This window comes from Actinoplanes sp. NPDC049681 (assembly GCF_044465265.1).
Classification (GTDB): Bacteria; Actinomycetota; Actinomycetes; order Mycobacteriales; family Micromonosporaceae; genus Actinoplanes.
Genome location: NZ_JBITLP010000001.1, coordinates 654434 through 857111, shown reverse-complemented (window position 1 = coordinate 857111; position 202678 = coordinate 654434). Strand labels below are relative to the sequence as shown.

At 71.2% G+C, this 202678-nt stretch carries 196 protein-coding genes, 1 tRNA gene, 2 pseudogenes and 1 riboswitch (1 of these 200 only partly in view); of the genes and pseudogenes, 95 read left to right on the top strand and 104 right to left on the bottom strand.

The genetic code is table 11. The features are described 5' to 3' along the window. Positions 1-392: 392 nt before the first annotated feature. The gene (locus ACIBO8_RS03965; RefSeq protein WP_396113557.1) at positions 393-824 is read right to left on the bottom strand and encodes a preprotein translocase subunit TatB; all 432 of its coding nucleotides are present in this window, start codon (positions 822-824) and stop codon (positions 393-395) included. A gap of 28 nt (positions 825-852) precedes the next feature. Beyond that, complete coding sequence (locus ACIBO8_RS03960; protein WP_396113556.1) at positions 853-2118, bottom strand: S1C family serine protease; 1266 nt, start codon at positions 2116-2118, stop codon at positions 853-855. Positions 2119-2374: 256 nt separating this feature from the next. Here ACIBO8_RS03960 and ACIBO8_RS03955 point away from each other — a divergent pair, with 256 nt between their 5' ends. Beyond that, entirely contained in the window at positions 2375-2983 is a 609-nt protein-coding gene (locus tag ACIBO8_RS03955; RefSeq protein WP_396113555.1) for an O-methyltransferase, read from the top strand. Here the strand turns inward: ACIBO8_RS03955 and ACIBO8_RS03950 are convergent. Both ACIBO8_RS03950 and ACIBO8_RS03945 read right to left on the bottom strand, forming a co-directional pair. After that, positions 2973-4418, bottom strand: a complete 1446-nt coding sequence (locus ACIBO8_RS03950) for a leucyl aminopeptidase family protein (RefSeq protein ID WP_396113554.1) — start codon at positions 4416-4418, stop codon at positions 2973-2975. The two genes, ACIBO8_RS03955 and ACIBO8_RS03950, sit on opposite strands and share 11 nt — an antisense overlap. Positions 4419-4495: 77 nt before the next feature. Then, entirely contained in the window at positions 4496-4663 is a 168-nt protein-coding gene (locus ACIBO8_RS03945) for a DUF3117 domain-containing protein (RefSeq protein WP_015625691.1), read from the bottom strand. Positions 4664-4969: 306 nt separating this feature from the next. Between ACIBO8_RS03945 and ACIBO8_RS03940 the strand changes: the two genes are divergently transcribed. The 3 genes from ACIBO8_RS03940 (at position 4970) to ACIBO8_RS03930 (ending at position 7473) form a co-directional block, all read left to right on the top strand. Beyond that, positions 4970-5782, top strand: coding sequence for a PaaX family transcriptional regulator C-terminal domain-containing protein (locus ACIBO8_RS03940; RefSeq protein ID WP_396113553.1), 813 nt, complete (start codon positions 4970-4972; stop codon positions 5780-5782). Next, complete coding sequence (locus ACIBO8_RS03935) at positions 5779-6567, top strand: enoyl-CoA hydratase-related protein (RefSeq protein ID WP_396113552.1); 789 nt, start codon at positions 5779-5781, stop codon at positions 6565-6567. Before ACIBO8_RS03940 ends, ACIBO8_RS03935 begins: the two co-directional genes overlap by 4 nt. 111 nt (positions 6568-6678) lie before the next feature. Beyond that, positions 6679-7473 carry a S1 family peptidase gene (locus ACIBO8_RS03930; protein WP_396113551.1) on the top strand — a complete coding sequence of 265 codons (795 nt, stop codon included), beginning with the start codon at positions 6679-6681 and terminating at the stop codon, positions 7471-7473. 59 nt (positions 7474-7532) lie between these two features. On the opposite strand, the gene ACIBO8_RS03925 is transcribed toward ACIBO8_RS03930, so the two are convergent. The 5 genes from ACIBO8_RS03925 to ndhC all read right to left on the bottom strand — a co-directional run bounded on the left by ACIBO8_RS03925 (position 7533) and on the right by ndhC (position 10476). After that, positions 7533-8084, bottom strand: coding sequence for a hypothetical protein (locus ACIBO8_RS03925; RefSeq protein ID WP_396113550.1), 552 nt, complete (start codon positions 8082-8084; stop codon positions 7533-7535). 114 nt (positions 8085-8198) lie between these two features. Next, positions 8199-8819, bottom strand: coding sequence for a DNA-3-methyladenine glycosylase I (locus ACIBO8_RS03920; RefSeq protein ID WP_396113888.1), 621 nt, complete (start codon positions 8817-8819; stop codon positions 8199-8201). 49 nt (positions 8820-8868) lie between these two features. After that, complete coding sequence (locus tag ACIBO8_RS03915; protein ID WP_396113549.1) at positions 8869-9366, bottom strand: SRPBCC family protein; 498 nt, start codon at positions 9364-9366, stop codon at positions 8869-8871. Then, the gene (locus ACIBO8_RS03910; RefSeq protein WP_396113548.1) at positions 9363-10028 is read right to left on the bottom strand and encodes a DivIVA domain-containing protein; all 666 of its coding nucleotides are present in this window, start codon (positions 10026-10028) and stop codon (positions 9363-9365) included. The genes ACIBO8_RS03915 and ACIBO8_RS03910 overlap by 4 nt, the downstream gene beginning before the upstream one ends. 70 nt (positions 10029-10098) lie before the next feature. Beyond that, positions 10099-10476 (bottom strand): NADH-quinone oxidoreductase subunit A, encoded by a 378-nt coding sequence (gene ndhC / locus ACIBO8_RS03905; RefSeq protein WP_396113547.1) that lies wholly within the window; start codon positions 10474-10476, stop codon positions 10099-10101. A gap of 200 nt (positions 10477-10676) precedes the next feature. Between ndhC and ACIBO8_RS03900 the strand changes: the two genes are divergently transcribed. Then, a complete protein-coding gene (locus ACIBO8_RS03900; protein ID WP_396113546.1) occupies positions 10677-12530 on the top strand; it encodes a 2-oxoacid:acceptor oxidoreductase subunit alpha in 1854 nt (617 codons plus the stop codon). Then, positions 12523-13554 carry a 2-oxoacid:ferredoxin oxidoreductase subunit beta gene (locus ACIBO8_RS03895; RefSeq protein ID WP_396113545.1) on the top strand — a complete coding sequence of 344 codons (1032 nt, stop codon included), beginning with the start codon at positions 12523-12525 and terminating at the stop codon, positions 13552-13554. The genes ACIBO8_RS03900 and ACIBO8_RS03895 overlap by 8 nt, the downstream gene beginning before the upstream one ends. 135 nt (positions 13555-13689) lie before the next feature. Here ACIBO8_RS03895 and ACIBO8_RS03890 read toward each other — a convergent pair whose 3' ends face one another. Further along, a complete protein-coding gene (locus ACIBO8_RS03890; RefSeq protein ID WP_396113544.1) occupies positions 13690-14703 on the bottom strand; it encodes a potassium channel family protein in 1014 nt (337 codons plus the stop codon). 207 nt (positions 14704-14910) lie between these two features. Between ACIBO8_RS03890 and ACIBO8_RS03885 the strand changes: the two genes are divergently transcribed. Then, entirely contained in the window at positions 14911-15411 is a 501-nt protein-coding gene (locus ACIBO8_RS03885; RefSeq protein WP_396113543.1) for a phospholipase, read from the top strand. A 65-nt stretch (positions 15412-15476) separates the two neighbouring features. Here ACIBO8_RS03885 and ACIBO8_RS03880 read toward each other — a convergent pair whose 3' ends face one another. After that, positions 15477-18956: an adenylate/guanylate cyclase domain-containing protein gene (locus tag ACIBO8_RS03880; RefSeq protein ID WP_396113542.1), complete on the bottom strand. Its 3480-nt coding sequence runs from the start codon at positions 18954-18956 to the stop codon at positions 15477-15479. 452 nt (positions 18957-19408) lie between these two features. Then, positions 19409-19633 carry a zinc ribbon domain-containing protein gene (locus ACIBO8_RS03875; protein ID WP_396113541.1) on the bottom strand — a complete coding sequence of 75 codons (225 nt, stop codon included), beginning with the start codon at positions 19631-19633 and terminating at the stop codon, positions 19409-19411. A 121-nt stretch (positions 19634-19754) separates the two neighbouring features. Here ACIBO8_RS03875 and ACIBO8_RS03870 point away from each other — a divergent pair, with 121 nt between their 5' ends. The 3 genes from ACIBO8_RS03870 to ACIBO8_RS03860 all read left to right on the top strand — a co-directional run bounded on the left by ACIBO8_RS03870 (position 19755) and on the right by ACIBO8_RS03860 (position 22780). After that, positions 19755-21326 carry a murein transglycosylase gene (locus ACIBO8_RS03870; protein ID WP_396113540.1) on the top strand — a complete coding sequence of 524 codons (1572 nt, stop codon included), beginning with the start codon at positions 19755-19757 and terminating at the stop codon, positions 21324-21326. A gap of 81 nt (positions 21327-21407) precedes the next feature. Beyond that, positions 21408-22427 (top strand): GNAT family N-acetyltransferase, encoded by a 1020-nt coding sequence (locus ACIBO8_RS03865; protein ID WP_396113539.1) that lies wholly within the window; start codon positions 21408-21410, stop codon positions 22425-22427. 194 nt (positions 22428-22621) lie between these two features. Further along, positions 22622-22780: a hypothetical protein gene (locus ACIBO8_RS03860; protein ID WP_396113538.1), complete on the top strand. Its 159-nt coding sequence runs from the start codon at positions 22622-22624 to the stop codon at positions 22778-22780. A 151-nt stretch (positions 22781-22931) separates the two neighbouring features. Here ACIBO8_RS03860 and hemB read toward each other — a convergent pair whose 3' ends face one another. The 8 genes from hemB to ACIBO8_RS03820 form a co-directional block, all read right to left on the bottom strand. Beyond that, positions 22932-23921 carry a porphobilinogen synthase gene (gene hemB, locus ACIBO8_RS03855; protein ID WP_396113537.1) on the bottom strand — a complete coding sequence of 330 codons (990 nt, stop codon included), beginning with the start codon at positions 23919-23921 and terminating at the stop codon, positions 22932-22934. Positions 23922-24262: 341 nt separating this feature from the next. Next, positions 24263-25849, bottom strand: a complete 1587-nt coding sequence (locus tag ACIBO8_RS03850) for a uroporphyrinogen-III synthase (RefSeq protein ID WP_396113536.1) — start codon at positions 25847-25849, stop codon at positions 24263-24265. Further along, positions 25846-26775, bottom strand: coding sequence for a hydroxymethylbilane synthase (hemC, locus tag ACIBO8_RS03845; protein ID WP_396113535.1), 930 nt, complete (start codon positions 26773-26775; stop codon positions 25846-25848). The genes ACIBO8_RS03850 and hemC overlap by 4 nt, the downstream gene beginning before the upstream one ends. Continuing rightward, complete coding sequence (locus tag ACIBO8_RS03840) at positions 26772-28067, bottom strand: glutamyl-tRNA reductase (RefSeq protein WP_396113534.1); 1296 nt, start codon at positions 28065-28067, stop codon at positions 26772-26774. Before ACIBO8_RS03840 ends, hemC begins: the two co-directional genes overlap by 4 nt. Beyond that, the gene (locus ACIBO8_RS03835) at positions 28064-28804 is read right to left on the bottom strand and encodes a redox-sensing transcriptional repressor Rex (RefSeq protein ID WP_396113533.1); all 741 of its coding nucleotides are present in this window, start codon (positions 28802-28804) and stop codon (positions 28064-28066) included. The genes ACIBO8_RS03840 and ACIBO8_RS03835 overlap by 4 nt, the downstream gene beginning before the upstream one ends. A gap of 244 nt (positions 28805-29048) precedes the next feature. After that, positions 29049-29690, bottom strand: coding sequence for an HAD family hydrolase (locus ACIBO8_RS03830; protein WP_396113532.1), 642 nt, complete (start codon positions 29688-29690; stop codon positions 29049-29051). 10 nt (positions 29691-29700) lie between these two features. Beyond that, the gene (locus ACIBO8_RS03825; RefSeq protein ID WP_366155695.1) at positions 29701-29949 is read right to left on the bottom strand and encodes a glutaredoxin family protein; all 249 of its coding nucleotides are present in this window, start codon (positions 29947-29949) and stop codon (positions 29701-29703) included. Beyond that, the gene (locus tag ACIBO8_RS03820; RefSeq protein ID WP_396113531.1) at positions 29946-31460 is read right to left on the bottom strand and encodes an AMP-binding protein; all 1515 of its coding nucleotides are present in this window, start codon (positions 31458-31460) and stop codon (positions 29946-29948) included. The genes ACIBO8_RS03825 and ACIBO8_RS03820 overlap by 4 nt, the downstream gene beginning before the upstream one ends. A 310-nt stretch (positions 31461-31770) precedes the next feature. On the opposite strand from ACIBO8_RS03820, the gene ACIBO8_RS03815 reads away from it, so the two are divergent. Both ACIBO8_RS03815 and ACIBO8_RS03810 read left to right on the top strand, forming a co-directional pair. Continuing rightward, positions 31771-32703: an ECF subfamily RNA polymerase sigma factor, BldN family gene (locus ACIBO8_RS03815; RefSeq protein WP_396113530.1), complete on the top strand. Its 933-nt coding sequence runs from the start codon at positions 31771-31773 to the stop codon at positions 32701-32703. Positions 32704-32884: 181 nt separating this feature from the next. After that, positions 32885-33745: pseudogene (locus ACIBO8_RS03810) on the top strand (DUF5667 domain-containing protein); the annotation flags it as partial. Positions 33746-34136: 391 nt separating this feature from the next. Here the strand turns inward: ACIBO8_RS03810 and ACIBO8_RS03805 are convergent. The 5 genes from ACIBO8_RS03805 to ACIBO8_RS03785 form a co-directional block, all read right to left on the bottom strand. Next, positions 34137-35087 (bottom strand): lysophospholipid acyltransferase family protein, encoded by a 951-nt coding sequence (locus ACIBO8_RS03805; RefSeq protein ID WP_396113887.1) that lies wholly within the window; start codon positions 35085-35087, stop codon positions 34137-34139. 425 nt (positions 35088-35512) lie between these two features. Further along, positions 35513-36625 (bottom strand): NAD-dependent epimerase/dehydratase family protein, encoded by a 1113-nt coding sequence (locus tag ACIBO8_RS03800; RefSeq protein WP_396113886.1) that lies wholly within the window; start codon positions 36623-36625, stop codon positions 35513-35515. A gap of 72 nt (positions 36626-36697) precedes the next feature. Beyond that, the gene (locus tag ACIBO8_RS03795; protein WP_007465623.1) at positions 36698-36799 is read right to left on the bottom strand and encodes a 30S ribosomal protein bS22; all 102 of its coding nucleotides are present in this window, start codon (positions 36797-36799) and stop codon (positions 36698-36700) included. Between the two features lie 210 nt (positions 36800-37009). Then, positions 37010-37222 carry a helix-turn-helix domain-containing protein gene (locus tag ACIBO8_RS03790; protein ID WP_125803603.1) on the bottom strand — a complete coding sequence of 71 codons (213 nt, stop codon included), beginning with the start codon at positions 37220-37222 and terminating at the stop codon, positions 37010-37012. 178 nt (positions 37223-37400) lie between these two features. After that, on the bottom strand, positions 37401-38321 hold the full coding sequence (locus ACIBO8_RS03785) for a proline dehydrogenase family protein (RefSeq protein WP_396113529.1): 921 nt from the start codon (positions 38319-38321) through the stop codon (positions 37401-37403). Between the two features lie 107 nt (positions 38322-38428). Between ACIBO8_RS03785 and ACIBO8_RS03780 the strand changes: the two genes are divergently transcribed. Next, positions 38429-38965 (top strand): CGNR zinc finger domain-containing protein, encoded by a 537-nt coding sequence (locus tag ACIBO8_RS03780; protein WP_396113528.1) that lies wholly within the window; start codon positions 38429-38431, stop codon positions 38963-38965. On the opposite strand, the gene ACIBO8_RS03775 is transcribed toward ACIBO8_RS03780, so the two are convergent. Continuing rightward, on the bottom strand, positions 38952-39773 hold the full coding sequence (locus tag ACIBO8_RS03775; protein ID WP_396113527.1) for a sugar phosphate isomerase/epimerase family protein: 822 nt from the start codon (positions 39771-39773) through the stop codon (positions 38952-38954). The genes ACIBO8_RS03780 and ACIBO8_RS03775 overlap by 14 nt on opposite strands. 143 nt (positions 39774-39916) lie before the next feature. Here ACIBO8_RS03775 and ACIBO8_RS03770 point away from each other — a divergent pair, with 143 nt between their 5' ends. Then, positions 39917-40759, top strand: coding sequence for a hypothetical protein (locus ACIBO8_RS03770; protein ID WP_396113885.1), 843 nt, complete (start codon positions 39917-39919; stop codon positions 40757-40759). 176 nt (positions 40760-40935) lie between these two features. Here the strand turns inward: ACIBO8_RS03770 and ACIBO8_RS03765 are convergent, their stop codons facing one another. Together ACIBO8_RS03765 and ACIBO8_RS03760 are read right to left on the bottom strand one after the other, a co-directional pair. Then, positions 40936-41619, bottom strand: a complete 684-nt coding sequence (locus ACIBO8_RS03765) for a response regulator transcription factor (RefSeq protein ID WP_366155688.1) — start codon at positions 41617-41619, stop codon at positions 40936-40938. 30 nt (positions 41620-41649) lie between these two features. Further along, the gene (locus ACIBO8_RS03760; RefSeq protein WP_396113884.1) at positions 41650-42906 is read right to left on the bottom strand and encodes a sensor histidine kinase; all 1257 of its coding nucleotides are present in this window, start codon (positions 42904-42906) and stop codon (positions 41650-41652) included. A 254-nt stretch (positions 42907-43160) separates the two neighbouring features. Here ACIBO8_RS03760 and phoU point away from each other — a divergent pair, with 254 nt between their 5' ends. Then, on the top strand, positions 43161-43811 hold the full coding sequence (phoU, locus tag ACIBO8_RS03755) for a phosphate signaling complex protein PhoU (protein WP_396113526.1): 651 nt from the start codon (positions 43161-43163) through the stop codon (positions 43809-43811). Between the two features lie 216 nt (positions 43812-44027). On the opposite strand, the gene ACIBO8_RS03750 is transcribed toward phoU, so the two are convergent. Beyond that, positions 44028-44774 (bottom strand): phosphoglyceromutase, encoded by a 747-nt coding sequence (locus ACIBO8_RS03750; protein ID WP_396113525.1) that lies wholly within the window; start codon positions 44772-44774, stop codon positions 44028-44030. A gap of 162 nt (positions 44775-44936) precedes the next feature. Here ACIBO8_RS03750 and ACIBO8_RS03745 point away from each other — a divergent pair, with 162 nt between their 5' ends. Further along, the gene (locus ACIBO8_RS03745) at positions 44937-46241 is read left to right on the top strand and encodes an MDR family MFS transporter (protein WP_396113524.1); all 1305 of its coding nucleotides are present in this window, start codon (positions 44937-44939) and stop codon (positions 46239-46241) included. Between the two features lie 271 nt (positions 46242-46512). Here ACIBO8_RS03745 and ACIBO8_RS03740 read toward each other — a convergent pair whose 3' ends face one another. Genes ACIBO8_RS03740 through mshA form a run of 3 tightly spaced genes read right to left on the bottom strand, consistent with a single transcriptional unit; the run spans position 46513 to position 49609 of the window. Continuing rightward, positions 46513-47760, bottom strand: a complete 1248-nt coding sequence (locus tag ACIBO8_RS03740) for an MFS transporter (protein ID WP_396113523.1) — start codon at positions 47758-47760, stop codon at positions 46513-46515. An 11-nt stretch (positions 47761-47771) separates the two neighbouring features. After that, positions 47772-48269: a YbjN domain-containing protein gene (locus ACIBO8_RS03735; protein WP_396113883.1), complete on the bottom strand. Its 498-nt coding sequence runs from the start codon at positions 48267-48269 to the stop codon at positions 47772-47774. Next, positions 48266-49609: a D-inositol-3-phosphate glycosyltransferase gene (gene mshA / locus ACIBO8_RS03730; protein WP_396113522.1), complete on the bottom strand. Its 1344-nt coding sequence runs from the start codon at positions 49607-49609 to the stop codon at positions 48266-48268. Before mshA ends, ACIBO8_RS03735 begins: the two co-directional genes overlap by 4 nt. A gap of 56 nt (positions 49610-49665) precedes the next feature. Here mshA and ACIBO8_RS03725 point away from each other — a divergent pair, with 56 nt between their 5' ends. Further along, entirely contained in the window at positions 49666-50448 is a 783-nt protein-coding gene (locus ACIBO8_RS03725; RefSeq protein WP_396113521.1) for an SDR family NAD(P)-dependent oxidoreductase, read from the top strand. A 148-nt stretch (positions 50449-50596) separates the two neighbouring features. Further along, positions 50597-51376 carry a class I SAM-dependent methyltransferase gene (locus ACIBO8_RS03720; RefSeq protein WP_396113520.1) on the top strand — a complete coding sequence of 260 codons (780 nt, stop codon included), beginning with the start codon at positions 50597-50599 and terminating at the stop codon, positions 51374-51376. A gap of 59 nt (positions 51377-51435) precedes the next feature. Here the strand turns inward: ACIBO8_RS03720 and ACIBO8_RS03715 are convergent, their stop codons facing one another. From ACIBO8_RS03715 to ACIBO8_RS03705, 3 genes are all read right to left on the bottom strand, one after another. Continuing rightward, on the bottom strand, positions 51436-53175 hold the full coding sequence (locus ACIBO8_RS03715; protein WP_396113519.1) for a DNRLRE domain-containing protein: 1740 nt from the start codon (positions 53173-53175) through the stop codon (positions 51436-51438). Positions 53176-53409: 234 nt separating this feature from the next. Then, entirely contained in the window at positions 53410-53811 is a 402-nt protein-coding gene (locus ACIBO8_RS03710; protein WP_396113518.1) for a response regulator, read from the bottom strand. 72 nt (positions 53812-53883) lie between these two features. Beyond that, entirely contained in the window at positions 53884-55482 is a 1599-nt protein-coding gene (locus ACIBO8_RS03705; RefSeq protein WP_396113517.1) for a S8 family serine peptidase, read from the bottom strand. A 227-nt stretch (positions 55483-55709) separates the two neighbouring features. Between ACIBO8_RS03705 and ACIBO8_RS03700 the strand changes: the two genes are divergently transcribed. Further along, positions 55710-55934: a hypothetical protein gene (locus ACIBO8_RS03700; RefSeq protein WP_396113516.1), complete on the top strand. Its 225-nt coding sequence runs from the start codon at positions 55710-55712 to the stop codon at positions 55932-55934. A gap of 79 nt (positions 55935-56013) precedes the next feature. Beyond that, positions 56014-57816: an ATP-binding protein gene (locus tag ACIBO8_RS03695; RefSeq protein ID WP_396113515.1), complete on the top strand. Its 1803-nt coding sequence runs from the start codon at positions 56014-56016 to the stop codon at positions 57814-57816. Between the two features lie 9 nt (positions 57817-57825). On the opposite strand, the gene ACIBO8_RS03690 is transcribed toward ACIBO8_RS03695, so the two are convergent. After that, positions 57826-58692, bottom strand: coding sequence for an SRPBCC family protein (locus ACIBO8_RS03690; RefSeq protein ID WP_396113514.1), 867 nt, complete (start codon positions 58690-58692; stop codon positions 57826-57828). A gap of 74 nt (positions 58693-58766) precedes the next feature. Beyond that, entirely contained in the window at positions 58767-59519 is a 753-nt protein-coding gene (locus ACIBO8_RS03685) for a hydrolase (protein ID WP_396113513.1), read from the bottom strand. A 275-nt stretch (positions 59520-59794) separates the two neighbouring features. Here ACIBO8_RS03685 and ACIBO8_RS03680 point away from each other — a divergent pair, with 275 nt between their 5' ends. Next, positions 59795-60607, top strand: a complete 813-nt coding sequence (locus tag ACIBO8_RS03680; protein ID WP_396113512.1) for a peptidoglycan DD-metalloendopeptidase family protein — start codon at positions 59795-59797, stop codon at positions 60605-60607. 60 nt (positions 60608-60667) lie between these two features. Here ACIBO8_RS03680 and csrA read toward each other — a convergent pair whose 3' ends face one another. The 5 genes from csrA to flgN all read right to left on the bottom strand — a co-directional run bounded on the left by csrA (position 60668) and on the right by flgN (position 64215). Continuing rightward, complete coding sequence (gene csrA / locus ACIBO8_RS03675) at positions 60668-60907, bottom strand: carbon storage regulator CsrA (RefSeq protein ID WP_396113511.1); 240 nt, start codon at positions 60905-60907, stop codon at positions 60668-60670. Positions 60908-60976: 69 nt separating this feature from the next. Continuing rightward, positions 60977-61375, bottom strand: a complete 399-nt coding sequence (fliW, locus tag ACIBO8_RS03670; protein ID WP_396113510.1) for a flagellar assembly protein FliW — start codon at positions 61373-61375, stop codon at positions 60977-60979. Between the two features lie 41 nt (positions 61376-61416). Further along, positions 61417-62337: a flagellar hook-associated protein FlgL gene (gene flgL / locus ACIBO8_RS03665; protein ID WP_396113509.1), complete on the bottom strand. Its 921-nt coding sequence runs from the start codon at positions 62335-62337 to the stop codon at positions 61417-61419. Between the two features lie 10 nt (positions 62338-62347). Continuing rightward, positions 62348-63730, bottom strand: a complete 1383-nt coding sequence (flgK, locus tag ACIBO8_RS03660) for a flagellar hook-associated protein FlgK (protein WP_396113508.1) — start codon at positions 63728-63730, stop codon at positions 62348-62350. Next, positions 63730-64215, bottom strand: coding sequence for a flagellar export chaperone FlgN (flgN, locus tag ACIBO8_RS03655; protein ID WP_396113507.1), 486 nt, complete (start codon positions 64213-64215; stop codon positions 63730-63732). The genes flgK and flgN overlap by 1 nt, the downstream gene beginning before the upstream one ends. 254 nt (positions 64216-64469) lie before the next feature. Between flgN and ACIBO8_RS03650 the strand changes: the two genes are divergently transcribed. From ACIBO8_RS03650 to ACIBO8_RS03505, 30 genes are all read left to right on the top strand, one after another. Beyond that, complete coding sequence (locus ACIBO8_RS03650) at positions 64470-65327, top strand: flagellin (RefSeq protein WP_396113506.1); 858 nt, start codon at positions 64470-64472, stop codon at positions 65325-65327. Positions 65328-65440: 113 nt separating this feature from the next. Continuing rightward, a complete protein-coding gene (gene fliD / locus ACIBO8_RS03645) occupies positions 65441-66907 on the top strand; it encodes a flagellar filament capping protein FliD (protein ID WP_396113505.1) in 1467 nt (488 codons plus the stop codon). 14 nt (positions 66908-66921) lie between these two features. Then, positions 66922-67314 carry a flagellar export chaperone FliS gene (fliS, locus tag ACIBO8_RS03640; protein WP_396113504.1) on the top strand — a complete coding sequence of 131 codons (393 nt, stop codon included), beginning with the start codon at positions 66922-66924 and terminating at the stop codon, positions 67312-67314. 6 nt (positions 67315-67320) lie between these two features. Next, on the top strand, positions 67321-67644 hold the full coding sequence (locus ACIBO8_RS03635; RefSeq protein WP_396113503.1) for a hypothetical protein: 324 nt from the start codon (positions 67321-67323) through the stop codon (positions 67642-67644). Between the two features lie 193 nt (positions 67645-67837). Continuing rightward, positions 67838-68185 carry a flagellar basal body rod protein FlgB gene (locus ACIBO8_RS03630; RefSeq protein ID WP_396113502.1) on the top strand — a complete coding sequence of 116 codons (348 nt, stop codon included), beginning with the start codon at positions 67838-67840 and terminating at the stop codon, positions 68183-68185. Between the two features lie 5 nt (positions 68186-68190). Beyond that, the gene (locus ACIBO8_RS03625; RefSeq protein WP_396113501.1) at positions 68191-68586 is read left to right on the top strand and encodes a flagellar basal body rod protein FlgC; all 396 of its coding nucleotides are present in this window, start codon (positions 68191-68193) and stop codon (positions 68584-68586) included. A gap of 2 nt (positions 68587-68588) precedes the next feature. Next, positions 68589-68915 (top strand): flagellar hook-basal body complex protein FliE, encoded by a 327-nt coding sequence (gene fliE, locus ACIBO8_RS03620; RefSeq protein ID WP_396113500.1) that lies wholly within the window; start codon positions 68589-68591, stop codon positions 68913-68915. Between the two features lies 1 nt (position 68916). Next, on the top strand, positions 68917-70515 hold the full coding sequence (fliF, locus tag ACIBO8_RS03615) for a flagellar basal-body MS-ring/collar protein FliF (protein WP_396113499.1): 1599 nt from the start codon (positions 68917-68919) through the stop codon (positions 70513-70515). 24 nt (positions 70516-70539) lie between these two features. Continuing rightward, positions 70540-71565 (top strand): flagellar motor switch protein FliG, encoded by a 1026-nt coding sequence (gene fliG / locus ACIBO8_RS03610; RefSeq protein ID WP_396113498.1) that lies wholly within the window; start codon positions 70540-70542, stop codon positions 71563-71565. After that, positions 71549-72223: a FliH/SctL family protein gene (locus tag ACIBO8_RS03605; protein ID WP_396113497.1), complete on the top strand. Its 675-nt coding sequence runs from the start codon at positions 71549-71551 to the stop codon at positions 72221-72223. The genes fliG and ACIBO8_RS03605 overlap by 17 nt, the downstream gene beginning before the upstream one ends. Before the next feature lie 13 nt (positions 72224-72236). After that, the gene (locus tag ACIBO8_RS03600; RefSeq protein ID WP_396113496.1) at positions 72237-73544 is read left to right on the top strand and encodes a FliI/YscN family ATPase; all 1308 of its coding nucleotides are present in this window, start codon (positions 72237-72239) and stop codon (positions 73542-73544) included. A 366-nt stretch (positions 73545-73910) separates the two neighbouring features. Continuing rightward, complete coding sequence (locus tag ACIBO8_RS03595) at positions 73911-74612, top strand: hypothetical protein (protein ID WP_396113495.1); 702 nt, start codon at positions 73911-73913, stop codon at positions 74610-74612. Then, positions 74609-75574: a transglycosylase SLT domain-containing protein gene (locus ACIBO8_RS03590; RefSeq protein WP_396113494.1), complete on the top strand. Its 966-nt coding sequence runs from the start codon at positions 74609-74611 to the stop codon at positions 75572-75574. Before ACIBO8_RS03595 ends, ACIBO8_RS03590 begins: the two co-directional genes overlap by 4 nt. A 26-nt stretch (positions 75575-75600) precedes the next feature. Continuing rightward, the gene (locus ACIBO8_RS03585; protein WP_396113493.1) at positions 75601-77613 is read left to right on the top strand and encodes a flagellar hook-length control protein FliK; all 2013 of its coding nucleotides are present in this window, start codon (positions 75601-75603) and stop codon (positions 77611-77613) included. Positions 77614-77708: 95 nt separating this feature from the next. After that, a complete protein-coding gene (locus ACIBO8_RS03580; protein WP_396113492.1) occupies positions 77709-78230 on the top strand; it encodes a flagellar hook assembly protein FlgD in 522 nt (173 codons plus the stop codon). Between the two features lie 3 nt (positions 78231-78233). Then, positions 78234-79454 (top strand): flagellar hook protein FlgE, encoded by a 1221-nt coding sequence (locus tag ACIBO8_RS03575; protein ID WP_396113491.1) that lies wholly within the window; start codon positions 78234-78236, stop codon positions 79452-79454. A 193-nt stretch (positions 79455-79647) separates the two neighbouring features. After that, positions 79648-79935, top strand: coding sequence for a flagellar FlbD family protein (locus tag ACIBO8_RS03570; protein WP_396113490.1), 288 nt, complete (start codon positions 79648-79650; stop codon positions 79933-79935). Next, complete coding sequence (locus ACIBO8_RS03565; protein WP_396113489.1) at positions 79935-80726, top strand: motility protein A; 792 nt, start codon at positions 79935-79937, stop codon at positions 80724-80726. The genes ACIBO8_RS03570 and ACIBO8_RS03565 overlap by 1 nt, the downstream gene beginning before the upstream one ends. A 2-nt stretch (positions 80727-80728) precedes the next feature. Then, positions 80729-81745: a flagellar motor protein MotB gene (locus ACIBO8_RS03560; protein WP_396113488.1), complete on the top strand. Its 1017-nt coding sequence runs from the start codon at positions 80729-80731 to the stop codon at positions 81743-81745. A 19-nt stretch (positions 81746-81764) separates the two neighbouring features. Continuing rightward, positions 81765-82232, top strand: coding sequence for a flagellar basal body-associated protein FliL (gene fliL / locus ACIBO8_RS03555; protein WP_396113487.1), 468 nt, complete (start codon positions 81765-81767; stop codon positions 82230-82232). Positions 82233-82352: 120 nt separating this feature from the next. Then, positions 82353-83276, top strand: coding sequence for a flagellar motor switch protein FliM (locus ACIBO8_RS03550; protein ID WP_396113486.1), 924 nt, complete (start codon positions 82353-82355; stop codon positions 83274-83276). Then, positions 83273-84022 carry a flagellar motor switch protein FliN gene (gene fliN, locus ACIBO8_RS03545; protein WP_396113485.1) on the top strand — a complete coding sequence of 250 codons (750 nt, stop codon included), beginning with the start codon at positions 83273-83275 and terminating at the stop codon, positions 84020-84022. Before ACIBO8_RS03550 ends, fliN begins: the two co-directional genes overlap by 4 nt. A 2-nt stretch (positions 84023-84024) precedes the next feature. Continuing rightward, entirely contained in the window at positions 84025-84459 is a 435-nt protein-coding gene (gene fliO / locus ACIBO8_RS03540; protein WP_396113484.1) for a flagellar biosynthetic protein FliO, read from the top strand. A gap of 34 nt (positions 84460-84493) precedes the next feature. Next, positions 84494-85300 (top strand): flagellar type III secretion system pore protein FliP, encoded by an 807-nt coding sequence (gene fliP, locus ACIBO8_RS03535; RefSeq protein ID WP_396113483.1) that lies wholly within the window; start codon positions 84494-84496, stop codon positions 85298-85300. Then, on the top strand, positions 85297-86064 hold the full coding sequence (fliR, locus tag ACIBO8_RS03530) for a flagellar biosynthetic protein FliR (protein ID WP_396113482.1): 768 nt from the start codon (positions 85297-85299) through the stop codon (positions 86062-86064). The genes fliP and fliR overlap by 4 nt, the downstream gene beginning before the upstream one ends. 3 nt (positions 86065-86067) lie before the next feature. After that, entirely contained in the window at positions 86068-87159 is a 1092-nt protein-coding gene (locus ACIBO8_RS03525) for a flagellar biosynthesis protein FlhB (protein ID WP_396113481.1), read from the top strand. A 69-nt stretch (positions 87160-87228) separates the two neighbouring features. Further along, positions 87229-89274 (top strand): flagellar biosynthesis protein FlhA, encoded by a 2046-nt coding sequence (locus ACIBO8_RS03520; RefSeq protein WP_396113480.1) that lies wholly within the window; start codon positions 87229-87231, stop codon positions 89272-89274. Then, positions 89264-90802 (top strand): hypothetical protein, encoded by a 1539-nt coding sequence (locus tag ACIBO8_RS03515; protein ID WP_396113479.1) that lies wholly within the window; start codon positions 89264-89266, stop codon positions 90800-90802. The genes ACIBO8_RS03520 and ACIBO8_RS03515 overlap by 11 nt, the downstream gene beginning before the upstream one ends. Positions 90803-90804: 2 nt before the next feature. Continuing rightward, positions 90805-91047 carry a hypothetical protein gene (locus ACIBO8_RS03510; protein ID WP_396113478.1) on the top strand — a complete coding sequence of 81 codons (243 nt, stop codon included), beginning with the start codon at positions 90805-90807 and terminating at the stop codon, positions 91045-91047. A 71-nt stretch (positions 91048-91118) separates the two neighbouring features. Next, the gene (locus tag ACIBO8_RS03505) at positions 91119-92168 is read left to right on the top strand and encodes a sulfotransferase family protein (protein WP_396113477.1); all 1050 of its coding nucleotides are present in this window, start codon (positions 91119-91121) and stop codon (positions 92166-92168) included. 57 nt (positions 92169-92225) lie between these two features. On the opposite strand, the gene ACIBO8_RS03500 is transcribed toward ACIBO8_RS03505, so the two are convergent. The 10 genes from ACIBO8_RS03500 to ACIBO8_RS03455 form a co-directional block, all read right to left on the bottom strand. Next, entirely contained in the window at positions 92226-92708 is a 483-nt protein-coding gene (locus tag ACIBO8_RS03500; protein ID WP_396113476.1) for a hypothetical protein, read from the bottom strand. A gap of 7 nt (positions 92709-92715) precedes the next feature. Further along, positions 92716-93078, bottom strand: a complete 363-nt coding sequence (locus ACIBO8_RS03495; protein WP_396113475.1) for a response regulator — start codon at positions 93076-93078, stop codon at positions 92716-92718. Then, on the bottom strand, positions 93075-93557 hold the full coding sequence (locus tag ACIBO8_RS03490) for a chemotaxis protein CheX (protein WP_396113474.1): 483 nt from the start codon (positions 93555-93557) through the stop codon (positions 93075-93077). Before ACIBO8_RS03490 ends, ACIBO8_RS03495 begins: the two co-directional genes overlap by 4 nt. Beyond that, entirely contained in the window at positions 93554-93931 is a 378-nt protein-coding gene (locus tag ACIBO8_RS03485; RefSeq protein ID WP_221478700.1) for a response regulator, read from the bottom strand. Before ACIBO8_RS03485 ends, ACIBO8_RS03490 begins: the two co-directional genes overlap by 4 nt. Positions 93932-93946: 15 nt before the next feature. Continuing rightward, positions 93947-94792 carry a CheR family methyltransferase gene (locus ACIBO8_RS03480; RefSeq protein ID WP_396113473.1) on the bottom strand — a complete coding sequence of 282 codons (846 nt, stop codon included), beginning with the start codon at positions 94790-94792 and terminating at the stop codon, positions 93947-93949. Next, positions 94789-95964 carry a chemotaxis response regulator protein-glutamate methylesterase gene (locus ACIBO8_RS03475; protein WP_396113472.1) on the bottom strand — a complete coding sequence of 392 codons (1176 nt, stop codon included), beginning with the start codon at positions 95962-95964 and terminating at the stop codon, positions 94789-94791. Before ACIBO8_RS03475 ends, ACIBO8_RS03480 begins: the two co-directional genes overlap by 4 nt. Positions 95965-95980: 16 nt before the next feature. Then, positions 95981-96853, bottom strand: a complete 873-nt coding sequence (locus ACIBO8_RS03470; protein ID WP_396113471.1) for a hypothetical protein — start codon at positions 96851-96853, stop codon at positions 95981-95983. Beyond that, positions 96853-97290, bottom strand: a complete 438-nt coding sequence (locus ACIBO8_RS03465; protein WP_396113470.1) for a chemotaxis protein CheW — start codon at positions 97288-97290, stop codon at positions 96853-96855. The genes ACIBO8_RS03470 and ACIBO8_RS03465 overlap by 1 nt, the downstream gene beginning before the upstream one ends. Position 97291: 1 nt before the next feature. After that, positions 97292-99715, bottom strand: coding sequence for a chemotaxis protein CheW (locus ACIBO8_RS03460; protein ID WP_396113469.1), 2424 nt, complete (start codon positions 99713-99715; stop codon positions 97292-97294). A gap of 86 nt (positions 99716-99801) precedes the next feature. Next, positions 99802-100500, bottom strand: a complete 699-nt coding sequence (locus ACIBO8_RS03455) for a response regulator transcription factor (protein WP_364699100.1) — start codon at positions 100498-100500, stop codon at positions 99802-99804. Between the two features lie 192 nt (positions 100501-100692). On the opposite strand from ACIBO8_RS03455, the gene ACIBO8_RS03450 reads away from it, so the two are divergent. After that, entirely contained in the window at positions 100693-101385 is a 693-nt protein-coding gene (locus ACIBO8_RS03450) for a sensor histidine kinase (RefSeq protein WP_396113468.1), read from the top strand. 97 nt (positions 101386-101482) lie between these two features. After that, entirely contained in the window at positions 101483-102013 is a 531-nt protein-coding gene (locus ACIBO8_RS03445) for a CAP domain-containing protein (protein WP_396113467.1), read from the top strand. Position 102014: 1 nt separating this feature from the next. Here the strand turns inward: ACIBO8_RS03445 and ACIBO8_RS03440 are convergent, their stop codons facing one another. Beyond that, the gene (locus tag ACIBO8_RS03440) at positions 102015-103100 is read right to left on the bottom strand and encodes a UDP-N-acetylmuramate dehydrogenase (protein ID WP_396113466.1); all 1086 of its coding nucleotides are present in this window, start codon (positions 103098-103100) and stop codon (positions 102015-102017) included. A gap of 67 nt (positions 103101-103167) precedes the next feature. Here ACIBO8_RS03440 and ACIBO8_RS03435 point away from each other — a divergent pair, with 67 nt between their 5' ends. The 3 genes from ACIBO8_RS03435 (at position 103168) to ACIBO8_RS03425 (ending at position 106512) form a co-directional block, all read left to right on the top strand. Next, a complete protein-coding gene (locus ACIBO8_RS03435) occupies positions 103168-103929 on the top strand; it encodes a maleylpyruvate isomerase family mycothiol-dependent enzyme (RefSeq protein WP_396113882.1) in 762 nt (253 codons plus the stop codon). 134 nt (positions 103930-104063) lie between these two features. Beyond that, positions 104064-105491, top strand: coding sequence for a GH1 family beta-glucosidase (locus ACIBO8_RS03430; RefSeq protein WP_396113465.1), 1428 nt, complete (start codon positions 104064-104066; stop codon positions 105489-105491). A 4-nt stretch (positions 105492-105495) separates the two neighbouring features. After that, complete coding sequence (locus ACIBO8_RS03425; RefSeq protein ID WP_396113464.1) at positions 105496-106512, top strand: LacI family DNA-binding transcriptional regulator; 1017 nt, start codon at positions 105496-105498, stop codon at positions 106510-106512. 3 nt (positions 106513-106515) lie between these two features. On the opposite strand, the gene ACIBO8_RS03420 is transcribed toward ACIBO8_RS03425, so the two are convergent. After that, a complete protein-coding gene (locus ACIBO8_RS03420; protein ID WP_396113463.1) occupies positions 106516-107331 on the bottom strand; it encodes an EI24 domain-containing protein in 816 nt (271 codons plus the stop codon). An 11-nt stretch (positions 107332-107342) separates the two neighbouring features. After that, positions 107343-107765, bottom strand: coding sequence for a hypothetical protein (locus ACIBO8_RS03415; RefSeq protein WP_396113462.1), 423 nt, complete (start codon positions 107763-107765; stop codon positions 107343-107345). A gap of 168 nt (positions 107766-107933) precedes the next feature. Between ACIBO8_RS03415 and ACIBO8_RS03410 the strand changes: the two genes are divergently transcribed. Continuing rightward, the gene (locus ACIBO8_RS03410) at positions 107934-108956 is read left to right on the top strand and encodes a PKD domain-containing protein (protein WP_396113461.1); all 1023 of its coding nucleotides are present in this window, start codon (positions 107934-107936) and stop codon (positions 108954-108956) included. 9 nt (positions 108957-108965) lie between these two features. Here the strand turns inward: ACIBO8_RS03410 and ACIBO8_RS03405 are convergent, their stop codons facing one another. The 8 genes from ACIBO8_RS03405 to ACIBO8_RS03370 form a co-directional block, all read right to left on the bottom strand. Further along, complete coding sequence (locus ACIBO8_RS03405) at positions 108966-109853, bottom strand: alpha/beta fold hydrolase (RefSeq protein ID WP_396113460.1); 888 nt, start codon at positions 109851-109853, stop codon at positions 108966-108968. Beyond that, positions 109850-110161, bottom strand: coding sequence for a DUF2516 family protein (locus tag ACIBO8_RS03400; protein WP_396113459.1), 312 nt, complete (start codon positions 110159-110161; stop codon positions 109850-109852). The genes ACIBO8_RS03405 and ACIBO8_RS03400 overlap by 4 nt, the downstream gene beginning before the upstream one ends. A 71-nt stretch (positions 110162-110232) precedes the next feature. Continuing rightward, on the bottom strand, positions 110233-110685 hold the full coding sequence (locus tag ACIBO8_RS03395) for a hypothetical protein (RefSeq protein WP_396113458.1): 453 nt from the start codon (positions 110683-110685) through the stop codon (positions 110233-110235). A 15-nt stretch (positions 110686-110700) separates the two neighbouring features. After that, positions 110701-111204 (bottom strand): helix-turn-helix domain-containing protein, encoded by a 504-nt coding sequence (locus ACIBO8_RS03390; RefSeq protein ID WP_396113457.1) that lies wholly within the window; start codon positions 111202-111204, stop codon positions 110701-110703. A gap of 69 nt (positions 111205-111273) precedes the next feature. Then, complete coding sequence (locus ACIBO8_RS03385; RefSeq protein WP_396113456.1) at positions 111274-112206, bottom strand: asparaginase; 933 nt, start codon at positions 112204-112206, stop codon at positions 111274-111276. Next, on the bottom strand, positions 112203-113036 hold the full coding sequence (locus ACIBO8_RS03380) for a 3-keto-5-aminohexanoate cleavage protein (protein WP_396113455.1): 834 nt from the start codon (positions 113034-113036) through the stop codon (positions 112203-112205). Before ACIBO8_RS03380 ends, ACIBO8_RS03385 begins: the two co-directional genes overlap by 4 nt. Before the next feature lie 51 nt (positions 113037-113087). Continuing rightward, a complete protein-coding gene (locus tag ACIBO8_RS03375) occupies positions 113088-114146 on the bottom strand; it encodes a YgfZ/GcvT domain-containing protein (protein ID WP_396113454.1) in 1059 nt (352 codons plus the stop codon). Beyond that, positions 114143-114541, bottom strand: a complete 399-nt coding sequence (locus tag ACIBO8_RS03370) for a Fur family transcriptional regulator (protein WP_396113881.1) — start codon at positions 114539-114541, stop codon at positions 114143-114145. The genes ACIBO8_RS03375 and ACIBO8_RS03370 overlap by 4 nt, the downstream gene beginning before the upstream one ends. Positions 114542-114603: 62 nt before the next feature. On the opposite strand from ACIBO8_RS03370, the gene ACIBO8_RS03365 reads away from it, so the two are divergent. Next, positions 114604-115377, top strand: a complete 774-nt coding sequence (locus tag ACIBO8_RS03365) for an aminotransferase class IV (RefSeq protein WP_396113453.1) — start codon at positions 114604-114606, stop codon at positions 115375-115377. On the opposite strand, the gene ACIBO8_RS03360 is transcribed toward ACIBO8_RS03365, so the two are convergent. Then, positions 115358-115960, bottom strand: coding sequence for an FABP family protein (locus ACIBO8_RS03360; protein ID WP_396113452.1), 603 nt, complete (start codon positions 115958-115960; stop codon positions 115358-115360). The two genes, ACIBO8_RS03365 and ACIBO8_RS03360, sit on opposite strands and share 20 nt — an antisense overlap. Beyond that, positions 115957-116061: a small membrane protein MtfM gene (gene mtfM / locus ACIBO8_RS03355; RefSeq protein ID WP_268245086.1), complete on the bottom strand. Its 105-nt coding sequence runs from the start codon at positions 116059-116061 to the stop codon at positions 115957-115959. Before mtfM ends, ACIBO8_RS03360 begins: the two co-directional genes overlap by 4 nt. Positions 116062-116075: 14 nt before the next feature. Between mtfM and ACIBO8_RS03350 the strand changes: the two genes are divergently transcribed. Next, positions 116076-116450 carry a DsrE family protein gene (locus ACIBO8_RS03350; protein ID WP_396113451.1) on the top strand — a complete coding sequence of 125 codons (375 nt, stop codon included), beginning with the start codon at positions 116076-116078 and terminating at the stop codon, positions 116448-116450. On the opposite strand, the gene ACIBO8_RS03345 is transcribed toward ACIBO8_RS03350, so the two are convergent. The 7 genes from ACIBO8_RS03345 to ACIBO8_RS03315 form a co-directional block, all read right to left on the bottom strand. Then, complete coding sequence (locus ACIBO8_RS03345) at positions 116444-119251, bottom strand: RICIN domain-containing protein (RefSeq protein WP_396113450.1); 2808 nt, start codon at positions 119249-119251, stop codon at positions 116444-116446. The genes ACIBO8_RS03350 and ACIBO8_RS03345 overlap by 7 nt on opposite strands. A 71-nt stretch (positions 119252-119322) precedes the next feature. Beyond that, complete coding sequence (locus ACIBO8_RS03340) at positions 119323-120183, bottom strand: hypothetical protein (RefSeq protein ID WP_396113449.1); 861 nt, start codon at positions 120181-120183, stop codon at positions 119323-119325. 86 nt (positions 120184-120269) lie between these two features. Then, complete coding sequence (locus ACIBO8_RS03335; RefSeq protein ID WP_396113448.1) at positions 120270-120596, bottom strand: DUF1416 domain-containing protein; 327 nt, start codon at positions 120594-120596, stop codon at positions 120270-120272. Positions 120597-120601: 5 nt separating this feature from the next. Next, entirely contained in the window at positions 120602-121450 is an 849-nt protein-coding gene (locus ACIBO8_RS03330) for a sulfurtransferase (protein WP_396113447.1), read from the bottom strand. 143 nt (positions 121451-121593) lie between these two features. Next, a complete protein-coding gene (locus ACIBO8_RS03325) occupies positions 121594-121671 on the bottom strand; it encodes an Ms5788A family Cys-rich leader peptide (protein ID WP_364700138.1) in 78 nt (25 codons plus the stop codon). 84 nt (positions 121672-121755) lie between these two features. Next, on the bottom strand, positions 121756-122544 hold the full coding sequence (locus ACIBO8_RS03320; RefSeq protein ID WP_396113446.1) for a DUF2993 domain-containing protein: 789 nt from the start codon (positions 122542-122544) through the stop codon (positions 121756-121758). A 71-nt stretch (positions 122545-122615) separates the two neighbouring features. Beyond that, the gene (locus ACIBO8_RS03315; RefSeq protein ID WP_396113445.1) at positions 122616-123662 is read right to left on the bottom strand and encodes a hypothetical protein; all 1047 of its coding nucleotides are present in this window, start codon (positions 123660-123662) and stop codon (positions 122616-122618) included. A 204-nt stretch (positions 123663-123866) separates the two neighbouring features. Here ACIBO8_RS03315 and ACIBO8_RS03310 point away from each other — a divergent pair, with 204 nt between their 5' ends. Next, on the top strand, positions 123867-124583 hold the full coding sequence (locus ACIBO8_RS03310) for a winged-helix domain-containing protein (RefSeq protein WP_396113880.1): 717 nt from the start codon (positions 123867-123869) through the stop codon (positions 124581-124583). An 11-nt stretch (positions 124584-124594) separates the two neighbouring features. Then, positions 124595-125503, top strand: coding sequence for a mycothiol synthase (gene mshD / locus ACIBO8_RS03305; protein WP_396113444.1), 909 nt, complete (start codon positions 124595-124597; stop codon positions 125501-125503). Here the strand turns inward: mshD and ACIBO8_RS03300 are convergent. After that, positions 125496-127172, bottom strand: a complete 1677-nt coding sequence (locus ACIBO8_RS03300) for an MFS transporter (protein WP_396113443.1) — start codon at positions 127170-127172, stop codon at positions 125496-125498. The genes mshD and ACIBO8_RS03300 overlap by 8 nt on opposite strands. Before the next feature lie 293 nt (positions 127173-127465). On the opposite strand from ACIBO8_RS03300, the gene pstS reads away from it, so the two are divergent. From pstS to pstB, 4 genes are read left to right on the top strand one after another with little or no spacing between them, the layout of a single operon-like run. Beyond that, positions 127466-128554, top strand: a complete 1089-nt coding sequence (gene pstS / locus ACIBO8_RS03295; protein WP_396113442.1) for a phosphate ABC transporter substrate-binding protein PstS — start codon at positions 127466-127468, stop codon at positions 128552-128554. Between the two features lie 55 nt (positions 128555-128609). Further along, positions 128610-129695 (top strand): phosphate ABC transporter permease subunit PstC, encoded by a 1086-nt coding sequence (gene pstC / locus ACIBO8_RS03290; RefSeq protein WP_396113441.1) that lies wholly within the window; start codon positions 128610-128612, stop codon positions 129693-129695. After that, on the top strand, positions 129692-130774 hold the full coding sequence (pstA, locus tag ACIBO8_RS03285; RefSeq protein ID WP_396113440.1) for a phosphate ABC transporter permease PstA: 1083 nt from the start codon (positions 129692-129694) through the stop codon (positions 130772-130774). The genes pstC and pstA overlap by 4 nt, the downstream gene beginning before the upstream one ends. Positions 130775-130790: 16 nt before the next feature. Beyond that, positions 130791-131567, top strand: coding sequence for a phosphate ABC transporter ATP-binding protein PstB (pstB, locus tag ACIBO8_RS03280; protein WP_396113439.1), 777 nt, complete (start codon positions 130791-130793; stop codon positions 131565-131567). Between the two features lie 9 nt (positions 131568-131576). Here the strand turns inward: pstB and ACIBO8_RS03275 are convergent, their stop codons facing one another. Continuing rightward, on the bottom strand, positions 131577-132344 hold the full coding sequence (locus ACIBO8_RS03275; protein WP_396113879.1) for an NUDIX hydrolase: 768 nt from the start codon (positions 132342-132344) through the stop codon (positions 131577-131579). Between the two features lie 59 nt (positions 132345-132403). Here ACIBO8_RS03275 and ACIBO8_RS03270 point away from each other — a divergent pair, with 59 nt between their 5' ends. Next, a complete protein-coding gene (locus ACIBO8_RS03270) occupies positions 132404-133378 on the top strand; it encodes a Gfo/Idh/MocA family protein (protein ID WP_396113438.1) in 975 nt (324 codons plus the stop codon). Here the strand turns inward: ACIBO8_RS03270 and ACIBO8_RS03265 are convergent. After that, positions 133326-133649: a hypothetical protein gene (locus ACIBO8_RS03265; RefSeq protein WP_396113437.1), complete on the bottom strand. Its 324-nt coding sequence runs from the start codon at positions 133647-133649 to the stop codon at positions 133326-133328. The genes ACIBO8_RS03270 and ACIBO8_RS03265 overlap by 53 nt on opposite strands. 198 nt (positions 133650-133847) lie before the next feature. Here ACIBO8_RS03265 and ACIBO8_RS03260 point away from each other — a divergent pair, with 198 nt between their 5' ends. Together ACIBO8_RS03260 and ACIBO8_RS03255 are read left to right on the top strand one after the other, a co-directional pair. Next, positions 133848-134738 carry a helix-turn-helix transcriptional regulator gene (locus ACIBO8_RS03260; RefSeq protein ID WP_396113436.1) on the top strand — a complete coding sequence of 297 codons (891 nt, stop codon included), beginning with the start codon at positions 133848-133850 and terminating at the stop codon, positions 134736-134738. Then, on the top strand, positions 134728-134928 hold the full coding sequence (locus tag ACIBO8_RS03255) for a DUF397 domain-containing protein (RefSeq protein ID WP_396113435.1): 201 nt from the start codon (positions 134728-134730) through the stop codon (positions 134926-134928). Before ACIBO8_RS03260 ends, ACIBO8_RS03255 begins: the two co-directional genes overlap by 11 nt. Positions 134929-134988: 60 nt before the next feature. Here ACIBO8_RS03255 and ACIBO8_RS03250 read toward each other — a convergent pair whose 3' ends face one another. From ACIBO8_RS03250 to ACIBO8_RS03240, 3 genes are all read right to left on the bottom strand, one after another. Continuing rightward, entirely contained in the window at positions 134989-135996 is a 1008-nt protein-coding gene (locus ACIBO8_RS03250; RefSeq protein ID WP_396113434.1) for an anion permease, read from the bottom strand. A gap of 3 nt (positions 135997-135999) precedes the next feature. Next, complete coding sequence (locus ACIBO8_RS03245) at positions 136000-136626, bottom strand: DUF47 domain-containing protein (protein ID WP_396113433.1); 627 nt, start codon at positions 136624-136626, stop codon at positions 136000-136002. Between the two features lie 157 nt (positions 136627-136783). After that, a complete protein-coding gene (locus ACIBO8_RS03240; RefSeq protein WP_396113432.1) occupies positions 136784-137713 on the bottom strand; it encodes a hypothetical protein in 930 nt (309 codons plus the stop codon). Positions 137714-137836: 123 nt separating this feature from the next. On the opposite strand from ACIBO8_RS03240, the gene sigJ reads away from it, so the two are divergent. Beyond that, the gene (gene sigJ, locus ACIBO8_RS03235; protein ID WP_396113431.1) at positions 137837-138733 is read left to right on the top strand and encodes an RNA polymerase sigma factor SigJ; all 897 of its coding nucleotides are present in this window, start codon (positions 137837-137839) and stop codon (positions 138731-138733) included. Here the strand turns inward: sigJ and ACIBO8_RS03230 are convergent. Then, positions 138716-139222: a DUF402 domain-containing protein gene (locus ACIBO8_RS03230; protein ID WP_396113430.1), complete on the bottom strand. Its 507-nt coding sequence runs from the start codon at positions 139220-139222 to the stop codon at positions 138716-138718. The two genes, sigJ and ACIBO8_RS03230, sit on opposite strands and share 18 nt — an antisense overlap. A gap of 164 nt (positions 139223-139386) precedes the next feature. Between ACIBO8_RS03230 and ACIBO8_RS03225 the strand changes: the two genes are divergently transcribed. Next, entirely contained in the window at positions 139387-141342 is a 1956-nt protein-coding gene (locus ACIBO8_RS03225; protein ID WP_396113878.1) for an ATP-dependent DNA helicase, read from the top strand. Positions 141343-141359: 17 nt separating this feature from the next. Here the strand turns inward: ACIBO8_RS03225 and ACIBO8_RS03220 are convergent, their stop codons facing one another. Continuing rightward, positions 141360-142622: an AI-2E family transporter gene (locus tag ACIBO8_RS03220; RefSeq protein ID WP_396113429.1), complete on the bottom strand. Its 1263-nt coding sequence runs from the start codon at positions 142620-142622 to the stop codon at positions 141360-141362. Positions 142623-142754: 132 nt separating this feature from the next. Here ACIBO8_RS03220 and ACIBO8_RS03215 point away from each other — a divergent pair, with 132 nt between their 5' ends. Continuing rightward, positions 142755-143051, top strand: coding sequence for a co-chaperone GroES (locus ACIBO8_RS03215; protein WP_189200617.1), 297 nt, complete (start codon positions 142755-142757; stop codon positions 143049-143051). Between the two features lie 563 nt (positions 143052-143614). On the opposite strand, the pseudogene ACIBO8_RS03210 reads toward ACIBO8_RS03215, so the two are convergent. Both ACIBO8_RS03210 and ACIBO8_RS03205 read right to left on the bottom strand, forming a co-directional pair. Beyond that, a pseudogene (locus ACIBO8_RS03210) lies at positions 143615-145546 on the bottom strand (PrsW family glutamic-type intramembrane protease); the annotation flags it as partial. Positions 145547-145601: 55 nt separating this feature from the next. Continuing rightward, a complete protein-coding gene (locus ACIBO8_RS03205; protein WP_396113428.1) occupies positions 145602-146786 on the bottom strand; it encodes an aromatic acid exporter family protein in 1185 nt (394 codons plus the stop codon). 41 nt (positions 146787-146827) lie between these two features. Here ACIBO8_RS03205 and ACIBO8_RS03200 point away from each other — a divergent pair, with 41 nt between their 5' ends. Then, on the top strand, positions 146828-147469 hold the full coding sequence (locus ACIBO8_RS03200) for a metal-dependent phosphohydrolase (RefSeq protein ID WP_396113427.1): 642 nt from the start codon (positions 146828-146830) through the stop codon (positions 147467-147469). Here the strand turns inward: ACIBO8_RS03200 and ACIBO8_RS03195 are convergent. From ACIBO8_RS03195 to ACIBO8_RS03185, 3 genes are all read right to left on the bottom strand, one after another. Then, positions 147450-147722 (bottom strand): DUF4031 domain-containing protein, encoded by a 273-nt coding sequence (locus ACIBO8_RS03195; protein WP_396113426.1) that lies wholly within the window; start codon positions 147720-147722, stop codon positions 147450-147452. The genes ACIBO8_RS03200 and ACIBO8_RS03195 overlap by 20 nt on opposite strands. After that, on the bottom strand, positions 147719-149500 hold the full coding sequence (locus ACIBO8_RS03190; protein ID WP_396113877.1) for a glycerol-3-phosphate dehydrogenase/oxidase: 1782 nt from the start codon (positions 149498-149500) through the stop codon (positions 147719-147721). Before ACIBO8_RS03190 ends, ACIBO8_RS03195 begins: the two co-directional genes overlap by 4 nt. Positions 149501-149562: 62 nt before the next feature. Beyond that, on the bottom strand, positions 149563-150399 hold the full coding sequence (locus ACIBO8_RS03185) for a winged helix-turn-helix transcriptional regulator (protein WP_396113425.1): 837 nt from the start codon (positions 150397-150399) through the stop codon (positions 149563-149565). A gap of 31 nt (positions 150400-150430) precedes the next feature. On the opposite strand from ACIBO8_RS03185, the gene ACIBO8_RS03180 reads away from it, so the two are divergent. Further along, entirely contained in the window at positions 150431-151675 is a 1245-nt protein-coding gene (locus ACIBO8_RS03180; RefSeq protein ID WP_396113876.1) for an MFS transporter, read from the top strand. 58 nt (positions 151676-151733) lie between these two features. On the opposite strand, the gene groL is transcribed toward ACIBO8_RS03180, so the two are convergent. Beyond that, positions 151734-153356 carry a chaperonin GroEL gene (groL, locus tag ACIBO8_RS03175; RefSeq protein WP_396113424.1) on the bottom strand — a complete coding sequence of 541 codons (1623 nt, stop codon included), beginning with the start codon at positions 153354-153356 and terminating at the stop codon, positions 151734-151736. 439 nt (positions 153357-153795) lie between these two features. Between groL and ACIBO8_RS03170 the strand changes: the two genes are divergently transcribed. The 3 genes from ACIBO8_RS03170 (at position 153796) to ACIBO8_RS03160 (ending at position 158508) form a co-directional block, all read left to right on the top strand. Then, on the top strand, positions 153796-157434 hold the full coding sequence (locus tag ACIBO8_RS03170) for a CDP-glycerol glycerophosphotransferase family protein (RefSeq protein WP_396113423.1): 3639 nt from the start codon (positions 153796-153798) through the stop codon (positions 157432-157434). A 79-nt stretch (positions 157435-157513) separates the two neighbouring features. Beyond that, positions 157514-158044 carry a GNAT family N-acetyltransferase gene (locus ACIBO8_RS03165; protein ID WP_396113422.1) on the top strand — a complete coding sequence of 177 codons (531 nt, stop codon included), beginning with the start codon at positions 157514-157516 and terminating at the stop codon, positions 158042-158044. After that, a complete protein-coding gene (locus tag ACIBO8_RS03160) occupies positions 158041-158508 on the top strand; it encodes a hypothetical protein (protein ID WP_396113421.1) in 468 nt (155 codons plus the stop codon). The genes ACIBO8_RS03165 and ACIBO8_RS03160 overlap by 4 nt, the downstream gene beginning before the upstream one ends. A gap of 246 nt (positions 158509-158754) precedes the next feature. Here the strand turns inward: ACIBO8_RS03160 and thrC are convergent, their stop codons facing one another. Continuing rightward, positions 158755-160035 (bottom strand): threonine synthase, encoded by a 1281-nt coding sequence (gene thrC / locus ACIBO8_RS03155; RefSeq protein ID WP_396113420.1) that lies wholly within the window; start codon positions 160033-160035, stop codon positions 158755-158757. 10 nt (positions 160036-160045) lie between these two features. Then, a riboswitch (SAM riboswitch) is annotated at positions 160046-160185 on the bottom strand. Between the two features lie 136 nt (positions 160186-160321). On the opposite strand from thrC, the gene ACIBO8_RS03150 reads away from it, so the two are divergent. The 3 genes from ACIBO8_RS03150 to ACIBO8_RS03140 are packed head-to-tail and all read left to right on the top strand — an operon-like array spanning position 160322 to position 162715. Continuing rightward, a complete protein-coding gene (locus ACIBO8_RS03150) occupies positions 160322-161317 on the top strand; it encodes an ATP-binding cassette domain-containing protein (RefSeq protein WP_396113419.1) in 996 nt (331 codons plus the stop codon). Continuing rightward, a complete protein-coding gene (locus ACIBO8_RS03145; protein WP_396113418.1) occupies positions 161314-162300 on the top strand; it encodes an ABC transporter permease subunit in 987 nt (328 codons plus the stop codon). The genes ACIBO8_RS03150 and ACIBO8_RS03145 overlap by 4 nt, the downstream gene beginning before the upstream one ends. Before the next feature lie 46 nt (positions 162301-162346). Beyond that, positions 162347-162715, top strand: coding sequence for a DUF3263 domain-containing protein (locus tag ACIBO8_RS03140; protein WP_396113417.1), 369 nt, complete (start codon positions 162347-162349; stop codon positions 162713-162715). Here ACIBO8_RS03140 and ACIBO8_RS03135 read toward each other — a convergent pair. Next, a complete protein-coding gene (locus ACIBO8_RS03135; protein WP_396113416.1) occupies positions 162712-164922 on the bottom strand; it encodes an AAA family ATPase in 2211 nt (736 codons plus the stop codon). The genes ACIBO8_RS03140 and ACIBO8_RS03135 overlap by 4 nt on opposite strands. A gap of 77 nt (positions 164923-164999) precedes the next feature. Here ACIBO8_RS03135 and ACIBO8_RS03130 point away from each other — a divergent pair, with 77 nt between their 5' ends. From ACIBO8_RS03130 to ACIBO8_RS03120, 3 genes are read left to right on the top strand one after another with little or no spacing between them, the layout of a single operon-like run. Continuing rightward, positions 165000-165713: a hypothetical protein gene (locus ACIBO8_RS03130; protein WP_396113415.1), complete on the top strand. Its 714-nt coding sequence runs from the start codon at positions 165000-165002 to the stop codon at positions 165711-165713. A gap of 47 nt (positions 165714-165760) precedes the next feature. Beyond that, complete coding sequence (locus ACIBO8_RS03125) at positions 165761-168502, top strand: alpha/beta fold hydrolase (RefSeq protein WP_396113414.1); 2742 nt, start codon at positions 165761-165763, stop codon at positions 168500-168502. Beyond that, on the top strand, positions 168499-169353 hold the full coding sequence (locus ACIBO8_RS03120) for an ABC transporter permease (protein ID WP_396113413.1): 855 nt from the start codon (positions 168499-168501) through the stop codon (positions 169351-169353). The genes ACIBO8_RS03125 and ACIBO8_RS03120 overlap by 4 nt, the downstream gene beginning before the upstream one ends. A gap of 37 nt (positions 169354-169390) precedes the next feature. Here the strand turns inward: ACIBO8_RS03120 and ACIBO8_RS03115 are convergent, their stop codons facing one another. Together ACIBO8_RS03115 and ACIBO8_RS03110 are read right to left on the bottom strand one after the other, a co-directional pair. Next, positions 169391-169963, bottom strand: coding sequence for a hypothetical protein (locus tag ACIBO8_RS03115; protein ID WP_396113412.1), 573 nt, complete (start codon positions 169961-169963; stop codon positions 169391-169393). Positions 169964-170064: 101 nt separating this feature from the next. Beyond that, the gene (locus tag ACIBO8_RS03110; protein ID WP_396113411.1) at positions 170065-170850 is read right to left on the bottom strand and encodes a DeoR/GlpR family DNA-binding transcription regulator; all 786 of its coding nucleotides are present in this window, start codon (positions 170848-170850) and stop codon (positions 170065-170067) included. A gap of 193 nt (positions 170851-171043) precedes the next feature. Between ACIBO8_RS03110 and ACIBO8_RS03105 the strand changes: the two genes are divergently transcribed. The 3 genes from ACIBO8_RS03105 to nagA are packed head-to-tail and all read left to right on the top strand — an operon-like array spanning position 171044 to position 173999. Next, positions 171044-171970 (top strand): SIS domain-containing protein, encoded by a 927-nt coding sequence (locus ACIBO8_RS03105; RefSeq protein ID WP_396113410.1) that lies wholly within the window; start codon positions 171044-171046, stop codon positions 171968-171970. An 8-nt stretch (positions 171971-171978) separates the two neighbouring features. Continuing rightward, positions 171979-172905: an ROK family protein gene (locus tag ACIBO8_RS03100; RefSeq protein WP_396113409.1), complete on the top strand. Its 927-nt coding sequence runs from the start codon at positions 171979-171981 to the stop codon at positions 172903-172905. Next, positions 172902-173999, top strand: coding sequence for an N-acetylglucosamine-6-phosphate deacetylase (nagA, locus tag ACIBO8_RS03095; RefSeq protein ID WP_396113408.1), 1098 nt, complete (start codon positions 172902-172904; stop codon positions 173997-173999). The genes ACIBO8_RS03100 and nagA overlap by 4 nt, the downstream gene beginning before the upstream one ends. Here nagA and ACIBO8_RS03090 read toward each other — a convergent pair. Next, a complete protein-coding gene (locus ACIBO8_RS03090) occupies positions 173965-174675 on the bottom strand; it encodes a phosphatase PAP2 family protein (RefSeq protein ID WP_396113407.1) in 711 nt (236 codons plus the stop codon). The genes nagA and ACIBO8_RS03090 overlap by 35 nt on opposite strands. Before the next feature lie 158 nt (positions 174676-174833). On the opposite strand from ACIBO8_RS03090, the gene ACIBO8_RS03085 reads away from it, so the two are divergent. Continuing rightward, positions 174834-176321 (top strand): glycoside hydrolase family 5 protein, encoded by a 1488-nt coding sequence (locus ACIBO8_RS03085; protein WP_396113406.1) that lies wholly within the window; start codon positions 174834-174836, stop codon positions 176319-176321. On the opposite strand, the gene ACIBO8_RS03080 is transcribed toward ACIBO8_RS03085, so the two are convergent. Next, a complete protein-coding gene (locus ACIBO8_RS03080) occupies positions 176318-177685 on the bottom strand; it encodes a trypsin-like serine peptidase (RefSeq protein WP_396113405.1) in 1368 nt (455 codons plus the stop codon). The two genes, ACIBO8_RS03085 and ACIBO8_RS03080, sit on opposite strands and share 4 nt — an antisense overlap. A gap of 119 nt (positions 177686-177804) precedes the next feature. Between ACIBO8_RS03080 and ACIBO8_RS03075 the strand changes: the two genes are divergently transcribed. Next, entirely contained in the window at positions 177805-179013 is a 1209-nt protein-coding gene (locus tag ACIBO8_RS03075; protein WP_396113404.1) for a DUF4032 domain-containing protein, read from the top strand. Here ACIBO8_RS03075 and ACIBO8_RS03070 read toward each other — a convergent pair. Beyond that, complete coding sequence (locus ACIBO8_RS03070; protein ID WP_396113403.1) at positions 178991-180787, bottom strand: potassium channel family protein; 1797 nt, start codon at positions 180785-180787, stop codon at positions 178991-178993. The two genes, ACIBO8_RS03075 and ACIBO8_RS03070, sit on opposite strands and share 23 nt — an antisense overlap. Before the next feature lie 89 nt (positions 180788-180876). Here ACIBO8_RS03070 and ACIBO8_RS03065 point away from each other — a divergent pair, with 89 nt between their 5' ends. Both ACIBO8_RS03065 and ACIBO8_RS03060 read left to right on the top strand, forming a co-directional pair. Beyond that, positions 180877-181623 carry a hypothetical protein gene (locus ACIBO8_RS03065; protein ID WP_396113402.1) on the top strand — a complete coding sequence of 249 codons (747 nt, stop codon included), beginning with the start codon at positions 180877-180879 and terminating at the stop codon, positions 181621-181623. A 12-nt stretch (positions 181624-181635) separates the two neighbouring features. Beyond that, positions 181636-182100: an MSMEG_6728 family protein gene (locus tag ACIBO8_RS03060; RefSeq protein ID WP_396113401.1), complete on the top strand. Its 465-nt coding sequence runs from the start codon at positions 181636-181638 to the stop codon at positions 182098-182100. On the opposite strand, the gene ACIBO8_RS03055 is transcribed toward ACIBO8_RS03060, so the two are convergent. Further along, positions 182070-182507 carry a GNAT family N-acetyltransferase gene (locus ACIBO8_RS03055; RefSeq protein ID WP_396113400.1) on the bottom strand — a complete coding sequence of 146 codons (438 nt, stop codon included), beginning with the start codon at positions 182505-182507 and terminating at the stop codon, positions 182070-182072. The two genes, ACIBO8_RS03060 and ACIBO8_RS03055, sit on opposite strands and share 31 nt — an antisense overlap. Before the next feature lie 28 nt (positions 182508-182535). On the opposite strand from ACIBO8_RS03055, the gene ACIBO8_RS03050 reads away from it, so the two are divergent. Further along, complete coding sequence (locus ACIBO8_RS03050) at positions 182536-183270, top strand: class I SAM-dependent methyltransferase (protein WP_396113399.1); 735 nt, start codon at positions 182536-182538, stop codon at positions 183268-183270. A 61-nt stretch (positions 183271-183331) separates the two neighbouring features. On the opposite strand, the gene ACIBO8_RS03045 is transcribed toward ACIBO8_RS03050, so the two are convergent. Together ACIBO8_RS03045 and ACIBO8_RS03040 are read right to left on the bottom strand one after the other, a co-directional pair. Then, positions 183332-184234 carry a hypothetical protein gene (locus tag ACIBO8_RS03045; RefSeq protein WP_396113398.1) on the bottom strand — a complete coding sequence of 301 codons (903 nt, stop codon included), beginning with the start codon at positions 184232-184234 and terminating at the stop codon, positions 183332-183334. 410 nt (positions 184235-184644) lie between these two features. Further along, a tRNA-Thr gene (locus tag ACIBO8_RS03040) sits at positions 184645-184721 on the bottom strand. Positions 184722-184897: 176 nt separating this feature from the next. Here ACIBO8_RS03040 and ACIBO8_RS03035 point away from each other — a divergent pair. Further along, the gene (locus ACIBO8_RS03035) at positions 184898-185983 is read left to right on the top strand and encodes an ABC transporter ATP-binding protein (protein ID WP_396113397.1); all 1086 of its coding nucleotides are present in this window, start codon (positions 184898-184900) and stop codon (positions 185981-185983) included. 46 nt (positions 185984-186029) lie between these two features. On the opposite strand, the gene ACIBO8_RS03030 is transcribed toward ACIBO8_RS03035, so the two are convergent. From ACIBO8_RS03030 to ACIBO8_RS03010, 5 genes are all read right to left on the bottom strand, one after another. Further along, a complete protein-coding gene (locus tag ACIBO8_RS03030) occupies positions 186030-189137 on the bottom strand; it encodes an Hsp70 family protein (protein WP_396113396.1) in 3108 nt (1035 codons plus the stop codon). Positions 189138-189216: 79 nt separating this feature from the next. After that, the gene (gene rlmB, locus ACIBO8_RS03025; protein ID WP_396113395.1) at positions 189217-190332 is read right to left on the bottom strand and encodes a 23S rRNA (guanosine(2251)-2'-O)-methyltransferase RlmB; all 1116 of its coding nucleotides are present in this window, start codon (positions 190330-190332) and stop codon (positions 189217-189219) included. Continuing rightward, complete coding sequence (gene cysS, locus ACIBO8_RS03020) at positions 190332-191747, bottom strand: cysteine--tRNA ligase (protein ID WP_396113394.1); 1416 nt, start codon at positions 191745-191747, stop codon at positions 190332-190334. The genes rlmB and cysS overlap by 1 nt, the downstream gene beginning before the upstream one ends. A gap of 78 nt (positions 191748-191825) precedes the next feature. Next, positions 191826-193472 carry a S8 family serine peptidase gene (locus ACIBO8_RS03015; protein ID WP_396113393.1) on the bottom strand — a complete coding sequence of 549 codons (1647 nt, stop codon included), beginning with the start codon at positions 193470-193472 and terminating at the stop codon, positions 191826-191828. 66 nt (positions 193473-193538) lie between these two features. Continuing rightward, complete coding sequence (locus ACIBO8_RS03010; RefSeq protein ID WP_396113392.1) at positions 193539-194936, bottom strand: class II fumarate hydratase; 1398 nt, start codon at positions 194934-194936, stop codon at positions 193539-193541. Positions 194937-195246: 310 nt separating this feature from the next. Here ACIBO8_RS03010 and ACIBO8_RS03005 point away from each other — a divergent pair, with 310 nt between their 5' ends. Next, positions 195247-195756: a hypothetical protein gene (locus ACIBO8_RS03005; protein ID WP_396113391.1), complete on the top strand. Its 510-nt coding sequence runs from the start codon at positions 195247-195249 to the stop codon at positions 195754-195756. 19 nt (positions 195757-195775) lie between these two features. Here the strand turns inward: ACIBO8_RS03005 and ACIBO8_RS03000 are convergent, their stop codons facing one another. From ACIBO8_RS03000 to ACIBO8_RS02990, 3 genes are all read right to left on the bottom strand, one after another. Then, complete coding sequence (locus ACIBO8_RS03000) at positions 195776-197443, bottom strand: fumarate hydratase (RefSeq protein WP_396113390.1); 1668 nt, start codon at positions 197441-197443, stop codon at positions 195776-195778. Positions 197444-197513: 70 nt separating this feature from the next. Further along, positions 197514-198833: a hypothetical protein gene (locus ACIBO8_RS02995; RefSeq protein ID WP_396113389.1), complete on the bottom strand. Its 1320-nt coding sequence runs from the start codon at positions 198831-198833 to the stop codon at positions 197514-197516. Positions 198834-198896: 63 nt separating this feature from the next. Further along, positions 198897-199382, bottom strand: coding sequence for an Lrp/AsnC family transcriptional regulator (locus ACIBO8_RS02990; RefSeq protein WP_396113388.1), 486 nt, complete (start codon positions 199380-199382; stop codon positions 198897-198899). Positions 199383-199470: 88 nt separating this feature from the next. Here ACIBO8_RS02990 and hppD point away from each other — a divergent pair, with 88 nt between their 5' ends. The 3 genes from hppD to ACIBO8_RS02975 all read left to right on the top strand — a co-directional run. After that, entirely contained in the window at positions 199471-200625 is a 1155-nt protein-coding gene (gene hppD / locus ACIBO8_RS02985; RefSeq protein WP_396113387.1) for a 4-hydroxyphenylpyruvate dioxygenase, read from the top strand. Between the two features lie 385 nt (positions 200626-201010). Further along, positions 201011-201550 (top strand): RDD family protein, encoded by a 540-nt coding sequence (locus ACIBO8_RS02980; protein ID WP_396113386.1) that lies wholly within the window; start codon positions 201011-201013, stop codon positions 201548-201550. Then, positions 201547-202678: the 5' portion of an RDD family protein gene (locus tag ACIBO8_RS02975; protein ID WP_396113385.1), read on the top strand. 17 nt of this gene lie beyond the right edge of the window; 1132 of the gene's 1149 nt are visible here — the first part of the coding sequence; the start codon lies at positions 201547-201549; its stop codon lies off the right edge, out of view. The genes ACIBO8_RS02980 and ACIBO8_RS02975 overlap by 4 nt, the downstream gene beginning before the upstream one ends.

Below are 202678 nucleotides of genomic sequence, written 5' to 3'. Positions count from 1 at the left end.
CGGTCCGCCGCTCCGCCCGGTCCGCCGCTCCGCCCGGTCCGCCGCTCCGCCCGGTCCGCCGCTCCGCCCGGTCCGCCGCTCCGCCCGGTCCGCCGCTCCGCCCGGTCCGCCGCTCAGTCTGGCTCCTTCAGACCCTGCCTGAAGCGAGGCCGCGGCCAGACCGCCGCCGCCCCACCCGAGGCCGCACCAGGCCACATCCGAACCCGGGCCTGCCGGGCAGGCCCAGCCCAGGACGGCAGACCACCGCCGCCCATCCCGAGGCCGCCGCCGGACTCCGTCCAACCCGGGCCTGCCGCCGGACCGCGGTCAGCCCAGCCCGGACGGCGGACCGCCGCCACCCAGCCCGAGCTCTGCGCCGGGCTGCGTTCGACGGATCCGTGGGCGGGCGGCGGTCAGGTGGCGTCGATGTCGAAGGTGGCGGGCGGGCCTGCCGGCGCCGGGGGTGGCGTGGTGGCCGGCGGGGGTGTCGGGGTTCGGTGCGATCTGAGGTCGGCGGCGGCTGCTACGTCGCCGAGGTCGGCCTTGACGCCGTTGAGGTCGCTCTTGACGTCCTCGAAGAGGCCCTGGAGGGGCTTGCGCAGGGCCGCCTCCTCGTCCTCGCTCAGCAGGTGCTTGCGGATGAACGCCTTGGGGTGCAGGTCCTGGAGCTGGATGTCGGTGCCGAGCTCGCGGCTCAGGTCGCTGGTGGCGTTCTGGGCCATGGCGCGCAGCCCACGGAGCATGCGCAGCCCGTCGCCGATCACCTTGGGGAGCCGCTCGCCGAAGATCAGCAAGGCGAGCATCAGCAGTGCGCCGATCTCCCACCAGTTCAGGTTGTCGAACACGGCGGCCTCCCCTGCCCGTGAGGGCCTCTCACTTCGCGTCGGCTGCCAAGGTTACTGACGCTGTCTGTGTGCTGGCGCCCCGGCGGTACTCCACCGCGACGGTCGAGCCCGGGGCGTACTTGCGGACCAGGGCGATCAGGTCGGTGCCGTCCTCGAGCACGTGGCCGTTGATCTTGGTGATGACGTCGCCGGACTTCAGGCCCGCGGCGGCCGCCGGGCCCGCCGGCTGGACCGAGCGCAGGCGCGCCCCGGTGCCGCCGCTGGAGCCCGTGGCGCCGCCCGTGGAAACCTCGGCGCCGATCACCGTACGCCGGGCCTTGCCGGTGTCGATGATGTCCTCGGCGATGCGCCGGGCCTGGTTGATCGGGATGGCGAAGGCCAGGCCGATGTTGCCGGCCTCGGTTTCGGTGCCGCCGACCGAGCGGATCACCGAGTTCACGCCGACCACCCGGCCGGCCGCGTCGACCAGCGGACCGCCCGAGTTGCCCTGGTTGACCGCCGCGTCGGTCTGGATGGCCGCGTAGTAGCGGGTGGTCCCGCCCGGGTCGCCGGCCTGGATCGTACGGTCGAGGGCGCTGACGATGCCCTGCGTCACCGTGTTGACGAGCGCGAGCGGGGAGCCGAAGGCGAGCACCGGGTCCCCGACGGCGATCGAGTCGGAGTCGCCGAACTGCACCGCCGGCAAGTTGTTCTTGGAGACTTTGATCACTGCGATGTCCGACTCGGGGTCGCGCCCGACGAGGGTCGCGGGGGCCGAGGAGCCGTCGCTGAACGACACGGACATCGTGTTGTCGGCGCCCTCGACGACGTGGTCGTTGGTGATCACGTAGCCGTCCCGGGACGCCACGAAACCGGAGCCGATGGCGCCGGTGACCCGGACGGTCACGACGCTGGGCAGGACCTGCTTGGCCACCCCGCCGAACGACTCCGGGGCCCGCTGGGCCGCACTGGGTGCCGCCAGCGCAGGGCCGCCGAGCTGCGTACCGCCGCCACCGACGCCTCGGGTCATGAAGGCGTAGGTCAGCGCACTGGCCAGAGCGCCGGCCAGCACAGCGGTGACCAGGCAGATCACCAGGGTCGGGACGAGTGAGCGGCGCGGCGCGTCGGGGTCGGTGACCCGCTCCGGCTCCGGGCCGCTGCTGATCGGCGCGCTGGGCACCACGACGGCGGCCGGCGCGTACGGGTCGCGCCAGGGGTCCGCCAGCGCGTCGGACCACCAGGGTGACCCGCCCGTCGCCGGGGGTGTCGCGGCCGGCGGAGTCTGAGGCTGGCGCCAGTTCCAGCCGTCGGTCACGTCGGTGCCTCCACTCGTCGTCGGCGAAGCCCGGAGGCTCCTCCTCCAGGATGACACGGATCGGTGTGGATCATCCGCTCAGTGCGGGCTCAAGAGGACCTGCTCGCCGCTTTCCGCCGTCGAAGTGCCGATGCGCGAAGGGTGAGCGTCGCTCTACGCTCATACCCGATGTGCACCGGTTCTCTTCCGCGCATCCCACACGGAGGTCGTCATCGTCACCGCAGCCCGCCAGCTCGGCACCCCCAGCGCGCAGTCGATGCAGTTCGCGGAGGCTTACGCCGCCGAGGACGTCGTGCTGCAGACCGCCCGCAGCCTCGCTCTGGAGGTCGGCCTCTCCTGCGTGACCCCCGGCGCGGGGTCCGTGCTCAGCCTGCTCGCCGCCGCGGGCAACGCCAAGGCGGTGGTCGAGATCGGCACCGGTACGGGCGTCAGCGGCGTCTGGCTGCTGCGCGGCATGCGCCCGGACGGCGTCCTGACCACCATCGACGTGGAGAACGAGCATCAGCGCATCGCCCGGCGCATCTTCCAGGAGGCGGGCTTCGTGGCTTCGCGTACCCGGATCATCACCGGCCGCGCGCTCGATGTCCTGCCCCGGCTCGCCGACGGGGTTTACGACCTGGTGTTCGTCGACGCGGACGCGACGGAGTTCGGCGCTTGCGCGGACGCGGCACAGCGGCTGCTGCGCCCGGGCGGCATCCTCGTCGTGAACGGCGCGCTGGCCGGCGGGCGGATCAGCGACCCGGCGGCCCGCGACCCCGACACGATCACGATCCGGGAGACGGTCAAGGCCGTTCGGGAGGCCGAGAACTGGATCCCGGCCCTCATCCCGGCCGGCGCCGGCCTCCTGGCCGCCGTCAAGTGCTGAGCCCGGCCGCTCGGTGGGCTTGCGCCCCGTCGAGCAGGTAGCGCAGGAGCGTGCGTACGCCCCAGCCGGTGGCGCCCTTGGTGAGGTCGGCGTCGTGCTCCTCGGACCACGCCGGGGCCGACATGTCCAGGTGCGCCCAGCGGTCGGCGCGATCGCCGAGGAACTCCCGCAGGAACAGGGCCGCCACCACCGAGCCGGCTCCGCGCACCGGGGAGCTGTGCCGGTCGGCGATGTCGCTACGCAGGTATTCGACGTAGTCGTCAGCAAGGGGCAGGCGCCACATCTGCTCGCCCGCGTTCCGGCCGGCCGTCTCCAGCGCGGCTGCCAGGGCGTCGTCGTGGCTGTAGAGGGCCGCCGTCCGCGCGCCGAGGGCCACCGAGTTGGCGCCGGTGAGGGTGGCGAGGTCGATCAGGACGTCGGGCTCCAGCTCCGCGACCGCGTACGCGAGCACGTCGGCCAGCAGGAGGCGACCCTCGGCGTCGGAGTTGGTGGTCTCGGTGGTCGTACCGTCCCACTGGGTGATCACATCGCCCGGGCGGAACGCCGAGCCGCTGACCGCGTTCTCCGCGAGCGGTGCCAGGGCGGTGATGCGTACCGGGAGAGCGAGATCGGCGGCGCCGAGGGTGGCCGCGATGATCGCCGCGGCGCCGCCCATGTCCTTCTTCATCAGCTTCATGCCGTCCGGCGTCTTGATGGAGATGCCGCCGGTGTCGAAGGTGACGCCCTTGCCGACGAGGACCACGTGCCGGGTCGCGCCCTCCGGCTGCCAGGCCACCTCGACCAGGCACGGCGGCGTCGCGGAGCCGCCCCCCACGGCCACCAGCCCGCCGAAGCCCTCGGCGCGCAGCCGGTCGGCGTCGCGCACGGTGACGGTCAGGCCGGGGCGTGCCGCGGCCTCCGCCACGACCTGGTCGGCGAACCAGGCCGGGTTCTTCACCGATGCCGGCATGTTGGTCAGGTCGCGGGCCAGCCAGGTCGCTGCGGCGGTCACGCGCGCGATCTCGAGGCTGTGGGCGTACATGTCAGGGTCTGATGTTCGGAGGGTGACCTCGACGGACCTGGGGCCGACGACGGCATCGCGGAACCGGTAGGCCGCGAGCCACATGCCTTCGGCGAGGCCGCGCACGGCGGCCGGGTCGACACCCGCGGGCAGGACCACGTGCAGCGCTTCGTCGGCGGTCACGGCCCGGACGGCGGCGGCTCCGGCGGCCCGCCAGCCGGCCTCGTCCCCGGCACCGACCCCGACGATCAAGATCTTGGCTGGGGTACGCAGCGGGCGCGGCAACACCACGACGGCGCCCGCGCGGCCCGGATCATCGGACCCGCGGTGCAGCTCGGCGGTCTCGTCGTCGCCGCCCGCCAGCACCCCGGCGCCGTCCGCCGCGAGCACGACTGTTCCGGCCTCCGACGCGGCGACCAGGCGAATCCCGAACACTGGAGGATGACCCTTCCACGAAGACATGGAAAGCCCGCCGGTACGGCAGGTACCGTACCGGCGGGCCACGTGAAACGTCAGCCGGCAATCGCCTTCAACGCGTCACCCAGCGCGTTGGCCTCGTCCGGAGTCATCTCAACGACGAGACGGCCACCACCCTCCAGCGGGACGCGCATGACGATGCCGCGTCCTTCCTTGGTGACCTCCAGCGGACCATCGCCCGTCCGCGGCTTCATCGCCGCCATCTTGTCTCCCCTCAGACCTACATCAGGGTCGGTGGGTTACCCCACAGCCACTTGCACTTCGAACAGCTCGGCAACGGCGCCTCGTGCTCAGCCCCACGACGCGCCGTACCTCGTTCCGACCGCCGGAGTCGCCCCCGCTGGACCGACCCGAGACCGCAGCGCTGCGGGCCCTGCCACGTCCACGCGGCGCGGCCCACCGTGCCGATCAAACATTTTCCCTGATGAACACCGGCGAACCCAAACCCAACCCGGGCTGATGTGACAGCGTCTAGCATATCGTCTTTCGGGCTGTCACAATGTGCGGTCATGCAGGCGCGGTCGGCACTCTTCGACCTCTACGGCGACTACCTCCGCCCGAGAGGCGGCCGCGCGCCGGTCGCCGCGCTCGTCAAACTGCTCGCGCCGCTGGGCATCGCACCGCCCGCGGTCCGCACCGCGGTCTCCCGGATGGTCCGCCAGGGCTGGTTGCACCCGCTGCGGCTGGTGTCCGGACCAGGTTATCTGCTCACCCCCAAAGCGGCCCGGAGGCTCGACGAGGCGTCCGCGAGGATCTACCGGACCGGGCGCGCGAGCTGGGACGGCCGCTTCGACCTCGTCCTGCTCGGCACGCCGGTCGGCCGCCGCGACGCGCAACGGCTGAGCTTCCTCGGGTACGGCATGCTCGACGAGCGCTCATGGGTCGCGCCGCGGCAGGCGGACGAGATCGACACGGTGCTGCTCGAGGCCGGGGTGGCGTACGAGCGCTTCAGCGCCAGCCACACCGCCGGCTCCCCGGGCGTCACGGACGTGGTGAGCCGAGCCTGGAACCTCGACGAGATCGGACGGGCGTACGAGGAGTTCGTGGACTCCCAGCGGCCGGTGGTCACGGCGATCAACGCGCGCAGCTCCGACGAGGCCGCGTACGCCGCCCGCTTCCAGCTCGTCCACGCGTGGCGCTCATTCCTGTTCCGTGACCCGCAGCTGCCCACCTCCCTGCTGCCGCCGCGCTGGCCGGGGTTGAGCGCGGCGACCTTCTTCGACAAGCACGCGGCTCGCCTGCGCCCCGCGGCGGACCGCTTCGTCGAGCGGTCCCTGGCGGCGGCGACGAGAGGCGGCCGTGTGGGATTCTCTGAACCATGACGGACGCCCTGCTCGTCGACCGCACCGATGCGGTCGTCACCCTGACCCTCAACCGCCCCGACGCCATGAACGCCCTCACCGTGGACCTCAAGGAGGCTCTGCGCGACACCCTGGCGGAGCTCGAGGCCGACAGATCGGTGCGGGCGGTGGTCCTGGCGGGCGCCGGCAAGGCCTTCTGCGTCGGCCAGGACCTGCGCGAGCACGCCGAGACCCTGGCGAGCGGGTCGACCGACCTGGACACGGTCCGCGCTCACTACAACCCGATCGCCCAGCGCCTGGCCAGCATGCCCAAGCCGGTGATCGCGGCCGTACGCGGCACAGCGGCCGGCGCCGGCGCCTCGCTGGCCCTGCTCGCCGACTTCCGGATCGGCGGTCCGAAGACGATGTTCCTGATGGCGTTCGCGAACATCGGCCTGGCCGGCGACTCCGGCATCTCCTGGTCGTTGCCGCACATCGTCGGCCGCGCCCGAGCTCTCGAGTTGCTGCTGCTCGCGCAGCCGGTGCGCGCCGAGCAGTGCCACGAGTACGGCTTGCTGACCGAGCTCCTGGACGACGACGAGAAGGTGCTGCCGGCGGCGCAGGAGTTCGCGGCCCGGCTGGCCGCGGGACCGACGGTCGCCTACGCCGCTATCAAGCGCGAGCTCTCCATCGGTACGGCGGGAACCCTGTCCGACGCGCTGGCCGCGGAGGCCCAGGCCCAGGCGATCTGCGGTGCCACCAGCGACCACAAGAACGCCACCTCGGCGTTCGTCGCCAAGCAGAAGCCGACGTTCGAGGGCCGCTGACCGCCGCCGTTCTTGCGGCCGCCCCTCGCCGACGGTATGAGTCTTTCGGTATAACCGATCCACGCCGGTAAATGTTTGACTCTCCGCAACGCTTTCGTTGGGGAGGTCCGGATGGTCAGGTTGCGCAGGATTCTGGGCGGGGTGGCGGCCGCTCTCACGGTGGCCGCGATGGGCGCCGTGGTGCAGACGTCACCGGCAGCGGCCGCTGACGGCCCGCAGCGGGTGGTCGGCGGCACACGCGCCACCCAGGGCGAATTCCCGTTCATGGTCCGGCTCTCGATGGGCTGCGGTGGCGCCCTCTACAGCCCGACCATCGTGCTGACGGCGGCGCACTGCGTCAACGGCACGGGCACCAACACGTCGATCACCGCGACCCTCGGCGTCGTCGACCTCAACTCGTCGAGCCGGATCACCCGCCGGTCCAACTACGTCTACCGGGCGCCCGGCTACAACGGCAACGGCAAGGACTGGGCGCTGATCCGCCTCTCCAGCCCGGTGACCGGCCTGGCCACCCTGCCGATCGCGACGACGTCGGCGTACGACACCGGCACGTTCACGATCGCCGGCTGGGGCGCGGCCCGCGAAGGCGGCGCGCAGCAGCGCTACCTGCTGAAGGCCACGGTGCCGTTCGTCAGCGACGCCACCTGCAACTCCAGCAGCATGTACAACGGCGAGATCATCCCCACCGACGAGATCTGCGCCGGCTACACCCAGGGCGGCGTCGACACCTGCCAGGGCGACTCCGGCGGCCCGATGTTCCGCCGCGACGCGAACAACGCCTGGATCCAGGTCGGCATCGTCAGCTGGGGCGACGGATGTGCCCGCCCGAACAAGCCCGGCGTGTACTCGCAGGTCAGCTACTTCTCGTCGGCCATCCAGTCGGCGGCGTCCAGCCTCGGCGGCTGACGACGATCAAAAACGGGCCCCGGAGCGCTGCTCCGGGGCCCGTTCTCGTGCGTGCCGGATCAGTCTTCCTCGTCCTCTTCGGGATCGAGGTTCGCCTCCTCGCCGAGGACGAAGGCCTGCATGGCCAGCTCGTCACCGGACGGCGAGACGAACGTGGGAAGCTCCGCAGGCCCCAGCTCGAGCACGTACGACCAGAACTGCCGCACCGCCTCCGCCGGGCTCGCCGCCTCGATCGGCAGGTCCAGGCTGACCAGCCACGTCTGCTTGTCCCGGTCCCCGATCAGCCGCCCCGCGTAGCTCCGGAACACCTCCTCATCGACCTCGGAAACCGACGCATCGAGCGGAAGCCCGTCGGCGGGCACAGGCGCATCGAACGAGCGCCGCGTGTATGCCACCTCAACCTCGGGCGTGCCGTGCGCGGCCCGGGACTGCTTCCCCGCCACGATCCCGAGCGCGACGACGGACGGCGGGGCGCCTGCCGCCACGAGCAGCACCTCGTCCCCGGCGGCGGGTGGCACCGCGGCCGACCCCGCCACCGTCAAGGTGTCGTGATGGAACAGCCGCTCGGACGCCCATCGGTCCGCCGGAATGATCGCCACCCATTGAGCCATGCGCTCAATGACATCACGCCGGAGAAGCAGCCCGTCGCCCGGAGGTCAGGTCGTTGAGCGCCCAGCCGTCGCACGAGGTCACGTGACCGGGCGCCCCAGGCGTCGCCCTCGAGGTCAGGTCTGGACGGGTGCGACGAAGCAGCCCGCGAGGTGGTCGTCGACCATGCCGGTGGCCTGCATCAGCGCGTACGCCGTCGTCGGGCCGACGAACTTGAAGCCGCGCTTCTTCAGGTCCTTCGCCATGGCGGTGGACTCCGGGGTGACCGCCGGAACATCGGCTCGGGTGGCCGGGCGCGGTCGCGGCGGCGGCGCGTACGACCACAGCAGCTTCGAGAGCCCACCGGGGAGCTCGGCGGCCACCCTGGCGTTGTGCAGGGCGGCGTCCACCTTCACGCGGTTGCGGACGATGCCCGGGTCGTTCATCAGCCGATCGGCGTCCCCGGCGTCGAAGGCCGCCACCGCCTCGATCGAGAACCCGGCGAACGCGCGCCGGAACGCCGGGCGCTTGCGCAGGATGGTGATCCAGGAGAGGCCGGACTGGAAGGCCTCCAGGCACATGCGCTCGAACAGGGCGTCGTCGCCGTGGACCGGCCGGCCCCACTCCGTGTCGTGATAGGGCACGTAGTCCGGGGTGCTGCCGCCCCAGGAGCACCGCGCCCGGCCGTCCTCGCCGAGGACCAGACCGTCGACCGGCGCCTCCACCGATACCCCGGGGGCGCCGGGAGCCCCGGGCATGTCATCCGTCATGGCGACCACCGTAGGGAGACCCACCGACAAAAACGGGTCAGGGCAGCTTTCCCTCCTCCACCAGCCGGCCGAACTTCTTCAGCGCGCCCTTGAAGCTGAGCTTCGAGCCCGGCCACAGGACCGGCCAGGCGAGCTTGCCCGCCGCGCCGCCGGGAAGGTGGAACCACTCGTGCATGACCACCTGCGTACGGTCGCCGCCCATCGCCGTGCAGCGCATCGAGCCGGGGCCGCGCAGAACCTTGCCGCAGTGCACGACCTTGAGCTCGTATGGTGCGTCCACCCGGACGACGCGCATCTCGTCGCGCAGCGCCGCCGGGCCCAGGGCGGTGATCGCCTCGATCAGGCTGCCCTCGCCGCCGTCGCCCTCGACCACGCGCACCTTGGTGAACGGGATCCAGTCGCCCTGCCGCTCCCAGTTCATGAAGGCGGCGAAGACGCGGGGGGCTGGGGCGTTCACGATGACGGTCGCGGTGACCTCGCCGGTGCCGGGCTTCGCCGCGTCGCCGAGGTTTCCGACCGGCTCAGTCTCGCTCATCGGCGCTCCGCCGGCTCTTCGTCGGCGCGCTCCGCGGGCGCCGCATCAGCCTCGACATCCGCCCCCTTCGCGGGGCGGGATGCGTCGGCCTTGGTCCCGGCACCAGACGCGCCGGCCTCCGTCCGCTTCCCTGCACCGGATGAGTCGGCTTCGGCGGCGGAAGCCGGAGCAGAGGTAGTGGCAGCGGAAGCGGCGGCGGCCTCACGGGACGGCGAGTCCGCTGCAGGAGTGGACGCTGCGGCGGCGTCGGCCGACGGCGGAACCTGGTCGGGGTCGGGCGCCACGGGCGCGTCGGGTGGCGGCGCCACGGCCGCCTCGCGGGCCCTGCGCAGCACGTCGGCGTCCGCTGTCCGGCCCTCGCGCAGCGCGGTGACCTCGGCCTCGAGGACCCCGATCAGCTCGGACTTGTAACCGATGTCGTAGGCCGCCCGCTGGAGAGCCTGGTCGACCTGGCTCATCCGGTAGCCGCGGAACGCCATGTCGAAGCGGGTCCGGAAGATGTCCTCCTCTCCCAGCGGCCGGTCGCTCGGCAGGGGGAGCGCCTTGCCGTCGGGCTCGACCGGCGTCAATCCGGAGTCTCCGCCGCTCACCATCACGGTCACGCCGAAGACGATCGCCGCGACCACGAGCGCCACGACGATGAAGAGGAGTAACTGACCCATGGGCACGATCGTGGCATGAGCGCTGCGGCGTGGCGAGCCCGCCACCCCGCCTGTGGACAAAGGTGGGGCGTCAGGTCCAGGTAAGGATCTTCTTGCGCCAGGCGTACGCGATGCCGAGCGCGAGAACCGCCACGAAAATGCCCATTTCGGCGACGGTCACCATTCCGAAGCCTGGCCGGTCGAAGATGACCGCCCAGGGGAACAGGAAGACCGCCTCCACGGCGAAGAGCACATACAGGTACGCGTACACGTAATAGCGGATCTGCGCCTGGGCCCAGTCGCCGCCGACCGGGTCGATGCCGCTCTCGTAGGCGATCCGCTTGCCCGCCGGTTCCGCCGGATGGGCGGGGCTGAGCAGCTTGTTCGCCCCGAAGGCGCCGACGAAGACGAGGACGCCGGCCGCCATAACCAGGCCGAGCGTGGCGTACGTACCCAGATACCCGTCCACGCGCGCCAGCCTAGCGAACCACAAGGTGAACTCGATTGGCTGAGGCAAGCCTGGCCTGGCTACTGTGGTCGTCGGTCTGCGATCGGACAGCGGCCCTTGCCCCCACCGGTAAGGAGCGCCGACGTAGGCTGGAAGTGACTAATGCGGGCCGGCTCATCGACGTGCGTACCCGCCGGCCGGCTCCCTCAGGAGGTTGGAACGTGGCCGCTCCCGTGAAGCGTGTCGAGCAGCTCGACCGCGTGGTCATCCGGTTCGCCGGCGACTCCGGTGATGGCATGCAACTGACCGGCGACCGGTTCACCTCGGAGACCGCGCAGCTCGGCAACGACATCTCGACGCTACCCAACTTCCCGGCGGAGATCCGCGCACCTGCAGGCACCCTTCCGGGTGTGTCGAGCTTCCAGGTGCACTTCGCCGACTACGACATCCTCACGCCCGGCGACGCGCCCAACGTGCTGGTGGCGATGAACCCGGCCGCGTTGAAGGCCAACCTCGCCGACCTGCCGGCCGGCGCCGACATCATCGTCAACACCGACGAGTTCACGAAGCGCAACCTGGCCAAGGTCGGATACGCGGTGAGCCCGCTGGACGACGATTCTCTGGCCGACTGGTCGGTGCACCCGGTCGCGCTGACGTCGATGACCGTGGCCGCCCTGGCCGGCTCGGGTCTGCCGAAGAAGGACGCCGAGCGGGCGAAGAACATGTTCGCGCTCGGCCTGTTGAGCTGGATGTATTCCCGGCCGTACGAGTCGACGCTGCGCTTCCTGGAGCGCAAGTTCGCCAAGCGGCCCGAGCTGGTCGCGGCCAACAAGGCGGCGTTCACCGCGGGCTGGAACTACGGCGAGACGACCGAGACGTTCTCGGTGCGCTACGAGGTCAAGCCCGCCAAGATGGCGCCGGGGACGTACCGCAACATCACCGGCAACGCCGCCCTGGCGCTGGGCCTGGTCGCCGCCGGCGTGCGGTCGAAGCTGCCGGTGTTCCTGGGTGCGTACCCGATCACCCCGGCCTCGGACATCCTGCACGAGCTGAGCAAGCACAAGAAGTTCGGCATCACCACCATGCAGGCCGAGGACGAGATCGCCGCGGTCGGCGCCGCGCTGGGCGCCTCGTACGGCGGCGCGCTCGGCGTGACCACCACCTCCGGCCCCGGCGTGGCGCTCAAGGGCGAGACGATCTCGCTGGCCATCGCCCTCGAGCTGCCGCTGGTGATCGTGGACGTGCAGCGGGCGGGGCCGTCGACGGGCATGCCCACCAAGACCGAGCAGGCCGACCTCAACATGGCCCTGTACGGCCGGCACGGCGAGGCCCCGCTGGCCGTGATCGCGCCGAAGTCGCCGTCCGACTGCTTCTACGCCGCGATCGAGGCGGCGCGGATCGCGTTGACGTACCGCACGCCGGTGATCCTGCTCTCGGACAATTACGTGGCCAACGGGTCCGAGCCGTGGCTGCTGCCCGAGGTCTCCGAGCTGCCGGATCTTCAGGTCGACTTCGCCACCGAGCCCAACGGCGAGGACGGGCGCTTCCTGCCGTACCTGCGCGATCCGCGGACCATGGCCCGGCCGTGGGCCATCCCCGGCACGCCGGGGCTGGAGCACCGGATCGGCGGCCTGGAGAAGGCCGACAAAACCGGCGACATCTCGTACGACCCGGCCAACCACGACTTCATGGTCCGCACGCGCGCGGAGCGGATCGAGCAGATCCCCGTGCCGGACGTGGTGGTCGAGGACCCGGACGAGAACGCGCGCGTGCTCGTGCTCGGGTGGGGCTCCACGTACGGGCCGATCGGCGCCGCCTGCCGGGCCCTGCGCCAGCGCGGCCTGCCGATCGCCCAGGCGCACCTGCGGCACCTGGCCCCGCTGCCGGCGAACCTCGGTGAGGTGCTCAAGGCGTACGACAAGGTGATCATCCCGGAGATGAACCTGGGTCAGCTGGCGCACGTGATCCGGGCCCGGTACCTGGTCGACGCGGTTCCCTTCAACCAGGTCAGCGGCCTGCCCTTCACCGCCGCGACGCTGGAGAACATGCTCGAGGACGTGGTCAAGAATGGCTAGCCCGACGATTCCGCTCACCCCGGTCAACCTGACCGCCAAGGACTTCAAGTCCGACCAGGAAGTGCGCTGGTGCCCGGGCTGCGGCGACTACGCGATCCTCGCCGCCGTGCAGGGCTTCATGCCCGAGCTCGGCATCCCGCGCGAGAACATCGTGTTCGTCTCCGGCATCGGGTGCTCGTCGCGGTTCCCGTACTACATGAACACGTACGGCATGCACTCGATCCACGGCCGCGCCCCGGCGATCGCGACGGGCCTGTCGGCATCCCGGCCGGACCTGTCGGTGTGGGTCGTGACGGGTGACGGTGACGCGCTCTCGATCGGCGGCAACCACCTGATCCACGCGCTGCGCCGCAACGTCAACCTGAAGATCCTGCTGTTCAACAACCGGATCTACGGGCTGACCAAGGGCCAGTACTCGCCGACCTCCGAGCTCGGCAAGATCACCAAGTCGACGCCGATCGGTTCCAACGACGCCCCGTTCAACCCGCTGTCGCTGGCGCTGGGCGCCGAGGCGACCTTCGTGGCCCGCACCATCGACTCCGACCGCAAGCACCTGCAGTCGGTGCTGCGCGCCGCCGCGGAGCACGAGGGTTCGGCGTTCGTGGAGATCTACCAGAACTGCAACATCTTCAACGACGGCGCGTTCGAGCTGATCAAGGACCCGAGCACCCGCGACGAGCATCTGATCCGTCTGGAACAGGGACAACCCATCACCTTCGGTACGGACAACCGCTACTCCGTCGTGCACCCCGAGGGCAGCTTCGGCCTGCAGGTGCAGGAGGGCGGCACGCCGCTCGTGCACGACGCGACGGTGGACGACCCGGCGTACGCGTTCGCGCTGAGCCGCCTGTCGGGTTCGGACCTCAACACGACCCCGATCGGCGTGTTCCGCAACGTCCGCCGGCCGTCGTACGACGAGCTGGTCCAGAAGCAGCTGCTGGACGCCAAGGCCAAGGCGACCGGTACGCCCGACCAGATGCTCGGCGAGCTGCTCAACGCCGGGGACACCTGGACGATCCTGTAGCTCAGCCACGCACGCACGTCGCCGGGTGCGGGAATCCGTTCATGAGCGCCAAGCGAATGGATTCCCGGGCCCGGCCCTCGGCGTGAGCGACGGCCCGCACCACCCGCCGAGCTACGACAGCCGGATTTTGATCTTTCAGACGCTCGCCGCGACGCTGTTCTCCTCGTCGCGGATGTAGATGAGCATGTCGCCGGTCTCGATGGTCTCGGCCTGCTCGCCGCCGAGCGCGATGACCTTGCCGCGGCGGATCAGGGCGACCACCAGGGTCTGCAGCTCGCGCGGATTGCGGCCGACCTCGCCGCGCTCCGCTGAGCGCATGGCCAGCGCCATGCCCTGACCCGGCGTGAGCAGGTCCTCGACCACGTCGATCAGCGGGGGCGTGGTGGTGGTCAGGCCCAGCAGCCGGCCGGCGGTCGAGGACGAGACGATCACGTGGTGCGCGCCGCTCTGCTTGAGCAGGGCAGCGTTCTCCTGCTCGCGGACCGAGGCGATGATGCGCACCTGGCCGGCCGTGAGCTGGCGGACCGTCAGGGAGATCAGGACGGACGCCTCGTCGCTGTCGGTGGCGATGATGACCGACTTGCAGTTCTTGACGTCGGCTTCCAGCAATACGGAAGAGCGGGTGGCGTTGCCCTCGATGGCGACCAGCCCGTTCGCCTGGGCCTGACGCAGTGCGGCCTCGCGGTTCTCCACGATGACGATGCGCGACTTGTCGTACCCGGTTTCGAGCAGAGCGCTGATCGCCGCGCGGCCCTTGGTGCCGTAGCCGCAGACGATGACGTGATCCTTCAACTTTCGCCTCCACCGGCTGACCCGAAGGCTGTTCCGGTACTGGTCGGTCAGCACCTCGAGGGTCGTGCCGACCAGGATGATCAGGAAGAGCACGCGCGCCGGGGTGATGATCACGATGTTGACCAGGCGGGCGTCGGGTGTCACCGGAGTGATGTCGCCGTAGCCGGTGGTCGAGAGCGACACGACCGCGTAGTAGAAGCAGTCGAGCAGCGTCAGGCCGTCCTGGTTGACGTCCCGGTAGCCGTCCCGGTCGAGAAAGATCACCACGACGACGACCAGCACGAGGAAGACCGCGGCCACGACCCGCACAGCGAGCGCCCGCAGCGGTCCCTGTCTGACCAGAGGTAGATGAATCACCGGACGTCCGCCTGCACGTTCACACCATAGCGGCCCGATCGACGCCCGCTTTCCAGGACATCACAGGTAGGCCCGGCCGTGGAATACCCGTCGGTAAGTTGAGGCACCGTTAAGGAAACAGGATTGACAAACTTGTATGCAGACGGTGACGAATCGAACACTGACAGGCAGCGGCCCCCACGAGGGGCCCCACCGCTGGAGGTCTCGATGCACCGGTTTCTCCGCCGCTCCCTCGTCATCCTCGTCTCCACCGTCGCCCTCATCGCGCCCGCGGCCGTAGCCCGGGCCGCGGCCACCAAGGCCGAGGTCTTGTCCTCCTGGACACAGACCACCGCGGCCAGCACGAACGCCTGGAACGCCGCCCGCCTCGACCGCGCTCCCTGGGCGTCGTACGGCTTCGACTGGTCGACCGACTACTGCTCGTCGAGCCCGGACAACCCGCTGGGATTCGACTTCACTTTGTCGTGCTGGCATCACGACTTCGGCTACCGCAACTACAAGGACCTGGGGACGTTCTCCAGCAACAAGTCGCGGTTGGACAGCATGTTCTACGCGGATCTGAAGCGGAAGTGCGCGACGTACAGCACGCTGACCCAGCCGGCTTGTTACAGCCTCGCGTGGACCTATTACGAGGCGGTGTGCGTCTTCGGGTCGCTGGCGGCGGTGCAGCCGTCCGACGTGGATCGGGCGCGCAAGCTGCTGCGGTAGCGGCCGGCCTTTCCTGCGCCCTGGCCCGGCTCGTCCTTCGACGAGCCGGGCTCCCTTTCGTACGCTCAGGCGACGGACTGGGCGAAGCGGGCCGAGCCGTGCTCCAGGTCCGGGTGCTCGACCGCCAGCGCGGTGGCGACGGCCCGGGTGAATCCGATGGTCGCGCCCTCCGCGTACGCCGCGTCGAAGGCGGTATCTCCCAGCCGCCGCCGCAGCACCGCCTGCTGCGCCGACCAGAACGCGCCGAACTGCGTCGCCCGCCGCGCACCCCGCACCGATTCCGCGCCGCCGAACAGCACCGCCGCCGTAACGGGATCATCGCCGAGCGCGCACCGGACCGCGATGGCCGCGACCGCGTCCGCTGCGGCACCCCGGAAGCCGTGCCGCAGCCGCGACCGCAGGGCCACCACCAGGTGGTCGTGCGCGGCCACGAGGTCACCGCGGCGCAAGGCGACCATCCCGAGCAACCAGTCGACGGTACGGCGGCCACGATCCTCGGGCCGTCCCGCCTCGATCACCCGCGCCCCGCCGAGCAGCTCGGCCGCCTCGTCCAGCTCGTCCCGGCGCCAGAGCAGCTCGGCCAGCGCGATGATCGTGGGCAGCGCGGCGGCCGGCACCCCGGTCCGTTCCGCGGCCGCGATGACCTCCCGGCACACCTGCTCGGCCTCGCGTAAACGCCCCGCCTCGATCAGCGACACACGGTGACCGGCGAGCGCCCGTACGACCAGGGCGGAGTCTCCGGCCGCCCGCGCCGCCACCTCCGCGCGATCCAGGAACCGTTCCCGCTCGTCCCGGTCCGACGAGAGCCCGGCGTGCACGAGATAGGCGGACGCCATGTCGGCCCGAGCAACGGTCAGCCCGTCCAGCCGTCCGTACAGCCGGTACAGCAGGTCACGCCCCTCGCGCGCGCCGCCATGCTCGCGCCACCACGGGTCCAGCGCCCCCACCAGCCGCAAGCCGGCGCGCGGATTGCCACCGGTGACGGACCAGCGCAACGCCGCTTCCCACTCCTTCACGTACGGCGAGAGCTCCGTGAGCGACACCGTCCGCGGCTGCCCGTCGGTGTCGACCACCACGCCGTCCAGCGTGTGCAACGACCAGTCGACGTGCCCGTCCCGCGCCTGCCGCTCCTCCCCGGCGGCGAGGAGCCGGCGAACCGCGTACGCCCGGACCTGCTCGGGCATCCGGTAACGCGGCCCGGACACGACCTCGACGAGCGACCGGTCGGCCAGCTCCGACAGGGCGCCGAAGGCGTCCCCGCTGGACCACTCGACGGCGGCGAGCTCGACCGGGCCGGCGAACACGGCCAACCGGCGCAGGAGGGCGGCGGCGGCTCCGCTGAGGCCGCGGTACGACCAGTCGAGGTTGCGGGTCAGGCTGTGGTGCCGATCCCACGCGGTGCTCTGCGACATGTCGGGCGAGCGGGAGTCCCCGTACGGCAGCCGGTCCTGCCCGCGCCCGACGTAACCGAGCCCCGCTGCCGCGCGGCCCATGCCGAACAGCCCGATCGCCGAGCGGTCGATGCCGAGGCCGAAGAAGCCGGACGGGCGGTTGGCGGAGTTCAGCGAGCCGCCACGCCGGGAGCCGCGAAGCGTGTGACCGCCGAGTTGCGACCCGGGCAGCGCGTGATCGCCGGCCTGCGACCCGGGCGTCAGGTGCTCGCGTCGCTGGGAGCCGGGCAGCCCGTGATCGCCGAGCTGCGAGCCGGGCGGGGTCTGACCGCCGAGCTGCGATGCGGGCGGGAGGCTGTCCTCGAATTGCCAGTCGAGCATGATCGAGTCGGCGGGGTGCGACCCGGGCGACAGGTGATCGGCGAGGTGCGGCCCGGGGCCGCGCAGGTCGGCCTGCGAGAGGCCGGCCGGCAAGAGGTCGGCGTGCGACCGTCCCGCGGGCAGACCGTGGGCGGGTGACGGTTCGTTCGGCTCGCGACCGGCGTCGAGAGCCGCGATGGGATCGTCGAGGCGCGCGGAGAGCTGCGTGGCAGAGAGCAGACGCAGCCGGTCGGCGGCCAGCTCGATGGCGAGCGGATGACCGTCCAGCCTCGACGCGACCCTGCCCAGGTCGTCCTCGTCCGCGCCGGGCCGCCCGCCGCGAGCCGCCACCACCCGCTGGGCCAGCAGGGCATAGGCGTCGGCGGGCGCCATCGGCGGCAGCCGCCAGACCAGCTCGCCCGGAACCCCCAGCGGCGCCCGCGAGGTGGCGAGCACGTCAAGCCGCGGGCAGGCCGTCAGCAGCCGCCGCACCAGCCGCTTCGCATCGCCCGGGAGCGCGTCGCAGGTGTCGAGGAGGATCAGAGTGCGGCCACGCCGGCAACGCTCGACGATCGAGTCGAACAGCGGCCGGCCCGGCTCCGTGCGCACGCCCATCGCGCCGGCCAGCGCGGCCTCCGGTCGCCCGTCGGCGAGATCGACGACCCAAACCCCTTGCGGGTACGCCGTGAGCACCTGTTCCGCCACCACCAGCGCCAGCCGGGTCTTACCGGCGCCACCGGAGCCGGCCACGGTGACGAGCCGGTGCGTACCGACGAGCTGCCGCAGCTCGGCGGCCTCCGCCTGCCGGCCCACGAAGGAGGTGACCGCCGCCGGCAGATTGTGGTTGGGGGCGGTCCCGGTGCGCGGGTGCGGGAAGGACCGTTCGAGCCCCGGCGCCACGATCTGGAAGAGCCGCTCCGCGTCGTCGAAGCCCCGGAGCCGGTGGAGGCCGAGGTCGAGCAACTCGACATCCGCCATCGGATCCGGGTCGGCACCCGGTGCGGTCGCGGGGATCTCAGAGGTCAACGCGCCCAGCGCCACCCACGCCGGAGGCACTCTGCGCAACGCTTCGGACAGCAGGGCGTCACCAGGCATGTCCCGCGGCATTTGAGCAGCAGCGCCGTCCCCGGCCCGTTCGGTCGGCGATCCGCCGGTGGGCTCCCGCGCGGCCCGACGCGACCGCGCGGCGCGCCAAGACCCCACCCCGGTACGCCGTGTCGCCCGGTGCGACCCCTCGGCGCTTCTCGGCCTGGCGCCCGTTTCGTGATCCTGGCCGTACTCGCGCCGCAGTCCGGCATCGGTGTCGCCGCCGGACGTCGTATCGGGAGTCCCAGCAGGCAGCAGGTCCGGCGACCAGGTCGTGACGGCCAGGGCGGTGGCCTCCGAGCAGAGGATCTGGCCCCCGTGCGCCGCGGCCGCGACCCGTGCGGCCCGGTGCACCTCGGCACTCGCGTACTCGCCGGCGACCGGCTTGGCCCACCCGGTGTGCAGACCCATGCGTACCCGTGGAGCCACATCGGGGCTCGGCCACGGGTACGCGGCAAGTGCGTGCTGTGACGCGATACAGGCGGCGACAGCAGCGGCCGCATCCCCGAAGGCGATGAAGAAGGAGTCACCCTCAGTGAAAAGCTCTACCCCGGAGTGATTACGCAGAGCTCGTCGCACCACGCCCCGGTGAGCATTCAGCACACTGCCGTAGTCGTCGCCGAGCATCCGGGCCAGGCGTGTAGAGCCTTCGATGTCGGTGAACACGAAGGTCACCAGCCCACTCGGCAGCTCGGTCCGTCCCGACACGGTAAGAACCTCCGCCCCCTAGGAAGTCGCGCTCCATGCTCTCGCACCGCGATCACACGGCACATCGTAGAAACGGTCGGTAACCGTCCACCCGCCACGACCGACCCCGGAAGGGCGACCCCCGGACGAGTCATCGACGCCTACGCACGGCACTACGCGTGACGTAACGACCCGGTTCATGTTCGAGTCACGCGGTGGATGGTCAATTCCGCCGGGCCGAACGGGCGTACCCACAAGAGTCACCTAGTGCGATTACCTGTGCGACTCCAGCAGGTGACCACTCGATCACCAGCAGAGACTGCCCTCAGAGGACACCGAGCCGGGCGCCCGTGGTGCCGCGGTCGGCTTCGGAGCGCCTCTCCACCCCACCGCAGGCCACGCCGGGCGAGCTTCGAACCACGCCGAGGCACATCCGGACCGCACTCGGGCGACACCCTCGGCAAGGACCTGTGTCAGCAGCCGCACGCACCTCCGCAACAACCGCCACCGCCACCACTGCCCGGCGAGGGGACAGAAGGCATCGCCCCACCCCGGCCCGTCACGGCAACGGTGGAGAGCAATTTGACCGTGTCCGTATGCCCCTGAGGGCAGGTCGCCGGGGCCGAGGACTCGGCCATGGGACGGTTCAGCTCGAAGGTGTCGCCGCACGCGCGGCATCGGAAGTCGTATCGCGGCATCCGACCAGGGTATGGGCTGGGCCGCTTGATCCGCTGCATCGCAGATGCGTAGTTGTGGACGCCCGGCATCGGTCCCGGTGCATGAGATCGATCGTGGCCGCGGCCCGGTAGTCTCGTGCGGGTGGTTGACGGGCAGGAGAAACCCTCGAAGCGTCCGGCGGCACCGCACCTCGGCGGCCCGCTCGGCAGCTCCGGCGCCGCGCCCGAGGACCTGACGCCGGCGAGCGAATCCGGTGCGCGTGTCGTGCGCGAGAATGCCGTCAAGCTGGCCCAGCCCGAACCGGACGTGGCAGAGCCCGCTGCTGGTGAAACCGCCGCGGCCCCACGCCCTGCCGCCGCCGAGTCTCCTGCGGGCCGGCCCGACGAGGCATCCAAACCGGACGAAACAAACAAGCCGGAAGAGTCGGCGAAGTCTGCCGAGGCCACGAAGCCAGCCGACGGGCCTGAGCCGACCGGGGTCGTCAAGCCGACCGGTAGCTCCAAGCCGACCCAGAGCTCTGAGCCGGCTGAAGCCTCCGGGTCGACGGACAGCTCTACGCCGGCTGAAGCCCCCAAGCCGACCGACAGCTCTACGCCGGCCGACAGCCCTGAGCCGACGGAGAGCGCCCAAAAGACCAGCCCGGCCGACAAGACCAGCCCAGCTGACAAGGTCGGTCCGGGCGACAAGGCCGGCTCGGCCGACAAGGCCGGCTCGGCCGCCGGCTCGGCCGACAAGAGCGGCGGAGAAAGGCCAGCGGATGGAATGCCCGCGCCCTCGGCCACCGCGCTGGCGTTGTCCTCCGGCCGCCGCACCACTCGCGTCCTCCGCAAGGCCAATCCCGCACGTGTCGCGCGTAGCACCTCTGAATGGGCGAAACGCCCCTCCGGCCGGTTCGTCCTGCCCGCGATCATCGCTGTGCTGCTCCTCGGCGCCGCCGGGACGGCCGGTGCTTATCTCGTACCGCAGGCTTTGCAGTCGGTGCCGACGCCCAGCGCGACGCCCGCCTTCGGGGTTGATGCCGAGGCGCCCCTTGCGCCTGCGCCGAGCGGGCTGCCCAGTTTCAACTCCGCCCCCGCGGTCGTCGGCGGCGGTCTGCCCACGACGCCGCCCGTGGGGCTTCCCGGTGCCCGGCCCGCCGATGCCCTGTCCGGCTGGGCGCAACAGACCGGCACCCGCGTCGGCATCCCGGTCGTCGCGGTTCAGGCGTACGGGTATGCGGAACTCGTCGTCGGCAGAACGGCCCCCTCCTGCCATCTGAGCTGGACCACGATCGCCGCCATCGCGAAGGTCGAGTCGGCGCACGGCAGCGCGAACGGCGCGGTGCTCGGCGCGGACGGTTCGGTGTCGCCGCCGATCTTCGGGCTGCCGCTCGACGGCAAGGGCGGTCGGCAGCTCATTCCCGACACCGACCAGGGACTGCTCGACAAGGACACGCAGTTCGACCGGGCGATAGGTCCGCTGCAGTTCATCCCGCAGACCTGGAACGAGCTCGCCGTGGGCAACGCAGTGGATGCCGACAACAACGGCGTCTCGGACCCGAACGACATCGACGACGCCTCGCTCGCAGCCGCGGTCTACCTGTGCAAAGGCGGTCGCGACCTGTCCAAGGCGGACGCCTGGTGGGACGCGATCCTCTCGTACAACGCCGTACGCCCGTACGCCCAGAAGGTCTACGACGCGGCCAATGAGTACGGCGTCCGGAGCCGGGCGTGAATGACAACCCACAGTGACGGGTCGCGTACATTTGCGCACCCGGCCCTTCCCTGAAGGTCGAGATACCGGCAAGCTGTACGGGTGAGGGTGCGTGAGTGGGATCTGCGGTCCGCGTCGGACGCGGAGATCCGATCGCTCGTGGAGACGCTGAACCAGGTGCTGGCAGCGGACCTCCCCGACGATCCACCGTGGCAGGACGTGCAGGTCAGGGAGTATCTGGCCGAGACGATGCCCGGCGAGCGCCGGATCAGCTGGGTCGCCGAGGACGACCGCCTTCCCGAGGGTGAGAGCACGGTTTTCGGGCACGTCACCCTGCTGCTGCTCGGTGACATCGGGGTGCTCGAGGTGCTGGTGCACCCGGGTTTGCGCCGCCGTGGTCTCGGTCGGCAGCTCGTCGCCGTGGCCGCTCGGCGGGCATACCTCGAGGGTTTCTCGTCGATCGGCGTGGAGGCCATCGGGGACACACCCGCAATCCCCTTCTACGAGTCGCTCGGCTTCGAGCGGGAGTACGTCGAGACCCGCAGCGTCCTGACTCTGTCCGGCGTGGACTGGAACGCCCTCGGCTCCATGGCGGGCAGCATCAGCTCCGATTACAAGGTGGAGTATCACCCGGGCGGCCCACCGGCTGAGCTGCTCGAGGCGTACGCGCAGGCGAAGCTGGAGGGCCAGGACGAGGACAACGACCTGGACCTGCGCCCGAGCTCGTCCGACCCGCAGCGGCTTCGGGACAGCCTCAACACGCTGCACCGGCGTGGGCTGAAGCCGTACATCGTGCTGGCCATGCACGAGCCCACCGGTGTGGTCGCCGGCCTCACCGAGGTCGTCGTGCCGGCGCAGCACCCGGAGCGCGCCGACCAGTACGACACGATCGTCGTGCGGGAGCACCGGGGCTACGGGATCGACCGGGCCATCAAGGCTCGGATGCTGTTGGAACTGCGCGGGGCTGAGCCGGAACTGCGCGAGGTGCAGACGTGGAACGCCCAGCACAACGAGTCGATGCTGAAGGTCAACGCCGAACTGGGCTTCCAGCCGGACCGGGATTGGTACGAGTACGGCGCCGACGTCGCCCAACTGGTGCAGAGGCTGGAACCCACGGACTGACCTGGGGTTCGAGAGTCCGGCTGAACAGCTTGCGGGACGACGCGCCTGCCTCGGCGGTCCGGCGATTTCCTGGGGTACGGCTGAGAGCACGCGGCCAGAGTGCCGAAAAGTGACGAGCGGCGCGGAGGCCCTGTGGACAGCCCCGCATTGTGGATAACCGATTCGGTCGGCCGACGCCGGGGTAGGTTCGCCGCATGACAGACGAACCGCTGGAAACAGTCGAAGAAGAAGACGTGCGGGTGAACAAGGGCTCGGCGGACGAGCCCTGGGAGCCCGGCGAGCAGCCCTACGGCGACAGGCCGGAACAGGGCGGCGAAACCCCGGGCCCGGTCAACATCGAGCCACCGGACTGACAGCCGCTCGGAGCTGACAGCCGCTCGGAGCCGACAGCCGCTCGGAGCCGACAGCCGCTCGGAGCCGACAGCCCCCAGCTGACAACCCTGAGCTGACCAGCTCTCAGCCTGACAGCGCTGAGGCTGACAGGCCTTTGGAGGGGCGAAGGGCTCAGTAGCGAGCGCGGAGCAGCTGGGCAGCCTCGGTCGCCCAGTACGTCAGGATGATCTGGGCACCGGCACGCTTGATCGACGTCAGCGTCTCCAGCATCACGCCTTCGCGGTCCAACCACCCGTTGGCCGCGGCGGCCTCCACCATCGCGTACTCGCCCGACACCTGATAGGCGGCCACCGGCACGTCCACCCGCTCCCGCACCGCGGCAACCACGTCGAGGTACGGCAGGGCCGGCTTGACCATGACCATGTCCGCGCCCTCCGCCACGTCCAGCTCCACCTCGCGCAGCGCCTCGCGAACGTTGCCGGGGCTCTGCTGGTACGTGCGGCGGTCGCCCTGCAGGGTCGACTCGACGGCCTCGCGGAAGGGGCCGTAGAAGGCGCCGGCGTACTTCACCGCGTACGCCAGGATCCCAACGTCCTGGTGCCCGGCCTCATCGAGGGCGCGACGGATGACGCCGACCTGACCGTCCATCATTCCCGACGGTCCGACCACGTGGGCGCCCGCCTCGGCCTGGGCGACGCCCATCCGGGCGTAGAGGGCCAGCGTGGCGTCGTTGTCCACCGTGCCGTCCGGTGCCAGGACGCCGCAGTGACCATGGGAGGTGAACTCGTCCAGGCACAGATCGCCCATGACGACCGTGGAGTCGCCGACCTCCGCGATGACGTCCCGGATGGCGACGTTGAGGATGCCGTCCGGGTCGAGGCCACCGGAGCCGGTCTCGTCCTTGTGCTCGTTCGTGGGTACGCCGAAGATCATCAGCCCGCCGACCCCCGCCCCGACGGCCTCGCTGGCGGCCTTGCGGAGCGACTCACGGGAGTGCTGCACGACGCCCGGGAGGGAGGAGATCGGCCGCGGATCGATCAGCCCCTCCTTGACGAAGAGCGGCAGCACCAGCTCGGCCGGCGAGACCCGGGTCTCCTCGACCAGCCGGCGGATCGCGGCCGAGCGCCGCAGCCGGCGCGGACGGATGTCGGGATACGCCATGCTCACTCCCCGAGCCGGGCCGGCCCACCCAGGCCGACCAAAAGCACCAACCACATCGACCCGAAGTCAGCCAGGCCGACCGAAAGCACGAACCGAACCAGCCCCAGCGAAGCCAGCCCGACCAAGCACCAACAAGCCGGCCCAGACGTAGCCAGCCCAAAGCACCAACAAGCCGGCCCAGACGAAGCCAGCCGACCAAAGCACCAACCCGCCGGCCCAAGCTAGCGGGACCGACCGCATTCGCGAACCGAACCGGCTCCAACGAGCCGGCCCGGCGAAACTACGAACCATAAACCCAAACCGGGCCGGTCGCCACAAGCGCCCGGCCCGGGGTGAAACGACTACCGGAACCGCAACGCCGTCGGCCCCTGCACCTTCGAACCTCGGCGCTGCTTGGCGGGCATGGCCGCCAGCTTCTCCCGAAGCTCGACCGCGTACGAAGCCAGCGCCTCGACCAGGTCGGGGACCGACGCGTGCTGCGGCTGGACGTCGACCCGGAGACCGAACTCCGTCGCCGTCTCGGCCGTCTTCGGGCCGATGACCGCGACCACCGTGCGGGCGTGCGGCTTGCCCGCGATGCCGACCAGGTTGCGGACCGTGGAGGACGACGTGAAGAGGACCGCGTCGAAGCCGCCCGACTTGATGGCATCGCGGATGTCGGCCGGCGGGGGCGCCGCGCGTACGGTGCGGTACGCGGTGACGTCGTCGACCTCCCAGCCACGTTCGATGAGGCCTGCGGCCAGCGTCTCGGTGGCGATGTCGGCGCGCGGGAGCAGCACCCGGCCCACCGGGTCGAGGATCTCGTCGTGCGGGGAGAACTCCGCCAGCAGGCCCTCGCTGGACTGGTCGCCGGCCGGGATGAGCTCGGGCTGGATGCCGAAGGCGCGGACCGCGTCGGCCGTTGCCTCGCCGATGCAGGCGATCTTCACGCCGCCGAAGTGGCGGGCGTCGAGGCCGTGCTCGGCGAACTTCTCCCAGACCGCCCGAACCGCGTTCACCGAGGTGAACACCACCCAGGCGTAGCGGCCGTCGACCAGGCCCTTGACCGCGCGCTCCATCTGGGCCGGGGTGCGCGGGGGCTCGACGGCGATCGTCGGGACCTCGCACGGGATGGCCCCGTACGCCCGAAGCCGGGCGCTCATCGCCCCCGCCTGCTCCTTGGTGCGCGGGACGAGGACCTTCCAGCCGTACAGGGGGCGGTTCTCCCACCAGCTCAGCTTGTCGCGGTCGGCGACCTCCGAACCGACCGTGAGCACCACGCGGCCGGTGAAGCCGAGCGCTGCCGCGACGAAGCTGTCGACGGTCGACGTGGTCGTGTACTGCGTCTCGCCGGTACCGTCGCCGGTCACGCCGACCGCCGTGCCGGGTTCGACGCCCGAGGCGAGGAGGCCGTCGCGGACCGCGGCGAGATCGCCCGCGTCCACCGCCACCGCGAAGGAGCCCTTCTGGGCCGCCGCGGCGAGGGCGTCGAAGTCGACCGCCGTCACGTCGTCGATGTCGGCCACCGTGCGGACGCCCGGCAGCGGCACGCCCGCGTACGTGGCGACGCCTTCCGCCTGGCCGAGGCCCGGGACGACCTCGAAGTGCACCGCGGTGCGGGCGACGGCCTGCACCTCGCGGACCACGGCCTCGTGCCCGAACGGGTCGCCGGCCACCAGGTGCACGGCGGACAGGCCGGACTTGGCGGCGGAGAGGAGCACCTTGGCGACGTCGCCGGGCGCGCCCTCGGCCGGGCTGAACTGGGTGTCGTCCTTGGCCTCCGCCTTGATCGCCGCAAGCAGCGACTCGGGGACGCCGCGGTCGTAGACGACCTGGTCGGCGTCGGCGAGGGTGTCGTGGGCCCGGCGCGTCAGCAGCCCCGGGTCGCCGGGTCCGGCGCCGACGAACGCGATGCGTCCGGCGCTCTTGCGGGCGGTGCGGGTGGTCATTCTGTGCTCCCCATCAGGGTGTCGGCGCCGGCTTCGAGGAGATCGGCGGCGAGCGCCTTGCCGATCTCCGCCGCGTCGGCGGGCGTTCCGGTGCGCGACAGCCGGACAGCTCGGGCCCCGTCCGGGCTGATCACCGCACCGCGCAGGTAGATCTCGTCGCCGTGCTCGCCTTCGGCGAGCTCGGCGTGTGCCGCGACCGGGGCGGAGCACCCGGCCTCGAGCGTGGCGAGCATCGCCCGTTCCGCCGTGACGGCGGCACGGGACGGTGCATGATCGAGCGCCCCCAGCAGCTCGACCAGGTCTGCGTTGCCGGACCGGCACTCCACCGCCAGCGCACCCTGGGCCGGGGCGGGCAGCATGAGCATCGGGTCCAGCGTCTCCGTGATCTCGGCGGCCCGGCCGAGACGCACCACGCCCGCCCGCGCCAGGACGACCGCGTCGAGGTCGGCCTCGGGGCCGAGCACCCGCGCGATGCGGCTGTCGACGTTGCCGCGGATGGGCGTGACCTGCAACTGTAGGCCCAAAGCGTGCAGTTGCGCGATTCGGCGCACCGCGCCCGTGCCTACCACAGCGCCCCCGGGCAGCTCCGCGAGCGTCTTGCCGTCCCGGGCGATCAGCGCGTCGCGCGGGTCCTCCCGCTGGGGGACGGCGGCGATGTGAAGCCCCGGGTGCACCCCGGTGGGCAGGTCCTTGTACGAGTGCACCGCGAAGTCGATTTCGTCCGCGAGCAGCGCGTCCCGCAGGGCCGACACGAAAACACCGACGCCGAGCTGGGCGACCGGCGCGGCCGAGCGGTCTCCCGGGGTGACGATGCGCACGAGCTCGACCGGCACGCCGGTGAGCGCGGTCAAGGAATCGGCGACCATCTGGGACTGGGCGAGCGCGAGCGCGCTGCCCCGGGTGCCGAGGCGCAGCGGTGTCCTCACGCTTGATCTCCGATCTCGGGCACGGCGTCGGCCTGGGTGGCGTGCGGGACGTCGAGGTCGAAAAGCTCCCGCAACAGGGCCGCATACTGGTCGCCGCCGGGCTCGGCCGCAAGTTGACGTACCCGGACGGTGGGCGAGTGCAGCAGCTGCTGCACGACCCGGTGCAGGGTACGGGAGACGTCGGCCCGCTGCTCCTCGGTGAATTCCGGCCGGCGCGCGGACAGCTTGCGCAGCTCGCCCGCGACCACCTCGTCGGCTCGGGTGCGCAGGGCGGCGACCGTCGGGGCGATCTCGGCGCCGCGCAGCCAGCCCAGGAAGTGATCGACCTCGGCGGCGACGATCTGCTCGACGGCGGCGGTCTCCGCGGCGGCCGGCATGGTGCGCCGGCTGGTCGCGAGGCTGTCGATGTCGATGACCGTCACCTGCGGCAGCTCGGCGACGTCGGGCGCCACGTCGCGCGGCACCGCCAGGTCGAGCACCACCAGCGGTCGCTCCCGCCCGGCGAGGCGGGCGGGCGTGAGCACGGGTTCGGTGGAGGCGGTGGCGCAGACCACCACGTCGGCGTCGCGCAGGGCGGCGTCGAGGTCGGCGAAGTCGACGGCGGTGGCGCCGTACGCCTCGGCGAGCCGCGCCGCCCGCTCGGCGCCGCGGTTGGTGATCTGCAGCGGGCCGACACCGGTCCGGGTCAGCGTGGCCACGGAAAGGGCGCCCATCGCACCGGCGCCGATGACGAGGCCCGGCCGCCCGCTGAGGTCGCCGCCGAACGCGTCGGCCGCGACGTCGAGGGCGGCGGAGACGACACTCTGCCCGGCGCGGTCGATGCCGGTCTCGGCGTGCGCGCGCTTGCCGACCCGCAGGGCCTGCTGCATCAGCTCGTGCAGCAGCCGGCCGGCGGAGTCGGCCTCGGTGGCCGCGTGGTACGCGTCGCGCAGCTGCCCGAGGATCTGCGCCTCGCCGACGACCATGGAGTCGAGGCCGGAGGAGACCCGGAACGAGTGGCGCACGGCCGCCTCGTCGTAGTGGACGTAGAGGTGCCCGGCGAGCTCGCTGGCGCCGATGCCGGACTGCTCGGCGAGCACGTTGCACACGTCGGCGAGGCCGCCGTGGAAGCCGGAGACGGCCGCGTACACCTCTACCCGGTTGCAGGTGGAGAGGATGACGGCCTCGCCCACGTACGGCTGGGCGACGAGCTTGTGGAGCACGGCGGGGATGTCGGAGCCGGCGATGGTGAGGCGCTCGAGGGTGCCGACCCCGGCGGTCCGGTACGACGCGCCGACGCTGAGCAGGTTCACGACCCGACCGCCTCCTGGTTTCCGTTCCCGTCCACCCGCCCGCCCGGGATGGCCGTCAGGGAGGCCTTGCGGTGCTCGTGGAAGGAGAGGATCTGCAGCTCGATGGCCAGGTCGACCTTGCGGACGTCGACCCCCGCCGGAACGGACAGCACGCAGGGCGCGAAGTTGAGGATGCTGGTGACCCCCGCGGCCACCAGCTCGTCGGCGACGCCTTGCGCGGCGCTGGCCGGGGTCGCGATGACCCCGATCGTGATGCCCTCCTCGACGACGGCCCGGCCGAGCTCGTCGATGTGCCGCACGAGAAGGCCGTTTATCGGCTTGCCGACCCGCTCGGCGTCGGCGTCGAAGAGCGCGACTATGCGGAAGCCGCGGCTGGCGAAGCCGTCGTAGCCGGCCAGCGCGTGGCCGAGGTTACCGACGCCGACGAGCGCGACGGCCCGGCGCTCGTCGAGGCCGAGGATGTACTCGATCTGGTCGATCAGCAGGGCGACGTCGTACCCGACGCCGCGGGTGCCGTACGACCCGAGGTGCGAGAGGTCCTTGCGGAGCTTGGCGGAGTTGACGCCGGCGGCGGCCGCGAGGCCCTCGCTGGAGACGGTGTCCGAGCCGGTCTCGGCGAGGTTGTGCAGGGCGCGGAGGTATTCCGGTAGCCGCGCGATCGTCGCTTCCGGGAGGTCCGGGAAGGCGGTCACCGCACCGGGATTACCGGGCGTGTTTCCATGACGCTGCTGACTCATCTGACTCCGTGCCGACAAGGTTGTGAACCTGCGGTGAGCCCTCTGTGGCCTGGTTCGACCGGCTGTGGTAGCGGGGCTCGTCGGAGTCACAGAGTAGGCGCTTGTGAAGGCGTGCACAAATCGCGATCTTGATAGCGGAACTGGACAAAGATCGAGTCAGCGTGTTATCCGCGCCGACACCTGTCCGAGTATTACCGCTTCCGGGCCCCCGCGACCACCGCCGTCGGCATACCGACGACAAGCATCACAACGTCCGGGCCAGAGCCACGGCGTCGACCAGGGTGTCGGCCACCGGTACGCCCGAGGCGCGCAGCCGCGCGGGGTCGGTGAAGCCACCGGTGTAGAGCACGCAGCGGGCACCCACCGAGGCGGCCGCGTCGGCGTCGTCGATCGAGTCGCCGATGAGCACCGCCTGGTCGCCCGGGACGTCCAGCCGCTCCAGGTGCCGCGCGAGGTGACCCGCCTTGAGGCCGCCGTCGACCTCGGTCGGGCGCCCGTCGATGCGGGCGAACATCCCGGCGAGCCCCCGTGACTCCACGGCCGGGATCAGCTCGTCGTGGAACCACATGGACAGCAGCGACTGGGTGCCGGTCCAGGACTTGATCGCGGCCTCGGCGTCGGCGGCGAGCGGGATCGTGGTCAGGCCCATCCGGTACGCCTCGTGGAAGATCCGGTCCAGCTCCTCGAACTCCTCGTCGGTGACCGCCCGCTCGAGGATCTCCGCGTAGAACTCAGCGACCGGGCGCCGGAAACGCCGCCGGTGTTCGTCGGAGTCCACGCTGCGCCCGCCGACCGCCGCGAACGTATGGTTCGTGGAGGAGACGACGAGCGAGAGGTCGTCCAGAAGGGTGCCGTTCCAGTCCCAGACAAGATGAGTACGCGCCACGGCCGGAAGGCTACAGCCGAGGGGCCCCCGGCGGTCGAGCCATATCCCGCAGCAGGCGCTCCTCCTCGACCCGCCAGTAGCCGTGCTCCTTGCCGTCCAGGATCACCACCGGCACCCGGTCGCCGTAGTCGCGCTCGAGCTCGATCGAGTCGGCGACCTCCACCCGGGTCCACTGGCCGGCCGCGATGCGGTCCAGCACCGCCTCGGCCTCCTCGCACAGGTGGCAACCGGTGCGGCTGATGAGCGTCAGGCGGGTCATCGGAGGTCTCCCTTGCGTACCTTGCCGATCGCGGAGTGAGGCAGCTCACCCACGAGCTCGATCCCGGTGGGCAGCTTGAAGCGGGCCAGGTGGGCCGCGCAGTGCACCTGCAGCTCCGCCGGTGTCGGCGGCGGATCCAGGGCCGGGACCACGTACGCGTACGGCGCCTGCCCGGTCTGCGCGTCGGGCACCGCGATCACGGCCGCCTCGGCGACGCCCGGGTGCCCGTCGAGCACCCGCTCGATCTCCGCCGGATAGACGTTGAAGCCGTTGACCAGGATCAACTCGCCGATCCGGTCGACCAGCACGAGGTCCCCGCCGGCGTCCGCGTACGCGATGTCGCCGGTGCCCCACCAGCCGTCGCCGTCCGGGCCGTCGTTCCCGTCAGGCCAGTAGCCGGAGAACAGGTTGTCGCCGCGCACGACGATCTCGCCCGGGTCGGTGCCGTCGGCGTCCGAGAAGTCGATCTCCACGTCGTCGGCCAGGGCCTCGGACACGGCACCGTCGCGCCAGAGCACGCTGCCGTCCGCGGAGCGCAGCAGCAGCGAGACGCCGGGCAGCGGGCGGCCGATCGAACCCACCTTCTCGCGATCACTCACCGCTGTCGTGGTGAGGACGGGAGCGGCTTCCGTCAGGCCGTACCCGATCATGATGGACCGTCCGGTCACGGCGGTGAAGCGCGCCGCGTCGGCCGGATCCAGCGGGGCCGCGCCGCAGACCGCCGTGCGCACCGAGCCGAAATCGGGCGACTCCTCGCGCGACCAAGCGGCATACATGGACGGCACGCCGATCACCGCGCTAACCGCATGTTTCCTGATCAGGCCCAGTGTCGCGGCGGCGTCGAAGCGATCCACGAGCACCCCGCAGGCGGCGTGGTGCGCGACCGCGCCGAGCCCGGTGTTGAGGCCGTAGGCGTGGAAGAACGGGATCGCCAGCAGCACCACGTCATCGGCGCCGATCACCGGCGGATCGATGCGCTGCAACTGTTCGTGATTGGCCGCAAGAGCACGGTGCGTGAGCATCGCGCCCTTCGGCCGGCCGCTCGTCCCGGACGTGTAGAGCAGGACCGCGAGGTCCGTCGCGGCCGGCCCCTCTGCCGCGAGCGCCGGGCCGCCGTCCGCAAGAGCATGCGACGGTACGGCCACACCCTCCCCCAACCGCAGCGCACCCAGCACCGCCTCCTCGGCGACCACCCGGGCGGCGCCACTGTCCGCCAACGCGAAGGTCACCTCGTCGACGGTGTAGCCGGGATTGAGCGGCACCGCCACCAGGCCGGCCCGCAGCGCGCCGAAATACGCCGCCGCGAACTCGGGGGTGTTGCCGAGGATGATGGCCACGCGATCGCCGTGAGCGGTGCCGGCGGCCAGGTGCCGGGCCGCCCGGTCGACGCGTTCGTCCAGGTCGGACCAGGTGAGCACGGTGTCGCCGGCGATCAGGGCCGGACGGTCGGGCCGGTGCCGCGCGGCGGCACGTACGGGATCACGAGCCGGGTCGTCGGTGAGGTCTCCCACGACGCCCGAGTCTTGCACACCGCCCACCCGAACGGGGTGCGTCGGACAGCCTGTCCGCGACCGATTCGAGGGTGTCCTGCATCGTGGCAGAAGTTCTTTCTGTCGCGTCTGCGCCACTTCGGACTATTTTTGCGCAGCGCACACAGTGTGCGACTCCGTGTGCTCAGGCTCCGTAATACTTCCCGCTTGTGTAACGGAGTCCACATCCGTGGGTGAGGTCGGCCTGCTCCGTCGGGCGGCTTCACCCGTTTTGTTGTGGACCGCTTTCGGACACCCCTTCACCGACGGCCCGCCGGGTCAAGGAGGCGCAGTGAGTCATGTGTACGCCGGCGACCCGTACGGCCGCGGTTTCTTCGCGACTTACACAGGCGTCCCGCAGGGGCTGAACGCCCTCCGCGAGGGCGTCGCCCAGGCGATCCGCGGCGACGGACCCAAGCGGACGCGGAACCGGCCGCACATCAACGAGTCGCCGAGCCGCCAATTCCCCCCGACCGGCAACATCAAGGGCGGCCGCGTGGCCGTACCGGGGCGGCCGCAGCCACCGCAGCAGGCGGGCCCCGACCGCCGGGCCGGCGCGGTGGACGGCGACCAGAACGTGGTCGTGCCGAGTCAGAGCGTCACCGGCCCGCCAGCCCAGACGGAACCGCCCAAATATCCGGCCCGCCCCGACCCGGGCGACGCCGCGGCCGAGGTGTGGGCCCTGGTCGAGCGCGCCCAGGCCGGTGACTCCGCCGCCTTCGGCCTGATCTACGACCGGTACGTGGACACCGTCTTCCGCTTCGTCTACTTCCGCGTCGGCAACCGCCAGCTCGCCGAGGACCTCACCTCGGACACCTTCCTGCGCGCCCTCAAGCGCATCGGCAGCTTCACCTGGCAGGGCCGTGACCTGGGCGCCTGGCTCGTCACCATCGCCCGCAACCTGGTGGCCGACCACTTCAAGTCCGGCCGCTACCGCCTCGAGGTCACCACCGGCGACGTCCTCGACGCCGACCGCGAGGACCGCGGGCCGGAGGGCAGCCCCGAGGCCGCGGTGGTGGACCACATCACCAACGTCGCGCTGCTGACCGCGGTCAAGCAGCTCAATCCCGAGCAGCAGGAGTGCATCGTGCTCCGGTTCCTGCAGGGCTTCTCCGTCGCCGAGACCGCGAAGACCATGGGCAAGAACGAGGGCGCCATCAAGGCGCTGCAGTATCGGGCCGTCCGGGCCCTCGCCCGGCTCCTGCCCGAAGGGTTCCAGTGGTGACGGCAATTTCCCCGATGTCGATCTCTCCCCATGCTGTGGCGCAGGTCGCACCCGTAACCGGTCCTGCCGCTCGCGCGTTTGTCCGGGTGCGACCCGAGGTGGACCAACGGTCCGCCGGTTCCGTCGCGCCCGCCGGCAAAGCTGCCGGCGAGTCAGTCACGAGCGAAGGGGGGTGCCCGCGATGAATTTCGATTTCTTCGATCGCCGGAGCGCCGAGCGCTTCGCGGAGCTTCTCGACGAGACCAGCGGCGGCCGTCGCCACCACGCCCGCGGCCAGGCGGACGAGCACCTCGCCGAGCTGGTCGCCATCGGGCACAGCCTCTCCGCGGCACGGTCCGGTGTGCAGGTCGATCCCGAGTTCCGGATGGGGCTGCGAGCGATGCTCGTGGCGACCGCGGAGCGGGACGGCATCGGCACGACGGCCACCGCAGCCGACCCGGAATCCACGGTCGTCGAGCCCGCCCGCAAGCTGTTCGGGCTGGCCGGGCGCCGCATCCGGGCCCGCGGCGCCATCGTCATCGGCGTCGCCGCCGGCGCCATGGCGGTCTCCGGGATCTCCGCCGCAAGCGAGAACGCCGCACCGGGCGACGCCCTGTACGGCGTCAAGCGCTCCACCGAGCGGGCGCAGCTCGCCATGGCCGGTTCGGACGTCACCCGCGGGCAGCTCTCGCTGACGTTCGCCCGCAACCGGCTCGCCGAGGCGGCCGCGATGGACGGCGACGACCCGAAGTTCCGCGACGCCCTCGATGACATGGACGCGGACACCAAGCAGGGCGTGAAGCTGCTGAACTCGGCGGCGGTCAGCCGCCGCGAGAGCACCAGCCTGGCGAGCGTGGACTCGTTCGTCGACCGGCAGCGCAAGGTGCTGAACTCGGCACTCGACAAGCTCGAGCCCGCCAACCGGGAACGCGCCGAGAAGTCCCTGAGCCTGCTCGACGCCGTCCACCAGCGCGCCGAGAACCTGCGTGACGGCCTGGACTGCGACACCGTCACGCCGTCGGGCAGCGATGCGCTCGGCCCCAAGCTGAGCGCGTGCCGGGCCGGTGCCTCGGACTCCTCGACCCTGGAGCACCAGCAGGGCCAGAGTCAGGACGAGAAGGCGGCACCGTCGGGCAGCCGGAACAAGTCCGCGAAGCCGAAGGTCAGCGACGACCCGACGGCCGACCCGGACACGACCGGCAAGGCGGTGTCCCCGGCGACCGGTGACTCCTCCGTGCCGGCCACGGACGACTCGACGCCGCTGATCTCCGACGACCCGGCCAACCCGCCGACCGGCGACGACAAGAGCCTGATCGGCGGCCTGCTGGACGGCATCTTCCACGGCGACTGAGCCGGAGACACATGGCGAGGGGCTGAGCATGGCGAGGGGCGGTGCCGACACTAGTGTCGGGGCCGCCCCTCACTGCGTACTGTAGCGCTCATTGTCGATGCCCTCACCGGCCGAACGGATCGGGCCGCTTCTCGAGCAGGGAGTAGAGCGTCGCCTGAATGGTCTCGCGAACCTGGTCGGCGAGGTTGAACACCACCATCGGATCGTCCGCGTACTCGGTGAGGTGCGCGGTCGGGATCGGCGGGCAGAACTCGATCAGCCATTTGCTCGGCAGCGGCACGAGTCCCAGCGGCCCGAGCCACGGGAACGTCGGCGTCACCGGGAAGTACGGGATGCCGAGCAGACGGGCGAGCGGCTTCAGGTCGGCCAGGATCGGATAGATCTCCTCGGCTCCGACGATGGCCACCGGGACGATCGGCGTACCGGTGCGCAGGGCCGCCGAAACGAAGCCGCCGCGACCGAAACGCTGCAGCTTGTACCGCTCGGCGTAGCGCTTCCCGATGCCCTTGAAGCCCTCGGGGAAGACGCCGACGAGCTCGCCACCGCTCATCAGCCGCTCGGCGTCGGGGTTGCAGGCGACGGTGGCGCCGGCCTTGCGGGCGAGCTCGGAGAGAACCGGCATGCGGAACACCAGGTCGGCCCCGAGCAGCCGCAGATGCCGTTCGCGCGGATGCTTGTCGCGCAGGGCGGTGGTGAGCATCAGCGCGTCGAGGGCCAGCGTGCCGGAGTGGTTGCCGACGACCAGCCCGCCGCCGGTCTCCGGGACGTGCTCGACGCCGAAGACCTCCGTACGGAACCAGTCGCGATACAGCACGCGCAGCATCGGATGGAAGACGGCGGCGGTGAGCTCGGGGTCGTAGCCGAAGTCGTCCACCTCGTACCCGCCGGCGAGCCGTCGCCTGAGGAACGCCAGCCCTCGGGCCACGCGCTGGTCCCAGATGTCCACCGTGTCCAGTGCGTCCGGCGCCGCTGTTTCCGGGGGTGTGCTGCTCGCTGCCGGACTCTCGGTGGGGCTTGGAGCCTTCCCGGCCGGCGGCCGTGTCGCGTCGCCCACGGTCGCGGCCTTGCTTCGGGCGGTCCGGCGCCGGCGGCTCGAGGCGGGGGCCGGCGGGGTGGCCGGGCCGTCACCGGGCTGCTCCGCCGCCGGTTCCGCCGCGAGTTCGGCCGCCGGTTCCGCCGGCGTGGGGTGCTCGTTCTTTTCGCTCGCCGCCGCCTCGTGATGCTCGGGGCGCTCGTGCTCCTCGACCGCCGCCGCCTCGTGATGCTCGGGGCGCTCGTGCTCCTCGGCCGCCGCCGCCTCGTGATGCTCGTGCTTCTCGGCCGCGGCGGTCGCCTGGGGGCGGCGCCGGGGACGGCGGGCCGCGGGCGGTGGGTCGGGCATCGGAATGGGCCGCTTGCCGTTCACCGGCTTGGGCTTCGCCGGCTCGGGCAGTGTGAAGTCGGCGTGCCCGGGCAGGGCGGCGTGGTGTTCGTCCTGGCTCATCGCGTGACGGCCTCGTGGTCGGCCGCGTCCGTGCTCGGCGCCTCTCCGGCAGCGGCCGCGCGGACCCGGCGGATCCCGTCGAGGATGGCGCGTTCGGCGGCGGCCAGCCGGTCGGCCGTCAGGGACGAGCCGTTGCTGTGGCCCTTGATGAAGTCGTCGAAGGCGGCCGCGGTGGTGCGCGGGGTGAAACCGAATTCCTTGACCAGCTTGGCGGTGTCCACCACCCGACCGTGCACGAAGAGGTCGATCTGGTCCAGGCCGATCTCTCCCACGCCCACGTTGCGCGCCACGCCGGCGACCATCGACAGCGTGCCCTCCGGCAACGGTACGGCCACACGACCGGCCCTGCGTACCGCCTGGGACAGCGCCAGCACCCCCGCGCCGGCGACGTTGAACGTGCCGGGGTGGTCCTCGACCACCGAGCGGTGCAGGATCTCGAGCGCGTCGTCCACGTGCACGAACTGCAGGCGGGCGTCGCGGCCCAGCACGGTCGGCACGACCGGGCGGGCGAAGTAGCGGGTCAGCGTCGTCTCGGCGGTCTCGCTGAGGAACGGCGCGAACCGGAGCACGGTCGCGGCCACCTCGGGACGACGCCGGCGGAAGCCCCGCACGTATCCCTCGATGTCGAGGATGTCGCGCGCGAAGGAGCCGCGGGGCACGGCGCGCGGCTCGGTGTCCTCGGTGAAGACGGCCGGGTCCCGGAACGAGGCGCCGTACGCGGCCGTCGACGAGCGCACCACCAGCTTGCGCAGCCGGCGTGCACCCTGGGCCGCGGCGAGCAGCTGCATCGTACCGATGACGTTCTGCTCTTTCATCGCCGCCCGCCCGCCGTGCTGCGGATCGGGTGCGCTGGTGACCGAGAGGTGCACGACCGCTTCGGCGTCCAGCTCGGCGATGGCGGCGGTGGCCGCACGCGCGTCGGCCCGGATCTGCTCGACGTCCGCCAGCAGGCCCGCGAGGGCCGGCGGTGGGTCGTGCGGATCCAGGCCGATGACCCGCTCGATCCGGGGGTCGGCGGCGAGCCGGGACGCGACCCGGGCGCCGAGGAAGCGACTGACCCCGGTGACCACGACGACCCGCGGCGGGGCCGCGACTTCAGACGACACCACGGGCGCGCCTCTCACGTGCGGCTTCTTCGAGGAGGGCAAGTGCGCGGGCCGGGTCTCAGACCCGGCCGGGCGTCACTTGCCGAGACGACGACGCTGGACGCGGGTCTTGCGCAGCAGCTTACGGTGCTTCTTCTTCGCCATACGCTTGCGGCGCTTCTTGACCACGGAGCCCATACGTCATGCCTCTCGAAACCATGTGGGCCGGCCGCTGCGCGCGCAGTGGCACGCCGACCGGACTGACAGCGGTTTGCCCCTCGGCCGTGGCACCAAAACGCACAGGCGCCAAAACGCGCACGGGTATCACGGGGCGAACCGCTCCAGCGTAGCGGCCCGGGTGCGGCGGGACCAACACGGCCCCTCGCCGGGCGTCGCCGGCCCGGGTCGTCAGGCGGTCTGCGAGAAGGCTCCCCGCAGGTACGTGTGCACAGCGTGCTCGGGCACCCGGAACGAGCGGCCCACCCGCACGGCGCTCAGCTCGCCGCCGTGCACCAGCCGGTAGACGGTCATCTTCGAGACCCGCATGAGCGCGGCCACCTCGGCCACGGTCAGGAAGCGCACCTCGGCCAGGCGCTCCTCGGCTTGGGCTGGACCCGTCATCTCCTCGCACCGATCCTTTCGCAGGCGCCGCCGCCGCGGCCGGACAGGCCTTGCGCCGCGGCGGGCTGGCGCGCGTGTCATCAGTACGGTATCGAGACGGCTGTTACGAGCGCGATGCGTTCCGTGAAATGACCAGAAAAAGTCAAGCCGACACGCGGGTTTTATCCCGAAAGGTGACTTACTTCTTACTGGTGAGCGCTTTGCCGAAGAACGCGATGTTCGCGGGCCGTTCCGCGAGGCGGCGCATGAGGTAGCCGTACCACTGGTCGCCGTACGGCACGTAGACGCGCACGGTGTTCCCGGCGGCGGCCAGGCGGGCCTGCTCTTCCGGGCGGACGCCGTAGAGCATCTGGAACTCGTACTGGTCGGCCTGGCGGTCGAACCAGCGAGCCCGGTCCTCGGCGATGGCGATCAGCCGCGGGTCGTGCGTGGCGATCATCGGGTAGCCGTCGCCGGACATCAGGATGTTGAGGCAGCGCACGTACGCCTTGTCGACGTCCAGCGCCGACTGGTACGCGACCGACTCGGGCTCCGCGTACGCCCCCTTGCACAGCCGCACCCGCGACCCGGCGGTGGCCAGCTCCCGGCAATCACCCTCGGTCCGCCGCAGGTACGCCTGCAGCACGGCACCCGTGTTCGGGTAGTCCTTGCGCAGCTCAGCGAGGATCTCGAGCGTCGAGTCCGTCGTCGTGTGGTCCTCGGCGTCCAGCGTCACGGTGGTGCCCGCCTCGGCCGCCGCGGCGCAGATCGCGTGCGCGTAGTCGTACGCCATCCGGTCGTCGATCTTCTGGCCCATGGCCGAGAGCTTCAGGCTGACCTCGGCCGCCGGCGTCAGCCCGGCGTCGCGGAGCCGGCCGAGCAGCGTCAGGTACTGATCCTTGGTGGCGGTGGCCTGCTCCGCCGTCAGGGTGTCCTCGCCCAGGTAGTCCAGGCTGATCGCCAGGCCGTCGTCGGCCAGCTCCCGGCTGGTCCGCAAGGCGTCGGCGACACCCTCCCCGGCGACGAACCGCTTGACGATCCCCCGGGTCACGGGGGCGGAGGAGATCAGCCGCTCGATCCGGGACGATCCGGCGGCGGCGAGAAAGACGGAACGGAGCATGAGCCGAGCGTATCGCCCGCGCGCGGCCCGGTCGCGGCGGAGCCGCCACCACCGCGCCGGGCCCGGGAACCATGTTCGTCCGGGACAGGTGAGGTTACCGTTGTCGGGTGAACTTCGATGCGTACGCGCGCACAGCGGTGGAGCTGGTCAACGCGGACCTGGGCGAGCTCGCCGGGCTCAAAGCGATGTTCGGTGACGAACTCGCCTGGATGAGCGCCGAGGTCACGGAGAAGGACCTCGCGGTGTTCCGCCGTGCCCAGCGCCGGCTGCGCGACGTCTTCGAGTACGGCACCTCGGGCCGCGACACCGAGGCCGTCACCGAGCTGAACGTACTGCTCGAGGCCTACCCGGTGCAGCCACGCATCTCCGGCCACGACGCCAGCGACTGGCACATGCACGTGACCAGCCGCGGCGCCTCGGTGAGCGCGGAGTTCCTGGCCGGCGCGGTGTGGGGCCTGTCGGTGTGGCTGTGCGAATACGGCAGTGCGCGCTTCGGCATCTGCGCCGACGAGCGCTGCGGCAACGTCTATCTGGACACGTCGTCGAACAACTGCCGCCGCTTCTGCTCGGAGCGCTGCGCGACCCGCTCGCACGTCGCGGCCCACCGCGCCCGTAAGCGGGCGGCCACTCTCACGCCCGCGTAACCGCCGGCGTCTGGGACTCGGCCGGAGCGAGGTGCCGGCGGGCGAACTCCAGCGACTCCCGCAGGTCCTGCACCCGTACATCACGGCTGGTCACCTTGCGCGTGGAGACCTCCAGCGCGACCGATCCCCGGAAGCCGTCGCTGGACAGCGACCGCAGCAGCTCCGCACACGGCTGGTTGCCCCGCCCGGGCACGAGGTGCTCGTCGCGCCCCTCGCCGGTGCCGTCGCCGAGGTGGACGTGCTTGAGGCCCGAACCCATGCGGGCGGCCATCTCCAGCGAGTCCATCCGCGCCGCCGCGCAGTGCGAGATGTCCAGCGTGTAGGCGTCGTAGCCGGTCTCGGTCGGGTCCCATCCCGGCACGTACGGCACGAAATTCCGGCCCGCCATCCGTACGGGATACATGTTCTCGATCGCGAAGGTCGTGTCCGGGTGCCGGGCCTGCACCTTGGCCAGCCCCGCCGCGAAGTTGCGGGCGTAGTCGCGCTGCCACGTGAACGGCGGGTGCACCACCACGGTCGGGGCGCCGAGGGTCTCGGCGAGCTGGGCGGCCCGGTTCAACCGCTCCCACGGGTCGGGGCTCCACACCCGCTGGGTGACCAGCAGGCACGGCGCGTGCACGGACAGGACCGGCACGCCGTAGTGTTTCGCCAGGCCCTCGAGGGCGCCGGCGTCCTGGCTGACGGCATCCGTCCAGACCATGACCTCGACACCGTCGTAGCCCACCGTCGCCGCCATCTCGAACGCGGCCGCGGTCGGCTCGGGGAAGACGGAGGAGCTGGACAGGAGCACGGGGACGCGGGAAGTCACGCGTCAAGGGTAGACCCGTCCGGCCCGGCTGCCAGTTCCTCGGTCGGTATACATGGGGGCAAACCCGGCCCGCTGCGCACGGGTACGCGGCAGGCGCGCGTACGCTGTCGCAGGTGAGTCGCCGCACCCAGCTCCGCATCGTGATGGACGACGCGGCCGCCGCCCGCGCCCGCGAGGTGAACCTCGACTTCCCTCGCGAATGGATCGAGTTCACCGACCCCGCCGACGAGCAGCACGTCGTCCGCGCCGACCTGACCTGGTTGCTGTCGCGGTGGACGTGCGTGTTCGGATCCGCCTGCCACGGCATCATCGCCGGTCGCGCACAGGAGGGCTGCTGCTCGCACGGCGCCTTCTTCACCGACGCCGACGACGAGAACCGTACGAAGCGCGCGGCAGCCCGCCTGACGCCCGAGAACTGGCAGCACTACCGCCGGGGCTTCAAGAACTACACCGAGATGGACACCATCGACGGGTCGAAGCCGGCCCGCCGTACGGCCACCCAGCCGGACGACGGCCCCTGCGTCTTCCTCAACGACGCCGACTTCGCGGGCGGGGGCGGCTGTGCCCTGCACGCCCAGGCCCTGCGCGACGGCGTCCACCCGCTCACCTACAAGCCGGACGTCTGCTGGCAACTCCCCGTACGCAGGGAACAGGACTGGACGAAACGCCCGGACGGCACGAAGTACCTCCTGTCCACCCTGACCGAGTTCGACCGCCGCGGCTGGGGCCCGGGCGGCCACGACCTCGACTGGTGGTGCACCTCGTCCCCCGACGCTCACGTCGGCACAGAACCGATGTACAAGTCCTACGGCCCCGAACTGGCCGCCCTCATCGGCCAAGAGGCCTACACGGAACTGGCCCGCCTCTGCGACCAGCGCGTGGCCGCAGCAATGGTCGCCCCCCACCCGGCCACCGTCGCCGCCCAAGCCGCAGCAGCCCCCAGAAAACGCGGCGGCCGCGAACCCGCCACCCCACCCCGCTCCTGACCACACACGCCGCACAGCACCCCACCGCACTACCGAACGGCCGGCTGTGCCCGCCGCCTGCGCTGCACCCACCGAAACCGGCCGCGCTGGGGACGGGGGCGTTTCCGGGCCCAGCGTCCTGGTCAGCGCCCGGTAGCTGTGGCGCCGCCCGGGGCCGGGCCGGCGGTGGCGACCGATCAGGGCTCGAACTTGTAGCCCAATCCCCGCACCGTGACGATGTACCGAGGCGCACTAGGCTCCGGCTCGACCTTGGAACGCAGCCGCTTGACGTGCACGTCGAGCGTCTTGGTGTCGCCGACGTAGTCCGCACCCCAGACCCGGTCGATCAACTGCCCCCGGGTCAGCACCCGCCCGGCATTACGCAGCAGCAGCTCCAGCAGCTCGAACTCCTTCAGCGGCAGCTGCACCCCCGCGCCGTCGACCGTCACCACGTGGCGTTCGACGTCCATCCGGACCGGCCCGGCCGCCAGCGTCGGGGTGGTGACCTCGGACGCCTCCGCGCCCTGGCGGCGCAGCACGGCCCGTATCCGGGCGACCAGTTCGCGCGGCGAGTACGGCTTGGTGACGTAGTCGTCCGCGCCGATCTCGAGGCCGACGACCTTGTCGATCTCGCTGTCCCGGGCGGTCACCATGATGATCGGTACGGCGGAGCGCTGCCGCAGCTGCCGGCACACCTCGGTGCCGGACATCTCGGGCAGCATGAGGTCGAGCAGGACGATGTCGGCGCCGGTCCGGTCGAACTGGGTCAGCGCCGAGGTACCGGTCGGGGCGACCGAGACCTCGAAGCCCTCCTTGCGGAGCATGTACGACAGGGCGTCGGAGAACGACTCCTCATCCTCGACCACGAGCACGCGAGCCAATGGGGGTTCCTTTCCTGCTTCCGCCGGCCGTCAGGCCGAGGGGAGCCCGGCCGCGCCGGACTCGATCTCAATCGCAGCCGGTGACGGCAGCGGGGACTCCGGGGGTCGCGCCGGTAGGCGCAGGGTGAACGTCGAGCCACCGCCCAGTGTGCTGGAGACGTCGACGCGGCCGCCGTGGTTGGTGGCGATGTGCTTGACGATCGCCAGGCCCAGGCCGGTGCCGCCGGTGGACCGCGAGCGGGCCTGGTCGGCGCGGTAGAAGCGTTCGAAGATGCGGTCGACGTCGTGCGGGGCGATGCCGATGCCCTGGTCGGTCACGTCGATCTCGACCCATTCCTCGTCCTGGCGCATGCTGAGCGCCACCTGCGTGTCCTCCCCGGAGTACGCGATGGCGTTCTCGACGAGGTTGGTCACGGCGGTGGCGATCTGGGTGTCGCTGCCATAGACGGTGGCACCCTTGGGGCCGGCGTACGCGACCTCGATGTGCTTGGCCGCGGCGGTGGTGCGGGTGCGGTCGATCACCTCGGCGATGACCCAGTCCAGGGCGACCGGCTCGGGGGTGGGCAGCGGCTCGGCGCCCTGCAGGCGGGTCAGCTCGAGCAGCTCGTTGACCAGCCGGCCCATCCGGGCGGACTCGTGGTGGATGCGTTCGGCGAAGCGCCGGGCGGCGACGAGGTCCTCCGACTGCGCCTCGGGCGACGTGTCGGGCATCTCGGTGGCGTCGAGGAGCGCCTCCGCGAGCAGTTGCAGCGCGCCGATCGGGGTCTTGAGCTCGTGGCTGACGTTGGCGACGAAGTCCCGGCGCACCCGGGCGAGGCGGTGCGACTCGGTGACGTCGGCGGCCTCGACGGCGACGTGGGTGGTGTTGAGGGCGACCGCGCGCAGGTGCAGCCCGAGCGGGGCCTGCGCGTTGCCGGCACGGCCGCGGGGCAGATCGAGCTCGACTTCGCGCCGTACGCCGGTGCGCCGGACCTGACCGGCGAGGGTACGCAGGATGGGGTGCGGCGCGATGGTGCCCGGGGCACCGCCGGACCGCAGCAGACCCATGGCCCGCGCCGCCGGGTTGACGAGCACCGGGTTGTCCTCGGCGTCGAGCACGACCACACCCACCCGCAGGGAGTCGAGGCTCTTGCGGCCGAGTCCCTTGAGCCCGTGCCTGCCGCTCGGCTCCTCGTCGATGTCGATCGGTCGTCCCCCCTCGCTCGCACCGGCCGGAAGACCGGCTGCCGTCGCCGGAGTGCCGGGCCTCCGGGAGCGGGACAGCAACCACCCGCCCGCCACGCCCATGACGAGCGCAGCGAGAATGAGTGCGATGCCGTACACCGTGTCCACGCAGCGATCGTAGGGTCATTGTTTACCTGAGCCGCACGGATATTCGGACAAATCGGGCGCTCTTCGAAGAATGTTCACCACCCGGCCCGGCGTCGTTCACCGCCGTTCATGTCCACGCCGCCGGGCACTCCTAGCGTGGCCCCTGCAAGCCCTGCTCACCCCGGCTGCCGACCCCCGGTCCGGCCAGCCACGAACCCCCAGGACGAAACATGCGCGAGGAGTTCCAGGCCGACCTCCACGAGGTCAGCCGCCTGCTGGTGACGATGGCGGAAGCGGTCCGCGCCGCGCTGCGCAAGGCGACCACCGCGCTGCTGACCGCGGACCGGGAAGCCGCCGAGTCCGTCGTGGCCCGCGACGCCGAGGTGGACGAGATCTACCGCCAGGTCGAGACCAAGGTGGCCGACACCATCGCCCGCCAGGCCCCGGTCGCCTCGGACCTGCGGATGGTGATCACGGCCCTGCACATCTCGGCCGACCTCGAGCGGATGGGCGACCTGGCCGAGCACGTCGCCAAGACGGCGCTGCGCCGGCACCCGTCCCCGGCCGTACCGGCGGAGCTGCGCCCGGTCTTCCGGCAGATGGCCGAGGTCGCCGACCGGATGGCCGACAAGATCACGACGGTCCTCGCGAGCCCGAACGCCGAGCTGGCGGCGGAGCTGGAGAAGGACGACGACGCCATGGACGACCTCGAGCGGGACCTCTTCAAGATCCTGCTCCACGACGACTGGCCCTACGGCGCCGAGACGGCCATCGACGGCGCCCTTCTCGGCCGCTTCTACGAGCGCTACGCCGACCACGCCGTCAACTCCGGCGAACAGATGATTTACCTGATCACCGGCCAGCCCGTGAACCAGGACTGACCCCACATCCGTAACACCGATCAGCCGGGGCGCCACGGGGCGCCCCGGCTGCACTCTGCGGTGCCCCGGCTCGCTGTTCCGCTCCTCAAGCGGCCGTCGCCAACCCCCGAAGACGGACCACAACGGCTTCGGGGGATGGGATGACCCACGCAGGGATCAAGCCTGACCGCCCGGAGTGGGTCATCCCATCCCCCGAAGCCCCCCGGGTGAGAAAACTCAGCGCCCCTGGTTGGCGACGGCCGCAGCCGCCTCCTTCGCCAGCTCCGGGTCGAGGTACGCACCGCCGGCGGTGACCGGGCGCAGCGCGTCGTCCAGGTCGTAGCGCAGCGGGATACCCGTGGGGATGTTGAGCTTCGCGATGGCCTCGTCGGAGATCTGGTCGAGGTGCTTCACGATCGCACGCAGCGAGTTTCCATGCGCCGCGACCAGCACCGTCTTGCCCTCGCGCAGGTCCGGGACGATCGCGTCGTACCAGTACGGCAGGGCGCGCAGCAGCACGTCCTTCAGGCACTCCGAGCGCGGCTTCAGCTCCGGCGGCAGCGCCGCGTAGCGGGGGTCGTCGAACTGCGAGTACTCGTCCTTGTCGTCGATCGGCGGCGGCGGGACGTCGTACGACCGGCGCCAGAGCATGAACTGCTCCTCGCCGTACTGTTCAAGGGTCTGCTTCTTGTCCTTGCCCTGCAGCGCGCCGTAGTGGCGCTCGTTGAGCCGCCAGTGGCGCTTCACCGGGATCCAGTGCCGGTCCGCGGTGTGCAGGGCGATCTCGCTGGTCCGGATCGCGCGGCGCAGCACGCTGGTGTGCACGACGTCGGGCAGCAGCCCGTGCTCCTTCAGCAGTTCGCCGCCCCGGCGGGCCTCGGTCTCTCCCTTGGCGTTCAGGTCGACGTCGACCCAGCCGGTGAAGAGGTTCTTGGCGTTCCACTCGCTCTCGCCGTGGCGCAGCAGCACAAGGGTCCCAGTCATGACCCCATCCTGCCGCAGCCCAGGAGCCCGCCGTGCGCCGACCCTCAGTGGCGACCACCACGTGGAAACCGGGCTGCGCGAGGATCCGGCGATCACTAGGTTGTAAGTCCAGAGAGAAGAAACGGTGCTTACAGCGCGGTCGAAAATCACGGGGGTACGGGCGTGCGCGGATGGTTGCGGGAGGCGGCGGGCGGACTGCCCCGGCAGTTCTGGTTCCTCTGGACCGGCACACTGATCAATCGGCTGGGCTCCTTCGTCGTCATCTACCTGGCCATCTACCTGACCCAGGACCTGCACTTCTCGCAGAGCCAGGCGGGCCTGGTGCTGGGTGCGTACGGCGTCGGCGGCGCGATCGGCACGATGGGCGGCGGCGTCCTCACCGACCGCTGGGGCCGGCGCCCGACCATGCTGACCGCCCAGTTCGGCGCGGCCGCACTGATGCTCACGCTGGGCCTCGCCCAGGGGTTCTGGCAGCTGCTCGCCGGCGCCTGGCTGCTCGGGATCTTCGCCGAGGGGGTGCGGCCCGCGTTCCAGGCCATGATGGTCGACGTGGTCCCCGACCGGGACCGGATCAGGGCGTACTCGCTCAACTACTGGGCCGTCAACCTGGGCTTCGCCAGCGCGGCGATCGCCGCCGGTTTCGCCGCTCAGGTCGACTACCTGCTGCTCTTCGTGGTCGATGCGGGCACCACCCTGCTCACCGCCCTGATCACCCTGGTGTTCCTGACCGAGACGCGGCCGGCGCGGGCGGCCGCCCGCCACGCGCGTGGCGGGCCGGGGCTGGGCACGGTCTTCCGCGACCGGGTCTTCGTGGTCTTCCTGGCGCTGAACTTCGTGATCGTCCTGGTGATCATGCAGCACATGTCGACGCTGCCGATCGCAATGAGCGCGGACGGCCTGAGCCCGGCGACCTACGGCTGGGTCATCGCGGTGAACGGGCTCATGATCGTCGCCGGGCAGCTCTTCGTCCCGAAGCTGATCGACGGCCACAACCGGTCCCGGGTGCTGGCCCTCGCCACGATCATCCTGGGCATCGGCTTCGGCCTCAACGCCTTCGCCGGCACGGCGGCGTTCTACGCGATCACGGTGGTGATCTGGACGCTGGGCGAGATGCTGCAGAGCCCGTCCAACTCCGCGCTGGTCGCGGAGCTGTCGCCGTCGCTGCTGCGCGGCCGCTACCAGGGCGTCAACTCGCTCTCCTGGTCGGCCGGGGCGGCCCTGGCCCCGGTGATCGGCGGGTTCGTCCAGCAGCACGCGGGCAGCGCGGTGCTGTGGCTCGGCTGCGCGGTCATCGCCGTGCTGGTGGCCGTCGGCCAGCTGATCTCCGGCCCGGCTCGGGAACGCCGGGCGGCGGAGCTGCGCGTCTCGGAACAAGCTGTGACGGGTCCCGCTCCGGCCGCGACGGAGATGCCGCACGAGGAGGACATGGCCTCGCCGCGTGCGGTGCGCGTACCGGCGGACGACTGACGCTCTGTTGGCGTCCGCGTACGTGGGGTGGGCAATGGTCCTTCCGGGCGAGGCGGGGTTCATCCGTGAGGGTCGAGTTGCCTTGTGTGACGGTCCCGACAGATGGCACACAGCCAACTGGCTTGTAAGCCTTGACGGCCCCAACTAGCGTGGTCGATGGACGCCGAACCGTCAGTTCGGGGAACGGGTGGCCCTTCGGGGTCGCCGCGGGGCGGCGTCCGGGGACGGGTGGCATCAGCCGTTGGGGGACGGCGCGACCCGAGACCGGCGGTTAGTGCGGGCGACGCCTATGGGGATGGGTGTCGCCCGCCGCCGCCGGCGCCAACTCTCTCACCCCCGCCACTCTTCTCTCCCGTGCCGGGCCCGCGGCCAGATGCAGCAGCGCGCCCGCCGCGCCGACCGTCGCCACGATCAGCCAGTGGCCGGCACCGAAGGCCTGCAGACCGGCGCCGCCGAGCGCCGGCGCCAGGAACGACGCGGCCGGGAAGGTCAGGAAGAACACCGCCTGGTAGCGGCCGCGCAGGTCGGCCGGGGCCAGCTCGGAATTGATCTCGGCGTTCGGCGGGGCTGCCAGCATCGAGCCGACCGTCCACACCGCCGCGGCCAGCAGGTAGGCGGGCAGCCGGTCCGCCACCGTGAGGGTGCCGAACCCGGCCGCCATCACCGCCAGCGCCACCGCCAGCACCCGATCCTTGCGATGCCGGTCGATCACGCGGGGAACGAACAGCTGCCCCACGACGATGAGCAACCCGCTCAGCGCGGTCAGCAAGCCGTAGTCCGACGGGTCCAGGCCGTCGTCCCGCATGGCCAGCGGCACGATCGTGTTGGTCTGGCTGTAGAGCAGCGCCTGCAGCAGGGTCAGCCCGACGAAGACCAGGAAGATCCGGTCGGTCAGGGCGGTGCGCATGCCGCCGGCGGCCGGTTGCGCCCCGCCGGTCCACCGCCGGGTCTCCGGCACTTTCCAGGCGATCAGTACGCCGGTGAGCAGCGTCGACGCGCCGTCGATGAGGAACAGCCCGAGGTAGCTCCACTCCGCCAGCACGCCCGCCATCAGGGAGGCGCCCGCCATGCCGAGGTTGAACGCCCAGAACTGCAGGTTGAACGCCCGGGACCGCCGCTCCGCCGGCACCACGTCGATGATCGCCGCGACGAACGCGGGGCTCGGCATGGCCTGCGCCAGGCCGAGCAGCAGCGCCAGCGCCGCGATCACCGGCAGGTTCGTCGTCAGGGCCAGCGCCACCAGCAGCGCCGCGGTGGCGAAGTGCGAGGCGAGCAGCGTCGAGCGGCGGCCCCAGCGGTCGGTGAGCACGCCGCCGAGCAGGGTTCCCGCCACGCCGCCGATCCCGTACCCGCCGACGATCAGGCCGGCCAGCGCCGTGGAGGCACCGCGCTGGGCGGTGAGGTAGAGCGACAGGAACAGGACCGCGAAACCGCCGACCCTATTGATCAGCAGGCCGGTCCAGAGATACCAGTACGTCGCGGGCAGCCCTCCGGCCGTGTTCGCCCACCACTTCCGCACCCGGCCTCCGTCTAGCCTTCCCGGGCGGCCGGGTCCGCGAAGTGCGCGAACGCCTGGAGGTTGGCCAGGGACTCGCCGCGCTTGACCCGCCAGTCCCATTCGCGGCGGATGGCCGTACCGAAGCCGATCTCCAGCATCGAGTCGAACGACTCGTCGGCGTACGTCAGAACCGCGCCCAGCAGCCGGTCGAGCTCGTCCTCGTCGAGGCCCTTGAGGCTGACCCGGCCGGTCAGGTAGACGTCGCCAGCCTGGTCGATGGAGAAGGAGACGCCGTACATGCGGGCGTTGCGGCGCAGCAGCCAGGCCCACAGCTCCTCGTGCTTCTCGTCGGGGTGGCGCATGACGAACGCCTCGATGCGCAGGGCGTGTTCGCCGACGATCAGGTTGCAGGCGGTCTTGAGCTTGTGCGTGCCGGGCATCGTGACGACCCAGGAGGCCTCGCCGGTGGGCTCGCAGGGCAGCTCGCGTTCCGCGCAGACGCGTTCGATGAGGGCACCGATGTCGTTCACCACGAGAAGGAGCCTGCCAGACGGGCGGTGATCAGTGCACGGTGCTCCGAGACCGCCTCGCGATAGACGCGCAGCAGGCCCGCCGCCGTACGGTCCCAGGAGAATTTCGAAGCGTGCCGCACCGCGCCCACCGACAGCCGCATCCGGCGGCCCGGCGAACGCAGCAGGCCCCCCAGCACGGTGGCCCAGTCCGCCGGGTCGTGCCCGTCGACCAGAACCCCACTGACGCCGTCGGTGACCGCCGTGACCAGGCCGCCGACCGCCGCGGCCACCACCGGCGTGCCGCACGCCTGTGCCTCCACGGCGACCAGCCCGAACGACTCGTTGTGCGACGGGACCGCGACCAGGTCGGCCGACCGGTAGAGCGAGGCCAGCGCATCGCCGGTCTGCGGGGGATGGAAATGGACCTTGTGGGAGACGCCGAGAGACGCGGCGAGCTCGATCAGCGAGGTCGGCCGGTCGAGGCCGGTGCCGCTCGGCCCGCCGCAGATGACCACGGTGACGTCCGAGGTCCGCAGCGGGTCCTCCGCCAGCGCCCGGATCAGCACGTCGGGACCCTTGAGCGGCTGGATGCGGCCGACGAACGCGACCACGTAACCGCGTTCGGGCAGCCCGAGGCGGCGACGGTCGGCCGCCCGGGTGCTGTCGGGCCGGAACCGGGCCAGGTCGACGCCGGGCTCCACCACGCTGAGCCGGGTGGGGTCGGCGTCGTAGCAGGCCACCAGGTCCTGCGCCTCGAACCGGGTGTTGGCCACCAGCCGGTCGGACTCGGCGATCACCTGTTCCTCGCCGATGACACGCGCCTTGGGCTCCGGGCGGTCGCCGGTGGCGATGAACCTGTTCTTGACCTTGGCCAGGGTGTGCGCGGTGTGCACGTGCGGCACGCCCCAGCGCTCCCGCGCGAGCCAGCCGACCTGCCCCGACATCCAGTAGTGCGAGTGGATCAGGTCGTAGTGCCCGGGCGGGTTGGCCGCCTCGGCCCGCAGCACGCCGTTGGTGAACGCGCAGAGCTGGGACGGGAGCTCTTCCTTCGACAGGCCCTCGAACGGCCCGGCCGTGACATGCCGCACAGTGACGCCGGGCGCCATCTCGACGACCGGCGGCAGCCCGCTGGAGGTGGCCCGGGTGAAGATCTCGACCTCGACACCCAGCGCGGCGAGCCGCTTGGAGACCTCGACGATGTAGACGTTCATCCCGCCGGCGTCCCCCGTGCCGGGCTGCTCGAGCGGTGACGTGTGCACCGAGAGGGTGGCGATACGTCGGGGAGTCGGCCAGTGGCCTGCGGCCCGCGGATCAACCACGTCCTGTCCCTTCGAAAGCTTTGTTACGCCGTCGTTCATCTTCCCAGGGCGGCGGCGCTGAATCCCATTCCCGGCGCCCCGGGGTGACACACGTCATGAGGCAGGATCGAGGCATGGTGCAGAAGAAGATCGCCGTCGTCACCGGCGCGTCCAGCGGCATCGGCGCGGCCACCGCCCGCCGCCTGGTCGCCGAGGGGTTCCACGTGGTCGCCGCGGCCCGCCGCGCCGACCGGCTCGAGGCATTCGCCAAGGAATCCGGTGCCGCGTCCGCAACCGCCGTGGCCTGCGACATCACGTCGGACGAGTCCGTGGCCGGGCTCGCCGCCGCGGTCGCGGAGCTGGACGGCGAGGTCACCCTGCTGGTCAACAACGCCGGCGGCGCCCGCGGGATGGACCCGGTCGCCGGCGCATCGGTCGACGACTGGCAGTGGATGTACGACGTCAACGTCCTCGGCACGCTGCGCGTCACCAAGGCCCTGCTCCCCGCCCTCGAGGCGAGCGGCGCGGGCACCGTGGTGACGGTCGGCTCCACCGCCGCGTTCACGGTCTACGAGGGCGGCGCCGGCTACACGGCCGCCAAGCACGCCCAGACCGCGCTCGTCGGCACCCTCCGGCTGGAGCTGGCGGGCAAGCCCGTACGCGTCGTCGAGATCGACCCGGGCATGGTCCGCACCGAGGAGTTCTCCCTCAACCGCTTCGGCGACGCGGGGCGGGCCGACGCGGTCTACGCCGGCGTGAAGGAGCCGCTGGTGGCCGACGACATCGCCGACTGCATCGCGTGGGCCGCCACCCGCCCGCAGCACGTCAACGTCGACCGGCTGGTGGTCCGCCCGATCGCGCAGGCCGCCCAGCACAAGGTCGTCCGCGAGCAGAGCTGATGACCAGGGCCTGGCATGCCGATCATGGCGACGCCGAGACGGAGTCCAGGTTTCGTCTCGCAAGCGTGGCGGGCGGTCGGATACCGGGGTTGTATCCGGCCGTCCGGCACGCGCCGCGAGGCGGAAGCTGGGCCCGGCGCAGGCCGTCATGATCGGCATGCCAGGCCCTAAGCCGCTCGGGGCCGTGACGAGGGGGACCACCAACCCCAATCGGCTGCGCCGGGTGGACAACTTCATCGCGTACCGCTGCGGGGAACTGCTGCGGGCGGCGGACGCGCCGCTGGTGGTCGACCTGGGTTACGGCGCTACGCCGATCACGGCGATCGAGCTGCGGGCCCGGCTGGCCGCGGCGGTCCGTCCGGACCTGGCGGTGGTCGGTCTCGAGATCGATCCGGTACGGGTGTCCGCAGCCCGGCCGTACGCCGACCCGCCCCTGCTCGAGTTCCGCCGCGGCGGCTTCGAGCTGGCCGGCCTGCGCCCGCACGTGGTCCGCGCGTTCAACGTCCTGCGCCAGTACGCGGAGGACGAGGTCGCCGCGGCCTGGCGGACGATGACCGCGACGGGCGCGGTCCTGGTCGAGGGCACGTGTGACGAACTCGGACGGATCGCCACCTGGGCGGTGGTCGAGGCGGGCGCCGCCCGGACCCTCACCCTGTCGGCGCGGCTGTCCGACCTGGACCATCCGGCGACGTTCGCCGAGCGGCTGCCGAAGGCGCTGATCCACCACAACGTACCGGGCCATCCGGTGCACGACCTGCTGGCGGCGCTGGGCGCGGCGTGGGAGGCGAGCGCCACCCCGTTCGGGCCGCGGCAGCGCTGGCTCGCGACCGTCGCGAGGTTCCGGTCGTCGTGGCCGGTCCTGGACGGCCCGGCACGGTGGCGCCGCGGCGAGCTCACCGTCCCCTGGCCCGTTCCTGAACCGGAATGACGGAACGGGCCGGCCTCCGTGCGGAGACCGGCCCGTTCCCTCGGGGGGCGTGCAGAGCCTTACTGGGTGATGGTCACGTCGAACATCGGGTCCGCGGCGACGTTCTTGAACGCGGCCAGGGCGCTGGGGGTGGAGTCGACGGAGATGTCGCGGTCACCCTCGTCGTCGTGCTTGGTGTCGAAGTAGACGACGGCCTTGACCTGCGGGTGCGCCTTCAGCTCCGGGATCACCGTGTTGAACGCGGGCGCCTTGTCCACGACCACGGTGGTGCGGTGGTACATGCCCCACTCGGCGACCATGATCGGCTTGGTGGGGTGGTTGGTGATCGACCAGTCGTACCAGCCCAGGCCGCCGCCGGTGGGCTTGCGGTCGAGGATGTCGCCCATGTCGCCGTAGTGGTAGTAGCCCTTCTCGACGCTGACGTAGGAGTCCAGGCCGACCCAGTCCACGACGTCGTCGCCGGGGTAGAGGTCCTTCCACCAGGACTGGGCCATCCACTTCTCGTTGCCCATGTAGGCGATCACGTTGATGGCGTTGGTGATGCCGTTGGCGCGCAGCCGGGTGATGACGTGGCGGTACATCGCGGCGTAGTCCTTGGCGGTCATGCCGGAGCCGGCGGTGTTGTTGACGTCGTTCTCCGGCTCGTGGTGCAGGGCCAGGAAGAACTTCTGGTTGTAGGTCTTCTTGATGTACGCCGACCAGGCGTCGATGCGGGCGTCCTGACCACCGGCGGCGACCTTGGCCCAGGTGGTGCCGTAGGCGACCTTCCAGTTCAGCAGCAGCACCCGCGGGTGGGCCGGGTCCTGGGTCATCGCGATCTCGGACTTGGTCGGGAACAGCTCGTTGCCCTTGTGGTAGGTGTGGAAGATCGACGCGGTACGCCCGGTCGTCGCCTCCCAGTCCTTGAGCGCCTCGTCACGCGGGGCGTCGGTGAACCCACCCGCCGCGGCACCCCAGAGCACGCCGCAGGAGGGCACCAGCAGAGCATCGGTCGTGCAACCGGCCGCGGGAGCCGTCGTGGTCGGGGCCGTCGTGGTCGGGGCGGTGGTGACCGGCGCGGTGGTGACCGGCGCGGTCGTCGGCGGCACCGTCGTCGGAGCGGTGGTCGGTGCGGTCGTCGGGGCCGTGGTGGGCGCCGTGGTCGGAGCGGTGGTGGGCGCCGTGGTGACCGGAGTCTTGGTGGGCGCGGTCGTCGGGGCCGTCGTGGGCGCCGTCGTCTTGACGACGGTCAGCCGCAGCTCCGGGCCGCCGCCGGTGGCGTCGCCGTACTCCAGCGAGCGGACCCGGGTGACGCCGGTCGTGGCCGCCGACTTCAGCGCGAACGCGTACGTGCCGGACTTGGTGACCACCTTGGACAGGTCGAACACCAGCGTGGTGTCGGTGACCTTGGGCTTGATCGAGGCGATCGCCGCACCGGGAACCGGCGCGTTCGCCGCGGTGAGGGTCTTCTCGGACCAGCCGGTCGACACCTGGTGAACGCTCAGCGTGGCCGCGATCGGCTTGCTGTCGAGCGGCAGCCGCAGCTCGGCGCGGGTCACGGTGGTGCCGGTCGGAACCTTCGGCGCGAACTTCACGTACGAGAACCGGGTCTCGCCGCTCTCCTTGCCGACGACCAGCTTGTCGGCCTGGCCGAAGTTGGCCGTCCGGCGCGTGCTCGACGTGTACGAGTCGTCGGTGCTGAAGACGCTCACGGTCGAAGTGGTGGTCGCGGCGTTCGCAGTGCCCGCCAGCGCGAAGCCCGCGCTCACGGCGACCGCGCCCGTCACGGCAACGCCGATCATCCCCCGCCTGGCAGTCACGTCGAGTCCCCCTGTATGTCAATGAATCGCTGTCTGACATCCAGGTTCGACAGGGGCGGGTGCCGCTCCGGCTTGCAATCGGGTGCAGCCCAGGTGCCGCTCCCCCGGCCGGTGGCAGGGCGGCAGGAGGCGGCGGGAATGAAGGGCTTTTCGGCTGATGCCGGTGGTCCGGCCGGGCAGACGAAAGCGCCGCCGGACGGTGGTCCGGCGGCGCTTCGGGGTACTGCGGGTGGGTCAGCTGGTGGGTGCCTTCTCGGCCAGGATCAGCCGCAGCGCGTCCAGCAGCACGTCGGAGGTGAAGGGCTTCTTGACCAGTAGGGCGTCCTCACCGATCAGGCCCTTGGTGACGGCGATGTCCTTGGGCAGGCCGGAGATGTAGACGACGCCCATGTCCGGGCGCAGTTGCGTGCAGCTGCGGGCCATCTCGCCGCCGGAGACGCCGGGCAGGCCCAGATCCGTGACCAGCACGTCGATCGGGCCGGAGTGTTCCCGGCAGACGGCGACGGCCTGGTCGGGATCGCCGGCGACGAGCGTCGCGAAGCCCCGGCGCTCGAGCATCCGCTGCATGATGTCACGCAGGTCCTCCTCGTCGTCGACGACGAGGACGGTGGGACGCTCTTCCGAAACTTCCGACATCAGGAGCCTCCTGGCAGCTGTGTGACGTTCACGCTAACCGCGAGCAGGAGCGCGGGTGCCGCTTTCCGGCAATCAGAGCGTGAGCTTCCACTTGTCCAGAACGCCGGTCGCGGTGCCGTAGGTGTCGTGCACCTGCAGCGACCACTTGCCGTTACGCGGGGTGCCGGACAGGTCGATCGGGTACGTCTGCGCGATGTCTGCCGTTTTGTCGGCCTTGTTGGCCGCCTTCAACGTGTACGTGACGCCGCTCGGGCTGGTCAGGGACACGACCAGGGAGCCACGGTACGGGTGCAGCACCGTCACGGTCACGCTCGAGGCGGCGGACGCCGTACCGGTGCATTCCGTGACCGTCCTGGTGCTGGTGGCGGTCGAGAACTTGTTGATCCGGACATCCGTACCCGTGACGAAGGGCCCGCAGGCGCTCGCCGCGACCGGAGCGGTGCTGGTGGGGGCGGTGTTGAGGAACCCGGTCTGGAGCAGCTTGTTCACCGACCCGGTGCCCGGGTTGACCACCTTGCCGGCCACCGCGCCACCGGTCAGCGCGGCGCCGATCTGCGCGGGCGTCCAGGCCGGGTTGGCCGCGGCGACCAGGGCGGCGGCGCCCGCCACGTGCGGAGTCGCCATCGAGGTGCCGCTCATGATCGCCGTACCGGTGTCGGACGAGCTCGCGGCCGATGTGATCTTCACGCCTGGCGCGAAGACGTCGAGGCACGAGCCGTAGTTGGAGAAGGAGGCGCGAGTGTCGGTGCTGTCGGTGGCACCGACGGTGATGGCGTCGGGCGCGGACGCGGGCGAGAAGCTGCAGGCATTCTTATTGTCGTTACCGGCCGCGACGGCATACGTGACCCCGGCGGTGATCGACTTCGCCACCGCGGCGTTCAGGGCCGAGCTGACCGGTCCGCCGACGCTCATGTTCGCCACGGCCGGCTTGACCGCGTTCTTGGTCACCCAGTCGATGCCGGCGATGATCGCCGAGTACGAGCCCGAACCGGCGCAGTCGAGCACCCGTACGCCCACGAGGTTGACGTCCTTGGCGACGCCGTACGTCTTACCGCCGATGGTGCCGGCCACGTGCGTACCGTGCCCGTTGCAGTCCTGCGCGATGCCGTCGTTGTCGATGAAGTCCCAGCCGTTGCGCGCGCGGCCGCCGAACTCGCTGTGGCTGGTCCGGATGCCGGTGTCGAGCACGTACGCCGTCACGTTCGACGCCGAGCGGTAGGTGTACGTCTTCGACAGCGGGAGCGCCGGCTGGTCGATCCGGTCGAGCCCCCAGACCGGGCTCGCCTGCGTACTGACGTCGGCGAGGGTGGCGACCGCGTCCTGCTCGACGTAGGCGACGGCGGGGTTGGCGGCGAGGCGGCGGGCCTCCAGCGGGGTCATGCCGGTCTGGAAGCCGCGTACGGCCGACGAGTAGCTGGCGCGCACCTGGCCGCCGTACCGCCGGGTGAGCTCCCGGGACATCGTCGGTACCGCAGTGGCACCGTCCTTCAGTACGACGATGTAGCTGCCGCTGATGGCGTCGGCCGCAGCCGCGCGGACGGTTCCCAGGGGCAGGGCGGCGGGCGTTCCGGCGAAGGCCGTACCGGCGACGCCGGTCACCACCGCCAGGGTCGCCAGGCCGGTGGTCAGCGTGAGGCGCGCGGCGCGGCGCCGCCCGTCGTTACGGGTCATTTCCAGGTCCCCCTCATCCGGCCGTGGGACATAGCCGGCAAAGCCAGGCATGCCTGCGGCAGCTTCGGGGAAATGCTGATGACGGGGCAGAGCCGCCCCGGGACCTCGGAGGTTGCTCCTGAGTTGCAGCCGTCTCATCCGGGCCCCCAGGGCTAAGTCGCCCCCGGGCCGGGCCGAACTACCCGCTGTCAGGACCGCTTGCACCGCCACCGAGCAAGGAGAGCGCTATGACCACCGTGCTGTCGCCCGAGATCGTCGTCGTCGACTCCCTGGCCGAGCGCTGCGACCGCTGCGGCGCGGCCGCGAAGCTGGAGCTGGCCCTCGCGGGCGGCGGCGGCCTCGCGTTCTGCGGGCACCACGCCAACAAGTTCGCCGACCGCCTCGCGCCGGTGGCCGTGAAGGCGACCGTCGAGAACGGCTTCGCGTGGGCGGGGCAGTCTCAGCCGGCGTGACCACTTGATCCCATCCGCCGCGATATGATCACTCCCTCACAGTTGGGCCGGAAAGCCCATATTTAGAGGGGTTCCACCGGTGCAGATCGCGGCGCACGACGTGGGCAGGGTGTCCCGGCTCGCCGCCGGGAGCGCCGGTGTCGCGGTCGCGATCGCCGGGGCCCTCAGCCTGGTCCTGTCCTCCGCGGGCACCCCGATCCACGAAGCGTTGACGGCGAGCCCGGCGGCTGCACTCGTAGCCGCCGGGCTCGCCTTGTTTCTCCTGGCCCCGGCAAGGCCCCTGCGCGCGGCGCGCGGCGTCGCGTACGCGCTCGCGGCCCTGGCCGCGGTCCTCGGCGCTGCCGCCCTGCCCCGCCACCCGGCGGCCGGCGTCGCCACGATGCTCGCCGGACTCGGGCTGGCCTGCCTCGACCTGCACGTCCACCGCCGCGCCGGCGACCCGGTCCGCTACCGGGTGGCCGATCCCCTGCTGGCGGGCAGCGCGATCATCGCGCTGGTGGCCCTCGTGCCGCGGATGTTCGCGCCCACGTTTCCCGGCGGGCGGGGCCCGGACAGCCTGATGCCGCCGTACCACGCGGGTGCCCTCTTCGCCCTGGCGGTGGGCATGGTGCTGGCCCGGCCCGAGGCGGGCCCGCTGCGTACCGCCGCCGCCGGCCCGGGCGCCACGATCCGCCGGATGCTGCCCGCCGTCATCGCGGTCCCGGTCATCGCCGCGCTGGCCAGCGCGCTCGCCGTACGCACCGGGATCAGCCGGCCCGCCGCCGCCATCAGCACCGGCACGGTGCTCGCCGCGCTGGCCCTCCTGGCGCTCGTCGGATATCTGGTCCGGTCCCTGGAGGGCGCCGACCGCAAGCAGCGGGAACTCCTCGCGGAGCTGCACGAGCGGCGCGAGTTCGCCGACACGCTGCTGCAGTCGATGAACGAGGCGGTGATGGTGCTCGACGCCAACCACCGGGTCATCGACGTGAACCGGCGCTGGCGGGAGCTGACCGGTGAACCCCGGCCGGACGGCGCCGAGCCGCCGGACCTGCCGCCCGCGGGCACCCAGGACTGGTCGATCCGCCGCGCCGACGGCACCGACGTCCCGGTGCTCGCCACGATGGCCGCCATCCCGGACGCGGCAGGGCGCCCCCGCGGCTACGTGGCCACGTACGTGGACATCGCCGACCGCAAGCGCGCCGAGGACGAGCTGAGCAGCCATGCCGCCGAACTCGAGGTCAGCAACGAGCAGCTGCGTAAGGCGCTCGCGTTCAAGAACGACCTGACCTCGATGCTGACCCACGACGTGGCCCAGCCGATCAGCTCGATCGCCAGCCTGGCGGAGCTGCTGCACGCCGACTGGGCCGACCTGCCGGACGACATCCGGCTCGAGCTCGCCTCGAAGATCGTCAAGAACACGAACCGGCTCATCAAGATGATGAACGACCTCCAGCTGCTGTTCCGGCTCGACACGGGCGCGGTCACGGCGCGGCGGGCACCGGTGCCGGTGCGCGAGGTCGTCACCTCGGTCACCGCCGAGCTGGAGTGCGAGGGCGACGTCGTGGTGGCGGTGGACGAGGACGTCTCCGCGCTCGCCGACCGGCAGCACGTGTGGCATGTGCTGCGCAACCTCATGACCAACGCCCTGGCGTACGGCGAGGCCCCGGTCGAGGTACGCGCCACCCGGGAGGACGAGACCGTCGTCCTGATCGTGGAGGACCGCGGCGGCGGTATCCCGGAGGAGCTCGTGCCCAACCTGTTCGACCGCTTCATGCGCGGCGCCGGCCTCGGCCTGTTCATCGTGCGCCATCTGGTGGAGGCGAACGGGGGCTCGGTCCGCTACGAGCGGGCCGAGCCCCGTGGTGCGCGGCTGGTCGTGACCTGGGAAGCCGCCTCCCTGTAGCCCCGGCGGCTACCAGCTGCCGCGTTCCTCCTCGTTGATGACGCCGTCGCCGCGGCCGTCCCGGGTGCCCATCACCTTGCCGCCCATGCGGGCCGACGCCGACACCTGCCCGCCGGTACGGGTCCCCGCGGCGCCGCCGCGGATCGTCGACGTGCCGGAGATCCGGCGGCCGGGCGCGAGCACGTCGTCGAGGTCGTGCGGGTCGTTGATGCCGGGCGCGGAGGTGATGTCGACCCGGGTGCCGGCGTTGGCCGTACCCAAGGGGTCGGTGTCGGCGTTCGGCCGCAGCGTGCCGAGGCCGTCGGGACGGGCGTTGCTGAAGTCGCCGGCGCTCGTACCCCAGCCGGCACCCGGCCGGGGACGCCCGCCGCGGGCGCGGTTCGCCACCGATGCGGGCGAGGCGAAGGCGCTGCCCGTCATGTTCTTCGAGCTGGCACCGGAAAGGCTGCCGGACTCGCCCAGCTTGCCGGTCTCGATGAGGCCTTTGAAGGCGTTCAGGTCGGCCCTGAGGCGCCGGCTCAGCGTCTCCTGGGCGTGCCGGTCGCTGGGCAGCAGGAACGCGGCATCGGCGTCCAGCTGGGCCACGATCTGGGTCCGGGTCTCGCCCATCGGCCGCAGGGTGATGGTCTCGGAGAGCCGCGGACCGTCCATCGCCTGCCACGAGACCCGCTCGTCGAGGGAGCGCTCGGTGATCTGCGCGTCGAACTCGCGGCGGTGGCCCTCGACGTCCATGACCCAGTGCGTCTGGTCGGGGCCGATGGGGGTGACCTGCTCGACCCCGGTCATGAAGCGCGGGTAGTTCTCGAACGCCGCGAGCTGCTCGTACACGGTGTGCAGCGGTGCACTGATCTCGACGGCCTGCTGGACCAAACTCATCGCATCTCTCCCATGCTGAAGTGCTGGCATGACAGAGAGTACGTAGGCGATTACGCCTCGCGTCTGGTTTCGGGTCAGACCCGGCGCAGGTACTGCCAGTTGCCGACCTCGGCGGCGTACCGGGCGTCACTCGCGGCCACGAGCGCCACTTCGGCCTCACGCAGCATGGCGACCACGCGAGGCGACGGGCTGCGCCAGGCCTCGCTGATCTCGACGACCGTACCGGTCCCCCGGCAGGCCGAGGCGAGCGCGCAGAGGATCTCCGGCGTGACCGCCGCGTCGTCGATGCCCACCTGGCCCAGCAGGCTCAGCGGACGGGCGAGCTGGGTCGGCGCGTAGCGGGAAGCGCGTTCGAGGCCCTTGATGGTCGCGCTCACGACGATCTCGGCGACCTGGTCCGGCACGAGCCGGCCCGCGGCCAGCATGGCCCGGACCTCACGGGCGCCTGCCGGACCCTCGGGAAGCGGCAGCCGGGACACGGCGACCGACACGGCCTCGAGGTGACCCAGGTCCGCCGGCCACGCGAGCCAGCCATCCGGCTGAACGACCTCGACCTCGGCGGCGACGCGCAGGCTGAGTTCCGTACGCTGCCGCGCCCGGCGCACCGCGTCGGCGTACGCCGGCAGCCACGTCGTGTCGGGGCCGACCTGGTCGGCGAAGGTCAGCGCGGCGAGCCCGGCGCGGTCGGCGGCCGAGACCACCACCCCGACGCTGTCCCGCCCGGCGGCGAAACCGGTATGCACATGCGCGTCGGTACGCAGATCGAGGGCGGCCGCGGGCGCGGCGAGGATGGTGCCGTCCATGACCGATTCGCGCTCTGCACCCACGATGTCTCCCCGACGAGGTCAACCGGACGAGCTCCTCTCGTCCTGGGAGAAACTCTGCGGCCGCGGTGTTGTGGACCGGGGCCGCACCAGGTGCAGTACGGGTGCGCGGTATCCGAGCCGAATCGGTCCCGTGAGTCCCCCGCAACGGTCACCATGGCAGTACGGAGCCCGAGCCTTTTGCGTGTCCTGCCCGCAACCGTTCCGCACTTCCGGTGCACCGCTCTCGGCATCCGCCACTCGGCAGCCTGTGCCGGTACGCCTCCAGAAGGGAACACATGAAGCGCCGACATACTTTCGCCCTGCTCACCGCCGGAACCCTTGCCGGCACCGCGATCGCCGGCGCACCGGCCGTCGCCGCCCCTTCGAACAGCGCCGCCACCGGTCAGGTCGTCACCGGCGGCACCCCGCTCAACGCGCGCAGCGGTCCCTCCGCGAGCAGCCCGAAGACCGGCACCGTTCCCAACGGTTCCACCGTCTCGATCGTGTGCAAGCTCGCCGGCGAGTTCATCAGCGGAACGGTGAAGAACACCGGCTACTGGGACCGGCTGACCGACAACACCTACATCTCCGACGCGTACGTCCAGCGGACCGGCGCCGACCTCCCGAAGTGCACCGCGACGACGTCCCTGCCCGCCGTCTCCGGCGTCTGGATGCTCCCGGTGACCGCAGGCCTGATCAGCGGCTTCCGGACCGCCGAGCGCCCCGCCCATGACGGCGTCGACCTGGGGGCCGCCCGCAACACCCCGATCCGCGCGGCCAGCGCCGGCACGGTCATCCGCGTGGTCTGCAACGTCTCCCGGGGCAGCTGCGACGTCGACGGCAACCGCACGCTCAGCGGCTGTGGCTGGTACGCCGAGGTCCAGCACCCCGGCAACGTCGTCACCCGCTACTGCCACATGGTGCGCCGCCCGTCGGTGACCGTCAGCCAGACCGTCGCCCGCGGCTCGATCCTCGGCTACGTCGGCACCTCCGGCTCGTCGTCCGGGCCGCACCTGCACTTCGAGGTGCACGCGGGCGTACCGGCGACGCGGGACAACGCGATCAGCCCGATCGCCTTCATGAAGGCCCGTGGCCTCACCATCCGCTGACCCGGACACACGGAAGGCCGGCTCTCCGCGGAGAGTCGGCCTGCGGTTATCTGCCCCGGGTCAATCCGGCTTGGGCGGATTCATCATGTCCGTGAGCGCCTGCACGGCCTGGTCGTCCGGAGACGCGGCCTCGCGGTTGACGGCCTTCAGCTCGTTGTAGACCTCCTCGCGATGCACCTGCACGTCGCGCGGAGCCTTGATCCCGATGCGGATGACGTCGCCGCGCGCCTCGAGGACGGTCACGACGACGTCATCGCCGATGATCACACTTTCGCCGGCCCTCCTGGTCAGCACCAGCATTGTGGCTGCCCCTTCTCCATCCGTGGACAGGACATTGCACGCCCGGGCCGAGGCCCGTGAGGGCGGTCGTCAGTAGGTCTTGCGCATGACCGCGCGCACGGGCATGTTGCTGCCGTTGAGGACGACCTGCATCGCCCGTCGGCTGTCGCGGTCCACGACGATGGGAGCCAGCAGATTCGCCGTGGTCTCCTCCTGGCCGGCGGTGATGACCACCAGCAGCAGCAGTCGGTCCGGGTCCTTGGTGTTCAGGGCCGCCAGGACCTCGTTCTCGATCTCCGGCGCGTAGTCAGGGAAGAACGGCTCGGGCGGCGCCACCAGGAACCGCAGGCTCGGGTCCTGAATGGACGTGAACGCGTAGAGCAACCCGTCGTCGTTCAATTCGACCAGCACAAATTGCCGATGCGCCGGAAAGCCGGGCATGGGCGTGGCCATGTCAATGATCGGCATGTCCAGCTCGGTGTCGGTCATGGTTGCCCCAATCGGTCGGGACGCGGTGCTAGTACTCATGGTCACCTCAGGAAATCGATGAGCGAGGGCTGGATCACCTTGGCCCCGGCGGCCAAGGCTGCCTGGTACGACGTCTGCTGAAGCTGCATGTCCATAATGGTCTTCGGCAGATCGATATCCTCGATGTCGGAGAGCTGCGAACTCACGGACGCCAATCGGTCCTGTGCGGACTCCTTCATCTGCGTAATCCGATTGTATCGGGATCCGATCTCCGAAATGGCCGATTTCAGTTTGTTACCAGAGTTGTCCAAGCTCTGCAGATCCGTCCCGAGCTGGGTGGTGTTGCCGGCGCGAATGTCGGAGGAAATGTTGCTCAGCACCTTGAACAGGCCGGTGGTGTCGTCGCCGAACGCCTCCGGCCCGGTGAGGTCCACTCGCACCTTGACGCCGTTGCCGACGGTGCGGGAGACGCTCGTCCTGGTCGGGTTGGCCGGGTCGTACGGGTTGCCGGTGAACTTCCCGGTGGTGCGGTCGTACGCCTCCGGGTCGGTCGTGTTGCCACCGAAGACCGGACGGTCCAGATACCGGCTGTTGGCGTACGTGATCAGGGTGTCCCGGATCTGGTCGATCTCCAGGGCCAGCGCCTCGTTCGCCTGAGGCCCGTTCGTACTGCTGTTGAGACCCTGCACGGTGAGGTCGCGGGCCCGGTTCACCAGGCTCGACGCACTGGTCAGGGTGTCCTCGACCGTGCCGAGCCAGCCAAGGCCGTCGTCGGCGTTGCGGCTGTACTGCTCGCTCGTGCGGGTCTCGGCCCGCAGCTGCAGGGCCGCCACGGTGCCGGACGGGGAATCCGAGGGCCGATTGATCTGCTTGCCGCTGGACATCTGGTCCTGGATCTTCGCACCCTTGGCCAGGTTGCGCTGAAGGTTGGCCAGCACCCGGTTGTGGATGCTGCCCTCGGTGACTCTGCCGCCGCCAATCATTGACTACCCCCTACCTTCCGACCAGACCGGTGCGGTTGATGAGCTGGTCGAGCATCGAATCGATCGTGGTCAGAACCCGGGACGCGGCCTCGTAACCGCGCTGGTACGTGAGCAGGTTGGTCATCTCTTCGTCGAGGTTGACCCCGGACTCACCCTCGCGGGCGGAGTCGACCTGCTCGGTCACCACCGACTGGATCTCGGCGCGGCGGGCGGAGCCCTGCGAGTCGACGCCGAGCTTGCCGATGATGCCCTGGTATTGGCGGTCCGGGCCGCCCGGCGCGTCACCGATGTCAGCGATCTTGTCGGCGATCGAGTTGTCGAGCGTGCCGGCCGTGGCCGAGATCGCCACCTTGTCCGGGTCGGTCACGAGAACCTTGATGTCCCCGGCGGTCGTACCGCCGAAGAAGTCGAGGCCGGTACTCCCGTCGGTGCTGTAGCCGGTGCGGTGTGTGGCGTTCACCGTGTCGATCAGGTTCTTGGCGACGGAATCCAGATCGGCCGCGAGGTCCGGGATGACGGTCGTCATAACGTCGATGGCCGCGCCGACCGTGCCGCCGGCCTGCACCGGCTTCTTGATGTCCGTCCATTGCAGCTGCACCGGGTCGCTGCCCTGGTCCTCGAGCCGCTTCGCTCCCACGAACTCCACGTCGCGCACCGTGGTGCCGGTGACCAGGTTCTGGCCGCCGATGAAGACGTCCATGCTGCCGTTCTCGCGTTTGGCCGCCCCGGCGCCGGTCAGCTCGGAGAGGCGCATGGCCAGCACGTCACGCTGGTCCTCCAGCTCGCTGACGGTCAGGCCGGAGGCGTTCGCCTTGACGATGCTGTCGTTGAGCTTGGCGATCGACCGCGCCGTTCCGTTGATCTCGTCCACGTACGCGTCCATCTGGTTCCCGTTCACCTTCCACTGCTGCGCCAGCGCCTCGTGGGAGGCGTTGAGCCGGTCGGCGACCGTGGCACTCTGCTGGATCAGAGCGGACCGGGGCGCCGCGAGCTGCGGATTGTTCGCCACATCGCTCCAGCTGCCCCACATGTCCCGCAGCTGCGTGGCCAGCGCCGTGTCACCGGGTTCCCCCAAGCTGTCCTCGATCGCGACGTATGCCGCGCTCTGGGACTTGAGGTAGGAGTCGGTGGCGTGCTCGGCCCGGCCCCGATTCTCCAGGTATTCGTCCCGCATGCGCTGAACATCGGTCACGGCGACGCCCGTGCCCACGCCGTCGGTGCGCGCGTACATCGCCGCCGACATGGAGCCGACCTGGGAGGTCATGTTGACGCGCTGCCGGGTGTATCCCTCGGTATTGGCGTTCGCGATGTTCTGCCCGGTCACGTCGAGGCCGCGACGCTGCGCGTAAAGAGAGCTGAGTGCGGTGTTGATACCACCGAAGCTGCTGGCCATCAGATCGCCTCATCCACCAGGCTGGGGCGGCGGACGCCGCCGGTGACGGTTTGGCCCTGCCGGCCATACGTTTCCACGGTTCCGGCGAACGCGAGCATGGTTTCGCGAGCCGCCCGCTGGCCCGCCGTGAGCAGGTCCCGGTTCGTCTCGGCCATGGCGCTGATCTCGGAGGTGAGGGTCAGGAACGCCCTGCGGTGCTGGTGCAGCAGCTCGGACCAGGGAGCAGGCGCCGCGTCCGCGAGCTCCCCGAGGGAAGCCTCCACGTTCAGTCCCAGCTCCTGGGCGACCGCCTGCGCGTACGCGGCCCGGGCCACCTCTGTCTGCCGGATCTGGTCCAGGACGACCTCTACTTCGCGGGTGGCGTGCGCGAGCCAGCGGGACCGGTTCGAGGCGAGCAGGAGCTGCTCCTCCTCCAGCTTGAAGAGCAGCAGTTCCAGCAGCTCCCGTGAGCGCCACAGGACGCTGGACAGGTCGGTCAGGCTCACCGGCTCCTCCGTTCTTACTCGCAGGCGTTACTCCTGCTTCACCGGACCAGTCGGCACCGGACGGGTGTCTCTGAGGACTTGAGGCCGCTTCGGTTGCCAAGCGGTGCTAGGCGGGTTTCCGCGTTCGCCGGACAGGCCGTGAAGAAATCTCAAATACTCCTCAAGGCCGGTGACACCCGGCCGATCACTACTGGCGTAAGCAAATCGGCTCACGGACGGGCCGGCCAGAGACCCCACTCAAGGAGGAACTTCAAATGGGTCTTCGCATCAACCAGAACATCGCTGCCCAGAACGCCTACCGCAGCCTCTCGACCTCCGACAGCCAGATGTCGAAGTCGCTGGAGAAGCTGTCGTCGGGCTTCCGGATCAACCGGGCCGGCGACGACGCCGCGGGCCTGGCCATCAGCGAGGGTCTGCGCAGCCAGGTCGGTGGCCTCAAGGTCGCGACCCGCAACGCTCAGGACGGCGTCAGCGTCGTCCAGACCGCTGAGGGCGCGCTCAACGAGGTGCAGTCGATCCTGCAGCGCGGGCGCGACCTGCAGGTGCAGGCCGCCAACGGCAGCAACAACCAGGACTCGCTCGACGCCATCAACGAGGAGCTGGACGCGCTCTCCAAGGAGATCACGGCCATCGGCGGACGCACCGAGTTCAACGGCGTGAAGCTGCTGGACGACGGCACCGGCACCCCCGGCACCACCACGAAGGGCGCCTCGCTCACCTTCCAGGTGGGCGCGAACAGCAGCGACTCGCTGACTGTGGACATGACGGGCCTGGACCTGGGGGCTGCTGCCAAGTCGCTCACGGACGCCAAGGCCGCCAACACCGGTGGCGTCGGCGCAACGGCGAACATCGACCTGATCGACGACCAGGTCAAGGCGATCTCCGCGTCGCGGGGCAAGCTCGGTGCTTCGCAGAACCGGCTCGAGCACACCATCAACAACCTCAACACGTCTGTTGAGAACCTGTCGGCGTCCGAGAGCCGGATCCGGGACACCGACATGGCGCAGGAAATGATGAGCTACACCCGCTCGCAGATCCTGTCCCAGGCCGGCACCGCGATGCTGGCTCAGGCGAACCAGTCGCAGCAGGGCGTCCTGTCCCTCCTGCGCTGATAGCCGCGTCACACAGCTCAGCAAACTGAACAGACAACCGAATAGACGGGCGGCCGGCGACCTCGCAGGCCGCCCGTCCGGTATCGAGATCGACGAAGAGAAGGGGCGCCGCAATGGCTAGCGTCGACGGACTTGTCACCGGCATGAGCACCACGGACACCATCAACCAGCTCATGCAGATCGAGGCAGCGCCCCAGACCGCCCTCAAGTCGAAGATCACCGTTCAGAACAAGACGGTGAACTCGTACCAGAGCGTGAACACCAAGATGGCGGCCCTGGTCACCGCCGCCAAGGCGCTGAACGACCCGGGCAGCTGGACCACCGTGAAAGCGACGTCGACCTCGGACGCCGTCGCCGTCACCGCCCTGGCCGGCGCTTCCCCCGGCTCGTTCAGCTTCGAGGTGGCCTCGCTGGCGGCGACGCACACGGCGACGTTCACGGGCGGTTCGGTCTCGTCGGCGAGCGATGCCACGCTGGCACCCGTCGTCACCGGCACCACCTTCGACATCAGGCTCGCCGACGGCACCACCAAGACGCTGACCCCGAAGGACCGGTCGCTGAACTCGGTGGCCGCGGCGATCAACGGCGAGGCAAACTCCGCGTTCAAGGCCGCGGCGGTGCAGATTGCGCCGGGCCAGTACACGCTGCAGCTGACCGCGAAGACCTCGGGTAAGGCCGCCGCCTTCTCGGACGACACCGACGGCGTCACCACCAACGACCTCAGCGGCGCGGTGACCGGCCTGAACCTGGGGGCGGCGACACTGACCACCCAGGGCGCCGACGCCCAGCTCAAGGTCGGCACGACGAACCCCTACTACATCAGCTCCGCGACGAACACCTTCGCGGACGTGCAGCCGGGTGTCACCGTGACCGCCACCAAGACGACCGCTCCGGGCGCTCCCGTCACCATCAACCTCGCGGCGGACGCCGACGGCTTCGCCACCAAGGTGCAGGCCCTGGTCGACAGCGCCAACGCCGCACTCACCGAGATCGCGAACCAGACCAAGGGCAAGACCGACACCACCTCGGCCGGGGCGCTGGCGGGCGACTCCGAGATGCGCAAGCTGAGCCAGGACATCCTGAGCGCCGTCTCCGGTGGCGCCGGTTCGATGGGTTCCTTCAAATCGGTGGGCATCGCGCTGGACCGCTACGGCAAGCTGACCTTCGACAAGGATGCGTTCAGCAAGGCGTACACGGCCGACCCCGCCAAGACCGAGGCGTACTTCGACTCGTACACGAACGTGACGCACGTGAACGCGAGTGCCACGAAGTTCGACCCGGGCTGGGACAAGGCGGACGGCCTCGCTGCCAAGCTGCAGACGGTGGGATTGCAGGCCACCGAGGGCGTGAAACTGCCGACCGACCCGCCGGGCACGGTGGTCCAGGGCTTGCTGCCGGGCCTCATCAAGCGCCGCAACGACACCATCAAGAGCCTCAACGACCAGGTCAGCGCCTGGGATGTCCGGCTGGATCTGCGCAAGACCGCCCTGCAGAAGCAGTTCTCCGACCTCGAGGTCGCCATGGGCAAGATGCAGCAACAATCCTCCTGGCTGGCGGGTCAACTCGCCGGCCTCGGCTGAGCGGAGCTCACTTCATGACCACCCCTTCACCGGCCATGCGTCAGCGCTACCTCGCCGATTCCGTCGCCACGGCCTCGCCGGCCAAGCTGCTGCTGATGCTCTTCGACCGGCTGATCATGGACCTCACCCGCGGCGAGCAGGCGCTGGCCGAGGGCGACCGGCCCGAGGCCAACACCCACCTGAAGCACGCCCAGGACATCGTCACCGAGCTGCACGTGTCGCTGAACCTGGACGCCTGGGACGGCGCCACCGGTCTGGCCTCGCTCTACGCCTTCGCCGAGACCGAGTTGATCAGCGCGAACGTCCAGGGCGACGGGGCCAAGGTGACCGCGATCCGCGAGCTGATGGAGCCGCTGCGTGACACGTGGCGCGAGGCGGCGATGGCCGCCGCGTCCGCCGAGGGGTGATCGGCAATGGCCGACGACTGGCGGGAAGCCTGGATCAGCGCCCTGGACGAGCTAGAAGCGGACGTCGAGGTCGTCGAGAGGATGATCGCGGACGAACACCGCAGCCAGGAACTGCCGCTTGCGAAGCCGTGGGAGCCACCGACCGGCCTCGGCCCGCTGCCCCTGGATCTGAAGCCCCGCGCGGACTTCATCCTGACCCGGCAGCTCGAGGCCGCCAAGGCCGCCGCGATGGCCATCACCGCCAATCGCCGTCAGACCGCGTTCGCCTCCCGGGTGGAGGTCGGCACGGCGGGCAAACAAGTTCCCACCTACATCGACTGCGCCATGTGACCCAGCTGCATCACCGATCACCGGAACCCGGTGTCCCTTCAGGGGCGCCGGGTTTTGCGTGCAACCGGTCAGCAACCGTTCCACCCTCAGCGGATCGGAGGACGGGCCGAAGCGAAAGGTACGAGCAAAGGACTGCTCGGCCAGGAAGCCAAGGACCGGCGCCCTCGCACCACTGGGAAGGAAAACCGCCGCCGTGTTCGACGACGTCGCATCGTCCTCGCTCCGCGTCGCAGTTGCCGGACTGTCCGCCCGGCAGAACGCCATCGCCAACAACATCGCGAATATCGAGACCCCCGGCTACCGGGCTCGTAAGGTCAAGTTCGAGGAGGCGCTGAGCAGCGCCGTCGCCAACGGCCAGTCGCCCTCGACGGTCTCGCCGAGCGTGCAGACCTCGCTCGAGCCGACGCGCCTGAACGGCAACAACGTGAACCTGGACGAGGAGACCCTGTCGCACCTCGACACCACGATGCGCTACCAGCTCACCATCCGCGCTCTCGACGCCAAGTACGGCCTTATCCGCGACGCGATCAAGGGGGCCTGACCTAGATGAGCACTTTCAACGCGATCGGCGTGGCCGGCACCGGAGTCACCGTTTCCCGCAAGTGGCTCGACGCCGTGTCGGACAACATCTCCAACATCGACAACGTCTCGCGGACGTCGGAGAACGCCTTCCAGGCCCGCTACGTCGTGGCGCAGCAGGCGGCGGACGGCAACGGCGTCCAGGTCGCCGGCATCGCCTACGGCAGCGCCGAGGGCAACCTCTCCTACGAGCCGGACAACCCGCTGGCCGACACCGAGGGCTACGTGCGCCGGCCGGACATCGACCTCGGCGGCCAGATGGCCCAGATGATGATGGCCCAGCGCTCCTACCAGGCGAACCTGGCGGTCGTCGACCGGGCGCGGGAGTCGTACCAGGCCGCGATCAACCTCGGGAAGGGCTGATCATGACCTCGCCGATCAGCGCGCTGGGTGCCGTGAGCGGCGTGGCCGGGGTCTCCCCGATCACCGGCACCTCCGCCGCCTCCGGCACCCAGCAGGTCAGTGGCCCGAACACCGACTTCGCCGGCATGTTGTCCAAGGGACTGGAGAGCGTCCAGGCGTCCCAGACCAAGGCGAGCGACCTGGCCGTGCAGGTGGCCAACGGCACCCTGCAGGACCCGGCGCAATACACCATGGCGTCCACCGAGGCCTCCCTCGGCCTCCAGCTCACCATGGCGATCCGGAACAAGGCCCTGGAAGCCTTCCAGGAGATCATGAGGATGCAGGCGTAACATGACGGACCGTCTCCCCGCGCCCGTACGCAAGGTCGGCGACGCCTTCAAGTCCTTCACCCCGGGACAGAAGGCCGTCACGATCGCAGCCGTGATCGCCCTTGCGATCGGCGGCTACTTCTTCGCCACCTGGGCCTCCACGCCGTCCTACTCCCCCCTGTTCAGCAACCTGTCGAGCAAGGACGCGAGCGCGATCGTCGAGTCGCTGCAGAAGTCCAGCACGCCGTACGAGCTGGCCAACGGCGGCACCACGATCATGGTGCCCCAGGACCAGGTGTACGACCTGCGCCTGCAGCTGTCCGGCGAGGGCCTGCCCGGGGAGTCGGACACCGGCTACGCCCTGCTCGACCAGCAGGGGATCACCACCAGCGACTTCATGCAGCACACGAACTACCAGCGGGCCCTGCAGGGCGAGCTGGCCAACACCATCAAGTCGATCGACGGCGTCGAGGCGGCCACCGTCAACCTCGTCATCCCCCAGAAGGACGTCTTCGCCGACGACACCAGCAAGACCACCGCCTCCGTACTGGTGCAGTCGTCGCCCAACAAGCCGCTGTCGACGCAGACCGTGCAGGCCATCGTGCACCTGGTCGCCTCGAGCGTGGAGGGCCTGGACCCGACCAACGTCACCGTGGCCGGCGCCGACGGCAAGATCCTCTCGACGGGCGGCGGACAGGCCGTGGCCACCGGCGGGGACAGCGGCGCGGACTCCCAGACCGTCGCGTTCCAGAACCGCCTCAACTCGTCGCTGCAGAACATGCTCGACGCGGTCGTCGGTCCCGGTCACGCCGTGGTCACCACCACCGCCGAGCTGGACTACGACCAGACGCAGACCACCACCGAGACGTACACCTCGGACCCGAACGTGGCCGCGCTGTCGGAGAGCATCAGCCGCGAGGCCTACAACGGCAACGGCACGGGTACGGGCGGCGTCCTGGGCCCGGACAACATCCAGGCGCCGAACGCCGCCGGCACCACGGGCACCGGCCAGTACGAGAACAGCAACACCGTCCGCAACAACGCGGTCAACAAGACCACCGAGGCGCGCAAGAGCGCTCCGGGCGGCATCAAGCGGCTCAACGTCGCCGTCCTGCTCGACGCCACCACCGCCGGCGCGGTCAACCAGGCCGACGTGCAGCAGCTCGTGAGCGCGGCGGCCGGCATCGACCCGACCCGCGGCGACACCGTCGCGGTCAGCGCGATGGCGTTCGACACCAGCGCCGCCACCGCCGCGAAGGACGCCCTGGCCGCGTCCTCGGCCGCGGAGAAGACGGCGAAGCAGACCTCGCTCATCAAGACGGCGGCGATGGCCCTGGCGGTCCTCTTCCTGATCTTCCTCGCCTGGCGATGGAGCCGGAAGCAGAAGAAGCGCAAGGCGCTGACCCCGGCCGAGCTCAAGCACCTCGAGGACATGCAGGCCGCCCTGGAGGCGCAGCGCCTGGCCGAGCTGAACGCCGCGATCCCGTCGCCGGCCATCGAGGCCGCCAACCACATCCACGAGGCGCTCGAGGAGCGCCAGCGCGAGATCGAGCAGATGGTCCAGGACCAGCCCGAGGAGATGGCGACGCTGCTCCGGGGCTGGCTGGGCGCCGGCCGCTGACACCCGGTTCAAGGAGGAACCCCGTTGTCCACACCAGCACTGAGCACGACGTCGATGACCGGCCTGCGCAAGGCCGCCATCCTCCTGGTACGGATGGGCAAGGAGTATTCGAGCCGGGTGCTGGCCAACATGAGGGAGAACGAGGTCGAGGAGCTCTCGGCCGAGATCGCCCGGCTGGGCAAGCTGGAACCCGAGGTCGTGGGCGACGTCATCGACGAGTTCTACGCGATGGCGACGACCAAGCACGCCGGTGCGGGCGGCATGGCGTACGCGCGTGAGCTGCTCGAGGCGTCGCTCGGCTCCGAACGGGCGGCGCTGATCCTCGACCGGCTGCAGGCGTCGATGACCGACATGCCGTTCAACTTCCTCAGCCACGCCGACCCCCGGCAGCTGCTGTCGTACGTGCAGTACGAGCACCCGCAGACGATCGCGCTGGTGCTGGCGCACATCCCGTCGGCGCTGGCGTCCTCGATCCTGTCCGGCCTCGCGCCCGAGGTGCAGTCCGACGTGGCGCACCGGATCGCGGTCATGGACCGCACCTCGCCGGACGTGATCCGCCAGGTGGAACTGGCTCTGCAGCGCAAGCTCTCCACCGTGCTCCAGCCCGACGAGCTGTCGACGGTCGGCGGCCTCGGGCCCCTGGTCGACATCATCAACCGTGCCGACCGCACCACCGAGCGGCTCATCCTCGAGGCGCTGGAGGCCCGCAGCCCGGAGATCGCCGAGGAGATCCGCCGGCGGATGTTCATGTTCGAGGACATCGTCACCCTCGACGACCGCTCGGTGCAGCTGGTGCTGCGCCAGGTCGAGCCGTCCGACCTCGCCACCGCGCTCAAGGGCGTCAACGACGAGGTCCGCAACAAGGTCACCGGCAACCTGTCCGAGCGCGGCCGGGAGAACCTGCTCGAGGAGATGGACCTGATGGGCCCGGTCAAGGTCCGCATGGTCGAGGAGGCGCAGACGAAGATCGTCGCGGTGATCCGCTCGCTCGAGGACTCCGGCCAGATCGAGATCCAGCGTGGTGGCGAGGCCGATGAGCTCATCGCCTGAGGAACGGGCGGTCCTGCGCGGCTCGGTGGCCGAGTCCGCCACCGCCGCCCGCTTCGGCGTGGATCTGCGCAAGGGCGTACCCATGGACAGCGCCCCGGTGGAGCGGGCGAAGCAGGAGGCCCGTACCGCCGGCTATGCGGAAGGGTGGGCACAGGGCCAGCGGGCCGCCGCGCAGGAAGCGGAGGCGGCCCTCGAGCGGGCCCGGGCCCGGGAGCAGGCGCACGAGCAGCGGCGGGCAGCCGCGCTCGCGCAGGCCGTCAACGCGCTCGGCCGGGCCGTCACCAACCTGGAGGAGCAGCTCATGCCGACCCTGCATGAGCTGCAAGAAGCCGTGATGGCGCAGGCCTTCGTGCTTGCCGAGGCGATCATCGGCCGGGAGATGAACGACCCCGTGGGCCGGGCCGCGACCGCCCTGCGGCGTGCCATGAACGCCTCCCCGGCACAGGGCGACATCGTGGTGAGCCTGCATCCCGACGATTTCCGCAATCTGGTCGGCACGGCAACCGACGCCGACTACAACTACGAGGGTCGGCCGGTGCACCTGCGCCCCGACCCCGCGTTGCAACCGGGCGACGCCGTGGCGGAAACCGGTATGACCACGGTGGACGCCTCCATCGCCGCTGCCGTCGCCAGAGCGAAAGAGGCTCTCCGACTATGAGGAGTCGCCGCCGGTGATCGATGTCTTCCGCAACCGCATCAACGCCGCTGTCACCGCCGCGCAGCCGCTCACCCGAGGCAAGGTGACCGGCGCCGTCGGCCTGCGGGTGACGGTCGGCGGCGTGGACGCGCGGGTCGGCGACCTGCTCCAGATCGGCGAGGGCGACGAGGTCGTCTACGCGGAGGTGGCCGCCCTCGACGGCGATCGCCTCTCCTGCCTGCCGCTCGGGCCCATCGCGGGTCTCGGCACCGGCAGCCCGGTCGTGTCGACCGGCGGCCCGCTGCGCATCTCGGTCGGCCCCGACCTGCGCGGCCGCATCCTGGACGGGCTGGGCCGGCCCATGGACGGCGGCCCGCCGCTGAACGGCGACCTGGTCGGCATCGACGCGGCCCCACCCTCCGCCATGGAACGCCAGCTCGTGGACGCCCCGATGCCGCTGGGCGTACGGGTCCTCGACACCCTCGTACCGTGCGGCCGCGGCCAGCGCATCGGCATCTTCGCCGGCTCCGGCGTCGGCAAGAGCACCCTGATGTCCATGATCACCCGCGGCACCACCGCGGAACTGAACGTCGTTGCCCTGGTCGGCGAGCGCGGCCGCGAGGTCCGCGAGTTCATCGAGCACGACCTGGGCCCCGAGGGCCTGGCCCGCTCGGTGGTGGTGATCGCCACGTCGGACACCCCGCCCCTGGTCCGGCTCCGGGCCCCGCTCGTCGCGACCCGCATCGCCGAATACTTCCGCGACGAAGGCCAGGACGTTCTCATGCTGATGGACAGCGTCACCCGCGCGGCGATGGCCCAGCGCGAGGTCGGCCTCTCCGTCGGCGAACCCCCCGCCACCCGCGGCTATCCCCCATCGGTCTTCGCCATGCTGGCATCGCTGCTGGAACGAGCCGGCCCGGGCGCGCGCGGCAGCATCACCGGCCTCTACACGGTCCTGGTCGAGGGCGACGACCACAACGAACCGATCGCCGACGCCGCCCGCTCGATCCTCGACGGCCACATCGTCCTGGACCGCAAGCTGGCCACGGCCGGGCACTTCCCGAGCATCCAGGCCCTCGACTCCATCTCCCGCGTGGCCAACAAGATCACCACCCCGGAACAGCGCAGCGACGCGACCGAACTCCGCCGCATGATGGCCGCCCACCGTGAGATCCGCGAGCTGGTCGAGATCGGCGCCTACGTGCCCGGCACCAACCCTGACGCGGACCGGGCGACGGCGATCTGGCCGCAGATCACCGCCTTCCTCCGGCAGGGCCTCGACGAGAAGGTCACCGCCGAGCAGGCCTGGGCGCAATTGCGCCAGCTGATCGCCAATTCCTGACCCTTTCCGGTACGCGCACAGCTCACGGCCTGCGCCACCTGCTCGGGTCGTCCTGATCCGCGTCGGGATGAAAACCCAGGGCTTTCATATCCGCTACGTGCCGGAAGCCCGAGAGAGCTGTTCATCCTCGCTCGGCAGCTCGACGGGCTCCATCCCCAGCAGCACATGCCAGACGGAGATCACGAAGGTCGCACCGTCACGGACGCCGACCGTGACCCCTTTGTCCCCTCGATCTTTAAAAACGACACCGGCCAGATGGCATTTGATCGATTCGTCGGCGGAGTGCCGGGTGCAGGTCGGGTGCAGGCGCTCAGCGGTCTCCGGCAGAGGCCGACCGGACCAGTGAGAGTTCTCTTGGGAGGTCCCGTGAATCGCCTGTTCCGGCTCGGCCCCGTGCTGCGCGCCCGTAAGGCTCAGGAGGATGCTGCGCGGGGTGCCGTGATCCAGTCCCGGCAGGAGATCCGGGATGCGCAGGCGATGGTCAAGCGGCGGCAGCTGGAGCTGGCCGGGGCGGACGCGCCGAGCGAGGGCACCGCGCGGGCCATGGTCGCCTCGATGGTCGCCCGGCAGTCCATGGCCGCCACCCTGTCCGGCGCGCACCGGATGGTCGTCGACGCCGAGGAACGTACCCGCGACAAGGAGGCCGAGCTGGCGATTGCCGCGCGGCGCCGGCGGGCGGTCGAGATGCTCGCCGAGCGCCACGCGGAGACCGTACGCAAGCACGACCTGGCCGTGGAACAGGTGGCCCTGGACGAGATCGCGGTGACGACGAAGGCCCGTAACGCCGCCCGGGGCGTCGACGCGACCACGGAGGAACGGGCCAGTTCGCTGCGGACCGGCGCCGGCACGGTCGCCGATCGCCGGCGGTCCGCCGCCGCGCGTGAGGACGCCGCGCGCGAGACCGCGAACTCCGTCGCCGCCCAGCGCCCGATGATCGAGCTCTCGGACGCCCGGCAGGTCATCGAGGCCACCCGCGCCCAGTTGTCGCTTGCCGCTAAGCGCTCCCCGGAACCCGCCGAACACAGTCACGAAGGCAACGCCGACGACGACCACGGGAGCCGCGCATGATGGGTGTTCAGGGTGTTCTGTCCCGCATCTCCGAGCTGCAGTCGCAACTGGGAGTCACCCCTGCCACCTCCGGCGCCACCGCCACTTCCGGCACATCGTTCGCAAGCGCTCTCGCCGACGCCACCAGCACCGGCTCGCCGGGCGTCACGGGGAAGGCGGTGGTCGACGCCGCCAAGAAGTACCTGGGCACCAAGTACGTCTTCGGCAGCACCGACCCGGCGAAGGGCCTCGACTGCTCCGCGCTGGTGCAGCGGGCGTACAAGGATCTCGGTATCGACCTGCCCCGCACGTCGGGGGAGCAGGCGCGGGTCGGCACGAAGGTGGACAGCCTCGCCGACGCCAAGCCGGGTGACATCCTCGCCTTCGACTCGCCCGTCGACCACGTCGCCATCTACCTCGGCAACAACAAGATGATCGCGGCGCCGAAGCCCGGCGACCACGTCAAGATCGAGTCGGTGTACGAGACCCCGACGCACATCCGCCGCGTGGTCGGCAGCGCGGACGCCACCGCCGCAGCGGCCGGGACCGCTGGTGCCGCCGCCGTGCGCCCGGCCAGCCTGCAGAACGGCTCGTCGCTCGCGGGTGTCCCGTACGCGGACATGTTCATGAAGGCCGGCGCCAAGTACGGCGTCTCGCCGAAGCTGCTCGCCGCGGTCGCCAAGGTCGAGTCCGGCTACAACCCGAAGGCGGTCAGCAAGGTGGGCGCGCAGGGGCTCATGCAGCTCATGCCGGCGACCGCCCGCGGCCTCGGCGTGCACAACGCGTTCGACCCGCAGCAGGCCATCAACGGTGCCGCGAAGCTGCTCTCCAGCCACCTGAAGGAGTTCAAGTCGCTGCCGCTGGCGCTCGCGGCGTACAACGCGGGCGGCGGCAACGTGCACAAGTACGGCGGCATCCCGCCGTTCGCCGAGACCCAGGCGTACGTGCCGAAGGTTCAGAAGGCCCTGGCCGCCCTCGGCTGAGGCGGCTCGGCGACGAGGAGGCACCCATGACCAGCTCCGTCACCGGCCCCGACCGCAAACCGGCGGTCGACGCCGGGCGCCGCTCCGGCTCCGGCTCCGGCTCCGGCGACGGCGGCGAGGCGTTCGGCTCCGCCCTGTCCGCCGAGCTCGACCGCGCCCCCGAGGACCGCACCCGGAACAGCGCCTCGGCAGCACGCGAGCGCGCGCTGGACAGCCGTACCGCCGGGAACCGCGAGCGCGAGAACCGCGACCGTTTCGCCGAGCAGCAGCGTCTGTCGCAGGCCCGGGCCGCCGCCCGGCGTACGACCGCCCAGCGGCCCGCAGCCGGCCGTCCGGAGACGAGCCGTCCGGAGAGCAGCCGCCCCGAGGGACAGCGCCCCGAAGGTTCCCGCCCCGAAGGACAACGGCCGGAGAGCGGACGTGCCGACGATGCGCGGCCGGAGGTCGGTCGTCCGGACACGTCCCGGCCGAAGACCGGCCGTGCCAACGGTGCGAGGCCGGAGACCGCCCGCCCCACGGACGTGGAGAGCCCGTCGGAGGACACCGCATCGGCGCAGGACACCGAGGCCGCCCCGGTCACCGATGAGGGACAGGCGCCGGCGGCGACCCCTGCGACACCCGTGAACCCGGCTTTCCTCGTCGCCGGTGCGACGACGGCCGTACCGCCAGCGGGCACGCCCGCCACCGCGGCACCGTCCGGCCAGGCGGCGGCCGTAACCGGGGCGACTGCCGGCGTACCCGCCGCACCGGTCCCCTCGGCGGCTGCCGCGCAGGCGGCGACCGCGGCGCAAGCCACGACTCCGGCGCAAGCCGCCACCGGAGCACCGGTCGCAGCCGCGGCGCAGGCCCCTACCGCCGCTCAGGCCCCGACCGGACCACAGGTAGCAAGCGGAGCCGAGGCAGCCGCTGCGGCGCCCGGCGTCCCGCTCCCGATGGACGGCACGGCACAGGCGCAGGCCAAGGCCACGCCCACCCCGGCCGAAGCCGCGCCTCAGCCGACGGTCACCGGCGCACCGGCCGGACAGCTTCCGCCCACCACCTCGCCGACCACTGCCGCAAGCCAGGCACCGGCCATGCCGGAGGGTGCCACGCCGTCCGGTACGGCCGCGACCGGCCTGGACCCGGCGTCGACGCCCGCCATGACCCAGCCCGGAACCCAGCCGGCGGCCCCCACAGCCGACGCGGCACCGGCAGCGGCCGCGGCCGGCACCGACTCGGCGACACCGAACGCCGCCACAGCAGCATCGGCAGACTCAGCGGCCACGGCCGCAACCGGTGCCACAGAGGCGGGCGCGACGACGAAGGTGGACCGCACCGATGCACCCGCGGCCGGACCGGATTCCGCTCCCGCCACCACCGACCAGGCAGCGACCGGCACGGGCGCGCAGACCGGCGGGGATGCGGCCGACACGGGCACGGGCGGCCAGGGCGCCGGCACCGGGGCTTTTACTCCCCCGGCGAGCCAGAACCCGACGGCCCCGCCCGGCCAGGACATGCCCCCGGCCGTCGCCGGGATCGCCCCGGCCGGCCCGGCGGCACCCGCGGCACCGGCAGCCCCGGTGGCCGCCGCCCCGCCCGCCGCGCCTCCGCTGCCCGGACCCGTCGCCATGCAGCTGGCCACGCGCATCACGCCCCTGCGGCTGGATGCCGACGGCGTGCACCGGCTCACCGTCAACCTGCACCCGGTCGACCTCGGCCCGGTGCAGATCATCGCGGAGATCCGCAACGGCGAGATCAACGTGCAGCTGGCCAGCTCGACCGAGGCCGGGCACGAGTCGCTGCGGGACGCGATGGACGACCTGCGGCGGGAGTTGCAGCAGTCCGGTTTCGGCAACACGACGCTGGATCTTCGGCAGGGCACGGGCCAGGACCAGGCGCGGCAACAGTTCGCCTTCATGAACAACGGTGGCGGGAACGGCGGCGGCGGGAACGGGGGCAACGGGCGTACCGGAAACAATCCGGCCGCCGCACCGGCCGAGACCGCACCACCGGTCCCTTCCCGCACCTCGGGCAACAGCCGTTTGGACGTCCAGGCTTAAGCTCCGAAACCCGCAAAATTGGGGCTAAGTGAATCCGCGAGTCCGCCGAACCTGAGTGCGAGGGTCACCAACGAAGGTTCAGGAGGACCGATCGCATGACTTCCCCGATCAACGGTTTCGTGAGCAACGCGTACGACGACAAGAAGGCCGGCTCGACGTCGATGTACACGAACAAGACCAAGATCGACGCGGGCAGCAAGTCGATGGGCGACCAGGACACCTTCCTGAAGCTGCTGGTGGCTCAGCTCAAGTACCAGGACCCCTCGAACCCGGCGGACTCCACCCAGTTCCTGGCCCAGACCGCCCAGTTCACCCAGGTCGAGAAGCTCGGCCAGATCGCCGACATGATGCAGGCCCAGCAGTTGATCGGCGCGAGCGCGCTGGTCGGCCGCACGGTCACGTACCAGGACGCCAACGGCGTCAGCCAGACGGGCGTCGTCACCCGGACGAAGCTCAACGGAGACAGCGAACCGACGCTCGTGGTCGGGAACATGGATGTGCAGCTGTCCAAGGTCACGGAAGTCCAGCAGACGGCGGTCGCGCAGCCCGCGGCCGGCACCGGACAGACCGCTACCACGAACACCGCCTCCGATTCCGCTACCACGAAGGAAAACTGACCTATGCTGCGTTCCCTTTTCTCCGGCATCAGTGGCCTGCGCGCGCACCAGCAGATGATGGACGTGACCGGCAACAACATCGCGAACGTCAACACGACTGGTTACAAGTCGAGCCAGACGGTCTTCCAGGACACGCTGTCGCAGATGGTCAACGCCGCCGGTGCCCCGCAGAACGGCTCGGGTGGTACCAACCCGGCACAGGTCGGTCTCGGTGTGCGTACGGCGAGCATCAACGCGAACTTCAGCCAGGGCGCCGCGCAGACCACCGGCAAGTCCGGCGACATGATGATCCAGGGTGACGGCTTCTTCATCGCCAAGAGCGGCGGTGAGTCGCTCTACACCCGCGCCGGCTCGTTCACGTTCGACGCCAACGGCTCGCTGACCACCCCGAACGGCCAGATCGTGCAGGGCTGGAGCGCCGACACCAAGGGCGTGGTCAACACGGCCGGCGCGCCGGACGACATCAAGCTGCCGATCGGCATCAGCCTCGCGCCGGTGGCCACCACTGCGTTCACCCTGACCGGCAACCTCTCCTTCGAGGCTGCCGTCGGCGCCACCAGCGCCAAGACGATCCCGATTCCCACGATCGACGCCAACGGGCAGTCGGGCACGCTGGAGGTGGTCCTCACCAAGCTGGCGCCGACCGGTGGCGGTGTCGAGCAGTGGGAGATCAGCATGCCGAAGGTGGCCCCCGCGGTCACGCCGCAGACGATCCAGTTCCCCGGCGGCAGGGCGCAGGGCACGATCGTCGGCGGTGTGGACACCGGCAAAATCAACATGAACGGCCTGGACATCGACATCCACGACCTCACCACGTACGCGGGCAACACCGAGGCCCGCGTGAGCGCGTCGGACGGTTCGGCGGCGGGCATCCTGAGCTCGTACACCGTGTCGAACACCGGGCAGATCGTCGGCGTGTTCTCCAACGGCCTCAAGCAGACCCTCGGCCAGCTGGCCCTGGCGAACTTCAACAACGTCAACGGCCTCGAAAAAACCGGTGACTCGATGTTCCGCAGCACCGTGAACTCGGGTCTGGCCCAGGTCGGCGCCGCCGGCACGGCCGGTCTCGGCCTCATCACCAGCGGCGCGCTGGAGATGTCGAACGTCGACCTGGCGCAGGAGTTCACCAACCTGGTCATCGCCCAGCGCGGTTTCCAGGCGAACAGCCGGATCATCACCACCTCGGACGAAATCCTCCAGGAACTCGTCAACCTCAAGCGCTGACAGCCGTACGCCGGTGGAAGCCGGGACGGGCCTCGCGGTCCGCCCCGGCTTCTTCATGTCCGGCCGAGCCCGGTCCTTAGCACCCGTAAAGAGACCGGAGCGCGCTCATCAGCAACCGCTGCTCCGCCGAATGGTCAAGTAACGGGCCACGGATGGCCCCACCAGCCGCTATGACGCCCCAAGGACGGAAGTCGTGATCCTCGTAACCCGCCTCAACGGAGCCGTTTTCGCCCTCAACCCGGATCTGGTCGAGCGTGCCGACTGCACGCCCGACACGGTCATCACGCTGGTGGACGGCACCAAGTACGTCATCGCCGAATCCGTGCCCGAGTTCATCGACTCGGTGCGCCACTACCGCGCCTCGCTCATCGCCCAGGCGAGTCGCATCGAGGCCGAGCCGGCCTACCTGACCCAGACCGAGGACGAGCAGGCGCCGCAGACCTCTGCGACCGTGCTGCCGCTGCACCGGAAGGACCGCTGATGGACCTCGCCACCATCATTGGTGTAGTCGTCGCCCTGGTGATCGTCTTCACCGTGCAGATCCTGGAGGGCGGCAGCCCCGCCTCCATCATCCTGATCCCCTCGATGCTGCTGGTGTTCGGCGGCGCGTTCATGGCCGGCATGGCCGGCGGCGTGATGAAGGACGCGATCGGTGTCGGCAAGCTGCTCCAGAAGGCGTTCCTGGCCAAGGTGACGCCGCCGAACAAGCTTGTCGACGACATCGTCAAGCTTGCCGAGCGTGCGCGCCGGGAGGGCCTGCTGGCCCTCGAGGACGCGGTCAAGACGGTCGAGCACCCGTTCCTGAAGCGCGGCCTGCAGCTCGCGATCGACGGTACGGACCCGGAGGAGCTGCACGACATCCTCCACGCCGAGGTCGCCGCGAAGAAGAAGGCCGACAAGGCCGGCACGAAGATCATCGAGAACATGGGCGGCTACGCCCCGACCATCGGCATCATCGGCACGGTCATGGGTCTCGTCCACGTGCTCGAGAACCTGAACAAGCCCGAGTCGCTCGGTCACTCCATCTCCGCGGCGTTCGTCGCCACGCTGTGGGGCGTGCTCAGCGCCAACGTGATCTGGCTGCCGCTAGCGGCTCGCCTCGGCCGGCTGTCCGGCATCGAGGCCGAGGAGATGGAGCTGGTCATCGACGGCGTGCTGGCCATCCAGGCCGGCTCGAACCCGCGCCTGGTCGCGCAGAAGCTGCGCAGCCTGCTGCCGCCGGACGCCGCCCGGGCCGCCGAGGCCGCCGCCGCGAACAAGAAGGCCGCGTAGTCATGAGTTCCGGGGGAGGACCGCGCCGCAAGAAGGGCGGTCACGAGGAGCACGAGGAGCACGTCAACCACGAGCGCTGGCTCGTGTCGTACGCCGACATGCTCACGCTTCTCTTCGTGCTGTTCGTGGTGCTGTACAGCATGAGCAACATCGACAAGGCGAAGTTCGCCGAGCTGGCCGCCGGCCTGTCCGAGGGCTTCGGTGCGTCCAGCGCGGCGTTCCAGGGCAGCCAGGCGAACCTCGACGGCGCGGGCCAGGCCACCACCGTCGTCCCGATCGACCCGGGGGTCAACCCGGGCGAGGGCGGCGACGGCACCGAGAACATGACCAAGGAGCAGAAGGCGGCCGTGGCCCGCGCGGTGCAGGCCGAGGACCGCAAGCAGGCCTCGGCCAACGCGAAGGCGGCGACCAAGGAGGCCGAGAACCTCAAGGAGATCGAGCACCGGATCGCCGACGCGCTGGCCAAGGCGAAGCTGCTCAACCAGGTCAAGTTCACCATCAACGAGCGCGGCCTGGTGGTCACCATCGTCACCAACGAGGTGGTCTTCGCCGGCAACCGCGCCGAGCTCAAGCAGGGCGGCCGGACGATCCTGAACGCGATCGCGCCGACGCTCGCCAAGCTGCCCAACAACATCGAGGTCGACGGCAACACCAACCAGCTCAAGGCGGCCGTGACGTACTACCCGAGCGGGTGGGAGCTGTCCGCCGCCCGCGCGTCGACGACGGTGCGCTACCTGGTCGGTCACGGCCTCGCGAAGGACCGGATGAGCGCGGTCGGCTTCTCCGACACCAAGCCGCTCATCGACCCGAAAGACCCGCGGTCCGTCACGATGAACCGCCGGGTGGACGTCGTCGTCCTGACCACGCTCAACGCGGAGCAGGCGGCGCTGGTCCCGGCCGCCGCCGGCGCGGACGCCAAGCTGCACACCGGCGAGACGACGGCGGAGGCCAACGCTAAGGCCAAGGCCGCCACGACCGAATCAAGCACCGGATCCAACCCGACCACCACTACCGACTAAGACGACAGGAGGAGTTCCGATGGCGAAGGACGACGACAAGAAGGACGGCGCGGCGGAGGCGCCGAAGAAGAAGTCCAAGAAGCTGCTCATGATCATCGTGCTCGCCGTCGTGCTGCTCGGCGGCGGCGGCGCGGGAGCCTGGTTCATGTTCCTCAAGGGCGACCCGGCCGAGGCGAAGGCGCCCGTCAAGGGCGTGGTCGTGGCGATCGAGAACCCGCTCACGATCAACCTGGCCGGCGGTCACTACCTGAAGATGGGCTTCGCCCTGCAGATGACGGAGGAGGCCGGCGAGGAGGAGATCGACACCTCCGAGGCGCTCAACCTGGCGATCGACCAGTACACCGGCATGGCGATCGGCGAGCTGGAGACCGAGAAGGGCCGCGAGTCGGCCAAGGCGGAGCTGCTCGACAAGATCGAGAAGGCGTACAACGTCGACGGCAAGCACCTGGTGATGGGGCTCTACTTCACCTCGTTCGTCACGCAATAACACAGCTATTCCGGTGGGCGGGTCCGCAGCGTGCGGATCCGCCCATCGCGCATATCCGGGGGCAAAGCACTCCCCACGGCTCAGCGGCTGCGCAACCGAGCCGATGAGGACGACGTGACCATGTCTCCGACCCGAAAGATGTCCCGCCGTGGCGGGGGCACGGGACCCACGGCGTACGACTTCCGCAAGCCGATCAAGCTGTCCCGGGAGCACGTCCGGACGCTGCAGATCTCCTTCGAGACGTTCGCCCGCAGCTGCGGCACCCTGCTGACCACGCGGCTGCGGACCGTCAGCAGCGTCTCGCTCATCTCGATCGAGCAGCTGACCTATGACGAGTACGTCAGCTCGCTGGGCAACCCCACCGTGATCGCGGTCGTGTCGCTCGACCCGCTGCCCGGCACGGTGCTGCTGGAAATGGCCTCCTCGGCGGTGATGACCGCTATCGACCACATGCTCGGCGGACCGGGCGGCCCCCAGCCGGAACGCCCCTTGACCGAGGTCGAGATGCCGCTGCTGCGCGGCTTGCTGGAGCGGATGCTGGGCGAACTGCGGTACGGCTTCGAATCGCTGATCGACATCCAGCCGAACCTGCGCGAGATCGAGTACAACGCCCAGTTCCTGCGCGCACACCAGCCCGGCGACGCGGTGGTGATCGCCTCCTTCGAGATGAAGATCGGCACCGAGGAGTGCGTGGCCAGCATCTGCCTGCCCTTCAACACGATCCTGCCGGTGCTGGAGCGGCAGGACACGATCGAGCTCACGCCGGCCGAGCGGCAGGTCCGGGCGACCTCCCTGCGCAACCTCACGGTCGGACTTTCCGCGGCGCCGATTGACGTAGCTGTCCGATTCCAGCCCATCCGGATGCGTACCGATGACATCGTGGATCTACGCCCCGGTGACGTCGTGCCGCTGGGGCACCCGACCAGCGTGCCGCTCGAGGTGACCGTCAACGAGACCGTTTTCGCACATGCCGTCCCCGGTAACCAGGGTGCCCGGCTCGCCTGTCTCGTCGTGCCGCCACCCAAGGAGGAAGAACGTCGATGACCGCTCCCACGATCACCGAGCCGCAGCTCGCGCTGGTCCGTACCGCCGCGGAGGCGGCCCTGGCGGTGCTCCCCACGAGCCGGGAGCTGATGGTCGGCGCGCCGGTCGCGGCGACCGCCGACATGCTGACCTCGGGCCAGGCGATCACCGCGAAGTTCAGCGGTGCGGCCACCGGCGAGGTGGTCGTCGTGGTGGGGCAGGACCTGGCCGACGCACTGAAGGAGAGCCCGCTCGGCGAGCTGGACCTGACCGCCGCCGTACGCCCCGCGCTGGAGGCCGCCGCCCGCGCCTTCGGTCCGGTCGTCCTCGATCCCGGTCAGCTCATGGAACCCTCGGTGGCGCTCAGCGCGATCGCCGCCAAGGAAGGCGCGGTCGCCATGCCGCTGCTGGACGGCGGGGACATCCGGGCGGTACTGGCGCTCACGCTCACCCCGTGGCCCGGTGCCCCGGCCGGCGGGATGGCGCGGCGCGACGAATCGGCCCCGGTCCCGATGCGCGGCGGCCTGGACATGCTCCACGACGTCGAGATGGAGGTGTCGGCCGAGCTGGGCCGCACCCGGATGAGCGTGCGGGAGTTGCTCTCGCTGATCCCGGGCGCGATCGTCGAGCTCGACCGTGCCGCCGGCAGCCCGGCCGACCTGCTGGTCAACGGCCGGCTGATCGCCCGGGGCGAGGTCGTGGTCATCGACGAGAACTTCGGCATCCGGATCACGGAGATCGTCACTCCCGGCAGCGAACGGGAGTAGCCGTGTTCGAGCTCGTCCTGCGCATCGGCTTCTCCCTGCTGGTCGTCTTCGGCCTGATGTGGGGACTGGCCCGGGTCGCCCGCCGGGGCGGGCTCGGCAGGCGCGGGTCGGGCAACCTCTCGGTCCTCAACCGGCAGTCGCTCAGCCGCGGTTCGTCGGTGGCGGTCGTCCAGGTGGCGGACCGGGCGCTGATCCTCGGGGTCACCGACAACCAGGTCAGCCTGCTCGGCGAGACCGAGCTGGACGCCTTCGCCCACGAACCGCACGGGATCTCCCTGAAGCGCGACCCGGTGGCCGTGCAGCCGGACGACGTGCTGCCGCCGGCCCATCCGACGGTGCTGCCGCACCACGGCGGCCGCCTCGAGGGCTCGATCCTCTCCCCGCGGACCTGGACGTCGACCATCGACTTCCTGCGCGACCGGACGACGAGGCGCTGACATGTGGCGGCGTACATTCGCGATTCTGTTTCTGATGTTCGGCGCTCTGCTGCCGGCAGCGGCGGCAGAGGCCGCGCCCGCGCCCGCGCCGGCCGCGGTCGTGCACTACGAAGTGCCGCGGGCTCCGGGTCCGACCCCACCGGTGGCACCGACCGTCAAGCCCAGTGGTGGCTCGATCAACTTCAACATCAACGGTACGAACCCCGACGGCAGCAAACCGGCCTCGTCACTGGTCATCGTGCTGGGCCTGACCCTGCTGTCGGTGGCTCCGGCGGTGCTGCTGCTGTGCACGTGCTTCACCAAGGTCTTCATGGTGCTCGGGGTGACCCGCAACGCGCTGGGGCTGACCAGCATGCCGCCGAACCAGGTGCTCGCCGGGCTGGCGCTGTTCATCAGCCTGTTCATCATGGCGCCGGTGCTGAGCCAGGTGAACGAGCAGGGCGTGCAGCCCTACCTGGCCGGCGACAAGACCCAGTCGCAGGCCTTCCGCGACGGCGTGGCGCCGCTGCGCCAGTTCATGCTCAAGAACACCCGCGAGGACGAGCTGGCCCTGCTGATCAAGGTGTCCGGGCAGCCGAAGCCGGCGACCAAGGACGACGTGGAGCTGACCACGCTGATCCCCTCGTTCGTCCTGTCCGAGCTGCGGGCGGCCTTCATCATCGGCTTCGTCATCTTCATCCCGTTCCTCATCATCGACATGGTGGTCTCCGCATCGCTGATGTCGCTCGGCATGATGATGTTACCGCCGGTAACCGTCGCGATGCCGTTCAAGCTGCTTCTGTTCGTGCTGGTCAACGGCTGGGGGCTGATCATCACCGCGCTCGTGGGTTCGTACCGGTGAACTACGACCTCGCCATCTCCCAGCTGATCGCGATCTTTCTCGGGGCGGCGCGGGCCGGGGCGTGGCTGTGGCTCTGCCCGCCGTTCAACTCACGACTCATCCCCAGCCAGATCAAGGTGCTGCTGTCGGTGGGGATCGCGCTGCCGATGGCGCCGTACCTGTCCTCGAGCGTGCCGTCCATCGAGACCTCGGCGATCATCGCGGCCGGCGCCCTGCAGATCTTCGTGGGGGCGGCGCTGGGCTTCATCACGTACCTGTTCTTCTCCGCGATCCAGGCGGCGGGCGACATGATCGACGTCTTCGGCGGTTTCACCCTGGCCACCGCGTACGACCCGCTGTCGCAGAACCAGAGCTCGATCTTCGGCCGCTTCTACAACCTCGTCGCGGCGACCCTGCTGTTCGCGAGCGACGGCCACCAGCTGGTGCTGCGCGGGTTCATGGAGTCGTACAAGACGATGCCGCTGGACGCCAGCTTCTCCATGGCGACCTTCAATCGGCTGCTGACCCAGGGCATCGGCGAGATGTTCATCGCCGCGATCCAGATCGCCGGGCCGCTGATCGCCGTCCTGTTTCTCACCGATGTCGCGTTCGGCCTGCTCAACCGGGTCGCTCCCGCGCTCAACGCGTTCCAGCTGGGCTTCCCGGCGAAGATCTTCCTGGTGCTGACCCTGTCCGGTACGGCGATCGCCATCCTGCCCCGGGCCCTGGACGGCCTGATCGACAAGGCGGTCAGCGCGGTCGTCCACCTCAGCGGCGGGGGGTGAGCCGTGTCCGGTGAGAAGACCGAACAACCCACAGCGCAGAAACTCAAGAAGGCCAAGCAGGAAGGCCAGATCGGGCGCAGCCAGGACGTCGGCGCCTGGTTCGGGATGCTGGCCGCGAGCATCATGCTGCCGCGGACCCTGAAGTCCACGATGAGCCACTCCCAGGATCTGATGGCCAAGATCCCGGACGTCATCGCCGACCCGGACCCGCAGATCGCGCTCGGCATCCTGAAGGACGGCCTGATGAGCGCGGTCTGGGCGGTGCTGCCGCTCGCGCTGACGATGATGGCGGTCGGTATCGCGGCCGCGGGCGCGCAGGGCGGCATCCGGGTCGCGACCAAGCTCTTCATCCCGAAGTTCAACCGGCTCAACCCGCTGCCCGGCATCAAGAAGATGCTCGGGCCGCAGGCGCTCTGGGAGGCCACCAAGGCGCTGATCAAGACCGGCGTGCTGGGCGGCGTGCTCTACATGACGATGAAGGACATCGTCCCGCTGCTGATGACCGCCGGGCGCCTCCAGATCGGCTCGCTGCTCGGGGTGGTGACCGACGCGGCCATCGCCCTGATCCGGGCCGCGTCCATCGCCGGCATCGTCATGGCCGCCGCCGACTACTTCGTCGTACGCCGCCGCACCAACAAGCAGCTGCGGATGACGAAGGAGGAGGTCAAGCAGGAGTACAAGAACAGCGAGGGCGACCCGCACGTCAAGGGTCACATCCGGGCCAAGCAGATGGCGATGGCCCGCAACCGGCAGATGGCCGACGTGCCGACCGCGGACGTGGTGCTGGTCAACCCGACGCACGTGGCGGTGGCCCTGCGCTACGACCCGGAGAAGGGCGCGCCGCGCGTCCTCGCCAAGGGCCAGGGCGCGCTCGCCCAGAAGATCCGCGAACTGGCCACCGAGCACCGCATCCCGATGGTGCAGGACGTACCGCTGGCCCGGGCCCTGGAGAAGAGCGTGGAGGTGGGGCAGGAGATCCCCGCCGAGTTCTACGGGGCGGTGGCGAAGGTGTTGGCCTTCGTGATGAGCCTGAAGTCTCGTGGTTCAGCCGCAGGTGTGCATCGCAACCCGAACCCCACCCCGGCGGCCGCTTAGTCATAATCTGGGAGTTTTCCTCACATCACGGCCGTCCCTGCGGGACCATCAGCAGGTGAAAGGGGGGCCGTGGGGAACCTGAAGCTGAGCAGATTCGCCGTACCCGTCGGGGTCATCGGCATCATCGTCATGATGGTCGTGCCGCTGCCGACCTTCCTGCTCGACCTGCTGATCGCCACGAACATCACCGGCGCCCTGCTGATCCTGCTGGTCTCGATGTTCGTCCAGAAGCCCCTGGACTTCTCGGTCTTCCCGGCCCTGCTGCTGGTCATGACGCTGTTCCGGCTGGCCCTCAACATCAGCGCGACCCGGCTGGTGCTGCGCGACGGCGACGCCGGCAAGGTCATTCACGCGTTCGGCGACTTCGTCGTCGGCGGCTCGCTCGTCATCGGCCTCGTGATCTTCCTGATCCTGATCATCGTGCAGATGGTCGTCGTCACCAAGGGTGCCGAGCGCGTCGCCGAGGTCGGCGCCCGCTTCACCCTCGACGCCATGCCGGGCAAGCAGATGGCGATCGACGCCGACCTCAACGCCGGCCTCATCAACGAGGCCCAGGCGAAGGTACGCCGGGCCGAGGTGGCCGCGGAGGCCGACTTCTACGGCGCCATGGACGGTGGCTCGAAGTTCGTCAAGGGCGACGCCATCGCCGCGATCATAATCACCGTCATCAACCTGGTCGGCGGCTTCGCCGTCGGCATCCTCCAGCAGGGCCTCTCCCCCGCGGACGCGATGAATCAGTACAGCCTGCTGACCGTCGGCGACGGCCTGGTGTCGCAGATCCCCGCGCTGCTGCTGTCCGTGTCCACCGGTCTGATCACCACCCGCTCGGCGACCTCCGGCGACATGGGCAGCAGCGTCACCGCCCAGCTGGGGCAGAACAAGCTGGCGCTGCGCATCGCCGGCGGCGCCGCCCTGGGCCTCTGCGTCATCCCCGGCCTGCCGAAGGTGCCGTTCCTGATCATCGGCGCGACGACGATGTTCATCGCCCAGCGGATGAAGGACCCGGAGCCCGAGGCCGAGGTGGAGGCCGCCGCCGGCGAGGCGGAGCGGCCCGCCCCGGACTCCCCCGAGCAGCTGCTCGGCGAGATGCGCGTGGACCCGCTGGAGCTGGCGCTCTCGCCCGACCTGGTGGACCTGGTCGACACCAACGGCGGCGACCTGCTCGACCGGGTCCGGGCGCTGCGCCGCAAGATGGCCCTCGAGCTGGGCATCATCATGCCGCCCGTACGCACCCGGGACGACCTGGACCTGCCGCTGTCGTCGTACGCGATCCGCATCTCCGGGGTCGACGCCGGCGCCGGCCAGGCCCCTCCCGGGACCGTCCTCGCGATCGGCGACGGCCTGCAGGCGCTGCCCGGACGGGCCGGCGTCGAGCCGGTCTTCGGCCTGGCCGGCAAGTGGGTGCCGGCGGAACTGCACTACCAGGCCGAGCTCTCCGGCGCGACCGTGGTCGACCGCGCCTCGGTGATCATCACCCACCTCGCCGAGATCGTCCGGCAGAACGCCAGCCGCCTGCTCGGCCGCGAGGACGTGCGGTCGCTGACCGAGATGGTCAAGCGCACGCACCCGGTGGTGGTCGAGGAGCTCACCCCGTCCCTGCTCAGCCTCGGCCAGATCCAGCGGGTCCTGCAGGCGCTGCTCGACGAGGGCGTACCGATCCGCGACCTCGTCCGGATCTTCGAGTCGCTGTCGCTGCGCGCCAAGGTCTCCGTCGACCACGACGGCCTGGTCGATGCCGCGCGCGCCGCGCTGGGCCCGGCCATCGCCGCCCAGTACGCCGCCAACGGCCGCCTCACCGTGATCACCCTCGAGCCGATGCTCGAGCAGAGCCTGCTCGAGTCGCTGCGGCCGAGCGAGACCGGCGCGTTCATGGCGATCGACGGGATGCGCGCCGAGGCCATCGTGACCGAGGCCGGGCAGCTCGTGGAGGCGGCCGAGCAGGCCGGCATCACCCCGGTCCTGGCGTGCTCCCCGCAGCTGCGGCTGCCGCTCATGCGTCTCCTGCGCGCCGGCTCACGCCGGGTGCAGGTGCTGTCCTACTCGGAAATCTCAGGTTCCACCGCACAGATAGAAACCATGGGGGTGGTGAACGGTGCCTACGCGGGTGCTGCTTGAGGGTCCGGCCATCGAGCCGTTGCTGGCGCAGGTGCGCGACGAGTACGGCTCCTCGGTGCGGATCATCTCGGCGGACAAGGTCCGGACCGGGGGCTTCGGCGGGTTCTTCGCCAAGCAACACTACGAGCTTTCCGTCGAGGTCCCCGACCCCGACGAGCGCAACGACGCACCGCCCCGGCGGCCCCTGCCCGCCGACGACGGCCCGCAGACGCTGGAGCAGCTGCTGGCCCGGGCCGAGTCGCGGGACCGGATCACGCCCGGTGACCGGGTCGCCGGACGGGACGCGGGGATGGGCGACATCGACGCCGCGGTCGCCGGCCGGGGACTGGAAACGGGTATGCCCGCGGGTCGTGGCCTGTCCGACCCGAGCTCCGCGTTCGCCGAGCTCATGGCCAACCTGGACCGGGCGGAGGCGTACAACCGGCCGTCGCCGCGGCCGCAGGACGGCGAGCCGGAGCGGCCGGAGAGCCCGACGGTGCGGCCGTTCCGCCCGGCGCAGGCCACCGGCTCACCGGTGAACGCCGGCACGACCGGGGCGGCGCCCGGCCCGGTACGCCCGCTGCCGCCCGTACCGTCGCTGGCGGAGCTGATGGGCGGCCTCGGGGTGAACGACGCCCCGCCGTTCCCGACCAGCGCGGCGGCGAACCGTGCCGCGCAGAGTCCGGCCCCGCCGCGCACCGCGGCCGCGGCGTACGGCATCGCGCCGACGTCGCCGGCACCCGCACCGACCTCGCTGGCCGAGTCGCTCGGCGGTCTCGGCCTCGGGCCCACGTCCGGGCCGCCGACCGTGGCGCACGTGACCTCCGCGCCGCCGGCGCCCATCCGGCCGCACCACTTCGACACCGTGCAGCAGAACCTCATGCGGGTCGGCATGCCGGAGGAGATGGCCGCGCAGATCATGGGCGGCGACACGTACGCGGGGGTGCTCAGCGTGGTGGCCTCCCGGCCGTCCGCGCCCGCGGTGCCGGACGCGCCGGGCGAGATCCTGGTGCTCGCGGGCGACCTCGACCACGCCCTGCCGATCGGCCGGCAGCTGTGCGAGCAGGCCGGACTCGACCAGGCCCACCTGCTGCTGGGCGGGCCGACCGCCGCCGGGACGGGCATGCACTCCTCCCGGGTCCTCGGCGACCCGCCGGCCGCCGCCACCAAGGCCGAGAAGCTGCAGAGCGCCGACCACGCGTGGATCGTGATCGTCGACGCGGCGGTGGGGCGTACGGACCCGATCTGGGTGAACGACATGTGCGACGCGCTCGGGGCAACGGCGGTGTGGGCGGTCGTGGACGCCACCCGCAAGACCGCGGACACCGCCCGGCACCTGCGGGCGCTGGGTGACGTCGAGGCGCTGGTGGTGCACAACGTCGACATCACGTCGGACCCGGCCACCGTGCTGGGCCTGGATGCGCCGATCTACTCCCTCGACGGCAAGCCGGCTACGCCGCACTCCTGGGCGGCGCTGCTCTGCGCGCGGATCGCCGCGGACGTCGTACCCATGGCCGCCCTGCCTCGCCGGCCGGCCCGCCGGGGCTGACCGTGATCCGGCCCTCCGTCCTGCTGTTCGCGCTGCTGATGAGCGCGCCGGCGCTGTATCGCTACGTGCTCGACGAGATCGACATCACCGAGGTGCTGATCCGGTTCCTCATCGCCGTGCCGATCGCCGCGATACTGCTCGCCGGCCTGCGCTTCATCACGGCCGGGTACGGCCGGGCCGCGCAGCCGGGGACGCCGGTCACGCCGACCCCGGACAACCGGGAGGCCGGTTCCGACACGCCTTGACACTTCTTTAACAATTGCCTGTTTTGCCAGTATGTTACCTCCGGTGAGCGACTGCCCACCGGAGGTGAACGGTGCCCACTGACCGTCCGATCATCGTCGTCGGGTGCCCACGCTCGGGCACCACGATGCTGCAGCTCATGCTGCACGCCCATCCCCGGATCGCGATCCCGCCGGAGACCCGGTTCGTGCTGGCCGCCTACCGGGAGCGCCGCGAGTTCGGCGACCTGCGGCTGCCGGAGAACCGGCGCGCACTGGCCCGGCGCATCGTGGACCGGGTCGAGACCCGCTTCTGCGACCTCGGCCTCGACCCGGAGGAGACCGTCGAGCGCATCGTCGCCGCGGAAGGCACGCTGGGCTCGGTGCTCGGCGCGATCTTCCAGGGGTACGCGGCCCGCTTCGGCAAGCCGCGCTGGGGCGACAAGCGGCCGGCGTACCTGCACAACATCGACATCCTGCTGCGGCTCTTCCCGGACGCCCAGTTCATCAACATCGTCCGGGACGGGCGTGACTGCGTCGCGTCGCTGAAGGAGATGTCCTGGCACCGCAAGGACATCTACGCCACGGTGGCCGCATGGGAACGGGCGGTTGACGACGCCCGTCGCGCGGCGCGCAGGCTGGACGGTTCGCAGTGGTACGAGCTGCGCTACGAGGACCTGGTGGCCGACCCTGGGTCCGAGCTCACCCAGCTGTGCGCGTACCTCGGTGAGGACTACCACGCGGCGATGGCCGAGCCCTCGGCGGTCGCGCAGGTCGCCGTGCCGTCGTTCAAGACGTGGCACGCGCGTACGCACAAGCCGGTCACCACCCAGCGGGTGCAGAGCTGGCAGACCCGGCTGACGGCGGAGGAGATCGCGCTCTGCGAGGCAGCCCTGGGCAGCCGCCTCGTCGCGAACGGCTACGAACTGTCGGGGGCGGGCCGGCCGGCGCCCGCACAGCTGATCCGCTACGGGTGGACGGCAGTGCCCCAGCGCTTCTATCCCGCACGCCGGGGCATCAGCAAGGCGGCCAGCCGCCTGCGCCGCGACGCCGACATCGCGCACCTGCCGGCCGGGGTCCTGGCCCAGCGCACGGGCTCGCAAGCCGACGACAAGAACCGCCGGATCGACGCCGGTCCGGCCTGACCGGGCCCGGACACGATCGTGCCCTGGCCGCCGCAGCGGGCCAGGGCACGACGAGTCTCAGACGAGCGACAGCGAGAACTTGCCCTTGCCGTAGCGGGACACCTCGATGTCCAGGTCCAGCCGCTTGCCGAGCGCGAGCAGATGCGCCCGCGCGTCGTTGGGCAGTTCCATGCCGGGGTAGATGACCTGGTAGAGCTTCACGTGCGGCGCCCCCTCGCGATTGAGCAGGCTGGTGAACACGTTGCAGAGCTCGAAGACGTTCTCGGCCAGGTTCGGGAAGAGCGTTTTCTCCTCGATGCTGTCCTCCGCGGCGCCCGCCGGCAGCAGACCCAGGGCGGCTCCCGCGTTGGCGGCCAGGCTCAGCGTCATCCCGAGCACGGCGTAGAGCCGCTGATTGTCCGTATAGATGGCGAACAGGCCGGTCGGCAGATGCTCCGCGGTCATGGGACTGCCGGTAGAGACGTTGACGTCCCGGCCGAGGAGGTCCTCGAAGAGGTTGCGGACGGCGAGCGAGGCGGGAATGACCGAGGTGTCAGACATGGCTATATCATCCCAAAATAGGAGAGAAGACCTCATCGAATTGCTCTGCGGTGAAGGGCTTGACGATGAAGAACGCCGAACCGGCGCTCTCCGCCGCAGTCTTCATCTCGTCCGTGCACTCGGACGTCACGAAGCCGAACTTGACGTTGTTGCCGGACGCCCGGAGCTTGCGCAGCACGTCGATGCCGGTCATCTCAGGCATGTTCCAGTCCGAGATGATCAGATCGGGGTTCTCCGCCTCGGCCTTCGCGACCGCCTCCGCGCCGTCCGAGGCCTCGACCAGATCGTGTCCATCGAAACCTGCCTGCCGCAGCGTCCGGGTCACGATCTGGCGCATGACCCGGCTGTCGTCCGCGATCAGGATCTTCATGCCGTGGCCTCCCCCTGCTTGATGCTCTGCCACATCGAGATGGAGATCGGTTCGCCGTCCCAGACGCCGTACAGACCGCTGATCTGCTCGGCGGCCGGGTAGTACGACGCGGTGTCCGGTGCCAGCACGACGGTCGGCAGGGACAGGAAGCACCCCGCCGGCAGCATGGCCTTGACGTTGCCGCCGACGATGTTCGCCAGCTCGCCCAGGACGTCGGAGGTGTCCTCCTGACCGACCTCGTCCATCTCCATCGCGAGGAAGGCCGCGGCCGCTTTCCTCGCGGCCTTCAGCGAGCACGCGTATACGAGGTGACCGTGCCAGGAACCGGTGATGGACACCGTCGAGTGCACCTCGGTCGTCTGCTTGTCGTCGCCCGTCAGCACCAGCGGGCTGACCCCCTCCGGGTCCAAGTACGACACCCAGACCTGTTCCACCATCTCGGCGAGATCGTCCTGGGTCACCACGGTTTCGACGCTCATGAGTTCGCTCCGGTCGGTACCAGGCCCAGCAGGGCCAACTTTTCGATCATCGCGCCCTCCGTGAAGGGCTTGATCACGTATTCGTGGGCGCCCGCGGCGAGCGCCCGGACGATCTGGCTCTGTTCGCTCTCGGTCGTGACCATGACCAGGGTCATCTCCCGCAGCCGGGGTTCGGCGCGGACCTTGGTCACGAACTCGAGACCGTTCATGTTCGGCATGTTCCAGTCGATGAGGGCCAGTTCCGGCACCTCGGTCATCGTGGCGAGCAGGTCGAGGGCCTCCTGGCCGTCACCTGCCTCGATCGCCTCGAAGTTCAGCTTCGCGACGATGCGCTTCAAGATCATGCGCATCGCCCGGGAGTCGTCGATCACCATCGCCCGCACCGCGGCTCACCCCTTCCTCGCGGCACCGGCCGGCACCGCGCTGCGTACTCGGTAGGCAGAGGTCCGGCCGGCCGCCACCCGTTCGTAGTTGTCGTCGATCCCGATCGTCGTCTCGGCCGCGCCGAGGAAAAGCCAGCCGTCCGGGCGCAGCAGGCGCGCGACGTTGCGCAGCACCGTCTTCTTCGTCGCGACGTCGAAGTAGATGAGCACGTTGCGCAGGAAGATCACGTCGAACGGCGGCATCGACGGTAGCGGCGCGGTCAGGTTCATGTGCTTGAACGAGACGTTGCGCCGCAGGTGCGGCGCCACCCGCCAGTGCGCGCCCACCCGCTCGAAGTACTGCACCAGCTGGGTGGCCGGCAGTCCCCGGTTGACCTCCACCTGGCTGTACTCCGCCGCCTCGGCCCGCTTGACCATCTCGGTGGAGATGTCGCTACCGAGAATCTCGTACGACCACCCGCTGGGCAGCGCCTCCTGCAGCGTGATCGCCAGGCTGTACGCCTCCTGCCCGCTCGAGCTGGCCGCCGACCACAGGCGTACTTTGCGTGCGGATCCCCGGTTCTTGACCAGTTCCGGCAGCACCACGTCGGTCAGCGCGGTGAAGGGCTCCCGGTCGCGGAACCACGACGTCTCGTTGGTCGTCAGCGCGTCGATGATCCGGCGCTGGTCGTCCGGGTTCGGCTTGCGCTGCAGGTTGGCGAGGAACTCACCGACGCTGGCGGCGCCCACCTGCCGGGCCACGGGAATCAGCCGGGCCTCGACCAGGTACTCCTTGCCGGGGGCCAGCACGATCGCCGCCTCCCGCCGGACCAGCGTGGACACGAACGAAAAATCCGCCTGGGACAGTGTCATCGGGTCACCGCCGTCGCGCGGGGAGCCCGGCCGACCTGGACCCGCTTGATCAGGACCGAAGCGATCTTGTCGAGGGGCAGCACGTCGTCGGCCAGCCCCGCGCCGACCACGGCGCCGGGCATCCCCCAGACCACCGAACTAGCCTCGTCCTGCGCCAGCACCTCGGCGCCTGCATCACGCAGCACCTTCGCACCACCCCGTCCGTCGTATCCCATGCCGGTGAGAACAGCCGCGTAGCACGCCGCCCCGAAGAGCGCGGCCACCGAGCGGAACATCACGTCGACCGCCGGACGGCACGAGTTCTCCGGCGGCGCGCCGCTGAGCTGGGTCAGCGTCGCGGTGTTCCGGCGTTGCAGCACCAGGTGCTTGTCGCCGGGAGCGATGTAGACCGTGCCGGGCGCGAGCTCCATCCCGTCGCCGGCCTCCACGACGCGCAGCGCGGTGCTGCGGTCGAGGCGCTCGGCGAACATGCGGGTGAAGACCGGCGGCATGTGCTGCGTCACCACGATCGGGACCGGCAGGTCCCCGGGCAGCGCCGTCAGCACCTTGGTCAGTGCGTCCGGGCCGCCCGTGGACGATCCGATCGCGAGAATGTCGACCCGCGGCTGGGGACCACGGCGCGGCGGCCGCGGCGGGGCGGCCGGCGGTGGCGCGGTCCGGCCGGCGAGCACGCCGGGCCGTCCCGGCAGGCCGGGGCGGTTGCCCGGCGGCGGGGCGAGGCCCGGCCGCTTCGCCGGACCGAGACCCGGCCGGCCCGGTGCACCCGGCCGCCGTCCGGCCAGCGCGTGGATCTTCGGCACGAGCTGTTCGCGTACGGCGGCGATCGACTCGGCCACGGACCCGACGTTGCTCGGCTTCGTGACATAGTCCGTGGCACCGGCGGCCAGCGCCTCCAGCGTGGCGCTCGCGCCGGCCGCGGAGAGCGTGCTGAACATGATCACCGGCACGCGCTTGTGCCGCTTGCGCAGCTCACGCACCGCCGCGATGCCGTCCATCTGCGGCATCTCGATGTCCATCGTGATGGCGTCCGGCTTGAGCTGGTCGATCTTCGCCTGGGCCAGCAGACCGTTGGCGGCCGTCCCGACCACCTCGATGCCCGGCGCACCGGTCAGCGAGTCCACGATGAGGCGACGGACCACGACGGAGTCGTCGACGACGAGCACTCTGATCATCGCTGTCCTCCGTCCCTCATCCGAGCCAGGCCGGGCCGAGTGCGGCGACGACCGGCGCCAGGAGCCGGTGCGCCGTGGCGGTGTCCAGCAGGTCCCGGACGACGAGCGCCTGGACCGCGCCGCTGAGCATGTTCCACACGCCGCCGGCCCGCTCGGCCAGCGGAATGGCCGCCGTGTCGATCGCCTGCACGAGCAGCATCTGCGCCGCCGCCGCCGTGCGTACCCGATCCGACAGGTACGCCGCCCACGAGGCCGAGTGCACCGCCGGGGACCAGCCGCCGGCGTTCCGGCGGGCGTCCTCGGCCGAATGCGTGAGCCGCCCCAGGTCCTTGGGTGTGATCGAGCGCAGCCGGTCGAGCAGCGCCGACACGGCGTAGTGGTGCGGCCCCAGGTCGATCGGCTTGCCGGCGGGCAGCTTGCGCACCGCCGCGACCCAGCCGGCACCGAGCATCCGGCGGGTCGTGTCGTCGAGGACCTCCCGCAGGTAGCTCGCGACCGCGGCGTCGCAGAGCAGGGCGGTCGCCGCGGCGGCCGTCTCGCTCTGCTTGGCGTCGCGGCCGGCGCCCTGCCAGGTCCACGACATGACGTCGTAGCGCAGGCAGGTGAGCAGGGCGTCGACCGATCCGATGGGCGCCCGCTCGACCAGGGCGAGCGAGCTCGCCGGGTCGTCCGCCTTCATACCCTTGAGCGTCGGCAGCTTGCGCGCCGCGCTCTCCACCTCGACCCAGAGCGGGCCGCGAACGCCCTCGTCCGGCAGCCGCTCGGCGAGGATGGGCAGGTCCCCGACGCTGAGGCGCAGGGCGCGCAGCAGCACCTCGGCGGTGGCCGACCCGCCTCCCAGGCGGGTCAGGTCGAAGCCGAGGACGGGGGCGCTGACCAGGCTGTACATCAGGTGGTGGCTCGATACGTGTCGACGGCCTGGTTGACGTCGAGGGCCAGCATCAGCCGCCCGTCCAGCTTGAACGTGCCCACCACCAGCTCGCGGGTCGGCCCGCTGAGGGTGTCCGGCGGCGGCTCGAACGCGTCGTCCTCGAGGTCGACGACCTCGCCGATGCGGTCGACGAGCAGGCTGACCGGCTCGCCGTCGCCCCGCAGGATCACGTTCATCACCGGGCCCTGCAGCGCCTGTCGGGCCAGCCCGAGCTGCACCCGCAGGTCGACGGCGGCGATCACCTGACCGCGCAGGTTGAACAGCCCGCCCACGGCCGGCGGCGCCCCCGGGACCGGGGTGTACTCGTTGTACGAGAGCACCTCCTGGACGGTGTGGACCTCGACTCCGAAGAGCTGGTCGGCCACCTCGAAGGTGGCGAACTGACGGCTCGCCATCTCAGGCCTCCACCAGCTCGTCGGTGTTCATGTCGGCGTAGAAGTTCGGGTCGGCGGCGAGGATCGCGCGGCGCACGTCGAGCAGCTCGGTCACGCGCTGCTGGATGACCGCCGTACCGACCAGGCCGTCCTCCTCCGCGTCCCGGCGTGCGGCCGAGCTCTCGTTCTCGGCGATGTCGACGATGCGGTCCACGACCAGCGCCACGCTGCGCCCTCCCTCGCTGTAGACGACCACCGAGACGGTGTCGCCCTCCTCCATCTCGCTGTACGCCCCCAGCAGGTGCGACAGCCGGACCAGCGGCAGGATCTGGCCCCGGTACTGCACGACCTCGCGCGAACCGGCGTGCTCGATGCGGTCCCGCGGGAACTCCTCGAGGCGGGTGACCGTGTCGAGCGGGATCGCCACCCGGCGCTCGCCGACCGCGGTGATGAGCAGCCGTTCCCCGGTGCCGGCGGCACCGGTGGCGCGCGACGTGCCGACCAGGTTCTCGCGATCCGAGTCGGCCGCCAGGTGCGAGCGCCGCGCCAGCGACGAGACGTCGAGGATCAGGCCCACCTTGCCGTCGCCCAGGATGGTCGCGCCGGCGTACAGGCCGATGTCCTTGAACCGGCTGTTGAGCGCCTTGACCACGACCTCTTCGGTGTTCAGGACGCGGTCCACGACCAGGCCGAAGCGGCGGCCGTCGGCCTGCAGCACCATGATGTACACGCCCTGGTCCCCGCCGGGGTCGAGGCCCAGCGTGCGGTCCAGGCGGACCAGCGGGAGCAGCTTGCCGCGCAGCCGGTAGACGGGCGCGCCGGACGCATACTCGATCTTCGTGGACTGGCCGTCGATGAAGACCAGCTCCAGCACCGCGACCTGGGGCACCACGTAGCGCTGGTCGCCGCAGTCGACGGTCAGCGCCTGGATGATGGCCAGCGTCAGCGGGATCGTGAGGCGCCAGACCGTACCCTGGCCCAGCGTCGAGTCGACGCTGACCGCGCCGCCGATCCGCTCGATGTTGGTCTTGACGACGTCCATGCCGACGCCGCGGCCGGACACGTTGGTCACCTTCGCCGCGGTGGAGAACCCGGGCTGGAAGACCATCGCCATGATCTCGCGCTTGTCCATGTTGGGGATCTGCTCCGCCCGGAGCAGGCCCTTCTCCACGGCCTTCTGCGCGATGCGGTTCACGTCCATGCCGGCGCCGTCGTCGGCCACCTCGACCGCGACGTGCCCGCCCTCGTGGTACGCCCGCAGCGTCAGCGTGCCCTCGGGGTTCTTGCCGGCCGCGGCGCGCCGGTCGGGGTCCTCGATGCCGTGGTCGACGGCGTTGCGCACGAGGTGGGTCAGCGGGTCCTTGACCGCCTCGAGCAGGCTGCGGTCGAGCTCGGTCTCCTTGCCCTCCATGACCAGCTCGACCTTCTTGCCGAGCGAGTTGGAGAGGTCGCGGATGACCCGGGGCAGCTTCGACCAGATGTGCTCGATCGGCTGCATGCGGGTCTTCATGATCCCCTCTTGCAGCTCCGAGGTGATCATGCCGAGCCGCTGGGCGCTGCGCACGAGGCCGGAGTCGCCGGTCTCCATCACGCCGCGGACCAGCTGGTTACGGGCCAGCACCAGCTCGCCGACCATGTTCATCAGGCTGTCGAGCAGGTCGACGTCGACCCGGATCGCGCTGTCGGCGACGCTGCGCTTCGGCGTCTGCGCCTGGAGCGCCTCGCTGACGGCGGCGGGCTGGGTCTTGCCCTCCTCGAGCAGGATCGTGCCGAGCTTGCGCTCGTCGCCCTCGAGCTGGGACTGCAGCGCCGAGCCGACGTCCGAGGCGTGCGCCGCGCCGGTCTCGACGAGGATCTCGCCGAGCGGGCGCCGCTGGTTCTCGACCGGCTCGGGGGCCGGGCGGACCGGCCGCTCCTCGAGCGGTTCGCGCGTCTCGGCCGGCGTCTCCGCCGCGGCGTGCGCCGGGGTGTGTGCCGGGGCGGCGGGAGCAGCCGGAGCGGCGGCGGCCGGGGCGGCGGCAGCCGGGGCCGCGGCAGCCGGGGCCGCGGCGGCGTCGCCCGGGGCGTTCATCTGGGCGTGGACGGCGGTGATGATGCTGTCGACGTCGACCTCACCCTCGTTGCCGTTCTGCTCGATGGCCTCCAGCAGCGAACGGACGCCGTCGATGGTGGCCAGCAGCGTGGTGATCGTCGTCGGCGTGACGGGCTGGACGCCGTCGCGCAGCCGCGACAGCAACGACTCACCCGCGTGGGCGAGCGTCTCCAGCCGGGTGAAGGCGAGGAAGCCACTGGTGCCCTTGATCGTGTGGATCGCCCGGAAGATGCGGGAGATCAGGTCACGCGAAGCCGGGTTCTGCTCCAGAGCGACGAGATCCCGGTCGATCTGGTCCAGGTTCTCGTGGCTCTCCATGAGGAATTCGCCGACGATCTCGCCAAGGTCTTCCAACGCCCTACCTCCTGCTCGTTTCCCAAATCCCTCATCGACCCACCGGGACCTCACCTGAGGACACCCGAAGCGCTACCGGTTGCGGCTCAGTTGTCACCGCCCGGACGCCGATAGCGGTAGCCGAATCCGCGTACGGACTCGATCGGGGATTCGTCGGGATCCGACCATCCGAGCTTGCGGCGCAACCGCAGCACGGCGAACTTCACGCGCTCCTGACCGATGCCCGTGGGGTCGTCCCACGCCTGGGTCAGCAGCTGGTTGGGGCTCAGCACCGCGCCGGCGTGCCGGACCAGGGCGTTGAGCAAGCGGAACTCCGTCGGGGTCAGGCGCTTCTCGTCGCCCTTGACGTAGACCCGGCGCTTGGTGGGGTCCAGGTGGACCAGCCCGTCGTCGTAGATCTGGCTGGCCCAGCTGTTCTGCCCGCCGGAGGAGCGGCGCAGCAACGCCTCGACCCGGGCCAGCAGCTCGTTGTTGGCGAACGGCTTGGTCAGGTAGTCGTCCGCGCCGCCGCGCAGCCCGCGTACCTTCTCGGCCTCCTGGCCGTGCGCGGTCAGCACCAGCACCGGTACGTCGGACACGTCCCGCAGCCGCTCGAGGACCTGCCAGCCGTCCATCTCCGGCAGGCCGACGTCGAGCACGACCAGATCCGGGTGTTCGGCGTACGCCTCCTTCAGCCCGGTACGCCCGTCGCCCGCGTGCGCCACCTCGTACCCGGCCCGGCTGAAGAGCAGCCGCAGGGCCAGTGCGATGTCCGGATCGTCCTCGACCACGAGCAGCCTGCTCATGAGCTCGTCACCATGCCCTCCGCCTCCGCCCCCGCGCGTCGCCAGACGCGGCTGCCCGGGGCGGCGCGGCACGCACCGGTCCCTGGTCAGCGTCTTGCTCACGCCCCCCGCGACTGCGGACGGCGAAGATGAAATGTCCAAAACCACGATAGCGTGACGTGTCTGTTCATATACGGAAAGTTATAGTTCAGCGTGCGAACCCCCACGAACGTCTTCGCGCTGCAGGCTCGCTTCCTCGCGGTCATCTCCCACGAGCTGCGGACACCGCTGACCACGATCGCGTCCTTCACCGAGAGCCTGGACACCGACGACCTGGCGCCCGCCGAACGTTCGGTGGCGCTGGCCGCCGTACGGCGCAACACCGAGCGGATGCTCGCGCTCGTGGAGGACCTCATGGTGGTGAGCCGGCTGCAGACCGGCGATCTCGAGCTCTGGCCGACGACCGTTGATCCCGCCGCGCTGATCGGGGAGGTTGCCGAGCTGCTCGCGAGCCGGGAGCCGTACACGGCGGCGACGGTCCACGCCCAGCCCGGTCCGCCGGTGTCCGCGGACGCGCCGTTGCTGCGCGACCTCTTCTATGCCGTGGTGGGCACGGTCGCGAGCGGCGCGGCCGACCGCTGCGCCGTGGTCGAGGCCGAGGGCGATGACGCCGGCTGGCGGATCACCGTGACCGCGCGGCAGGCCGAGCAGCTCACCAACGAGCTGCTGATGGCCGGCATGCTGGCCGATCCGGACCCGCCGCACCGGCGGCGCAGCACGGCCCTGTGGATGCTGCTCGCCGAGGCGATCGCCACCCGGCACGGCGGGTCGGTGACGCTGACCTTCGACCCGGAGACAGGCGCCGGAGCCGAGATCCGGCTCCCCCTGTCCATCCCCCCAGACTGACACGAACCCCCCGGCGGACCGCCGTAAACGCCCAAAGAAGGGACGTAACGGCAGAAAAACGGTCCGATGTATGGGCCGGGCGCACAGGGGCCCGGCCGTGGACCGGGAGGCAAGCACCGTGCTCGAAACCGTACGCCGAATCGCGCTCGCCGTAGCCGCACCCGCGGCACTGCTCGCACTGACCACGGCGCCCGCGCACGCCGGCACCACCGTTCCGGGGGCGTCCCGGCTCGGCCCGGCGACCATCGGGTTCCTCATGGACGACGTGGTCGCGCGCACCAACGAGGTACGGGTCGACGCCGGATGCGACCCGCTCGCGGTGGAGGACGAGCTCGTGGTCGCTTCGGTACGGCAGAGCCACTACATGGCCGCCACCGGCGACTTCGGGCACATCGGCTGGCGCGGCTCGACGTTCGAGACCCGGTCCCGGGCAGCGGGCTACGACGACGTGGCCGCCGAGAACATCGCCTGGGGCTTCTCCAGCGCCGACGAGGTGATCGACGCCTGGATGGCCAGCCCGGCGCATCGGGAGAACATCCTCAACTGCGACGCGCGGTCGTTCGGCGCCGGCGTGCAGCGGGCGGCGAACGGCACCCTCTACTGGACGCAGGTCTTCGGCTGGCGCTGAGCTACAGCGAGCAGTTCACCAGGACCGGTTCGGGGTGCAGGACGACTCCGAACCGGTCGCGTACGCCGTCCCGGATCTCGCGGGCCAGGTCGAGCAGCGCCGCCGTGGTGGCGCCGCCGCGGTGGGTAAGGGCGAGCGTGTGCTTGGACGAGATGGCGACGCCGCCGCGGCCGTACCCCTTGGCGAAGCCGGCCTTCTCGATCAGCCAGGCCGCCGGCACCTTGACCGTGCCGTTCGGCGCCGGCCAGCTCGGCGGCTCGCCGGCGTCGGCCAGCCGGTCCTGCACCGCGGCCCACTCCTGCGCGGAGAGCACCGGGTTGGTGAAGAAGGAACCCACCGAGCGGGTGTCGGGGTCCTCGGGGTCGAGCACCATGCCCTTGCTCGCCCGCAGCTTGAGGACGGTGTCGCGGACCCGTTCCGCGGGCACTCGCTCGCCCGCCTCCACGCCCAGGTGCCGGGCCAGTTCCGCGTACCGGATGGGGGCCGACTCGGCGGAGACCGCCAGCCGGAAGTCGACCTCGAGGACCAGCCATCGGTCGTTGTGCTTGAACACGCTGGACCTGTACGCGAACCGGCACTCCGGCAGCGACAGCACCCTGATCTCGTCGTCGATCCGGTCGTAGACGCGCACGGCCTCGATGGTCTGTGCCACCTCCTGGCCGTAGGCGCCGACGTTCTGGATCGGCGTGGCACCGGCCGACCCGGGGATGCCGGACAGCGCCTCCAGCCCGGAGAAGCCCTCGGCCAGCGTGCGGGCGACGAACTCGTCCCACGGCTCCCCCGCCGCGACCCGTACGAGCGCACCACGCGAGTCACGCTCGATCACTTCGACCCCACGGGTCTGCAGCAGTAGCACCGGCCCCGGGAAGCCCTCGTCGCCGATCACGACGTTGCTACCGCCCGCGAGAACGAGCACCCGATCCCCCCTGCGGGCGGCTACTCGCATCATTGCTACCGCTTCGTCCGTTTCGGACACCGGCGTCAGCGTGCCCGCGGGGCCGCCGAGGCGTAGCGTCGTGTACGCCCCCAGCGAACTGGCATGCGCAGCAGATGCGGTGGCGGGTGGATGAGCACTAACGTCAGGCACGACGTTCACCCTAGGCCGACGGGCCCAGGGGGACGCACAGGTGGTCCTCCTCGAGCGGGAGAAGCTGATGAACAGGCTCAACGCGACGAAGGACTTCTGGCTGGCGGCGCTGCGCGCCGACGGCCCGGCGCTCCAGGACGCCGTCGCCGAGACCGGCCCCGACGCCGTCGTGCCCTCGTGCCCGGGCTGGACGGTCGCCGACCTCACCGAGCACCTCACCGTGCTGCTGCGCTGGGTGCGCGAGACGGTTCCGCGCGGGGTGATCGACAAGCCCGCCGAGCGGGTCACCCCCGAGCCCCGGCCCGACTGGCCGGAAGCGCTCGACGGCCTGCGGCGCGAGCTGACCGGCACGATCGAGACGCTCGACGCGCTCGACCCCGACTTCCCGGCCTGGACCTGGCCCGCGCAGGCGAAGAAGGCCGGGTTCTGGCAGCGCCGCATGGCCCACGAGATCTCCGTGCACCGGTGGGACGCCGAGACGGCCGCCGGCCGCGCCACGCCGATCGAGACCAAACTCGCCGCCGACGGCGTCAACGAGGTGCTCGACACGTGGCTGCCGGCCGGCCGCCGCAAGGGCCCCACCGACCTGTACGGCGTCGTGCACCTCGTCGCCACCGATGTCAGTTACGAGTGGTTCGTCCGGCTTCGCGGCGCCGGCCTGGCGCTGCTGGACACCGGCACGATCCTCGACACGCACGACCACCATGCGCGGGCCGAGGCGCGCGGCACGGCGAGCGACCTGCTGCTGGCACTGATGGGACGGACGGAAGTCGACAAACTGGCCACCATGGGCGACCGGCGCCTGATCAGCGCGCTGCGCGCCGGCTGAGCGTCCCACCATCCGGGCGTGGTTCCGCAACTTCCAGCCGGCTCCCGAAACAGTGAATGGCCGTACGCTGTACCGGTTAAGTACGGACGGCCGCGGTCGTCCGCCACGGCATTCACGCAGGAAGCGGTGACGGCATGACGGCAACCGTCGAGGTGGAATCGAGCGGCGAACCACTGGCATCGGGGGGCCACTTCCCGGAGGGGTTCATCTGGGGAGCGGCGACGGCGTCGTACCAGATCGAGGGGGCGGTCCGCGAGGACGGCCGGGGCCCGTCCATCTGGGACACCTTCTCCCGCACGCCGGGACGCGTGTACGCCGGCCACACCGGTGACGTCGCCTGCGATCACTACCACCGCTACGTCGAGGACGTGGCGATGATGGCGGACCTGGGGCTGGGGTCGTACCGGTATTCGATCGCCTGGCCGCGCATCCAGCCCGACGGCACCGGGCCGGTCAACACGCGCGGCCTGGACTTCTACGACCGGCTCACCGACGAGCTCATCGGCAAGGGCATCGACCCCGTCGTCACGCTGTACCACTGGGACCTGCCGCAGACGCTGCAGGACCGCGGCGGCTGGACCGTCCGGGAGACCGCCGAGGCCTTCGCCGAGTACGCCGCCATCGTGCACGCCCGCCTCGGCGACCGGGTCCGCACCTGGACCACCCTCAACGAGCCGTGGTGCTCGGCATACCTGGGCTACGGCAGCGGCCGCCACGCCCCCGGCGTCCAGGACCCGGCCGCGGCGTTCCAGGCGGTCCACCACCTGCTGCTCGGGCACGGGCTGGCCGCGCGGGCGCTGCGCTCGGCCGGCGCGCAGAGCGTCAGCATCACTCTGAACCCGGCCTCCGTCTCCCCGCTCGACCCGCAGAACCCGGCCGACGTCGCCGCCGCGCGCATCGTCGACGGGCTGCACAACCGGATCTTCCTGGACCCCCTGCTGCGCGGGGCATACCCGGACGACATGCGCGAGCACATGACCCGCTTCACCGACCTCAGCCACATCCGCGAGGGCGACGAGGCGATCATCAACGCCCCGATCGACGTGCTGGGGATCAACTTCTACACCCCCACGTACGTGTCGGCGCAGCCCGGCCGGCCCGCGTCGCCGGAGAACCCGGGCACCGAGGGCATCGCCTTCCGGGCGCCCGTCGGGCCGATCACCGACATCGGCTGGCAGATCGAGCCCGCCGCCCTGACCAGGCTGCTGGACCGCATCCACGCCGACTACGGCGTACCCATGATGATCACGGAGAACGGCGCGGCCTATCCGGACGGCCCGTCGGGCGACTCCGGCGCCGTCCACGACACCGACCGGATCGACTATCTCGACAGCCATCTGCGCGCATGCCTGGAGTCCATTTCCCACGGCGTTGACCTTCGGGGATACTTCGCATGGTCGTTGATGGACAATTTCGAATGGGCCGAGGGCTACAAGATGCGCTTCGGGATCGTGCACGTGGACTACACCACGCAGCAGCGGGTCCCGAAGGACAGCGCCAAGTGGTACCGGGAGGTGATCCGGCGCAACGGTCTGACGGACCGGGGCCGGATCGGGGAGTGAGCTGATGGTGACGCGGGAGCGGCCGACACTCGAGGCGGTGGCCAGACGCGCCGGTGTCTCGCGCGCGACCGTCTCCCGCGTCGTGAACGGCTCGACGACGGTGGCGGTCGCGATCCGCGACGCGGTCAACCAGGCCGTCGAGGAGCTCGGGTACGTGCCCAACCAGGCGGCACGCAGCCTGGTGACCCAGCGCACCGAGTCGATAGCGCTGATCCTGCCGGAGACGGCCAGCCGGGTCTTCTCCGACGACATGTTCTTCCCGGCCATCATCCGCGGCGTCAGCATGGAGCTGGAGGCCGCCGACAAGCAGCTCGTGCTCATGATGGCGGGCTCGACGGCCAGCCACGACCGGGTCGAGCGCTACGCCATGGCCGGGCACGTCGACGGCGTCATGTTCGCGTCCATGCACGGCGCAGACCCGCTGCCCGGCGCGCTGGCTCGGCTGGGCATCCCCGTCGTGTGCAGCGGCCGCCCGATGACGCCGGCCGAGTTTCCGGTGCCGTACGTCGACGTGGACCACATCGGCGGGGTGGCGGTGGCCGTACGCCACCTGCTCGGCATCGGGCGCCGCCGGATCGCCACGATCGCCGGCCCGCAGGACATGGTGGCGGGCATCGACCGGCTGACCGGCTACCGGACCGCGCTCGACGAGGCGGGGCTCGCCGAGCACGTGGCGGTCGGCGACTTCACCCGCGACTCCGGCATCCAGGCGATGCGCCGCCTGCTCGCCGACGACCCGCAGCTGGACGCGGTCTTCGTGGCCTCGGACATGATGGCCCACGGAGCGCTGCAGGTCCTGAAGGACGCGGGCCGGCGGGTGCCGGACGACGTCGCGGTGGTCGGCTTCGACGACTTCGAGATCAGCCGGCTCAGCGATCCGCCGCTGACCACGGTCCGCCAGCCGATCGTCGACATGGGCCGCACGATGGCCCGTCAGATGCTGGGGCTGGTCGACGAGCGTACGGACGTCCCGGCCGCGGTGGTCCTGCCGACCGAGCTGGTGATCCGCGCCTCGGCCTGACCGCTACAGCGGCCGCGTCGTCACCATCTCCGTGGGCAGGCCCAGCACCTTGCGCGACAGCAGCGCGCCGCCCGCCACCGCCGCCGGCATGAGCAGCACCGCGCCCAGCGGGACGAGGAAGCACAGGAACACCGCCACGCCGAAGCCCAGCGTGAGCGGCCGACGCGCCCGCAGCGCCGCCCGGCGGTCCCGGAGCCGCTTGTCGCGCCGCTGGAACGGCACGCCGGTCAGCTCGACCGCGAGCAGCCATCCGCCGACCGCGCCGCCCACCACCGGCACCACCGTCTGGCCCACCACCGGGATGAAGCCGGCGACGAAGAGCGGGATGCCGAGCAGGATCGACAGGCCGATCAGCCGCAGCGAGTCGCGCAGGCTGCGGCCGAGGGAGGCGAGCAGCGGCACCTCCACCTCGTCCGGCACGCCCCCGTAGCGCTGCTCCACCAGGCCGGAGATCTTCTCGTAGAACGGGTCGCCGATCAGCAGCGTCACCGCGGTGAACGTCAGCACCAGCAGCAGGCCGCCGAGCCCGAGGACGGCCGCGCCGGCCAGCAGCCGGATCAGGTCGCGCCAGACCGTGGACCAGTCGTCGGCGAACCACGTGACCGCCGATGCCAGGTCGCCGACGAAGGCGATCAGGGCGATCACGGCAGCGCCGTACAGGAGACCGGCGATGACGGCCGGCACCAGGCCCAGGGCGAGCAGCCGGGGACTGCTGACGACCAGGCCGATCCCGCGGCCGAGCAGCCCGGCCCCGGTCAGGAATTCGCGCAGAGCGCCACCGGTCGCCGTGGCGGCCGATCGCAGCTGAGAGTCGCCCACGCTGCCGAAGCTTAGGACCTACGGAAAAGGCCCCCGCCCGCGAGCCCGGAGGGCTCCGGGTCGGCGTCACCCGACGTCGCGGCCGGGGCCGGGCTCGACGGCGGATCGACGATCGACGTGGGCGTCGGCACCGGCGGCATGGTCAGCGTCGGCGCCCCGGATCCGGAAGCGGTCGCCGACGGTACGCCGGAACTGGGCGCGACGCTCGGCGAGCTCGGCGCGACGGACTCCACCACCGACACCGGCTCGGGGGCGTGGGGTGGCCACTGGGTGATGGAGTCGGACGCCGGGGTGGTCGCCTTGACGGGTGCGGCGCCGAAAGCTCCTGCCCCGCCCGGCGCGCTCACCGCCGGGGGTGCGGTGTCCGGCGTACCGAGCGTCCAGCCGACGGCGACGGCGAAGGGCAGACCGAGGGAGACGAGGCCGAAAAACACTGATTTGGGGGAGAGCCGCACGCCCTGAACACCGGTCGAGCGGCGAAAAGGTTACGGGATACGCCGACCCGTCGGGGAAACGGCCGCTCACCGGCTTGATCAGTCGGCGCCGAAACCGATACTGTCCACCGGCTCGCATTCACTGCGGCCACTTTCACGGGGAGAGAAATGAACACCGGACGATCGCGCGGTCTCGCCGCGACGCTGACCCTCGCCCTCGGTGCCGGCACGGTGGCCGGTGCCGCCCTGCTCGGCTCGCCGGCCTGGGCCGCGGGTACGGGCACCTACAGCCTCGACACCACGGCGATCGCACCCGGCCAGCAGGTCACGCTGACCCAGACGGCGTTCGAGGACAGCACCCCCGACACCGCCGCCACCGTCACGGTGAACTGGGGCGACGGCAGCTCGTCGACGCTGGAGGGCGGCTCGACCAGCGTGCAGCACGCGTACTCGGCCAGCGGCACGTTCACCGTCGGCGTGACGATCGCCGACGACGGCGCCTCCACCGACGGCACGCTCACCGACGCGGTCGTCAAGGTCGCGGCCACGACGTTCAAGTTCAACCCCACCTGGAACTGGACCTGGACCGCGGGCGGCCACGAGGCCAAGCTCGAGCTCGCCGGCATACCGAGCAACACGACCCGCGTCTGGGTGAACTGGGGCGACGGCGAGACCAGCCTCGTGAACAAGGCCAACACGTCGGTCCAGCACTACTACACCTGGGGCAGCACCGGTGCGCACTCCGCCACCGTCACGCTGGAGAGCCCGCAGGGCAAGGTCACGAAGCCGGCGGGCACGTACACGTTGAAGGCCGACACCACCGCACCCAGCGCCACCCTGACGATCCCGGGCAGCCCGTCGAAGGCGTCCTCGTGGAAGACCATCCAGGGCACCGCCAAGGACGGCCAGAGCGGCCTCGACGTGGTCGGCGTGCAGCTCTTCAAGTGGAACAGCACGACGGACTGGTACTACAACTTCTCGACCAACAAGTGGGTCAAGTACAACTGGAACAACCCGAACATCCCGCAGGCCGCCGTGAAGTACGTCAAGGCCGACTCGGCCGGCAAGTGGAAGGTCAGCGGCGTCGCCGGCCTCGCGAAGGGCTACCACCTCGAGGTCGACTACTTCTCCTACGACAAGGCCGGCAACGGCAGTGAGCGGAAGTACAAGGTGCAGAACCTCACGAGCTGACGCGGCGGGCTACTCCTCGTTCAAGAATGAGGAGATCCGCTCCCGCAGCTCCCGGCGGTGCGTCCACAGCACCGCCGGCCGGTCGTAGACGTGCAGCGCTGCGCCGGGCAGCAGCCCGGCCAGCCGCTCCGCCCAGGCCGCCGGGTGCAGATCGTCACCTACGCAGCCGATCACCAGCGCTTTTCCCCGGTACGCCCGGAGCACCCCCACATCCGCAACAGCGGGGTTCCGCCACAACGTCTCCAGCTGCTGCGCCAGCCTGTCGTTCAGCAACTGCTCGACGCGCTGGCGCAGGAAGCTCCAGCCGGCCGGCGTGTTCCGCACCGACGGGGGCAGATCCGGCTCGACCGCCGCCGCCACCGCGGCCGCCTCACCGGACTCGACCGCGGCGAGGAGCCGTTCCAGCCGCTCCTCGGCCGCCCGGGGCCGCACGCCGTCCAGCGGCGCCGGTAGGTAGCACACGATGCGGTCGAACCGGCCCGGGTCGTCGGCGAGCAGCCGGCAGAGGGCGCCGGCGCCCATGCTGACCCCGAGGGCCCGGGTGGCACCGGCGCGGTCGGCGACGGCTCGCAGATCGGCGGCCAGGTCGGCGAAGGTCCAGGGCGGGGGCGGCGCGTCGGAGCGGCCGTGGCCCCGGAAGTGGAAGAACACGCGTCGGCCCGCCACGGCGCTGCCGAGCGGCCGGGTGCCGGAAAGGTCACCCGCGAGCCCATGGGCGAACACGGTGACCGGGTCGCCGACGCCGGTGACGAGCTGCTCGAGGCGTACGCCGTGCGGGGTGTCGATGAGCTCGGTGGGCGGCGCGGGCAACGTGGGCCGGCCGGCCCGGGGGCCGGTGGGTCCCGGACCAGGGGTCCGCGGGCCGCCGGCGGGAGGCGGCGGCCGGCGGAGTCTCACCAGAAGCCCTTGCCGTCCGAGAGGTCGCGCAGGCCGGGGCGGACGTCGAGCAGGTAGATGAGGGCCGCCGCGACGCCGATCAGGCCGAACAGGCCGGTGGCGCCGAACAGCAGCGTCAGTGCCATGCAGACCGCGAGGATGGCGAGCCAGGCGCCCTTCGGCAGGGTGCCGAGCGCCTGGAAGCCGTCGCCCCGCTGGGTGACGCAGTGAATGAAGGCGATGGCTTGCACGATCATGGAAGCGATCACCACGAGCACGTCGATGTAGAACCGGACTTCGTGGAAGAACAGCGGCGCGCTGGAGACCATGGCAGAGAGTCTATGCCGCGGGCCCCGGCTTGCACCGGGGCCCGCGGATCATCACAGCCGTGTCGACGGCGTCAGTTGGCAGCCGGGCGGGAGGCGCGCTTGCGCGGCTTGGGGGCCGGGCTCGCGGCGGCGGCCTCGACGGCCTTCGGCTCCTCGGTGGTGACCATGTCGGCGTTGACCACCTCGGCGGCCTCGACGACGCCGGTGCCGACGACGCGCTCGCCACGGGCGACCAGCGAGGTGTAGACGGCGAGGGCGCGCTCCTGCGCCACCTGCGCGAATGCCAGCGCGTTGGCGGTGGCGTTGCTGCGCAGCTTGTCGAAGTCGGTGGTGGTGGCCTTGTCGCGCAGCGACGTGGCGGTGGTGCCGGCCGCGTCGTTGGCGATCTTCAGCGAGGCGACCGCGCGGTCGCTGAGCTCGCTCACCACGGCGGGGAGCTTGCGCAGCTCGCGCCAGGCCAGGTCACCGGCGCCGGCGGCGGCGTAGAGCGGGGCGGGGATGCGGGTCTTGGTCTGCTCAGGCATGTCTTCTCCTCAAAGTCACTGTGCGGGCTTGGTGGCGGGCGGAGGTGCTGCGCCGTCCTCGGCGATGGCGACGTCACGCGCCAAGGCCCGGAGCGCCTCGTCCTCGTCCGGAACGTCGACCTCCGCGACGAGGTCGGCCTCGGCGTCGGCGGAAGCTTCGGGCTTCGGGGCGTGGCGGGCGTTCTCGTTGCGGAACGTCTCGTAGATCTGCGTCAGCGACTGCTTCTGCGCGATCGTCAGTTCCGGATCCACCGCGATGGCGGCCAGCACGCCCTGCTGGCCCTCGCCGTCGAGCAGGCCGGCGCGCAGGTACATCGCGGGGGTCGACACCCGCAGCGCGCTGGCCAGTTGCTGCAGCACCTCAGCGCTGGGCTTGCGCAGGCCACGCTCGATCTGGCTCAGGTACGGGTTGCTCACGCCCGCCCGGTCGGCGAGCTGCCGGAGCGAGATCTTCGCGGTCTGCCGCAGGTCACGGATGAAGGAGCCGATGTCCTGAGGCAGGTCCTTGGGGGTGGCCATGCCTACGACCGTAGCCCGGGGTGCTAACTGTTGCAAGCAAAACGCTAGCAACAGTTAGCGTGAAGCCGGTCACCAGACCGCGCGTACCTCCCCGACGCGGACGCCCCCACCGAGCATCGACACGGTAGCCAGTTCGTCCAGCACCGGGGCGTCCACCCCGAGCCGGCGCAGCGCCGAGACGAGCACGGGCATCCGCGCCCGCATCGCGCCGTCGGCCACCTTGATGGCCACCGCGCCCACGTCCGGGATCGCCACGGCGACGACCCCCTCGGCGCCGCCCTTCGCGAGCAGGCCGGGCACGCCGTGCATCAACTGCGTGTCGTCCTGGCCGGTGCCGGCCACCAGCTCGGGAGCCGCCCGGACGGCATCCGCCACCTGGCGTTCGTAGCCGTCCGGCGCAGCCGCCAGCCGCAGGAAGCCGCGGGCCAGGGCGGTCAGCGAGAAGGCGAAGACCGGCGCACCACAGCCGTCCACCCCGGTCGCGGCGATCGGCTCGCCGACCAGTTCGGTCACCGTTTCGGCCAGCGCCACCTGCAGCGGGTGCTTGGCGTCGCGGTAGTCGTCCAGGGGCCACCCGTTCGCGACACAGGTGGCCAGCATGCCGGCGTGCTTGCCGGAACAGTTCATGTAGATGCGCTCGGCACCGCCGCCCGCACGCACCACGGCGTCGCGTTCGGTGGCGGAGAGCGGAAAGTCGACCGGGCAGAGGAGGTTCTCCTCGCCCAGCCCGGCGGCCCGCAGGATCGAGCGGACCCGGTCGACGTGGAACGGCTCGCCGAAGTGGCTCCCGCTGATCAGCGCGAGGTCGGCCGGGTCGGCGACCGACAGCCCGGACCGCAGCATGCCGACGGTCTGCAGCGGCTTGTTCGACGAGCGGGGGAAGACCGGGCCGGTCACGTCCCCCGCCGAGGCCACCACGGCCCCGGCGGCGTCCAGCACCACCACGGAACCGTGGTGCACGCACTCGACGAAGCCCGAGCGTACGACCTCGGCAAGGATCATCGGGCCGGCACCCCGAGCAGCTCACGAGCCTCGGCGGTGGTCAGCGGCGGGCGCTGGGCGAGCTGGGCGAACCCGACCGCCCGGGCCACGAGCTGCATGTTCGACTCGACGGGGCGGCCCTTCGCGTACGTGGTGACGTCCTCCATACCGACCCGCAGGTGCCCGCCGGCCGACAGCGACGCCAGCATGACCGGGATCGTCGAGCGGCCGATGCCGGTCGCGGAGAACGTGGTGCCCTCGGGCAGATCCCGGATCGCGCGGTGGCACGCCACGAGCGCCTCCGCGGTGCCCGGCATCCCGCCCGGTACGCCCATGACGAGGTCCAGGTGGACGTGCCCGCCGGCCGGCAGCCCGTGCTGGGCGAGCAGCCGCTGCAACGTGGTGAGCTGGCCGAGGTCGAAGATCTCGTACTCGGGGACGATGCCGCGCTCCTGCATGCGGGTGTGCAGGTCGACGATGAAGTCCCAGCGGTTCATGAACACGCTGTCGCCGAAGTTGACCGTACCCATCGTGCAGGAGGCCATCTCCGGGCCGGCGTCGAGCACGGCGAGCCGGTCCGACTCCGGGTCGGTGACCGAGCCACCCGAGGAGAGCTGCACGATCAGATCCGTGGCCTGCCGCAGCGCGGCGACGGTCTCGCGCAGCCGGCCCTGGTCCAGGGTCGGCTGGGCCTCGTCGTCCCGGATGTGGACGTGGATGATCGCGGCGCCGAGCGCCTCGCACTCCTTGGCGGTGGCCACGAGCTCGTCGATCGTCACGGGCAGCGCGGGTACGGCCGCCTTGCTGTTCTCCGCGCCGGTGGGCGCGACGGTGATCAGGGTCCCGGTCATAACCGTGATCCTGCCATGAAGAATCGTTCAGGAACCGCCGCCCGGGGAGGATCAGCCTGCGTCGATGGCGGCGGCGGACTCGCCGACGGTCAGGCGGGCGTCGTCGGGCACGTTGCGCTTCAGCACCGCGAGCGCGACCATGCCGAGCTCGTGGTGGCGGACGGCGGTGCCGACGAAACCGACCTGCCGCCCGTCCAGGGTGACCGGGGTCCCCTTGGCCGGCGGCTGGTCGGTCGCGACGCCGTCCAGATGCAGCAGCACCAGCCGGCGCGGTGGACGGCCCAGGTGGTGCACCCGGGCGACGGTCTCCTGACCGCGGTAGCAGCCCTTGTCGAGGTGCACGGCCGGCGCCACGAACTCGGCCTCGGCCGGGATGGTCCGGTGGTCGGTCTCCCACCCGAGCCGCGGGATCCGGCGCGCCACGCGGACGGCCTCATAAGCCCACAACCCCGCCTTGGGTACGCCCTCCAGCCGCGTCAGCAGGGCGCCGAGCTCCGGCCGGCGCACGAGCAGGTCGACGCCGAGCGGCACCCGCCGCGCCAGGCCGCCCTCGACCGGCCGCACGTCGTAGAGCGCGGTCGGCTCCGCGGGGACCGATCCGGCGGCGAACTTGGCGCCCGGCACCGGGATGACGCGGGGCTCGGCCAGCTCCACGCCGAGCAGCCGCGCGGCCGTCGCCGGGGCGTCGGGGCCCACCAGCGACAGCACGGCGATCTCGGAAGAGGCGTCCCGGGGCTGGACGCGGGTGAAGAACCGCATCATCTCCAGGTATTTGAGCAGGCCCTCCCCCGCTCCCGGCTCGGTGTCGAGCCAGGCGGTGGTGCCGTCCTCGGCAACCATCGCGTGCTGCTCGACGTGGCCGTGCGGGGAGAGCACCAGCAGCTCGGTGCCCTGGCCGGCACGCAGGTCGCTGAGGTGCTGGGTGGTGAGGGTGTGCAGCCAGCTCGCCCGCTCCTCGCCCGGCACGGCGATCACGTCCCGGTGGGACCGGTCGACGAGGCCGACGGCGGTCTCCAGGTTGCGCTGCTCGCGCATCGGGTCACCGAGGTGGGCCGGCACGCCGGCGTCGGCCGAACCCGGCTCGAGATCCTCCACGAGGACCGTGGTCATGAGGGCTCCTTGCAATCGCCGCAGACGCCGAAGAGGGACACGTGGCCGACGTCCACCCGGAAGTTGCGCTCCTCGAGCAGCCGGGCCGTCACCGGCTCCATGATCGAGGGGTCGACCTCGTCGACCGAGCCGCAGGTCCGGCACACGAGGTGGACGTGCTGGTCCTCGCCGGCCGGGTGGTACGTCGGCGAGCCGTGCGACAGGTGGGTGTGGCTGACCAGGCTCAGATCCTCGAGCAGCTCGAGGGTGCGGTAGACGGTGGTGATGTTGACCCCGGCGGCGCGCTCCCGCACGGTCTGATGGATCCGCTCCGGCGTGGCGTGGCCGAGCTCGTGGACCGCCTCCAGGATCAGCTGGCGCTGCGGCGTCAGCCGCAGGCCGCGCTCCCGGAGCATCTCGGCGAGGGATGTGGCGGACACGTTACGAGCATAGTTCGCGCGGCGATACCCTCCGCGTCGTGAACGTGCCGATCACCGTGATTCCGGGCTCAGGGCAGCTGACCCATGCCGACCGAGGACTCCTCTACGGCGAGGGCGTCTTCGAGACCGTGCACGTACGCCCCACCGGCCCCTGGCTGCTCGACGCCCACCTGGCCCGCCTGGAACGCTCCGCCGTAGCACTGGGCATCGACGTTCCGCCGGAGGTGGCGCGGCTGGGGGACGGCCTCACCCACGACGACGGCGCGCTGCGGCTGGTGGTCACGCCGTCGACCTCGTTCGCCACGGTGTCGCCGGTCCCCGAGGCGATCCGCGCGGAACGCCGCGACGGGATCCGGCTCATCACCCACGACATCGGCGCCGGGCGGCCGCCGTGGTCGCTGTCGGCCGCCAAGACCCTCTCCTACGCCGAGAATCTGGCGGCGAAGCGCTGGGCGGTCGCGCAGGGCGCCGACGACCTGCTGTGGCTCGCCGGCGGGTGGGCGCTGGAGGGGCCGACCGCGAGCCTGGTCTGGCTCGCGGGCGACACGCTGTGCACCGTCCCGTCCGGCCCGACCGGCATCCTGCCCGGCACGACGGTCGCGCACCTGCTCGAACGGGCCGCCGAGGCCGGCCTCCGGGCCGAGCAACGGATGATCACCGCGGCGGAGCTGGCAGAGGTCGAGGCCGTCTGGCTGGCCAGCTCGCTGCGCGGCCTGGCCGAGGCGCGGTCGCTCGACGGGCGCCCGCGCGCGGCGTCGCCGTGGACGCCGCGCCTGCTCGAGCTGCTGGGCTTCAGCCGCCCACCCGGATGAGCCGGGCAGACAGGTGGGGCTTGAGCTTCTCGCCGTTCGCCGACATCTCGTGGGCGTACAGCAGGGCGCCCTCGACGATGCCGAAGAGGCGGTGGCCGCCGGTGACGGCGAGGCCCGAGGCGGTGTGCCCGACGCCGGCCGTCGCCATCTCCAGCCGCGTGCCGGTGGCCTCGCCCTCGTAGATCTCGATGACGCCCTGCTGGGTGGTCAGCGTCGCTTCCATCTCGTCGGTGGGGCGGCCGTCGGCGTTCAGCACCGGGCGCCAGAAACCCACTTCACGGTCGCCCATGCCGATCGGCGCCGACTCGTCGTCCAGCAGCCAGATGCGCGACTCGTACGCCAGGAACGGCCGGCCGTCGTGGCTGATCCGGATCTCCTGGGCGAAGTTGTAGTCCTCGGGCTGCGGGAACCCGCCCTGGCCCCGACCGCGCCACAGCCCGATGAACGGCAGCAGCCCGAGCAACGCGGGGTGCAGGTCCGGGCCCTGACGCAGGTCGTGCGTGTCCTCGTACGGGTACGCCTCGACCGGCGGGGCGTTCAGCCAGGGCGGTGGGCCCAGCGGGTTCTCCGTCTCACTGCTCACCAGCGTCCCCTTGCAATGCGCATCGCCAGATAGCCCAAACCGCCGGCCAGTCCGCCCATACCGGCGACCAGCAGGCTCACGTACCCGATCTCCGTAACCATGACGAAGCCATCCTATGCTGACCGGCATGGCCCGCCTTCTCGTCGTCAAGACCACCGCCGGCGCGGACGCCCCGGAGCGCTGCTCGCAGGCGTTCACGGTGGCGAGCACGGCGGCCTCCGCCGGCGTGCCGGTGTCCTTCTGGCTCACCGGCGAGTCGGCGTGGTTCGCCCTGCCCGGCCGGGCGGCGGAGTTCGAGCTGCCGCACGCCGCTCCGCTGCCCGACCTGCTGGAGCTGCTGCTGGAGGCGGGCACGGTGACGCTGTGCACGCAGTGCGCGGCCCGCCGCGGCATCGGCCCGGACGACGTGTTGCCGAAGATCCGGATCGCCGGGGCGGCGGTCTTCGTCGAGGAGATCATGGGCGAGGGCGCCCAGGCGCTCGTCTACTGAGGGATGATCCGCCACTTCTGATTGGCGAGATCGAGGTCGCTCCACTGGGTGACGATCGCGCCGTCCGCCGTGGACTGCCCGGAGACCTCGAGCAGCTTCCCGCTGTGCCGGGCGATCACCTTGAACACCCCCGGCCCGGCCCACGCGAGCCGCCACTGCTGGTTGGCGCCGCCGACGTAGGTCCACTGGACGACGCGGGCACCGTCTGCCGTCGAGACGCCGTTGACGTCGACGCACTTGCCGGTGAGGTTGCTGACTATCCGGAAGTAGCCGCCGCCGGCGTCCTCGAACCGCCAGACGTGGTCGGCCGTGCCGGTGGCCGGCCACTGGGTCAGCTGGGCGCCGTCGGCCTGCGACATGTCCTGGATGGCGAGGACCTTGTTCGTGTGGGTGACCTGCAGCTTCACCCGGCCGTCCGGGATCAGCCGCCAATTGTGGTCGGCGGTGCCGTTGTCGCCGAACTGCACGACTTTCGCCGAGTCGGCGGTCGACATGCCGGCCACGCCGAGGACCTTGCCGGAGTTCCGGTTCCTGATGCGGGCGTACCCGGTGCCGTTGTCGAGGAGCTGCCACAGGTGGTCGGCGGTGCCGTTGTCGTCGTACTGCACGACCTGCGCCGAGTCTGCGGTCGACATGAGGTCGACACCGAGGACCTTGCCGGAGTTGACGCAGCGGATGCGGACGTACCCGTCGCCGTTGTCGACGAGCTGCCAGAGGTGGTCCGCGGTGCCGTTGTCCGCGAACTGCACCACGCGGGCGCTGTTCGCCTGGGACATCCCGTCGACGCCGAGCACCTTGCCGCTGTTCTGGTTCTGGATCCGGAACGCGGCACCGGGCGGCACCCAGGGCTTGCCGGCCCCGATCCGCGGGAAGGAGGTGATCCGAAGCCGGGCCGCCCCCATCGGGATCAGGCTGACGTTCTCGATCGGCTCGGCGGAGGGGGTGGGGCTGTCCTGCAGCGGCGTGACGATCTGGTCGGAGTCGGCCGTCCACGCCGGGATGCGGCGCGCGGCAGCAGTGATCCGGATCGGCGCGTTCGCCGGGGTGAACGGGTCGTCGGGGTTGCCGACGCCGGTGGTGACCGCGAAGTCCGTGCCGTCCAGCCCGTAGTTCCACGTGGAACCGGGACGTACCTCCTGGATGGGCCATTCGTCGGTGCCGCCCGTGCGGGACCAGTTCTCGGTGATGGCCAGCGCGAACGTCAGCGGGCCGAGCTGCACCGACACCGCGTCGTGGTTCCCGGGCCAGGAGTGGGCCCGCGCCTGCATGGGCAGGCGGAGGACGACCCGGTCACCGCTCGTCCAGGTCCGGCTGATCTTCGCGTACGCCGGGCCGCCGCCGACCGCCACCACGCTGCCGTTGACGGTGACCGTGGGCGCCGAGCACCACGCCGGGATGCGGAGATACAGCGGGAAGGCCAGCGACTTCGGGGTGGTGAGCGTGTACGTGATGGTGTCGCCGAACGGATACCCGGTGTCGGCGGCGATGCTGATCCCCGTACCGTCGGCGACCTCGGCGGTGACCACCGACGGACCGTGCAGGTTCGCGACCAGACCCGCGTCCGGGGTGGCCGCCCACATCTCCTCGACGTAGTACGGCCATCCCATGCCGTAGTTGTGCGGGCAGCACCGGTAGTTGTCGATGCCGAGCATGTACGCCTGCATCGCGAAACCGTTCTGGAACTGGCCCTGACTCCCCGGCCGGTCCAGCAGCGCGATGCTGTTCGCGCTGGTGACGTAGTGGATGCCCGTGTGCTTCTGGTCCAAAGCCGCCGGCAGCGAGTTGAACGCCAGGTCCTCCACCCGGTCCGCCCAGACGGGGTCGCCGGTGATCCGCCCGAGCATCTCGTGGCTCGCCATGAACTCGACGATGCCGCACGTCTCGAAGCCCTGCCGGGGGTCGCCGAAGCCGGGCCGGACGTTCTCGTCGCCGGCGAACCCGCCGCCGGGGAACTGCCCGTACGCGCCCATGATCGCGTCATAGTCCTGGTAGCTCGCCTGCCGGTGCGCCGCGTCGCCGGACAGCACCGAGTAGACCGCGGGCTCCCGGAAACCCTGCGCGAGGTTGACGTTGTGCGGCGTCGGGAGGTTGTTCACGTAGTTCGCCGAGTTCGCATGGATCTTGCGCGCGAGGTCGAGGAGGAAGGCTTCGCCCGTACGGTTGTAGGTCCAGAAGACCACCTCGAGGGTGTCCGCCCACCGGAAGCTGCCCCAGCTCTGCGCGAAGACGCTGGTGTTCTGCGCGTCGACGAAGCGGAAGAAGCGCGTCAGGAACGGCAGGATCCGGCTGTCGCCGGTGAACTCCTGGTACGTCCGTACGGCGTGCAGCATCGGCATGTGCGGCCAGAAGTCCGGGCCGCCGCCGAGGCTGGTCCGCAGCCCGCGCGGGCCGAAGAAGCCGTCGGCGGCCTGGGTGGCGAGCACGCCGTCGATCCAGCGTTTCGTCTCGGCGATCACCCGGGTGTCGCCGGTCACGTAGCCGAGGCTGCTGAAGCCCTTGAGCCAGTACGGCAGCTCCTCCCAGCCGCCGAGGTCCGGGTTGATCCAGCCGGTGCTGTCGTAGCGCAGGAAGTGCGAGATCTCGGTCATCCGCCCGTTGATCCCGCCGAGCTGGTAGCGCAGCTGGGTGGCGAGCCAGCCGGCGGCCCTCGTGCGGCCGGGGGCCAGCCGGATGAACGCGTCCGGGCGCAACGGTGCGCGGTTGACCACATATCCGGGCGTGGCGGCGCGGGCCGCGGTCGCCGTGAGCAAATTCGTGACGGCCGCAACGACGGTTCCGGCCAGGAAGGTACGACGATCCACAGCGGCCTCCGGGTGACGCCAGGGCGTGCGCTCATGGTCGAATATGTGCGATAGATTTGCGTTCGTCAATATCAGCGACAGGTTGTGGTGGCGCTGACCCGCGCCGAGCCCCCGCTGTCGCTCACCATCACCGACACCTCGCCGGCCCGGTACGCCCACGCGTGCGGGTCGGCCTGCACCACAAACGCGCCCGCCACGGCGTCACGCAACGCCGCGCCGAGATTCGGCCGCGCGGGCAGCCCGGTGGCCACCACCGTCGCGGCGGTCTTCCCGTTCGGGCAGGCGACCTCCACACTCGTCGCCGGAGCGCGCGCCCCCAGCGCCTTCATCGCCGCGGCGAACGCCGGCGGCACCGCGGTGGCCGCCCGCGGCGTCGGATCCAGGTCAACGCCGGCCGCGACCGGGCGGCATCCGGTCGACACCCGCAGGGCGAAGACGGTCGAGCCGTTGTCCGCGGTGGCGTCCACCCCGACGAACTCGCCGGCATCGGCGCGCAGCACGTGCCGGGTGTTCTCGGCGTCGTGCCGGATCGTCGGCCGGTAGGCCTTCGGCAGGGCCCGGGCGATCGAGTCCAGCACGACGGGCGCCTGGTCGGCCCGGACCCGTACGGTGACCTCCTGGCTCGCCTCCACCCCGGCCCGCACCGGCGTCAGCGCGCAGTCCCGGTCGAACCGGGGCGCGGCGATCTCGACGGCCCGGTCCGGCCCGTCCGCCGCGGCGACGGTGGCGCCGAGGGCCTGCCGGAACACGGGCAGGGCGTCGGCGATGGACCGCTGCTCGGGGACCGTCGGCGGATCGTGACGCACCGACCAGACGGCCACACCGGCGACCACCAGCGCCCAGACCGCCACGATCGCGCTCAGCCACCGCCGCCGTTTCGGCCGCTCCGGCGCGGGCGGCGGCGCGAGGGCGGGATAACCGGGCGGATTCACGGCGCCATGCTCGCATGGCGCTGCCGCGGACAGCACGAAAGGGCGGGACCCTTCCGGATCCCGCCCTTCCGCGAACAGAGCGTGGGTCAGGCGGCGACGTTCAGGCCGACCTCGTTCACCCCGCGGGAGGCATCGACCGTGAGGTCGCCGTTGCCGTAGCGGGACAGGGCTCGCAGCGTCCACGAGCCCGGGGCCGCGAAGAAGCGGAAGACGCCCTCGGGGGACGTCACCACCTCCGCGGTGAACTCACCGGTGGAGTCGAGCAGGCGGACGTACGCGCCGCCCACCTTCTCGCCGTCGCCGTTGGTGACGACGCCGGTGATCACGGTTTCCTTCTGCAGATCGACACTGGCCGGGATGGGAGCCGACTGGTCGGGGGCGGCGCAACCGTCCGCGATGTTGGGGGTGGTCATCGCGATCACGCCTTTCCGGGCTCGTCGCCGAGGGCGATCGGCACGCCGATGAGCGAGCCGTACTCGGTCCACGAACCGTCGTAGTTCTTGACGTTCTCCTGGCCGAGCAGCTCCTTGAGCACGAACCACGTGTGCGAGGAACGCTCGCCGATGCGGCAGTACGCGATGGTGTCCTTGCTGCCGTCGAGGCCGGCCTCACCGTAGATCTTGGCGAGCTCGTCGTCCGACTTGAACGTGCCGTCCTCGTTGGCCGCCTTGCTCCACGGCACGTTGATCGCCGTGGGGATGTGACCGGCGCGCTGGGACTGCTCCTGCGGCAGATGCGCCGGGGCGAGCAGGCGGCCGGCGAACTCGTCGGGGCTGCGGACGTCGACCAGGTTCTTCGCGCCGATGGCCTGCACGACCTCGTCGCGGAAGGCACGGATCGACAGGTCCGGCGCCGACGCCCGGTACTGCGTGGCGGCCCGCTGCGGCAGATCCTTGGTGTACGGCCGGGCGTCCAGCTCCCACTTCTTGCGGCCGCCGTCGAGCAGCTTCACGTCGCCGTGCCCGTAGAGCTTGAAGTACCAGAACGCGTACGCCGCGAACCAGTTGTTGTTGCCGCCGTACAGGATGACGGTGTCGTCGTTGCTGATGCCCCGCTCGGAGAGGAGAGCGGAGAACTGCTCCTGGTTGACGAAGTCCCGGCGCACCGGGTCCTGCAGGTCCTTCTTCCAGTCGAGCTTCACAGCGCCGGGGATGTGCCCGCCGTCGTAGGCGGTGGTGTCCTCGTCGACCTCGACGAAGACCACACCCGGGGTGTCCAGGTTCTTCTCGGCCCAGTCGGCAGAGACGAGTGCGGTGTCGCGACTCATCGCATTACTCCCTTGTCAGGTGAGAGATGGGGGTGAGTCGACGCGCGGGAAGTAAAGAGGTCGCACGCGCGCCGACCCGATGGAACGGATCACGCTTTGCGTACGGCGCCACTGCCGGGCGAAGGAAATGCCGGATGGCCCCGTCAGAGGACAGGGCGACACAGGCAGGCGGCCACGCGGCACAGGTCGACCGCGCGCCTCTTGGTGAGCAACAGGCTCATGGGAACCGACCCTACCAGCGGTTCCACAGCCCGGAACACCACCGACCACCATCCGGGAACGAGTCAGCCGTCACAGCCCAGCCTTCACAGCCCGCCGGAGCTGAGCGACACGTTGTTCGCGCCCGCGGTCACCACGAGGCCCTCGGGCCGGGGCTCGACCTTCTGCACCTTCAGGCCCAGCGGCAACGCCGGCACCTTGAGGTCGAGGGCGAGGTTCTTCACGTAGTTGTCGATCAGGCCGCGCACCAGGGGCACGTTCGGCAGGCCGTCGGCGGTCACGTCGGCGAAGCGCACCTGCACCACGCCGTCCTTGACCGCGAGCGTGGCCGTACCGGAGACGTTCCAGGTCTGGCCGAGCGCCTTGACCGGCGCGGTGCCGATCAGCTTGCCGTCCTTCTCGCTGAGCTTCAGCCCCTCCTGGTCGATGAGATCGACCAGGTCGGCGTACCCGATCGTGCCGGTGCCCGTCACCGTGCCCGCCACGATGTTGCCGTTGCCGGAGCGCACGGTGTCCAGCGGCGCGGTCACGTCCTTGGCCCGGATGTCGAGCACCGGCATCTTGATGGTCTCGCCGTTGCCCGCCGGCCCGGAGAAGTTCCGGAGCAGGATCTTGATCTCCTGGTACTTGCCGCGGACGACCTGGGTCAGGAACGGCACTCCCTCGACCGTCACGTCCGGCTGCTCCGACGTCGCCTTCTGGTCGGCGACCTGCTGGGCCACCCGGTCGCCGATCTCCCGCTCCGCGTACGACGCCGCGAACCGGTCCGCGACCAGCAGCCCCGCCGCGAGCAGGAGCAGCAGGACCAGGAACGTGATCAGCAGCCGCCGGCCCCGGCGCTTGCGGGGGCGTGCCGATCCGTGCGCCTCAGTCACCGGTTCCTCCTAGTCCGACCCAAGGTGGGGCACGGTATATGCCCAGTGCCAGCTCGCCCTACGCCCTCGGTTCAGGCGAGGAAGAGCATGGTCAGCGCGTACGTGGCCGGCAGCGTCAGCGAGAACGCGCCGAGCGGGCCCTGCATGTGCCGCGCCACCCAGAACGTCGGGGCGTCCCCGGCCATGCTCCGGCCGGCCTCCGAGTAGTTCACCGCCAGGTCGACGAGCCCGGCGATCCCCGCGGCGGCGAAGCCCAGCAACGCACCCTTGGCGGGGGTGAAGGGCAGCACCAGCACGCTGCCCAGTCCGGCGGCGGCGAGCGTGCCGAGCATCGCGCCGAGCACGATGCCCGCGGCGCCGCGCGGCACCTGCGCGGCGATGCGCGGCTTGGGCCAGAACGCGTCGGTCAGGTGCGCGACCAGCAGCGCCACCCCCACGGCGGTCAGGCACACCAGGATGGCCTGGGTGCCGACCGGCTCGCGGGTGAGCACGATCAGCAGCGCGAACGACACCACGCCGAGAACGATCAAGAAGGTGCCACCGAGGCCGTCCCGCAGGCGCGACCGGTCCTGGGCCCGGATCGCCTGGCCCGCGAGGGCCGCCGCCAAGGCACCCGCGGTCACGTAGAGCAACGGCAGCAGGCTCACCGGCTCGGTGGTCACCGCCAGCCGGTCGGCGACACCGGCGGCCACCGCGCACACGCCCGCCACGATCCCGGCCGCGGGCGGCCGGATCGCCATGGTGAAGGCGAGGACGTAGAGAAGCTGCACCCCGAAGATCACGATCGCGTACGGCAGCCGCGCGTCCGGCCCCGACGTCTGCGCACCCAGGATCAGGCCGATTCCGAGCAGCGCCGCGAACCCGGCGATGGCCACGGACAACTCCCGGCGCACCGGCGCGACCGGGATCTCCTCGTCGATCTCCTCGTCCTCGGGCATCTCCCGGCGGGGCGGCCCGGGGTCCTTCTCCGGGGCACCCGCGTAGAAACCGGACGACGAGCGCCCCGGGGCGGACCGGGCGATCTCCCGGGAGACGTCGTCGTCCCAGGCGTCGCTGTCGCGGGGGCTGGAGGGGAACACGCCTGCGATGGTGCCAGACCCGGGCCTCCCCGTCCGCATCGCGCTCCGATCGGCGGCGAACCCGTCAGGGTGTTCAACACATCACCCGGCGGTTCTGACAGGGTGATCGAGCTGACGCATCGGTTAAGGTGAACCCAGCCCACCCGTCGGTGACGCCGGGACGAGACCCTCCGGTTGCGTGTGCCATGAGCTGCGCAGACCGGGTCACCCGAAGCGGCCCCCGCCGCGAGGATCGAGGTGAGTGTGGAAATCCTCCTGTTGGTGACGGCCCGTGCGGGTGAGACCGCCACCGTGCTTCCCGCCCTGGACCTGCTGCCCCACTCGGTGCGCACGGCGCCCCGCGACGTCCGCACTCTCGTCTCCGGTCCGAGCCCGGACGCCGTGCTCGTCGACGCCCGCTCGGAGCTCTCCGAGGCCCGGGCCACCTGCCGCATGCTGCACGCGACCGGCATCGGTGTGCCGCTGATCGCGGTGGTGACCGAGGCGGGCCTGATCGCGCTCAACGCCGACTGGGGCGTCGACGACGTCATCCTCGCCACCGCCGGACCGGCGGAGGTCGAGGCGCGGCTGAGGCTGGGTGTCGGCCGGCTCACCAACGCCACCGCGGGCGCCGGCGGTTCCATCCGGGCCGGCGAGCTGACCATCGACCCGGACACGTACGCCGCCAAGCTCAAGGGCCGCCCGCTCGACCTCACGTACAAGGAGTTCGAGCTGCTCAAGTTCCTGGCGCAGCACCCCGGCCGGGTCTTCACCCGCGACCAGCTGCTGCGTGAGGTCTGGGGCTACGACTACTTCGGCGGCACCCGTACGGTCGACGTACACGTGCGGCGGCTGCGCGCGAAGCTGGGCTCGGAGTACGAGTCGATGATCGGCACCGTGCGCCAGGTCGGGTACAAGTTCGTGGTGCCCCCGACCGGCCGCCAGCTGCCCGACAACGCGCCCGTCTCGGTCCCGGTCTGAGCCCCGCCGCGATGACGGACGTCCGGTCCACCGACCGGCTCACCGATGCGGAGGTGGCCGCCGTGCTGGCGCTGGCCGCCGCGGCGGACGAGGCCGACGGCGTCCATCCGTTGTCCGAGGACGGCCTGCTCGGCCTGCGCGGCACCGCGCACCGGCATCTGCTGGCCCTCGCCGACGACGGCGACCTCGCGGGCTACGCCTACCTGGCCGGCCCGGCCGACGTCACCGGCACGCCCGATGTCGCCGGCAGGTCGGGTGAGCTCGTCGTGCATCCGAAGCACCGGCTGCGCGGGCACGCCACCGCCCTGCTCGCCGCCGCCGGCACCGGCGAGCTCCAGTTCTGGGCGCACGGCGACGAGCCGGCCGCCCGGGCGTTCGCCGAGAAGGCGGGCTTCACCCGCTCGCGCGTGCTGTGGCAGATGCGCCGCCCGCTCGCCGACCTGCCCGAGGTGCCGCTCCCCCCGCAGGTGCGGTTGCGAGCCTTCGTCCCGGGCCAGGACGACGCGGCCTGGCTGGGAGTCAACTCGCGGGCGTTCGCTCATCACCCCGAGCAGGGCCGGTGGACCGAGCACGACCTGCGGTTGCGCTTCGCCGAGCCGTGGTTCGACCCGGCCGGCTTCCTGCTCGCGGTCGATCCCGCCGATGACCGCCTGCTCGGCTTCCACTGGACGAAGGTGCACCCGGCCGAGGGTGGCGAGCCGGCGATCGGCGAGATCTACGTGCTCGGCGTCGACCCGGGCGGCCACCGCCGCGGCCTGGGCGCCGCGCTGAGCGTGGCCGGCCTGCGGCACCTCGCGGGCCGGGGACTGAGCCACGCTCTGCTCTACGTGGACGAGTCGAACGCCGCGGCGGTGGCGCTCTACCGCCGCCTCGGCTTCGAGATCCACTCCACCGACGTGCAGTACACGAGGGCTAGCTAGAAGCCAGCTCCTCCTCCGCGCCGAGCAGGACCACCGGGCACGTCGCCGCGTCGGTGAGGGCCGTCGTGAAGCTTCCCTCCGCGAACTGGACGGCCGGCCCGTGCGCCGAACGCCCCACCGCCACGGCCCGGGCCCGCAGGTCCGCGGCGTGCCGCGCCAGCACCCGACCGGCCGCGGCGTGGTCACCCACGCTGGTGAGGATCTGCCCGGTCGCCGCGACGCCGTGCCGCGCCAGCCGGTCCAGGTGCTCGCGGACCGCCGCCCGGGCGTGCTCCGCGTCCTCGGGCTCGATGGCGAGCTCCTCCAGCACCACGGTCTCGCGGATGCGGACGACCTCCAGGGCGCTGCCCTGATCGCGGGCCAGGGCAGCGGCCGCGTCGACGATCTCGGCCGCCTCCGGGGTCGCGCCGACGGCCACGAGCACCGGGCGCGAGTCCGCGGTCACCGCGGCGCCGACCGGTTCGAGCACCGGTCCGACCGGCTCGGCCGCGCCGGACTCGGCCGCGGTCACCAGCCGGCGCCCGGTCGCGAGCACCGGGATGGCGAGCAGGAAGGCCACGCCACCCACGTAGAACGGGACGCCGAGGTCCGTGGCGTCGGCCAGCTTGCCTGCGACGAACGGGGCCAGGCCGCCGCCGATGAAGCGCACGAAGCCGTACGCGGACGAGGCGACCGACCGCTCGACCGGCGACACCAGCATGACCGCCTGGGTGGTGAGGGTGTTGTTGATGCCGATGAAGGCCCCGCTGACGATCACGGCGACGACGACCGTGGCAGGCGTGGTGACCCCGGCGGCGATGACGACCATGACGACGGCGAGGGCGGCCATGTTCACGTAGAGGACCGGCGCGGTGCCGAAGCGGGCCTGCAGGCGCGGGGCCACGAAGACACTGAAGATGGCGACGAGCAGGCCCCAGCCGGTGAACACGAGCCCGAGGTCGTGCGCGCCCAGCTCCATCGGGTACGGCGCGTAGCCCAGCATCGTGAAGAAGCCCCAGTTGTAGAGCAGCGCCATGATGCCCATGGTCAGCAGCCCGCGGTGCCGCAGGGCCCGCAGCGGCGCGCCCAGCGACGTCGGCCGCTCGGGCTTGGGCAGCGCCGGCACGAAGAGCAGGGTCGCGATCATGGCGATGGCCATCAGGACGGCGACCCCGAAGAACGGGCCGCGCCAGCTGATGCTGCCCAGCTCGCCGCCGAGCAGCGGCCCGACCGCGATGCCGAGGCCCAGGGCGGTCTCGTAGAGGATGATCGCCCCGGCGAAACCGCCGGACGCCGACGCCACGATGACCGCGAGGCTGGTGGCGATGAAGAGGGCGTTGCCCAGCCCCCACCCGGCGCGGAAGCCGACGATCTGCCCGACCGTGTCGGACGTGCCGGCCAGGGCCGCGAAGACCACGATGATCGCCAGGCCGACGACGAGGGTCCGCTTGGGGCCGATCCGGCTGGCGACCGCGCCGACCACGAGCATCGCCACCGCCGTGACCACCAGGTAGCTGGTGAACAACAGGGAGACCTGACTCGGCGAGGCGTGCAGGTCGCCGGCGAGCGCGGGCAGGATCGGGTCGACGAGGCCGATTCCCATGAACGAGATGACGCAGGCGAAGGCGACCGCCCAGACCGCACGGGGCTGCCGGAACGGGTTGGTGGCCGGCTGGTGAGGCGCTGTCATATCTGTATTATGCAGCTACTTTGCCGTCGACCGCATCGTGTCGCACGCCACTCCGAAGCCCGCCAGGTTAACGGAAATGGTTGGACAATCCCGTCAGTAGCACCTCGGTTCACGTAACGGACAACCCCGCCTCAGCCAAAGGCAACGAGCCGGGGACGAACCGTTCACCCTTCGTTCACTTAGGCCCGGGAAGCCGGTCACCTGGCGCTCCTAGCTTTCCGGGTGTGCCGATGAGACCTCGGCCGGCCGGGATCCGTAAGCCCGGAGATGCAATTCCATTCGAAGGGAAGACCGTGAAGCTCCAGCGGTACTACGTTGCCGGCATTGCCTTGACGACCGCGCTCGCGCTCGCCGCGTGCGGCTCTGACAACACCGACACGCCTGCGGCCGGTGCCTCCGCGGCCAAGGGCAACTGCGCCGGGGGACAGCTGACGGCCCAGGGTTCGTCCGCGCAGAAGAACGCGATGGACGAGTGGATCAAGACGTACCAGGGCCAGTGCGCCGACGCGAAGATCGGCTACGAGGGCACCGGCTCCGGCGCGGGCATCCAGGCGTTCATCTCCGGCACGGCCGACTTCGCCGGCTCGGACTCCGCCCTCAAGCCCGAGGAGCAGCCGCAGGCCGACGCCAAGTGCTCCGGCGGCCAGGCCCTCAACCTGCCGATGGTGGTGGGGCCGATCGCCGTCGTCTACAACGTCGACGGCCTCGACAGCCTCCAGCTGTCCGCTCCCACCATCGCGAAGATCTTCAGCGGCAAGATCACCAAGTGGAACGACCCGGCCATCGCCGCCGAGAACAGCGGCGCGAAGCTGCCGGCCACCGCGATCCAGGCCGTGCACCGCTCGGACGAGTCGGGCACCACCGACAACTTCACCAAGTACCTGAGCAAGACCGCCGAGGCCGACTGGACCTTCGGCAACGCCAAGGCGTGGAAGGCACCGGGCGGCACCGGCGCCAACAAGTCCGACGGCGTCGCGTCGCTGGTCAAGAGCACCGCGGGCACCATCTCCTACGTCGAGCTCTCCTACGCCGAGAACAGCGACCTGAAGAAGGCCAAGATCAAGAACGGCGCGGGCGAGTACACCGAGCTGACCGGCGAGAGCGCCGGCAAGACCATCGCGGGCGCCAAGGTCGCCGGCACCGGCGATGACCTGAAGCTCGACATCGACTACTCCACCAAGGAGGCGGGCGCCTACCCGATCGTCCTGGTCACCTACGAGATCGCCTGCAGCAAGGGCAGCCCGAAGGCCGCCGCCATCAAGGGCTTCCTGAGCTACACCTCCAGCACCGGCGGCCAGTCGGCGCTCGGCGACCTGGGCTACGCCCCGCTGCCGGAGTCGGTCCGCAGCAAGGTCGAGGCCTCGGTCGCCAAGATCTCCTGAACCACCGGCACCACCGGAGCAAGAACCCCCCGACTAGACGACAGCGAGCGAGCGAATGGGTGACTATCCCTCCCGCTCGGCGAACCCCAGCGCCGGTGGACCGGGTGTGACAGCACGTCACACCGGGTCCGCCGGCACCGGCGTATCGCCGATCCCTCCCGATGACCGCCTCGGCAGCCGCCCGCCGCTGGGTGGCGGGGGTGCGCTGCCCACGAAGGCCCGGTTCTCCATGGAGTCCGGCTTCCGGGGCCTCAGCACGGCGGCCGGCGCGATGGTGCTCGTCATCATCGTCGCGATCGCCATCTTCCTGATCAGCAAGGCGGTGCCGGCCCTCCACGCCGACACCGAGAACTTCCTGACCTACAAGGCCTGGTTCCCGAACGACGCCCAGCCGCACTTCGGCATCGCGGCCCTCGCGTTCGGCACCCTGCTGACGTCCGTCATCGCGCTGATCGTGGCGGTGCCGATCGCCCTCGGTATCGCGCTGTTCCTGTCGCACTACGCGCCCAAGCGGCTCGCCACGCCGCTCGGGTTCGTCATCGACCTGCTGGCCGCCGTGCCCAGCGTGGTCTTCGGCCTGTGGGGCCGCGACGTCCTCTCCGAGCCGGTGCAGAGCTTCTCGGTCTGGCTCAACAAGTACTTCGGCTGGCTGCCGATCTTCGGCGGAGACGGCCCGTTCGGCCGATCCATCCTGCTCGGCAGCCTCGTCCTGGCGATCATGGTGCTGCCGATCGTCACCTCCCTGTCGCGGGAGGTCTTCCAGCAGACCCCCGGCATGAACGAGGAGGCGGCGCTCGCCCTGGGCGCCACCAAGTGGGAGATGATCCGCACCGCGGTGCTGCCCTACGGCAAGCCCGGCGTCATCGCCGCGGTCATGCTGGGCCTGGGCCGCGCCCTCGGCGAGACGATCGCCCTGGCGCTGACGCTCGGCACCACCTTCACGATCTCCTTCAACGTCATCCAGAGCGGCGGCAACTCGATCGCCGCGAACATCGCCAACACCTTCGGCGAGGCCAACGCCACCGGCCGGGGTGCGCTGATCGCCTCCGGCCTGGTGCTGTTCGCCATCACCCTGGTGGTCAACATGGCCGCGCGGGCGATCATCTACCGCCGCCGCGAGTTCCGGGACAGTGCCGCATGAGCCTCCTCGAGCGTGAAACACCGGGCGTCGTCATGACGCCGGACCACATCCGGTCGCGGAAGCTGCCGGTCGTCGCCGACCTCGGCATCGCCGTCGTGGCCCTGCTGCTCTCCGCAGCGGTCGTCCTCGGCCTCGGCATCGGCAACTGGGTGCTGGTCGTCGTCCTCGGCGTCGTCCTCTACCTGCTCGGCCTCTACTTCGGGGCGAGCCAGGTCGAGGGCAAGCGCTCCGCGCGCAACCGCATGTGGCGCGCGGCCATCTACGTCGCCTGCGTGCTCGCCATCCTGCCGCTCGCCTCGGTCGTGTGGACGCTCGTCTCCAAGGGCGCCGCCCGACTCGACGGCGATTTCTTCGGCACGTCGATGAACAACATCGGCGCGCGGGACCCGAACGGCGGCGCGTACCACGCGATCATCGGCACGCTCGAGCAGGTCGGCATCGCCACCCTCATGGCGGTGCCGCTCGGCGTACTCGGCGCGATCTACCTGGTCGAGTACGGCCGCGGCAGGTTCGCCCTGACGGTCCGGTTCTTCGTCGACGTCATGACCGGCATCCCGTCGATCGTCGCCGGCCTGTTCGTGCTGGCGTTCTGGGTGCTCATCGTCAGCCCGTGGTTCAACAACGGCTCGCCGCGCTTCTCCGGGTTCGCCGCCTCGCTGGCGCTGACCGTGTTGATGCTGCCCACGATCGTGCGGTCCACCGAGGAGATGCTGCGGCTCGTGCCCGGGCCGCTGCGTGAGGGTGCGTACGCGCTGGGCGTACCGCAGTGGAAGACGATCCTGAAGGTCGTCCTGCCCACCGCGCTGCCCGGCATCGTCACCGGCATCATGCTCGCCGTGGCCCGCGCGGCCGGCGAGACCGCGCCGGTGCTGCTGGTCGCCGGCGGCGCCGCGGCGATCAACATGGACCCGTTCGGCGGCAACCAGTCGTCGCTGTCGCTCTTCGTCTACCAGCAGGCCAGCGACGCGTCGAAGTACGCACCGGCCCGCGCCTGGACGGCGGCACTGACGCTCGTCGCCCTGGTCCTGCTCCTGACCATCGCAGCGAAGCTGCTCGCCCGCCGCAACCGGCTGTCCTGAGGTAAAGGTGTCCCCCATGGCCAAGCGCATCGAGGCGAGCAACGTCTCGTCCTACTACGGCTCGTTCAAGGCGATCGACAACATCTCGATGACCGTCGAGCCGAAGACGATCACCGCCCTGATCGGCCCGTCCGGCTGCGGCAAGTCGACGTTCCTGCGGTCCATCAACCGCATGCACGAGGTGCTGCCCGGCGCCCGCATCGAGGGCCGGCTCACCATCGACGACCAGAACATCTACGACGCGGACGTCGACGTCACCGCCGTACGCCGCATGATCGGCATGGTGTTCCAGCGCCCGAACCCGTTCCCGACGATGTCCATCTACGAGAACGTGGTCGCCGGTCTCAAGCTCAACGGCGTCAGGAAGAAGTCCCTGCTGGACGAGGCGGCCGAGAAGTCGCTCAAGTCGGCGAACCTCTGGGACGAGGTCAAGGACCGGCTCAACCGCCCCGGCGCGGGCCTGTCCGGCGGTCAGCAGCAGCGGCTGTGCATCGCCCGTACCATCGCGGTCGAGCCGCAGGTCGTGCTCATGGACGAGCCCTGCTCGGCGCTCGACCCGATCTCGACGCTGGCGATCGAGGACCTGATGTTCAAGCTCAAGGACCGCTTCACGATCATCATCGTCACGCACAACATGCAGCAGGCCGCCCGGGTCAGCGACAAGACCGGCTTCTTCTCGATCGACAAGACCGGCGAGCCGGGCCGCCTCATCGAGTACGCCGACACCCAGAAGATCTTCAGCAACCCGACCGAGAAGAAGACCGAGGACTACATCACCGGCCGCTTCGGCTGAGACTCGGACTCACGGAAGTCGCACCACCGCGCCGCCGTCGCCGGTCAGCTCCACACGGGGCATGATCGGCACGGCGGCGTTCCGCTGCCCGCTCGCTGCCACGAGATCTTCGATTTTCCGGTACGGGGACAGCTGCTCGAGTGTCACCCGCGTAGGCGGCAGCATGGCCAGGCCGTCGGCGGCCGCCGGGCTGATCCAGGTGGTCGCGTCAGCCTCCCCGGACACGTCCCGTGCCGCCTGCCCGTCCGGCAGCAGGGCCACGAAGAACCAGGTGTCGAAGCGCCTCGGCTCGAACTCGGGCGTGATCCACCGCGACCACGGCACCAACAGGTCGTCCCGCAGCCGCAACCCGCGCCGGGCGAACAGCTCCGCCATGGTCAGCTCCCGCGCGGCCACAGCCCGGCGGTCGGCCTCCCACTCGTCGCCGGCCACGTCGCCGACCGTACGGTCCGGCTGCTCCACCGGGCCGGCCAGCAGCACACCGGCCTCCTCGAACAGCTCGCGCGCCGCCGCGCCCACCACAGCACGCGCCTCGTCGTCGGGCACACCCAGCTTGTCGGCCCAGTCCTGCCGGATCGTCTCGGGGCGGTCGTCCGGGTCGACGCGGCCACCCGGGAAGGCGTGCACCCCGCCGAACACCATCGTCGTCGCGCGTTTGAGGACGTACACCTCAAGGGTTTCGGGGTGAAGGAGCACGACGGTCGCCGCAGGGCGCGGCACCACCGGCGTGCCGCGGAACTCGCGGGCCTTCTGGACCATGGCGGGCGGCAAGGGCATCGTTCGGCTCACACGTTGATCCTGCCCCACTCGGGCCTGCCGGCGTTACGGTGGCGACCATGACGATCACGCGCTGGGGCATTCTGGGCACCGGCGGCATCGCCGCCACGTTCGCATCCGACCTCCCGCTCGTTCCCGGCGCCGAGCTGGCCGCGGTCGGCTCCCGCACCCCCGAGGCCGCGGGGGCGTTCGCCGAACGGCACGGTGCCGCCCGTTCGCACGGCACCTGGGCGCAGCTCGCAGCCGACCCCGACGTCGACGTCATCTACGTGGCGACGCCGCACGCCTACCACCACGCCGCGACGATGGCGTGCCTCGCCGGCGGCAAGCCGGTGCTCTGCGAGAAGCCGCTGACCCTGGACCGGGCCACCTCGGCCGAGCTCTTCCAGGAGGCGCGGAACCGTGGTCTCTTCCTCATGGAGGCCATGTGGATGCGCTGCAACCCGGCGATCCGCAAGGTGCGGGAGCTGATCCGCGACGGCGCCATCGGCGAGGTGGTCACGGTCCACGCCGACCTCGGACTCCAGGGCCCGTTCGCACCGACCCACCGGCTGCGCGACCCGGCCCTCGGCGGCGGCGCCCTGCTCGACCTCGGCGTCTACCCGGTTCACTTCGCGCACCTGCTGCTCGGCGAGCCGGCGACCTTCCGCAGCTGGGCCCGGCTCACCCCCGAGGGGGTCGACGAGACCACCGGCCTGCTGCTCGGCTACGAGTCGGGCGCGGTGGCGGCCCTGACGTGCAGCATCTCCGGGGCGTCCCGCAACGCGGCGTCCGTCACGGGCACGCTGGGCCGGATCGACCTGCCGGAAGGCTTCTACGTGCCGCGCTCGTTCGTCCTGCGGCGCAAGGACGGGACGGCGGAGACCTTCGACTTCCCGTTCGACGGTCACGGCTTCCACTTCGAGGCGGCGGAGGTGCAACGCTGCCTCACCGAGGGACTGCGGGAGAGCCCGCTCGTCCCGCACGCCGTGACCCTCGAGGTCATGGAACTGCTGGACGCGATTCGCGCAGAGATCGGCGTTGCCTACGCGTAAGCCTTGTGCCCTCTCCGGCCGGACCGTCTTTCCCCTTCGGATAGGTGCGCTCGCCACTTCGCATCGCCGCATCGAAGATGAGGGAATCGAGCGCCGTCTGCAACACCTCGGCCTCACTGATCGTCAGCCGCGCGACGCAATGGCGGGAGCCGGAGGCCGCCACCAATTCGATCATCACCCGGCGGCCACCGGCGGCCCGCTCGCGTCCCAGCGCCACCGTCACCGCGCCTTCTTCCGAGAGGACATCGCCGACGGTTAGTTGCACGCTCATCGTTTCTCCCCAAGGCTCTATCCGACTTGCTGGCCAGCCGATCGTCACGGCGAGGAAGCCGGAATGCAAGGTTCCAAAAGGGGACTTTCCATGTTGATCATTGACGATGGACGATCGCCCGCGTAGACCTACCAGAGAGCACCGTGGAGAGTTCCATGATGGAATCTCCCAGCGGTCGGAACGGAAGGCGGTCGCAGGGTGGCGGTCGAAGGCAGCGGCTCGACGGTCCCCCGCCGCAGTCTCGGCATCGGCCTTCGCGCCGCCAGGGAGAAGGCAGGTGTCAAGCTCAAGGACGCGGCCGCGATGCTGGGCGTGAGCGAGCAGACGATCTGGCGGATCGAGCAGGGCACCACCTCGACCAAGCCCCCATATGTGCAAGCTCTCTGCGACGCCTACGGGGTGCATGACGGAATGCGGACGGTGTTCGTCGGACTTGCCCGGGAGACCCGATCGCGTGGGTGGTGGCACGCCTACGGCGATGTCCTTCCCACGTGGTTCGAGGCATACGTGGGGCTGGAGCAGGCCGCCCGGCGCATCCGCATCTTCGACCCGACCATGATCCCCGGGCTGCTGCAGCACCGCGACTACACGGGGGCCTTCATCAGAGTGGAGCGCCCCGGCCTGTCGGACGACGAGGTCGAGAAGATGATCGAGTTGAAGCAGTCCCGGCAGCAGCTGCTCACCCGGTCCTTCCCGCCTCCACCCTCGGTCGAGGTGGTCATCAGCGAGACCGTACTCATGGCCGAGCCGAAGCCGGAAGGAACGATGCGCAGGCAGATATGGCACCTGCTCAAGGCGACCGAGCTGCCCAACGTGACAATCCGCGTTCTCGACCGCCGCGTCGGCCCGCATCGGGCCTCCGTCGCAGGCGCGTTCAGAATGCTTGACTTTCCGGAGCAAAACGGCAGCGCGCCGCCCCCCACGGTCTACAGCGAGAATCTGACCGGAGCGCTTTACCTGGACAAGGCTTCCGAAATTGAGGCCTACTCCGACGTCTGGGAAGCGATCTTCGATGCCGCGCTACCGAGGGATCACACCGGCGAATTGCTGAAGGATTACCTGAGGGAGTTGAACGATCGTGAAAGTTGACCTCACCACAGCGATCTTCAAGAAGTCACAGCGTTCCGGTGACAACGGCTGCGTCGAGGTCGCCACGAACCTTGCCAGTGTTGTCGCGGTGCGCGACAGCAAGGAGACGGCCGGACCGGTTCTGGTCTTCACCAAGGCGGAATGGTCCGCGTTCGTCGGCGGCGTACGGGACGGAGAATTCGACCTCTAGCCCGGACATGACGGAGCCCCGCCCTCGACAGCGAGAGCGGGGCCCGGCGAGCAGACCGGATCAGCCGAACAGCGGCCGTACGCAGAAGTAGACGATGCAGGCGATGCCCGCCGCCGCCGGGAAGGTCGTCACCCAGGCGATGACGATGTTGCCTGCCACGTTCCAGCGGACGGCGGAGAGCCGTTTGGTCGCACCCACGCCCATGATCGCCGAGGTGATCGTGTGGGTGGTGGAGATCGGGGCCTTCAGCACGAGCGCGTTGAAGAACAGCACCGAGCTGGCGACCATCTCGGCCGCGAAGCCCTCGGCCGGGCCCAGGTCGATGATCTTGCGGCCGAGGGTGCGGATGATGCGCCAGCCACCGGCGTACGTACCGGCCGCGAGCACCGCAGCCGAGGTCCAGAACACCCACCACGGGATCTCCGTCGCGCTGTCCTGGAAGCCGCCGGTGTAGAGCGCGAGGACGATGATGCCCATCGTCTTGGCAGCGTCCTGCATGCCGTGGCCGACGGACATGAACGCCGCCGAGATGGTCTGAGCGACGCGGAAGCCGCGGTTCAGCTTGCCGGGCTGACCGCGCCGGAACGACCACATGATCGCCACCATGACGGCGAAGCCCAGCAGGAAGCCGACGAACGGCGAGGCCACCATCGGGATGATGACCTTCTCGAGGATGGTGCCCCACTCGATCGTGCCGTCGTTGGCGAAGAGCGTCGCGCCGACCAGGCCGCCGAACAGCGCGTGCGACGAGGACGACGGCAGGCCGAAGTACCAGGTGATCAGGTTCCACGCGATGGCGCCCATCACGCCGGCGAAGACCACGCCGAGGCTCGGGACGCCGACCGGCAGCTTGACCAGGCCGTCGCCGACGGTCTTGGCGACGCCGGCGCCGAAGTGGGTGCCGATGAAGTTGCCGACCGCGGCCATCGCCAGCGCCACCCGGGGGGTGAGGGCCCGGGTGCTGACGCTGGTGGCGATGGCGTTCGCGGCGTCGTGGAAGCCGTTGGTGTAGTCGAAGGCCATCGCGGCGATGATCACCGCGAGGACCGCTATCAGCTCAGCGGACAAGGCCTAGGACTCCTTGACCGTGATGGTCTCGACGGTGTTCGCCACGTGCTCGAAGGCGTCGCAGGCGGCCTCGAGCTCGTCGGCGACCTCCTTCATCTTGAGGACCGTCAGGGCGTCGTACTCGCCGGAGAACAGCCGGACGAGCAGCATCCGGTACGCCCGGTCGCCGTCGTTCTCGAGCCGGTTGATCTCGATCCAGTACTCCTCGAGACCCTTCATCGTCTTGAGCCTCGGCATCGAGTCGGCCGTGATCTTGGCCTGCTGGTCGAGCACGTTGACCAGCTCGTGCATCTCCCGGGGCAGCGAGGGCAGCTCGGTCAGCCCGTACAGATAGAGCAGGTTGCCGACCGCCTCCAGGTGGTCCATGACGTCGTCGAGCTGCGAGCCCAGCGAGTAGATGTCCTCGCGGTCGAACGGCGTGATGAAGGTGGAGTTGATCTTCTTGTAGAGATCGTGGGTGATCTGGTCGCTGTCGTGCTCGACATCGGTCAGCCGGTCGCTGACGGACTGCACGTCGACGCCGGGCAGGGCCAGCTCGTTGAGCAGCTCCGTACCCCGGACGAGGTTCTGAGCGGCTCGGGTGAACAGCTCGTAGAAGGCGCCCTCGGTGGGGCGGAAGGAGAACTTCACGGCGCGAACCTCGTTCGACGGGTGGACGGCTCTGGCGGATTCCCGGGGAATGCTAAGGAACAGGTCTCCCGTTGCGGAGCCCGCCTACCCCTGCTCAGCAGCAGTTCAGGCTTCGTTCACTTGGCGTTAACCTTGAACGGTCGCTTATGTGGATCTTTCAGACCGTCTGCGCCATGTCGGTCCGCCGCGGGCTGGGCGACGGCCGCCGTACGACGGACGGCGGAAGGGTCCGGTGTACCGGGTTGCGCCGCAGGTGACGGGCGAGCCCGGCCTGGTCGGCGTCCGCGATGACGTCCACGCCGGCCTCCCCCAGCTCGGTCCAGACGGCCTGCCTCGCCTTGCGCGTACCGGACGGCAGCCCGGAGATCCGCACCGTCCGCCCGTCCTCGTGAGCCGAACGCACCAGCGCGTGCAGCAGGTGCCGCTCCTCGGCCGGGATGGGCTCGCAGCCGTCCCAGCCGAAGCGCCGGGTCCACTGCTCGCTGATCATCGGCACCAGCTCCGGCGGGGCGGTCGCCGAGCCGATGTCGTCGAAGGAGCCGTCGGCGAACGCGTACCGCTCCCGCTGGGTCGCCAGCAGGTCGCGAGCGTCGACGATGCCGGCGATCGACACGGTGACGGCGCCGGCGAGCAGCTTGCCGTCGACGCAGCGGCTGATGAGCGGCGCGTGGTCGCGAAGCTGCTGGTCGAGCATCCGGTACGCCCGGAGCAGCGCCTCGGCGTCGCGTACGGGACCGGCGAACTCCACGACGAGCCGGAACGGGACCCGCTGGTCCCGGCACAGCCGGCCACCCCGGGCGTGGGCGCGGGAGAAGAGCGGGCCGAGCACGAGCCGGCGCAGCGTACGCCCCGGACGCGGCGCCCCCGGCCCCAGATAGAGCTCGCCGTGCGGGCCGGGCCGGACCGGGACGGTCAGGCCGGCGAGCCCGCGGCGCAGCACGTCGGGCAGCGGGTCCAGAGCCTCCTCGCCGACCAGCGCATGCCCCGCCGGCAGGTACGGGCCCGGCCTGCGGGCCACCGCGATGCCGAGGGTCGTCACGCCGGTGACTCCGGCGAGCCCGGCCAGGCCACCCAGGAGCGTCGCCATGTCGTCCGCCACCGTCCTACCCCCGTTTCCCCCCGCCGTAAATCCGGCCAAATGCCCCTATAGCGTTCACCACTGTGTCACATGTGACACCGCGGACCGGGCAATGTCGCGCAGAATTCCTCCATGCCGTCTTTGGCCGTGGACGAGTTCGAGACCGAGCGCCCGCACCTGCTGTCGGTCGCGTACCGCATGCTCGGCAGCCACGCCGAGGCCGAGGACGCCGTGCAGGAGGCGTGGCTGCGCTACCACCGGGCCCGCGACGCCGGCGACGACATCCGGGACCTGCGCGGCTGGCTGACCACGATCACCGGACGGATCTGCCTCGACGTGCTGAAGTCCGCCCGGGTACGCCGCGAGGCCTACCCCGGCCAATGGCTTCCCGAGCCGGTCGTCTCCCGCCTCGACGACCCGGCCGAACGCGTCACCCAACGCCAGGAAGTGAGCCTCGCGCTGCTGGTGGTCCTCGAGAAGCTGACCCCGGAGCAACGCGTCGCCGTGGTCCTGCACGACGCCTTCGCGGTGCCGTTCGAGGACATCGCGGAGGTTCTCCACACCAGCGTGGCCGCGGCCCGGCAGCACGCCTCGCGGGGCCGCAAGGCGATCGCCGACGGCGAGGCCCGCAACACCGCCGACCGCGCCGAACAGCGCAAAGTCCTGGAGGCGTTCCTCACCGCCGCTGCCGACGGCGACCTGAAGGCGCTGGCAGCGGTGCTCGCCCCGGAGGTCGTGACCATCGGCGACGGCGGCGGTGTGGTCAGCGCGGGCCGCAACCCGATCTTCGGCGCCGAGAAGGTGGCGCGCTTCTGGGCCGGCGTCTTCCGCCGCATCGAACGCGAGGTGGCCGCCATGTCGGTGGAGCCGGTGCTGGTCAACGGTGACGCGGGCGTGCTGGTCACCGGCCGTTACGCCGACGGGCGGGAGCTGCTGTCCGTGCTGTCGGTGGCCGTCGCCGACGGCCGCGTCACGGCCCTCTACAACCAGCTCAACCCGGCGAAGCTGGGGTCAGTCGCTGACCGTTGAGAGCCATTTCCGGTACGCCGTAGCGAACGGCTCGGTGCCGTCACCGAGGGCGACCACGAGCTCGCGAGCCGCCGCGTGCGCCTCGCCCACGACGTCCTCCGGATAGCCGAACGCCACCCGGTGCTCCTCGAACTCGTCCTCGTCGCGCAGCTCGACCAGCCCCGAATCCCGCCGGCGGGACACGTCGAGGTCGAGGTCGACGATGTGGACGGTGTCGCCGTCCCAGCGCGCCGGGGTGGTGATGTCGCAGTAGACCTCGCTGGTGCGCGGCGGCGGGTTGAACATGCCGGTCCACCACGCGCTGTGCGGGATGAGCAGCACGAACGGAATCTGCTCGACCGACGGCTGGCCGTGGTAGACGGACGCCGTGCCACGCGTCACGCCGACCCAGACACCCAGGTCGTCCTCGTTCAGCCGGCGGGCGGGATAGTCGCGGTGAGCCGATCCGTCGTACTTGGTGTAGACCACCCGGACCATCTCACTCGGCATGACAAGACCCTAACGGTGCGCCGGTTTCGTCGGTGGTGGCGGGTACGGTCTTCGACGTGACTGCCCCCGCCAAGTCCCGCCGCACCACCGCCGCCGCCAAGGACCTGCTCGCCGCCGCGGTCGGCGCGGTTCCCGGAGGCGCCTCCCGCCCCGGTCAGGAGCAGATGGCGACGGCGATCGAACGGGCCGTCCGGCAGAAGGAGCACCTGCTCGTCCAGGCCGGGACGGGCACCGGCAAGAGCCTCGCCTACCTGACCCCGGCCCTCCTCGTCGACGGCCCGGTGGTGGTCTCCACTGCGACCCTCGCCCTGCAGAACCAGCTCGTCGAGCACGACCTGCCACGCCTGGCCGAGGCGGTCGAGCCGGTGCTGGGCCGCCGCCCCACCTTCGCGGTCCTCAAGGGCCGGCACCACTACCTGTGCGTCGCCAAGCTCGAGCACGCCGACGAGGAGGAGCCCACCGACACGCTCTTCGACGACGCGCCGGCCCGCGCCACCCAATGGCTGGGCGAGGCGGGACGGCTCGGCAAGCAGATCCTCCGGGTCCAGGAGTGGGCCGAGAAGACGAAGACCGGCGACCGCGACGAGCTCGACCCCGGCGTCGACGACACGGCGTGGCGGCAGGTGTCCATGCCGGCCCGCGACTGCGTCGGCGCGGCCCGCTGCCCGTACGGTGCGGAATGCTTCGCCGAAGCCTCGCGGGCCCGCGCCCGCGAGGCGGACATCGTGGTGACCAACCACAGCCTGCTCGCGGTCGACATGCTGGCCGAGCGCAACATCGTCCCCCCGCACAAGCTGCTGATCGTCGACGAGGCCCACGAGCTGGCCGACCGCGTCTCCTCGGCCGCCCAGGCGGAGCTCACCCCGGACGCGGTGGAGCGCGCCGCGAAACGCGCCCGCCCGCTCATCCCGCCCGCCGTGGCGGATTCCCTCGCCGGGGCGGCCGACGCCCTCACGGTGGGCCTGGCCGACCTGCCCGCCGGCCGCCTGACCACCGGCCTGCCCCCGCTGCTGCACCAGGCCCTGCTCCTGACGGACGCGGCGACCCGCGCGGCCCTCGAGGCGATCGGTGACATCAAGGCCGACGACCCGGACCCGGTCCGCAAGCAACAGGCCAAGGCCACCCTCGACGACGTGTCCACGACGACCCAGCGGCTCCTCGAGGAGTCCGACTTCGACGTCGCCTGGGTGGAGAAGAGCGACATGGGCAGCGGCCGCCGAGCCGTGGTGGTGGCGCCGCTGTCGGTGGCGGGCACGCTCGCCTCCAACCTGTACGACGACCGCACCGTCGTCGCCACCTCGGCAACGCTCACCCTCGGCGGCCGCTTCGACACCGTGGCCCGATCGCTCGGCCTGCCGGTCGCCACCCCCGCTTCCCCGGCCGCTGCACCGGTGCCGGCCGCGCGTTCCGGCTCGGGCCTGAACCCCGACGCCCCGCCGGTCTGCGGAGACGGATGGACCTCCCTCGACGTCGGCTCCCCCTTCGACTACCCCAAGCAGGGCATTCTGTACGTGGCAGCGCACCTCCCCCGCCCCGCCGCCTCGGGCCTGCCGGACGGCGCGGGCGAGGAGCTCCTGAAGCTGGTGGAGGCGCTCGGTGGCCGTACCCTCGGACTGTTCTCGTCCCGGCGCGCCGCGACCCAGGCCGCGGAGCTGCTCCGCGCCAAGACCGACCTGCCGATCCTGCTCCAGGGCGAGGAAACCCTGCCGATCCTGGTCCGCAAGTTCAAGGAGCAGAAGGAGAGCTGCCTCTTCGGCGTCATGTCCCTGTGGCAGGGCGTCGACGTCCCCGGCGACGCCTGCCAGCTCGTGGTGATCGACCGCCTGCCCTTCCCCCGCCCGGACGAACCCCTCGCCGCCGCCCGCGCCGCCGCGGTCGACGCGACGGGCGGCTCCGGCTTCGCGGCGGTCAGCGTGCCCATCGCGGCGGTACGCCTCGCCCAGGGAGTCGGCCGCCTGATCCGCTCCACCGGCGACAAGGGCGTGGTGGCGGTGCTGGATTCCCGCCTCGAGACGGCCCGGGGCTACGGCGCCTTCCTCCGCAAATCGCTGCCCCCGTTCTGGTACACGACCCGCCCGGACGTGGCGATCGGCGCTCTGCAGCGCCTCGCCAAGCCGTAGCGGCTCGCTTTCCGTCGCTAGGCGTGCAGCTCGCTGGCGGTGACCACCACGGCGTCCGGAGGGACTTCGGGCCGGCGGCGGGCCAGGCGGCGGATGCCCGTGTTCAGGACCGCGATCAGCGGCACCGCCACCAGCGCCCCGATGATGCCGGCCAGCACCACCCCCGAGGCGATACCGATGATCACCACGAGGGGATGGATGGCCACCGCCCGGCCCATGATCAGCGGCTGCAGGACGTGACCCTCGACCTGCTGGACGAAGATCACCGCGCCCAGCAGGATCAGCGCGACGATCCAGCCCTGGTCGACCAGTGCCACCAGCACCGCCACCGCCCCGGAGACGCTGGCGCCGACGATCGGGATGAAGGCGCCCAGGAAGACCAGCGCGGCCAGCGGGAACGGGAACGGGACGTCGAGGATCACCAGGGCCAGCCCGATGCCGGCGGCGTCGATGAAGGCCACCAGGACCGTGGCCCGCACGTACGAGCCGAGCGTCGCCCACGAGGCGTCACCGGCGTCGGAGAGGCTCCAGCGGGCGTTGACCGGGAACAGGCGTACCAGGAAACGCCAGATCTTGCGGCCGTCGCGCAGGAAGAAGAAGGTCGCGAAGAGCACCAGGAGCGTGCCCGTCAGCACCTCCGCCAGGGTGGCCGCGGTCGCGAAGCCCGTCTCCGTGAGCTGCGACGTGTTCAGGTTGATCCAGCTCTGCGCCGAGTCGATGGCCTGGTCGACCTGGGCCTGCTTGAGGTGCAGCGGGCCGGTCCGCGCCCAGTCCTGGATCTGGCGGATGCCGTCGCTGGCCTTGTCGGTCAGCTGCGGCAGACCGTCGACGAACTGGTTGACCACCAGCGTCAGCGTCCCGGCCACCGCGCCGATGCCGCAGATCAGCACCAGGAACGTGGCGAGCGACGGCGGCAGGCGCAACTTCAGCAGCCAGCCGACCGCGGGCGCCAGCAGCGCCGAGAGCAGCAGCGCGATCGCCAGCGGGATCACCACGATGCTGACGGTGCCGATGAAGCGCAGCAGCACCCAGCCGACGACCCCCACGACGATGAGCCGCCACGACCAGGCCGCGGCGATCCGCAGCGAATGCGGCACCTCGGCGTCGTCCCGGCTGGCGATCGAATGGTGCTCGAACGACGCCACGGGCTCCGGTGGCTCGAACTCGACCTCGGCGTCCTCGACCGGGCGCTGGGTCTCGGCCCGAGCCGTCCGTACCGACTCGCGGCCCGACTCGTACGCCCGGCGCAGATTCGCCCGGACACGCTGCAAGCGGCTCAACCGCCCAACCCCCTCGCCGTCGACACGCGGTCTTCACCGTAGTGCAGACCGGCACACGTGCATGTCAGGAGTGGGGCGTACCGTCCTAGCGTGAGCACCGACACCCAGACCGAGGCCGGGCTGCCCATCCGCATGCTGCACGACCGTGTTCTCGTCCGGCTCGACGGCGGCGAAGGGGAACGCCGATCGAGCGCCGGCATCGTCATCCCCGCCACCGCATCGATGGGCCGGCGCCTCTCCTGGGCCAAGGCCGTCGGCGTGGGGCCGAACGTCCGATCCATCGTGGTCGGGGACCGGGTGCTGTTCGACCCCGAGGACCGAGCCGAGGTGGAGCTGCACGGCAAGGAGTACGTGCTGCTCCGGGAGCGGGACGTGCACGCGGTCGCGGCCAGCCGGGTCGAGTCCGACGGGACCGGTCTCTACCTCTAATGCCCCGTCGGCGGCTCGTGGGCGGGCGGCTGACCGTTACTCGGCGGCGTCTCGTCATCCGGGGAGGCGCCGTGGGTCGGCGGCTGGCCGTAGGCCGGCGGGCCTGACGCCGGCGGCTGGCCGTAGCTTGGCGGCTGGTCGTGGACCGGCAGGGTTGACGCCGGCGGCTGGCCGTAGGCCGGCAAGCCTGACACCGGCGGCTGGCCGTAGGCCGGCAAGCCTGACGCCGGCGGCTGGCCGTAGGCCGGCAAGCCTGACACCGGCGGCTGGCCGTAGGCCGGCAAGCCTGACACCGGCGGCTGGCCGTAGGCCGGCAAGCCTGACGCCGGCGGCTGGCCGTAGGCCGGCAAGCTTGACCCCGGCGGCTGGCCGTAGGCCGGCAAGCTTGACCCCGGCGGCTGGCCGTAGGCCGGCAAGCCTGACGCCGGCGGCTGGTAGTCGGTCGGCGGCTGGCCGTAGCTCGGCCCGCTGGAGCTCGGCAGGCTTGACGCCGGCGGCTGGCCGTAGCTCGCCGGCTGGCCGTAGCTCGGCGCGCTGGAAGCCGGCGGCTGGCTGGCAGCCTGCGGCGGGCCGTAATTCGGCCGGTTGTAGGCCGGCGGCTGGCCGTAGGTCGGAGGCTGGCTGTAGGCCGGCGGCTGGCCGTAGGTCGGGGCCTGACCATGGGTCGGGGGCGGACTGAAGGCGGCCGGCGGCCCGTAGTGCGGCGGGCTCGAGGCGGGTGGCGGCGCGTATCCCGGCGTGGAACCGGATGGCGGCGCGTAACCCGAGGCGAGGCCGGGTGGCGGCCCGTAGCCCGGCGGCGGGCCGTAGGAAGGGCCGTAGCCGGGCGGTGGCGCGTAGCCCGGCGGCGGGCCGTAGGCCGGGGGGCGGCCGTAACCCGCGTACACGGGAATCTGGGGTGCCATGCGGACCGGGACCGGCACCACCGGCTCCTCGGGCGGGGGGACCGTGCGCGTCACGCCGTCCGGGAACGCGATCTGGTAGTGCGAGCCGTCCCAGAAGGCGAGCGGCATCTGCGGATCGCGGCCGATGAAGACCGACCGGTAGCCCGCGATGTCCGTGAGCAGCTTCCGCTCCTCCTCCTGGGCCCGGTGCAGTTCCTCGGGGCCACGGTGCAGGCCGCGCTGCATGCCGTCGCGCAGCAGGGCGAGCTGGGTGGCCGCCATCTGGAAGCCGCGCATCGCCCGCAGGCCCGCGTCGCCCGCTACCCGTCTGGCCCACTGGCGGGCCGAGTGGCGGCGGCCGAGGCTGCCCAGCGTCGCCACCTCCGGCGGGGAGAGCCAGCCGGAGTGGACGTAGTGCGGCAGGGTGCGCTCGCTCAGGCGGCCCTCGTAGCCCCGCAACGCGATGGCGAAGCCCAGCGCCGCGAAGAAGAAGGGGACCATGAAGCCGAGGTAGCCGTACAGCATGATCAGGGTCTCTCCGGTGGCCACGGAGAGCGTCGGCAGCAGGTTGAACGTGCCGTGCAGGATCATCGCGAGCAGCAGGCCGGCGATCGGGGCGAGCCACCGCACCCGGCGGTCCGCCGAGCGCGCCGCGATGCCGAGGCCGATGCCGGTCATCGAGGTGAACAGCGGGTGCGCGAAGCCGGTGAAGAGGATGCGCACGATGAAGATGAGGAAGAGGTTCTGGATGCCGGTCGCCGGGCCGTACTGGTCGGCGCCCGCCGCGTAGCCGTGCCCGCCCAGGTAGAGCACGTTCTCCACCATGGCGAAGCCCAGTGCGGAGAGGCCACAGTAGACGATGCCGTCGGTGATCCCGGACCATTCCCGGCGCCGGCGCCAGAACAGCAGGATCGGGCCGAGGGCCTTCATCGACTCCTCGATGAAGGGCGCCACGAGCACGGCGACGAGCGCGTCCGGCAGCCCGAGCTTGTCGAAGCCCCAGGCGGCGAGGCTGTTGACGCCGATGGCCACGAGGGTCGCGACGGCCGAGCCCCAGGCGAAGCAGAAGACCAGGTAGCGGCTCGGCTCCGGCTCGTAGCGGTCGAGCCAGAGGAAACAGCTGACCAGTACGGGGACCGGCAGGATGGCTGCAGTGAGGCCCACCACCAGGCCGACCGGGCCGTTGCTGACGCCGAGGATGATCAGCATCGCGATCGCGCAGGCCGCGATGAACCCGATGATGCCGACGAGGGGGAGCCACCGGCGCCAACCGGCGCGACGGCCGGGCATCGGCGGCATCTGCGACGGGTCGGGCGGCTGGGTGGCGGCGTCGAACGGCACCGCGGAATCGGCCGGGGGTGCCACCACCGCCGGGCCCGAGGCCGACGGCAAGGGGGTCGTGAAGGCCGCGGTGGCGGCGAAAGCAGAGTCCCGGTCCGGGGAAGCGGCCGAGGCGAAGTCTGGAGCCGAGGAAACCGGCGAGGCCGCATCGCGCTCGGGGAAAACGGCCGGGGGCGGGAACGCGGCCGGTGGCGGGTCGGCGGGGGCGGGCGGCCCGGATGCCGGGTGGGGTGCCGGGGCGGGCGGTCCGCCCGGAGCTTCGTCGGCCATGCCGCCAGCGTAGCCACCCCGGCTCACCGCGGCGTGCGCGCGCCGAGGGAAACGATCAAGATGCGTCGCGGGCCGGGCGGCCGCGGCGGGCCGTACGCCCCCGCCCGTGCCAGCCGACCGCCCGCCGCACCAGCCGGGGCGCCTCCGCGTATTCGATGCCGGTGGCCCGCAGCAGATCCGTGACGGTGGTGCGGACCTGGGCCACTACCACGCCGCCGGAGAATCCGACCCCGTCGTCGTAGGCCTCTCCGGCCCTCGCTGCCGCCCGCAGCGCGCGCTCGCGGGTCGCCTCCGGCTCGGCGCCGCGGGCCCATTCGTGCCGCAGCAGGTCGACGGCGTCGCCCAGCAGCGCGACGGAGGCCGGCAGGCAGGGCGGGATGCGTTCCTCGTCGTCCATCGCCGTGATCACCCGGCGGGTCAGTACGCGGACGTTGCGCAGGGCGTACGTGAGGTGCGGGGCGCCCTCGACGTACTGGCTGAGCATGCCGCGCGAGCGCCACCGGGCCGGCGCGAAGGCGACGTTCTCGCTGGCCGCTGTGGCCGCATGGGCGAATGCCGCGAAGTTGTTCTCGGCGGCGCGCAGGTCGGCGAGCGCGGCGCGTACCTCGTCGGCGTCGGCGTGCTGCATGCCCCGGGCGACGGCGCGGAGCCCCTCCGCCATGGCCTGGAGTGCGGGGTCCGCGGATCGGCGTACGACGGTCAGCGGGTTGAGCGGCAGCAGAAGCGTCATCACCACCAGGCCGACCGCGCCGCCGACCAGGGCGTCGAAGAAGCGGGTCCACGGCAGGCCGGTGGCGGATGTGAGCGTGGCGACCAGCACCGCGGAGGAGGCGGACTGGACGACCAGCGGCGTCCCGCCACCGACCGCCGCGGCGACCAGGATCGCGAGCAGGACCACCACGCCGATCTGCCACGGTCCGGTGCCGATGAGCAGGATGATCGCGTCGCCGATGCCGATGCCGATGGCGACGCCGACGACCAGCTCGATCGTGCGCCGGGCCCGCTGCCCGACCGACGAGGCGAGCGTGATCACGGCCGCGATGGGCGCGAAGAACGGACTCGGCCGCCCGATCAGGTCGTGCGCGATGTACCAGGCGATGCCGGCGCCGGCACCGGCCTGCAGGGCGAGGCCGAAGCCGCCACGTACCCGGGCATAGCCGGCGCGGATCCCGGAGCGGGACCGGCCGCGGAGCTCGGCGAGGACGGCGGCCAACCCGCGCTGTGACCCGGCATCCGTCATGGCTTCCGACCCTAACCGGCCGGCATGCCAGGATGGCGGCCGTGACCTCTCTTATCGACCGTTGGGTGGCCGCGGCGCGGGGCGCCGGGGCGACCGCCGCCGGGCCGGACCTCGAGGCGGCCGGCGCCTATCTGCTCGGGCGCTGGTCGGAGCCGCAGCGGCAGTATCACGACGTGAGCCATCTGACGGCGGTGCTCGACGTCGTGGACGAGCACGCCGCGCTGGCGCCGCACGCCGACCGGGTGCGCCTCGCCGCCTGGATGCACGACGCGATCTACGACCCCCGGGCCCTGGGCGACGCCAACGAGCGGGACAGTGCCGCCTTCGCCGAGGGGCTGCTGACGACGCTCGGTGTCCCGCCGGAGATCGCGGCCGAGGTGGCGCGCCTGGTGGGGCTGACCGCCGGGCACGCCACCGCGGAGACCGATCCGGACGGTGAGCTGCTGTGTGACGCCGATCTCGCGATCCTCGCCGCCGAGCCGGAGCGGTACACCGCGTACACCGAGGCGATCCGCCGCGAGTACGCGCACGTGCCGGAGGACACGTTCCGGGCGGCCCGGGCCCAGGTGCTGGTGTCGCTGCTGGAGCTGCCGGCGATCTACCGCCACGCCCCGCTGCACGAGGCGTGGGAGGGCAAGGCGAGGAAGAACCTCGAGCAGGAGCTCAGGGCGCTCGCCGGTTGAGGTGCTTGGGGCGGCGCAGCCCGGCCGCCCGCAGCCGCGGCGGCAGGTCGCGGGAGGGGACCAGGGTCGCGCCGAGCCACAGCGCCATCGGGAAGCGGGACTCCGGGATGTCGTAGTGGTCGCGGTCGAACCCTCGCCGGGGTACGCCGAGCATCTCCGCGAACACGTGCAGTTCCTCGTACGCGACGTCGCTGACGAGGTGGGACCAGAGTCGCCCCCGGGCCGGCCAGCGCGGCTCGTCGACGAGGATCAAAGGTCGACGTGGAGCAGGTCAATCCCGCGGTCGGCCGCGTACCCGCGCACGTCCGCGACGCCGAGGCGGGCCGCGTCGGCGGTGAGGTCGTCCGGCATCTTCTGCGACTGCCGTTCGGCCTCCACCCGCGCGAGGTAGTGCTCGACCTCGCGGGCCCGCACGGCGTCGTCCCAGCCCAGCGCGTCACCCATGACCTCGGCGGCGTGCTTGGCGGTCTCCGCGCCCCGGTGCGCGGTCTCGATCGAGATCCGGGTACGCCGGGTGAGCACGTCGTCGAGGTGCAGGGCGCCTTCGGCCGTGGCCGCGTACGCGATCTCGGCGGCGAGGTATTCGGGGGCGCCGGCCAGCGGCGTGGCCAGGTCGGGCTCGGCCGCGATCATGGCGAGCAGGTGCACCGAGAGGGTGCCGTAACGCTCGAGCAGGTGCTCGATGACGCCAGCCGTGACGCCGTGGCGGCGGGCGATGTCCTGGCGGTCGCGCCATGCCGCCGCGAAGCCGTCCGCGCCCAGCAGCGGCAGCTGATCGGTGCGGGAGGGCCGGTCGACGCCGAGCCGACGCACCGCACGGTCGATGACGTCGGCGGCCATGACCCGGTACGTCGTGTACTTGCCACCGGCGACGAGCAGGAGCCCCAGCATCGGCTCGATCACGGCGTGCTCGCGGGACAGCTTCGAGGTCGAGTCGGCTTCGCCGGAGAGCAGGGGGCGCAGGCCGGCGTACACGCCTTCGATGTCGTCGGTGGTGAGCGGCCGCTCGAGCACCGTGTTGACCTGGTCGAGCAGGTAGCTGATGTCGCGCGCCGACGCGGCCGGGTGGGAGCGGTCGAGCCGCCAGTCGGTGTCGGTGGTGCCGATGATCCAGTGCCCGCCCCAGGGGATGACGAACAGCACCGAGGTCGGGGTGCGCAGGATCAGGCCGGCGTCGCCGGTGATCGCCGAGCGGGGCACCACGAGGTGGACGCCCTTGGAGGCGCGCACCCGGAAACCGGGGCGGACGCCGACGTCGTTGAGCATCTGGGACATGTCGTCGCTCCACACGCCGGTGGCGGCGACGACGGTGCGGGCGCGCACCTCGAACTCGGGCGAGTCGGGTGCCTCGAGGTCGCGCACCTTGACGCCGACGACCTCGCGGGCCTCGCGGATGAAGCCGGTCACCCGGGCGCTGGTCACCACGGCGGCGCCGAGGCTGGCGGCGGTGCGGGCGAGGTTGACCACGAGCCGGGCGTCGTCGACCTGCCCGTCGTAGTAGCGGATGGCGCCGGTGATCCGGTCGGCGCGCAGGCTGGGGAAGATGTGGCGGGCGCCGTCGCGGGTCAGGTGCCGGTGCAGCGGCATGCCGCGCCCCTGGCCGAACACCCCGGCGAACACGTCGTACGCGGCCACGCCGAGCCCGTAGTAGAGGCGGTGCCAGACGCGGGCGGGCGGCGAGGCGGCCTCCAGCGGCACGAGGATCGGCACCGGCCGGACCAGGTGCGGCGCGAGGCGGCTGGTCAGCAGGCCCCGCTCGGTGAGGGCCTCGTGCACCAGGTGCAGCTCGAGCTGCTCGAGGTAGCGCAGGCCGCCGTGGATGAGCTTGCTGGAACGGCTGGACGTGCCGGCGGCGAGGTCGCGCGCCTCCACGAGGGCGACGCTCAGGCCGCGGGAGGCGGCGTCCAGGGCGGCGCCGGCGCCGGTGACCCCGCCGCCGATGACGAGCACGTCGAACTGCTCGTCGCGCAGCCGCTTGAGGTCGGTGACGCGGCGGACCGGTGAGAGCCGCCCGGCCGAATACCGGGACACGGTGGGAGAGCGCACGGTCCCACCGTAGCGCCGTCGACCGTCCCTCCGGAGAGGGATGTTTCTCAGGCCACGCCCTTGACGAGCTCCAGCATCTCGTCCACGGAGCCGGCCGGGTCGGTGACGGGGAACTGGACCGCCCGGATCGTGGCGGTGGCGTCGACGAGCAGGGTGAGCCGCTTGAAGCGGTCGGTGCCGCCGGCCCGGAAGGTCGGCAGCCGCAGGCTCGCCGCCAGCTTGCCGTCCTGGTCCGACAGGAGGGGGAACGGCAGCTTCGCGTATGCGGCGAAGGCGTCGAGCTGATCGGGGCGCTGGGTGCTGACACCCGTGATCCCCACACCATGAGCAGCGAAATCCCCGACCCGCGCGGCGTACGTGGCCGATTCCAGGGTGCAGCCGGCGGCGCCGGGGATGTCCCCCCACCCGGGCGGATGCCCCTGCGTGCCCGGGGCGAAGGCGCCGGGGAAGAAGTACAGGACCGTGGGCTTTTCGACCGTGAAGCGCGGAATGCGGTGACCGGCGAGGCCGTGCACGCGGTGCGCCTCTGCCGAGGTGGCGGCCGAGGTGGCGGTCAGCGAGCCGTCGCCCATCACGTGGCGGGTGCCCCAGTCCTGCAGCGCGATGAGCACCGGCAACAGGCCCTCGCCCTTGGCGGTCAGCAGGTAGTCGTAACGCGGCGGCCGCTGTGAATACGCCTCGCGCCGGAGCACCCCGTGCTCGACGAGGCTGCCGAGGCGCTCGGTGAGGGCGCGACGGCTCATGCCCAGCTCCCGTTGCAGCGCATCGAAGCGGGTCAGCCCGCCGGCGACGTCGCGCACGATCAAGAACGTCCACCAGTCGGCGAGCACGCCGAGCGCCTGCGCGATGCCGCAGTCGGCATCAACCAGATCGACGCGTCGCACGCCCTCCACTATAGTGCGTTTCAGATTGGAACTGACTCGTACGGGGGCGAGGACCGTGAGCGTCTTCTGGCGGTGGTGGTCGGCCGGCACGACCAGCGGCATCGGTACGGCCGTCGGAGGCGTGGCGCTGCCGCTGACGGCGCTCGCGGTCCTCGATGCGACCCCGTTCGAGATGGGCCTGATCGCCGCCGCCCGCTACGCCGCCTGGATCGTGATCGGGCTCCCGGCCGGGGTGATCGTCCAGCGCCTGCCGTTGCGTGGCACCCAGGTCGGCGCGGACCTGGCCCGGGCGGCCGCGGTGGCCTCCATCCCGCTCGCGTGGTGGGCCGGGCACCTCACCGTCGCCCACCTGGTCGTCACCGCGCTCGTGATCAGCTTCGCCAACGTGCTCTTCGACGTGGCCAACGCGACCTTCCTGCCCGAGATCGTGGACCGCGACCAGCTCCAGTCCCGCAACAGCCTCACGTCCGGTACGCACGCCGCCACCGAGCTGGGCGGCCCGTCCGTGGGTGGCGTCATCGTGCAGGTGCTGGGCGCCGTACCGACGCTGCTCGTCGACGCCGTCAGCTACCTGCTCTCCGCCGCCCTGCTGAAGACCCTGCCGGCGCGCCGGACGGCCGGACCGGGCCGCGGCGCACCGATGGGCGAGATGATCCGCGAGGGCTTCGCGTACGTCGTCCGCCACCCCGCGATGGGGCCGGGCATGTGGGCGGCCACGGCGGTCAACTTCGTCTGCGGCGCGCAGCTGGCTCTGTACCCGCTCTATCTCGTCCGGGACCTGCACGCCGCTCCGGGACTCGTCGGCGTGCTGCTCGCCGCGGACGGGGTCGGCACGCTCATCGGCGCCGCGCTCACCACCCGCTTCACCGCCGCCGTCGGCACGGCTCGCGGCCTGATCGTCAGCGGCCTGGTCGCGGCGGCCGGGGCGCTCGTGGTGCCCTGGGGCGCCGGGCACAGGGCGTACGCCACCTTCGTGCTCGGAAATCTGGCCTTCGCCGCGGGCGTGGTGGTGCTGAGCGTGACCACCCGCACCTACCGGCAGACCGCCAGCCCGCCGGAGCTGCTGAGCCGTGTCATGGCCACGGTCCGCTTCGTCTCCTGGGGCGCCATCCCGGTCGGCGGCCTGGTCGCGGGCGCGCTGGCCGGCCCCTTCGGGGCCCGGGCGACCCTGGTGGCGCTCGGTGCGGTCACCGTCTGCGCGCCGGCGGCCTGGCTGCTTTCACCGGTACGCGGACAGCGCGACCTCGCCGACGTGGCCGTGCCGGCGCGGATCTGACGAATGCGGAACGGGCCGCCCCCGAGGGGACGGCCCGTTTCGTCGTGCAGCTGTGGACTCAGAAGTCCATGTCTCCGCCGCCCGGGGCACCGGCCGGGGCCGGGGACTTCTCGGGCTTGTCCGCCACGACCGCCTCGGTCGTGAGGAACAGCGCGGCGATCGACGCGGCGTTCTGCAGCGCCGAGCGGGTGACCTTGGCCGGGTCGATGATGCCCGCGGCCAGCAGGTCGACGTACTCGCCGTTCGCGGCGTTCAGGCCGTGACCCGACTCCAGGTTGCGCACCTTCTCGACCACGACGCCGCCCTCGAGGCCGGCGTTCACGGCGATCTGACGCAGCGGGGCGTCGAGCGCGACCTTGACGATGTTGGCACCGGTGGCCTCGTCGCCCTGCAGGTCCAGCTTGTCGAACGCGGTCTTGCCGGCCTGCACGAGCGCCACGCCACCGCCGGGCACGATGCCCTCCTCGACGGCCGCCTTCGCGTTGCGGACGGCGTCCTCGATGCGGTGCTTGCGCTCCTTGAGCTCGACCTCCGTGGCCGCGCCGACCTTGATGACCGCAACACCGCCGGCCAGCTTGGCCAGGCGCTCCTGCAGCTTCTCGCGGTCGTAGTCGGAGTCCGACTTCTCGATCTCGGCGCGGATCTGGTTGACCCGGCCCTGGATCTGCTCGGCGTTGCCGGCACCGTCGACGATCGTCGTCTCGTCCTTGGTGATGACGACCTTGCGGGCCTGGCCCAGCAGGCTCAGGTCGGCGGCGTCGAGCTTGAGGCCGACCTCCTCGCTGATGACCGTGCCGCCGGTGAGGATGGCGATGTCGTCCAGCATGGCCTTGCGGCGGTCACCGAAGCCCGGGGCCTTGACGGCGACGGACTTGAAGGTGCCACGGACCTTGTTGACGACCAGGGTCGCCAGGGCCTCGCCCTCGACGTCCTCGGCGATGATGACCAGCGGCTTGCCGCCCTGCATGACCTTCTCGAGGACGGGCAGCAGGTCCTTGACCGCCGAGATCTTGCTGTTGGCGATGAGGATGTACGGGTCGTCGAAGACGGCCTCCATCCGCTCGGCGTCGGTCATGAAGTACGCCGAGATGTAGCCCTTGTCGAAGCGCATGCCCTCGGTGAGCTCGAGCTCGAGGCCGAAGGTGTTGCTCTCCTCGACGGTGATAACGCCTTCCTTGCCGACCTTGTCCATGGCCTCGGCGATGATCTCGCCGACCGTGGAGTCGCCCGCGGAGATGGAGGCGGTGGAGGCGATCTGCTCCTTGGTCTCCACGTCCTTGGCGAGCTGCGAGAGGCCCTCGGAGACGCTCGCGACGGCGGCCTCGATGCCCCGCTTCAGGGCCATCGGGTTCGCACCCGCCGCGACGTTGCGCAGACCCTCGCGGACCAGCGCCTGGGCGAGGACGGTCGCCGTCGTCGTGCCGTCACCGGCGACGTCGTCGGTCTTCTTGGCGACCTCCTTGACCAGCTCGGCGCCGATCTTCTCGTAGGAGTCCTCGAGCTCGATCTCCTTGGCGATCGACACACCATCGTTGGTGATGGTGGGCGCGCCCCACTTCTTCTCGAGCACGACGTTGCGGCCCTTGGGGCCGAGCGTCACCTTGACGGCGTCGGCGAGCTGGTTCATGCCCCGCTCGAGGCCGCGACGAGCTTCCTCGTCGAATGCGATGATCTTGGCCATACGGCTGTGTCCTCCTGGACATTCGCGGTGCCGGGCCTCCTCGGCCCCGCCCTCCGCACGGTGCGGAACACTGCGGACGTCACCACCTGGCGATGTGACGTCCTCAGGTCGAGCCGGATAGCCCGCGACGACCGGTCCCGTGCCCCGGCGCCGATGACGGCACCGTGGCCGCGACCCCACCGTCCCGACCTGCTGTGCTGACTGAACTGCACTGGCACTCACACCTCGCGAGTGCCAATGACTTGTTTAGCACTCTAGTGGGTCGAGTGCAAGGACAACGGTCCTCGACCCGGACCCGGCGGAACACCTCGACGATCACGATGGGTGAACGAACGCTGACGCTTGCGATGGCGATCAAGCGAGCTGCGGTGAACCGTTGAGGCAGGGACCACGTAGTACCGACGGCCGGTGTTCTTCGGGGGGTTGAGGGGTGAGCGGAGTGGACAACCGTATCGTCGGCGCGCTGGGGCACGCCCGAGTACGGGAACCCGTGCCGGCGCAAAGATCACGAAGCGTCACCGATTCCGTACCGGACTCGCCGGGGCAGCACGACATCGCCACCAAGCCGCTCATCAGCGTCATCGTGCCGGCTCACAACGTCGAGAGATACCTGGACGAGTGCCTCGCGTCACTCGCCCGCCAGACGTACCCGGCCGTCGAGGTCGTCGTCGTCGACGACGGATCGCACGACGGCACCGGCGCGATCGCCGACGAGTGGGCCCGCAAGGACCGCCGCTTCCGGGTCGTCCACCAGAGCGAGGGCGGTCCGGGACGGGCACGCAACGCCGGCATCGCGATCGCCCGCGGCAGCTTCCTCGCCTTCGCCGACGGCGACGACGTCGTCCCGCCGTACGCGTACGAAATGTTGCTGACCACCCTGGAGGAGACCGGCTCCGACCTGGCCTGCGGCGCGGTGCGGGCGCTGACCTCCAAGGGCGCGGCGACCTCGCGCCTGCACTCGTCGATCTTCACCAGAACCGTGCTGCGCACCCACGTCAGCGAGCGGCTGACCCTGCTCAAGGACCGCACGGTGTGGAACAAGATCTACCGCCGCCGGTTCTGGGACGAGAACGGCCTGGCGTTCCCCGAGGGGGTCGTCTTCGAGGACGTCCCGGTCGCGCTGACCGCCCACGCGCTGGCGAAGACCGTCGACGTGGTGAACGTACCGGTCTACTACTGGCGCAAGCGGGAGACCGGCGAGAAGTCGATCACCCAGCGGAAGACCGACTGGCAGGCCACGGCCGACCGGCTCAGCGCGGTCGACCGGGTCAGCCGGTTCCTCGGCGAGCGCCACGGGGCCCAGGTCAAGCAGGCGTACGACGCCAACGTGCTGGTCGACGACTTCGCCCTCGTGCTACGGGCGCTGCCCGACGCCGACCCGGAGTTCCAGGCGTCGTTCATGCGCGAGGTCAACCGGTTCCTCGCCCGGGTCCGGCCCGGCACCGTCGAGGGCCTGCCGCCCAAGTACGCGGTCGCGTGGCACCTCGTCCGCGAGAACAAGCTCCGCGAGGTCATCGAGGTGCTGCTCGCCAGCCGGCCCGGCATGCCAATCGCCAGCCGGCAGCACGGCAACAAGCGGTACGCCGAACTCCCCTTCCTCGACGACCCGGCGGTGGGCGTCCCGCGCGAGCTGTACGCCATGGGCAAGCCGGCGGTCCGCAGCCAGATCACCGAACTCACCTGGCGCGACGGCAAGCTCGTGATCCGCGGGTACGCGTACATCGACGGCACCGCCGCCAGCTCCCGCTGGACCTCCGCGCGCATCGTCCGGCTCCGCGATCTCAAGACGGGCCGCACCATCACCATGCCCGCCGTCCCGCGCCGCGAGCCCGAGGCGACCGCGACCTCCAGCCACGGCGACAAGTCCTACGACTGGTCCGGCTTCGAGGTCACGATCGACCCGAAGGCGCTGCGGTCCCGCGGCGGGTGGCAGGAGGGTCGCTGGCAGGTCGCGGTCGGCATCATCGCCGGGACCAAGCTGCGCAAGGGCCGGCTGAAGGTGGGCCCGGAGCCCACCCGGCTGCGCCTCGCGCCGAGGCCTCTCGACGCCACGACGCAGCTCGTCCCGATGGCCGACGGGCCGTACATCCTCTTCCGCATCGACAAGGTGGCCGCCCGGACCACGGCCGTCGATCTGCAGGGCGACAAGCTGGTCATCGAGGGCGTCGTCAGGGGTCCGAAGCCCAGCGCCGGCCGGCTGCGCCTGTGCCGGGTTCCCGACGTGGCGGAGGCGGACACCGCGGTCCGGTTCGGCGAGACCCACGAGGACGCCACCCCGTTCCGCGCGACCGTGTCGCTGAGGCCGCTGTTCGAGCACGCCGGCCCGGCCGTCATGCCGCCGCCGGGTGGTGCGATGGACCGCTGGCGCATCGAGATGGCGTTCTCCAGCGGCAAGCGGCAGTCGGTGCACCTGCTCAGCGACGCCCCCACCCGAGCTCACTCCGGCATGTTCGACCGGCACGTCTTCGTCCGCCGTTCGGCCGCCGGTTACCTGTGGCTGTGCTCCCGCGCCCGCGGCCCGGTGGGGACCTCGGCGCAGTGGCGGCCGGACGGCACGCTCGAGCTCACCGGCGACTTCGATCCGGCGGAGGGCGCGCCCGGGATCACGCTGCGGATGCGTACCGCGCCCGAGGAACACGCGCTCGCGGTGACCACCGACGGCGACCGCTGGATGGCGCTCCTGAACCCCAGCAGGATCAGTTCCTGGGACGGCTTCGTCGAGCTGCGCCCGGGACTGTGGGACGTCCTGGTCAGCCACCGCCGGGGCGGGGCGCATGCGCTGACCGACCTCGTCGTCGCCGACGACGTCCGCGCGATCTGCCCCGCGCAGTCCCCCGACCAGCACCGCGAATACACGTTGGAGCAGGCGGACGGCGACTTCCTTGCGCTGCGGGCGGGATCGGTGCTGCAGGTCGAGGAGCGCGGCGCGTACGCCCGCAGCCACCTGCGCGAGAAGCGCACCGCCGTCCTGCGCCGCTCCCCGCTGCGCGAGGCCGTGCTCTTCGAGAGCTTCAGCGGCCGGCAGTATTCGGACAGCCCCCGGGCGATGCACGAGGAGCTGATCCGCCGCGGGCTGCCGTTCGAGGCGCAGTATCTGACGGTGCGCGACGGCCAGGCATACACGCCGGAGACGCTGACCACCGCCCGCCTGGGCGGCACCGAGTGGTACGACGCACTCGCGACCTGCCGCTACATCGTCACCAATTCGCACCTGCCGGACTGGTTCGAGCGCCGCCCCGGCCAGGTCGTGGTGCAGACCTGGCACGGCACCCCGCTCAAGCGCATCGGCTTCGACGTGCCGGACATCCGGCACGCGGACCGCAAGTACCTGAAGCGGATCGAGCAGGAGGCGCCCCAGTGGTCGTTCCTCGTCTCGCCCAACCGCTTCAGCACGCCGATCCTGCAGCACGCCTTCCACTACGACGGCGAAATGCTGGAGTCCGGCTACCCGCGCAACGACATCCTGTTCGCCACCGACCCCGCCGCAACGGCGGCCATCCGCCGGCACCTCGGCGTGCCCGACGGCAAGCGGGTGGTCCTGTACGCCCCCACGTGGCGCGACGACGAGTTCTACGGCCAGGGCCGCTACAAGATGTCGATGCGGCTCGACCTCGCCGACGCGCGGCGCATGCTCGGCGACGACCACGTGCTGCTGGTACGCCGCCACCCCAACGTCATCGACCCCATGCCGGACGACGGCTCGGGTTTCGTACGGGACGTGTCGACGTACCCGGACATGGCCGACCTGCTCGCGATCACCGATGTGCTGATCACGGACTACTCGTCGGTGATGGTCGACTTCGCCAACACCGGCCGGCCGATCCTGCTGTTCACGTACGACCTGGAGCACTACCGCGACCGGCTCCGCGGCTTCTACTTCGACTTCGAGAAGGAGGCGCCGGGTCCACTGCTGATGACCTCGGAGGACGTGATCAAGTCGCTGGCCGAACTCGCGGTCGACCCGGGCGCGTACGCCGACCAGCGCCGGGCCTTCCAGGCGCGCTTCTGCGACCTGGACGACGGCACCGCGACGAAGCGGGTCGTCGACCGGATGCTGGAGCTCGGCTCCCGCGTCTGACCGGCCCCCGCCCGCCCTACCGGGTCGCAAAAGCGGCATCCGGGTTGCCTCGCCTGCCACCAGCGGGTAGGCAGGCAGCATGACCAGCACGTTGGCGCCCGCCCTCACCGTGCACCGGGTGACGCCGCAGGACGCGGCGAGGATGCGCGCGTTGCGGCTCGAGATGCTGGCCGACAGCCCGCTCGCCTTCCTCGAGACGCTGGCGCAGGCCGCGGCGCGCCCCCACGCGGACTTCCGGCGCCGGATCGTGCAGGCCTCGGCGGGCGGCCAGCTCGCCCAGTTCGTCGCCGACCCCGGACCGGGCTCCGGCGGCCGGCTGATCGGCCATGCGGGCGGAACGGTCCTACCCGAGGAGTCCGCCGCCACGGTGGTCTTCGCGGTCTACATCACGCCGGCGCACCGCGGCCGGGGCGTCCTCGCCTCGCTGGTCGACGCCGTCGCCGAGTGGTCGCTGTCGCTGGGCCGGCGCGAGCTGATGCTGGAGGTCGTGGTCGGCAACGACCGGGCGGTCCGCGCCTACAAGCGGCTGGGCTTCGAGGACACCGGCGTACGCGTGCCCCATCCGGTCCTCCCGGGATTGCAGGAGCTCCAGATGCGCCGCCGCGCATGACCAGGCCGCCGCTGCGGCGATGGCCGCTGGCGCGGGCCGTGCTGACCGCGGCCAACGGCACCACGCTGGCCGGCATGGCGGTTGCCGTCCTCACCGGCGCGAAGCTGCGCCGCGGCCGCCACGGCATCCTCGTCGCGGAGGGCTACCGCCGGAAGGTGCCGCCGGCGACCTGCTTCACGGTCGGCTCCGTCGTCATCACCCGGCGGTCCGCCGAGTGGCTGCTCCACGAGCAGCGCGCGGATCTGCTGGCGCACGAGAGCCGGCACGCGGGCCAGTACGCCGTCCTCGGCCCGCTGTTCTGGCCCGCCTACTGGGCGGCCTGCGGATATTCGTGGCTGGTCAGCGGGTCCTTCGGCAGCCGCAACGTCTTCGAGCGGCACGCGGGCCTGGAGAAGGGCGGCTACTGCGAGGTGCCGTTGCGTCCCTGGGCGCGCAGGTTCCGGCGGAACGCGGACGGAAACTGAACCGGGCCCGGTGCGGACCGGCGAACCGGCCCGGACCAGGCCCGGGAAGTTGGTCGAGAGAACGCGCGCACAGCGCCTCCGGCACTGGGTCGTTGGGCCCCGGAGAGATTGTCGCCAAGCTCGAAGGTGGGGCCACTTACGGCGTCGCGTCCTCCCGCGTAGAGCATCCTGCCGATCCTCAGATGCTCGCGCAAGTCCTCTGGCGGAGGAATTCTTGACGTTGGGCAGGAGGGTGACTACGAAGCGTTATCCCAGCAGGCCGGCCTCGCGAGCGCCCTTCAGGGACGGCTTGATGTGGTGGGTCGGGCCGACCAGACCCGCGACCGCGTCGATCGTCTTCAGGCCCTCGCCCGTGTTGAAGACGACGGTCTCCTTGTCGGGGTCGAGCTTGCCGCTCGCCACGAGCTTCTTCAGTACGGCGACCGTCGTGCCGCCGGCGGTCTCGGCGAAGACGCCGGTGGTCCGGGCGAGCAGCCGGATGCCTTCGCGGATCTCGTCGTCGTCGGCGTAGTCCATCCAGCCTCCCGTGCGCTGGACGGCCTCGATCGCGTACGCCCCCGCGGCCGGGTCGCCGATGTTCAGCGACTTCGCGATGCCGGTCGGCTTCACCGGGACGATCTGGTCGGTGCCGTTGTGCAGCGCCACCGCGATCGGGTTGCAGCCGGCGGACTGGGCGCCGAAGACGGTCCAGCCGCCCTCGGGGGCCTCGACCAGGCCGATCTCGACCAGCTCGCTGAACGCCTTGTCGACCTTGGTGAGCAGCTCGCCGGAGGCCATCGGGATGACGACCTGGGCGGGGATGCGCCAGCCGAGCTGCTCCGCCACCTCGTAGCCCAGCGTCTTGGAGCCTTCGGCGTAGAACGGGCGCACGTTGACGTTGACGAACGCGGTGTCCTCGAACTCGTCGGTCTCCACGAGCTCCCCGCAGAGCCGGTTGACATCGTCGTACGAGCCCTCGATGGCGACCAGGCCGCCGCCGTACACCGCGGAGGTGATGACCTTGCCGGCCTCGAGGTCGCTGGGGATGAAGACGATGCTGGGCACCCCGGCACGGGCGGCGTGCGCGGCCACGGAGTTGGCCAGGTTGCCGGTGGAGGCGCAGGCGAAGCGGGTGAAGCCCAGCTCCCGGGCGGCGGTCAGGGCGACGGAGACGACCCGGTCCTTGAACGAGTGGGTCGGGTTCGCGGAGTCGTCCTTGACCCAGAGCGGCGCGCGCAGGCCGATCTCGGCGCCCAGCGCGTCGGCGGCGACCAGCGGGGTGAGGCCGGGGTCGAGGCTGACCCGGGTGGCCGGGTCCTGGCCGGCGGGGAGCAGGGCGGCGTAGCGCCAGATGTTCTGCGGGCCGGCCTCGATCTGCTCGCGGGTGACGGTGGCGAGGGCGGCGGTGTCGTACGCGACCTCGAGCGGGCCGAAACACTCGTAGCACGCGTGCTGCGCGGCGAGGGGGAACTCCGTGCCGCAGCCGCGACAGACCAGGGCGCGGGCGGGGCTGGTGGACTGGGTGGGGGCGTCGACGGTCGACGTCATACGAGGCTCCTTCTCATCTTCCCCGGGCGCGGGTCTCCGCAGATCCGGGACGGAATTAGCACCTGCCGCGCGCTGGCCTCGTCATCGAGTCGAGCGCGGTGGTTGCCGGGGCGTCGTCGGGCCGTATCCCTCAGCCCCTCTGGATGAGGTATTCAGTTGTGTTACCAACACCTTACGTGGTGAACCGGGGATGCCAAGAGCGGTGTCCCGAGGGATGAGTCACCCCGGGGTGGCGGCGGGTTCATAGGGTGACGCTCGTCATAACCACTATGCCGGGAGGTGCGGCGTGACCGCCGTCCTTGAAATCCAGGGTCTGCAGAAGACCTACCGCAGCCGGAAGGGGGTACGCAGGGCACTCGACGGCTTCGACATGGTCGTCGAGGCCGGCCAGGTGCACGGCTTCCTCGGCCCCAACGGCTCCGGCAAGACGACCACGCTGCGTACCCTGCTCGGCCTCATCCGGCCCAACGCCGGGCGCATGGCCATTCTCGGCCGTGAGGTGCCGGAAGCCCTGCCCGAGGTGGCCGGCCTGGTCGGCGCGATCGTCGAGAGCCCGCAGTTCTTCGGCAACTTCTCCGCCCAGGACACCCTGGAGCTGCTCGCCGATGCGGGCGGTGTCGACCGGGCCCGGGTGGTCGAGGTGCTCGAGCTGGTCGGGCTCCGGGACCGGGCCAAGGACCGCGTCAAGACGTACTCGCTCGGCATGAAGCAGCGGCTCGCGGTCGCGTCGGCGCTGCTCAAGAACCCGAAGCTGCTGATTCTGGACGAGCCCGCCAACGGCCTCGACCCGGGCGGCATCCGCGAGATGCGCACGCTCATGCGCAACCTCGCCGAGTCCGGCATGACCGTGGTGCTCTCCAGCCACATCCTCGGCGAGATCCAGCTGATCTGCGACTCGGTGACGATCATCGCGGCCGGGCGCCGGGTGGCCGCCGGCAGCGTGGCCGAGGTCCTGGCGCGGCACACCAGCTCCTCGGTCCGGGTACGCGTCGAGGCGATCGCCGACCTCACCGCCTCGGCGGGCGCCCTGCGGGATGCCGGCGCCCAGGTCGTCGTCGAGGCCGACCACCTCATGGTGACCAACGTCCACCAGCCCAGCGCGATCACCCGTACCCTCGCCCAGCGCGGCATCTACGTCTCCGAGCTCGCCCCGGTCACGGTCGACCTGGAGAGCGTCTTCCTGGAGCTCACCGGCACCGCGCCGGTCGAGGGCGAGCACCGGCAGGTGGATCAGACGGTCATGGCCCCGGCGGGCCCGGCGCAGGGTGGGTGGGGACAGTGAGCCTGTACACGGCGGAGACCCGGCGGCTCACGAAGCGCCGCTTCACCCGTTTCTTCGTCATCGGGGTGGTCGTCGTGCTGGCCGCGATCGCGGTCGGCATGTTCTTCACCCATGAGAAGAGCACCCCGCAGGTGGTGGCGGCCGCGCAGGCGAAGGCCGACCGCGAGTTCCAGCAGGCGACGGTGCAGGCGGACGCCGAGCGCAAGGCCTGTGCGTCGCAGCCGGGCGCCGACTGCACGAACGTGTGGACGCCGACCCGCGAGGAGTACCGGGCCGAGTGGTACATGCCGCCGACCTTCGACTTCCGCAAGCAGTTCGGCGACATGGTGACGACGCTCGCCGCGATCCTGGCGATGGGGGCGTTCGTCATCGGCGCGTCGTACGTCGGCGCCGAATGGAGCAGCGGCGGCATGATGAATCTGCTGCTGTGGCGGCCGCAGCGGCTCAAGGTGCTGAGCACCAAGCTGAGTGCGTTGCTCGTGGTGCTCACCGGTGTCACGGTCGTGCTGTCCGCGGTGTGGACGGGCATCTTCGCGCTCGTCGCGAACCTGCGCGGCACGCTCGCCGGTATGACCTCGGGCGCATGGCAGTCCATCCTGCTCATGGAGCTGCGCGGCCTGGTGCTGGTGCTGTTCGCCGGGGCGCTCGGTTTCGCGCTGGCGTCGCTGGGCCGGCACACCGCCGTGGCGATGGGTGTGGCGATCGGCGTCATCGTGCTGTTCCAGTTCGGTCTGGGCACGGTGCTCTCCCTGGCCCAGGTCAAGTACATGGAGGCGTACCTGATCCCGGTGTGGGGCATGGCGTGGATGAACAAGTCGGTCGAGCTGACGGACTACAACGCCCCGTGCGTCGGCGCCGGCGACTCCTGCGTGCAGCCCACTCTGACCCTCACCTGGCCGATGGCCGGCGGCGTCCTCGCCACCGTGCTCGTCCTCGGCGTGGGCCTGGCAATGTGGACCATGCGTAGTCGAGACATCACCTGAGGTAACTTCGGCGGAAGGCGCGCGGCGGGGATCGCCGGCTGCCACTATGGTGGCGGTCCCCTTCGCGCGGCCCTCCCACCACCCCGAGGTAACCATGCAACCCGATGCCGCCCTCAACGAGCAGCAGATCCCGGCCCCCCGCGACGCCGGCGCCGCCGACACCGGCCCCGAGAGTCCGGAGCAGGCCGTTCTCACCGACCGCGAGCAGCAGATCCTCGCCTTCGAGCAGAAGTGGTGGAAGCACGCCGGCTCCAAGGAGCAGGCGATCCGCGACGCCTTCGGGCTCTCCTCGACGCGCTACTACCAGCTCCTCAACGGACTGCTGGACAACCCGGCCGCGCTCGCCCACGACCCGGTGCTGATCGGCAGGCTGCGCCGGCTGCGGTCGACCCGGGCGCGCACCCGCCGCCGCTAGCCGGGTGCGTGGCTGGACGCGTACGCCTCCAGCCACGCGACCTGAACCGGGTCGAGCGACGCGCGGACCCGCTTGCGGGCGGTCGCCACGTGCTCGGCCGTCACCGTCGTCGCGTCGAGGGACTCGCGCATCGCCGCCAGCGCCGCCTCGCGGATGAGCGCCGCGCAGTCGGCCGCCGAGAAGCCCTCGAGCTCCGCGCCCAGGGCGTCCAGATCCACCGCCTCGTCCAGCGGCACCGACTTCGACGAGGCGCGCAGGATGGCCACCCGGGCCTCGGCGTCCGGCGGCGGCACGAAGACCAGGCGCTCCAGCCGGCCCGGTCGCAGCAGCGCCGGGTCGATCAGGTCCGGCCGGTTCGTGGCGCCGATCACGACGACGTTGCGCAGGGCCTCGACGCCGTCCAGCTCGGTCAGCAGGGCGGCGACCACGCGGTCCGTCGTACCGCCGTCGGTGGCCTGGCCGCGGGTGGGGGCGAGCGCGTCCACCTCGTCCAGGAACACCAGGGTGGGTGCCGCCTCCCGGGCGCGGCGGAACAGCTCCCGGACGGCGCGCTCACTGTCGCCGACCCACTTGCTCAGCAGCTCGGCGCCCTTGACCGACAGGACGTTGGCTTTGCCCGTACCCGCGATGGCCTTGACCAGATAGGTCTTGCCGCACCCGGGAGGCCCGTAGAGCAGGACGCCGCGCGGGGGTTGCACGCCCAGCCGCGCGAAGGTGTCCGGGTAGGTCAGCGGCCACAGCACCGACTCGGTGAGCACCTGCTTGACGTCGGCCATGTCGCCGACGTCGTCGAGGGTCACCTGGGCGACCTCCAGCGTCGACTCGGCCATGGAGGTCGGGCGGACCACGTCGAGCGCCGCCTCGAAGTCGGCCATGGTGACGGTCGGCGACTCCGCGTCCTTCTGCCGCAGCGCGGCCCGGACCCCGGCCTCGCGGGCCAGCGCGCCGAGGTCGGCGGCGACGAACCCGGGGGTACGCCCGGCCACGTCCTCCAGGCGCACGTCCTCGGCGAGCGGCATGCCGCGGGTCAGCACACGCAGCTGGTCGCGGCGCATGGCCGCGTCGGGCAACGGCACCGCCAGCTGCACCGCGAGCAGGTCCGGCGAGCGCAGCGCCGGGTCGACGGACTCCGGCCGGCTGGTCGTGCAGACCACGGCCGCCCCGGACCCGACCAGGTCGGCCAGCACCTGCCGGAACACCGTGGCGAGCGGCCCCGGCTCGTCGCGCGGGGCCAGGGCCTCGACGTCGGCGACCAGCAGCACCGCGGGACCGCCGGCGCGCACGTCCCTGGCGAGGCCGCGCAGGCGGGTCGCGGCCGCGTCGTTGGTCAGCGCCGCCAGCTCGGGCGCCCAGACCGGCAGCACGGTGGCTCCCAGACTCGCGGCGACCGCCCGGACCAGCGCCGACTTGCCGGAGCCGGCCGGGCCGGACACCAGTACGCCGAGTGACACGGTGGTGCCCAGGCGGCCCAGCACCTCCCGGTGGTGGAAGCCGAGGTCCAGCAGCTCGGTGAGCTCCTGCGCCTGGGCGCGCAGCCCCGGCAGGTCGTCCACGCTGGGCGGTGGGGTGTCCGGGTCGGTCGACGCCGGCTCGGTGCGCGACGGCGTGGGCTCGGCTGCCGGGCGTACGGAAGAAACCTGACCGTCCTGCCAGCCCACCACGGTGTCCATCGTGACCAGCGCGGCGTCAGCCTCCTCGACCTCGACCACCTGGAGCAGGGTGCTGGTCCAGGCGTAGCCGACCCGGTTGGCGAGACTGCGCCGAGCCGCCTCCACGAGCGGCTTGTGCCCGGCCTCGGGCAGGACGTCCTGGGGCAGCAGGGAGACGTCGTCGCCCGCGCTGACCACCTTGCCGAGCAACGCGAGGCGCAGCATCTCCGGCGAGACCACCGCTACGATCTCCGCCGGCCCGGTCAGTGTCACCCGCCGCGCCGCGACCACCGGCACCGGCGTCACGGTCACCTGCCCGCCGTCGCGCAGGCCGAGGTTGCCGATGGTGAGATCGTCGGCGTAGAGCAGGGCCCGGCTGGCGCCCGGCTCAGCCCGCGCGGCGATGCCCGCGGTGCTGCGGCGGCCGGTCAGCCGCAGGGGGTCGCCCGGATTGACGGCCAGCGCGGCCATCACCTCCGGGTGCAGGCGCACGATGCCGCGGCGCGCGTCGAGGGCCGCCGGCCGCTGGGTCACGGTCAGCGTGAGGTCGTCTGGCACCGGGGGCCCTTCCGTTTGGACGAGGGGACTAGGTTGACACGCTATCGCCGTCAGTCGCCCTGGGGAGGCACACCACAATGAGGCACCGCCGCGCCGCAGTCGCCGTTGCCGCGCTCGCTCTGCTCGGCGTCGCCGCCTGTGGTGACGACTCCGACGACAAGGGAACGCCGGCCACCGTGACGCCCGGTGCCTCGGCTCCGGCCGTTCTCGGCGGTTCGCCGGGCGCCCCCGCCGGCGGCGCCTCGGCCGCACCGGGTGGTGCGTCGGCCGCCCCGGGCGCGATCCCGACCGAGGGTACGGCCTCGCAGCAGCCCCCGAAGAAGGGCGGTGGCGCCAACCAGCGCCCAGCCGGCAAGGGTGCCGTGGAGCCGGACGTGCTGGCGGCGGCGGGGCTGGGGCCGTACGCGATCGGCGTGGCCCAGCGCGACCTGAAGTCGGCCGGCCTGATCGGCGCCGTCTCCACCAAGCAGAAGTGCGCCACCGCCAAGGGCCTGGCCGACTACGCGAGCCCGGCGCTGGCGTTCAGCGACGGCAAGCTCGAGCGGATCTCCGTCACCAGCCGTGATGTCAGCACCGCCACCGGCGCCGAGGTCGGCACGACCTACGCCAAGGTCAAGCAGCTGTATCCGAGCGGCAAGCAGCTGGACGACTGGGTGGGCGCGAAGGCCTGGTTCGCCGTCGACGGCGGCAACGCGCTGCTGTTCGTCATCAAGAACGACCGGGTCGCGTCGATGCAGGCCGGCCCCGCCCAGGCGCTGCAGTTCCACCACACCGACGACCAGGGCTGCTGAGCCGGTTCACAGCTCCTGCTCAGCGGCCCGCCGATAGCGTGGGCCGCATGCCTGCCCCGAAGCTGCGCCGCGCCCTGCCCCGCCCGACGCGGCGCCGGGTCGTGGCGGGCGTCGCGGTGCTCGTGCTCGTGGCCGCCCTGGTGACCTGGGCGGTCCTGCCCGAGCGCCGCTCCTGGACGGCCACCGACCAGCGCATCACCGTGCTGTCCGGCCCCTCCGGGACCGAGCCCGTCGCGCTCGACACCCGCTTCTACCTGCCCAAGGACGCCGGCGGCAAGGTTCCGGCGGTGCTCCTGGCGCACGGCTTCGGGGGTACGAAGAATTCCGTCAGCGACGACGCGGAATCCCTCGCCGACCGGGGCTACGCCGTGCTGACCTGGACCGCCCGCGGCTTCGGGGCCAGCGGCGGCGAGATCCACCTGGACAGCCCCGACTACGAGGTCCGGGACGCCCAGCGGCTGCTCGATTGGCTGGCCCGGCGCCCCGAGGTACGCACCGACGCGGCCGGCGATCCCCGGGTCGGCGTGGTCGGCGGCTCGTACGGCGGCGCGCTCGCCCTGCTGCTGGCCGGCACCGACCCCCGCGTCGACGCGATCGTGCCGCTGATCACCTGGAACGACCTCGGCACGGCGTTCTTCTCCCAGTCCGCGGCCGGCGTGACGGCTACCGGCGTCTTCAAGAAGAGCTGGGCCGGGCTGTTCTTCGGCAACGGATCCAGCTCCCCGGTGGAGCGGGCCGCAGCCCCGGCGCCGGGCAACCCGGCCTGCGGACGGTTCGCGGCGGACGTCTGCGCCGCGTACCTGAAGATGGCCACCACCGGCACGCCGGACGCCGCCACCACCGCACTCCTGCGCCGCTCCAGCCCCGCCACGGTGCTGGACCGGATCAAGGCGCCGACGCTGCTGATCCAGGGCGCGGTGGACACGCTGTTCCCGCTCTCCGAGGCCGACGCCAACGCGCGCGGCATCGCGCGGACCGGCACACCCGTACGCGTCGCCTGGTTCACCGGCGGCCACGACGGCGGCTCGGGCCCGAAGACGGACCAGGACCGGACGAAGTTCCTCACGGCGCAGTGGCTGGACCACTACGTCAAGGGCGAGGGGGCGGCGCCGGAGAACAGCTTCACCTTCTCGCGGGTGGCCGGCTTCAGCGCCCTGGACCGGGGGCTGGTCACCAACGGCTACTCGGATCCGGCGTACCCGGGCCTGGGCGGGAGCGGCCGCACCGAGGTGACCGTCAGCGGCCCGGCGCAGCCGATCGCCAACCCACCGAACGGCAACCCGGGCGCCCTGTCGTCCCTGCCCGGCGTCGGCGGCCGGCTCTCCTCCCTGCTCGGCGGCGTCGCCGGCGACCTGCCCGGCCAGCACGCCACCTTCCAGTCGGCACCGCTCGGCAGCGGCCTCGACGTCGCCGGCGCCCCGGCCGTCTCGCTGCGGGTCGCGTCGCCGACCGGCTCGGCAACAGTCTTCGTCAAGCTCTACGACGTCGACCCGAACGGCACGGCGACGCTGAGCGGCGGCCTGATCGCCCCGGTCCGGCTCACCGGCCTCCCCCGGGAGATCGCCGCGGCCCGGCCGGTCACCGTCACGCTGCCGGCGGTGGTGCAGCGCATCGACGCAGGTCATACGGTACGGGTGGTCGTCGCGACCTCGGACCAGGCGTTCCTCACCCCGGCCGACCCGGCGGTCTACACCGTGGCCGTGGACCCGGTGGTGACCTTGCCGACACTGGCCGGCACACCGATCGCCAACCCGCAGGTCATCTGGCGCTGGGTGCTGCTCGGCGTGCTGGCCGTGATCCTCCTCGGACTCGCCGCGGTTCTGGTGCTGCGCCGGCGCCGCCACGATGCGCCGGTCAGCGAATACGAGGACACGCCGCTGGTGGTCCGGGGCCTGCGCAAGGCGTACGCCGACGGGTTCGTGGCCGTGGAACAGGTCGACTTCCGCGTCGAGCGCGGCCAGGTCGTCGGCCTGCTCGGGCCGAACGGCGCCGGCAAGACGACGACGCTGCGCGTACTCATGGGCCTGACCATGCCGACCTCGGGCGACGCCCTGGTGTTCGGGCGCAGGCTCGTGCCGGGCGCGCCGATCCTGTCCCGCGTCGGCGCGCTCGTCGAGGGCCCCGGCTTCCTGCCGCACCTCAGCGGCTACGACAACCTGCGGGCGTACTGGCAGGCGACCGGCCGGCCGCTCGAGGACGCGCACTTCGAGGAGGCACTGGAGATCGCCGGCCTGGGCGACTCGGTGCACCGGCGTACGAAGAACTACAGCCACGGCATGCGCCAGCGCCTGGCGATCGCCCAGGCAATGCTGGGCCTGCCCGAACTGCTCGTCCTGGACGAACCCACGGACGGCCTCGACCCGCCCCAGATCGCCGAGATGCGCCGGGTCCTGCGCCGCTACGCCACCGACGGCCGCGCGGTCCTCGTCTCCAGCCACCTCCTCGCGGAGGTCGAGCAGACCTGCACCCACGCCGTGGTGGTCAACAAGGGCCGGATCGTGGCGGCCGGACCGGTCGACGACATCGTGGGCGAGTCGCCGTCGGTGCAGCTGACCGTCTCCGACATCGCCACCGCATCGACCGTGCTGGAGGAGCTGAACGTGCGCTCGGTGCAGCAGGACGGCCCGTCCGGGCTCATCGTCGACATGAACGGCACGCCACGCGAGGAGGTGGTGGCCTCCCTGGTCCGGGCCGGCGTCGGCGTCGATCGGGTGGTGCCGAGACGCCGCCTCGAGGACGCGTTCCTCGCCCTTGTGGGCGACAACTCCCGGGGAAGTGGGGACCGATGAGCAGCGCCGCCACCGGCTACCGGCCGTCCGCCACCCTGCCGCTGCGCGCCGAGATCCGCCGGCAGGCCTCGCGACGGCGTACCCAATTGGCCCTGGGTTTCATGGTCCTGCTGCCCCTGATCATCCTGCTGGCCTTCGAATTCGGCGGCGGCAACGACGACGACAACGGCGGCGGCGCCTTCTCCTCGCTGGTCGACCTGGCCACCTCGGGCGGGCTGAACTTCGCCCTCTTCGCCATCTTCGTCTCGGCCGGTTTCCTGCTCGTCGTGGTCGTGGCCCTGTTCTGCGGCGACACGGTGGCCTCCGAGGCGAGCTGGGGCAGCCTGCGCTACCTGCTGGCGATCCCGGTGCCGCGCGCCCGCCTGCTGGGCATCAAGCTCGTGGTGGCACTGGCCTACTCGCTGACCGCGCTGCTCACCCTGGCCGGCACGGCCCTGCTGGTCGGCACCCTCCGGTACGGCTGGCATCCCCTGGGCAGCACGGTGGCCGCCGAGATCCCGGCCGGCGAGGGCGTCCTGCGGCTGCTGGCCATCCTGGGCTACCTCGCGGTGACCCTGATGGTGGTGGCCGGCCTGGCATTCCTGCTCTCGGTGCTGACGGACGCGGCACTGGGCGCGGTCGGCGGCGCGGTGCTGCTGTGGATCCTGTCGAGCATCCTGGACCAGATCACCGCGCTGGGCTCGCTGCGCAACTTCCTCCCGACCCACTTCAGCGACGCCTGGCTGGGTCTGCTGTCGACACCGATGCAGACGGACGACGTGGTCAAGGGCGCGATCTCAGCGATCTGCTACGCGACGTTGTTCTGGTCGCTCGCGTTCTACCGCTTCACCCGCAAAGACGTCACCTCGTGACGTCCGGCGGGTGCTGGGCCCGCCGGACCTCCTCGTCCTACTGCTCCCACTGGTGTGCCACGTCGACGGTGATGCGGCCGTGGCCGTCGGTGCCCGTCGCGACCGTGACCCGGAACGGCAGCTTGGCGCGTACGCCCTGGTCGAACTGGGTGTAGCCCTCGAAGCTGCCGGCGTAGAGGATGTCGCGCAGCGTCTGGTACCGCACGACGTTGACGGCGTGGTCGCCGAGCTTGCGGTTGTAGGTGACCGTGCCGTCGGTCTTGTAGACGGGTGCGAGAAGCACCACGTCGAGGTGCGCGCCGCCCGCCGTGTACGGCGTGACGTCGAGCCCTTCGCCGTCGGTGATCACGTGGTCGGTGTATTCGACGCGGTAGCCGGACACCGCGCCCGTGAATTCGTAGACGGTCCGGTCGTAGCAGGATTGCCTGCTCGTGGTGACCTTGAGCAGGGAATTGGTGCTGAGGCTGCCGGCCGACTTGGGCAGGCTGCCCCACGTGATGCCGCAGTAGGGCGCCGCGGCCGTCTTCTGCGCGGCCGTCGCGCTCGCTGAGCCGGCCCCGGCGAGGGCCAGCAGCATGACGAGAACGCTGAAAATTCGAAGTCGCCGCATGACTGCCTCCAAGGACTATTGCGGCTGGTGGACAGCAGTATGAGCGCCGCTTCGTCCGCGTGATGCGCGAAAGCCGACAGTTGCGTCTTCGGACAGAAAGTTCAGGCGCAGACGACCTGGACGCCCGCCTCGCGGAACCCATCGATGACCGCCGGTGGGGCGCCGGAGTCGGTCACCAGGGTCTCCACCTTGCCGATCGGGCAGATGCGGGCGAAGGCGTGGCCGCCGAGCTTCGACGAGTCCGCGATCACCACCACCCGCTTGGCCCGGGCCACCATGAGGCTGTTCATCGCCGCCTCGCCCTCGTGGTGGGCCGCCGCGCCCAGTTCGACGTCGAGGGCGTCCACGCCGAGCAGCACGATGTCGAGGGTGACCTCCTTGAGCAGCGCGCCGCCCAGCGGGCCGACCAGCTCGAAGGACTGGGGGCGCACCACGCCGCCCGCCACGACGATCTTCATGCGGGAGCGGACCAACAGTTCGTTGGCGATGTTGAGGGCGTTGGTCACGATCGTCAGCTGGGCGCCGTCGCCGCTGGCGTTGAGGTCGGGACGGACCGCCAGGGCGCGGGCCACCTCGGTCATCGTGGTGCCGCCGTTGAGGCCCACCACCGTGCCGGGTACGACCAGGTTGGCCGCCGCCTCGCCGATGCGCTGCTTCTCGGCCGAGTGCTTGGCGCTCTTGTAGCGCAGCGGCAGGTCGTACGACACGCCGTTGGCCACCGCGCCGCCGCGGGTACGGGTGATCATCTGCTGCTGGGCGAGCTGGTCGAAGTCGCGGCGGATGGTGGCCTGCGAGACGTCCAGGCGCTCCGCCGCGTCCTCCACCGTCACGCGGCCGCTCTCCGCCAGTAACTCCAGCAGGGCATTCCAGCGCGCGTACCGGTCCACCCGATCTCCCTGCTGCTCGTTTCGTGATAAGAGTGTGCACATTAGTGCGCGAAACGTCCCCTAGCAAAGAGAGTACCTGCGCGATCACGCCGCGGAGGTTGCGTCCCCGCCACTGTCCCACGCAGAATGGCGCTCGAAAGAGCGGAGAACCGAGCGCTTATGCGCAGCACACCGGCCTGATAGGGAAGCGCCCATGAGTCACGTCAAGGTGGAGATCGCCAGCCAGCCGGACTGCTGGCGGCAAGCCGCCAAGATGGCGGACTCGCCCGGGCTGCCCCTGCCCGGCGAGCGGGTCGCCGTCACCGGGTGCGGCACCTCCTGGTTCATGGCCAAGGCGTACGCGGCGCTGCGCGAGGCCGAGGGACACGGGGACACGGATGCGTTCCAGTCCTCGGAGTTCCCGCTGCACCGCCGGTACGACCGGGTCATCGCGATCACCCGCTCCGGCACGACCACCGAGGTCGTCGCGCTGCTGGAAGCGCTGAAAGGCCGCACCCGCACCACCGTGATCACCGCGGACGGGTCGACGCCGGCCGCCGCGCTCGCCGGCGAGACCGTGGTGCTCGACTTCGCCGACGAGCTGTCGGTCGTCCAGACCCGCTTCGCCACCAGCTCGCTCGCGCTGCTGCGGGCGCACCTGAACTACGACATCGAGCCGGTGGCGGCGGACGCCGAGGTGGCGGTCCGGCTGCCGCTGCCGGTGCACCCGGCGCTCGCCGAGCAGATCACCTTCGTGGGCCGCGGCTGGACCGTGGGCCTGGCCGAGGAGGCCGCGCTCAAGTGCCGGGAAGCCGCCGGATGGTGGACCGAGGCGTACCCGGCGATGGACTACCGGCACGGCCCGATCTCGATCGCCCGGCCCGGCCGTGTGGTCTGGGCGTTCGGCGAGATCCCGGCCGGCCTCTGCGAGGAGGTCGAGCACACCGGCGCCGCCTTCGTGCACAGCCGCTACAACGGCGGGTACGCCGCCCTCGGCAGCTGGCGCGGCGGCGGGCGGTCCGGCCTCGACCCGATGGCGGACCTGGTCGTGGCGCAGCGTGTCGCCGTACTCCTCGCCACCAGCCAGGGCCTGGACCCGGACCATCCCCGCAACCTCACCCGTTCCGTCGTCCTCCCCTGAGATTTGCCGTGAACGACGACATTGTGGTGGCGCTGGATGTCGGCGGCACCGGTATCAAGTGCGCCCTCGTCCGCCCGGACGGCACGGTGCACCACGCGGAACGGCATCCGACCCTGGCACAGCGCGGCCCGGAGGCCGTCACCGCGAACATCCTCGACATCGCCGCCGGCCTGGCCGACCGCGCCCGGGCGGACGGGCTGAACCCGGTGGCCGCGGGCGTGGCGGTGCCGGGCGTGGTCGACGAGGAGACCGGCACGGCCGTGTGGTCCAGCAACGTCGGCTTCCGGGACGTACCGCTGCGGGAGCTGGTGACCCGCCGGCTGGAGCTGCCCGCGATGCTCGGCCACGACGTGCGCGTGGGCGGGATGGCCGAGGCTCGCCTCGGCGCCGGCCGTGACCAGCGGCACGTGCTCTTCATCGCGATCGGCACCGGCATCGCGGCCGCCCACGTCGTCGACGGCAAGGCCCTGTCGGGCGCGCACGGCGCGGCCGGCGAGGTGGGACACATCATCGTGCGGCCCGGCGGTCCGCCCTGCGGCTGCGGCGCGCGCGGCTGCCTGGAGGCGATCGCCTCGGCCTCAGCGGTCGGCCGGCGGTACGTCGAGCTCTCCGGTGACGAGGGGGTCACCGCGTACGACGTGGCGACCCGGGCAGCGGCCGGTGAGGAGCTGGCCAACCGGGTCTGGACGGAGGCGGTCGAGGCGTTCGCGGACGGCCTGCTCACCGCTCAGGCGCTCTACGACGCGGGCATCGTCGTGCTGGGCGGCGGGCTCGCCGAGGCCGGGGAGGCGCTGCTCGCCCCGCTGCGGGTCGCGCTCGACGCCCGGATCACCTTCCACCGGATGCCGCGGATCGTCCGGGCGGCCCTCGGCGACACCGCCGGCTGCCTCGGCGCCGCCCTGCTCGCCCTCGACTCCCTGGAGACCGATAAGTGACGGAGAAGGTTCGCGGCCGAGTGGTCCGCCCGGGCGCCGTGGTGCCCGGCGTCGTCGACGTCGACGGCCCGACGATCCTGTCCGTCGCGGAGGACCCGCGGGCCGGCGACGACATCATCGTGCCCGGCTTCGTGGACCTGCACTGCCACGGCGGTGGTGGGCACACCTTCACCCGCGGCGACGCGGCCGACGCGGCGCAGGCCGCCTCCTTCCACCTGCGGCACGGCACCACCACCATGCTGGCCAGCCTGGTCAGTTCGCCGTACGAGCTGATGCGCGACGCGACCGGCGCGTACCTGCCGCTCGTGGCCGAGGGTGCGATCGCCGGTATCCACTTCGAGGGGCCGTACCTGAGCGCGGTCCGGTGCGGCGCCCAGAACCCCGAGTTCCTGCGCGACCCCGCGCTGGAGGAGCTCAGCGCCCTGGTGAAGCTAGGTGCGGGCACGATCCGGATGGTGACGATCGCGCCCGAGCTGCGCGGCGCCTTGGACGCTGTGCGCTTCCTCGTCGAGCACGGCGTGGTGGCAGCGCTCGGGCACACCGATGCGACGTACGAGCAGACCGTGGCCGGTATCGCGGCCGGCGCGACCGTGGGCACCCACGTCTTCAACGGCATGCGCCCGCCGCACCACCGCGAGCCGGGGCCGGTCGTGGCCCTGCTGGACTCCCCCTCGATCGTCTGCGAGCTGGTGGCCGACGGCATCCACCTGCACGACGGGATGTTGCGCTTCGCGGCGCACGCGACGACGTACCGATCCGCCTTGGTCACCGATGCGATGGATGCCGCGGGCATGCCCGACGGTTCCTACGAGCTGGGCGGCCAGGAGGTGACGGTCGCGGACCGGGTGGCCCGCCTCGCGCGCGACGGCTCGATCGCGGGCAGCACCCTGACCATGGACGCGGCGTTCCGGCAGGCGGTGGGTGCGGGCCTGGACCTGCCGACCGCGGTGGCGATGGCGTCGACCACCCCGGCCCGGGCGCTGGGCCTCGGCGATCAGGTCGGCGCGCTGGAGGCAGGTCTGCGCGCGGACCTCGTGGTGCTTTCCGCGGACCTGCAGGTCAAGCGCGTGATGCGCGCCGGGGTATGGATCTAGGTTCCAGATTCCACGGTACGCGGGCCAGCAGGCGAGCCAGGATCAGGCCGAGCAGCAGCCCCGCCACCGAATCGGTGATCCAGTGGAACGCCAGGTAGGTCGTCGTGACGAAGACGATCACCGGCGGCGCGACGCGCAGGGCCAGGTGGGCGCGCCTCGGCAACGGCCTCGCCAGCACCACGCCGAGCAGCACAGTGATCACGAAATACCAGGCCAGCGCGTTGGCGACGTGGCCGGACGGATAGCTCATCGCGTCCTTGCCGGATGCGGCCGGGTTGAACAGGATCGCGCGGTCGGGCCCCGGGAAGGCCGGCGCCGCCCGGTCCAGCCAGATCTTCAGCGGGCCGATCGTCACGTACGTGAGCACGAACGCGCCCGCGAACAGCAGCAGCGGTCGCACGGACCGTAGCCGCCAGGCCGCCAGGCCCGCCAGCACGATCGCCACCGGCATGAGGACCTGACCGCCCTGGCCCAGGTAGTTGAACACGCGCAGCGTCCAGTACAGCGGCGGCGGGCGGTGAGCCGAGACCCAGTCGGCTACCCGGAGGTCCAGGGCCAGCAGGTGGCCGCGAGCGAGCGCGACGGTCAGCAGGGCGAAGCCGGCGAGCAGCACGACGTCCGGCCACCAGCCGCGCACGCGCTGGTCGGGACGGGAGTCGACGGCCGTTTCCTGCATGCCGCCCACGCTACCCAGTCGCGCCAACAGCCCCCGCGGACTTGAAATCGTCATTAAGTCATGAGCCGCTATGGGAGCGCTCCCGTATGGTCTTGCGACACAGTCTTGGGACACGTTTTCTCGTCGCGGAGGTGCAGATTCTCATGGTCGGATCCCGGTTGACCAGACCCGGTAGCCGCGCGCGCCGGTGGCAGGCCGGCATCGTCGCCGGCATCGCGGTGGTCGGCGTCGGCGTCGGGCTGGGCGTCGCGTCGGCCGACGAGACGGTGCCCACCGTCAGCTGCCCGAAGGTCACGATCGGCGTGGCGGTGCCGGCGCAGCAGCAGGCGGACGTCCAGCGAAACCTGGCTCTGCTCGACGAGCAGGTCGCCGAGGCGAACGAGCGCCTGCGCACCACGGCCGGCCAGGGCGGTCCGAACTTCGTCCAGAACGCCATCCTCGGGCCGCTGCGCGACAAGCGGTTCGCCACGATCAACCGGATCGAGACGGCGATCGGGCGCAACGCGCCGAAGCCCGACCTGAACGCCGAGGGACTGTCGGCGTGCACCCTCCGCCAGGCCGCCGGGACTGCACCACCGGTCCGGCCCACCGCTGCGCCGACCCGCACCACCCCGGCCGCGCCGACCAGCCCGGCCAAGCCGACCACCGCGCCCACCACCGCCGCACCGGCGAAGCCGACCACCACCGCTCCGCCGGCATCCCCGGCTCCCCGCGGGACCCCGGTGGCTATCAACGGCCGGCTGAGGGTGTGCGGCACGCAGCTGTGCAACAAGAACAACAAGCCGGTGCAGCTTCGCGGCATGAGCAGCCACGGCCTGCAGTTCTTCCCCAACTGCGTCAACGCCGGCTCGCTGGCCGCGCTGCGCAACGACTGGAACGCCGACTTCATCCGGCTGTCCATGTACGTCCAGGAGGGCGGCCTCGAGACCGACCCGGCACGCTTCACGGCGAAGGTGAACGGCCTCGTCGACCAGGCGACCAAGCTCGGGCTGTACGTGATCGTGGACTTCCACATCCTCACCCCGGGCGACCCCAACGTGAACCTGGGCCTGGCCAAGACCTTCTTCCAGAACGTCTCCGCCGCCCACGCCGCGCAGGACAACGTGATCTACGAGATCGCCAACGAACCGAACGGGGTGAGCTGGGACGGCATCAAGACCTACGCCGAGAAGGTCATCCCGGTCATCCGCAGGAACAAGCCCGACAGCGTGGTCATCGTCGGCACCCGGGGCTTCTCGTCGCTGGGGCTCTCCGACGGCAGCGACGAGAACGAGATCGTCAAGGACCCGGTCAAGTTCGGCAACGTCATGTACACGTTCCACTTCTACGCGGCGTCGCACCGGGAGGACCGGCGGGCGGTCGTCGCGCGGGCCGCGAAGAAGCTGCCGCTGTTCGTCACCGAGTTCGGCAGCCAGACCTTCACCGGCGACGGTCCCAACGACTTCGCCAGCACGACGGCGTGGCTCGACCTCCTGAAGAGCCTGAAGATCGGGTACGGGATGTGGAGCCTCTCCGACGGCCGGGAGAGCAACTCGGTGTTCAAGCAGGGCACCTGCGCCGGCACCCGGTTCGCGGGCACGGGCGTCCTGACGGAGTCCGGCCGCTACATCCGCAGCCGGATCCTCACGGGCGTCGGCACTCCCTAGATGTAGTTCTTCAGCTTCACGGCGAGAAGGTCGGCACGGACGCCGGAATTCGGGCAGCCGCCGAAGTGGTGCAGCGCGACGACCTTGTCGGTCTTGCGGGACAGCACCGGGCTGCCGCTCGAGCCACCCTCGGTGTCGCAGTAGTAGGACACGTCCGAGTCCCGCGCGTACCCGTCGAACGCGTTGTCGGCGACGGCGCACGTGCCGGCCTTTTCCCCCAGCCGCCCGGCGATGCGGGTCGGCTCCCCGGCCGGGTGCTGCGGCACGTACAGCTCCTGGCCGCGGATCGGGCGTGCGGTGTCCAGCGTCAGGTAGCCGAACTTCTGCACCGCGGCGAAGTTCTCCACGGTGAAGAGGGTGTAGTCGTACACGTGGTTGGTGGTCAGGACCCGGTCACCCCAGACCTTCGTGGGCCGGAAGACGTCGTAGCCGCCGCACTTCGCGCACTGGTAGTTGAACCACACCTCGGTCTCGTACGCGTCGTCCGAGTTGTCGAAGCAGTGGTTGTTGGTCAGCATGCGGTTCTTCGCGCCGATCCGCCATCCGGTGCAGAGCTCGGTGCCGTTGATCAGCAACCGCGCGATCGACTTGGACCGCGTGTACGCGACCGGGTCCGAGGACCGGTAGCAGACCGCGTCGCGGCTCTCGTCGCTGCCGCAGACGGACTCCTCGCGGCCCGTACGGTTCGGGTTGGTCAGCTGCTTCTCGGGCGTCGCCTCCTGCTCCTTCCTGGTGAAGCCCTTGGCGACCTGGTCGACCCGTACGCCCAGGCTGCCGAGCAGCGAGTTCACCAGGGAACCGCCGCCACGGTGCACCTCCAGGACGGCGGTGTCGCCGGTGATCGACATCGCCCACCGGCCGGTCGGCGCCGCGCCGTCCAGCAGCTTCGGCGCGTCGTAGCGGTAGGACTCCGTGCCGGCGGGATCCGCGACGGTCACGTAGTCGCCCGGCAGCATCGCCATGCGGCTGAAGTGCAGCTTCACGTACGAGGCGCCCGGGTAGCGGAAAACCTCACGCTTCGGGGCGCCGTACCCGAGCAGCTTGTCGACGTCGATCAGGGTGCCGACCTGCTGCCGGCCGTCCTCGGCCGACCGGGTGGCGGACTCGCTCTTGGCTTTGACCTTGCCTTCGCTGGGGGCTTCGGTCTTGGCAGAGGCCGCCGCCTGCGGGGCGCCTGCCGCAGTTCCGGACACGGCAGCCGGCTGCTGCACCGCGACGGGCGTGGGCGCGGCGATCGCGGGCTCGTGCCAGGTGCCGACCTTCCGGCCCTCTTCCACCATCTGCGTCCAGGCCACGGCACTAGCCGAACCGACCAGTGCCAGGGCGGCACACGCCCCGGCGACGATGCTCACCGCGCGTCGCACATTCACTCCCGTCCCCAAAGTCACATCGCCGACATAAGGAACAATCAGGCGATCTCGCTTCTGTGTAACGAGCCACGTGCGGCAGCGACGCGCCGCAGCGAGCGTGCACACTGGGGTTCGTGCGCATCACCTCAGCCCTCGTCGACCCGGCATTGCTGGATCTGCCGTGGCACGTACCGCTGGAGGACTGGCCGGCGGACCACCTGGTCGCGCTGCCGCAGGGCATCTCCCGGCACGTCGTTCGGTTCGTCAAGCTCAACGACACGGTGTACGCCCTGAAGGAGACCCGGGAGCGGATCGCCGAAAAGGAGTACGACCTCTTGCGCGCCCTCGAGCGGATCGACTTCCCGGCGGTGGAGGCCGTCGCGATCGTCACCGACCGCACGGACGAGCACGGTGAACCGCTGGAGACCGTGCTGATCACCCGGCACCTGCAGTTCTCTCTGCCCTACCGGGCGCTGTTCTCGCACGTGCTGCGCCCGGAGACGATGAACCGGCTGCTCGACGCGCTCGCGGCGCTGATCGTGCGGATGCACCTCACCGGCTTCTCGTGGGGCGACTGCTCACTGTCCAACACGCTGTTCCGCCGCGACGCCGGCGCCTTCGCGGCATACCTCGTCGACGCCGAGACCGGAAACCTCTATCCGAAGCTCTCCGAGGGGCAGCGCGGCGAGGACATCGAGATCCTGCGGCTCAACATCTTCGGCGAGTGCCTCGACCTGGAGGCCGCCGAGCTGCTGCACGAGGCGATCGACCCGGAGGCCGTCGTCGACGACATCGTGGCGCGCTACGAGCGGCTGTGGCACGAGGTCACGTACGAGCAGGAGGTCCCGCGGGACGCCCGCCACGACATCGAGGGCCGCATCCGCCGCCTCAACGACCTGGGCTTCGACGTCGCTGAGGTGGCCATGTCCACCGTGGACGGCGGCTACCGGGTGCGCCCCAAGGTCGTGGACGCCGGCTACCACACCCGGCGGCTGCTGCGCCTGACCGGACTCGACGCGGAGGAGAATCAGGCCCGGCAGCTGCTCAACGACCTGGACGCGTACCGGGCCGAGAGCGACCTGATCGACGAGCAGCAGGCCGCGCACCGCTGGCTGACCGAGGTGTTCGAGCCGGTCGTCCGCGCGGTGCCCGCCCACCTGCGGCGCAAGCTGGAGGCACAGGAGATCTTCTCGCAGATCATCCAGCACAAGTGGCTGCTGTCCGAGCGGGCCGGCCGCGACGTGGGCATGGGACCGGCCGTGCAGTCGTACCTGACCGACGTGCTCGCCCACAAACCCGACGAGCAGGCCGTGCTGGGTCCTACGGCGCCTGCTCGAGCATGAGCGGCTCCGGCGGCGGGGTGGCCTGCTCGACAAGGGCGCGCAGGCCGGCGCGGCGGGCGACCACGAAGATGCGGTCACCGGCGGTCAGCACCCGCCGGGGATCCGCCGCCCAGTCGACCCGTTCCTCGCCGGCGGCGGACAGGCCGATCACCCGTACGCTCTGCGTCCGGTCGGCCCGGCTCAGCTCGGCACCGTCCAACGGGGACCCGGGCAGCACCTGAACCGCGGCGACCAGCAAGGCGTGCCGGTCGACCGGAATCGTCGCGAGGACCTCGCGCTCGAGCATCGCCGCGGCGAAGGCCGGCGCCGCCAGCCGCGAGACGCTGCGGGAGATGTCGATGCTGAAGGCGGTCTGCACACGCCGGGCGAAGTCATCGTCGAAGAGCCGCAGCACCACCCGCAGATCCGGACGGGCGGCGCGGGCGTTCAGCGCCGCCTGCAGGTTGGTGACGTCATCGGTGGAGACCACGACCAGCGCCTTGCTGGTGGCCACGGACGCCGAGCGCAGGGTCTCCTCGAGCGCCGCGTCACCGACGATCAGGGGCACCCCGAGTTGCTCGGCCACCTTCGCGCCGCGGGCGTCCGGCCGGCGGTCGATCGCGACGACCTCCAGTCCCAGATCGACGAGTTGCCGCAGCACCCGGGTGCCGACGTTGCCCAGGCCGACCACCACGATGTGGCCCTCGCGGTCGTTCGTGACGGTGCCGCGGGCCAGCGCCAGCCGCGCGTTGACCATGCCCTCGACCACGGCGGCGGTGATCAGCGGCAGCAGTGCCAGCCCCGCGATGGTGAGCACGAGCTGGGCCGCCTGAGCCAGCGGATTGAGATTCTTCTCCACATCGGACGAACCGACCGCGGTGAGCAGCGTGACGTAGATGGACCTCCACAGACCGTCCACATTGGCGGCGTGGGCCAGCACCGTGCCGGAGATCGCGGTCACGGCCAGCGTGATGACGACCGCCATGCCGAGCTTGCGGCTCAGCGCCGCCCGCAGTCCCCGGCCCAGCGTGGCGAGGGGATGCCGCCGACGCTTGCGGGCTCTCACCAGCCGCTCGGCGGCGAGGGTCTGCCCGGCCGGGCGCCCGGTGGCTTCGGCGAGGACGAGATCCGTGGGCCGCTCCGCGCCGGGTGCGGGCGTTGCCGGCAGAACGTCCACCCGGCCGGCGCCGTCCGCCACGGTGAGGGCACAGATGATGTGCTCCGGCCGTACGTCGGCACGCCGCGCTACGTAGACCGTGCGGCCGGGGAGGCGTACGTGCGTCGGCGCCACCTCACCCAGCGACGCCGCTACGAATGCCGGGGCCGCCATCGCCGCGTCGGAAAGGACGGCGCAGTCGGCGAAGAGGCGGCGGACGCCGTACCCGAGACCGGAGTTGAACATCCGGATCACCAGCCGCAGGTCCGGCTCGACCGCCTGGGCGCAGAGAGCGGCGTGCAGGTTCACGACGTCGTCCGGCATGACCAGCGCCAGCGCCGCAGCACCCGCCAGCCCGGCCGAGCGGAACGTGCGCTCGTCGAGACGGTCGGCGCGCACGATCCGTACGCCGCGCAGGGCACTCAGATCGGGCACGTCCGACCGCAGCCTCGGCGGCACGATCACGGTCAGCCGGATCCGGTGGCCGGCGTTCGCCAGCTCCTCGGCGACCGTGTAGACCAGCGCGTCCGCACCGCAGACGACGAAATGCGGCCGGGTGTCGCCGTTGCGCGGCAGCCCCTCGCGCAGCCGGGAGACCAGCGATCGCCGGATCGGTTCGCGGAGGGGATCGACGGCCATGGGCGCATGGTAGTCAGCCGGAACCCTCTCGCGTGGCCGCTCGTTGCCCCTTCCGAGTCTTTTGTCCCCTTCTCGCAGGAGGAAGATCAATGCGCAAGTGGTTCTATGCCGGGGCCGTGGTCGGCGGCTTCCTGCTGTTCGGCGCGGCACCCGCGCAGGCCGACGACGTGGTCCCGGGCCCGGCGGGCGGCCTCACCGGCCTGCTGCCGGCGCAGGGCACCGGCCTCGACCCCGCGGGTGGCCTGAGCCTGCCCAACCCGCTCGGCGACGCCCCGCTCGTCGACGTCAAGCCCGGTACGAACAGCGCCGACCTGAACAGCCTGGACGTGGCACCGCCCGGCACGGCCCCGGCCGACCTGCCCACCGACCGCACCCCGGCCACCACGGTGCCGGCCGAGGAACTGCCTGCGGCGGACGTGGTCGGCGGGGCGCTGCCGCAGACCTCGAGCGTCCTGCCGTCCAACCTGCTCGGCGGGGACCTCCTCGGCCAACTGCCGCTGCTCGGCGGCCTCGGCGGGCTCACCCCGGACGGCCGCATCCCCGGCGCGGCGTCGCAGGAGTCGGGCCTGTTCACCGGCGGGCTGCCCCTGCTCGGCGGCCTCGGCGGACTGCTGCCGGCGAACGAGATCCCCAGCGGTGCGGGAGCCCTCCCGGCCGTGAACGGCCTGCCGGCCGGCGGCACCGACGTGACGCCGTCCGCCCTCGCCGGCCAGACCGCCGACGACCCGGCGGACGACCCGCGGGCCCACGAAGAGCCGGCCGACGACGAGGCCACGCCGCAGCGCACCTTCTCCGCGGGCGGTCGCCCGATCGCCGGCCGGGATCGCGACTTCTAGCATCATTGCCCCATGCAGACCTTTTTGCCGTACCCGGACTTCGTCGCCAGCGCGCACGCGCTGGACCAGAAGCGGCTCGGCAAACAGCGGGTGGAGACGATCCAGGTGCTGCGCGGCCTCGTGCAGCCCGGATACGGCTGGCGCCACCACCCGGCGGTCAAGATGTGGAAGGGGTACGAGGAGGCCTTGGTCCGGTACGGCCTCGACATGTGCGGCGTGTGGGTGGCCACGGGCCGGGCGGACACGACGGCCGACACCATGCGCGCCGACGCCGCCGCGGCCCGGGGCCTCACCGAGATCCGTACGCAGGACGACCTCGCCGCCGCCGGCGAACTGCCGCCCTGGCTCGGCGACGACGCGCTGCACCTCAGCCACCGCTCGGCCCTGGTCCGCAAGGACCCCGACTTCTACCGGCCGCTGTTCGGTGACGTCCCGGCGGACCTGCCCTACGTCTGGCCCGGTTCCGACCGCAGCTGAGTCACGTCCCACGAGAGCAGGAGGAACGGCTCCTCGTCGTCCGAGCCGGCCCGGCGGTACGTCTTCTGCGCGGCCTCGTTGTCCTGCTCGGTGCCGACCCACATCCCGTAGCAGCCCCGCTCTCGCGCGAGCCGGGCCAGCGCCTCCACGAGGGCGGTGCCGATGCCCCGCAGCCGGGCGTGAGGCGCCACGCCGAGCTCATAGACGAACATCTCCGTACCCTTGTCGGGATGGGTCATCTCCACCCCGGTGACCATGCCGACCGCCCGCTCGCCGTCGAACGCCATCAGCAGGTGATGCCCGGGAGCGGCAAGAAACTTCTCGGTCGCGTCCGGCAGCGGCGGCCCGTCGAACAGATCAGCGGCCCGGTGCACGACGGCGGCATCTGTGATCCGCTCGATACGCATGGCGACACCTTAGTGGTGCAATCACCCCATGGCCCGCATCGCGTACGACGACAGCAGCGCAGCCGCCTTCGCCGCCACCCGCCACCTCCCCACCGCCGGTCTCGACGAATGGCGAACCGCCGTAACCCGGCACGTCCCGCCCCAGGGAACGCTCCTGGACATCGGCGCCGGCACGGGCATGTGGTCCCGCGAATTCGCGACGTGGTTCCCGGCGCTGCAGGTGGTGGCGGTCGAGCCCTCAGCGAGCATGCGCGCCCGCTCCGGCTTCTCGCCGATGATCGGAGGGGACGCGCTGGCCCTTCCGCTGCGGGCGGGATCGGTGGACGTCGTCTGGCTCTCCACCGTGATCCACCACATTCCGGACCTGGCCGGCCTGGCCCGCTCCCTGCGACGGGTGCTGCGGCCGGGCGGCAGAGTGCTGATCCGCTCGGCGTTCGCGGGTCGCCCCGACGGCATCTCCCTGTTCCGCTGGTGGCCCGAAGCGACCCGGGTGCTCGACACCTTCCCCGGCGTCGCGGACGTCGAGGAGGCCTTCGCCGGTTTCCACGCCGACCCGGTCGAGGCCGTACCGCAACTGTCGGCGCCGTCATTGGCGGCGGCGGCTGACGGATTCCGCCGTGCGGCTCACACGCCGCTGCAGCTCATCACCGACGAGGAATACGCCGCCGGGCTGGAACGGCTGCGGGCGGCGGCTCAGGCGGATCCCCATCGGCCGCTGATCGACTGTTTGGATCTGCTGGTGCTGCGCTTGCCGGGCATCTGAGGCCCCTGCCTGGAATCGAGCCCGCTATCGACCGAGATTGGACCTTGCAGGACGTGCATGCTCACCCAGTGGTGCGATCCGGCGGCGGCGGCCCCTCAGTTTCCGAATCCAGCGGCGATCCACCGGCAGCGGCCGAAAGAGCTGCAGCGCGGGCGGGATCCGCTGTGGCGCGCGCCCATTGCGCCGCCAGACGTCGACCAACATCCCCTCTCGCAAGCAGGATGATGGCGAGCGCCCCGATTGCCACCCCTACACCGATGGCCGCCAAGCCGAGCACCAAGTTGCCCTGAAGAAGTGCGAGGACGCCCATGCTTCCGATTGCCATCCCACCGGCAATAACGGCTAGCGGTTGTGCAACTGCGCTACGTGCGAGCCCAGCGGCGCCTACACCAACGAGGCACACCGCAAACACGACGATGCCTACCGCGAACGCGGTGCCGCTGTAGATCAGCCAGGCGAGGCCGCCACCCGCCGTCAATATTCCGGCGGAGATGGAGCCCCAGTGGAGGCCGGTGTCGCCATAAAGCAACTTAGCGACGCCGATGATGATCGCTGCCAGCGCCACGGCAACACCAGCGTAACCAGGGCCGGCTGCACCGCGGTTCAGCGCGATGACACCCATGATCATCACCATGACCCCGACGGCGATGACCGCCACCAGGGCACCGGTATCGCCGCTCATCCATACGGCAGCGACCGAGCCGACCATTGTCACGCCAAAGACGAACAACACCACGCCGAGCTGAGACTCACGGCCGAGCACCCAGTGGAGGCCCTGACCGATCGCCGCGACCCCGATACCGACTACAGAAGCATGCAACAGCAGGCCGAACCCAGCGATGTGATCAATCGACGTAAGCGTCGCTCCAGCGGTGAACAAGACGACCGCACCTGCAGCCCATGGCGCCAGCCATGCAGGACCCAGCCCGGCCAGCAACACCGCCGCGACTGCCAGAACAAGCATGCTCCGAGCGGACCAGCGCACAACCAACGACCTCGTGGGCAGCCGACGCAGCCGGATCACCGCCGCCATAACTGCTGCGGCCGCCGCGGCGACCGCTACAGCCCGCCAGCGGTAGTCGTTACTGATGATATTGATGGCCAGTCCACCAGTGGTCCCTAGCAAGAACGTCGCCAGGCGCTCTCTCCCGCCATGCCTCGCACGACCAGGCCGCTCAGGATGATCTGTTGCAGATCGATTACTCACCGTGTCATCATGGCCGCTTCCCCGAAGGGGTGACTCCCTGGGAGCCCCGCGCTCGGGCCGCGTGAGCACTTCGACGCGCAGCGGGGAAGTAACAGCTGCCCTACTAAAGCCCTCACGGAGCGATCATGCGGCCCAGATCAGCTCGTCCACTGGTCAGGGCCATTCTCTGGAGCCCCCGGTCGGAATCGAACCGACGACATCCTGTTTACAAGACAGGTGCTCTGGCCAACTGAGCTACAGGGGCAAGGGCCTCAGCATAGCTGCTGACCCCGCCACCACCCGAAACGCCCGGGGCGGTATCGCACCTTGGCAGAACATGAAAAAAAGTTTACGGTGGCGGGGCGTGCGGCCCGCCGTACGCGTTCCTCCCACTCGGATCGTCCGGCACGTTCCTGCCGGTGGAAAGGAAGTCGATTCCCCATGGCTACCGTCACCTATGACAAGGCCTCCCGGATCTACCCGGGCTCCGACCGTCCCGCCGTCAACGAGTTGAACCTCGAGATCGGCGACGGCGAATTCCTCGTCCTGGTCGGCCCCTCGGGTTGTGGCAAGTCCACCAGCCTGCGCATGCTCGCCGGCCTCGAGGACGTCGACCGCGGCCGGATCCTCATCGAGGGCAAGGACGTCACCAACCTGCCCCCGAAGTCGCGCGACATCGCGATGGTCTTCCAGAACTACGCCCTGTACCCGCACATGTCGGTGTACGAGAACATGGCGTTCGCCCTGAAGCTGCGGAAGACCCCGAAGTCGGAGATCGACCGCCGGGTCAAGGAGGCCGCCCAGCTGCTTCAGCTCGACGAGTACCTCTCGCGCAAGCCGAAGGCGCTCTCCGGCGGTCAGCGTCAGCGTGTCGCCATGGGCCGGGCCATCGTCCGCGAGCCGCAGGTGTTCCTCATGGACGAGCCGCTGTCGAACCTCGACGCGAAGCTGCGCGTGCAGACCCGTTCGCAGATCGCGACGCTGCAGGCCAAGCTCGGCATCACCACCGTCTACGTCACGCACGACCAGGTCGAGGCCATGACGATGGGCCACCGGGTCGCCGTCATGCTCGACGGTGTGCTGCAGCAGTGCGACACCCCGCGGGCGCTCTACGACACCCCCGGCAACGTCTTCGTCGCCGGCTTCATCGGCTCGCCCGCCATGAACATCAAGACCGTGCCACTGCAGGAGGCCGGCGCGAGCTTCGCCGAGCTGGCCGTGCCGCTGACGCGCGAGCAGGTCGCCGCCGCCCAGTCCGGCGGCGGCAAGGTCACCATCGGCTTCCGCCCCGAGGCCACCGACCTGGTCGCCCCGACCGCGGGTGGCCTGCCGGTCGTCGTCGACCTCGTCGAGGACCTCGGCTCGGACGCCAACGTCTACGGCCACGCGGCCCTCGACGGCGGCTCGGAGCGGTTCGTCGTCCGCACCGACCGGCGCAACATGCCCTCCATGGGCGAGACGGTGTTCATCAAGCCGCAGCCGGAGCAGGTGCACGTGTTCAACGCCACCACGGGCGAGCGCATCTGACCACACGTACGTGACGAAGGGCGGTTCCCTCCGGGGAGCCGCCCTTCTACGCGAACGTGTGCACGACGAAGTCCTCGGCCGCCACACACGCCAGGTGTTGCTGATCCCAGGCGCAGGTTGCCGACCGTACGTCCGCCAGCGAGCCCAGCGGCACCGCGGGGTCACCGAGGTGCTCGCCGGAGAGCGCCGGGTCATCCGGCGACGTGGACAGCGCCTTCGAGAAGAGCAGCACGTTGCCGCCGTCCAGCCGGGCGGCCGCACCGGCCCGGGCCCACGAGACGCGGCCGTCGCCGTCAAGGAGCGTCGTCTGGCCGGGTGAGGTGTTCTGCGCGACGAGCACGGACTCGCCGACCGGCACCAGATTGTCGGCCTCCGTCACGGCCCGCGACCACAGCACCCCGCCCTTGGCGACGTCGACCGCCACGACCTTGGCCGTCTTGCTGTCGTACGCGGTCTTCTGCACGAAGCAGACCCGGTCGTCACCGCACGGGGTCAGATGCTCGAGCGAGCTGTCGGCCGGAGCCGTGTAGGGCACCTTCGGCTCGCCGAGTTTGCCCAGGTCGTAGGCCACGATCCGCCGGGTCTCGGCGGACTCGGCCACGATCAGCCGCCCGTTGTGCGCGATCACCTCGTCGTCCGGGTCGGCCACACTCTGCCGCGGCCCGGCCACCACGTGCCCGTTGCGCGCGTCGATCACCCGGGCGGACCGGTCGGCGCCGATCTGCACGAGCCGCTCATCGTCGTCCATCGGCGCGGCGAACGGCACCCCGCCGGTGGTGGCGGCCCCGGCCAGGTCGTCGCCCGTGGTGGCGGTGACGACCTTGGTGCTCTGGCCGTACTCGGATTTGGGGTTCTTGAGCTCCCACGCGACCTTGCCCTGACCGCGGACCTGGAGGCCGACGAGGCGGAGCTCGGTGCGGTCGACGAGGACCGCGGTGTCGCCGGCGAAGAGCATGTCGTCGTTGCTCGCGATCCGCCGCTCCCACATCTTGTGGCCGTTACCGGGATCGAGCAGCACCATGCGGCGCGACCCGGTGTCGCTGTCGGTGTCGCTGATCGCGACGACGGCGTGCGGCAGCGAGAAGAAGAACTCCCAGCCGGCGGCGACCCCGGCCTCCTTGCTGCTCCACTCCGTCTTGCCGGTGCCGGCATCGGCGGCGACGACACCCAGCTGCCCGGTGTCGTCGGCGCTCGCGAAGTAGGCGCGATCATCCCGCAGGGCGGCGGCGGAGAACGCCGAGGTCACGGGCACGGCCGGCTTCACCCGCTTCGCGTCGCTCAGCGGCTGGTAGTCCAATGCGGAATATCCGGGCCAGAGCAGCACGGCCGCGGTCGCGGCCACCCCGAGCACGACGACGGTCGCGGCGGCGACGATCCAGAGACCCTTTCTCCGGTACGCCGGGAGCTTCCGTTCCGCCGACGGAGCGGCCGAGGCGAGCCAGGGCTCGGCGGGTGCACCCGAGGTCGGCAGCACGAACGGGGCGCCACTGCCGGCGGCGATCGCGGCCGCCTCGCCGGTGGCCCAGGGATCGACGGGCTCGGCATATTGCGGTTCCGCGCCGCCGTCTCCCGGCTGCCCTGCGGCCGAGCGGCCGGGGGTCGACGGGCCGGCGGCGGGCGCATCCTGTCGGCCGGCGGAGCCCCGACCCGCGGCGGACGAACCGGCACCGGACGAGCCCGCGGCGGACCAACCGGCGCCGGACGGGCCCGCGTCTGACGAACCGGCGCCGGACGGGCCCGCGGCGGACGAACCGGCGCCGGACGGGCCCGTGGCCGGCGAGGAGGGGGCGGACGGCCCGGCGGCGGGGGCCAGGTCGGCCGGGGTGGGGAGGCCGGCGGCGGTCGAGGTCGGCGGCCCGAACGCCGCGGTGAACGGACCCGGGGCAGCGGGCGAGGTCGGCGGCCCGAACGCGGCGGTGAACGGGCCCGGGGCAGCGGCCGCACCGGTCTCCTCGGTGAGCGGCCCGGCGGCTTCGGTGTGCAGGCCGGTGCCGGTCGGCGCCGGCCCGCCGTGGGCGACTGTGTCCACCATCGGCTCCACCGCCGCCGCTCGGAACGGTTTCGCCGGCGTGGAGTCGGCCGGGACCGCGGCCAGGAGCGCCCCCTCCGCCACCGGGAGCTCGGGCTGCTCCAGCACCGTCGGAGCGACGCCCAGCTCGCTGTGCAGCAGGCGCGCCACCAGCGGCACCCGTGACGAGCCGCCGACCAGGAACAGGCCGGCGAGGTCGGCCGGGCTCAGCCCCGCCGCCTTCACCACCGCGTCGGCCTCCGCCACGCCTCGGCGTATCAGCGGGGCCGCCACCATCTCGAGTTCGTCGCGGGTGAGGTGCACCGCATGCTCGACGCCCGGCACGGCGACGGGTGCCTGCGCCGTACGGGACAGCATCTCCTTGGCGCCACGGACGTCGTCCCAGAACTGCCGCCGGGCACGCCACTGGGGAAGCGTCACCGGTTCGCGCAGCGCGGACCAGGCGGCGGGCTCCGACGAGGCCAGCGCCATGCCGACGTGGCCGACCAGGGCCGCGTCGATGTCGAGGCCGCCCAGGTCGTCGAGGCCGCCGGAGGAGACCACCTCGAAGCGCGCCCGGCCGTCCGGTCCGGCGCCCTCGTTGCGGACCACGGCGATGTCCAGCGTGCCGCCGCCGAAGTCGAACACGCCGAGCGCGGCGCCGACCGGCACCGGCCGCCGCAGCACCTCGGCGAAGTAGCGGGCCGCTGCCACCGGCTCCGACACGAGCTGCGTCGCCGGGGGCCAGCCCGCCAGCGCCAGGGCCTGGGTGAGGACATTGCGGCGTTCCGTGCCCCATGCGGCCGGACAGGTCACGACCGCCGGTGGCAGGAAGCCGGCGGCCGCCACGGCCTCGCGCGCCACCGCCTCGAGCAGCGCGGCGAGCAGATCGGGCACCGGCACCTCCGCCCCGCCGAGCAGTACGCTCCCCGCGTCGACGTGCCGCTTCGGGTTGGGTTCGAGGCGGGCAGGCTCCGCGTAGCCGAGGCGTACGGCGTCGTGGCCCACGTGCAGGCGGCCGGTCGCGTCGAGGTAGACCGCCGAGGGCAGCAGGGGCCGGCCGTCGAAGAGCAGCGGTCGTACCCGCCCGTCGGGCCAGCGCAGCATGGCGACGGTGTGGGATGTGCCCAGGTCAACACCGAGCATGCGCTGCCCCTCCGCCAACGGACCACTCGGCCCGCCACGTTACAGGGCGGGTACGACCACCCGAGGATCCGACGGGGCGTCAGCCGTACAGGCGGCGGCGCGCAACCTCCGCGAGGGTGACCGCGGCGGCGACGCTCGCGTTGAGCGACTCCACCGTGGAGGCCATCGGGATGCTGACCCGCAGGTCGCACGTCTCGCCGACCAGCCGGGACAGTCCGCGGCCCTCCGAGCCGACCACCACGAGCAGCGGGCCGACCGCGGCTTCGAGCTGGTAGAGGTCCGTCTCGCCGTCCGCGTCCAGGCCGATCGCGGTGAAGCCGGCCTGCTGGGCCGCCTTGATCGCCCGGGTCAGGTTGACCACCTGGGCGACCGGCACCCGGGCGGCCGCACCGGCGCTGGTGCGCCAGGCCGTCGCGGTGATGCCCGCCGCGCGGCGCTCGGGCACGAAGACGCCGTGCGCGCCGAAGGCGGCCACCGACCGGATGACCGCGCCCAGGTTGCGCGGGTCGGTCACCCCGTCGAGGGCCACCAGCAGCGGGGCTGTCTGCTCCATCGAGGCGGCCACGAGGTCGTCGAAGTTCTCGTACGCGAACGGCGGCACCTGCAGGCCGACGCCCTGGTGCAGCACCCCGCCGGTCATCCGGTCGAGCTCGTTGCGGCTGACCTCGAGGATCGGGATGCCGCGGTCGCCGGCCGTACGCGCGATCTCGGTGATCCGCTCGTCGATGTCGATGCCCTGCGCGACGTACAGTGCGGTCGCCGGAACCAGCGCGCGCAGCGCCTCGACCACCGGGTTGCGGCCGAGCAGCAGCTCCGGACCTTCCTTGGTGGGGTTGGAGCGACGGCCGGGGGCGATCCGGGGACCGCGGCTCTGCATCCGTGCGCCGCGCTGCGGGGCCGGGCGTCCGGTGGCACGGCCGCCGCCGCGACCCCAGGTGGTGTCCTTGGTGCCGGGGATGCCGACCTTGGGGGCGCGCCCCTCGGCGGCCGCCGCGCGGCGCTCCTTCTCCTGCTTACGGGCGGTCTTCTCGGGCAGCTTCTCGGTGCCGGAGTAGCCCTTGTGCCACGGTCGTTCGTCGGCGGGCAGGGTCTTGCCACGGCCCTTGAGCCCGGCGCGGTTCTTGCCGCCGGAGCCCGCCGCGGCGCCCTTCTTCGACGTGACGCGCTTGCTCGCGTTACGGGAGTTTCCTGGCATCAGTGCTGCTCTCCTACCGTCCAGCGCGGCCCGGTCGGAGTGTCCTCCACCTGAATTCCCGCGTTCTTGAGCTGGTCGCGAACCGAGTCGGCCGCCGCCCAGTCCTTGCGTGCCCGCGCCTGTGCCCGCTGCTCCAGCGCGAGCTTCACCAGCGAGTCGACCACCGGCTTGAGGTCGCCGCCGGTCTCACCGCCGCCCCACGCCTCGTCCAGCGGGTCGAGCCCGAGCACCCCGAGCATGGCCCGGACCTCGGTCAGCGCCGCGCGTACGCCGGTCTCGTCGGAGGCCGCCAGCGCGGTGTTGCCCTCGCGGATCGTGTCGTGCACGACCGCGAGCGCCGCCGAGGTGTTGAGGTCGTCGTTCATCGCCGCGGCGAACGCCGGCGGGACCTCCTTGGGCCGGCCGGGGCCGACCACCTCGACGGCACGCTGCACGAAGCCCTCGATGCGCTTGTAGGCCGTGGCCGCCTCCCGCAACGCGTCATCGGAGTAGTCGATGCGCGACCGGTAGTGCGGCACCCCGAGGTAATAGCGCAGCTCGACCGGGCGGATGCCCATGGCCCGCACGGCCTCGACGTCGATGACGTTGCCCAGCGACTTGCTCATCTTGGCCTCGCCGAGGTTGAGCAGCGCGTGGTGCACCCAGTAGCGGGCGAACGGCAGGCCGGCCGCGCGCGACTGCGCGATCTCGTTCTCGTGGTGCGGGAACGTGAGGTCGAGCCCGCCGCCGTGGATGTCGAACTCGTCGCCGAGGTAGCGGCGCGCCATCGCGGAGCACTCGATGTGCCAGCCCGGCCGGCCGCGGCCCCACGGCGAGGGCCACGAGGCGTCGGCGGGCTCGTCGGCCTTGAGGCCCTTCCAGACCGCGAAGTCCTCGGGGTGGCGCTTGCCGCGCTCCGGCGCCTCCCCGGCCGACAGCATGTCCTCGGGCTTCTGCCCGGACAGCGCGCCGTACTCGGGGTAGCTGGCCACGTCGAAGTACACGTCGCCGTTGGCCTCGGCCGACGCGTACGCGTGCCCGCCCGCGATCAGCGTCTCGATCAGCTCGTGCATCTCGGGGACGTGGCCGGTGGCGAGCGGCTCGTACGTCGGCGGCAGCACGTTGAGCGCGCGGTAGTCGGCGTCGAGGACGAGCTTGTTCGCGTACGCGATGGCCCAGAACGGCCGGCCGGTCTCCAGCGACTTGACCAGGATCTTGTCGTCCACGTCCGTGACGTTGCGCACGAAGGTGACCTCGTAGCCGGAGTGGATCAGCCAGCGCCGCAGCACGTCGTAGCTGACGGCGCTGCGCAGGTGGCCGATGTGGGGCACCGACTGAACGGTCAGACCGCAGAGGTAGATACCGGCCTGACCGGGCGTCTTCGGGACGAAGTCCCGGACGGATCGGGTCGCGGTGTCGTGCAGCCTGAGGGTCACCGTACAAGGGTACCGACCTTCGAAAGCGGATAACCGCCCCGTCCGAGTGCCCGGACGGGGCGGTGGTCCACCACCGGGTCAGCGGCCGCCGACCGCCTTGTACGCGTCGACGATGCCGTGCCCGTAGAAGCCGTTGAACGCCTTCGGTCCGGCACAATACGCGTCGAACTCGGCGGTGTAACCCTCGTTCGCGTAGCTGCGCAGGCGCGGCTCCGGGCACGCGGTCTTCTCCGCCGTACGGTACAGCTGGGCCTCCACCAGGTCGGGGTTCATCGTCAGGCCGCCCCGCCACCAGTCGTGGTGGCCGTACCGGCTGACGATCAGCGCCGCGACGCCCGCGGCGTGCGGCGACGCCATCGAGGTGCCCGCCAGGTACGTGTAGTAGCCGCAGGTGCCGCTCGTGCAGTCCTTGAACACCGTCGGGCTGACCGGGTTGCCGGCGGCGTCGACCGCCCCGCTCGCCTGCAGAACCTTCAGCGGGTACGTCGACAGGATGTTGTTCGCCGCGTTGTTGTACTGCGGCGTACCGAAGAAGTCCCGGGTGAAGCCGCCCGGCGCGGCGACGCCGATCTGCTCCGTGCCGTAGTTGGAGTACTGCGACTTCGACTTCGAAGGGCCGACAGCCGACACGCCGATGACGTGCGGGCCCTCGGCGGGCAGCGTGAAGCAGGTGCTGTTGTCGATCGTCCGCTGGTACGGGTCGGAACCGTAGTCGGGGCTGCTCACGTCCTCCTGCGGGTCGTTCAGGTTGTCGTGCTGGTTGCCCAGCGCGCCGACCAGAGTGACGCCGTGGCTGTGGGCGTAGTTCAGCGCCCGCTTCATGCCCGTGATGATCGCCTGCTGCTCGGCCTGCGCCTCGGGTGCGTCGGCCGGGTTGGCCTTGCAGTTGTAGAGCCACGGGTCGACGTAGAAGGACATGTTGACCACGTCGATGCCGGCGTCGCCCGCGTACGTGAGCGCGTTGACCACCGGGTCGAGGAAGAAGTAGCCGGAGTCCTGACCGCCCTTGAGCTCGACCAGGGTGACGTTCGGGGCGACGCCGGACACGCCCGAGCCGTTGGCGGCGGCGGCGATGGTGCCGGCCACGTGAGTGCCGTGGCCGCCGTCGTCGGTGCCGACCGGGTCGACGCAGCCCTCGACCTCGCAGGCGCCGTCGATGTCCACCAGGTCCGGCGCGAAGTTGCGGGACAGGCGGGTGCTGAAGTTGGGCGCGAGGTCGGGATTGGACGCGTCGAGCCCCGTGTCGAGCACGCCGACGGTGACGCCGCGCTCGCCCTTCTCGATGGCGCGGGCCTTGTCGGCCTTGACCATCCTGAGGCCCCAGAGCTTGTCGTCGAGCGGGTCGGGCGTCGTCGCGCCGTTCGGGCCGCGGCCGTGCAGCGCCTCGGTGACCGGCTGCTCGACGGCCGGCGAGACCTTGGGCGCGTACCCGATCGCCCTGCTGGCCGAGGCACCGATCAGCGCGTCGGACCGCGCGGCGCGGGCCTTGAAGTCCACGGCGGACGAGGTGACCTTGTACGTCCCCACGGCGGTGTTGGTGGACAGCACCGTGCCGCCGGCCGCGGTGATCGCGGCGATGGCGTCGGACGTGGAGATCCCGTCGCCGGCGACAACGGTGTATTCGATGGCGGTGGCGGCGCTCGCCGGCGCGGTGGGCAGTCCGACGAGGAGGGCGGCGAGGCTCGTCGCGGTGGCGACGGCCCCGGCCGTCAGGCGTCTTCTCATCTCCGCATTCCATCGAAGGAGACGATCATTCACAAGGGTTGATCGTCTCCTTCGGCCGCCGATCGTTCAGGGCCGGGTCATCCGGAGGACGTCGAGCGCCGAATCCAGCTGTTCCTCGGTCAGAGTGCCACCGGCGACATGTCCACGTTCGATGACTACCGCCCGGATGGTCTTGTCTTCCTTGAGCGCCTGCTTGGCGATCGCGGCGGCCTCGTCGTACCCGAGGTAGCGGTTCAGCGGCGTGACGATCGAGGGTGATCCCTCCGCGTACGCCCGGGTGACCTCCTCGTCGGCCTCGAGCCCGTCGATGCAGCGGTCGGCGAGCATCCGCGCCGCCGCGGCCAGCAGCTTGATCGACTCGAGCAGGTTGCGCGCCATCACGGGCAGCATGACGTTGAGCTCGAAGTCGCCCTGCGTGCCGGCGAAGGCGACCGCCGCGTCGTTGCCGATGACCTGGGCGACCACCTGGCGCACCGACTCGGGCACCACCGGGTTCACCTTGCCCGGCATGATCGACGACCCCGGCTGCAGGTCGGGCAGGCGCAGCTCGCGCAGGCCGGCCCGGGGCCCCGAGCCCATCCACCGGATGTCGTTCACGATCTTGTAGAGGCCGACCGCCACCACCCGCAGCTGCCCGGAGGCCTCGACCAGGCCGTCCCGCGCCCCCTGCGCCTCGAAGTGGTTGCGAGCCTCGGTCAGCGGCAGCCCGGTGCTCTCCCGCAGCCGCTCGATCACCGCGGCGGCGAACCCGGGCGGCGTGTTCACCCCCGTGCCCACGGCCGTACCGCCCAGCGGCAGCTCGGCGAGCCGGGGCAGGCAGGCCTCGAGCCGCTCGACGCCGTTGCGCACCTGAGCCGCGTACCCGGAGAACTCCTGCCCCAGGGTGACCGGCGTCGCATCCATGAGATGCGTGCGGCCGGACTTGACGACTTCGGCCCAGGCCGAGGCCTTGGCCTCGAGTGCCCCGGCGAGATGCTCCAGGGCCGGGACGAGATCGCGGGTGACGGCCTCGGTGGCGGCGAGGTGGATCGAGGACGGGAAGACGTCGTTGCTGGACTGCGACGCGTTGACGTGGTCGTTCGGGTGCACCGGCCGGTCCAGCTCCCGGGAGGCGAGCGTGGCGATGACCTCGTTGGTGTTCATGTTCGACGACGTGCCGGAGCCCGTCTGGAACACGTCGATGGGGAACTGGTCGTCGTAACCGCCGTCCGCCACGTGCGCCGCCGCGGTGGAGATCGCCTTGGCGATGTCGTCGTCGAGCACCCCGAGGGCCGCGTTGACCTGCGCGGCCGCCCCCTTGATGCGAGCCAGCGCCCGGATGTGCGAGGGCTCCAGCCCCCTCCCGGAGATCGGGAAATTCTCCACGGCACGCTGCGTCTGCGCGCGCCACAGGGCGGCGGCCGGCACCCGGACCTCACCCATGGTGTCGCGCTCGATCCGGAATCCGCTCTCGTCAGTCGTCACCGCTCCATCCTGCCCCCGCGGCGACCGCCTCGCAGTTGATCCGCGCCACTGTTCAACGGGCCCGGCCGTCGGTGACAGCGGCTCGACAGCCGGGCGAGAGCGGTCACCAGCATGCTGTCCGAAGGGGCCGTCCCGTCTCTGGCCCCCCTGGCGGCGGGACGGCCTCATCGGGGGGCGTGCAGCTCGCCTCATGACGCGACGGCGAGCTGCCCGCGCACCCCCCGGGGGGACGACCACCGGTTGGACGGCGCCCGGCGTCGGAAGTATCGTCCCGAGGGTTTGGACGTCCCCGACGAACAGGATCTTTGTCATGCGACGCGCCCTCCTCACCGCGGCCCTCGGCGGCCTCCTGCTCACCGGAGCGGGGTGCAGCGGCAGCGACGCCGAGGACGGCAAGGCTCCGACCCTGGCCGCGCCGTCGTCCACGCCGGCCGCCTCGCCGGAGCCGGACTACTCGGCGAACACCAAGAAGATCTGCGACGACCTGGACAAGCTCTTCGACACCGAGCTCGAGAACTTCGGTACGGAGATCGGCAAGATGATCGCCTACAAGGAGGCGAAGCAGGCCGACAACGCCGCGAAGGCGCAGAAGGCAGCGGCCAAGCAACTGCGCGACGTCGGCGCGCGGGTGCGCAAGGAGACGGCCGTCGCCCAGGACCCGGAGCTGAGGACGGTGGGGGCCGCCTCGGCCACGAAGTTCACCAAGAGCGCGGCCGACCGCAAGTTCTTCGACCAGATCAAGTCCACCAAGGACCTGGACCGGATCCTCGAGACCCAGATGACCAACTGGCTGAACCCGGTCGCCGGCTACTGCGCCTGACGACCGCCGCGGGGCATGTTCAGCGGCGTCCGATGCTCAGGACCGGCTTCGTCACCTCGGCGAAGAAGTCGTTGCCCTTGTCGTCCACGACGATGAAGGCCGGGAAGTCCTCCACCTCGATCCGCCACACGGCCTCCATGCCGAGCTCCGGATACTCCAGCACCTCGACGTGCCGGATGCAGTCCTGGGCCAGCCGGGCCGCCGGGCCGCCGATCGAGCCCAGGTAGAACCCTCCGTGGCTCTGGCAGGCCTTCGTCACCTGCCCCGACCGGTTGCCCTTCGCCAGCATCACCAGCGAACCGCCCGCGGCCTGGAACTTCTCCACGTAGGCGTCCATGCGGCCGGCGGTCGTCGGGCCGAAGGAACCGGACGCGTAGCCTTCCGGGGTCTTCGCGGGGCCGGCGTAGTAGACCGCGTGGTCGCGCAGGTACTGCGGCATGGGCTCGCCGGCGTCGAGGCGTTCGGCGATCTTGGCGTGGGCGATGTCGCGGGCGACGACCAGCGGGCCGGACAGCGAGAGACGGGTCTTCACCGGGTACTTGGCGAGCTGGGCCCGGATGGCCTCCATCGGCTGGTTGAGGTCGACGCGGACGACCTCGTCGGTCTCCAGGTTCTCGTCCGTGACGTCCGGCAGGAAGCGGGCCGGGTCCGGCTCCAGCCGTTCCAGCCAGACCCCGGACGGTGTGATCTTGGCCGTGGCCTGCCGGTCGGCCGAGCAGGAGACCGCGATGGCCACCGGGCAGGAGGCGCCGTGCCGGGGCAGGCGGATCACGCGTACGTCGTGACAGAAGTACCGCCCGCCGAACTGGGCGCCGATGCCGAAGTCGCGGGTCAGCTCGAGCACCGCCGCCTCGAGCTCGACGTCGCGGAAGCCGTGGCCGGTCATCGAGCCCTCGCGCGGAAGGTTGTCCAGGTACTTCGCGCTGGCCAGCTTCGCCGTCTTCAGCGCGTGCTCCCCGCTGGTGCCGCCGATGACCACGGCGAGGTGGTACGGCGGGCAGGCCGAGGTGCCGATGAGCCGGAGCTTCTCGTCCAGGAACTCCATCATCCGCGCCGGGTTCAGCAGCGCCTTGGTCTCCTGGTAGAGGTACGACTTGTTGGCCGAGCCGCCGCCCTTGGCCATGAACAGGAACTTGTAGGCGTCCGGCTGCCCGCCCGGGTCCTCCGCGTACAGCTCGATCTGGGCCGGGAGGTTGGAGCCGGTGTTCTTCTCGTCCCACATCGTCAGCGGGGCGAGCTGCGAATACCGTAGGTTCAAGCGCGTGTACGCCTGGTAGACGCCGAGCGCGATCGCCTGCTCGTCCGTACCGTCGGTGAGCACGTGCCGGCCGCGCTTGCCCATCACGATCGCCGTGCCGGTGTCCTGACACATCGGCAGCACGCCGCCGGCCGCGATGTTGGCGTTGCGCAGCAGGTCGAGGGCGACGAACCGGTCGTTCGGCGACGCCTTGGGGTCGTCGATGATCGATCGCAGCTGGGCGAGGTGGGCGGGGCGCAGGAAGTGCGCGATGTCGTGCATGGCCTCGGCGGTCAGCAGCGTGAGCGCGCCGGGGTCGACGGTGAGGAACCGTCGCCCGCCGGGCCCGTTGACCACGTCCACGCCCTCGTCCGAGAGCAGTCGGTACTCGGTCGTGTCCTCGCCGATCGGCAACAGCGGCGAGTACGAGAAAGCGGCGGCTCTGCTCATGACGGGCAAGCCTAGGCCAGCCCCTGCCGGCTTTGCGAACCGGCAGCCCGACCGGCCGGCACCGGTTCGATCACCGTGCCGGAGAAGATCCGTACGGGAGGTAGGCCATGTCGCGCCCGGAGACCAGGATCAGGCCGCCCGGGCCGGCCGCGAAGACCTTCGCGGCCGTGCGGGCCTCGGTCAGAACACCCCCGGTGCGCGGGCTGAGTGCGACGATCTTGCTGGGTTTCGCCTCCGCGATGATCGCCGCGTACGGGGTGAGCGCCGCCGACGCCCCGGAGCCGACCGTACGCCGCCAGACCACGGCACCACGGCTGAAGGACCGGGCGCTGACCGTCGTCTTGTCCGCGCTGCGGATCAGGGCGTAGGAGTTGTCGACGGCCAGCACGCTCTGACCGTCGCGCCCGTGCCACAGGTCACGCCCGTCGTGCGCGGCGATCAGCTCCTGGCGTCCGACCGGGTCGACGCCGAGCACGACGTCGGAGCCGCCCGCCGGGTCGCGTTCCTGCTTGCAGTCGGAACCGTTGTCGGCCGTACGCAGGTTGAGCCCGTCCCGCTGCCACACCGCCCGGCCGGACGGCGGATCGTGGGCGACGACGTCGTAGTAGCAGGTGCCGTCGCGGGCTTCGCCGGTCACGGTCAGCACCCGCCCGCCGGCGACGGCGACCCGCTGATGACGGCCGGGGGTGCGGGTCTGCACCACCCGGCCCTGGGCGGTGTCGATGATCTGCACCTTGCCGTCACCGGGCAGGCCGAGCAGCGCGGGGAGCGGCTGCGGGCCGGCCACGTGCGCGTCGACCCGCTCGGCGCCGATCGGCTGGGTGTCGGGCAGGTCGGGGTTCGAGGCGTTGAGCACGAAGCCGATGCCGGGCGTCGGGACGGTCCACATGGGCTTGCTGCCGCGTGGCTCCCAGGCGCTGAGCTCGCACTCGTCGGCCTCGGGACAGCGCAGGTCGAGGATCGCATCCGCGTACGTCCACACGGCCGTGGCCGCGCTGTCCTTGCGCCGGACCGCGCCGGTCGCCGGGTCGAGCACCTCGTAGCCCTTGGTCAGCAGCCGGCCCACGACCACCACGGCGTCGGACTCGCCGCCGGCCACCGCGGCCCAGTCGGCGTCGGACTTCCACAGCCGTACGCCGGCGGTCAGGCCGTACGCCTCGATCGAGGTGCGGTACTCGACGACCACCGCGCCACCGGTGACGGTGACGCTGTGCGGCGATCCGCCGATCGCCGTCTGCCAGGCCGCGGCGCCCTCGGCGATGGGATCGCTGCGGGTGATCCAGGACCAGACGCGCGGCCACGGATTCCACACTCCGGTGGTGGCGAGCACGATGACGGTGACGAGCCCGACCAGGGCAACGCCCTTGGGTGTCGGACCGCCGGATGCCACGCCGGACACGGTAACGAGATCGACACGGCTCGACGGTTAGCCCGAAAAGCCCGTGTCGATGGCTTACGTCCCGCTCGCCGCTCTGACCAGCGGCATCGTGCGATACGGGATCTGCTCCGCCAGCGCGATGATCGTCGAGGCGCGCATGATCCCCTCGTACGCCAGGATGTGGTCGATCACCCGCTGCAGGTCGGCGTTCGAGCGGGCCACGATCCGGCACATCAGGTCGCCGCTGCCGGTGATCGTGTGCGCCTCGAGCACCTCGGGGATGTCCGCGAGGTGCTCGGTGACGGCACTGTGGCCGTACCGTTGGGAGATCTCCAGGGTCACGAAGCTCATGACCCCGAAACCGATGGCCGCGGGCGAGACGTCGGGACCGAAGCCGCGGATCGCGCCGCGGGCGATCAGTTTGTCGAGGCGCGCCTGCACCGTGCCCCGGGCGACCGCGAGGCGCCGGGACAGCTCGAGGACCCCGATGCGGGGCTCGTCGGCGAGCATCGCGAGCAGCCGGCCGTCGAGAGCGTCCAGATGAACATCTTGTACAGCCATAATGCGTTCCGACCCTACCGAATGCGCAGACTGACCACCGGAGAACGAGAGTGTTGCCCAGCGCTCTGGCCTGGGTCAACCTCTCGTCATGACGCAGACGATGGAACACGCCACGAGCACCGACGACGTCTTCCCCGTCAAGGGCGTCGACCACCTCCAGTTCCTCGTGGGCAACGCGAAGCAGGCGGCCCACTACTACTCCACCGCCTTCGGCATGACCTGCGTGGCCTACCGCGGCCCGGAGCACGGCTACCGCGACCACGCCGAGTACGTGCTGGTCAGCGGCTCGGCCCGGTTCCTGATCACCGGAATGGTGCACGCCGGGGCACCCGGCGCCGAGCACGTCACCCGGCACAGCGACGGCATCTCCGACATCGCGCTGGCCGTACCGGACGTCGACAAGGCGTACGCCCACGCGCTGGCCGCCGGCGCCCGCGGGGTCACCGAGCCGCACGACCTGACCGACGAGCACGGCACCGTACGGGTCGCGTCGATCGCCGCGTACGGCGACACGGTCCACTCGCTCATCGACCGCTCGCGCTACGACGGCCCGTTCCTGCCCGGCTTCGTGACCCGCGGCCCGATCGTGGACCGCCAGCCCGCCATCGACGCCGGCCTGCAGCCCAAGCGCTTCTTCCAAGCGGTCGACCACGTGGTCGGCAACGTCGAGCTCGGCCGGATGGACGAGTGGGTGGAGTTCTACCGCCGCGTCATGGGCTTCACCAACATGGCCGAGTTCATCGGCGACGACATCGCCACCGACTACTCGGCGCTGATGAGCAAGGTCGTCGCGGACGGCACCCGCAAGGTCAAGTTCCCGCTCAACGAGCCGGCGATCTCCCAGCGCAAGTCCCAGATCGACGAGTACCTCGAGTTCTACGGCGGCCCGGGCGCCCAGCACGTGGCGGTCGCCACCAACGACATCATCGCGAGCGTCGACGCCATGCGCGCGGCCGGCGTGGAGTTCCTCGACACCCCGGACTCGTACTACGACGACCCGGAACTGCGCGCCCGCATCGGCGAGGTCCGGGCGCCGATCGAGGAGCTCAAGAAGCGCAAGATCCTGGTCGACCGGGACGAGGACGGCTACCTGCTGCAGATCTTCACCAAGCCGGTACAGGACCGGCCGACGGTCTTCTTCGAGCTGATCGAGCGCCACGGCTCGCTCGGTTTCGGCAAGGGCAACTTCAAGGCCCTGTTCGAAGCCATCGAGCGGGAGCAAGAGCTGCGCGGGAACCTGTAACACTGTTCCCGTGACGCATCCGAACGACGACGCCCCGGACGCGGGCCGCCCCGCCCCCGGGCCGGTCCGCGCCCCGGCGCCGCAGCCGGCCGCCGGCCCGGCACCGCAGCCGGTCGCCGCCCCGGCACCGCAGCCGGCAGGAGGCCCGGCGCCGCAGCCGGCAGGAGGCCCGGCGTCCGCAACCGCCGGCGCTCCCGGCGCCGTGCCCGGCCAGAGCGGCCCGGCACCCTTCCCTGGACAGAGCGGTCCAGCAGCGGCCTGGCCGGGTCAGAGCGGGCCCGCTTCTCCCTGGCCGGCGGCCGGACCCGGGACGCCGCCGCCGGGATACCCGCCGTACTACGGGCCACCGCCCCAGTACGGCCCGCCCGGATGGCGGCCACAGCCGGTGCCTCTGAGCCCGGACGGCCGCCCGCTCGCCGACTTCGGCTCCCGCCTGCTCGCCTACATGATCGACGTGGGCATCCTCAGCGCCATCACGATGGTCGTCTCCCTGCCGTTCCTGCTGTGGTTCGTCTTCAGCTGGACCTCCGAGATGTCCGAGCTGACCGATCCGTACTCCGGAACCGACCCCTTCGCGGCGTACGACCGGATGTTCACCGGCTACTTCGTGCCGTTCCTGCTGATGGAACTAGGCTTGATCGTTTTCCTCATGGTGGCCTACTACATCTACGCCGTGGAGATGATGTTCCGCAGCGGCCAGACCCTGGGCAAGAAGCTGATCAAGGTACGGGTCGTGCCCCTGGAACCGGGCGCGACGCTGACGCGGGGCATGGCGGCCAAGCGCTACCTCGTCGAGTTCGTCGGCGGGATGGTCGTGCCGCTCTTCAGTTACCTGGACGGACTCTGGCAGCTGTGGGACAAGCCCTACCAGCAGACCCTGCACGACAAGGTCGCCAAGACCGTCGTGGTAAAGGTTGCGCCATGAGTTCGCTGCCCGCCGGTTGGTACAAGGACCCGGCCGACCCGTCGACCCAGCGCTGGTGGGACGGCGAGGGCTGGCTGGGCAAGGCGATACCGGCGGACCAGGAGCCGCCGGAAGGTCCGCCGCCCGCCGAGGAGCCGAAGCCGGCCGCGCCCGAGCCGGACCCGGCCGGGTCGCAGCCCGGCTCGGTCGCGCCCCCGCCCGCGACCTGGGGACCACCGCCCGGATACCCGGCTCCGCCCCCCGGCTGGCAGCCGCCGCCCGGATACCCCACGCTGCCGCCCGGCTACCCGGCGCCGCCGCCGGGTCACGCCGTGCCGCCGCAGTACCAAGGCCCGGGCCACCCCGTGCCCCCGCAACAGCAAAGCCCGGGCCAACCCGCGCCGCCGCAGGGCCAGCACGCCCCGGGCCAGCCGATGCCGCCGGGCCAGCCCATGCCGCCGGGCCAGCCGATGCCGCCGGGCTACCCGGTGCCGCCCGGTTACCCCGTACCCCCGCCGGGCTGGCAGCCACCGCCCGGCTGGACCCCGCCGCCCGGCCTGATGTACCCCTACCCGGTGCAGGCCCGCCCGCACGGCATGCCGCTGGCCGGCCTCGGCCGCCGCCTGGTGGCGCGCCTCGTCGACTTCGCCGCCGTGCTGATCCTCAACGTGCTGGTCAACGGCTGGCTGGCGTACCAATGGTGGCTCGAGGTCGAACCGATCTTCCGGGCCGCGATGACGCAACCGTTCAGCACGCCGCAGCCCGCCTCGGCGCGGTCCACCTATCTGCTGCTGACGATGCTGTTCATCGCGACCGCGCTGTGGTTCGCCTACGAGGTGCCGGCCGTCGCGAACAGCGGCCAGACGCTCGGCAAGCGGCTGCTGCAGGTGAAGGTCGTCAAGCTCGAGGACACCACCGCGATCGGTTTCGGCCGGGCGTTCCGGCGGTGGGGCCGGCTCGGCATGTGGACGCCGCTGTGGAACTGCTACGGCATCGGCTTCCTGGCCCAGCTCATCGACTGCGGCGCCGCACTCTTCGACCAGCGGCTGCACCAGGCGTTGCACGACAAGTCCGCCGGCACCGTCGTGGTCGCCGCGCCACCCGGCCACGACCGGCGTCCCGCGCCGGCCGCGCCCGAGAACGATCACA

Excerpts from the sequence above, each read along its gene's own strand:
- ACIBO8_RS03955 (WP_396113555.1), top strand. The coding sequence starts at position 2,375 with ATGCAGTTCGCGGAGGCTTACGCCGCCGAGGACGTCGTGCTGCAGACC.
- ACIBO8_RS03945 (WP_015625691.1), bottom strand. The coding sequence starts at position 4,663 with ATGGCGGCGATGAAGCCGCGGACGGGCGATGGTCCGCTGGAGGTCACC.
- ACIBO8_RS03940 (WP_396113553.1), top strand. The coding sequence starts at position 4,970 with ATGCAGGCGCGGTCGGCACTCTTCGACCTCTACGGCGACTACCTCCGC.
- ACIBO8_RS03935 (WP_396113552.1), top strand. The coding sequence starts at position 5,779 with ATGACGGACGCCCTGCTCGTCGACCGCACCGATGCGGTCGTCACCCTG.
- ACIBO8_RS03930 (WP_396113551.1), top strand. The coding sequence starts at position 6,679 with ATGGTCAGGTTGCGCAGGATTCTGGGCGGGGTGGCGGCCGCTCTCACG.
- ACIBO8_RS03925 (WP_396113550.1), bottom strand. The coding sequence starts at position 8,084 with ATGGCTCAATGGGTGGCGATCATTCCGGCGGACCGATGGGCGTCCGAG.
- ACIBO8_RS03920 (WP_396113888.1), bottom strand. The coding sequence starts at position 8,819 with ATGCCCGGGGCTCCCGGCGCCCCCGGGGTATCGGTGGAGGCGCCGGTC.
- ACIBO8_RS03915 (WP_396113549.1), bottom strand. The coding sequence starts at position 9,366 with ATGAGCGAGACTGAGCCGGTCGGAAACCTCGGCGACGCGGCGAAGCCC.
- ACIBO8_RS03910 (WP_396113548.1), bottom strand. The coding sequence starts at position 10,028 with ATGGGTCAGTTACTCCTCTTCATCGTCGTGGCGCTCGTGGTCGCGGCG.
- ACIBO8_RS03895 (WP_396113545.1), top strand. The coding sequence starts at position 12,523 with ATGGCTAGCCCGACGATTCCGCTCACCCCGGTCAACCTGACCGCCAAG.
- ACIBO8_RS03885 (WP_396113543.1), top strand. The coding sequence starts at position 14,911 with ATGCACCGGTTTCTCCGCCGCTCCCTCGTCATCCTCGTCTCCACCGTC.
- ACIBO8_RS03875 (WP_396113541.1), bottom strand. The coding sequence starts at position 19,633 with ATGCCGCGATACGACTTCCGATGCCGCGCGTGCGGCGACACCTTCGAG.
- ACIBO8_RS03860 (WP_396113538.1), top strand. The coding sequence starts at position 22,622 with ATGACAGACGAACCGCTGGAAACAGTCGAAGAAGAAGACGTGCGGGTG.
- hemB (WP_396113537.1), bottom strand. The coding sequence starts at position 23,921 with ATGGCGTATCCCGACATCCGTCCGCGCCGGCTGCGGCGCTCGGCCGCG.
- ACIBO8_RS03850 (WP_396113536.1), bottom strand. The coding sequence starts at position 25,849 with ATGACCACCCGCACCGCCCGCAAGAGCGCCGGACGCATCGCGTTCGTC.
- ACIBO8_RS03835 (WP_396113533.1), bottom strand. The coding sequence starts at position 28,804 with ATGAGTCAGCAGCGTCATGGAAACACGCCCGGTAATCCCGGTGCGGTG.
- ACIBO8_RS03825 (WP_366155695.1), bottom strand. The coding sequence starts at position 29,949 with ATGACCCGCCTGACGCTCATCAGCCGCACCGGTTGCCACCTGTGCGAG.
- ACIBO8_RS03795 (WP_007465623.1), bottom strand. The coding sequence starts at position 36,799 with ATGGGCTCCGTGGTCAAGAAGCGCCGCAAGCGTATGGCGAAGAAGAAG.
- ACIBO8_RS03790 (WP_125803603.1), bottom strand. The coding sequence starts at position 37,222 with ATGACGGGTCCAGCCCAAGCCGAGGAGCGCCTGGCCGAGGTGCGCTTC.
- ACIBO8_RS03785 (WP_396113529.1), bottom strand. The coding sequence starts at position 38,321 with ATGCTCCGTTCCGTCTTTCTCGCCGCCGCCGGATCGTCCCGGATCGAG.
- ACIBO8_RS03770 (WP_396113885.1), top strand. The coding sequence starts at position 39,917 with ATGGACGACGCGGCCGCCGCCCGCGCCCGCGAGGTGAACCTCGACTTC.
- ACIBO8_RS03760 (WP_396113884.1), bottom strand. The coding sequence starts at position 42,906 with ATGGGCGTGGCGGGCGGGTGGTTGCTGTCCCGCTCCCGGAGGCCCGGC.
- phoU (WP_396113526.1), top strand. The coding sequence starts at position 43,161 with ATGCGCGAGGAGTTCCAGGCCGACCTCCACGAGGTCAGCCGCCTGCTG.
- ACIBO8_RS03750 (WP_396113525.1), bottom strand. The coding sequence starts at position 44,774 with ATGACTGGGACCCTTGTGCTGCTGCGCCACGGCGAGAGCGAGTGGAAC.
- mshA (WP_396113522.1), bottom strand. The coding sequence starts at position 49,609 with ATGAACGACGGCGTAACAAAGCTTTCGAAGGGACAGGACGTGGTTGAT.
- ACIBO8_RS03725 (WP_396113521.1), top strand. The coding sequence starts at position 49,666 with ATGAGGCAGGATCGAGGCATGGTGCAGAAGAAGATCGCCGTCGTCACC.
- ACIBO8_RS03720 (WP_396113520.1), top strand. The coding sequence starts at position 50,597 with ATGATCGGCATGCCAGGCCCTAAGCCGCTCGGGGCCGTGACGAGGGGG.
- ACIBO8_RS03710 (WP_396113518.1), bottom strand. The coding sequence starts at position 53,811 with ATGTCGGAAGTTTCGGAAGAGCGTCCCACCGTCCTCGTCGTCGACGAC.
- ACIBO8_RS03705 (WP_396113517.1), bottom strand. The coding sequence starts at position 55,482 with ATGACCCGTAACGACGGGCGGCGCCGCGCCGCGCGCCTCACGCTGACC.
- ACIBO8_RS03700 (WP_396113516.1), top strand. The coding sequence starts at position 55,710 with ATGACCACCGTGCTGTCGCCCGAGATCGTCGTCGTCGACTCCCTGGCC.
- ACIBO8_RS03690 (WP_396113514.1), bottom strand. The coding sequence starts at position 58,692 with ATGAGTTTGGTCCAGCAGGCCGTCGAGATCAGTGCACCGCTGCACACC.
- ACIBO8_RS03680 (WP_396113512.1), top strand. The coding sequence starts at position 59,795 with ATGAAGCGCCGACATACTTTCGCCCTGCTCACCGCCGGAACCCTTGCC.
- csrA (WP_396113511.1), bottom strand. The coding sequence starts at position 60,907 with ATGCTGGTGCTGACCAGGAGGGCCGGCGAAAGTGTGATCATCGGCGAT.
- fliW (WP_396113510.1), bottom strand. The coding sequence starts at position 61,375 with ATGACCGACACCGAGCTGGACATGCCGATCATTGACATGGCCACGCCC.
- flgL (WP_396113509.1), bottom strand. The coding sequence starts at position 62,337 with ATGATTGGCGGCGGCAGAGTCACCGAGGGCAGCATCCACAACCGGGTG.
- flgK (WP_396113508.1), bottom strand. The coding sequence starts at position 63,730 with ATGGCCAGCAGCTTCGGTGGTATCAACACCGCACTCAGCTCTCTTTAC.
- ACIBO8_RS03650 (WP_396113506.1), top strand. The coding sequence starts at position 64,470 with ATGGGTCTTCGCATCAACCAGAACATCGCTGCCCAGAACGCCTACCGC.
- fliD (WP_396113505.1), top strand. The coding sequence starts at position 65,441 with ATGGCTAGCGTCGACGGACTTGTCACCGGCATGAGCACCACGGACACC.
- fliS (WP_396113504.1), top strand. The coding sequence starts at position 66,922 with ATGACCACCCCTTCACCGGCCATGCGTCAGCGCTACCTCGCCGATTCC.
- ACIBO8_RS03635 (WP_396113503.1), top strand. The coding sequence starts at position 67,321 with ATGGCCGACGACTGGCGGGAAGCCTGGATCAGCGCCCTGGACGAGCTA.
- ACIBO8_RS03625 (WP_396113501.1), top strand. The coding sequence starts at position 68,191 with ATGAGCACTTTCAACGCGATCGGCGTGGCCGGCACCGGAGTCACCGTT.
- fliE (WP_396113500.1), top strand. The coding sequence starts at position 68,589 with ATGACCTCGCCGATCAGCGCGCTGGGTGCCGTGAGCGGCGTGGCCGGG.
- fliF (WP_396113499.1), top strand. The coding sequence starts at position 68,917 with ATGACGGACCGTCTCCCCGCGCCCGTACGCAAGGTCGGCGACGCCTTC.
- ACIBO8_RS03605 (WP_396113497.1), top strand. The coding sequence starts at position 71,549 with ATGAGCTCATCGCCTGAGGAACGGGCGGTCCTGCGCGGCTCGGTGGCC.
- ACIBO8_RS03590 (WP_396113494.1), top strand. The coding sequence starts at position 74,609 with ATGATGGGTGTTCAGGGTGTTCTGTCCCGCATCTCCGAGCTGCAGTCG.
- ACIBO8_RS03585 (WP_396113493.1), top strand. The coding sequence starts at position 75,601 with ATGACCAGCTCCGTCACCGGCCCCGACCGCAAACCGGCGGTCGACGCC.
- ACIBO8_RS03580 (WP_396113492.1), top strand. The coding sequence starts at position 77,709 with ATGACTTCCCCGATCAACGGTTTCGTGAGCAACGCGTACGACGACAAG.
- ACIBO8_RS03575 (WP_396113491.1), top strand. The coding sequence starts at position 78,234 with ATGCTGCGTTCCCTTTTCTCCGGCATCAGTGGCCTGCGCGCGCACCAG.
- ACIBO8_RS03565 (WP_396113489.1), top strand. The coding sequence starts at position 79,935 with ATGGACCTCGCCACCATCATTGGTGTAGTCGTCGCCCTGGTGATCGTC.
- ACIBO8_RS03560 (WP_396113488.1), top strand. The coding sequence starts at position 80,729 with ATGAGTTCCGGGGGAGGACCGCGCCGCAAGAAGGGCGGTCACGAGGAG.
- fliL (WP_396113487.1), top strand. The coding sequence starts at position 81,765 with ATGGCGAAGGACGACGACAAGAAGGACGGCGCGGCGGAGGCGCCGAAG.
- ACIBO8_RS03550 (WP_396113486.1), top strand. The coding sequence starts at position 82,353 with ATGTCTCCGACCCGAAAGATGTCCCGCCGTGGCGGGGGCACGGGACCC.
- fliN (WP_396113485.1), top strand. The coding sequence starts at position 83,273 with ATGACCGCTCCCACGATCACCGAGCCGCAGCTCGCGCTGGTCCGTACC.
- fliP (WP_396113483.1), top strand. The coding sequence starts at position 84,494 with ATGTTCGGCGCTCTGCTGCCGGCAGCGGCGGCAGAGGCCGCGCCCGCG.
- ACIBO8_RS03500 (WP_396113476.1), bottom strand. The coding sequence starts at position 92,708 with ATGTCTGACACCTCGGTCATTCCCGCCTCGCTCGCCGTCCGCAACCTC.
- ACIBO8_RS03495 (WP_396113475.1), bottom strand. The coding sequence starts at position 93,078 with ATGAAGATCCTGATCGCGGACGACAGCCGGGTCATGCGCCAGATCGTG.
- ACIBO8_RS03490 (WP_396113474.1), bottom strand. The coding sequence starts at position 93,557 with ATGAGCGTCGAAACCGTGGTGACCCAGGACGATCTCGCCGAGATGGTG.
- ACIBO8_RS03485 (WP_221478700.1), bottom strand. The coding sequence starts at position 93,931 with ATGGTGATCGACGACTCCCGGGCGATGCGCATGATCTTGAAGCGCATC.
- ACIBO8_RS03480 (WP_396113473.1), bottom strand. The coding sequence starts at position 94,792 with ATGACACTGTCCCAGGCGGATTTTTCGTTCGTGTCCACGCTGGTCCGG.
- ACIBO8_RS03475 (WP_396113472.1), bottom strand. The coding sequence starts at position 95,964 with ATGATCAGAGTGCTCGTCGTCGACGACTCCGTCGTGGTCCGTCGCCTC.
- ACIBO8_RS03470 (WP_396113471.1), bottom strand. The coding sequence starts at position 96,853 with ATGTACAGCCTGGTCAGCGCCCCCGTCCTCGGCTTCGACCTGACCCGC.
- ACIBO8_RS03465 (WP_396113470.1), bottom strand. The coding sequence starts at position 97,290 with ATGGCGAGCCGTCAGTTCGCCACCTTCGAGGTGGCCGACCAGCTCTTC.
- ACIBO8_RS03455 (WP_364699100.1), bottom strand. The coding sequence starts at position 100,500 with ATGAGCAGGCTGCTCGTGGTCGAGGACGATCCGGACATCGCACTGGCC.
- ACIBO8_RS03435 (WP_396113882.1), top strand. The coding sequence starts at position 103,168 with ATGAACAGGCTCAACGCGACGAAGGACTTCTGGCTGGCGGCGCTGCGC.
- ACIBO8_RS03430 (WP_396113465.1), top strand. The coding sequence starts at position 104,064 with ATGACGGCAACCGTCGAGGTGGAATCGAGCGGCGAACCACTGGCATCG.
- ACIBO8_RS03425 (WP_396113464.1), top strand. The coding sequence starts at position 105,496 with ATGGTGACGCGGGAGCGGCCGACACTCGAGGCGGTGGCCAGACGCGCC.
- ACIBO8_RS03410 (WP_396113461.1), top strand. The coding sequence starts at position 107,934 with ATGAACACCGGACGATCGCGCGGTCTCGCCGCGACGCTGACCCTCGCC.
- ACIBO8_RS03400 (WP_396113459.1), bottom strand. The coding sequence starts at position 110,161 with ATGGTCTCCAGCGCGCCGCTGTTCTTCCACGAAGTCCGGTTCTACATC.
- ACIBO8_RS03395 (WP_396113458.1), bottom strand. The coding sequence starts at position 110,685 with ATGCCTGAGCAGACCAAGACCCGCATCCCCGCCCCGCTCTACGCCGCC.
- ACIBO8_RS03390 (WP_396113457.1), bottom strand. The coding sequence starts at position 111,204 with ATGGCCACCCCCAAGGACCTGCCTCAGGACATCGGCTCCTTCATCCGT.
- ACIBO8_RS03385 (WP_396113456.1), bottom strand. The coding sequence starts at position 112,206 with ATGATCCTTGCCGAGGTCGTACGCTCGGGCTTCGTCGAGTGCGTGCAC.
- ACIBO8_RS03380 (WP_396113455.1), bottom strand. The coding sequence starts at position 113,036 with ATGACCGGGACCCTGATCACCGTCGCGCCCACCGGCGCGGAGAACAGC.
- ACIBO8_RS03375 (WP_396113454.1), bottom strand. The coding sequence starts at position 114,146 with ATGACCACGGTCCTCGTGGAGGATCTCGAGCCGGGTTCGGCCGACGCC.
- ACIBO8_RS03370 (WP_396113881.1), bottom strand. The coding sequence starts at position 114,541 with ATGCTCCGGGAGCGCGGCCTGCGGCTGACGCCGCAGCGCCAGCTGATC.
- mtfM (WP_268245086.1), bottom strand. The coding sequence starts at position 116,061 with ATGGTTACGGAGATCGGGTACGTGAGCCTGCTGGTCGCCGGTATGGGC.
- ACIBO8_RS03350 (WP_396113451.1), top strand. The coding sequence starts at position 116,076 with ATGCTGACCGGCATGGCCCGCCTTCTCGTCGTCAAGACCACCGCCGGC.
- ACIBO8_RS03335 (WP_396113448.1), bottom strand. The coding sequence starts at position 120,596 with ATGACCACCCCCAACATCGCGGACGGTTGCGCCGCCCCCGACCAGTCG.
- ACIBO8_RS03330 (WP_396113447.1), bottom strand. The coding sequence starts at position 121,450 with ATGAGTCGCGACACCGCACTCGTCTCTGCCGACTGGGCCGAGAAGAAC.
- ACIBO8_RS03325 (WP_364700138.1), bottom strand. The coding sequence starts at position 121,671 with ATGAGCCTGTTGCTCACCAAGAGGCGCGCGGTCGACCTGTGCCGCGTG.
- ACIBO8_RS03315 (WP_396113445.1), bottom strand. The coding sequence starts at position 123,662 with ATGCGGACGGGGAGGCCCGGGTCTGGCACCATCGCAGGCGTGTTCCCC.
- mshD (WP_396113444.1), top strand. The coding sequence starts at position 124,595 with ATGACGGACGTCCGGTCCACCGACCGGCTCACCGATGCGGAGGTGGCC.
- ACIBO8_RS03300 (WP_396113443.1), bottom strand. The coding sequence starts at position 127,172 with ATGACAGCGCCTCACCAGCCGGCCACCAACCCGTTCCGGCAGCCCCGT.
- pstC (WP_396113441.1), top strand. The coding sequence starts at position 128,610 with ATGGGTGACTATCCCTCCCGCTCGGCGAACCCCAGCGCCGGTGGACCG.
- pstA (WP_396113440.1), top strand. The coding sequence starts at position 129,692 with ATGAGCCTCCTCGAGCGTGAAACACCGGGCGTCGTCATGACGCCGGAC.
- pstB (WP_396113439.1), top strand. The coding sequence starts at position 130,791 with ATGGCCAAGCGCATCGAGGCGAGCAACGTCTCGTCCTACTACGGCTCG.
- ACIBO8_RS03275 (WP_396113879.1), bottom strand. The coding sequence starts at position 132,344 with ATGCCCTTGCCGCCCGCCATGGTCCAGAAGGCCCGCGAGTTCCGCGGC.
- ACIBO8_RS03270 (WP_396113438.1), top strand. The coding sequence starts at position 132,404 with ATGACGATCACGCGCTGGGGCATTCTGGGCACCGGCGGCATCGCCGCC.
- ACIBO8_RS03265 (WP_396113437.1), bottom strand. The coding sequence starts at position 133,649 with ATGAGCGTGCAACTAACCGTCGGCGATGTCCTCTCGGAAGAAGGCGCG.
- ACIBO8_RS03240 (WP_396113432.1), bottom strand. The coding sequence starts at position 137,713 with ATGGCGACGCTCCTGGGTGGCCTGGCCGGGCTCGCCGGAGTCACCGGC.
- sigJ (WP_396113431.1), top strand. The coding sequence starts at position 137,837 with ATGCCGTCTTTGGCCGTGGACGAGTTCGAGACCGAGCGCCCGCACCTG.
- ACIBO8_RS03230 (WP_396113430.1), bottom strand. The coding sequence starts at position 139,222 with ATGCCGAGTGAGATGGTCCGGGTGGTCTACACCAAGTACGACGGATCG.
- ACIBO8_RS03225 (WP_396113878.1), top strand. The coding sequence starts at position 139,387 with ATGGCGACGGCGATCGAACGGGCCGTCCGGCAGAAGGAGCACCTGCTC.
- ACIBO8_RS03215 (WP_189200617.1), top strand. The coding sequence starts at position 142,755 with ATGCTGCACGACCGTGTTCTCGTCCGGCTCGACGGCGGCGAAGGGGAA.
- ACIBO8_RS03205 (WP_396113428.1), bottom strand. The coding sequence starts at position 146,786 with ATGACGGATGCCGGGTCACAGCGCGGGTTGGCCGCCGTCCTCGCCGAG.
- groL (WP_396113424.1), bottom strand. The coding sequence starts at position 153,356 with ATGGCCAAGATCATCGCATTCGACGAGGAAGCTCGTCGCGGCCTCGAG.
- ACIBO8_RS03165 (WP_396113422.1), top strand. The coding sequence starts at position 157,514 with ATGACCAGCACGTTGGCGCCCGCCCTCACCGTGCACCGGGTGACGCCG.
- ACIBO8_RS03160 (WP_396113421.1), top strand. The coding sequence starts at position 158,041 with ATGACCAGGCCGCCGCTGCGGCGATGGCCGCTGGCGCGGGCCGTGCTG.
- thrC (WP_396113420.1), bottom strand. The coding sequence starts at position 160,035 with ATGACGTCGACCGTCGACGCCCCCACCCAGTCCACCAGCCCCGCCCGC.
- ACIBO8_RS03140 (WP_396113417.1), top strand. The coding sequence starts at position 162,347 with ATGGTGGCGGTCCCCTTCGCGCGGCCCTCCCACCACCCCGAGGTAACC.
- ACIBO8_RS03130 (WP_396113415.1), top strand. The coding sequence starts at position 165,000 with ATGAGGCACCGCCGCGCCGCAGTCGCCGTTGCCGCGCTCGCTCTGCTC.
- ACIBO8_RS03125 (WP_396113414.1), top strand. The coding sequence starts at position 165,761 with ATGCCTGCCCCGAAGCTGCGCCGCGCCCTGCCCCGCCCGACGCGGCGC.
- ACIBO8_RS03120 (WP_396113413.1), top strand. The coding sequence starts at position 168,499 with ATGAGCAGCGCCGCCACCGGCTACCGGCCGTCCGCCACCCTGCCGCTG.
- ACIBO8_RS03115 (WP_396113412.1), bottom strand. The coding sequence starts at position 169,963 with ATGCGGCGACTTCGAATTTTCAGCGTTCTCGTCATGCTGCTGGCCCTC.
- ACIBO8_RS03105 (WP_396113410.1), top strand. The coding sequence starts at position 171,044 with ATGAGTCACGTCAAGGTGGAGATCGCCAGCCAGCCGGACTGCTGGCGG.
- ACIBO8_RS03090 (WP_396113407.1), bottom strand. The coding sequence starts at position 174,675 with ATGCAGGAAACGGCCGTCGACTCCCGTCCCGACCAGCGCGTGCGCGGC.
- ACIBO8_RS03070 (WP_396113403.1), bottom strand. The coding sequence starts at position 180,787 with ATGGCCGTCGATCCCCTCCGCGAACCGATCCGGCGATCGCTGGTCTCC.
- ACIBO8_RS03065 (WP_396113402.1), top strand. The coding sequence starts at position 180,877 with ATGCGCAAGTGGTTCTATGCCGGGGCCGTGGTCGGCGGCTTCCTGCTG.
- ACIBO8_RS03060 (WP_396113401.1), top strand. The coding sequence starts at position 181,636 with ATGCAGACCTTTTTGCCGTACCCGGACTTCGTCGCCAGCGCGCACGCG.
- ACIBO8_RS03055 (WP_396113400.1), bottom strand. The coding sequence starts at position 182,507 with ATGCGTATCGAGCGGATCACAGATGCCGCCGTCGTGCACCGGGCCGCT.
- ACIBO8_RS03050 (WP_396113399.1), top strand. The coding sequence starts at position 182,536 with ATGGCCCGCATCGCGTACGACGACAGCAGCGCAGCCGCCTTCGCCGCC.
- ACIBO8_RS03045 (WP_396113398.1), bottom strand. The coding sequence starts at position 184,234 with ATGCTTGTTCTGGCAGTCGCGGCGGTGTTGCTGGCCGGGCTGGGTCCT.
- ACIBO8_RS03035 (WP_396113397.1), top strand. The coding sequence starts at position 184,898 with ATGGCTACCGTCACCTATGACAAGGCCTCCCGGATCTACCCGGGCTCC.
- ACIBO8_RS03030 (WP_396113396.1), bottom strand. The coding sequence starts at position 189,137 with ATGCTCGGTGTTGACCTGGGCACATCCCACACCGTCGCCATGCTGCGC.
- rlmB (WP_396113395.1), bottom strand. The coding sequence starts at position 190,332 with ATGCCAGGAAACTCCCGTAACGCGAGCAAGCGCGTCACGTCGAAGAAG.
- ACIBO8_RS03015 (WP_396113393.1), bottom strand. The coding sequence starts at position 193,472 with ATGAGAAGACGCCTGACGGCCGGGGCCGTCGCCACCGCGACGAGCCTC.
- ACIBO8_RS03005 (WP_396113391.1), top strand. The coding sequence starts at position 195,247 with ATGCGACGCGCCCTCCTCACCGCGGCCCTCGGCGGCCTCCTGCTCACC.
- ACIBO8_RS03000 (WP_396113390.1), bottom strand. The coding sequence starts at position 197,443 with ATGAGCAGAGCCGCCGCTTTCTCGTACTCGCCGCTGTTGCCGATCGGC.
- ACIBO8_RS02990 (WP_396113388.1), bottom strand. The coding sequence starts at position 199,382 with ATGGCTGTACAAGATGTTCATCTGGACGCTCTCGACGGCCGGCTGCTC.
- hppD (WP_396113387.1), top strand. The coding sequence starts at position 199,471 with ATGACGCAGACGATGGAACACGCCACGAGCACCGACGACGTCTTCCCC.